This is a genomic window from Xanthobacter cornucopiae, assembly GCF_043195065.2.
Lineage (GTDB): Bacteria > Pseudomonadota > Alphaproteobacteria > Rhizobiales > Xanthobacteraceae > Xanthobacter.
On sequence record NZ_CM195531.1, the window covers coordinates 4389173 to 4614003 of the forward strand.

203 protein-coding genes, 2 tRNA genes and 7 pseudogenes (2 of these 212 running past the window's edge) are annotated in these 224831 nt (G+C 69.1%); 103 read left to right on the forward strand and 109 right to left on the reverse strand.

From position 1 onward, the window contains the following. Positions 1–6671, reverse strand: the 5' portion of a protein-coding gene (locus tag V5F53_RS19285; protein WP_393997520.1) for a hypothetical protein. It extends 4018 nt beyond the left edge of the window; the window shows 6671 of its 10689 coding nt (coding positions 1–6671); its start codon is at positions 6669–6671; its stop codon lies beyond the left edge, outside the window. Between the two features lie 476 nt (positions 6672–7147). Here V5F53_RS19285 and V5F53_RS19290 point away from each other — a divergent pair, with 476 nt between their 5' ends. From V5F53_RS19290 to V5F53_RS19300, 3 genes are read left to right on the forward strand one after another with little or no spacing between them, the layout of a single operon-like run. Then, on the forward strand, positions 7148–8530 hold the full coding sequence (locus tag V5F53_RS19290; protein ID WP_393997519.1) for a CHASE2 domain-containing protein: 1383 nt from the start codon (positions 7148–7150) through the stop codon (positions 8528–8530). Then, positions 8527–9432: a hypothetical protein gene (locus tag V5F53_RS19295; protein ID WP_393997518.1), complete on the forward strand. Its 906-nt coding sequence runs from the start codon at positions 8527–8529 to the stop codon at positions 9430–9432. The genes V5F53_RS19290 and V5F53_RS19295 overlap by 4 nt, the downstream gene beginning before the upstream one ends. Beyond that, entirely contained in the window at positions 9429–11576 is a 2148-nt protein-coding gene (locus V5F53_RS19300) for a caspase family protein (RefSeq protein WP_393997517.1), read from the forward strand. The genes V5F53_RS19295 and V5F53_RS19300 overlap by 4 nt, the downstream gene beginning before the upstream one ends. A gap of 58 nt (positions 11577–11634) precedes the next feature. Here V5F53_RS19300 and V5F53_RS19305 read toward each other — a convergent pair whose 3' ends face one another. The 5 genes from V5F53_RS19305 to V5F53_RS19325 form a co-directional block, all read right to left on the reverse strand. Continuing rightward, on the reverse strand, positions 11635–12894 hold the full coding sequence (locus tag V5F53_RS19305; protein ID WP_393997516.1) for a serine protease: 1260 nt from the start codon (positions 12892–12894) through the stop codon (positions 11635–11637). A gap of 223 nt (positions 12895–13117) precedes the next feature. After that, positions 13118–15523: a hypothetical protein gene (locus tag V5F53_RS19310; RefSeq protein ID WP_393997515.1), complete on the reverse strand. Its 2406-nt coding sequence runs from the start codon at positions 15521–15523 to the stop codon at positions 13118–13120. Next, entirely contained in the window at positions 15520–17238 is a 1719-nt protein-coding gene (locus tag V5F53_RS19315; RefSeq protein ID WP_393997514.1) for a CHAT domain-containing protein, read from the reverse strand. Before V5F53_RS19315 ends, V5F53_RS19310 begins: the two co-directional genes overlap by 4 nt. Next, on the reverse strand, positions 17238–19574 hold the full coding sequence (locus V5F53_RS19320; protein WP_393997513.1) for a caspase family protein: 2337 nt from the start codon (positions 19572–19574) through the stop codon (positions 17238–17240). The genes V5F53_RS19315 and V5F53_RS19320 overlap by 1 nt, the downstream gene beginning before the upstream one ends. A gap of 118 nt (positions 19575–19692) precedes the next feature. Beyond that, complete coding sequence (locus V5F53_RS19325; RefSeq protein ID WP_393997512.1) at positions 19693–20244, reverse strand: hypothetical protein; 552 nt, start codon at positions 20242–20244, stop codon at positions 19693–19695. 71 nt (positions 20245–20315) lie between these two features. Here V5F53_RS19325 and V5F53_RS19330 point away from each other — a divergent pair, with 71 nt between their 5' ends. The 3 genes from V5F53_RS19330 to V5F53_RS19340 are packed head-to-tail and all read left to right on the forward strand — an operon-like array spanning position 20316 to position 22932. Next, positions 20316–21335: a DUF2157 domain-containing protein gene (locus V5F53_RS19330; RefSeq protein WP_393997511.1), complete on the forward strand. Its 1020-nt coding sequence runs from the start codon at positions 20316–20318 to the stop codon at positions 21333–21335. Further along, positions 21335–22447 (forward strand): DUF4401 domain-containing protein, encoded by a 1113-nt coding sequence (locus V5F53_RS19335; RefSeq protein WP_393997510.1) that lies wholly within the window; start codon positions 21335–21337, stop codon positions 22445–22447. The genes V5F53_RS19330 and V5F53_RS19335 overlap by 1 nt, the downstream gene beginning before the upstream one ends. Continuing rightward, a complete protein-coding gene (locus V5F53_RS19340) occupies positions 22444–22932 on the forward strand; it encodes a GDYXXLXY domain-containing protein (RefSeq protein WP_393997509.1) in 489 nt (162 codons plus the stop codon). The genes V5F53_RS19335 and V5F53_RS19340 overlap by 4 nt, the downstream gene beginning before the upstream one ends. Before the next feature lie 24 nt (positions 22933–22956). On the opposite strand, the gene V5F53_RS19345 is transcribed toward V5F53_RS19340, so the two are convergent. From V5F53_RS19345 to V5F53_RS19360, 4 genes and pseudogenes are all read right to left on the reverse strand, one after another. Next, on the reverse strand, positions 22957–23487 hold the full coding sequence (locus V5F53_RS19345) for a hypothetical protein (protein ID WP_393997508.1): 531 nt from the start codon (positions 23485–23487) through the stop codon (positions 22957–22959). Positions 23488–23517: 30 nt separating this feature from the next. Next, positions 23518–24321, reverse strand: a complete 804-nt coding sequence (locus V5F53_RS19350; RefSeq protein ID WP_393997507.1) for a hypothetical protein — start codon at positions 24319–24321, stop codon at positions 23518–23520. A gap of 184 nt (positions 24322–24505) precedes the next feature. Then, on the reverse strand, positions 24506–24661 hold the full coding sequence (locus V5F53_RS19355) for a hypothetical protein (protein WP_393997506.1): 156 nt from the start codon (positions 24659–24661) through the stop codon (positions 24506–24508). Positions 24662–24838: 177 nt separating this feature from the next. After that, positions 24839–25079 (reverse strand): annotated as a pseudogene (locus tag V5F53_RS19360) (IS481 family transposase); the annotation flags it as partial. 479 nt (positions 25080–25558) lie between these two features. Here V5F53_RS19360 and V5F53_RS19365 point away from each other — a divergent pair. Further along, on the forward strand, positions 25559–25921 hold the full coding sequence (locus V5F53_RS19365; RefSeq protein WP_393997505.1) for a hypothetical protein: 363 nt from the start codon (positions 25559–25561) through the stop codon (positions 25919–25921). Positions 25922–26059: 138 nt separating this feature from the next. Continuing rightward, positions 26060–27093: pseudogene (locus V5F53_RS19370) on the forward strand (IS481 family transposase). Positions 27094–27126: 33 nt separating this feature from the next. Here V5F53_RS19370 and V5F53_RS19375 read toward each other — a convergent pair. Then, positions 27127–28500: a flavin monoamine oxidase family protein gene (locus tag V5F53_RS19375; protein WP_393997504.1), complete on the reverse strand. Its 1374-nt coding sequence runs from the start codon at positions 28498–28500 to the stop codon at positions 27127–27129. Between the two features lie 250 nt (positions 28501–28750). After that, positions 28751–29677 (reverse strand): farnesyl diphosphate synthase, encoded by a 927-nt coding sequence (locus tag V5F53_RS19380; RefSeq protein ID WP_393997503.1) that lies wholly within the window; start codon positions 29675–29677, stop codon positions 28751–28753. Between the two features lie 202 nt (positions 29678–29879). Between V5F53_RS19380 and V5F53_RS19385 the strand changes: the two genes are divergently transcribed. From V5F53_RS19385 to V5F53_RS19395, 3 genes are all read left to right on the forward strand, one after another. Then, the gene (locus V5F53_RS19385) at positions 29880–30551 is read left to right on the forward strand and encodes a biosynthetic peptidoglycan transglycosylase (protein ID WP_393997502.1); all 672 of its coding nucleotides are present in this window, start codon (positions 29880–29882) and stop codon (positions 30549–30551) included. A gap of 136 nt (positions 30552–30687) precedes the next feature. After that, positions 30688–31293: a septation protein A gene (locus V5F53_RS19390; RefSeq protein WP_393997501.1), complete on the forward strand. Its 606-nt coding sequence runs from the start codon at positions 30688–30690 to the stop codon at positions 31291–31293. 68 nt (positions 31294–31361) lie between these two features. Further along, complete coding sequence (locus tag V5F53_RS19395) at positions 31362–31808, forward strand: RrF2 family transcriptional regulator (protein WP_393997500.1); 447 nt, start codon at positions 31362–31364, stop codon at positions 31806–31808. A 42-nt stretch (positions 31809–31850) separates the two neighbouring features. Here the strand turns inward: V5F53_RS19395 and V5F53_RS19400 are convergent, their stop codons facing one another. The 3 genes from V5F53_RS19400 to V5F53_RS19410 are packed head-to-tail and all read right to left on the reverse strand — an operon-like array spanning position 31851 to position 36862. Continuing rightward, positions 31851–33041 (reverse strand): ABC transporter permease, encoded by a 1191-nt coding sequence (locus tag V5F53_RS19400; RefSeq protein ID WP_393997499.1) that lies wholly within the window; start codon positions 33039–33041, stop codon positions 31851–31853. Between the two features lies 1 nt (position 33042). Beyond that, positions 33043–35808, reverse strand: a complete 2766-nt coding sequence (rbbA, locus tag V5F53_RS19405; RefSeq protein WP_393997498.1) for a ribosome-associated ATPase/putative transporter RbbA — start codon at positions 35806–35808, stop codon at positions 33043–33045. Positions 35809–35839: 31 nt separating this feature from the next. Further along, complete coding sequence (locus tag V5F53_RS19410; RefSeq protein WP_393997497.1) at positions 35840–36862, reverse strand: HlyD family secretion protein; 1023 nt, start codon at positions 36860–36862, stop codon at positions 35840–35842. Positions 36863–37400: 538 nt separating this feature from the next. Here V5F53_RS19410 and V5F53_RS19415 point away from each other — a divergent pair. From V5F53_RS19415 to V5F53_RS19430, 4 genes are all read left to right on the forward strand, one after another. Further along, the gene (locus V5F53_RS19415; RefSeq protein ID WP_393997496.1) at positions 37401–37670 is read left to right on the forward strand and encodes a hypothetical protein; all 270 of its coding nucleotides are present in this window, start codon (positions 37401–37403) and stop codon (positions 37668–37670) included. 303 nt (positions 37671–37973) lie between these two features. After that, positions 37974–38063, forward strand: a tRNA-Ser gene (locus tag V5F53_RS19420). 631 nt (positions 38064–38694) lie between these two features. Further along, on the forward strand, positions 38695–38904 hold the full coding sequence (locus V5F53_RS19425; protein WP_393997495.1) for a hypothetical protein: 210 nt from the start codon (positions 38695–38697) through the stop codon (positions 38902–38904). Positions 38905–39696: 792 nt separating this feature from the next. Next, entirely contained in the window at positions 39697–40191 is a 495-nt protein-coding gene (locus tag V5F53_RS19430) for a zinc ribbon domain-containing protein (protein WP_393997494.1), read from the forward strand. 331 nt (positions 40192–40522) lie between these two features. Here V5F53_RS19430 and V5F53_RS19435 read toward each other — a convergent pair whose 3' ends face one another. The 3 genes from V5F53_RS19435 to V5F53_RS19445 all read right to left on the reverse strand — a co-directional run bounded on the left by V5F53_RS19435 (position 40523) and on the right by V5F53_RS19445 (position 43798). Further along, positions 40523–41071 (reverse strand): hypothetical protein, encoded by a 549-nt coding sequence (locus V5F53_RS19435; protein ID WP_393997493.1) that lies wholly within the window; start codon positions 41069–41071, stop codon positions 40523–40525. 327 nt (positions 41072–41398) lie between these two features. After that, complete coding sequence (locus tag V5F53_RS19440) at positions 41399–42898, reverse strand: YfjI family protein (RefSeq protein WP_393997492.1); 1500 nt, start codon at positions 42896–42898, stop codon at positions 41399–41401. Positions 42899–43084: 186 nt separating this feature from the next. After that, complete coding sequence (locus V5F53_RS19445; RefSeq protein WP_393997491.1) at positions 43085–43798, reverse strand: sulfite oxidase-like oxidoreductase; 714 nt, start codon at positions 43796–43798, stop codon at positions 43085–43087. A gap of 217 nt (positions 43799–44015) precedes the next feature. On the opposite strand from V5F53_RS19445, the gene murB reads away from it, so the two are divergent. Next, entirely contained in the window at positions 44016–44990 is a 975-nt protein-coding gene (gene murB / locus V5F53_RS19450) for a UDP-N-acetylmuramate dehydrogenase (protein ID WP_393997490.1), read from the forward strand. Positions 44991–45083: 93 nt separating this feature from the next. On the opposite strand, the gene V5F53_RS19455 is transcribed toward murB, so the two are convergent. Continuing rightward, complete coding sequence (locus tag V5F53_RS19455; RefSeq protein ID WP_393997489.1) at positions 45084–46151, reverse strand: methyl-accepting chemotaxis protein; 1068 nt, start codon at positions 46149–46151, stop codon at positions 45084–45086. A gap of 439 nt (positions 46152–46590) precedes the next feature. Between V5F53_RS19455 and V5F53_RS19460 the strand changes: the two genes are divergently transcribed. The 5 genes from V5F53_RS19460 (at position 46591) to lpxC (ending at position 52960) form a co-directional block, all read left to right on the forward strand. Beyond that, positions 46591–47511, forward strand: a complete 921-nt coding sequence (locus tag V5F53_RS19460; RefSeq protein ID WP_393997488.1) for a D-alanine--D-alanine ligase — start codon at positions 46591–46593, stop codon at positions 47509–47511. 35 nt (positions 47512–47546) lie between these two features. Next, the gene (locus tag V5F53_RS19465; protein ID WP_509212637.1) at positions 47547–48452 is read left to right on the forward strand and encodes a cell division protein FtsQ/DivIB; all 906 of its coding nucleotides are present in this window, start codon (positions 47547–47549) and stop codon (positions 48450–48452) included. Beyond that, on the forward strand, positions 48449–49774 hold the full coding sequence (ftsA, locus tag V5F53_RS19470; protein WP_393997486.1) for a cell division protein FtsA: 1326 nt from the start codon (positions 48449–48451) through the stop codon (positions 49772–49774). The genes V5F53_RS19465 and ftsA overlap by 4 nt, the downstream gene beginning before the upstream one ends. A gap of 88 nt (positions 49775–49862) precedes the next feature. Continuing rightward, positions 49863–51611, forward strand: coding sequence for a cell division protein FtsZ (gene ftsZ / locus V5F53_RS19475; protein WP_393997485.1), 1749 nt, complete (start codon positions 49863–49865; stop codon positions 51609–51611). Between the two features lie 416 nt (positions 51612–52027). Beyond that, complete coding sequence (gene lpxC, locus V5F53_RS19480) at positions 52028–52960, forward strand: UDP-3-O-acyl-N-acetylglucosamine deacetylase (RefSeq protein WP_393997484.1); 933 nt, start codon at positions 52028–52030, stop codon at positions 52958–52960. 229 nt (positions 52961–53189) lie between these two features. On the opposite strand, the gene V5F53_RS19485 is transcribed toward lpxC, so the two are convergent. Further along, positions 53190–54143 (reverse strand): 2-hydroxyacid dehydrogenase, encoded by a 954-nt coding sequence (locus V5F53_RS19485; RefSeq protein ID WP_393997483.1) that lies wholly within the window; start codon positions 54141–54143, stop codon positions 53190–53192. A 194-nt stretch (positions 54144–54337) separates the two neighbouring features. Here V5F53_RS19485 and V5F53_RS19490 point away from each other — a divergent pair, with 194 nt between their 5' ends. Then, on the forward strand, positions 54338–54832 hold the full coding sequence (locus tag V5F53_RS19490; RefSeq protein WP_393997482.1) for a hypothetical protein: 495 nt from the start codon (positions 54338–54340) through the stop codon (positions 54830–54832). A 437-nt stretch (positions 54833–55269) separates the two neighbouring features. On the opposite strand, the gene grxD is transcribed toward V5F53_RS19490, so the two are convergent. Then, the gene (gene grxD, locus V5F53_RS19495) at positions 55270–55602 is read right to left on the reverse strand and encodes a Grx4 family monothiol glutaredoxin (protein ID WP_393997481.1); all 333 of its coding nucleotides are present in this window, start codon (positions 55600–55602) and stop codon (positions 55270–55272) included. Between the two features lie 74 nt (positions 55603–55676). Then, complete coding sequence (locus V5F53_RS19500) at positions 55677–55910, reverse strand: BolA family protein (RefSeq protein WP_393997480.1); 234 nt, start codon at positions 55908–55910, stop codon at positions 55677–55679. A 299-nt stretch (positions 55911–56209) separates the two neighbouring features. On the opposite strand from V5F53_RS19500, the gene V5F53_RS19505 reads away from it, so the two are divergent. The 3 genes from V5F53_RS19505 to V5F53_RS19515 all read left to right on the forward strand — a co-directional run bounded on the left by V5F53_RS19505 (position 56210) and on the right by V5F53_RS19515 (position 58444). Then, positions 56210–57073 (forward strand): xanthine dehydrogenase, encoded by an 864-nt coding sequence (locus tag V5F53_RS19505; RefSeq protein WP_393997479.1) that lies wholly within the window; start codon positions 56210–56212, stop codon positions 57071–57073. 148 nt (positions 57074–57221) lie between these two features. Beyond that, positions 57222–57701 carry a hypothetical protein gene (locus V5F53_RS19510; protein WP_393997478.1) on the forward strand — a complete coding sequence of 160 codons (480 nt, stop codon included), beginning with the start codon at positions 57222–57224 and terminating at the stop codon, positions 57699–57701. Positions 57702–58042: 341 nt separating this feature from the next. Then, a complete protein-coding gene (locus V5F53_RS19515) occupies positions 58043–58444 on the forward strand; it encodes a DUF59 domain-containing protein (RefSeq protein WP_393997477.1) in 402 nt (133 codons plus the stop codon). Between the two features lie 53 nt (positions 58445–58497). Here V5F53_RS19515 and V5F53_RS19520 read toward each other — a convergent pair whose 3' ends face one another. The 3 genes from V5F53_RS19520 to V5F53_RS19530 form a co-directional block, all read right to left on the reverse strand. After that, positions 58498–58728, reverse strand: coding sequence for a Rieske 2Fe-2S domain-containing protein (locus V5F53_RS19520; protein WP_509212641.1), 231 nt, complete (start codon positions 58726–58728; stop codon positions 58498–58500). Positions 58729–58898: 170 nt separating this feature from the next. Next, positions 58899–59189 (reverse strand): aldehyde dehydrogenase, encoded by a 291-nt coding sequence (locus V5F53_RS19525; RefSeq protein WP_393997476.1) that lies wholly within the window; start codon positions 59187–59189, stop codon positions 58899–58901. A 28-nt stretch (positions 59190–59217) separates the two neighbouring features. Then, positions 59218–59868, reverse strand: coding sequence for a glutathione S-transferase family protein (locus tag V5F53_RS19530; protein WP_393997542.1), 651 nt, complete (start codon positions 59866–59868; stop codon positions 59218–59220). A gap of 256 nt (positions 59869–60124) precedes the next feature. On the opposite strand from V5F53_RS19530, the gene V5F53_RS19535 reads away from it, so the two are divergent. From V5F53_RS19535 to V5F53_RS19550, 4 genes are all read left to right on the forward strand, one after another. Further along, positions 60125–60574, forward strand: a complete 450-nt coding sequence (locus V5F53_RS19535) for a Rieske (2Fe-2S) protein (protein ID WP_393997475.1) — start codon at positions 60125–60127, stop codon at positions 60572–60574. A 61-nt stretch (positions 60575–60635) separates the two neighbouring features. Beyond that, positions 60636–60980, forward strand: a complete 345-nt coding sequence (locus V5F53_RS19540; protein WP_393997474.1) for a DUF6156 family protein — start codon at positions 60636–60638, stop codon at positions 60978–60980. A 38-nt stretch (positions 60981–61018) separates the two neighbouring features. Further along, on the forward strand, positions 61019–61186 hold the full coding sequence (locus V5F53_RS19545; protein ID WP_393997473.1) for a hypothetical protein: 168 nt from the start codon (positions 61019–61021) through the stop codon (positions 61184–61186). A gap of 91 nt (positions 61187–61277) precedes the next feature. Next, on the forward strand, positions 61278–61712 hold the full coding sequence (locus V5F53_RS19550; RefSeq protein ID WP_393997472.1) for a group II truncated hemoglobin: 435 nt from the start codon (positions 61278–61280) through the stop codon (positions 61710–61712). 223 nt (positions 61713–61935) lie between these two features. Here V5F53_RS19550 and V5F53_RS19555 read toward each other — a convergent pair whose 3' ends face one another. After that, positions 61936–62175, reverse strand: coding sequence for a hypothetical protein (locus V5F53_RS19555; protein WP_393997471.1), 240 nt, complete (start codon positions 62173–62175; stop codon positions 61936–61938). Positions 62176–62481: 306 nt separating this feature from the next. Continuing rightward, positions 62482–62727, reverse strand: a complete 246-nt coding sequence (locus V5F53_RS19560) for a hypothetical protein (protein ID WP_393997470.1) — start codon at positions 62725–62727, stop codon at positions 62482–62484. 162 nt (positions 62728–62889) lie between these two features. Between V5F53_RS19560 and V5F53_RS19565 the strand changes: the two genes are divergently transcribed. Beyond that, a complete protein-coding gene (locus V5F53_RS19565; protein WP_393997469.1) occupies positions 62890–63432 on the forward strand; it encodes a hypothetical protein in 543 nt (180 codons plus the stop codon). A gap of 68 nt (positions 63433–63500) precedes the next feature. Here the strand turns inward: V5F53_RS19565 and V5F53_RS19570 are convergent, their stop codons facing one another. From V5F53_RS19570 to V5F53_RS19665, 20 genes are all read right to left on the reverse strand, one after another. Continuing rightward, entirely contained in the window at positions 63501–63824 is a 324-nt protein-coding gene (locus tag V5F53_RS19570) for a hypothetical protein (protein ID WP_393997468.1), read from the reverse strand. Between the two features lie 188 nt (positions 63825–64012). Then, positions 64013–64774 (reverse strand): dienelactone hydrolase family protein, encoded by a 762-nt coding sequence (locus tag V5F53_RS19575; protein WP_393997467.1) that lies wholly within the window; start codon positions 64772–64774, stop codon positions 64013–64015. A gap of 217 nt (positions 64775–64991) precedes the next feature. Further along, positions 64992–65747: a 4Fe4S-binding leucine-rich repeat protein gene (locus V5F53_RS19580; protein WP_393997466.1), complete on the reverse strand. Its 756-nt coding sequence runs from the start codon at positions 65745–65747 to the stop codon at positions 64992–64994. A 256-nt stretch (positions 65748–66003) separates the two neighbouring features. Then, the gene (locus V5F53_RS19585; RefSeq protein ID WP_393997465.1) at positions 66004–66228 is read right to left on the reverse strand and encodes a hypothetical protein; all 225 of its coding nucleotides are present in this window, start codon (positions 66226–66228) and stop codon (positions 66004–66006) included. 609 nt (positions 66229–66837) lie between these two features. After that, the gene (locus tag V5F53_RS19590) at positions 66838–67155 is read right to left on the reverse strand and encodes a ferredoxin (protein ID WP_393997464.1); all 318 of its coding nucleotides are present in this window, start codon (positions 67153–67155) and stop codon (positions 66838–66840) included. A gap of 50 nt (positions 67156–67205) precedes the next feature. Beyond that, a complete protein-coding gene (locus V5F53_RS19595) occupies positions 67206–68408 on the reverse strand; it encodes a DegT/DnrJ/EryC1/StrS family aminotransferase (protein WP_393997463.1) in 1203 nt (400 codons plus the stop codon). After that, positions 68408–68674 (reverse strand): DUF6129 family protein, encoded by a 267-nt coding sequence (locus V5F53_RS19600; protein WP_393997462.1) that lies wholly within the window; start codon positions 68672–68674, stop codon positions 68408–68410. Before V5F53_RS19600 ends, V5F53_RS19595 begins: the two co-directional genes overlap by 1 nt. A gap of 56 nt (positions 68675–68730) precedes the next feature. Beyond that, positions 68731–69060, reverse strand: coding sequence for a DUF3024 domain-containing protein (locus V5F53_RS19605; RefSeq protein ID WP_393997461.1), 330 nt, complete (start codon positions 69058–69060; stop codon positions 68731–68733). Positions 69061–69091: 31 nt separating this feature from the next. Further along, positions 69092–69331 carry a nitrogen fixation protein NifZ gene (locus V5F53_RS19610; RefSeq protein WP_393997541.1) on the reverse strand — a complete coding sequence of 80 codons (240 nt, stop codon included), beginning with the start codon at positions 69329–69331 and terminating at the stop codon, positions 69092–69094. Continuing rightward, positions 69331–69648: a nitrogen fixation protein NifZ gene (locus V5F53_RS19615; protein WP_393997460.1), complete on the reverse strand. Its 318-nt coding sequence runs from the start codon at positions 69646–69648 to the stop codon at positions 69331–69333. Before V5F53_RS19615 ends, V5F53_RS19610 begins: the two co-directional genes overlap by 1 nt. Continuing rightward, positions 69645–70418, reverse strand: a complete 774-nt coding sequence (locus tag V5F53_RS19620) for a 4Fe4S-binding leucine-rich repeat protein (protein ID WP_393997459.1) — start codon at positions 70416–70418, stop codon at positions 69645–69647. The genes V5F53_RS19615 and V5F53_RS19620 overlap by 4 nt, the downstream gene beginning before the upstream one ends. Beyond that, positions 70411–70962, reverse strand: coding sequence for a hypothetical protein (locus V5F53_RS19625; protein WP_393997458.1), 552 nt, complete (start codon positions 70960–70962; stop codon positions 70411–70413). Before V5F53_RS19625 ends, V5F53_RS19620 begins: the two co-directional genes overlap by 8 nt. A 37-nt stretch (positions 70963–70999) precedes the next feature. Next, positions 71000–71317, reverse strand: coding sequence for a HesB/IscA family protein (locus V5F53_RS19630; protein ID WP_393997457.1), 318 nt, complete (start codon positions 71315–71317; stop codon positions 71000–71002). Between the two features lie 10 nt (positions 71318–71327). Further along, positions 71328–71552 (reverse strand): 4Fe-4S binding protein, encoded by a 225-nt coding sequence (locus tag V5F53_RS19635; RefSeq protein WP_393997456.1) that lies wholly within the window; start codon positions 71550–71552, stop codon positions 71328–71330. Positions 71553–71657: 105 nt separating this feature from the next. After that, positions 71658–73217 carry a nitrogenase cofactor biosynthesis protein NifB gene (gene nifB / locus V5F53_RS19640; protein WP_393997455.1) on the reverse strand — a complete coding sequence of 520 codons (1560 nt, stop codon included), beginning with the start codon at positions 73215–73217 and terminating at the stop codon, positions 71658–71660. A gap of 342 nt (positions 73218–73559) precedes the next feature. Continuing rightward, positions 73560–74435 carry an SIR2 family NAD-dependent protein deacylase gene (locus tag V5F53_RS19645; RefSeq protein WP_393997454.1) on the reverse strand — a complete coding sequence of 292 codons (876 nt, stop codon included), beginning with the start codon at positions 74433–74435 and terminating at the stop codon, positions 73560–73562. Positions 74436–74440: 5 nt separating this feature from the next. Beyond that, positions 74441–74656, reverse strand: a complete 216-nt coding sequence (gene nifT / locus V5F53_RS19650) for a putative nitrogen fixation protein NifT (protein ID WP_393997453.1) — start codon at positions 74654–74656, stop codon at positions 74441–74443. 121 nt (positions 74657–74777) lie between these two features. Then, on the reverse strand, positions 74778–75971 hold the full coding sequence (nifS, locus tag V5F53_RS19655) for a cysteine desulfurase NifS (protein WP_393997452.1): 1194 nt from the start codon (positions 75969–75971) through the stop codon (positions 74778–74780). A 118-nt stretch (positions 75972–76089) separates the two neighbouring features. Beyond that, positions 76090–76419, reverse strand: coding sequence for a NifU family protein (locus tag V5F53_RS19660; protein ID WP_393997451.1), 330 nt, complete (start codon positions 76417–76419; stop codon positions 76090–76092). Positions 76420–76523: 104 nt separating this feature from the next. Continuing rightward, on the reverse strand, positions 76524–76844 hold the full coding sequence (locus tag V5F53_RS19665; RefSeq protein ID WP_393997450.1) for an iron-sulfur cluster assembly accessory protein: 321 nt from the start codon (positions 76842–76844) through the stop codon (positions 76524–76526). Between the two features lie 51 nt (positions 76845–76895). Here V5F53_RS19665 and V5F53_RS19670 point away from each other — a divergent pair, with 51 nt between their 5' ends. Further along, positions 76896–77258 (forward strand): hypothetical protein, encoded by a 363-nt coding sequence (locus tag V5F53_RS19670; RefSeq protein ID WP_393997449.1) that lies wholly within the window; start codon positions 76896–76898, stop codon positions 77256–77258. Position 77259: 1 nt separating this feature from the next. After that, complete coding sequence (locus V5F53_RS19675) at positions 77260–77847, forward strand: hypothetical protein (RefSeq protein WP_393997448.1); 588 nt, start codon at positions 77260–77262, stop codon at positions 77845–77847. Between the two features lie 133 nt (positions 77848–77980). On the opposite strand, the gene V5F53_RS19680 is transcribed toward V5F53_RS19675, so the two are convergent. Beyond that, positions 77981–78445, reverse strand: a complete 465-nt coding sequence (locus tag V5F53_RS19680; RefSeq protein ID WP_393997447.1) for a Rieske (2Fe-2S) protein — start codon at positions 78443–78445, stop codon at positions 77981–77983. Between the two features lie 49 nt (positions 78446–78494). Further along, positions 78495–80105, reverse strand: coding sequence for a flavin monoamine oxidase family protein (locus V5F53_RS19685; RefSeq protein ID WP_393997446.1), 1611 nt, complete (start codon positions 80103–80105; stop codon positions 78495–78497). A 386-nt stretch (positions 80106–80491) separates the two neighbouring features. Between V5F53_RS19685 and V5F53_RS19690 the strand changes: the two genes are divergently transcribed. The 4 genes from V5F53_RS19690 to V5F53_RS19705 all read left to right on the forward strand — a co-directional run bounded on the left by V5F53_RS19690 (position 80492) and on the right by V5F53_RS19705 (position 82560). After that, positions 80492–80953, forward strand: a complete 462-nt coding sequence (locus tag V5F53_RS19690; RefSeq protein ID WP_393997445.1) for a hypothetical protein — start codon at positions 80492–80494, stop codon at positions 80951–80953. Positions 80954–81061: 108 nt separating this feature from the next. Further along, positions 81062–81916, forward strand: a complete 855-nt coding sequence (locus V5F53_RS19695) for a sulfurtransferase (RefSeq protein WP_393997444.1) — start codon at positions 81062–81064, stop codon at positions 81914–81916. A 57-nt stretch (positions 81917–81973) separates the two neighbouring features. Further along, entirely contained in the window at positions 81974–82237 is a 264-nt protein-coding gene (locus V5F53_RS19700; RefSeq protein WP_393997443.1) for a hypothetical protein, read from the forward strand. Between the two features lie 5 nt (positions 82238–82242). Further along, the gene (locus V5F53_RS19705) at positions 82243–82560 is read left to right on the forward strand and encodes a hypothetical protein (protein WP_393997442.1); all 318 of its coding nucleotides are present in this window, start codon (positions 82243–82245) and stop codon (positions 82558–82560) included. An 828-nt stretch (positions 82561–83388) separates the two neighbouring features. Here the strand turns inward: V5F53_RS19705 and V5F53_RS19710 are convergent. The 5 genes from V5F53_RS19710 to nifH form a co-directional block, all read right to left on the reverse strand. Next, on the reverse strand, positions 83389–83688 hold the full coding sequence (locus V5F53_RS19710) for a ferredoxin family protein (RefSeq protein ID WP_393997441.1): 300 nt from the start codon (positions 83686–83688) through the stop codon (positions 83389–83391). Between the two features lie 71 nt (positions 83689–83759). After that, positions 83760–85067, reverse strand: coding sequence for an FAD-dependent oxidoreductase (locus V5F53_RS19715; protein ID WP_393997440.1), 1308 nt, complete (start codon positions 85065–85067; stop codon positions 83760–83762). 10 nt (positions 85068–85077) lie between these two features. Next, positions 85078–86187: an electron transfer flavoprotein subunit alpha/FixB family protein gene (locus V5F53_RS19720; protein WP_393997439.1), complete on the reverse strand. Its 1110-nt coding sequence runs from the start codon at positions 86185–86187 to the stop codon at positions 85078–85080. Between the two features lie 40 nt (positions 86188–86227). Then, complete coding sequence (locus V5F53_RS19725) at positions 86228–87076, reverse strand: electron transfer flavoprotein subunit beta/FixA family protein (RefSeq protein ID WP_393997438.1); 849 nt, start codon at positions 87074–87076, stop codon at positions 86228–86230. Positions 87077–87709: 633 nt separating this feature from the next. Next, positions 87710–88588 (reverse strand): nitrogenase iron protein, encoded by an 879-nt coding sequence (gene nifH, locus V5F53_RS19730; RefSeq protein WP_393997437.1) that lies wholly within the window; start codon positions 88586–88588, stop codon positions 87710–87712. Positions 88589–89036: 448 nt separating this feature from the next. Here nifH and V5F53_RS19735 point away from each other — a divergent pair, with 448 nt between their 5' ends. The 5 genes from V5F53_RS19735 (at position 89037) to modD (ending at position 93617) form a co-directional block, all read left to right on the forward strand. After that, positions 89037–89471, forward strand: a complete 435-nt coding sequence (locus V5F53_RS19735) for a response regulator (RefSeq protein ID WP_393997436.1) — start codon at positions 89037–89039, stop codon at positions 89469–89471. A 113-nt stretch (positions 89472–89584) separates the two neighbouring features. Beyond that, a complete protein-coding gene (locus tag V5F53_RS19740; protein ID WP_393997435.1) occupies positions 89585–90022 on the forward strand; it encodes an ArsC/Spx/MgsR family protein in 438 nt (145 codons plus the stop codon). Further along, a complete protein-coding gene (locus V5F53_RS19745; RefSeq protein ID WP_393997434.1) occupies positions 90019–91662 on the forward strand; it encodes a SagB/ThcOx family dehydrogenase in 1644 nt (547 codons plus the stop codon). Before V5F53_RS19740 ends, V5F53_RS19745 begins: the two co-directional genes overlap by 4 nt. 10 nt (positions 91663–91672) lie before the next feature. After that, positions 91673–92479 (forward strand): ankyrin repeat domain-containing protein, encoded by an 807-nt coding sequence (locus tag V5F53_RS19750; RefSeq protein ID WP_393997433.1) that lies wholly within the window; start codon positions 91673–91675, stop codon positions 92477–92479. A gap of 295 nt (positions 92480–92774) precedes the next feature. Next, positions 92775–93617, forward strand: coding sequence for a ModD protein (modD, locus tag V5F53_RS19755; RefSeq protein ID WP_393997540.1), 843 nt, complete (start codon positions 92775–92777; stop codon positions 93615–93617). A gap of 487 nt (positions 93618–94104) precedes the next feature. Here modD and V5F53_RS19760 read toward each other — a convergent pair whose 3' ends face one another. Then, entirely contained in the window at positions 94105–94968 is an 864-nt protein-coding gene (locus V5F53_RS19760) for a calcium-binding protein (protein WP_393997432.1), read from the reverse strand. Between the two features lie 398 nt (positions 94969–95366). Between V5F53_RS19760 and V5F53_RS19765 the strand changes: the two genes are divergently transcribed. The 12 genes from V5F53_RS19765 (at position 95367) to lpdA (ending at position 109568) form a co-directional block, all read left to right on the forward strand. Further along, positions 95367–95669, forward strand: coding sequence for a HesB/IscA family protein (locus V5F53_RS19765; protein WP_393997431.1), 303 nt, complete (start codon positions 95367–95369; stop codon positions 95667–95669). 114 nt (positions 95670–95783) lie between these two features. Further along, positions 95784–97031, forward strand: coding sequence for a homocitrate synthase (nifV, locus tag V5F53_RS19770; RefSeq protein WP_393997430.1), 1248 nt, complete (start codon positions 95784–95786; stop codon positions 97029–97031). A 2-nt stretch (positions 97032–97033) separates the two neighbouring features. Next, the gene (cysE, locus tag V5F53_RS19775; RefSeq protein WP_393997429.1) at positions 97034–97819 is read left to right on the forward strand and encodes a serine O-acetyltransferase; all 786 of its coding nucleotides are present in this window, start codon (positions 97034–97036) and stop codon (positions 97817–97819) included. Between the two features lie 175 nt (positions 97820–97994). Then, complete coding sequence (gene nifW, locus V5F53_RS19780) at positions 97995–98336, forward strand: nitrogenase stabilizing/protective protein NifW (RefSeq protein WP_393997428.1); 342 nt, start codon at positions 97995–97997, stop codon at positions 98334–98336. A gap of 647 nt (positions 98337–98983) precedes the next feature. Continuing rightward, a complete protein-coding gene (gene mdh / locus V5F53_RS19785) occupies positions 98984–99949 on the forward strand; it encodes a malate dehydrogenase (RefSeq protein ID WP_393997427.1) in 966 nt (321 codons plus the stop codon). Between the two features lie 268 nt (positions 99950–100217). Beyond that, positions 100218–101420 carry an ADP-forming succinate--CoA ligase subunit beta gene (gene sucC, locus V5F53_RS19790; protein ID WP_393997426.1) on the forward strand — a complete coding sequence of 401 codons (1203 nt, stop codon included), beginning with the start codon at positions 100218–100220 and terminating at the stop codon, positions 101418–101420. Next, positions 101420–102304, forward strand: coding sequence for a succinate--CoA ligase subunit alpha (gene sucD / locus V5F53_RS19795; protein WP_393997425.1), 885 nt, complete (start codon positions 101420–101422; stop codon positions 102302–102304). The genes sucC and sucD overlap by 1 nt, the downstream gene beginning before the upstream one ends. A 482-nt stretch (positions 102305–102786) precedes the next feature. Then, positions 102787–105741: a 2-oxoglutarate dehydrogenase E1 component gene (locus V5F53_RS19800; RefSeq protein WP_393997424.1), complete on the forward strand. Its 2955-nt coding sequence runs from the start codon at positions 102787–102789 to the stop codon at positions 105739–105741. A 9-nt stretch (positions 105742–105750) separates the two neighbouring features. After that, positions 105751–106155, forward strand: a complete 405-nt coding sequence (locus tag V5F53_RS19805; RefSeq protein WP_393997423.1) for a YciI family protein — start codon at positions 105751–105753, stop codon at positions 106153–106155. 27 nt (positions 106156–106182) lie between these two features. Then, on the forward strand, positions 106183–107394 hold the full coding sequence (gene odhB / locus V5F53_RS19810) for a 2-oxoglutarate dehydrogenase complex dihydrolipoyllysine-residue succinyltransferase (RefSeq protein ID WP_393997422.1): 1212 nt from the start codon (positions 106183–106185) through the stop codon (positions 107392–107394). Between the two features lie 74 nt (positions 107395–107468). Beyond that, on the forward strand, positions 107469–108122 hold the full coding sequence (locus V5F53_RS19815; protein ID WP_393997421.1) for a LysE family translocator: 654 nt from the start codon (positions 107469–107471) through the stop codon (positions 108120–108122). 42 nt (positions 108123–108164) lie between these two features. Then, on the forward strand, positions 108165–109568 hold the full coding sequence (gene lpdA, locus V5F53_RS19820; RefSeq protein ID WP_393997420.1) for a dihydrolipoyl dehydrogenase: 1404 nt from the start codon (positions 108165–108167) through the stop codon (positions 109566–109568). Between the two features lie 446 nt (positions 109569–110014). Here lpdA and V5F53_RS19825 read toward each other — a convergent pair whose 3' ends face one another. Beyond that, positions 110015–110419, reverse strand: a complete 405-nt coding sequence (locus V5F53_RS19825) for a VOC family protein (protein ID WP_393997419.1) — start codon at positions 110417–110419, stop codon at positions 110015–110017. Positions 110420–110613: 194 nt separating this feature from the next. Further along, positions 110614–111591, reverse strand: a complete 978-nt coding sequence (locus V5F53_RS19830; RefSeq protein ID WP_393997418.1) for a tyrosine recombinase XerC — start codon at positions 111589–111591, stop codon at positions 110614–110616. A 322-nt stretch (positions 111592–111913) separates the two neighbouring features. Here V5F53_RS19830 and V5F53_RS19835 point away from each other — a divergent pair, with 322 nt between their 5' ends. From V5F53_RS19835 to V5F53_RS19900, 14 genes are all read left to right on the forward strand, one after another. Further along, positions 111914–112396, forward strand: a complete 483-nt coding sequence (locus V5F53_RS19835) for a hypothetical protein (protein ID WP_393997417.1) — start codon at positions 111914–111916, stop codon at positions 112394–112396. Between the two features lie 225 nt (positions 112397–112621). Continuing rightward, positions 112622–113386 carry a queuosine precursor transporter gene (locus tag V5F53_RS19840; RefSeq protein ID WP_393997416.1) on the forward strand — a complete coding sequence of 255 codons (765 nt, stop codon included), beginning with the start codon at positions 112622–112624 and terminating at the stop codon, positions 113384–113386. A gap of 270 nt (positions 113387–113656) precedes the next feature. Then, entirely contained in the window at positions 113657–115222 is a 1566-nt protein-coding gene (gene murJ / locus V5F53_RS19845; RefSeq protein WP_393997415.1) for a murein biosynthesis integral membrane protein MurJ, read from the forward strand. 281 nt (positions 115223–115503) lie between these two features. Then, positions 115504–116541, forward strand: coding sequence for a tryptophan--tRNA ligase (gene trpS / locus V5F53_RS19850; protein ID WP_393997414.1), 1038 nt, complete (start codon positions 115504–115506; stop codon positions 116539–116541). A gap of 473 nt (positions 116542–117014) precedes the next feature. Beyond that, entirely contained in the window at positions 117015–118637 is a 1623-nt protein-coding gene (gene ccoN / locus V5F53_RS19855) for a cytochrome-c oxidase, cbb3-type subunit I (RefSeq protein ID WP_393997413.1), read from the forward strand. 13 nt (positions 118638–118650) lie between these two features. Continuing rightward, on the forward strand, positions 118651–119397 hold the full coding sequence (ccoO, locus tag V5F53_RS19860) for a cytochrome-c oxidase, cbb3-type subunit II (protein WP_393997412.1): 747 nt from the start codon (positions 118651–118653) through the stop codon (positions 119395–119397). Between the two features lie 3 nt (positions 119398–119400). After that, positions 119401–119562, forward strand: coding sequence for a cbb3-type cytochrome c oxidase subunit 3 (locus V5F53_RS19865; RefSeq protein ID WP_393997411.1), 162 nt, complete (start codon positions 119401–119403; stop codon positions 119560–119562). A gap of 4 nt (positions 119563–119566) precedes the next feature. Beyond that, a complete protein-coding gene (gene ccoP / locus V5F53_RS19870) occupies positions 119567–120451 on the forward strand; it encodes a cytochrome-c oxidase, cbb3-type subunit III (protein WP_393997410.1) in 885 nt (294 codons plus the stop codon). Between the two features lie 558 nt (positions 120452–121009). Continuing rightward, complete coding sequence (ccoG, locus tag V5F53_RS19875; protein WP_393997409.1) at positions 121010–122488, forward strand: cytochrome c oxidase accessory protein CcoG; 1479 nt, start codon at positions 121010–121012, stop codon at positions 122486–122488. Positions 122489–122540: 52 nt separating this feature from the next. Then, positions 122541–123047 carry a FixH family protein gene (locus tag V5F53_RS19880; RefSeq protein WP_393997408.1) on the forward strand — a complete coding sequence of 169 codons (507 nt, stop codon included), beginning with the start codon at positions 122541–122543 and terminating at the stop codon, positions 123045–123047. Positions 123048–123367: 320 nt separating this feature from the next. Beyond that, entirely contained in the window at positions 123368–125575 is a 2208-nt protein-coding gene (locus V5F53_RS19885; protein WP_393997407.1) for a heavy metal translocating P-type ATPase, read from the forward strand. Continuing rightward, entirely contained in the window at positions 125572–125721 is a 150-nt protein-coding gene (ccoS, locus tag V5F53_RS19890) for a cbb3-type cytochrome oxidase assembly protein CcoS (RefSeq protein WP_393997406.1), read from the forward strand. The genes V5F53_RS19885 and ccoS overlap by 4 nt, the downstream gene beginning before the upstream one ends. Beyond that, positions 125718–126857 (forward strand): hypothetical protein, encoded by a 1140-nt coding sequence (locus V5F53_RS19895; protein ID WP_393997405.1) that lies wholly within the window; start codon positions 125718–125720, stop codon positions 126855–126857. Before ccoS ends, V5F53_RS19895 begins: the two co-directional genes overlap by 4 nt. 107 nt (positions 126858–126964) lie before the next feature. After that, complete coding sequence (locus V5F53_RS19900; RefSeq protein ID WP_393997404.1) at positions 126965–127720, forward strand: SDR family oxidoreductase; 756 nt, start codon at positions 126965–126967, stop codon at positions 127718–127720. Between the two features lie 261 nt (positions 127721–127981). Here V5F53_RS19900 and V5F53_RS19905 read toward each other — a convergent pair whose 3' ends face one another. Both V5F53_RS19905 and apaG read right to left on the reverse strand, forming a co-directional pair. Further along, positions 127982–129478 carry a TrkH family potassium uptake protein gene (locus V5F53_RS19905; RefSeq protein WP_393997403.1) on the reverse strand — a complete coding sequence of 499 codons (1497 nt, stop codon included), beginning with the start codon at positions 129476–129478 and terminating at the stop codon, positions 127982–127984. Positions 129479–129521: 43 nt separating this feature from the next. Continuing rightward, a complete protein-coding gene (apaG, locus tag V5F53_RS19910; protein ID WP_393997402.1) occupies positions 129522–129914 on the reverse strand; it encodes a Co2+/Mg2+ efflux facilitator ApaG/CorD in 393 nt (130 codons plus the stop codon). A 203-nt stretch (positions 129915–130117) separates the two neighbouring features. Between apaG and V5F53_RS19915 the strand changes: the two genes are divergently transcribed. Next, positions 130118–131227, forward strand: coding sequence for a patatin-like phospholipase family protein (locus V5F53_RS19915; protein ID WP_393997401.1), 1110 nt, complete (start codon positions 130118–130120; stop codon positions 131225–131227). Positions 131228–131569: 342 nt separating this feature from the next. On the opposite strand, the gene V5F53_RS19920 is transcribed toward V5F53_RS19915, so the two are convergent. Next, the gene (locus V5F53_RS19920) at positions 131570–132382 is read right to left on the reverse strand and encodes an N-formylglutamate amidohydrolase (protein ID WP_509212660.1); all 813 of its coding nucleotides are present in this window, start codon (positions 132380–132382) and stop codon (positions 131570–131572) included. Between the two features lie 114 nt (positions 132383–132496). Here V5F53_RS19920 and V5F53_RS19925 point away from each other — a divergent pair, with 114 nt between their 5' ends. Continuing rightward, complete coding sequence (locus tag V5F53_RS19925; protein ID WP_393997399.1) at positions 132497–133303, forward strand: transglutaminase-like domain-containing protein; 807 nt, start codon at positions 132497–132499, stop codon at positions 133301–133303. 21 nt (positions 133304–133324) lie between these two features. Here V5F53_RS19925 and V5F53_RS19930 read toward each other — a convergent pair whose 3' ends face one another. Continuing rightward, entirely contained in the window at positions 133325–133831 is a 507-nt protein-coding gene (locus V5F53_RS19930) for an aromatic-ring-hydroxylating dioxygenase subunit beta (protein ID WP_393997398.1), read from the reverse strand. A gap of 3 nt (positions 133832–133834) precedes the next feature. Further along, positions 133835–135088: an SRPBCC family protein gene (locus V5F53_RS19935; protein ID WP_393997397.1), complete on the reverse strand. Its 1254-nt coding sequence runs from the start codon at positions 135086–135088 to the stop codon at positions 133835–133837. A 1085-nt stretch (positions 135089–136173) separates the two neighbouring features. Between V5F53_RS19935 and V5F53_RS19940 the strand changes: the two genes are divergently transcribed. Continuing rightward, positions 136174–136248, forward strand: a tRNA-Gly gene (locus V5F53_RS19940). Positions 136249–136792: 544 nt separating this feature from the next. Beyond that, positions 136793–138877 (forward strand): annotated as a pseudogene (locus V5F53_RS19945) (ParB/RepB/Spo0J family partition protein). A 91-nt stretch (positions 138878–138968) separates the two neighbouring features. Here the strand turns inward: V5F53_RS19945 and V5F53_RS19950 are convergent. From V5F53_RS19950 to V5F53_RS19960, 3 genes are all read right to left on the reverse strand, one after another. Continuing rightward, a protein-coding gene (locus V5F53_RS19950; RefSeq protein ID WP_393997396.1) for an IS3 family transposase occupies positions 138969–140158 on the reverse strand; the annotation gives its coding sequence in 2 pieces (ribosomal slippage) (positions 138969–139897 and positions 139897–140158; 1191 coding nt in all). Between the two features lie 208 nt (positions 140159–140366). Continuing rightward, complete coding sequence (locus V5F53_RS19955; protein ID WP_393997395.1) at positions 140367–141194, reverse strand: transporter; 828 nt, start codon at positions 141192–141194, stop codon at positions 140367–140369. A gap of 231 nt (positions 141195–141425) precedes the next feature. Next, complete coding sequence (locus V5F53_RS19960) at positions 141426–143147, reverse strand: sigma 54-interacting transcriptional regulator (protein ID WP_393997394.1); 1722 nt, start codon at positions 143145–143147, stop codon at positions 141426–141428. Between the two features lie 560 nt (positions 143148–143707). On the opposite strand from V5F53_RS19960, the gene V5F53_RS19965 reads away from it, so the two are divergent. Continuing rightward, positions 143708–144607: a LysR family transcriptional regulator gene (locus V5F53_RS19965; RefSeq protein WP_393997393.1), complete on the forward strand. Its 900-nt coding sequence runs from the start codon at positions 143708–143710 to the stop codon at positions 144605–144607. A gap of 51 nt (positions 144608–144658) precedes the next feature. Here V5F53_RS19965 and V5F53_RS19970 read toward each other — a convergent pair whose 3' ends face one another. The 16 genes from V5F53_RS19970 to V5F53_RS20045 all read right to left on the reverse strand — a co-directional run bounded on the left by V5F53_RS19970 (position 144659) and on the right by V5F53_RS20045 (position 157470). Further along, positions 144659–144979, reverse strand: coding sequence for a 2Fe-2S iron-sulfur cluster-binding protein (locus tag V5F53_RS19970; protein WP_393997392.1), 321 nt, complete (start codon positions 144977–144979; stop codon positions 144659–144661). Next, entirely contained in the window at positions 144976–145485 is a 510-nt protein-coding gene (locus V5F53_RS19975) for a tautomerase family protein (protein WP_393997391.1), read from the reverse strand. Before V5F53_RS19975 ends, V5F53_RS19970 begins: the two co-directional genes overlap by 4 nt. A 110-nt stretch (positions 145486–145595) precedes the next feature. Then, on the reverse strand, positions 145596–146363 hold the full coding sequence (locus V5F53_RS19980) for an SDR family oxidoreductase (RefSeq protein ID WP_393997390.1): 768 nt from the start codon (positions 146361–146363) through the stop codon (positions 145596–145598). Positions 146364–146428: 65 nt separating this feature from the next. Continuing rightward, positions 146429–147487 (reverse strand): 4-hydroxy-2-oxovalerate aldolase, encoded by a 1059-nt coding sequence (gene dmpG / locus V5F53_RS19985; protein ID WP_393997389.1) that lies wholly within the window; start codon positions 147485–147487, stop codon positions 146429–146431. Then, a complete protein-coding gene (locus V5F53_RS19990; protein ID WP_393997388.1) occupies positions 147487–148401 on the reverse strand; it encodes an acetaldehyde dehydrogenase (acetylating) in 915 nt (304 codons plus the stop codon). Before V5F53_RS19990 ends, dmpG begins: the two co-directional genes overlap by 1 nt. Beyond that, a complete protein-coding gene (locus V5F53_RS19995; protein ID WP_393997387.1) occupies positions 148398–148625 on the reverse strand; it encodes a 2-hydroxymuconate tautomerase family protein in 228 nt (75 codons plus the stop codon). Before V5F53_RS19995 ends, V5F53_RS19990 begins: the two co-directional genes overlap by 4 nt. 40 nt (positions 148626–148665) lie before the next feature. Next, entirely contained in the window at positions 148666–149469 is an 804-nt protein-coding gene (dmpH, locus tag V5F53_RS20000) for a 2-oxo-3-hexenedioate decarboxylase (RefSeq protein WP_393997386.1), read from the reverse strand. After that, positions 149466–150263, reverse strand: a complete 798-nt coding sequence (dmpE, locus tag V5F53_RS20005) for a 2-oxopent-4-enoate hydratase (protein WP_393997385.1) — start codon at positions 150261–150263, stop codon at positions 149466–149468. Before dmpE ends, dmpH begins: the two co-directional genes overlap by 4 nt. 7 nt (positions 150264–150270) lie before the next feature. After that, complete coding sequence (locus tag V5F53_RS20010) at positions 150271–151782, reverse strand: 2-hydroxymuconic semialdehyde dehydrogenase (RefSeq protein ID WP_393997384.1); 1512 nt, start codon at positions 151780–151782, stop codon at positions 150271–150273. A gap of 148 nt (positions 151783–151930) precedes the next feature. Next, on the reverse strand, positions 151931–152992 hold the full coding sequence (locus tag V5F53_RS20015; RefSeq protein ID WP_393997383.1) for an NADH:ubiquinone reductase (Na(+)-transporting) subunit F: 1062 nt from the start codon (positions 152990–152992) through the stop codon (positions 151931–151933). 9 nt (positions 152993–153001) lie between these two features. Next, on the reverse strand, positions 153002–153355 hold the full coding sequence (locus tag V5F53_RS20020; protein ID WP_393997382.1) for a phenol hydroxylase subunit P4: 354 nt from the start codon (positions 153353–153355) through the stop codon (positions 153002–153004). 10 nt (positions 153356–153365) lie between these two features. Continuing rightward, positions 153366–154886 (reverse strand): YHS domain-containing protein, encoded by a 1521-nt coding sequence (locus tag V5F53_RS20025; protein WP_393997381.1) that lies wholly within the window; start codon positions 154884–154886, stop codon positions 153366–153368. A 32-nt stretch (positions 154887–154918) separates the two neighbouring features. Next, the gene (locus V5F53_RS20030; protein WP_393997380.1) at positions 154919–155188 is read right to left on the reverse strand and encodes an MmoB/DmpM family protein; all 270 of its coding nucleotides are present in this window, start codon (positions 155186–155188) and stop codon (positions 154919–154921) included. 11 nt (positions 155189–155199) lie between these two features. Next, the gene (locus tag V5F53_RS20035) at positions 155200–156192 is read right to left on the reverse strand and encodes a ferritin family protein (RefSeq protein ID WP_393997379.1); all 993 of its coding nucleotides are present in this window, start codon (positions 156190–156192) and stop codon (positions 155200–155202) included. A gap of 48 nt (positions 156193–156240) precedes the next feature. Further along, a complete protein-coding gene (locus V5F53_RS20040; RefSeq protein WP_393997378.1) occupies positions 156241–156522 on the reverse strand; it encodes a phenol hydroxylase subunit in 282 nt (93 codons plus the stop codon). Between the two features lie 12 nt (positions 156523–156534). Next, a complete protein-coding gene (locus V5F53_RS20045; RefSeq protein WP_445329446.1) occupies positions 156535–157470 on the reverse strand; it encodes a catechol 2,3-dioxygenase in 936 nt (311 codons plus the stop codon). Positions 157471–157476: 6 nt separating this feature from the next. On the opposite strand from V5F53_RS20045, the gene V5F53_RS20050 reads away from it, so the two are divergent. After that, a complete protein-coding gene (locus V5F53_RS20050) occupies positions 157477–157770 on the forward strand; it encodes a hypothetical protein (protein WP_393997377.1) in 294 nt (97 codons plus the stop codon). Positions 157771–158063: 293 nt separating this feature from the next. On the opposite strand, the gene V5F53_RS20055 is transcribed toward V5F53_RS20050, so the two are convergent. From V5F53_RS20055 to V5F53_RS20065, 3 genes are all read right to left on the reverse strand, one after another. Beyond that, on the reverse strand, positions 158064–158306 hold the full coding sequence (locus V5F53_RS20055; RefSeq protein ID WP_393997376.1) for a helix-turn-helix domain-containing protein: 243 nt from the start codon (positions 158304–158306) through the stop codon (positions 158064–158066). 128 nt (positions 158307–158434) lie between these two features. Further along, complete coding sequence (locus tag V5F53_RS20060) at positions 158435–159034, reverse strand: tyrosine-type recombinase/integrase (RefSeq protein WP_393997375.1); 600 nt, start codon at positions 159032–159034, stop codon at positions 158435–158437. Positions 159035–159066: 32 nt separating this feature from the next. Continuing rightward, complete coding sequence (locus V5F53_RS20065) at positions 159067–159627, reverse strand: Arm DNA-binding domain-containing protein (protein WP_393997374.1); 561 nt, start codon at positions 159625–159627, stop codon at positions 159067–159069. A gap of 793 nt (positions 159628–160420) precedes the next feature. Between V5F53_RS20065 and V5F53_RS20070 the strand changes: the two are divergent. The 3 pseudogenes from V5F53_RS20070 to V5F53_RS20080 all read left to right on the forward strand — a co-directional run bounded on the left by V5F53_RS20070 (position 160421) and on the right by V5F53_RS20080 (position 163117). Beyond that, a pseudogene (locus V5F53_RS20070) lies at positions 160421–161450 on the forward strand (IS481 family transposase). 69 nt (positions 161451–161519) lie between these two features. Next, positions 161520–162277 (forward strand): annotated as a pseudogene (locus V5F53_RS20075) (IS5 family transposase). Between the two features lie 82 nt (positions 162278–162359). Next, positions 162360–163117, forward strand: a pseudogene (locus V5F53_RS20080) (IS5 family transposase). A 75-nt stretch (positions 163118–163192) separates the two neighbouring features. On the opposite strand, the gene V5F53_RS20085 reads toward V5F53_RS20080, so the two are convergent. Beyond that, positions 163193–164755 (reverse strand): helicase HerA domain-containing protein, encoded by a 1563-nt coding sequence (locus V5F53_RS20085; RefSeq protein WP_393995426.1) that lies wholly within the window; start codon positions 164753–164755, stop codon positions 163193–163195. 330 nt (positions 164756–165085) lie between these two features. On the opposite strand from V5F53_RS20085, the gene V5F53_RS20090 reads away from it, so the two are divergent. After that, positions 165086–165685, forward strand: coding sequence for a MarR family winged helix-turn-helix transcriptional regulator (locus V5F53_RS20090; protein WP_393995427.1), 600 nt, complete (start codon positions 165086–165088; stop codon positions 165683–165685). A 19-nt stretch (positions 165686–165704) separates the two neighbouring features. Here V5F53_RS20090 and V5F53_RS20095 read toward each other — a convergent pair whose 3' ends face one another. Beyond that, complete coding sequence (locus V5F53_RS20095) at positions 165705–167327, reverse strand: gamma-glutamyltransferase family protein (protein WP_393995428.1); 1623 nt, start codon at positions 167325–167327, stop codon at positions 165705–165707. Between the two features lie 122 nt (positions 167328–167449). Then, positions 167450–168148, reverse strand: a complete 699-nt coding sequence (locus tag V5F53_RS20100; protein WP_393995429.1) for a TetR/AcrR family transcriptional regulator — start codon at positions 168146–168148, stop codon at positions 167450–167452. Positions 168149–168280: 132 nt separating this feature from the next. On the opposite strand from V5F53_RS20100, the gene V5F53_RS20105 reads away from it, so the two are divergent. Beyond that, a complete protein-coding gene (locus V5F53_RS20105; RefSeq protein WP_393995430.1) occupies positions 168281–169510 on the forward strand; it encodes an amidase in 1230 nt (409 codons plus the stop codon). Between the two features lie 76 nt (positions 169511–169586). Here the strand turns inward: V5F53_RS20105 and V5F53_RS20110 are convergent, their stop codons facing one another. Beyond that, positions 169587–170147, reverse strand: a complete 561-nt coding sequence (locus tag V5F53_RS20110) for a glutathione peroxidase (protein ID WP_393995431.1) — start codon at positions 170145–170147, stop codon at positions 169587–169589. A gap of 261 nt (positions 170148–170408) precedes the next feature. After that, a complete protein-coding gene (locus V5F53_RS20115; RefSeq protein WP_393995432.1) occupies positions 170409–172442 on the reverse strand; it encodes a sigma-54-dependent Fis family transcriptional regulator in 2034 nt (677 codons plus the stop codon). A 452-nt stretch (positions 172443–172894) separates the two neighbouring features. Between V5F53_RS20115 and V5F53_RS20120 the strand changes: the two genes are divergently transcribed. From V5F53_RS20120 to V5F53_RS20130, 3 genes are all read left to right on the forward strand, one after another. Further along, positions 172895–175048: a hydantoinase/oxoprolinase family protein gene (locus V5F53_RS20120; protein WP_393995433.1), complete on the forward strand. Its 2154-nt coding sequence runs from the start codon at positions 172895–172897 to the stop codon at positions 175046–175048. A gap of 86 nt (positions 175049–175134) precedes the next feature. Further along, on the forward strand, positions 175135–177465 hold the full coding sequence (locus tag V5F53_RS20125) for a hydantoinase B/oxoprolinase family protein (RefSeq protein WP_393995434.1): 2331 nt from the start codon (positions 175135–175137) through the stop codon (positions 177463–177465). A 98-nt stretch (positions 177466–177563) separates the two neighbouring features. Further along, positions 177564–178070: an acetone carboxylase subunit gamma gene (locus V5F53_RS20130; RefSeq protein ID WP_393995435.1), complete on the forward strand. Its 507-nt coding sequence runs from the start codon at positions 177564–177566 to the stop codon at positions 178068–178070. Positions 178071–178106: 36 nt separating this feature from the next. Here the strand turns inward: V5F53_RS20130 and V5F53_RS20135 are convergent, their stop codons facing one another. Then, positions 178107–179111, reverse strand: a complete 1005-nt coding sequence (locus V5F53_RS20135; RefSeq protein WP_393995436.1) for an Lnb N-terminal periplasmic domain-containing protein — start codon at positions 179109–179111, stop codon at positions 178107–178109. Between the two features lie 209 nt (positions 179112–179320). On the opposite strand from V5F53_RS20135, the gene V5F53_RS20140 reads away from it, so the two are divergent. Further along, positions 179321–180418: a 3-hydroxyacyl-CoA dehydrogenase NAD-binding domain-containing protein gene (locus V5F53_RS20140; protein ID WP_393995437.1), complete on the forward strand. Its 1098-nt coding sequence runs from the start codon at positions 179321–179323 to the stop codon at positions 180416–180418. A gap of 358 nt (positions 180419–180776) precedes the next feature. Here the strand turns inward: V5F53_RS20140 and modC are convergent, their stop codons facing one another. Genes modC through modA form a run of 3 tightly spaced genes read right to left on the reverse strand, consistent with a single transcriptional unit; the run spans position 180777 to position 183348 of the window. Further along, entirely contained in the window at positions 180777–181832 is a 1056-nt protein-coding gene (gene modC, locus V5F53_RS20145) for a molybdenum ABC transporter ATP-binding protein (protein WP_393995438.1), read from the reverse strand. Beyond that, entirely contained in the window at positions 181829–182512 is a 684-nt protein-coding gene (modB, locus tag V5F53_RS20150) for a molybdate ABC transporter permease subunit (RefSeq protein ID WP_393995439.1), read from the reverse strand. Before modB ends, modC begins: the two co-directional genes overlap by 4 nt. Before the next feature lie 35 nt (positions 182513–182547). Next, positions 182548–183348, reverse strand: coding sequence for a molybdate ABC transporter substrate-binding protein (gene modA / locus V5F53_RS20155; RefSeq protein WP_393995440.1), 801 nt, complete (start codon positions 183346–183348; stop codon positions 182548–182550). A gap of 457 nt (positions 183349–183805) precedes the next feature. Between modA and V5F53_RS20160 the strand changes: the two genes are divergently transcribed. After that, the gene (locus V5F53_RS20160) at positions 183806–184501 is read left to right on the forward strand and encodes an adenosylcobinamide amidohydrolase (RefSeq protein WP_393995441.1); all 696 of its coding nucleotides are present in this window, start codon (positions 183806–183808) and stop codon (positions 184499–184501) included. A gap of 69 nt (positions 184502–184570) precedes the next feature. On the opposite strand, the gene V5F53_RS20165 is transcribed toward V5F53_RS20160, so the two are convergent. Continuing rightward, positions 184571–185260: a fumarylacetoacetate hydrolase family protein gene (locus tag V5F53_RS20165; RefSeq protein ID WP_393995442.1), complete on the reverse strand. Its 690-nt coding sequence runs from the start codon at positions 185258–185260 to the stop codon at positions 184571–184573. A gap of 223 nt (positions 185261–185483) precedes the next feature. Between V5F53_RS20165 and V5F53_RS20170 the strand changes: the two are divergent. Beyond that, positions 185484–186287, forward strand: a pseudogene (locus V5F53_RS20170) (LLM class flavin-dependent oxidoreductase); the annotation flags it as partial. A 235-nt stretch (positions 186288–186522) separates the two neighbouring features. On the opposite strand, the gene msrA reads toward V5F53_RS20170, so the two are convergent. Both msrA and V5F53_RS20180 read right to left on the reverse strand, forming a co-directional pair. After that, entirely contained in the window at positions 186523–187179 is a 657-nt protein-coding gene (gene msrA / locus V5F53_RS20175; RefSeq protein ID WP_393995443.1) for a peptide-methionine (S)-S-oxide reductase MsrA, read from the reverse strand. 134 nt (positions 187180–187313) lie between these two features. Then, the gene (locus tag V5F53_RS20180) at positions 187314–187613 is read right to left on the reverse strand and encodes a hypothetical protein (protein WP_393995444.1); all 300 of its coding nucleotides are present in this window, start codon (positions 187611–187613) and stop codon (positions 187314–187316) included. 204 nt (positions 187614–187817) lie between these two features. Here V5F53_RS20180 and V5F53_RS20185 point away from each other — a divergent pair, with 204 nt between their 5' ends. The 4 genes from V5F53_RS20185 (at position 187818) to V5F53_RS20200 (ending at position 191156) form a co-directional block, all read left to right on the forward strand. Continuing rightward, the gene (locus tag V5F53_RS20185) at positions 187818–188327 is read left to right on the forward strand and encodes a GNAT family N-acetyltransferase (RefSeq protein ID WP_393995445.1); all 510 of its coding nucleotides are present in this window, start codon (positions 187818–187820) and stop codon (positions 188325–188327) included. 50 nt (positions 188328–188377) lie between these two features. Continuing rightward, positions 188378–188908 (forward strand): inorganic diphosphatase, encoded by a 531-nt coding sequence (gene ppa, locus V5F53_RS20190; RefSeq protein ID WP_393995446.1) that lies wholly within the window; start codon positions 188378–188380, stop codon positions 188906–188908. 430 nt (positions 188909–189338) lie between these two features. Continuing rightward, positions 189339–190142 (forward strand): SDR family NAD(P)-dependent oxidoreductase, encoded by an 804-nt coding sequence (locus tag V5F53_RS20195; RefSeq protein ID WP_393995447.1) that lies wholly within the window; start codon positions 189339–189341, stop codon positions 190140–190142. Positions 190143–190568: 426 nt separating this feature from the next. Further along, positions 190569–191156, forward strand: coding sequence for a MarR family winged helix-turn-helix transcriptional regulator (locus tag V5F53_RS20200; protein ID WP_393995448.1), 588 nt, complete (start codon positions 190569–190571; stop codon positions 191154–191156). 46 nt (positions 191157–191202) lie between these two features. Here the strand turns inward: V5F53_RS20200 and fae are convergent, their stop codons facing one another. Together fae and V5F53_RS20210 are read right to left on the reverse strand one after the other, a co-directional pair. Then, entirely contained in the window at positions 191203–191712 is a 510-nt protein-coding gene (gene fae / locus V5F53_RS20205) for a formaldehyde-activating enzyme (RefSeq protein WP_393995449.1), read from the reverse strand. Positions 191713–191882: 170 nt separating this feature from the next. Next, positions 191883–193142, reverse strand: coding sequence for a glycoside hydrolase family 2 TIM barrel-domain containing protein (locus V5F53_RS20210; protein ID WP_393995450.1), 1260 nt, complete (start codon positions 193140–193142; stop codon positions 191883–191885). A 233-nt stretch (positions 193143–193375) separates the two neighbouring features. Here V5F53_RS20210 and V5F53_RS20215 point away from each other — a divergent pair, with 233 nt between their 5' ends. The 4 genes from V5F53_RS20215 (at position 193376) to V5F53_RS20230 (ending at position 197306) form a co-directional block, all read left to right on the forward strand. Next, a complete protein-coding gene (locus V5F53_RS20215; RefSeq protein ID WP_393995451.1) occupies positions 193376–194299 on the forward strand; it encodes a metallophosphoesterase family protein in 924 nt (307 codons plus the stop codon). A gap of 151 nt (positions 194300–194450) precedes the next feature. After that, on the forward strand, positions 194451–195008 hold the full coding sequence (locus tag V5F53_RS20220) for a Spy/CpxP family protein refolding chaperone (protein WP_393995452.1): 558 nt from the start codon (positions 194451–194453) through the stop codon (positions 195006–195008). Positions 195009–195391: 383 nt separating this feature from the next. Further along, a complete protein-coding gene (locus V5F53_RS20225) occupies positions 195392–196639 on the forward strand; it encodes an MFS transporter (protein WP_393995453.1) in 1248 nt (415 codons plus the stop codon). A gap of 196 nt (positions 196640–196835) precedes the next feature. Continuing rightward, the gene (locus V5F53_RS20230) at positions 196836–197306 is read left to right on the forward strand and encodes a hypothetical protein (protein WP_393995454.1); all 471 of its coding nucleotides are present in this window, start codon (positions 196836–196838) and stop codon (positions 197304–197306) included. Between the two features lie 455 nt (positions 197307–197761). Here the strand turns inward: V5F53_RS20230 and V5F53_RS20235 are convergent, their stop codons facing one another. The 3 genes from V5F53_RS20235 to V5F53_RS20245 all read right to left on the reverse strand — a co-directional run bounded on the left by V5F53_RS20235 (position 197762) and on the right by V5F53_RS20245 (position 203532). Further along, complete coding sequence (locus V5F53_RS20235) at positions 197762–198688, reverse strand: LysR family transcriptional regulator (RefSeq protein WP_393995455.1); 927 nt, start codon at positions 198686–198688, stop codon at positions 197762–197764. An 85-nt stretch (positions 198689–198773) separates the two neighbouring features. After that, complete coding sequence (locus V5F53_RS20240; protein ID WP_393995456.1) at positions 198774–201500, reverse strand: DUF2339 domain-containing protein; 2727 nt, start codon at positions 201498–201500, stop codon at positions 198774–198776. A gap of 361 nt (positions 201501–201861) precedes the next feature. Next, on the reverse strand, positions 201862–203532 hold the full coding sequence (locus V5F53_RS20245; RefSeq protein WP_393995930.1) for a tetratricopeptide repeat protein: 1671 nt from the start codon (positions 203530–203532) through the stop codon (positions 201862–201864). A gap of 266 nt (positions 203533–203798) precedes the next feature. Here V5F53_RS20245 and V5F53_RS20250 point away from each other — a divergent pair, with 266 nt between their 5' ends. Beyond that, positions 203799–204668, forward strand: coding sequence for a 4-(cytidine 5'-diphospho)-2-C-methyl-D-erythritol kinase (locus V5F53_RS20250; RefSeq protein ID WP_393995457.1), 870 nt, complete (start codon positions 203799–203801; stop codon positions 204666–204668). A gap of 102 nt (positions 204669–204770) precedes the next feature. Then, positions 204771–205094 carry a YnfA family protein gene (locus V5F53_RS20255; RefSeq protein WP_393995458.1) on the forward strand — a complete coding sequence of 108 codons (324 nt, stop codon included), beginning with the start codon at positions 204771–204773 and terminating at the stop codon, positions 205092–205094. A gap of 31 nt (positions 205095–205125) precedes the next feature. On the opposite strand, the gene V5F53_RS20260 is transcribed toward V5F53_RS20255, so the two are convergent. Next, positions 205126–206133: a polyprenyl synthetase family protein gene (locus V5F53_RS20260; RefSeq protein ID WP_393995459.1), complete on the reverse strand. Its 1008-nt coding sequence runs from the start codon at positions 206131–206133 to the stop codon at positions 205126–205128. Between the two features lie 181 nt (positions 206134–206314). Between V5F53_RS20260 and V5F53_RS20265 the strand changes: the two genes are divergently transcribed. The 5 genes from V5F53_RS20265 to V5F53_RS20285 all read left to right on the forward strand — a co-directional run bounded on the left by V5F53_RS20265 (position 206315) and on the right by V5F53_RS20285 (position 211374). Next, entirely contained in the window at positions 206315–206542 is a 228-nt protein-coding gene (locus V5F53_RS20265; RefSeq protein WP_393995460.1) for a putative signal transducing protein, read from the forward strand. Between the two features lie 13 nt (positions 206543–206555). Continuing rightward, positions 206556–207320: a tRNA1(Val) (adenine(37)-N6)-methyltransferase gene (locus V5F53_RS20270; protein ID WP_393995461.1), complete on the forward strand. Its 765-nt coding sequence runs from the start codon at positions 206556–206558 to the stop codon at positions 207318–207320. 96 nt (positions 207321–207416) lie between these two features. Beyond that, positions 207417–208286 (forward strand): S49 family peptidase, encoded by an 870-nt coding sequence (locus V5F53_RS20275; protein ID WP_393995462.1) that lies wholly within the window; start codon positions 207417–207419, stop codon positions 208284–208286. A gap of 81 nt (positions 208287–208367) precedes the next feature. Next, the gene (locus V5F53_RS20280; protein ID WP_393995463.1) at positions 208368–210035 is read left to right on the forward strand and encodes an NAD+ synthase; all 1668 of its coding nucleotides are present in this window, start codon (positions 208368–208370) and stop codon (positions 210033–210035) included. A gap of 478 nt (positions 210036–210513) precedes the next feature. Then, complete coding sequence (locus V5F53_RS20285; protein WP_393995464.1) at positions 210514–211374, forward strand: MBL fold metallo-hydrolase; 861 nt, start codon at positions 210514–210516, stop codon at positions 211372–211374. Between the two features lie 462 nt (positions 211375–211836). On the opposite strand, the gene V5F53_RS20290 is transcribed toward V5F53_RS20285, so the two are convergent. Next, positions 211837–212112 (reverse strand): YARHG domain-containing protein, encoded by a 276-nt coding sequence (locus tag V5F53_RS20290; RefSeq protein ID WP_393995465.1) that lies wholly within the window; start codon positions 212110–212112, stop codon positions 211837–211839. A gap of 192 nt (positions 212113–212304) precedes the next feature. Between V5F53_RS20290 and hyi the strand changes: the two genes are divergently transcribed. The 3 genes from hyi to V5F53_RS20305 all read left to right on the forward strand — a co-directional run bounded on the left by hyi (position 212305) and on the right by V5F53_RS20305 (position 215505). Then, the gene (gene hyi / locus V5F53_RS20295) at positions 212305–213084 is read left to right on the forward strand and encodes a hydroxypyruvate isomerase (protein ID WP_393995466.1); all 780 of its coding nucleotides are present in this window, start codon (positions 212305–212307) and stop codon (positions 213082–213084) included. 169 nt (positions 213085–213253) lie between these two features. Next, positions 213254–214768: a pyruvate kinase gene (gene pyk / locus V5F53_RS20300; protein WP_393995467.1), complete on the forward strand. Its 1515-nt coding sequence runs from the start codon at positions 213254–213256 to the stop codon at positions 214766–214768. Between the two features lie 260 nt (positions 214769–215028). Further along, complete coding sequence (locus tag V5F53_RS20305) at positions 215029–215505, forward strand: CYTH domain-containing protein (RefSeq protein ID WP_393995468.1); 477 nt, start codon at positions 215029–215031, stop codon at positions 215503–215505. A gap of 4 nt (positions 215506–215509) precedes the next feature. On the opposite strand, the gene V5F53_RS20310 is transcribed toward V5F53_RS20305, so the two are convergent. Continuing rightward, entirely contained in the window at positions 215510–216409 is a 900-nt protein-coding gene (locus V5F53_RS20310) for a uracil-DNA glycosylase (protein ID WP_393995469.1), read from the reverse strand. A 258-nt stretch (positions 216410–216667) separates the two neighbouring features. Here V5F53_RS20310 and V5F53_RS20315 point away from each other — a divergent pair, with 258 nt between their 5' ends. Further along, positions 216668–218341, forward strand: a complete 1674-nt coding sequence (locus V5F53_RS20315) for an electron transfer flavoprotein-ubiquinone oxidoreductase (RefSeq protein ID WP_393995470.1) — start codon at positions 216668–216670, stop codon at positions 218339–218341. A 159-nt stretch (positions 218342–218500) separates the two neighbouring features. Here V5F53_RS20315 and V5F53_RS20320 read toward each other — a convergent pair whose 3' ends face one another. The 5 genes from V5F53_RS20320 to V5F53_RS20340 all read right to left on the reverse strand — a co-directional run. After that, positions 218501–219352, reverse strand: coding sequence for an FkbM family methyltransferase (locus V5F53_RS20320; RefSeq protein ID WP_393995471.1), 852 nt, complete (start codon positions 219350–219352; stop codon positions 218501–218503). After that, positions 219325–220713 carry an O-antigen ligase family protein gene (locus tag V5F53_RS20325; protein ID WP_393995472.1) on the reverse strand — a complete coding sequence of 463 codons (1389 nt, stop codon included), beginning with the start codon at positions 220711–220713 and terminating at the stop codon, positions 219325–219327. Before V5F53_RS20325 ends, V5F53_RS20320 begins: the two co-directional genes overlap by 28 nt. Continuing rightward, complete coding sequence (locus V5F53_RS20330; RefSeq protein WP_393995473.1) at positions 220710–221519, reverse strand: WecB/TagA/CpsF family glycosyltransferase; 810 nt, start codon at positions 221517–221519, stop codon at positions 220710–220712. The genes V5F53_RS20325 and V5F53_RS20330 overlap by 4 nt, the downstream gene beginning before the upstream one ends. Before the next feature lie 108 nt (positions 221520–221627). Then, positions 221628–222461, reverse strand: coding sequence for a polysaccharide biosynthesis/export family protein (locus V5F53_RS20335; RefSeq protein ID WP_393995474.1), 834 nt, complete (start codon positions 222459–222461; stop codon positions 221628–221630). A 370-nt stretch (positions 222462–222831) separates the two neighbouring features. Then, on the reverse strand, positions 222832–224831 hold the 3' portion of the coding sequence (locus tag V5F53_RS20340) for an exopolysaccharide transport family protein (RefSeq protein WP_393995475.1). The gene runs 118 nt beyond the window's last position; only the last 2000 of its 2118 coding nucleotides appear in the window; its start codon lies beyond the right edge, outside the window; it ends in the stop codon at positions 222832–222834.

The window sequence follows — 224831 nt, forward strand, 5'->3', positions numbered from 1 at the left end:
GAGGTCGAAATGCTGAAGGCGGTGCCGGACGGGTCGTCCTGGCCGCCGTTGCGAAGGGTGGCCGCTTGTCCCGCGCCGCCGTTGCCGCCGGAACCGCCGAGGCCGACCGTGAGGCTCACGCCGTTGCCGCCCTTGCCGTCGGCCTTTCCGGTGCCTGCGCCGCCCGCGCCGCCGCCGCCGCCGATGGATTGCACCAGCACGCCGTCGGCCAGGTCGCCGAGGGTGACGATGCGGGCGTCGCTGGTCGATGCCAGGGTGGCCGTGGCGCTGCCGCCGTTGCTGCCGGCCCCGGCGGCCCCGCCGGCTGCGCCGCCCAGGGTGAAGTGGGCGGTGGCGGCATTGTCGGCGCTGCCGGCCGCGCCGCCGCCGCCACCAATGGATTGCACCAGGATGGCGGTGGCGCCATGGCCGCTGGTGAAGACGCTGCCGCTGGTGGTGGCGCTGGCCGCGCCGCCCGCATTGCCGCTGCCGCCGGCTCCCGACAGGGTCAGGGTGACGCCTGCCGTTCCGCCCTTGGCGGTGCCGCCGGAGGTGCCGGACTTGCCGCCGCCGCCGCCGATGGACTGCGCCAGGATGCCGTAGCTGAAGGCGCCGAGGGTGAGAATGTCGGCGGAGGTGCTGACCTGGGCGATCTGGCCGATGTTGCCGCTGCCGCCGGCGCCGCCGATGCTGGCGGAGACGTTGGCCTGTGCCTTGGTGCCGTCCGCCGCCGCATGGGTGGCGAGCGCGAGGCCGCCGCCGCCGCCGATGGACTGGGCGACGATGCCGGAGGCGTGGTCGCCTCCGGTGACGATGCTGCCGCCGGTCCAGGTGACATAGGCGTTGCCACCGCTGCCGCCGCTGCCGCCCGCGCCGCCCACCGCCGCCGACAGGCTGGCGGTGCTGGATTTGCCCTTGGTGGCGCTGCTGGAGGTGGCCGCTGCCCCCTTGCCGCCGCCGCCGCCGATGGACTGGGCCACCACGCCGTTGGCGCCGACACCCAGGGTGGTGACAGCCACGCCCTGGGTGTTGCCGGCGCCGTTGAGGATCTTCACCGTTTCGCCATTGCCGGCGGAGCCGCCGCCGCCGCCCACCGCTACGTCGAGGCTGGCGCTGCTGCCTCCGGCGCCGTCGGCCTTGCCGGTGCCCGCGCCGCCGTTGCCGCCGCCGCCGCCGATGGACTGCGCCAGGATGCCGTCGGCCGCGTGGCCGGTGGTGACGAGGGTGCCGAGCGTGGCATTCTCGAAGCTGACCGTGACGGCGCCGCCGTTGCCGCCGCCCCCGCCGGTGCCGCCGATGGCGGCGCCCACCGCGAACTTGCCGGTCGCCGCATTGGTGGCGCTGCCGGCATTGCCGCCGCCGCCGCCGATGGACTGGGCCAGCACGCCGTCGCCGTTCTGGCCCTGGGTGCGGATGTCGCCGGTGCTGGTGACGGCCACCGTGCCGCCATTGGCGCCCTGGCCGCCCTGCCCGGCGAGGGAGAAGCTGACGCTCGCGGTCTTGGCGGAGGTCGCCGCCGCCGAGGCCCCGACCGAGCCGCCGCCGCCGCCCACCGACTGGGCGAAGATGGCGTTGGCATGGTCGCCGGTGACGATGATGTCGCCGGTGTTCTTCACCGTGACGCTGCCGCCATAGGCCCCGGCGCCGCCGGCGCCGCCCAGGCTGGCGCCGATGGAATAGCTGCCGGTGGAGCCCTTGGAGGTGGACGAGCCGCCCTTGCCGCCGCCGCCGCCGACCGATTGGGCGACGATGCCGTTGGCGCTCGCGCCGGATGTGGAGAGGGTGGCCGCGTTGGTGACGAGGACGGTTCCGCCGTTGGAGCCGGTGCCGCCGGCCCCGCCGAGGGTCAGCGTCGCCGAGACCGACTGGCTACCGGAGGCATGGCCATCGGCGCCGGCCGAGCCGCCCACGCCGCCGCCGCCGCCGATGGACTGGGCGAGGATGGCGTCGGAGAGCTCTCCGGCGGTCACGATCTTGCCGCTGGCGGACACTGACACATAGCCGCCGGAATAGCCGTTGCCACCGCTGCCCGACAGCGACGCGCCGAGCGCGATCTTCGAGGTTGCGGCGGCATTGGTGTTGCCGGCGATGCCGCCGCCGCCGCCCACCGACTGGGCCAGGATGGCGATGGAATCGGTGCCCCGGGTCTCGATGATGCCGTCGGAGGTGACCGCGACCTCGCCGCCGGTGCCCCCATTGCCGCCCTTGGCGCCGAGTGTGAAGCTCAAGCTCGCCGAGCCGCCGCTGGCCGACCCGGCGGCCGCGCCGGCCTTGCCGCCGCCGCCGCCGATGGACTGGGCGACGATGGCGGAGGCGTGGTCGCCCTCGGTGAGGATCTGCACCGTCTTGCTGGGATCGGCCGACACCGAGTTGACGGAAACGGTTCCGCCATTTCCGCCCTTGCCGCCGGCGCCGCCGAGGTCCGCCGTCAGGGTGAAGGAGGTCGACGAGCCGTCCGTGGCCTTGGGCAGATTGCTCTTGGTCTGGGTCTTGCCGGAGGCCGAGCCGCCGACGCCGCCGCCACCGCCCACCGACTGGGCCAGGATGGCATCGGCATCGCTGCCGGCGGTGACGATGGTGCCGGAATTGGTGAGCGTGACCGAGCCACCGGCGCCGCCGCCGCCGCCGGTGCCGCCCAGGGTGGCGCCAACATCGATCGACCCGCCGGCCGCATTGGCGACGCCGCCGCCCGCGGTGCCGCCACCGCCGCCCACCGACTGGGCGAGGATGCCGCGCGCGCTGGCGCCCTTGGTGGCGATGGTGCCGGAATTGGTCACCGTGACGCCGTAGCCGTTGCCGGCGCCGCCACCGCTGCCACCGCCGCCGAGGGACAGGGTGATGGAGGTTTTCCCGGATAGGGAGACCGCGTTGGACGAGGTGGTCCCGACCCCGCCATTGCCACCGCCGCCGCCGATGGCCTGGGCGATGATGGCGTCGGCGAAGTCGCCGCTGGTGGTCACGCCGCCGGAATTCTCAACGTTGACCGTTCCGGAATTCGCGCCCGACCCGCCGGTTCCGCCGAGGGCGACCGACACGCTGAGCGCCACGCCACTGGAGACGCTGACGCCGAGCGCGGTGGCGTCGCCGCCGGTGCCGCCGCCGCCGCCGATGGACTGCGCCAGGATGCCGGTCGCGCCATTGCCCGAGGTGCTGGTGGTGCCGGTGTTGTAGGCGTTGACGGCGCCGGCGCTGTTGCCGCTGCCGCCGGTACCGCCAAGTGCGGCCGACACCGAGGCCGACCCGTCGATGCCGGCCGACAGGCTCTTGGCCGCCGACGAGCCGCCATTGCCGCCGCCGCCGCCGATGGATTGCACCACCATGCCCATGGAATCGTCGCCGGTGGTGACGATGACCCCCGAATTGGTGCCGGTGGCGGCGTAGCCCTTGCCGCCGCCGCTGCCGTTGCCGCCGAGCGAGACCGCGGCACTGAAGTACACACCCGCGTTCTGCGCCAGGCCGGAGCCGCCGGAGCCGCCGCCGCCGCCAACCGACTGGGCGAGGATGGCCGAGGCCCGGTCGCCGCTGGTCTTCACGCCGGCGGCGTTGACCACCACCACGTTGCCGGCGTTGCCGCCCGACCCGCCGGTGCCGCCGATGGCGAGCGAGACCCCCTCGACGCTGTCGGCGACCGCGTTGCCGCCCGCGCCGCCGCCGCCGCCGATGGACTGGGCGAGGATCGCGGTGGCATTGTCGCCGCTGGTCGAAACGGTGAGGGTGGAGGCGCTGGCCCCGGAATTGCTCAGGTAGACATATCCGCCGGCGCCGCCCGCGCCGCCGCCGCCGCCGATGGCCGCGGCCACACCGACGCCGATGCTCATGGTGCCGCCGCCCCGGCCGCCGCCGCCGCCCACCGACTGGGCGACGATGCCGAGCGCGTTGGCGCCGCTGGTGGAGACCAGGGCGCTGTTGTAGAGCTTGGTGGTGCCGCCGGTGCCGCCGGAGGCGCCCTGGCCGCCCAGCGAGGCGATGCCGCCGGCGCCGCCGCCATTGCCGCCGCCGCCGCCGATGGACTGGGCGAGAATGCCGTCCGAGAATGCGCCGCTGGTGGTGATGGTGCCGGAATTCCTGGCGAGCGCCTCGGCGCCGGTTCCGGTTCCGGAGTTGCTGGCGGATCCGCCGACCGCGACGCCGCCACTTCCCAGAACGAGGCTGCCGCCGCCGCCGCCGATGGATTGCACCAGCAGGCCGTGGGAATAATTGCCGGAGGTGGTGACGGTGCCGGTGTTGACGCCGGTGGCGCTGCCGGCCGAGCCGCTGATGGCGCCGTTGCCGCCCATGGCCGTCACCACGCCGTTCGCCGACCCACCGTTGCCGCCGCCGCCGGCCACCGACTGCACCACGATGCCGACCGAGCCGCTGCCCGTGGTGCTCACGACGCCCGCGGAGTTCAAGGTGACATAGCCGGAGGTCCCGCCGGCCCCCGCGGAGCCCCCGGAGCTGACGATGAAGCCGCCGACGCTGGCGCCGTTGGCGCCGGTGCCGCCGAGGCTCTGCGCGACGATGCCGCTGGAGGCGTAGCCGGAGGTGGAAACCCGCGCGCCGCTGGCGATCGAAACCGTGACGGCAGTGCCGGCGGCGGCGCTGCCGCCGGTGCCGCCATTGCCGCCGCTCTCATTCACCGAATCGTCGGCCGGGGCGCCGTTGCCGCCGGCGCCGCCGTTCGCGGCGACCAGGATGCCGGCCGCCGAATCCCCCGTGGTGCTGATCCTTGCGCCGCCCTGGACCGAGAGGGTGGCGCTGCCGCCGGTGCCGCCGGTGCCGCCGTCGCCGCCTTGCGCCGACGCGGTCGACCGCGCGCTGCCCCCCGTGCCGCCGGCACCGCCATTGGCGGCGATGGAAATGCCCGCCGCATTGGCGGCAGTGGTGGCGATGACGGTGTCCTGCTGGATGGTGACGGCGACGGTGCCGCCATTGCCGCCATTGCCGCCGTTGCCGCCCCAGCCGTCGCTCAGGCCGCCGTAGCCAAAGCCGCCGATGGCGCCCGCGCCGCCATTGGCCTTGATGACCACCCCGGGGCCGGAGGCCTGGATGGTTCCGGAGGCGACCAGGGTGACGTTCCCGGCGTTGCCGCCATTGCCGCCGGCATAGCCGGTGGCGTTGACGGCGGTGGAATCGCCCTCGCCGCCGGCCCCGCCGGCCCCGCCGAACGATCCGGCATAGACGCCGGTGCCGGCGGTGTTGTTGACGGTCACGCTGGTCAGCGTGACATTGACCGTTCCGCCCAGGCCGCCCGCCCCGCCCGCGGCGCCATGGGCCGCGCCTGCCACGGCATGTCCCTCGCCGCCGACGCCGCCGGCCCCGCCGGTCGAGGTGAAGCTGAGCGCCGTGCCGCTGCCGCCGCTGATGGTGGAGTTGGACAGGGTGCCGTACGCGCCGGCGCCGTTGCCGCCGTTGCCGCCCGTGCCGCCATGGCCGATGGTGGTCAGGCTGAGGGAGCTGTTGCCCGCGCCTCCGGCCCCGCCGACGGAGGCCACGGCCACGCCGCCGGAGGTTCCGCTGACAGTCGAGGACGACAAGGTCACGCTGGCGTTGCCGCCGTTGCCGCCCTTGCCGCCATCGCCGCCATAGGCCTGCGCGAAGTCACTTTCGGCACTGCCGCCGCCGCCGCCCAGGCCGCCCTGGGAGGTGATGGTGATGGCCGTGCCGGCGCTGGCGGATACGGTGCTGCCGGAGACGACCACCTTGCTGTAGGAGGCTTGTCCGCCCTGTCCGCCCTGTCCGCCGTCGGGGTTGCTGGTGGCGCTGTAGGCATAGGCGCCGGCCGCGCCGTTGCCGCCGGCCGCCGACGCCGTGATGCCCGAGGTGACGCCGCTCACCGTCGAGCCGCTGATGGTGGCGCTGATGCTGCCGGAGTCGCCGCCGCTCCCGCCGCCCCCGCCCGATGAGCTGGCGGAGGTGGTGGTGCCGTATGATCCCAAGCCGCCTTGCCCGCCCTGGGATTGCAGCAGGATGCCGGCGTCGGTGCCTGCGGTCACCGTGGCGTTGGTCGATGTGAAGGTGACCTGGCCGCTCGCGCCGCCGGTGCCACCGCTGCCGCCGCTGGCCGTGTCGGTCTTGGATGAGGCCCAGCCGCCATTTCCGCCGGTGGCGCCGATGCTGGAGATGACGATGCCGGCGCCCGAGGAGACGAGGGTCGAGGCGCTGAGGGTGGTGGCGACGGCTCCCCCGGTGCCGCCGGTGCCGCCGGTGCCGCCGGTGCCGGAGCCGTCGTCGCTGTGGCCGTAGCCGCCATACCCGGCATTGCCGCCGAGGGATGAGACGGTGATCGCGGTCTGGGTGAGGCCGGACGCGACAAGGCCGCTGACACCGAGCGTCAGCGCGCCGCCGTTTCCGCCGGTCCCCCCGTTTCCGCCTCCGCCCGGATTGGCGTCGAAGCCGCCGGTGGTCGAGCCGTAGCCGCCGTTTCCGCCGACGCCGCCGGTGCTCGTTATGACGGCGACATAGGTGCTGGAGGAGCCGCCGGTAATGGCGATGGAGGACGCGCCGAGGCTCTGGCCCGCGCCGCCGGTGCCGCCTTGCGCGGCATCGATGTCATAGTTCTCGGACCCGCCGTTGCCACCGGGCGCGCCGACGACCGAGCTGGAATAGGGTGGCGAAACTACAGTCTGCGCCGCCGCCGGCGTCGTGGCCGCGGCGCCCGCGAGCAGCGCGATGCCGCACAGGGAGGTGGTGAGGGCGGTCGAAAGCAGCATCCGCGTGGTGGACGCTCCATACACGCCGCCTGCCCTGGCGCGCTTCGCGCGCCCAGCCTGGACCCCGATCCCATGCATCCGTCGCCCCCCAGCTCCGCTCAAGGCGCATATTACACAGCCGCATGCCCGATGAAATCGGGAAGTCACCCGCGACGCAAAGCTTTCCGCTACCTCACTTTCCGATGGGTCATGCTGCGCCGCCTGCGGCCAACCCGGCGGAGGGGCGCGGCAAGGTTCGTCCGGAGCGGGCGGATCGCCGCCCGCAGGGTGTTTCCGCGCCGCCCCGGGTGGTCGTCCCGCGGGAGCGTCCCCGGTTCCCGCCCCGGCTCCGCCCGCTGCCGGACGGGCCGCCGGCCCCCGCTGGCACCCGCCGCCGGACGGGCCTCTTCCCAAACCCACGTCCCATCTGTATTCGGTGATTTCACAGCTTGTTAGCCGGATGCGCCCCGGCATTCCCGCGGAAGGTCGGTCCGGTCGTGAAAAGCCCGCCCCGGTGGATCGGCCGGCTTGCCAAGCCGGTGCTCATGGCCTGCGTCATCGGTGCCTTCTCGGCGTTCGGCCTTGCCGACCGGATCGCCGGCTTCAGCGCCAATCTCGGCGAGAAGGATCGGATGGTGCGGTGGTCGGCGGTTCTGTCCGGCGCGACGCGCGATGCCATTCCGGTGACGCTGATCGACATCGACCCGCTTACCATGGCCGCGCTCGGCCATCCCCAGACGACCCCTCGGGAACTGCTGGCAGGCCTTCTCTCCCTCGCCGCCGCCAAGCAGGCGCGCGGCATCTTCCTCGACATGGATACCTCCCGGCCCGGATCACCCGCCGGAGACGGGGCGCTGGCCGGGTTTCTCGCCAGTTATCCGCCGGATGCGCCGCCGCTCGCTCTCGCCCGCCGCCTTGGGGCGCTCGATCCCGCCGGCAACGGCGCCGATGCCCTTGCGGAGCAGCCTTCGTTTCTCGACGCGGCGGTGCGCGACAAGCCGAATGTGATCTGGGCTGCGAGCGTGAGCCGCATCGACGAGGACCGGGTGGTGCGGCGCTGGCAGCTGAGCCACACCGCGTGCGCGCCCGCCCCGGCCCGGACCTTGCCGTCGCCCCAGTTGTTCGCGGCCGCTGTCGCGGGTGTGCCGCCGCGGCCGCTTGCCGATGTCCAGGCCTTCGCGGACAGCCGGACGCAAGCGGTGTGCGCGCCCGGCGCGGGAAGGGCCACGCCGCCGGATTGGCCCGCCAATCCGGACCCGCATGCCGCGATCGCCTTCCTGATTCCCGATGGCCCGGATCTCGCCGCTCCGCACTTCATCACCCGCGATGGTCGGCGCATGCCGTTGTTCCGCCGGGTGTCGGCGCGGGCGCTGATGACGGCGTCCGGCGCCGTGGCGGCGCCCCGGGCGGTGGCGGACGACCTGTTGCGCGGCCGCTTCGTCATCATCGGCGCCAGCCATGCCGAGAGCATGGACGGGCACCTGACGCCCATCGGCTTTCTGCCGGGCGCGCTCATCGTCGCCAATGCGGTGGCGACGGCGCCGGCGGTGCTCTCCGGCCGGCCCGTCGGCCCGCTGGGCACGACCCTGGTGGCGCTGGCCCTGTTCGGGGTGCTGGTGGCGATCACCGCGCGGCTGCGCCCGCTGGCGGCGGGTGTCGCCGTCGCCCTCGCCGTGCTGGCCGCGCTGATGGGGCTCGGCCGCATCTTCGCTCCCTCCACCGCCAGCGACATGGTGCTGGCGGCGTTCGGCATGGTCGCCTTCCTCTCCACCGTGGAGGGTCTCCAGGCCATCGGCAAGGACTGGCGCGTGCGTGGCTGGCGCGCGCTGCTGAAGCCAGGGAAGCCGCCGGCCGCGCCCCCGACGGAGACTTCGCCGTGACGCCTGCTGCCCCGCTCCGCGCCGGATTGCGCCCCGCCTGGCTGGCCCTGTTCCTTCTTGTGGCCGGGAGCCCGGCGGCGATGGCGCGCGATGCCGACACGCGGACCCCCGCGGGCTACATCATCGGCATGGAGCTGCCGGCGGCCGATCCCGAGGCGGCGGCCCATGTGCTGCGCGAGGGGCAGGAGATCCCGGTTCAGATCGGCGGCGCCCTGTTCGACGGCGACCAGGTGGTGGTGGGCGAGGCCGGCGCGGTGGTGACCATCGAGACGGTGAACGATCGCCAGCTGCGGGTCGATGCCGCGCGCTCCCCGCATCCCGTCGTCGGCGCGCTGCCGTCCGGGGGGCGCTTCAGCGCCCTCGCCGCCATGATCGGCGAACTGTTCGAGAGCCGGCCGGCGGCGCGCACGGTTAACCTGATTGGCCGCGGCGATGAAGCCCTGCGGCTGAAAATGGGTCGCGGCGTGCCGCAGCGCGTGGTGCCGGGAACCCGCCTGTGGCTGGGCTGGCAGGGGGGCGTCGCGCCCTTCACCGTCGAGGTCCGCGCCCCCGGCGCGGGGGGCGCCGTGCTCTCCGCCACGCCCGCGGCCGGGCGCTCCGCCGCCCCGACCCTGCCGCCGGCGGCCTCGGGCCGGCTGGTGCTGGCGGTGCGTGACGGCGAGGGCGAGGAGGCGCTGGTGGACCTTCTGGCGGATGCCGCCGCGCCGCCCGTTCCCGCCTGGGTCACGGAGGGCGCCCCCACGCCCGCCTTCGGGCAGGTGGCGGGCGCGCTCTGGCTGCTTGATCAGACGCCGGCGGAATGGGACCTCCAGGCGGCCGCTCTGGCCGCCGAAGCGGGGCGTTACGGCGCCGCCGAGGAACTGCTCCGGCGCCTTGCCGACGGCCGGAAGCCGGGGCGATGAGGGGGCCGCGCCGGGCCGCGCTGGCGCTGTTCGTCGCCCTCGGCTGCGGCGGCGGGGCCGAGGGCGCCGTGGCGAAGACCCTGGCCTTGCTGGTGGGCGTCTCCGGCTATCCGGAGCTGCCGGCCGACAAGCAACTGAAGGCTCCCGCCAACGATGTGCGCCGCATGCGGCTCGCGCTTCAGGCGCGGGGCGTCGCGCCGGGGGACATGGAGGTGCTGGCCGACGGTGTCGAAGGCACCGCCGGTTCCCCCACCCGTGCGGCGATCCTGGCCGGACTGGAGCGCCTGGCCGCGGCCGCGCGGAAGGGCGACCTCGTCGTCTTCTACGCCTCCGGCCACGGCACCCGCCAGCCGTCGCGTACGACCCTGAAGGCGGACGGTCTCGACCAGGTGTTCCTGCCCCGCGACGCGGCGCCGCCGAAGCCGGGGGGCGCCCGCCCCCGGTTCGAGAACACCATCGACGGGCCGGATTTCGGCGCCCGTCTCGATGCCATCCGCAGCCGTGGCGCGGATGTCTGGTTCATCCTGGACAGTTGCTTCTCCGGCTCCGCCGCGCGCGCCGTGGGCGACGGCGTCCACGACAAGAAGATCACGCTGGAGGACATCGGCCTGTCCATCTCCAGTGCCATGGCGCCGGAGAAAGCGACGGTGCTGGCCGACCAGGCGCCGGCGCTGCCGCCGGGCGCGGGGCGGCTCACCGCCTTCTACGCCTCCCAGCCCAACGAGACGGCGCGGGAGGTGGCGTTGCCGCCCGGCGCGCCGCCGGACAGGAGGGTCTGGGGCTCCATCTTCACATCGGCCCTCGCCGACGTGCTGCAGCGCGCCCCGGCGCTGAGTTATCGCCAGCTCATGGTGGAGACCGGGCGCCAGCTGCGGGCCGATGCCGCCTTCCAGGCGCGCCAGACGCCGAGCTTCGAGGGCGACGGCATGGACGGCCCGGTGCCCGGAGGCGACACCGCGACCGCGCTTGCCGGCGCCGCGTGGCGGGTTGGCGCCGGCATCCTCCACGCCGGGCAGATCGAGGGCGTGGAGGCCGGAGCCGTGGTCGCACTGTACGACAGCGCGGCGCAGCCCGCCGACAAGCCCTCGGGCCATGCCGTGGTCGAGGAGGTGGAGGCGACCCGCGCCCGGCTGGCGGCGCTCAAGCCGGGCTGTCGGCAGGCCAGCGCCCGCTGCCCCACGGTGCCGGGCGCGGCGGCGCTGGCGACGGCCGCCTATGCCCGTCTGGCGCGGCCGGCGCCGCAGGCCGCCTTCACCGTCTCGCGCCCGCGCCCATGGCCCGGCTCTGGCGCGCCCGACGCGGCGCAGGAGGCCCGGTTGCGGCAGGTTTTCGAGGCGGCGCTCGCCGGGCCGCTGAAGGAGGGCGCGCGGCTGGACGACGCGGCCCCCGCGGTGGTGGCGTGGATGACCGCGGACGGCCTGCGCTTCATGCCCGACGGACTCGATCCGCTTGCCGTGGAGGCAGGCCCGCACGCGGCCATCCCGCACGGCGCGGACGCCGATGCCGCCGCCACGGTGATCGCCCGCGCGGTGCTGCGCGCGCGCCAGGTGTCGCGGCTGCAGGCGCTGGCCGCCACCGGCGCGGGCCGGGACCTCGACGTGACGATGGAGGCCCGGCGCTTTGCTCGCGATCCGGAGACGGGGCACTGCGCATTCAAGGGCAGCGCGACGGCGATGCCGGAGGATGGGCACGTGGCCGTCTGCGACAAGGTGCGGGTCGCGGTGGAGAACCGCAGCCCCCGGCCGGTTCTGGCCGCCGTCTTCTTCCTCGACGATGCCTGGAACCTGCTGGCGCGCCGGCCCTCCTGCCCGGTGGGCCTCACCGTCTCGGACCGGCTGGAGCCGGGCCGGCGGCTGGTGTTCGAGGTGCCCTACCACCCGCGCGCCATCGTGCCGGGGCGCGCGCCGAGCACCACCAACGGGGTGTTCGTGGTCGGGGTGCCCTTCATCGAGGGGGAGACCGACCTTCCCGCGCTCTGCGCCCTCGCAGGCTTCAACGATACCGCCGGGCTGGCGGCGCGCGGCGAGGAGGAGGGCGGGCTCGACGCGCTCCTCGACGGCGCGACGCGCGGCGGGCGGCTGCCGCTGGAAGCCGCCAGCCTGTCGTTCCTGTTCTGGCCGGTCAGCCAGCCGGTGAAGCCGTAGCGGGGCGCCCCATGCCGCGCCCGGGTGCGCCCGTGTCGTCCGCCCGCATCGGGTCCGCTCAGGGACGGCCCTGAGGCTTGGCCGCCGCCGGGGCCGGCGCGGCGGGAGGCTGGGCGATGGTCTTGCGGATCCAGTCGATATAGAGGGCCAGGCGGGTGTAGACGCCCGGAAACTCGGCGTGGCCGCAGCCGATGCCGAAGCTGACGATGCCCACCTGCACGAACGGGCCATCACCCTTGCGGCTGAGGATCGGGCCGCCGGAATCACCCTGGCAGGTGTCCACCCCATCCACCGCCGCGCCGGCGCAGAACATCTGCGGTGTCACCACGCCGCCGATCTGCGGAAGCTGCTGCTCCAGCGTCTTGCGCGCCACCGGGGTGAGATTGAACACGTAGCTCAGATCCTCCAGCGCCCGGCGGGCGTCGGGCGAGCCGACCAGGGCGGAGGTGAGGACGCGGTTGCACTGGGCGCGGTCCACGGCGGTCAGCCGGGTTTCCATGAGATCCGGCGAGGGGCTCCCGCCCTCGGCGGTGGTGCCCCAGCCGATGATGCGCAGCTCGGCCTGCTCCGGCAGGTCCGACGCCTCGGATTCCCGCGTGACCACCGTCACCTGGTCCACCTTCACGCCGCTCCTGGGCGCGCGCTCCAGCTCCACCAGGGCGATGTCGTTGACGTTCGTACCGGTCACGTAGCGAGGGTGCGCGATGATGCGCTTGATGGGGATCCAGTCACGGGCGCCGTCGTCGGCCAGAAGGCTGGTGTTGCCCACGTGGACCAGCAGGTTCTTGGTGCTGCGCAGCCCCTCCACCTTGCCGCCCGCGCCCTCCACGAAGCAATGGGCGGCGGAGAGGACCCAGCGCGAGGTCAGCACGGTGCCCCCGCACACCGGAGCAAGGCCCGTGACCTTGCCATTGGTGGTGGTGACCCGGATGATCCCGGCCTGGAACGGGTAGGTGCCCGGGGCCACCTGCGTGCCGCCGACGATCTTCTCGTGGGTGCCGCCTTTCAGCAGCCCGCCGGTCTTCGCGGCGATGCCGGCCGCGGTGTAGGGCAGCGCGCGCGGGTCGCCGCCCGGGCGGGGCTTGCGGTCCGCCGCCAGCTCCGCCGGGCCGACATCGTCCGATGCCGGCAGCGTGGCCGGGCGCGGTCCGGCATCGCCGGGGGACTGCTGGAGGCGCAGGCCGTCACCGGGCGCGAATGCCGGAACCGGGCGCTCCTGCGCCAGCGCGGCCGTGGGCCCAGCCGCGAGGCACGCGGCGAGCGCGAGGAGCCGGAGGCCTCCCCTGGAGGCATGGGGGCGAGACGGCGGGAGCATCATGGGAGCCACTCCGTAGAAAGGGAGATGAAGGCGTAAAGAGCCGGCCCCGGCATCGGGCGGCGCGGGGGAAGCGGACCGGGGGCGATGATCGCGGATGGCCGGCGCGGCCATCCGCTCTCGCGCGATCGGCCGGCCCGTTCCTCGCGAGCACGGCCGGACGCTGGCGAGGCCATGCCATGGTGTCCTGCCGCGGTGTCGTGCCGTGGTGTCCTGCCGCGCGCGCTCATGGCGCCGCCGCCGCGCGGCTGGCCAGCCAGTCGGCGCCCACCAGCGCTTCCAGCAGCTTGCGGTCCTCGCGCGCGGCCTCGGTGTCGCTGGCGGCCGGCCGGGGCGCGCTGAGGGCATCGCGGGCCGCCGATCGCGCCTTTTCGCCGTCGCCCAGGCCGGAGTACGCAAAGGCCTGCGCGCGCAGGATGCGCCGCGCAAGGTCCCGATCCGCCTTTACCCGCAGGCGGGCGCGTTCCAGCAGGGTCGAGAGGGTGCGCACAGTGTTGCCGTCCGGCGCGTAATAGGCCTCCAGATTGGCCAGCCCCAGCCGGTCGGCGATCGCCTTGCTCTCGCCGTCCAGCACCGGATTGCTGCGCGCGAGCACATGGGTGTCGTAGACGGCGCGGGCATCCTCCATGCGGCCGAGGGCGGCATAGAGGCCGGCGAGGTCGCGGGCCGGCGCGACGATCATCCAGCTGTCGCCCTTGCCCGCGGCCGCGAGGCGCGCGATGGCGCCCTCGCCGAGGCGTACCGCCAGATCCGCGTTCCCGTCGTCGAAGGCGATGAAGGCGCGTTTCAGATCGAGCCGGACCTCGGCGGAGAGGCCAATGTCGCCTCCGGTCTCGCGCAGCCTCTGCGCCTCGGCGACCAGCGCGCGGACGAGGCCGGCGTCGGTCTGGTCCAGGGCCATGTCCAGCAGCAGCTCCACGCGCCGGGTTTCCTCGCCGGGCTGGACAGCCACGATCTCATAGGCCTCCCGCGTGAGCCGCGCCGAAAGCGCCGGGTTCGTGGGCGCGACGATGCTCGCGCGCGCGGACAGCAGGTTCACCAGCGCATCGGTCCGCCCCTGCGGCGCGGCGCGGATCTCGCGGATCGCCTCTTCCGCCAGCGCATCGGCGCGGGCGCTGTCGCCCCACCACACCTCCACGGCATTGACCCAGGCGCCGCGCGCCGCATCGTGCCGCGGGTCGCTCGCGGGCAGGCGGCGCGCCAGCCGGCCCATGAATTCCAGCGCGGCGGGATAGCTCGGGAAGACATAGTCCTCCACCCCGGCATATGCGACGGCGGTGAGGCGCTCGACGGTGTCGAACGTGGCAAGGTCGATGGCCGCGATCTGGCGTTCCACTTCCGCCCATTGGGCGGCGGCGCGGCGCGGCAGATCGCTCCCCGCGGCGATGCGCGCGCTCTCGATCCGCAGCAGCGCGGCGGCGAGGTGTCGCTGCAGCACCTGCGGGTCGGTGGCCGACAGCGACGGGCCCGTCTCGCCGAGGCCCGCCAGCAGCACCTTGCGCTGAAGCGCCATCATGCGTCGCCCCAGTTCCGGCGCGCCGGCGCGGACGGCCCGCCGGGCGATGTGGCCGCATGTCTGCGCCAGCTCCGGGTCGTGGTGTCCGAGGTCGATGGCGGCGCGGGCGGCGCGGGCGCCGACCAGCGCGGCGGACGTCACCTCGCCGATGGAGGCGAGATAGTTGGCGATCAGCTCGGCGCTGGCGCGCAGCTGCGGATCTGCGGCGTCCCGATGCAGCAGGCGCACCACCAGCAGGTCGCGGGCCGCATCGTAGCGATCGGCCCGCAGCGCCGCGCGGGCGACATCGCTGACGAGGCGGGCGAGGATCGCGTCCGCCAGGACGTCGTCGCCGCGCGCGAGGGCGAGATCGGCGCTCCTGCGGCACACGGCCATCTGCGCCGCCTCCAGCCCGGCATGTCCCACGCAGTCTTCCGGCCGCGCCAGCGGCAGGGCGCTCCGCGCCGCCGCGTTCCGCGCGGCGGTGCCGGCGAGGAGGTCGAGCTTCCGCACGTCGTCCGCGTCGATGCGCCCGCCCTGCGCCAGCGCTTCGGCCCGGCGCAGGAACAGGAGGGCGAGTTCGGGCCGTCCGTCGCCCAGCAGGCGCTGGCCCATGAGCGCGGCGGCCTTCGCCTCCAGGTCCTCCATGCCGGCGGAGGGCGGGCCGGCGTGGCGCGACCCCCGGGCCGCCGCCAGCACCTGGGCCAGCACCTGGGCCAGCGCGTAGATCTGGCCGTCGCGCCGGTCGTGGCGGCGTTGGGCCTCCGCCAGGGAGAATTCGGCGAGCACCGTATCGGGGGCGTCCAGAGGCGCGACCAGATAGCTCAGGATCGCCGAATGAGCATTGCCTTCGACCTCGGCGGCGGGATCATTCACCTCGTGGCCGGCATATCCGATCAGGTCGTAGAGCCGGATCAACAGGTCCGCGCGGCCTTCATCCTCCAGCGGGCCGCGCAGGGTCTCCAGCAGCGCCCGGGCCGCGTCGGGCTGGCCTGTGTCCAGCAGCCGGTAGGCGGTGTTCAGTCGCTCAACGAGCTCCGGCGCCGGGGACTGCGCCGCGCCGGCCCGAGCCGTGGCGGGGAGGGCGAGAAGGAGGCCGGCGACCATCGCCGGGGCGAGGCGGAGGAGGGTCCTCACCGGCCTTCCCCCACCATGACGAAGGGCGCCCAGATCGCCGGATGCGCCAGCGTCGGGTCGGTGGCGTCGGCGATCAATGCGAGGGTGGCGCGGCGGAACGCCTCCGCCTTGGCGAGCCCGGGCTCGTCCCGAATGGCGGCGAGGGTGGCGGTGGTCAGCCGCGCCGCGGCGTCGTCCCGTACCGGCCAATGGGACACCAGCAGCGTGCGCGCGCCGGCATAGAAGAAGGCCCGCGCCAGGCCCGAGAGGCCGTCCGCGCCCGGGGTGCCGTCGCCGCCGGCGGTGTTGCAGGCGGACAGGATCACCCAATCGGCCGCGAGCTTGAGCCGCGCGGCTTCCGAGGCGGTCAGAAGGCCGTCGTCCGCGCCGTCCGCCGCCGGTGGCGTGAAGACCAGCGCCGGCTCCGACAGGCCCGGGATGTCCCCGGCGAGGAGGCCATGGGTGGCGAAGGCCAGCACCCGATAGCGGGACAGGTCCGCCGTCATCACCGCGGTCTTGGTGGCCGCGGCTCCCACCTGCACCGCGTCGGCCGGGGCGCCCAGCGCCGCGGCCAGACGGCGCAGCTCGCCCTCGGTCTGCGGCAGCGGCGCCAGGCCGCGCACGGTTTCCAGATCGATCCGCCCGCCGCGCAGCAGGGCGCCCGCCACATCCGGCGCGGCCGAGGCGAGCTGCGCCGCCGGATGGCGCCCGCCCAGCAGCGGGGCACCGTATCCCCGGAACGGCAGCGGCGCCGGGGCGCCGGGGGCGGCGCGCAGCGCCCTGAGCCCCGACACGGACGGCAGGGTGACGAGGCCCTGCCGCCGGATCAGCCACGCCGTCTCCCGCAGGGCGCCGGCGTCGCTATCCTCGCCCGGCGGCGGCGCGGTCACCAGCAAGGCGAACGGGAGCGCGTCGAAGGGCCGGTCGGCGACGATGAAGATACGCTCGCGCGGCGCCAGCAGGCGGTCGAGCGGGGCGAGGATCTGGCGGAACAGATCATGGGCGCTCGCCCGGCTGAAGCCCGCCGGCCTGCTGGCGGCGATGTTCTCGCCGGCCACGTCGGTGTCGCCGAAATCGCGCAGGGCGGAGCGGGTGACGGCGACGGCGGCGGGGTCCAGGCCGGCGCGCAGCGCCTTCACCCGCGCCATCAGCGCCTCGCGCGGCAGCGGCACGCGGTGCCAGTCTGCCGCGTCCCGGGTCACCGCCCACACGAAGGTGTCGCGGGTGCCGACGAACACCAGGACCAGCGCTTCGTCCGCCCCGAGCAGGCCTTGGGTCGTGGCGATGGAGACCGGCTGCGGCTGGGAGAGTTCGGCATAGGCGGGAAAACGCGCGGCGATGTCGCGGTCGCTGTCGGCGATGCGCGCCTGAAGCGCGTGCGCCTCGGCGCGGCGCGCCTCCACGTCGGTGTCGGCCCCGGCGCCGCTTCCCGCCAGGCTGAGCGCCTTGACCAGCGCCCGGTCCGCGTTTTTCCAGGCCGCGACAAGGTCCTGTCGCTGGCGCACCAGCCGGGCGAGTTCGTCGGAGCCGGCCGAAAAGCGCACCCCGAGTTGCGCAAGGGCCATGCTGGCGGAGGTGAGCATCGCCGTCTGCGCCGCCTGGAAGGCCTCATCGCGCAGGTGCGTCGGCCCGGGCAATGGCGGCGCCGGCTGCGCACCGGCGGGGGGGACGAGGCCGAGCGCGCAGGCCCCCAGGAGGCAGGCACCCAGGAGGGTGAGCCGGAACAGGAGGCGCATCAGCGGCTCGCCTCCGGCGGCAGCAGGTCGAGGCTGAACTGGCGCGCCACGATCGAGCCCGCCGCTCCGTCCTCCCCCTCGAACGGATTGGCGGCGCGCAGCCCCGGCGCGACCAGCGCGGCGCGGCTCAGCAGATGGAGGAAGGGCCGCTGGCCGCTGTCGCGCAGGGCGCCGGCCGCAGCGGCGGCCACGTCGCGCTGGACCAGGTGGCACAGCGACGGCGGGATGCCGCCGGTGCGCGGCAGGGCGAAGACGAGGATGCGATGCAGGCCGGTCTGCGAGGGGCCGTCCTTGCCCCATGTCCGCAGCGTCGTGCGCAGCACCAGGGGGCCGGAAGCGCGGGCCGGCAGGGTGGCGATGCAGCCGTTCTGGCGCCAAGCGCGCACCGGCACGTCGATGCCCCCCAGGGGATCGAGGAGGAAGATGCCGAGGTCGATGTCGCGCTCCGAGCGGTTGGCGATGGTGAGGCGCGCCGTGTCGCAATGGGCAAGCGGCGCCGCTACTCCGCTGTCGACCGGCGCGGGGGCGGCCGGGCGCGCGGCGGGGGCGCAGTCGCGCCGAGGGTCGGCAAGCCGGTCGGGATCGGTCTCGCGGATGAGATCGAGGCTGATCTCGACCTCGCCCGAGGCCGCGCCCATGCCCTGGTCGATGACGCTGGCGAGGCGCACCAGATTGGCGGCGCGGGCGAATGCGGCCAGCGCCTGCCGCAGACGGTCCGGCTCGCCATCCGCGGGGAGGGAGGCGCTGCGGCCATAAGCGCGCGGGTCCCGGACGAGGCGCCCGCCGTCCGGCACCAGCCAGAGCCGCCCGTCGCCCAGATGCAGGGTGAGGTCCGCGGGCTGGCCGGGCGCCACCAGCTCCACGCCGAGCGCGGGCGCGCCCGCCGCCGGCTCCAGGGCCTGGGCGACGGCCTGGGCGACGGCCTGGGCGACGGCCTGGGCCGCCTCGGGCGGCGCCACATTGGCCACCCGGAAACGGAAGGCGACGCCGGGGTGTTCCACCTGCGCCCACAATGTTTCCTGCCCGGTGGCGCGGCCGGGCGGCAGGTCGGACGACAGGTCGGCGAGCGGCACCCGGCTTTCGCCGGCACCGGTCCCGGACACGCGGGTCCTGCCAAGCGGTCGCGCGTCCGCCAGCGGGCCATCGAACACCGCGATCTCGGCGCCGTCATCGAATCCCTGGAGCGCGCCGGCCTCGATCACCAGCTCCGCGCCCTCGCGGCGCGTGGCGAAGCGTGGCGGACCGGCCGGAGCGGAGCCGGGCAGGCGGCGGTCCAGGTCGCCCTCGAACACCGGGAGCGGGGCATGGGCGAGCTGCGCCGCCGCCGCCATGTCGAGGGAGATCAGGCGGGCGAGGTCGCGGAAGGTGGCCGCCCGTCCGCTCTCCAGGGCGCGCAGCAGGTGCCAGCTGAAGACACCGAAGGTGGCCTGCCCCGCGCCGTCCGCGCCGGGCTTCTCGATCAGGCCGGCAGCCGGGGCCGGGTAGGCGCGCTCGATGGCCGGGGTCCAGGAATCCACGGCGAAGAAGGCCACCAGCGCTCCGGTCTCCTCCCTCGCCTGCGCGTCCGCCTCCCGTCGCGCGCCGCCGCGCATCGGGGCCCGGGTGGGTGGGCGCGGCGACGGACCGGCCACGCCGGTTCCAGCCGGCGGCACGCCCAGCACGCCGGCATCGACGCCGCGCGCCGCGTCCGCCGCGCGCGTGACGGTACCGGCGTGACAGGCATCGACCACGACGAACACGGTGGCGCCCGTCGCCCGGATGCGGTCGAGGGCCGCCCCCAGCTCGTTGTCGACGATGGCGTTGCGGATGGTGCGGGCGGCCGGGTCATAGCGGCCGGCATCCTTCGGCAGCAGCACCTGATCGCGTCCGCCGGCCTCCGGCAGGGCCGTCTCGACAGGGGCGGCCTCCGGCTGGGTGGTGCCGTGGCCGGAGAAGTGAAACACCACCATGTCGCCGGGGCCCGCCCGGTCGGCGAGGCGGGCCAGTTCTTCCACGATGGCGGCGCGGGTCGGCGCGGCGCGCGGGCGGGGCACGTCCGCCGCCTGGGGGAGTCCTTCGGCCAGCACGGCGATGTCGTCCGCCTCGAAGCCGTGCCGGGACAGGTGGCGCCACAGCTGGATCACATCGTTGCGCGGCCCGGAGAGGGGGCGGATCGTCGGCTCGTCGTAATCGGCGACGCCGACCAGCAGGGCCAGATTGCGCGCCGCCGCCATCTGCGGAAGGAGCAGCCCCAGCGCCAGCACGAGACAGGCCAGCCCGCCGCCCGCGCACCGTCGCGCCGGCGGATGCGGCCTCTCCTGCCCGCGCAGGGCGCAATGAGCCCGACGCGGTCTCAACAGGCGCCTCGACGATGTCTCCGCCACCCCCCCATGGCCCGGTGGGCCTCCCTGATTGCCGCGACTATAGGCTGTCGAAGGACGGCCCGAAAGTGGCGCCGGCCTGCACCCTGGCGGGTCAGTCGCGGCAGGCGGCGAGCTTCCACAGGCCATCGGGCGGCACGAAGCGCCGCCCGTCGCGCTTCCACGCCCAGAACGCCTTTGACAGGCCGGGCAATTGCACCAGCGGCGGCGCCTTGGGGGGCGGCTCGCCCCGTGGGTCCATCCGCTTCAGGTCGTCGCCAAAATAATAGAGCAGCGACGCGGGCGCCGTGCTCGCGTCGAGCCGCTTTCCTGTTTCCCTCGCCTTGCCTTTGCCCTTGTCCTTGCCGCCCGGCGGCAGCAGCATGAAGACGTGGGTGGCGCTGAAGCCGGGCGGTTCGGCGATGCCGAATTCGGCGGCGAGGCCCTGGCGGTTTTCGGCGAGGCGCAGCACCCAGGGCCGGTCGGCGGAGGGATCGGGCCTGAGGGGATGGGTGATTTCCCACGCATTGCTGACGCCTTCCGGTGCGCTCCAGTCGTCGTCGGCGTCGAGCGGGGTATAGACAGCTTTGTCGAGCGCGCAGTCGAGCGCGGCCGCGGGGAGCGTGGCGACGAGCGTGAGGACGGCGGCGCAGGCGGCTCGGATCATGTCTCGACCTCGTTCACGTCATGCGCGAGGATAGGCGAGCGCGCGGGGACGGCAGGGCGAGACAAATACGGATGAGCGGCGACGTCATCAAGGATGTGGAGGCGCTGGCGGCGATCCGGGTGGATCGCCAGACCGTGGACCGGCTGGCCGCGCGCGGAGTGATCGGCGCCGCGGCGCGCGATGCCGCGCTCGCCATGATCGAGCCGCCGCGGCGATGGGGGCTTTGGGCCGGGCGCCTGCTCGGCACGGCGGGTGTCGCGCTCGTGCTCTCCGGCATCATCTATTTCTTCGCCTTCAACTGGACCCGCATCCCGCCCTTCACCCGGCTTGGCATCGTCGCCGCGATGATCGCCGCCGCGTGCCTCACGGTGGTCGTCACCGGCTTCGGGCGGCGCGTCTCGGAGATGGCCGCCGCCGCGGCGGTCACCCTCGTGGGTGTGTTCCTGGCCGTGATGGGCCAGATCTACCAGACCGGCGCCGATGCCTGGACGCTGTTCGCGGCCTGGGCCGGGCTCACCCTCGCCTGGGCTCTGCTGGCGGCATCCGCCGCCACCTGGACGGTGTGGATCGCCGTCGCCGCGCTCGCCCTTGTCACGGGGTGGGACCAGACCCAGCCGGCGGACGCCGCCTTCCACGCCGGGCGCAATCTCAGCCTGATGGTCCTGTTCGGTGGTGCGCTGCTCGGCCGCGAGGTGCTGGCCGCGCGCGGCGCTGTCTGGCCGGCGGCGCGCTGGACACGGTTCGTTCTCGGCCTCCCGCTGCTGGCGGCGATGGTGCAGCTGGCCATCATCCTGCTGGAGGCCTTCGGTGGCTTCGGCCCCGCCGAGTGGGCGGCGGCTGCCCTCATTTTCCTTGGCCTCGCGGCGATGGGGGTGGTGTACCGGCGCCTCGTCCCTGATCTCGCCATGCTGGCGGCGGTGGCGCTCGCCGTTTGCGTCATCGCTGATTTCGCCCTGTTCCGGTTGCTGGCCGCCGGCGGCAGGCGGGCCGACATCGGCACCTATTTCCTCATGGGCGTCGCCACGCTCGTTCTGTTCGCGGCCGCCGTCGCATGGCTGCGGGCCGCGTCGCGACGATTGGAGGCGCTGTGATGGCACGCCCGTCCGTCGATGCGGCAACCCTCATCGCCGCCTGGACCGCCTCCGGCGCGCTGCCCCCCGAGGCGGAGGGCGCGGTGGTCGCGGCGATCCGCGCCACCGCCGCCGAAGAGCGTCCGCCGCTGCATCTGAAGATCCTGGCTGGCGTCGGCACCTTTCTGGCCACCGCCTTCTTCCTCGCTTTCCTCCTGGTCGCGCAGCTGATCGCGTTCGACAGCGGCGGCGGCCTGCTCTCCTGGGGTCTTGCTTTCATCGCCGCCGGCATCGCGCTGTCCCTCGCTCTGCCGCGTGCCCCGGCAGGCATGGGCCGCGACGCGCTCGCGCAGACCGCCTTCACCGCCTTGGCGCTGGGCAAGGTGATGAGTGTCATCGGCATCCTCCTCCTCGTCGGCGACGACACGCCATGGGTGCCCACCGCCGCCATCCTCTCCGTCACGGTCATCACCTATCCGGTGTCCGCCACCTCGCTGGATCGGGTGCTCTCGCCCTACGCGGCCGGCGTGGCGGCGGTGGTGGAGATCCTCTCGCGGCAGGGCTCCGGCGCCGATCCCAGCCTGGCCATTGCCGTCCTGTTCACCCTGGCGGCGGCGATCGCAGGAGCGCTGCTTCTCTCCCACCGGGTGCCGCTGGCGCTTCGGCCCATCGGCATCGCGGCCCTTGCTCTCATGGGCACCCTCGTGTGCCTCCTCGCCGCCGGCCAGGATGCCGGGGCGTGGGCGAATGGGCGGCCGCTGGACCCGCGCCCCATCGAGGCGGTGCTCACCCTCGCCCTCATGGGGGTGATCGGCTGGGCGGCGGGCGGGCGCGCCCGGCTGGTGCGTCCGCCGCTCATCGCGGCGATGGGCGGGGCGATCATCCTGGGTCTGGCAGGCGCGCCGGGCATCAGCTTCGCGCTGCTCGTGCTGGTGCTCGGCCATGCGCTGCATGACGTGCCGCTGCGGGTGGCCGGCAGTCTGGCCCTGCCGGTGTTCCTGGTGCTCTGGTATTACGGGCGCGACATGACCTTCCTTGAGAAGTCCGTCACCTTGGTGGGAACCGGGCTGCTGCTGCTGGCGGGCCAGGCGATCCTCGTCCGCGCCGGCTGGGACCGGGAGGAGGCGCCGTGAAGCCCGGCATCCGGCGCGCGCTGTTTCTCGCGGCGGGTCTTGCCGTTCTGGCCGCGCTGGGCTGGAGCGTGCGCGATCTGGAAGTCCTTCGCGCCTCCGGCGAGGTGGTTCTCCTGGAGCTTGCACCGGCCGATCCGCGCTCGCTGATGCAGGGCGATTACATGCGCCTGGCCTATGCGCTGGAGCGCCAGGCCATCAGCCTCGATGCTCCGGCCGGAACCATCATCCTCGCCCTCGACGCGCGCCGCGTCGGCAGCTTCCGGCGCACGGGGGGCCACGGCGCGCCCGGCCCCGGCGAAGTGGCCTTCCAGGTGGAGCGCGCGGCGGATGGCGTGGCGATCGAGCCGCGCTCCTTTTTGTTCCAGGAGGGGCACGCCGACCTCTATGCGCGGGCCCGCTATGGCATCTTCCGGGTCGACCGGAACGGGCGCCACCTGCTCGTCGGCCTCGCCGATGCCGACGCGCGGACGATCGAGCCGCGCTGACGCCGGCCGCGCAGCCCCGCCGGCCTATTCCCCTTTTCCGGCCGAACCGCGGATGCCCAGTCTCCACACTGTCCAGGCGATGCCGGCGGCCACCGCCAGGCCCGCCGCGCCGAGCAGCCAGCGGGGTGCATCGAGCCAGGGCCGCAGCACGCCGCCGCGCTCCGCCGCCACCACGATGGCCGTCGCCAAGAGATAGACGATGGCGGCAGTCCACGTCTTCGCCCGCCCGGCCGCGTCCGGTTCGTCGTGCGGGTCGAGGTAGCGCGGCGCCACGACGCCGAGATAGACCACCTGCTGGATCGCTCCGAGCACGAACAGGACGGCGGCCACGTCCAGCAGCAGGACCAGGGCCAGCCCGCCGGTTCCGATCAGCACCGAGCCAGCGGCGAGCCAGGTTTCGCGGGCCCGTTCCGCGGGATGGGGCGCGGTGCCCATGATGGCGGCATAGGTCGCGTCCGCCATTGCCGAGGCGGCCAGCGAACGCACCACCACGACGCCGCTCAGCACATAGAACAGGCCGAGGAGGCGCAGGGCGGTTTCAACAACGATGGGCACGTGGGCCACCTTTCAAGCGAGCCGAACCGATTACAGCAGGGCGGACGAGACGGCGGAAACCAGCCAGCGGCCTTCCGGCGTGCGCCGGAAGCACAGGCCCCAGGCGGCGGGATCGCGCACATCCGTTTCCCGTACGGCGCCGACACGGCCGGACGGCAGGCGGACGCCCCGCCACCCCTCCGGCAGGTCGTCCATCTCGCCCTGAAGGTAGATCAGGCCCGGCTTCAGGGTGCCGATCACCGGCGCGGCCGGGGCCGCCGAGGCATGGACCGGGGCGGCGGCCGGCGCATGAAGTCCGCGCGAGCCGTCATCGATCCGCGCGCCGGCCGCAGCCTCCCAGCGCAGGCCCCGGTAGGTGCAGATGGCCCCTTTCAACAGCGGGTCCCGGCCCCATTCGGGATGCGCGCTCGCCGCCGCGAGGGTCTCGAACGCCTGCGCAGCCGCCCGCGTCACCGGCATGGGCGTGCCGGCCGACGGCACGTCGCCCTCCAGGACGGCGCCGCCGATCGCCTCCAGCGCGGTGTCCGCGTCAGGCCACGGGCCTTTCGTCTCCAGGTCGCGGCGCGCTGCTGGCGTGAGGCCGGACGTGACCACGGATATCCGGTCGGCGATCAGGGCGAACACCGCCTGGGCGTCCCGCGCGCTGGCTGCCGCGTGCAGCTGCCGCACCGTGGCGATGAGGTCCGGCGGCGGGGCCACCGGCGCGCCCACCTCCGCCGTAACCGGCCGATAGGCCCGCGCGCCCGCGCCGACGGCGCCGACAAGGCCGCCGGCCAAGCCGGTGCAGACGGCGGCGAGGCCGAGGAGGAGCGGAGGGATCGGGACGCGGGGCATGGGCTGGAGCTCGGGCGGGCGGAAGGACGAACATGGCCTTGATCGCCATGCCCAAGGAAAGGTGGTGTCGTCAAGTTGGCCAACGCCAGGCCGTGCCTCAAGGGCCTCGCGATTGGCGTGCGCCGTCTGTCCGTGGATGGCCGGGGGCGATGCGATCCCTTCCGCGAGGTTCGGGACAGATTGATCAGAGCCAGAAGGCGACGGCGGCTGGGCTGCAGATGGCCGAGAAGAGGGGGCGAGCGCATCGGTCGCAGCGGGTGCCGATGGGGCGCCAATCTTTCAGCTTGGCGAACAGGTTCTCGATCTCGTGGCGCTGGCGGTAGAGAGAGGGCCTTGTCATGGGCACTGGGCGGCTTGTGGCTGCGCGACGAGGGAAGGCCAGTCCATGGCCCAACTGAGTGAGGCAGGGGAGCGGACTGGCTTCGTCCCCGCTCAATCCTCGCGGGAGGATTCCCAATCTTCGGTCAGGCGATCAACCGGTGTGAAGTCGGTGTATGGACAGAGCCGGTCTCGGAAGTCTCAAGCGGCCTGGTCTTTTGTGATTCACCTTCGGCAGGGGCGAGATGCCATGACGCCGCAGGCACCGATGCAGTGACGAGCGCGTCAGGCGCGGGATAATGTCCTTCAGGGCAGGACACATCGTCCGGCGGCCGGTGGGCCTCGACCCTGCGGGCGACGATCGCAGCCTTTTCGAGCGCGGACAGCACGGAGCCTTGCCGCTCCTCGGGGCCCATCGGCATGCTTGGGGCATGTTTCCAGAACCATGAAAACGCGAATGTCCTCCGGCGGGCCCTGCCTCGTGCGGATGAGTGTGCTGGCCAGAAGGTCTTCGCAGCCATGCTCCTTGAGGGCAACCGTGACAGCTGCGTCGTGGTCGGGCTGTCCGGTGGCGAGGCGCGAGCGTCCCTTGTCGGTCAAGGCCCTGTCAGCGCCGCACTTGTCGTCCGGGCAAAGATCACGAGCAGTCGGCCCGCCACGCTCCAGGCGCTCCCCCATCTGCGAGACCGAGCTTAAAGTGCAGTCCTGCTCGACGAACAGAAACTGGCCGCGTGACTCAAACCAAAATGCCTCCGGGAAACACGGGGCGGTTCAGTTGCGAGCCTGCTCCATTTCGTTAATGTGAGGTCTATGGTCGAGGCGGGAAAGCGCGGCTTGGTCTATGGCCGGCGTCTATGGCCGGCCACACACAAGTAGTTTATGCAACGGTAAATCATACTCCGGATGTTGAGAGCTGCCAATGGTTGTCGTTTCGGACAAGATCCTCAGGGTCATCGCCCCATTCGGAAAGCCTGCGACCACCGCTGAGCTCTCCAAGCTGTCGCTCCAGGAGCAGGCTCTGGAGAGAAAAATCCGTGAAATGAAAGCCTCCTCCCGCCCGGGCGAGGCAAGCTTTGAGCCGGAGATACAAAAGCTCAAAGATGCTCTTAGAGCAGTTCAGAAGAAAATCGAACCACTTAAGGATCAGCTTGAGGAGTTGAAAGCGCAGGAGGACACGGAAGCCGAGGCGCGGGCCGCCGCGCGAGAGACCGCCTTGCGCAAGGGGGAAAATCCCTACACTCAACTCTTGAAGATTGATCTAACGTCCATCGGCAAGAAATAGGGTCTCAAGGTTCTCCACGGCGTGGGGCCGGGAATTCCATCCCTACGGATCCGGCCTCGTTCTTGCCGACCCCCGCTCTACGTGTTTGATCCCAGGTTTTGCTGGTGCAGTCTTTTTGCAGGACAGGAAGGATGCGCTCTGGGCCAGGTTCTGCACGGGTGCGCCACGACGACAGAGGCGGTCCGTCGAGCGATACAAGAGAGTCAAGAGCGCCTGAGGGCGCTGGCGAAGCGCTACGGGATCAACCCGAAAACCGTCGCCAAATGGAAGAAGCGGACGTCCTGTGCGGACCTGCCAATCGGACCGAATACCATCGGCCCCGGTCTTCGACCGGTGCCAAGTGGGTCCGCTCACGCGCCGCGCGGGCTTGACCAAAGGCGCCGAGGTCGAGCGTTCTGGCACCGGAGGAAGAGGCGATCATCGTCGCCTTCCGCCGGCATACGTTGCTGCCGCTTGACGACTGCCTTTACGCCTTGCAGGCCACGATCCCTCATTTGACGCGATCGTCCCTGCACCGCTGCCTGCACCGCCACGGCATCTCAAGATTGCCGCAAGTCGAGGGCGAAACACCGGCAAAAAAGAAGTTCAAATCCTATCCCATCGGCTTCTTCCACATCGACATTGCCGAAGTGCAGACGGCCGAAGGCAAACTCTATCTCCATGTGGCCATCGACCGGACAGCGAAACTCGTCTTCGTCCAGCTGGCCGACAAAGCCAACACGGCGACGGCACGGGCGTTTCTTGACGCCCTGGTCGCGACTGTTCCCTACAGGATCGAGAGTGTTCTGACCGACACCGGCATCCAGTTCGCGGACCTGCCCAAGACCCGTACCGGCCCGACGGCCATGTGGCGAGGTCATCCGTTCGATCGCGCCTGTCAGGCCCATGGCATCGAGCATCGGCTCACCAAGGTGAAGCACCCCTGGACCAATGGACAGGTGGAACGCATGAACCGCACCATCAAGGAGGCCACGGTCAAGCGCTTCCACTATGACGAGCACCAGCAACTGGAAACCCATCTCCAAGGCTTTGTGGCGGCCTACAATTTCGCCCGACGCCTCAAGACCCTCCGGGGCCTCACCCCCTACGAATTCATCTGCAAATCCTGGACAAACGAGCCCGAACGATTCACCCTCAATCCACTCCAGCAAATGCCGGGACTAAATACCTAGCGCCCCCAACCGATCGCCGCCCGGGTGGCGGGCTCACCCCTGCTTGGCCCCGTTCATCAGGGCGACGACCTGCGCCGCCGCCCGCTCGCCCGACTGCCACGCCCCGCTGACCGTGCCCCACAGGCTCTCGTGGGCGTGTTCGCCGGCAAACACCAGGCGTCCCGCCACCACCTCCAGGAACGCCCGGCGCAGCGCCCCGGCGCCGGGCGTGGCGCAGGACATGGAGCCAAGGGCGAACGGCGCCTTGCCCCACTGGGTGTGATGCACGCGGCCGATGCGCCGGGCGGCGTCGGCACCGAACTCGCGGGTGATGGCCTCCACCAGCACCGCGCGCACCGCCGCCGGCTGCGCCTCCTCCAGGTCCTCGGCGAACTGGCCGCCCACCTCCAGGCTGAACAGCGAGGTGCCGGCGAGGCGCGCCTGGAGCGCGTAGCCGTGCCCGCCCTCGGTGCGGAAATGGATGATTTCCCCCGGTCCGAGCGCCCCCGGCGCGCCCGGCCACTCGAAGGCGATGTGGTCATAGGTGCCGAGGGTGATCCGCTCCACCGCCGCGCGGGCTCGCGCCGGCAGCAGCGCAATCCGCAGCTTGCCGGCGGCGATGACGCTCGGCGGCACCGCCACGATGACGTAGCGCGCCGTCAGGTTGCCGCGGCCGGTGGACACCACCACGCGCCGCCCCCCAAGCTCGATGCTGCGCGCGGCCGTGTCGAGCTGCACCGCGAGCGGCGCCGCGAGGCTCGCGACCAGCGCCCCGAGCCCCTGGCGGCAAATCTCGTCCACACCCCGATCCTCGGCATGGGCGACATCCACGGTGGACACCTGCGCCAGATCCTTGGCGCGCAGAAAGGGGCCGGCCACGAACTGGGCCGAGGCCGACCACGCGCCAAGATCCGGCACCACCCGGGCCGCCGGCAGGTCGCGCCCGGCGTCGCCGGCGGCGACGATGGCCCGCTCGGCCCGGCGCACGGCACCGACGAAATCCTCATAGTCCGGGTCCGACGCTTCCTTGCCGCCGAGGTAGAGCCGCCCCGCCTCCGGCGCGCGGGCGATGTCGAACCCGGCCGCCCGGCCGAGCCCCGGAAGCGCAGTGGCGCCGGGAAAGTGCAGGCGATTGGCCCCCATGTCGAAGGCCACGCCGAACACCGCAGTGTCGGTATAGGTGCGCCCGCCCACCCGCTGGGCGGCCTCGATGAGGGCATAGCCGATGCCCGCCTCGGCCAGCTTGCGCGCGGCGGCAATACCCGCCGCCCCGGCGCCGATGACGATGACATCCGGCTGGCTCACCTGCCCCAAGGCGCCATAGGGCACGCCGGCCACGGCCAGCGCCGCGCCCGCCTTCAACAGGCGGCGGCGATCGAGCGGGCGCGCCAGGGCGCGGGCAAGCGGATCTGGGGGCAGCTTGGACACGGCGGCACGCTAGCACGCCATCCGCCCCCAGGCGAGAGGCGCCGGCGGCCCGCCCGGTCCACCGCCCACCGCCCCCTGAGTGGCGCCCGAGGGCGCGGAGAGGACAACCGGGAACCACGAGCCAAGGGACGCGCCCCCATTTTATCCCATCGGTCCCGGTCTTCGGCCGCTGCCAAATGGGTTCGCTCAAGCCCCGCGCGGGCTTGGCCAAAGGCCCAGGCGGCAAGCTCGCGGGCCTTTGGCCTTACGTTCAGGCCTTGCGCTCGGCGACGAAGCGGGCGGCCTCCGCCAGGATGGTGCCGCGCGCGCCGAACGGCGCCAGCGCCGCCTGGGCCTCCGCCACCAGCCGCGCCAGCTCCTCCCGGGCCGCAGGCAGGCCAAGGGACGACACCAGCGTGCCCTTGCCGGCCGCCTGGTCCTTGCCCACCTTCTTGCCTACCGCGTCGGCATCGCCCTCCACGTCGAGAATGTCGTCGGCGATCTGGAACGCCGCGCCCAGCGCCCGGCCATAGGCGGCGAGGGCCGCCGCCGCCTCAGGCCCGGCGCCGCCGAGGACGCCCCCCGCTTCCACGGCCACCGCCAGCAGCGCGCCGGTCTTCATCGCCTGGAGCCGGCGGATGTCCGCGACGCCGAGCGCCAGCGGGCGGCCGCCGTCGAAGCGCCCCTCGGCGGCAAGGTCCAGCATCTGCCCGCCCACCATGCCGCCGAGCCCGGCCCCGCGCGCGAGGCGCCGCACCAGTTCCACACGCACCCGCGCGTCGGGATGGGCGTCTTCGCCGGCCAGCAGGTCGAAGGCGAGGGTGAGCAGGCCGTCGCCGGCCAGGATCGCGCTCGCCTCGTCGAACGCCTTGTGCACGGTGGGCCGGCCGCGCCGCAGGTCGTCGTCGTCCATGGCCGGCAGGTCGTCATGGATCAGGGAATAGCAGTGCACGCATTCCACTGCCGCCGCCACGGTAACGGCTTCCGCCACGGCGCGCCCGAACAGGGCGGCCCCCTCGATCACCAGGAACGGGCGCAGCCGCTTGCCGCCGCCGAGAGCGCCGTGGCGCATGGCGGCCAATAGCCGCGGCGGACGCGCTCCTTCCCCCGGCGCCGGGGTGTCGGCGAGGGCTTCGGCGAGACGCGCCTCGGTCGCGGCGGCGGCGGCATCGAGGCGGAGGACGAGCGATGGGGTCACGGGAGGCCTTCGGACAGGACGGGAGCGGCCGGAGGGAGCCGGAACGGAACCCCGCACCCGCCTCCCCCGTTGACGTGCCGACCCGGGTGCCTCAACCAGGGAGCAAGGTCAAGCGGCCGCTCGGATCGCTCCGGCCACTCCCATGCGCCGCCGCGCCCGAGGCCGGCCGGACCGGCGCCGGACTCACGACGCAGGGCCCTCGATGATTCGCTTCCTGTCGCAAGTGGCGGTGGCGCTCCTCGCCATCCCCGTCACCCTGTCGGTGCTGTACAACTTCAGCAATCCGGCCTCCACGCTCATGCTCCACCGGCTGGCCACCGGGCAGAGGGTGGAGCGCGTATGGACGCCTTTGTCGGAGGTGTCGCCGGCCCTGGTGCGCACCGTGGTCGCCTCCGAGGATGCCCGCTTCTGCACCCACAACGGCATCGACATCACCGAGATGCGCAACGTGGTGGAGAAGGCGGACGACCTGGAAGACCTCCGCGGCACCTCCACCATCACCATGCAGGTGGTGAAGAACCTGTTCCTGTGGCAGCGGCCGGAAATTCCCCGCAAGGTGCTGGAAGTTCCGCTCGCCCTGTGGCTGGACCTGGTGATGAGCAAGCAGCGCATCCTGGAAATCTATCTGAACATCGCCGAATGGGGCCCAAACGGCACCTTCGGCGTCGGCGCCGCCGCCCGCGACCAATTCGGGCTGGCGCCGTCCCGGCTCAACGCCGACCAGGCGGCCCGGCTCGCGGTGATGCTGCCCAATCCCGCGCGCCGCAGCGCCGGCGCGCCCAGCCCGGGCATGTCCCGCCTCGCCGACCGGCTTCAGGCTCGGGTGCCGCGCGAGCCACCGGACATGGTGGCCTGCGTGCGCCTCCACGGCTAGGCGCGGCCCCGGGCACCGGCCGGCCGGAGCGCCCCCGCAGCGGCGGCCTCGATTCACGCGAAAGCGGCCCGGCGGCGCGGGTGAGCTTGATTGTGCCTCGTTTTGACGCCACATGGGCGCAAGGAGACCCCGCCCCATGTCCGACGCCCCCCTCGCGCAGACGCCCCGCCCCCCCCTCAGCCCGATCCTGAAGATCGGCCTGGAGGTCGGCCCGCTGGTGCTGTTCTTCGCCGCCAATGCCTATGGCGGCATCTATGTGGCGACCGGCGCGTTCATGGTGGCGACGCTGGTGGCGCTGGCGCTGATGTGGGTGCTCGCGCGGCGCATCGCCGTGATGCCGCTGGTGTCGGCGCTGGTGGTGGTGGTGTTCGGCACCCTGACCTTGTGGCTGCAGGACGAGCATTTCATCAAGCTCAAGCCCACCCTGGTGAATGCCGCCTTCGGCGTGCTGCTGCTCGGCGGCCTGGCCATCAAGAAGCCGCTGCTGCCCTATGTGTTCGACGGCATGGTCAAGCTGACGGACGCCGGTTGGCGGACGCTCACCATCCGCTGGGGCGTCTTCTTCCTGGTGATGGCGGTGGTGAACGAAGCGGTCTGGCGCCTGTTTTCCACCGACACCTGGGTGGCGTTCAAGACATTCGGCTACCTCCCCCTGACCTTTGCCTTCGCCATGGCCCAGGCCCCGCTCATGGCCCGGTACGAATTGAAGGACGACGCGGAGGATCTCCCGCGACAGAATTGAGCGCGCGCCCCGCCAACGCGGTTGACGGCGGCGCCCGAGATCCGCATAAGCCGTTCAGAGGACGTGGAATGCTGACGAAAAAAGGCAAATACGGACTGAAGGCGGCCGTTCACCTGGCGCGCCTGCCGGTGGGCTCGTCCACCCAGGTGGCCGACATCGCCGAGGCCAACAACATCCCGAAGAAATTCCTGGATGTGATCCTGGGCGAGCTGCGCAATGCCGGCTTCCTGGCCAGCAAGAAGGGCAAGCTCGGCGGCTACCGTCTCGCCAAGGCGGCGGAGGACATCGTCGTCGGCGACATGATCCGCGCCCTCGACGGGCCGCTGGCGCCGTTCGCCTGCGCCAGCCGCAACGCCTACGAGCCGTGCGAGGACTGCGACGTCAGCACCTGCGAGGTGCGCCTGCTGATGGTGCGGGTGCGCGATGCCATCGGCACCGTGCTCGATGCCACCACACTCGCCCAGATGCGCGACCTGTCCCAGGAAGCCCTCGGCTCCTTCGTGGACTATATCTGACCGACGCGATCAGACGCGCGCACCCGCCCGGCGGGCGCGCGTCTATTGCTGCGCGGCCAGGAAGGTCCTGAAGCGCGCCAGCGCCACCGCGAAGAACAGCATGCCGATGGCGAAGGTCGCCAGGAACCGCGGCCACACCGTCTCCAGGCCCGCGCCGCGATAGAGGATGGCCTGGGCGAAGGCGACGAACTGGGTGGAAGGCGAGGCCTGCATGGCGGTCTGCAGCCATTGCGGCATGCTTTCCAGCGGCGTGAAACCGCCCGACAGCATGTTCATGGGCAGAACGATGAGGAAGAACAAAAGCCCGAACTGCGGCATGGAGCCGGACAGGGTGCCGAGGAAGATGCCCAGCGCCGCCGTGAAGAAGAGATAGAGCGCCGCGCCCGCCAGGAACAGCGGCACCGAGCCGGCGATCTGCATGCCCATCACCCCCTGCAGCACCACCACGATGCTGAAGAAGGCCCCGACCAGGATCACCGCGCCATTCGCCAGGATCTTGGCCAGCATGATCTCCGACGGCCGCAGCGGCAGCACCAGCAGATGCTCCAGCGTACCGTGCTCACGCTCGCGGATCAGCGCCGCTCCCGCCAGCAGCACCGACAGCATGGTGATGTTGGTGATGAGGCCCATGGTGCCGGTGAACCAAGAGGATTCGAGCCCCTGGTTGAAGGCGACGCGGATCTTCAGCTCCGCCGGCGATGACGTGTCCCGGCCGGTGCGGGACACGAAGCGGTTCACCTCCTGCTGGAAGATGCCGGCCATGTCGGTGGCGCCGAGGCCCGCCTGCATCAGGGCGGTGGCGTCGATGAGCAGTTGCACCGTCGGCGCCCGCCCCGCCAGCACGTCGGACTGGAAATTGGGCGGCACATTCAGCACGAACGTGTAGCGGGCGGCATCCATGCCGGCGTCCGCCTCCCGCGGTTCCAGGGCCACCGGGGCCTGGAACCGCGGCGGCAGCAGGGCGTCGAGGATGGCGTGGGACAGGGCCGAATTATCCTCGTCGATGACGCCGACGGTGGCCCGGTTGAGATCGTGCTTCATGCCATTGGCCTGGATGTAGATGGCGGCCGTGAATGCATAGAGCACCAGCACCAGCAACGCCCGGTCCCGCCAGAGGCTGATCAGCTCCTTCACCAGGAGATGCCGGATATTGCTCGCCCGCGCCGCGAGCCCGGCGGCGGGGCCCCGGCGCGGGCGAGGGACGACGGGTGTGTCGGGACCGGGCTGCGCCATATCAGGCCTCCTGCTTGCGCAGGATCAGATGGGCGATGAGCAGCAGCGCCGGCCAGAAGGCCGCGGTGCTGAGGATGAACGGCAGCAGCTCCATGAAGCCGAGCCCCTTGGTGAAGGCGCCGACGCTGACGCGCATGAAATAGGTGGTGGGAAAGAAGGTGCCCACCACCCAGGCCGCCCCTTCCAGCGACGCCACCGGCTGCAGCAGCCCGGAAAACTGGGTCGCCGGCATCATGGTGCCGATGGCGGTGCCGAACAGCGCCGCCACCTGGGTATTGGTCAAGGTGGAGGAAACCAGCCCCACCGCGGTGGTGGCGAGCACATACACCACTGCCCCCAGCATGAGCCCCAGGAACGAGCCCTTCAGCGGCACCCCGAACAGGAACAGGGCCAGCCCCACCATGACGAAGAAATTGAACACCGCCACCACCACGTACGGCGCCTGCTTGCCCAGCAGGAATTCCAGCTTGGTGACCGGCGTCACATAGAGATTGGTGATGGAGCCCAGCTCCTTCTCGGTCACCACGCCCAAAGCGGTGAGAATGGCGGGGATGAAGATGAGCATCAGCGCGATCACCGCCGGCACCATGGCCTCGACGCTACGGAACGACTGGTTGTAGCGGTAACGCATCTCCAGGCTGGCGGGCGCCGCCAGCGTTCCCCCCGCCGCCTCGGCCATCTGCTGCAGGAACAGGGTGTGCACCTGCTGCACATAGCCCTGGATGGTCTCGGCCCGGAACGGCATGGCGCCGTCGATGGTCACCAGAACCTCGGTGGGCCGGCCGGCGCGCAAATCGGCGGCAAAGCGCGGCGGCAGCTCGATGGCGAAGGCGATGGCGTTGGCCTTCAGCCGCCGGTCGAGGTCGGCCGGATCGGCCAGCGGCGCCTCGGCCACGAAATAGGTGGAGTGGGCGAAGCCGTCGATATAGGCGCGGCTCTCGGCGGTCTGGTCGCGGTCGAGCACGGCGAAGCGCAGCTTGTCCACGTCGAGGGTGATGCCGTAGCCGAAGATGACCATGAGCAGCGCGGTGCCGAGCAGCGCGAAGGCGAGCCGCACCGGGTCGCGCCGCAGCTCCAGCCCTTCGCGCCATGCATAGGCGCCGAGCCGCGACCAGGAGAAGGCCGCCGGCCGGCCCGCCGCCGGCGCGGGCGGCGGCAGGCGGGCATCGGTCCGCGCCTCCCGCCCGCCCATCTCCATGTAGGCGATGAAGGCCTCCTCCAGGGAGGCCGCCTTCTGCGCCGCCTTCAGCTCGTCCGGGGCGCCGGTGGCGATGACGCGGCCCGCATGCATGAAGGAGATGCGGTCACACCGTTCCGCCTCCCCCATGAAGTGGGTGGACACGAAGATGGTCACCCCCTCGGCACGGGACAGGCGCTGGAGATGGTCCCAGAAGCCGTCGCGGGCCACCGGGTCCACGCCGGAGGTGGGCTCGTCCAGGATCAGAATTTCCGGCTCGTGCAGGATGGCCACCGCCAGCGACAGCCGCTGGCGCACGCCCAGCGGCAGGCTGTCGGACAAGGTATCGAGATGGTCCGCCAGGTCGAAATCGGCGGTGACCTGGGCGATGCGCCCCGCCCCCGCCGTCCCCGCAAGATCGAACAGGCGGGCGTGCAGCTCCAGATTCTGCCGCACCGTCAGCTCGCCATAGAGCGAAAACGCCTGCGACATGTAGCCAACCCGCCGCCGCGCCTCGATGTCGGTGGGGTCCACCGGCGCGCCGAACAGCAGCGCCTCGCCCTCGCTGGCCGGCAGCAGGCCGGTGAGCATCTTCATGGTGGTGGACTTGCCGCAGCCGTTGGAGCCGAGGAAACCGAAGATCTCGCCCCGGCGGATCTTGAAGCTCACATGGTCCACCGCCACGAAATCCCCGAACCGGCGGGTGAGCCCGCGCGACTCGATGGCGACCGGCGCATCCGCCGGGATCGGCGCCGCCGTGCCCGCCCCGGCGCCATCGCCGCGCCGGCCCTCCGGCAGCAGCGAGATGAAGGCCCGCTCCAGATTGGGCTGGCCGGTCGTCTCCAGCAGCGCGGCGGGGCTGTCGTCGGCCAGAATGCGGCCGTCGTCCACCATCACCACCCGCCCGAAGCGGGCGGCTTCCTCCATGTCGGAGGTGGCCACCAGCAGGGTGAGGCGGGGCCGGTCGGCGCGGATGGTTTCCACGAAATCCCAGAACTGCCGGCGCGACAGCGGATCGACGCCGGTGGTGGGCTCGTCCAGCACCAGCAGGTCGGGATCGTGCACCAGCGCGCAGCACAGGCCCAGCTTCTGTTTCATGCCCCCGGAGAGCTTGCGCATGAGGCGGCCGGAAAACGGCGCAAGGCCGGTGGCCGCCAGCAGCGGCGCCACCCGCGCGCCATTGGCATCGGCACTCTCGCCGAACAGGCGGGCGAAGAAGGCGATGTTCTCCGCCACCGTGAGATTGGGATAAAGATTGCGCCCCAACCCCTGGGGCATGAAGGCGATGCGCGGCTGGACCTGATCGCGCGACCGGCGCAGGGCCAGGTCTGCCCCCAGCACCTCCACCCGGCCCTCCTGAATGCGCTTGGCGCCGGTGATGAGGCCGAGCAGCGTGGACTTGCCCACCCCGTCCGGTCCCACCAGCGCCACCGACGCCCCTTCGGCGATCTTAAGGTCGATGCCGTCCACCGCCAGGGTCTCGCCGTAACGATGATGGATGCCGGCAAGGCGCACCGCCGCCGCCCCGGCGCCCGCCCGGCCGTCGGCGGCCGGCTGGGCGGCAGCTGGGGCGGCCTGAGCCGCGCTCACGCGCCGCTCCCCAGGCACTGGCGCCACCGGATCACCTCGCAGCTCCCGGCGCCGCCGCACCGCCGGCAGCCTCGCGCACCAGATCGGACTCGAGCCAGACCGGCCATGGGGCCTTGGGGTCGAGGCGCACATAGCCGACCCCGGTGACGCCGGTCTTGGCCTGCGCGATGTACTTTTCCACCAGCGCCTGGGGAATGCGGAGCTTCACGCGGAACATCATGCGGTCGCGCTCGTTCTGGGTCTCCACCTGCTTCGGGGTGAACTGCGCCCGCGCCGACACGAACGACACGTTGGCCGGCACCGCCCGGTCGGGCAGCGGCTCCAGCAGCAGCCGCGCCTCGGCGCCCAGGGCGAGGCGCCCGGCATCGGCGGCGGGCAGGAAGACCGTCATGTACACATTGGACAGATCGAGCAGGGTGAGAACCTTGCCGCCGGCCGCCAGCACTTCGCCGGGCTCGGCGAGCCGATACAGCACGCGCCCGGCCTTGGGTGCCAGCAGCGTTCCGTCCGCGACCAGCCGGGTCAGGCGCTCCACCTCCGCCTCGGCGGCGCGGATGGCCGATTCGCTGGCGGCAAGGCTGCTCTCCGCCGCCGCCAGGGCGGCCTGCGCGGTCAGCTTGGTGGTTCGGTATTGATCCACCTTCTGCTCGGTGGCGAAGCCCTTTTCCACCAGCGTGGTCTGGCGATCCAGCTCCTTGACGGCGAGATCGAGTTCGCCCTTGCGCTGCTCCACCACATGAGTGGCCTGATCGCGCGACTTGATGGCCTGCATCTCCTGGGCCTCAGCGGTGCGCAGCGAGGCGCGGGTCTCATCCACGTCCATGTGCGCCACCACCTGGCCCTGGGTGACGAAATCGCCCTCCTCCACCAGCACGTCCACCAGCCGGCCCGCGGCCTTGGTGGCGACATCCACCTCGGTGGCCTCGATCCGCCCGTTGCCGGAGGCGAACCCCGGAGGCAGGGCGCGCGCCCGCGCGGCAAGGTAATAGGCGCCGAGCCCCCCGACCGCGACCAGGGCGAGAAGCAGGACAGCGACCGTCAGGGTTCGCTTCATGGACGACAAGCCTCCAGATGGGCTGTGCCAGCATGGCATCCCGGCTGTGCCGACACGTCTCCGGCGCCACGTGGGACGGGCTCCCCTTCTTCCCATATTTGCCCGGGGTGCCGCAATGCGGCACGACCAGCCTTGCCCACCGGCAGCCACGCACCACCGGCGGACGCGCCATGGCCGGCGCACGAGACCGCCGCCGCCGCGTCCGCCCCCCTGTCTGTTGGATCTGTGAGAGAGTGATGGAGGGGAAGGGAGCCCGTCCCCCCGGGGGGTGCAGCCCGTGCGGGAGCAAGGGTCCCTTCCGTTGTCGCTGAACCCTGAACAGTTGCTTGGGACTGCGATCCCGCACGACATGGGCCGGAGCCATCACCACGCCACAGCCCGTCGTCGGCTGCGATCTGTCGCGCCGTCCGCGACCTCTGCGCCCTGCCGTCCGGCCGGACCCAGAGAATCCCCAATACGTCCGATGCCATCGCCGCCTGGGCCGCCGCGATCGAGGCGGATGCCCTCGTCGTGTTCGAGGCCACCAGCGGCTGCGACGGTGAGCTCATCGCCGCCCTCGCCGAACGCGGCCAGCCCTTCTGCCGCGTCAATCCCCGCCAGGCCCGCGAGTTCGCCCGGGCCACCGGCCCTCGCCAAGACCGACCGGCTCGATGCCCGCGCGCTCGCCCAGATGGGCCGCACCCTCAGCCTGCCGGTCACCGTCCCCGTCAGCGCCGCCCGCTACGACAAGACCGCCGACAGCTACCTCGGCTTCGGCCTCATCGCCGCCGTCCGTCTATGGATGCGCGAATTCGTCAACAGGACCTAAAGACCATCCTCATCGCCGTCGCACGCCAACTCCTGGTCATCCTCAACGCCATGATCCGAAAAGCAGAACCCATCGCGATCCCTCGAACAACACTGTTGCCCCGAGGCCGGAGCGGCATGATCGGCCCCGCTGGTCCCGACGCCCCCACCAGCCAGACACACGCTCCGGCACCCGGAGCGGCAGCGCCGGACACGAGACGGAGAAAGCTCGTGGACGGGCGCACGAAGACGCTTGAACGGCACGCTGCGGTCCGCTAGAAGCGCCCGATCCACTCATAGTGCCCTGCAACGGGCACACCTCTGCGGAGAGGTGGCAGAGTGGTCGAATGCACCGCACTCGAAATGCGGCATGGGCGCAAGTCCATCGGGGGTTCGAATCCCTCCCTCTCCGCCAGCCGCTTCACTTAATGTATTGATTTTCAATCAGAAAATCGCGCTCCGTTATCGGTCATCCCCCAGGATATCCCCCAATGCCGTGAAGAAGGCCCCGGCATCAGTCGGAACAATTTGGGCCCTCGATAGGGTGAGAATCAGTCCGGTAGCTCAGGGCTGTGCGGAGCAAGGTCGTTCACCCGCCGATCCCGAAGCTCAGACGCGCCCTTCATGGGGCAACCGTCCGGCATCAGGTGAATAGCGTGGGGCGCGCATTGCCGGTACCGCCGCGTCAATCGCCCTGACAGCCAATGGTGGGGACACCGAGCCGCATCGCTGTTCGTGACCTGAGACAGCAAGGCCGCGTCTGACTGGTGGCTCTTGTCGGTTCCGACACGCACATGCACCCTTCGGTATGGCGTCGGCTCACACGATTGCATCTGCCTCGCAAAAATGTCGTCGCAGTCCAATTCCCGACATGTGGCAAGGCTTGGCAGGAAGGTCAAAATATCGCCTGAGGGACAATAGACGGCCTGACGGCGTTTCCATTTTGAGTGTCGCTACGATCGCCCCACGCCACACTGACCACGGAAACACTCCACTCCCGATTGAGCTTGAGCTATGTTGCGTGCCTCGACCTATGGGGGGGAATCATGGCTGACACACCAGTTGTTCATATCGGAGAGAACTCACCCAAACAGGTGGCCTTTAAACTGCTTGGGTTGGTTGCCCAACTCGATGGGAAGAAGATCATCGGCGTGCACGGCGCTGGGGAGCCGCCGACGCGCGAATGGCTTCTCGACACCTATGCCGAGTGCATCGAAGCCGTTCGCGGACACCGTAGCGTCAAGAAAAAAACGTGAGGTAGATGGCGGCGCGCGCGACGACCTCTTCGGGCGTGCCGCCCGTCTCTGCCGCGAGCGTCAGGCGGGCGAGCTTTAGTTCATCATGGGTCACGTTCGTTCTCCTCTGCATGATGGCCTGGGCCTTTCGCCTATGCCATTGCTGGTGATACCGTCCCCGTTCAACCTGTGGGGGATCAAATGCGGGTATGTTTCACGGCCACCCTGTTAGGTATTTTCATCAGTTGTATTTCGTCTGCGCTTACCCGCGCGCAGGCCACCTTCCCGGACGGCGACCCTATGGCGAAATGCAAAGGGGCCGATCTGAGTGATCCCACAGACGCGGTATGCGGCCGGAAAGAGGCTAGCATTAGCAACAGAGTTGCATATGAATACATAGCTAAAATGGATAAGAAATCCAGATTTGATGCGGAACTATACTATTTTATGAAAAACGTACAATGCTCTGCTAGGGCCATATGGAACGATTATGGCGGGAACTCTGGTTCAAGTAAGGCGTTTTTTGATATTTCACAAAATCAGTGTTCAACGGAATTTCTTCGATACGTCAGATTGTGCACATTTAATAATGTTGGCTACACGGAAACAAACGTCGATAAACACGAAAAAGAATTTCAAATTTGTTATGATGCCAGCCTTCAAGCATCATGGGAAACATCAACAGGTCGGGTCTCTATGTTGCGTGACCCAAATGATTTTCGGCCATGGTACCTTAACTTGATGCGTGGCGCCGGACGCCCACGCGACTGATCCGCGTAGTATCAACCACTCAACAATTAGCCCCTGATAGCCATGGCCCTCCGCAAATGCCGCGAATGCGGCAACGATGTCAGCACCAGCGCGAAGACATGCCCGAAGTGCGGGGTCTCTGACCCGGCCAAGTCACGCGCCTCGCTGACCATCATGAAGATCATGCCCTTCGTGATCGCCGCAGCCATCGTCTATGGGCTCCGGCAATCCCGCGACGACACCGCAGCCCCGCCTCCAGTGACCCAGGAAGCTCCCAAGCAGGAGTTGGACCTGACAAAGCCGCTGTTCACAGCCCAATATGCAGCACTGTGCCCCAAGGCGCTGCTGACTACCGTATATCCCGACAAGATCATGGGCATTTTCACATCGATCTTCACCCGAGAGGCGAAGCTGAAGGAATACGGGTGCATCGAGGACTTGCCCGGAAAGCAAGTCTATGTCCACGACACGTTCGCCCACTATCTCATCGTGGACTATTGCAAGCCGGACGCTTGCTCGCCGCGCTTCTTTACCATGAAGGCGCACCTGACGAATTGAGGTTTCGCCTCACCCCACATTCGCCCCCGTCGTCACAACGCCCGTCTCCAGGTTGCTCGGCGCGCTCGTGGCCGGCACCGGCTGCTTCGTCCCGCCATTGGTCGTTCCTGAATTCCAGGTTGGATCGCCCTGGCGGGGGGCCGAAAGGTTCGCACCAAGTACGCACCCCCAACGCGCGGAAGCAGGGTGCGAACTCGAAGCTCCAATACGATCCCCACGTTGGGCGGTTGAGGCTTTGAAAACGTCCGCCCCATTGACCTGGAAAGGCCCCCTCGCGCTCAGGCCCCCCACCACTGCCTCGCATAACGGCCTCCTGAAATTCAGCGGCGAATCAAAGCCCGGCCCGCAATCGGCCACGCCTTTTCTTCATTCGGTAGTGAACTGATTGCAGCGCCATGCCCAGTGTGCGGGCCATCTCCGGCGCGCGGGCTCCCGCATCCATCATGTCGCAAAAAAGGGCTTCGCCTGCGGGTGTCAGCTTCCGGCCTTTGCCAGTGCCCACGAATAAGGTGAGGGACGCCGCGCGGGCCTGCCAATCCACCGGCGGCACCACCGCATCGGCTGCCAGAGGCTGAGGCAAGGTCCCCCAATGGGCATGGCCGCCATTCGCTGCCAGATGCCGCACGGCCTCATCGCCAGATGTCTGCGCCTTCAGGACGGGAGAAACCGGAGTTTTCCGGAGCACCTGCGCTTCGACCGCCGCGATGCGGGCGCTCATCGCGGCCATTTCATCTCGCCATGTGGCCCCCGGCTCATCATCGGCAAGGAAGGCTTGCAATTTCGCCGTGAAGGACGGATCGGCCCGCATTAGCGCGGCGGCTTTCAGCAGCACCGGGCGGCTATCTGTCGGCACGCGGGCATTGGCCTGCATCAACTTCATTGCGCGACCTCCGGCTATCGTTTGCTATCACGCGTGATCCGTTCCGCTTCCCAGCACCGCGCGTGCAGGGTGCGCCCGCCTGCATCACGTACACACACACGCCAGTCGGTGGCGCCGCACACAGCGCAAGTCGCGGGATGGGTCGGCAGCCCCAAGCCCCGCGCAAGGTGGATCACCACCGCCCCGGTGGGCGTGTTTGCGGCTGGTTGCGACCCCGATTCTCGCGATTTCTGCGATTCCAGGGGGGCTGGCGGGGCGACAATCGCAGGAATCGCGGAAATCGCGGGGGCTTCATCCCTGAGAATGTCCGCAAGCGCGGCCTGCGCATCAAACAACATGGGGTGCCCTCACAACCCGATAGGCTTCCTTTCGCGCGGTGCCCCGAACAACCGTGCCCGCCTCCAACGGCACCAGCCATCCCGCTTTCACCAATGCAGCTAAGGGCATGTTCAGCCTTGCCCGCTCCCGCAAAGCGTTCGGCCCCTTGTTCAGAATTTCGGTCGGAGTGACATCGTCATGGGGCCAGCTCTCGCGCAGCCAAGCCAAAAGCCGCTCACCTCTTGCCGTTTCCTCCGACACAGCACCGATTTCCGCCAGTCGGCTGGCTTCCTCCAAATAGAATTGGGCGAGCGTCACACCCTGGGCCATCGTCTCGGCCGAAACCTCCCGCGCGTTCAAATCCGCCCACAAGGTCAGCACTCCGGCAATCCGGGCGGCCTGTTCGGCTGATTTCGACGCATACGAGCGCACGTGCTCCAATGCCCTGCCGCCTTGTTGGGCTTTCTCGGCCACCTCGTAAAAGCGCCAAAGCAATTCCTTCGCACCCTTCGACAAAGCGAGTCGCGCGGGAGCGAGCTCGTGCGGGTTCTCACCGGTGGGCAGCGGGGTTTGCAGAATCGTGCGAAGATGATCGGTGAACGCGGAAAGGGCTCCTTCACTCGAAGGCATGTGCCCGCGTCGCAGCCGCGTGCCAATGGCGGACGGCGGCTCGGTGACCAGGAACCGCGCGAGGAAGCCTTGCCCGCTCGCCTGCGGGTCAGCCATCAGTGGGCGGGCGACAATGGGCTGGGCCATGAGATGGCTGGCCAGCCGGCGCCCGCGCAGGGTCGCAACGCCATCTCCGGCGCGGGTCCGGTTGATCGAGGCACCATCCCAGAGCTTGGACAGCCCCGCCATCGTCTTTAGACGGTTGTCGGCATTCATGGCGTGCCCACCGGTGAAGCCCCCGCCCTCATCGTTGAACAGGCCAAGCGAGGGCCGCCCGGCCTGAAACAGCTTGATTGTGCCTTCAAAGGTCGGTTCTTGAATGATCACCGTAGGCAGAACCGGCGCGGTGGGCTCCGGCCCCATGGCGTGCAGATCGGCTTCCGCCACCTTCGCCCGACCCATGTCCTTGCCGGCAATGTCGACCATCAGCCGTTTGCGCCTGGCCTCCCACACCTCCTTTGCCGTGAGCCATTCGGCATAGGCGGGCCCGTAAGCCCTTTCGAGGTCGCGCTCGTACTCATGTGCTCCGCGCATCAAGAGGCGATCGCAGGTTGATTTGCGTTCGCCGCTTTCGGCAATGGTCAGGCAAAACAGCGAACAGGGCGCATCGCCGCCCAGCGTCTCGACATCCGCAAAGCCCTGCACGGCCAGACTCGCCACCGCCAAGGCCGATTGCGCTGCGATGGCAATGGGTGCCTGCGACATGTCATGGGCAGCAACGGCGGCCTCTTGCAGGGGGCCAAGCGCCTCGGTGGGATAGGGCGCGCCAGCAGGAATGTCCCGCACCAGCGGCTGCGGCCCTTCCGCCTGGAAGGGGATCGGCACAGGCGCACTCAACATGCCTTGCCTCCCCGTTTCGTGGCAGCCAGAATCAGAACATCGTTCCAGTCCCGGCCTTCTGGTGCCGGAAGCAGCTCAGGGATGGACCCTCGCTTTATGCGGCCTATTTGCCTGGGACCACGGCTCCCCCGCCTACGCGGGGATGGACCCCCGACCGGGGACTATGACCCGGCCCGGGCTAGGTGTTTAGTCCTCGGCGTAGCGTTCCTCGGCCCAGGGGTCGCCGCGCATGTGGTAGCCGCGCCGCTCCCAGAAGCCGGCCTTGTCGGCGGTGAGCAGCTCGATCTTGCGCAGCCATTTGGCGCTCTTCCAGAAATAAAGGTGCGGCACCACCAGGCGCGCCGGCCCGCCATGGTCGCGGGTCAGCGGCCGCCCCTCCCAGGAATGGGCGACGAGGGCCTCGGCATCGGCGAAATCCTCCAGCAGCAGGTTGGTGGTGTAGCCGTCGTGGCTGCGCAGCATCACCGCGCGGGCGTCGGGCGTGGGGCGCACGAGGTCGAGCAGGGCGCGGGTGGCGACGCCGTCCCAGGCATTGTCGTAGCGCGACCATGTGGTGACGCAATGGATGTCGCTGACGCGGCGGGTCTGCGGCAGCGCCGCGAAGGCGCTCCAGTCCCAGGACACCGGGTTCTCCACCGCTCCGGTGACGTCCAGCCGGAAGGCGGATCGCGGAACCTCGGGCTGCTCGCCGAGATCAAGCACCGGCCAGTCGCGCACCAGATGCTGGCCCGGGGGCAGACGGTCATGGTCGGTCCGGACCGGGCGGCCGGTGAGGAAGCGCCGTTCCTCGGCCCAGCGGGTTTTGGTGGCGGTCAGCTTGCTGGCGGCGGGGCCGGTTGCCGGCGGGAGGGGGCTTTCGCCAGCGGCGCGGCCGGGTTGGTCTACGGGAGGTTCGCTCATCGGGGCAGGTCCGGGGCGGGAGGGGCTCTCATCATGCCACGGCGCGGGCGCCGCCTCACCCCGTCAGCGATCACGTGCGAGCGAGGTCCGCTCGGCCCGCAGGGCCGTCCATGCGGGGCGGCGGGCCGCTGTCGCTTGCCCTCGACCGTCCGGTGTGGGACAGGCAGGCCAGATCCGGCCTGCCGGCCGGAACGCCCCTTCGACCCGGACAAGTGTTATGAGCGTGGCGGACTCCCAGCCCCATCCCCAACCGCCGCCCGAGGCGCCGGCCCCCTCGGTGGATCTTGTCGCCGGCCTGCGCGCCCGCCTGCCGGGCCTGCGTGGCCGGCTGGAGGCCAACGCGCCGCTGGCCGAGCTGACCTGGTTCCGCGTCGGCGGTCCGGCCGAGGCGCTGTTCCTGCCCGCCGATGCGGACGACCTCGCCGCGATGCTGGCGGCCACGCCGGCGGAGGTGCCCGTGACCGTCATCGGCCTTGGTTCCAACCTGATCGTGCGCGATGGCGGCGTGCCGGGGCTGGTGGTCCGCCTGGGCCGGGGCTTCACCGAAATCGTGGTGGAGGGGGAGTGCATCGCCGCCGGCGCCGGCGTGCCGGACGTGAAGGTGGCGCGCGCCGCCGCCGAGGCGGGGCTTGAGGGCTTCGCCTTCCTGCGCGGTGTGCCGGGCGCCATCGGCGGCGCCCTGCGCATGAATGCGGGCGCCTATGGCGGCGAGGTCAAGGACGTGCTCGTGTCCGCGGAGGCGGTGACCCGCGCCGGCGCGAGGGTGACGCTCTCCGCCGCCGACATGGGCTTCACCTATCGCCACTGCGCGGCGCCGCGCGACCTGGTCTTCACCCGGGCGCTGTTCCAGGGGCGGCCCGGGGACCGGGCCGAGATCGCCGCGCAGATGGCGCGGATCACCGAAAGCCGCGAGGCGAGCCAGCCCATCAAGAGCCGCACCGGCGGGTCCACCTTCAAGAACCCGCCCGGTGCCAGCGCCTGGCGGCTGGTGGACGCGGCCGGCTGCCGGGGCCTCACCCTTGGGCGGGCCCAGGTGTCGGAGCTGCACACCAACTTCCTGGTCAACCTGGGCGGGGCCACCGCCGCCGAGATCGAGGCGCTGGGGGAAGAGGTGCGTCGGCGGGTGCGGGAGCATTCGGGCGTGGAGCTCGAATGGGAGATCAAGCGGATCGGCATCCCGGGCGCGTCCTGAGGCGCCACCGGTGGCGGGCGTCACCCCGCCCCGGGGAGGGGGCCCGGCGCACGGCACCCCCGCCCCGGGCGGCGCCCCGGGCGCCCGGCGTGCTCAGCGCGCCACCTGCAACGTCAACTGCCCGCTCAGGGCCGCCGGGCGGCCCTGGACGATGACGCCATACCAGCCGAGCCCGCGATAGGTTTCGTAGCCCGGCGTCAGGGCGAAGGCCACCATGGCGCCCTGCGGGTCGATGTAGTGGCCGCTGTCGCCATGCGCCTTCAAGGGAAACACTTCGGAGAGAAGGCCCTTGTTGTCGGAGGCGGCGATGACCCGGTGCCGGGAATCCAGCAGCAGGCAACGGGTGCGGGCCTGCTCGTCGGCGCTGCGCCGTCCGCCGTTGACCACCGCGGCGGCCTGGGGCCGCCAGTCGAAGAAGATGCCCAGGGCGCCCAGCGGCCGGCCCCCGGCCTCGCCGCCGGCCCGCACCGCGGTGGCGTAGATGGCCGCCTGGGCGCGGTCGAGCGCCGGCACGGTCTGCACGTCGCCCACGGTGAAGTCGTCGCCGCTGCGGGTCGCCATGGCGGCGCGAAACCACTCGGTCTGCGAGACATCGGTTCCGACGACGGAGCGGTATTGCGATGGCCGGCCATTGGCCACCACCCGCCCGTTGGCATCGACGATCCACAGGTCGAGATAGACCGTGTAGCTCTGCAGGATCACCCCCAGCCGGTCGCTGGCGTGGCGGGCGGTGTCCGGGCCGGGCGCTTCCAGGCAGTCCACCACGGCCGAGTCGGTGGCCCACCAGCGCACGTCGCAGGAGCGCTCGTAAAGGTTGCGGTCGATGATCTCGATCATGTTCAGCGCCTGATCGGCCAGACGCTGCCCCCGGACCTGCTCGGCCATGCGGCGTCCGATGTCGGTGAGCTCGACGATGGAGCGGGCGAGATCGGAGGAGAGGGCGCCGGAGATGTCCTGGATCCGCTTCGAGACCGCCTTGACCTCGTTGGCGACCACGGAAAAGCCGAGGCCGGCATCGCCCGCGCGGGCCGCCTCGATCAGGGCGTTGAGCGCGAGGATCTGGGTTTCGCGCGTGACGCCGTTTATTTGAGCGATCTTCTGATCGGCAATGGCGCCGATATGTTCCGACAGCATCACAATCCGTTCCGGTTCAGCGGTCATGTGACTACCTCCTGATGGATGCTACCGGAATACCCCGCAAGATGCGTGCCAAGTATGCAGCGGGACCGGCGGCAGGCTTTCGCCTAAGGACGAATCGCTTTCCGCCTCGTCTTCGCGACAATGGCGGGCGGTGAGTCGCGGCCGCCCCGGCGGCAGCAAGTCCTTGGGATTCAAAGGGGCCGCGGCGGGCCCTCTCCCGGCGGCGGGGCGCCGGCGTGGCCGCCTGTGGCGGTGTTGCGGGCGCCGGGTGTCCCCGGCCCGGCCGTTGCCGGCGACGGCCCGCGTCGCGGGCATGTGCCGAAAGAATCAGCACCGTCTTTAGCGAATTGCACACTGGCGCCGGTTTTCACTGCGGGCGTCGCGCATGCGCGCTGGCAAACCGCTTTTTCCGATGCGCTCCGCGGCCTCAGGCGCGGGGTTTCAGGAGCAATGGGCAATCATGGCGAAACATGTGGCGGTGCTGATGGGCGGATGGTCGTCCGAGCGGGAAGTCTCGCTGAACTCCGGTGCCGCCTGCGCCGCGGCGCTGGAGGGAGCGGGCTATCGCGTGACCCGGGTGGACGTGGGGCGTGACGTGGGCGAGGTGCTGGCGCGCCTGAAGCCCGATGCGGCGCTGAACGTGCTGCACGGCCATCCCGGCGAGGACGGCACCATCCAGGGGGTGCTGGAGATCCTGCGCATTCCCTATTCGCACTCCGGGGTGCTCGCCTCGGCCCTGGCCATGGACAAGGCCCAGGCGCGCATCACGCTGGCGGCGGCCGGCGTGCCGGTGGCGACGGGGCGGGTGGTGAGCCGGGCGGAAGCCGCGCGCGGCCATGTGCTGGAGCCCCCCTATGTGCTGAAGCCGGTGGCCGAGGGCTCCAGCGTCGGCGTGTTCATCGTGCGCGAGGGCCAGGCCCATCCGCCCCAGGAACTGCACCGGGACGACTGGTCGTTCGGTGAAATCCTGTTGGCGGAGGCGTTTATTCCGGGCCTGGAACTGACCTGCGGGGTGATGGGCGACACCGCCCTCGGGGTCATCGAAATCGAGGCCACGCAACCTTTTTACGACTATGAAAGCAAGTATGCACCGGGTGGCTCGCGGCACATTCTTCCGGCTCGCATTTTACCTGAAGTTTACGAGCAGGTGCGGATGTTAAGCCTAACGGCGCACCGAGCTCTCGGCTGCCGGGGGGTGTCTCGCGCGGACTTCCGATACGACGCGTCCAGGGGGGGGACCTCCGGTCTCGTCTGCCTGGAGGTCAATACCCAGCCCGGCATGACCGCGACCTCGCTGGTGCCCGACATGGCAGCCCACGCGGGCATCTCATTCGGCGAGCTTGTGACATGGATGGTGGAGGACGCGTCCCTGGATCGGTAAGGGCGGTGAGGCCCGAGGGGCCGCAGGCCGCGCCCGTGCCGCCCGGCCGCCATAAGCGCCTGCCGCTGGAGCCGCGGCCGGCCAGCCGCATGGCGCTGCTGCTGCGCCGCTTCCGGGTGCGGCTGGCGGGGTCGCGGCTCGGCCGGCGCGGCGCCAGCCTGCTGACGGTGGCGGTGATCGGCGGCTTTTCCGCCTACGGCATCGTCCTCGGCGGCCATGTGCAGGAGGCGCGGGAGGTGGGCATGGACCTGGCCGACGCCGCCGCCAACGTGGCCGGCTTCAAGATCCGCGAGGTCAATCTTTCCGGGCACAACCATGTGACGCCGCAGGAGATCCTCCAGGCGGCGGGGATCAAGGGCTCGACCTCCATCCTGTTCGTCAACGCCGACGACATGCGCGAGAAGCTGGAGGCGCTGCCCTGGATCCAGGCGGCGAGCGTGCGCAAGCAGTTTCCCGACCGCATCGACATCTCGGTGACCGAGCGCGAGGCGTTCTCGCTCTGGCAGATCAACGGCGAGATCAAGGTGATCGCCCGCGACGGCACCCCCATCGCCCCCTATTCGGACGACCCGCGCTATGTGGACCTGCCGATCGTGGTCGGCGAGGGCGCCAACAAGCGGGTCGGCGAGATCGTGGATGCCCTCGCCCGCCTGCCGAGCCTGAAGGACCAGGTGCGCGCCGCCATCCTGGTGGCCGAGCGGCGCTGGACCCTGAAGACCCGCAACGGCATCGACGTCCGCCTGCCGGAGGTGGGCATGGACGGCGCCTTGATGCAGCTCGTGGCCCTGGACCGGGACAAGAAGCTGCTCACCCGTGACATCACCATCGTCGACCTGCGCCTGCCCGATCGGGTGGCGGTGCGCCTGTCGGATGCCGCCGCCGCCGCCCGCGAGGAGACGCTGAAGGCGAAGGCCAAGGCCAAGAAGGGAGGCCCCGCATGAGGTCCCGGCTCGCCCAGGGGTTCGCGCCCAAGATGCGCCCGCTGCCCGCGAAGAAGAGCGGTATCGTCGGTGTGCTCGACATCGGCACCAGCAAGGTGGTGTGCGCCATTGCCAAGCTGAAGCCCCGTGGCGCCTCCGACGTGCTGCGCCGGCGGACCCATTCCATCGACGTGCTCGGCATCGGCCACACCCGCGCCTATGGCATCAAGGGCGGCGCGGTGGTGGACATGGCGAAGGCCGAGCTTGCCATTCGCCAGGCGGTGGACATGGCCGAGCGCGCCTCCGGCGTGCAGATCGCCTCGGTGGTGGTGGGGGTGTCGGGCGGCCGGCTCGCCTCCCAACACTATGAGGCGGCGGTGCGCCTCACCGCCCCGTCGGTGGAGGAGTTCGACATCCGCCGCGTGCTGGAGGCCGCCTCCACCTATGCGGTGGGCGACGGCCGCGCCGTCATGCATGCGCTGCCGGTGGGCTATTCCCTGGACGGGCGCTCGGGCATCGGCGAGCCGTGCGGCATGCTGGGCCAGGAGCTCGGCGCCGACATGCATGTCATCACCGCCGACCTGACCGCCCTCAAGAACTTGGTGCTGTGCGTGGAGCGCTGCCACCTCTCCATCGAGGCGATGGTGGCGGCGCCCTATGCGGCGGCGCTGTCCTCGCTCACCGACGACGAGATGGAGCTGGGCGTCACCCTCATCGACATGGGGGCGGGCACCACCACCTTCGCCATCGTCGACGGCGGGCACTGCGTCTATGTGGACGGGGTGGCCCTGGGCGGCCACCACATCACCAACGATGTCGCCCGCGGCCTGCCGGCCCGGCTGGCCGATGCCGAGCGCATGAAGGCGCTGCATGGGGCGGTGGTGGCGGTGTCGTCCGACGAGCACGACATGCTCACCGTGCCGCCCTTGTCCGGCGACCAGCGCGATCAGCCGCAGATGGTGCCCAAGTCCCGTCTGGTCACCATCGTGCGTCCTCGGGCAGAAGAGATCGTGGAGCTGATTCGCGATCGGCTGAAGTCCTCGGGGCATGCCGGGGACGCGGGCCGGCGCATCGTGCTCACCGGCGGCGCCGCCCAATTGCAGGGGCTGGCGGACCTGGTGGCGCGGGTCATAGGTCCCCAGGTGCGCATCGGCCGGCCGTTAGGAGTTTCGCGCCTGCCGGAGGCGGCGCGCGGCGCTGCGTTCGCGGTCACCGCGGGCCTGCTGGTGTACCCGCAAGCCGCTGGCCTTGAACACTTTGAGCCCCGCCGCCGGCAGGCGGCAGGGGCCGAGCCACAGGGATATTTCGGCCGCGTCGGACGCTGGCTGAAGGACAGCTTTTAGACATGGTTAACCAAATCGGCAGTAACACAGTGGTCGACGGATTCTTCGAGAGGCGGACTGAGCCGAGCGGGTTCGACGGAGCGAAAACATGACGATCAACCTTCAGATGCCCGACATTCGTGAGCTCCGTCCCCGGATCACGGTGTTCGGTGTGGGCGGCGCGGGTGGCAACGCCGTCAACAACATGATTGCCTCGGGCCTCAACGGGGTCGAGTTCGTGGTCGCCAACACCGACGCCCAGGCCCTGGCGCTGACCAAGGCCGAGCGCGTGGTGCAGATGGGCGTTGCGGTGACCGAGGGCCTGGGCGCCGGCTCCCAGCCGGAGGTGGGCCGCGCCGCCGCCGAGGAAGTCATCGACGAGATCCGCGATCACCTGTCCGGCTCGCACATGGTGTTCATCACCGCCGGCATGGGTGGCGGCACCGGCACCGGCGCCGCCTCCGTGGTGGCCCGCGCCGCCCGCGAGCTCGGCATCCTCACCGTGGGCGTGGTGACCAAGCCGTTCCACTTCGAGGGCCTGCGCCGCATGCGCGTGGCCGAGCACGGCATCACCGAGCTGCAGAAAAGCGTCGACACCCTCATCGTCATCCCGAACCAGAACCTGTTCCGGGTGGCCAACGAGAAGACCACCTTCGCCGACGCGTTCGCGATGGCCGACCAGGTGCTGTATTCGGGCGTCGCCTGCATCACCGACCTGATGGTGAAGGAAGGCCTCATCAACCTCGACTTCGCCGACGTGCGCGCCGTGATGCGCGACATGGGCAAGGCCATGATGGGCACCGGCGAGGCCTCCGGTGAGAAGCGCGCGTTGCAGGCCGCCGAGGCCGCCATCGCCAACCCGCTGCTCGACGAGACCTCCATGCAGGGGGCCCGCGGCCTGCTGATCTCGATCACCGGTGGCAAGGACATGACCTTGTTCGAGGTGGACGAGGCGGCGACCCGCATCCGCGAGGAAGTGGACCCCGACGCCAACATCATCCTCGGCGCCACTTTCGACGAGATGCTGGATGGCATCATCCGCGTGTCCGTGGTGGCCACCGGCATCGACCCGGCCTCTATTCCCGACCAGATCCAGCCGCCGGCCGACCTCCAGGGCCGCAAGATGTCCAACGCCGGCCGCGTGGCGGTGGAAGCTGCCCGCGACGCGCAGATCCGCTCGGCGGTCGCCTCCATCTCTGCCGAGGACCTGATCGGCCTCGAGGATTTCGCCACCAGCGCCGGCATCGGCCAGCACGCCGCGGCGCCGCTGCACGAGCAGGCGGTGGCCATCGACGAGGTGACCATCCGCGCCAGCCAGCCCAAGCCGTCCTTCTTCTCCGAGCCGGAGCCGGCCCCCGCCCCGGCGCCGATGCCGGAGGAGGACGAGTTCGCTCCCTATATCCCGCCGCAGAGCCAGCGCCCGCGCGGCCCGCGCATGCCGCGGGTGGACGAGCTGCCGCTGCCGGCCCAGAACCAGATCCGCGCCCAGCGCGGCGAGCCGCCGGTGGAGCAGGCCCAGCCCGACAAGAAGCGCATGACCCTGCTGCAGCGCCTCGCTCATGTGGGACGCCGCGAGGAGGTCGAGCCTGAGCCCGCGCCGCGCCGCGACCAGCCGAGCATGCGCGCCCCCGAGCGCCGCCCGCAGGACCCGCGCTACGCCGATCAGCGCTACCAGGAGCAGCGTCCGCAGGACCAGCGCCCGGTGGTGGGCGGCTATCCCGGCGAGGCGGTGTCCGAGTTCGCCAAGCGGCCGCAGACCCGCCCGGTGATGGAGGTTCCCTCCCGTCCCGCGCCGCAGCGCGGCGAGGAGGATGACCACCTGGACATTCCCGCCTTCCTCCGGCGCCAGGCCAACTGAGGCTGTCGGCCGGCGCCCCGCGCCGGCCTTCGCCCCGCTTCGGGGCGGTCCAGCCGCCAGATCCAAGAGCACCCCCGGCGCCGGCCCAACGCCGGGGCCGGGGGCGCGAGTCGGCGGCGCGGCCTTCTTCCAGAATGTAACAATCGCCGTGGAGCCGACCCGAGTGGCCGGCTTCAAGCTTTTGTTAAATATGAATGATTCCAGTTTTTCGGTTGGTAACAGGCGGTAAGCAAGCGTGATTTGGCGCAGCGCGGCGAGCGGACTAGGGTGCCCCCAATCCTGATCGGCCCACACGTTGCGCGTTCATCATTTCTTGTGACCGCGGCGGCGAAAGTGGGAAGGCATGGTGGAGCTTTAGGGGAGAGCGTTGGGCCATTTCATGGCCCGTGCGCCCCGAGCATGGGACGACACCGATTATGCAGACCACTCTGGCTCGCGAGATTGCCCTCAAGGGAGTCGGCGTTCACGCTGGCGTCGAGGCGACCCTCACCCTGAAGCCGGCGGCTGCGAATACCGGAATCGTCTTCGTTCGTTCCTTTGCCGACAGCGCCCCGCGCAAGGCCACCGTGTCCAGTAAGTCGGTGCAGGCCACCGACCTCGCCACCGTGCTCGGCGACCGTTCCGGCGCCCTGGTGTCCACGGTGGAGCACCTGCTTGCCACCTTCAACGGCCTCGGCATCGACAATGCCGTGGTGGAGATCGACGGCCCCGAGGTTCCGATCCTCGATGGCAGCGCGGTGGAATTCGTGGCGGCCATCGACGCCGCCGGCGTCGCCACCCTGCGCGGACGCCGGAAGTATCTCAAGGTGCTGAAGCCGGTGCGTGTGGAGAACGGCGCCGCCTTCGGCGAGCTCCTGCCTTACGACGCCGGCTTCCGCCTCGAAGTTGAAATCGACTTCTCCCATGACAGCATCGGCCGCCAGCGCTTCGCCGCCACCCTGTCGCCCGGCGTGTTCCGCCGCGAGCTGGCGCGGGCCCGCACCTTCGGCTTCCTGAAGGATGTGGAGCGCCTGCGCGCCGCCGGCTATGCCCGGGGGGCCGCCCTCGACAACACCGTGTGCCTGGACGAGGCGGGCGTCATCAATCCCGATGGCCTGCGTTTCGCCGATGAGTTCGTGCGCCACAAGGCCCTGGATGCGGTGGGCGACCTGGCCCTCGCCGGCCTGCCGCTGCTGGCCCGCTACCGTTCGTTCCGCGGCGGCCACAAGCTGAACTTCCAGATGGTGAACGCGCTGCTGGCCGATCGCTCGGCCTATGCGGTGGTGGAGGAGGCCCGTCCGGTGCGCGAGAGCGTCGGCGCGGAGATCGCCGCGGCCACCCCGGTTCCGGTGTTCGCGCCGGATCGGTGATCCGGCAGACAGGCGGCATCGGCCTGTCGCGTGTGAGCCTGGGTCTCGCGTGACGTCACGCAGGTGCGCGCTGAGGAGGCTGGCGTCCTGGCCGGTACGAAGGGAGGCAGGGTTCCGCCTTTCCTTCCGCTGAGCGGTCCATTCCCTTTCCCTTTGCAAGAAAAACCGGCCCGGCGGTTGCGCCGCGCCGGTTTTTTGTGTGCCCGGCATTTTGCCTGCCGATGCGCGGTCAGTAGCCGATGGCGCGGTCCACCAGGTTCAAGAGGGGCTGGCCCGCGCGGTGGCGGCGAATGCCGTCGATGACGGTGGGCGCTGCCGTGTCGGGGTAGGTGGGCGCCGAGACGTGGGGCGTCACGACGATGCGCGGGTGCGACCAGAACGGGTGCTCCGGCGGCAGCGGTTCCACCTGGAAGACGTCGAGGGTGGCGCCGGCGATCTGCCCGCTGTCCAGCGCCGCCAGCAGGTCGGCGTCCACCAGATGGCCGCCGCGCCCCACATTGATGAGATGGCTGCCGTGGGGCATGCGGGCGAAGGTTTCCGCATTGAGGATGCCACGGCTGTCGGGGGTCAGCGGCAGCAGGCACACCAGGATCTCGCAGCCGGAAAGGAAGGCGGAGAGCCCGTCCGCGCCGTGGAAGGTGGCGATGCCGGGCAGGTCGTGGGGGGAGCGGGCCCAGCCGCGCACCGGGAAGCCGATCCGCGCCAGGATTTCCGCGCAATGGCGGCCGAGTTGGCCGAGGCCCATGACGCCGACGGTGCGACGGCGCGCCAGCGGCACCTCAAGGTCGCGCCACTCCCGGCGGGCTTGCTGGGCCGCGTAGGCTGGCATGGCCCGATGGTAGTGGAGGGCCTGCATGAGGACGAACTCGCCCATTCCCTCCTTGAGGCCGGGATCGACCATGCGCACCAGCGGCAGGTGGGCCGGCATCACGTCGGCCCCGAGGATGCGATCGACGCCGGCGCCGAGGGAGAACACCGCCTGAAGGTTGGGCAAGCCGGCGAGCACCCCCGGCGGCACCTTCCAGACGAAGGCATAGGTGATGTCGGCGGGGTCGCCGATGTCCGGCCAGACCCGGATCTCCAGCTCCGGCATCTCGCGGGCGAACACGGTGAGCCAGGGCGCGGGTGGAATGTCGAGGCAGGCCCACAGCAGGACAGGCGGGCGGAGGGAGGGGGAGGTCATGGGATGATCCGGGCGGATGCGACAAGGGGTGTCCCGCTATAGCCGCTTTTCGCTCCCGTCGCGGCGAAAGCCGTCACCGGCAGCGGTGGCCGGGCCTGCGACCAGACGCACCCAACGGCCGCGTTGCAATCGGGCGAGCGGCGTGTCAGAGCTGTGCCGAAATGGCCGTCAGGCTTCCATGTGCAGGATTCATCATGAAAAAAGCGCCTCTGTACGCCCTTGTCGCCGCGCTGGCGATCTGTGCCATGCCCCGCGCGGGTCTCGCCGCCGCTCCGGCGTTTGAATGCGCGTGGCTGCCGGCGGGGCAAGCGCCATCCGCCGAGGTCGCGGCGCTGCTGGCGGGCGGGGATCCGCTGGACAATCCGTCGGTCCTGAACGCGGCGGTGGACAAGCTGCGCGCCAGCGGCCTGCGCCCGGCGCTCATCATCGACGGCCTCGTGAGCGCGTATTGCCCCACCGTGGCGGCCAACGGCTCGCTGAGCGACGCGCAGAAGACGGTCCGCATGCAGGCCTTCGCCGCGCGCACCGTGCGGCTGGTCTATGCCCTGGAATCGGTCGATTCCATCATCCTCGACGTGCCGCTGCCCCCGTCGGTGGTGGACGCGGTGAGCGCCAAGGCCCGCGCCGCCAATGTGACGCAGCAGGATTGGCTGGCGGGCGTCGTCACCACCGCCGCTGGCGCCAAGTAAGACCAGAGTGGCCTGTGAGTTTGACTCACGGGCCACGGTCGCGCCCGCGCGGCGTCTTTAAGCGAACCTGTTCGGCGGCCCCCGCGCGCAGTTCGGGACCGCGGCCATGAGGCTCCCCGCCCGGGCGCCTGGGTGATGCCTGCCGCACATCGCTGGGGTCTCCGCCGTCCCGGTGCACAGGAGATGGCAGGGGATGCATCACGCGCGATCGCGGGTCGGCGGCAGCTTCCCGGCCGTGATGACGCTTGCCCCGGTGCTTTGCCCCGGTGTGATGACTCGGGCGAGGCGGGCGGGGTTGACGTCCATGTGGCCCGGGCTCGGGCACCGTGTGGCGGCGACGGGTCGCCGCCGGGGGGCCTGTCGGGCGCGCGCATCGCGGTCTATCCCGACATCCACCCCCGCACCGTTTCGGCGCGGAGGTGGTATGGTGTGGCCACTCAGGAGGCCGGGGCGAGGATGCCCTTTTCGGTCAGCAGGGTGGTCAGCTCGCCGGTCTGGAACATCTCGCGGACGATGTCGCAGCCGCCCACGAACTCGCCCTTGATGTAGAGCTGGGGAATGGTCGGCCAGTTGGAGAAGGACTTGATGCCTTCGCGGATGAAGGGGTCCTGCAGCACGTCGACGGCGCTATAGGGCACGCCCACCTGGGACAGCACCTGCACCACGGCCCCGGAGAAGCCGCACTGCGGCGCCTGCGGCACCCCCTTCATGAAAAGAACAACGTCGTTGCCGTCGATGATGTCCTTGATGCGCTCAGCGGTCGAAGCCATGGGCATGATCCTGAAAGTGAGAAAGAAAAAGGCGGGGAAGGGATGAGCCGCGCCCCCGGCGGGGCGCGGGCGGGCTATTTGGGAACGATGGTCTCGAGGGCGAGGGCATGCAGGGCGCCGCCCATCTGTCCCTGGAGCGCGGCATAGACCATCTGGTGCTGCTGCACGCGGCTCTTGCCCTTGAAGGCCTCGGAGGTGACCCGGGCGGCGTAGTGGTCGCCATCGCCGGCGAGGTCGACGATCACCACGTGGGCGTCCGGAAGGGCGGTTTTCACGAGCCGTTCGATTTCGGCTCCGTCCATGGCCATGGTCTGTGCTCCTCTTTGGTGCGTTCCCCATGCAAAGTCGGCACCACGCGGGGCGGGCGCGCCTGACCCGCGGCGGAACAAGGTGCCGGCCCCCGCTTCGCCCGGACGGCACCGGCTTGGCGGATTCCCGCCGGCTTCGACCTGTCGGCTTTGCGACAGCGTGGGGTCACTGTCGGCGCGCCGGGGGTGCCCCGCCTGATGGGGTGCGGCTTGGCCGAAAAGCCGGAATGCGGCGCGTGCGCCGAAATCGGCCTGGGTCTTGCTTTCCACGGCCCAGCCTCCGTGACAAGAGACGGATCATGAGCGAAACACGACATGAGGACCGCCGCCGGCCCCCGGCTTTCGCGGCGATCCTTGGGACCAATGAGATCGCGTCGGCGGTGGCGGTGCACCTGCACCGCTCCGGCTATGGCGTGGTTTTGTCTCATGACCCGGCGCTGCCGGTCATTCGGCGCAAGATGGCGTTCCACGACGCCTTGTTCGAGGATCGGGTGGAAGTGGACGGGGTGGTCGCCGCCCGCGTCGACGCCTCCATGGAGATCCGGGTCGGTCTTGCCCGCCGCGACGCGGTGATGGTCACCAACCTCGGTCTTCTCGACCTCATCGTCATCGGCGCCATCGACCTTCTGGTGGATGCGCGCATGAACAAATACCAGGTCACGCCGGATCTGCGGCGGCTCGCGGCGCTCACCATCGGCCTCGGGCCGGGCTTCAGCGGCGGCGCCAATTGCGACGTCGCCATCGAGACGCGGCCCGGCAAGGAAGGCCAGATCATCCAGAGCGGCCCCACCGACGCGCCGGACGGCATTGCCCGTCCTCTGGGCAACAGCCGCTCGGAGCGCTTTGTCCATTCGCAGGAGCCTGGCCGTTGGCACACCGCCATCGAGATCGGCACCCGGGTGTACAAGGATTTCCTGATCGGCCATCTCGGCGGCGAGCCGGTGCGGGCGCCCTTCGACGGCGTGGTGCGCGGCGTGGTGCGCGACGGCACCGAGGTGCCGTCCGGCGTGAAGCTGCTGGAAATCGACCCGCGCGGTCGCCATGCCAATTGGACCGGGCTGGACGCCCGGGCCCTCATCATCGCCCAGGCGGTCACCCAGGCGCTGTCCTTCCGCACGGCCAAGCCGACGGCGAAAGGCGTTTCGCTCCCGATCCTGAAGTAATACCAAAGGCCCATGAGCTTGACTCATGGACCTTTGGTCAAGCCCGCGCGGCGCGTGAGCGGACCCACTCGGCACCGGTCGAAGACCGGGGCCGATGGTATGAGGCCCCTGTTCCGGTGTCCGTCGGTCGCACACGAGGCCGCCGTTCATGATTGAATTGTTTCCGAACACGGATGTCATCAATTTCGGTGACCTGCCGCCCGGCATCAACGCCCTGCTCCAGCAGGGCGTCATCGCCTATCGGCGCGATCGCGCCCAGGCCGACCAGCTGTTTCGCCAGGCCCTGGCGGCGGCGCCGCACGAGCTGCCCACCTATTTCTGCCTCTATAAGATTCATACCTACCAGGGGCACCTGGACGAGGCCCAGCGCGCCGCCGAGGGCGGGCTGCGGGAGGCGTGCATTCAGGCCGGCTGGGATGCGGACTGGCGCCGATGGGCGCCGGAAGATCCGCTGCCGGAGGGGGCCGGCCGGTTCGCCCTCTATACCCTGAAGGCTCTCGCCTTCATCAATCTGCGCCAGAACCAGCCGGAGGCGGCGGCCGAAAAGCTGGCCGCGCTGAAGGTGCTCGATCCCGCCGGCGCGGTCGGATGGCCGGTGGTGGCGGCCCTGGCCGACGGGCTGGCCTGATCTCCGTCGCGTGGCATCGCCTTTGCACAGCGCATGGAGAGAGGCGCCGCGAGGCGCCGGGATGGTGAAAAGCCGTAATTCCCGCGCGGAAGTGTACCGCGCCCGCGGCATTTCGAGGTGGAACGCACACGACAGGCAGAAGGATCGGGTGTCCGGGCCGCGGGCCGCGCGAGGGGTCGCGGGACGGCGGGAGGCGCCGCGGAGCGAAGGTCGCGCGGTGCCACCGAAGGGAAGGGCGGTAAGATGCGGCGGGGTCCCTGTCGCATGGCCGCGCGAATGCCTACATCAGCGGGACTGGATGCAGGTCCGTGACTGGATTGGTTGCTGGAGGCGACTGTCAGATGACGGAGAACATTGATTACGGTTTCGACTCTCCGGCCGCGCCCACGCTCTATGTGGACGGCGAGGTGACGTCCTACGAGGATTTCGCGCCGAAGGATGCGACGCTGCTGGAGGCGGTCGTTTCCGCCCTGCGCACGGTCAACGACCCGGAAATTCCGGTGAACATCTATGACCTTGGCCTCGTCTATCGCATCGACCTGAAGCCCGAGGGCCTGGTGGAGATCGACATGACCCTGACCGCGCCGGGCTGTCCGGTGGCCGGCACCATGATGGGCTGGGTCCAGGAGGCGGTGAGCGCGGTGGCGGGGATCGCCGAGGTGAAGATGAGCCTTGTGTTCGATCCGCCATGGGACAAGTCGCGCATGTCGGAAGAGGTACAATTGGAACTGGGCCTGCTCTGAGCCCATCGGCGGTGCCGTCCACGGTGGCGGGGCGGCCCCGGCGGGCGCTCCGGTCAGTCCCGGTCCGGGTGCCGCCGGTGCGGGACGACCCCGTCCGTCCTGACGAAGATGGTGTCGCCCCTCGCCTCGACCGGGTAGCTCGCCAGGGCGCATGGGCGCCCCCGGATGCAGAGGCCGCTGGCGGCGTCGAACATCCATTCATGGGCACGGCAGGTCAGCACGCGCCCGTCGAAATCAGCATCCGTCAGCAAGGCTCCGGTGTGGGGGCAAGTGCCCGGCAGCACGCGCCCGGCGGCGCCCTGCGGCCAGACCGCCAGCAGCGGGATGTCGCCGACGCGCGCAGAGCAGCAGGGCGCCTTCCCTCAGGGCCGACCGGTCACACAGCTTCATGAACATGGACGGGGACGGGCGCGTGTGGGACCCGACGCGTCGGCTTTGCGCCGTCGCGTCGGGTTCATGCCGAAAAGCGCGCACCGAAGGTGGCCTGCTTCTCGGCGGTGTCGAGCCCGGCGGCGAGCGGCCAGCCCTGTTCCTTGAAGAACGCCCTCACCGCCCGCGTCACCTCCTGTCCATGGACATACCAGCGCTCCACGCCATCCGGGGAGAGCAGGGCCGGGCCATCGGCGCGGTGCACCGCGCCGTTCTGCAGCCAGAGCCGGGTGTCGGTGTAGAGGAACAGGCCCGCTTTGCGGGACAGGTCGTCCCGGTTGGCCTCGTCCACCACCATCGTCAGGGTCTGTGTCATCGCTTTCTCCGGGCCTGGGGCGGGTGGATCAGTTGAGCACGCGGGCGGCGGCGCCGAGGGTGGCGGTGTTGTAGCCTTCCTCGCGCAGGACCTGCTGCACCGCGCGGCGTTCCAGCATGCGCCGGTAATGGGCGGCGACATTGGAGGGCAGGGGGACGTGGGTCTTGTCGGCCCAGAACTCCACGTAGAACAGGAACGGGTCGGCTGCCGAGAAGGCGCCGGCCACATAGTCGCGACCCGCCAGGAGTGCGTCGAGGATGGCGAAGCCCTGGGTGACGATGTCGCGTCCCAGGGCCTTCATCTTGTCCTGGTCGGTGGCGGTGCCGGCGAAGCTCGGGGTGGCGAAGATGCGCGCGAAGCCCTGGCCGTGCACGGTGTTCACCACATAGGCCATGGCTTCCAGGGCGCGGGTCTCGGCTTCCAGCTCGGTGGGCCAGAGGCCGGCGCGCGGGTGGCTCTTGCCCAGCCAGAAGCCGATGGCGACCATCTCGGTGAGCACGCTGCCGTCCCGCCGCACCAGGGCCGGAATAGTGGATTTGGGATTGATCGCCACATAGTCGGGCTTGAAATGGTCGCCGGCCGGCAGGTTGAGGACGTGGGCCTCGAATACCTCCTCCAACTCCTCGAGCAGGATGTGGATCGCCGTCGAGCACGATCCGGGGGTCATGTAGAATTTCATGTTCGCCATGGCGGGGGCCTGGTCCTTCTGTCGGGCGCGGCGCGCGCGGGGCCCCGGCGCGCGGGCGGGGCCGGTGTCCGGGCGGGGCGGCACGGTTCATGCAAATATCGGGTCAATTCGGAGTTTCCACAGCTTGCCGGGACGAGAAGCCGACACGGCTGTGCCATTCGCGACAGAGGAGCTGGTCGCAGCCGCCGGGCGGCGGGCGCGGGCCTTCATCTGCCGCTCGGATAAGAAGAACAGCAGGACGGGCACCATGTCGGCTGATGACATCGAGGTTTATGCCATCTGCGAGATCGAGGACATCGATCCGGGCGAGGCGAAGGCCTTCAACCTGTCGCGTGTCGGCGACGATGGCGAGGCGCGGCCGTTCCGCATCCTGGTGGTGCGCACCGGTGCCGCCGAGGTCGTGGGCTATGTGAACGCCTGCCCCCACCAGGGAACCTGGCTCAACATCGGCGGCGGCGAGTTCTTCAACAAGGATGGCACCCAGCTGCGCTGCGGCCGGCATGGGGCGCTGTTCGACATCGAAAGCGGCGCCTGCACGGAGGGCCCGTGCAAGGACAAGAGCCTGGAGCCCATCGCCCTGGTGGTGGTGGGCGACGACGTCTGCCTGTGCGGGGTTGCCCTGGTGGAGGAGGACGAGCGCCCCTTTCCCTATGACGAGCTCGACGACACCATGGAAATCATGATCTCGCCGGATTGAAGAGACGCGCGGCGCGAGGGGTGCGCGCGTTTCAGGCCTTCAACTGATGAAGCAGGTTTTCATGACTGCATTGGATGCCACGGCGCCGCAAGCGCCAGAGGACGGGGCCGGCGGCGCGCCCACCTGCCGTTTTTTCACCACCTATACCGGCGTGAAGGTGCCCTTCAAGCTGGTTGAAGCCATTCCGGAAGCCCAGCTGTCTCACCGCAATACTTTTATTCGCGCTTATTTCGACGCGGCCGGCGTGCTGAAGGGCTTCGACAAGATGGTCTACGGCGAGGTGGAACTCGCGCATCGCTACGATTACCACGACAATGGCCGCCTGAGCCGGGCCGAGATCACCATGGACGAGGAAACGGTGATCCTGGGGTTCGACGAAACCGGCGCGCCGCTGGCGGGCGGATAGGACAGGCCCGGGGGCGGGCATCGTACAGGGAGAAGGCCATGACGGTTGCGCAGCTCATGGAGGCCCTGGCCCGCATGCCGGGCGAGGCGGTGGTGCTCATGGAGGCGGATGGCGGCCTGTCTTTGGTCAGCGCTCTCGATTTCGTGGATGCCCAGGGGCCCGGCGCGCCGGCCGAGGTGATCCTGCTGCCGAGTATGGAGGAGTAGGCGGCGCGATCCCGCTCTTGCGTGGCGTGTGCCCAGGTGGTTTTCGTCAGGTGCGCCGAGGGGTGTCCCGGCGGTCAGGTCGAGGAAAGTCATGTCCGACGTCGTCGAGACCAAGTCCATGTATGAGCGCCTTGGCGGCGCGGTCGCCATCGACCGGCTGGTGGAGGCCTTCTACGCCCGCATGGATCGCCTGCCGGAAGCGCAGGGAATCCGCGTGATGCACGCCGAGGACCTCGGCGCCACCAAGGCGGTGCTGAAGCGCTATCTCAGCGAATGGACGGGAGGGCCGAAGCTCTACTCGCCGGAGAAGGGGCATCCGCGCCTGCGCCAACGCCACATGGGCTTCGCCATCGGCAATGCGGAGCGGGATTCCTGGCTGCTCTGCATGCGCGGCGCGCTGGATGAAACCGTGGCGGATGCGGTGGCGCGCGATGAAGTCTACGCGGCGATGGCCAAGCTCGCCGACTGGATGCGCAACACCGCCGGCAATCCCCATGACACGGTGGGGCACGCCGCCCGGCCGTGAGGGAGAGGCGCGGCCCCGGCGGGGCGGCGTCGGCGGACGCCCGTCAGCCGGCGGGCGCCGGCACGCGCTGGAGCGCCGGGCTGGAGCGCGAGGTGGCGCGCGAGGTGGCGCTTGGCTGATCCGCGTGGCGCGGCACCCACGGGGCGGGGCTCCGTGCCTGGGGCCGGGCCCTGGCTTTTGCGCCGGCCGTCCGGCTGGCCGTCGGCCCCACGGAGGCGGAACCCTACAGGGGGGTGCCGAAGAAATCCTCGTCATCGCCACCCCAGGCCTTGTGCAGGGCGAAGGCCTCCTGCCACTGCTCCAGCTCGGCATCCGATGCGGCGCGATGGGTGATCTTGCCTTCCGGCTTCTGCGCCAGCAGGTAGGCCCGTCCGTTCTTGATGAACCGGTTCAGGGCCTTCAGGTCGTTGGGCCGCACGACGCAGCGCGGGGCCTCGTCGATGAGAATGGTTGTCGGCAGCATCGATCACCTTTCGGCTTGAGGGCGGCGCGGCGGTGGCCCGGCCCCGCCGCGGGGTGCGCCGGCCGGGGCCCGTGCCGATCGCCGGGAATACCTTTGGCACCAGGCCTTGCCTTCATGCGGGAGCGACTCGGGCGGGCTGCTCCCATTCCTTAATACCATCGGCCCCGGTCTTCGACCGGTGCCGAGTGGGTCCGCCCCAGCGCCGCGCGGGCTGGACCAAAGGCCCACGAGCCAAGCTCACGGGCCTTTGGAATAGGGTCGCGCTGTGCCGTCACGCGGACCGGAAGGCGCTGGGGCGGACGATGCTCAAAAGCCGTCGGCCTTCTTGCCCCAGGGGTGGGCGCCGGGCACCAGGCTGGCGCGGATGCCGGCCTTCTCCACATCGCCAAGGGTCCTGTAGAAGGTGGCTTCGTGGACGAGCGCGCCGCTCTTGGTGCTGATGGCCACATAGCGGGCGACCGTGTCGGCTTCGCACAGATAGCCGCCGCCGGGGTCGAGCGTGCTGCGCACATTGCCGTCCCAATCCACAAAGAAGCCCTCGGGGTTAGACATGCACCTTCTCCAGTGAGACGCCCGCGAGGGCGGGCGAGGCATTGAAGCTGGGAGCAAGGTTCTTGCCAACTTCCGGCCGATCTCGGGCTTGCGAGATGTGTTCGGAATCGGTGTTGAAGTTTCAGGCTCATCTTTGGTTTTGATGCATATCAAAATTGAAACTTGAAGTTTTTTTCTCAGAAAGATAGATTTACATCATTCATTATCTATCTATTGGAGTGCGTGATGGCTGAATTGACTCAGCGGATGGCGTCGCTCGCCGATGTGCAGGGCATTTGGGGATTGTTGCGCCAGGTTTCCGCGGACGTGCCCTTCAAGGCGGATAGCGAGGAAGAGCAGGAAAGCGTCCTGTCGGAGCTCGTGGCCTGCTGCACGTCGGGTCTGTCGCCCATCCTGGTCGATAATGAGCGCGGCATCGTGGGGGCGCTGCTGGCGCGGCGCGACGATTTTGAATGGGGCCTGCGCAACAGGACGGCGATTCATGTGGCCTATGCGGCCGTGGCGCGGAGCCATCGTGATGGCGGGCTTCTTGGCATCCTGCTGGACCTGGTGCAGGGCCAGAAGGTTTGCGTGCTGGCCAGCGTGAAGAGCGGCGAACGGCAGGGCTTGGCCGAGGCGCTCGGACGGCAGGGCTTCATCTGCGAGGCGCGGGCCGAAAGCGGCTGGGGCGCCCTGTATCAATGGACGCCGCCGGTGGCGCAGTAGGCGCCGGGGCGCTTCTCGCCAGCGGGCTTCCCGCCCGCGCCGGCACGGACCAGCCGGGAGGGTCTGGCCTAAGGGGTGTCCTCGTCCGCGCCCGAGAAGCTCAGGTGCGCGGCCTCGATGAGGGCTACCGCCTCGCGCAGGCGCTGGTATTCTGCTGCGTCCACTGTCACGGTCTCGCCGCTGGAGGTTTGGCCGGGGGTGGGGCGGCTCGCCAGCGCCGCCTCGAACAGGGCCTTTTCCAGTTGGAAGATCCGTTCGCTGGCGCGCTCCAGATAGGGCAGGGGGTTGGCCTTCAGGTTGGCCTCATGCAGCGCATCCAGGCTCAGAAGCTGGCGAAACCGGCGGGTGGTGCGACGCTTGTCGGCGCCGAAATCGTGCGTGATCACGCTCATGTCTGGCCTCGCTGAAGCGCGTCGGAAAGGCGCGCGGCGCCGCGCGGGAACAGGTTCGCGACAATGCGGCGCAAAACCGGACAGGTTCATGTCGCGCTCGCAACAAGGTAAAAAGCGGTCGCGGGGAAATCAAGCCGGCGAGAGGGGACCGGTGGGGTTGCGGCCGGCCCGGGAGCCGGCCGCGGGGATCAGGCCTCGGGCGGGCCGAGGTCGTCGTCCGCCTTCTTCTTGCCCTTGCGCTCGGTCTTGGCCTGGGCGTAGGCGCCGGCGTTCTTCATCTGCACCGGGCCCTGGCCAACCACGAACTGGGAGATCCAGAACAGGGTCCGGTCCTGGGCCAGCCGGGCCGAGGCGGGGTCATAGGCGGCGGCCGCAGCGAGGGAGAAGCCGTGGGCCGCGCCGGGATAGAGGTAGGCCGACACATCCGGGCGCGCGGCTCGGAATTGGAGCACCTCTTCGGCGGAAACCTGCGGATCGTTCTCCGCGAAGTGGAGCAGGGTTGGCACCCGCCGCTTCTCGCGGGCACCGTCGAGCAGGCCATCGACGCAATAGCCGATGACGCAGGCCAGCCCGCGCACGTAATTGGCGCTGTGGTAGGCGAGGTAGCCGCCCCAGGAGTGGCCGACGATGGCCACCTTGCCCACGTCCTTGACCGCGTCCACGGCGGCCTGGATGGCGGCGAGGGACCATTGCGTGCCCACCTGCGCGGCCAGCGAGCGGCCCTCCTGCTCCGCCGCCGGCGGCAGCTCGATGTTGGCCTTGACCTTGTCGAACAGGGCCGGGGCGATGGCCACGTATCCCGCCGCCGCGAAGCCGTCGGCAAGTCCACGGACCGTGTCGTCCACGCCGAAAACATCCTGAACCACGACCACCGCGCCTTTGGGCGGGCCCTCGGGGTCGGCCCGGTAGGCGGAGAAGGTCTGTGCGTCTCCGGTCGTCAGCTCGATCATGGCATCCTCGTCTTTCGAGCGGCTTCTAGGAAGGGGGCAGGTCCGCTCGTTCTGCCAGTCACTACGGCTCGGACGATGCAGAGAGAATGCCAGAAAAGAAAAAGGAGCGCCGTGTGGGCGCTCCTCAGGGATAAATTTGAGATCAGGCTCTAACTTTGGAGTCTCGTCGCCATCGAATTCCTGGATATGACCGGACGAAGGCAGCTTTTTAATTGGCCTATGCGCGCTTCAGTCGGCTCATGGCCAGTTCGGCGATTTCGGGAACCGGGTCGTTGGCCAGAACTTCAAGGTCGGAGCCCGCCGCCCGTTCCGCAACGGCGAAGCGCACGCGCATGTCCGGGTCCTCGCGCAGCAGGGTCAGGCGGGCCAGCGGCAGGCGCTCGGCGACGATCACCCGCACCAGCGGATCGGCGTCGCCGGCCATGCGCACCAAGGCCGCGGGGTCGAGGCGCCGGGCCACCGCGCGCCGCACCTCGCTTTCGGGGTCGCGCATGCTGTAGACCAGGGCATCGGGAGGCGCGCGCCGGGCGGCGACCACGCGCACGCGGTAATCCTCGTCCGCCAGCAAGGTGACCAGCGCGCTGCCCTCGAGACGATTGGCCACCGCGATGCGCACGCCCGGGTCCGGGTCGCTGCGCAGGGCGCTGACGCGGGGGAGCGGCAGCCGGCTGGCCACCATGGCGCGGACGTCGGGCTCGGGATCGGCCATCAGCGATGGCAGCACGAAGACGCTGGCATGCTTGGCGGCCAGCACGCGCACTTCGAAATAGGGATGGCTCAGATAGCGCGCCGCCAGTTCGGCATTGCGGCGAAAGAAGTTGTCGATGCGCCTGTAGCGGCGGTCCGCCACGCACACGGCACCCAGGTCGCACCGGCCTTCGGCGTGAATGTCCTCATGCGGGCAGTCCTGGCAACGCAGGGGGCGCCCCTGCCAGTCCAGGGCCTCAGGCTGCAGTTCGCTGCTGGCGACCATTGGAAACCTCCTGCACCCACGCGGAGGGCCGCGATCCTGCGCGCTCACCCGCGCTGATCATCCTCCAGAATTCGAGGCTAACCGCGGTTCGAGGTGAAATCCAGTGTTGCCGGCTCAGCTTCAGTCGCGAATGCGTGACCGCGCGGGCCGGGGGTGGGGGCTGCGGCTGCGCATCGGGAAGGACGATGCGCAGCCGTGCCTACGTAATTGCCCGTATTGCCCCGGTGGGGGGGCACCGTTATGAACAAAGAAGCAATTACGCGGCCTTCGAGTCGAATGGGGCCTTGAATTCCGCGAGTTGGGTGGCGTCGAGGCGGAACACGCCACGGCCGCCCGCGAGGGCTTGGTAGACGTTGGCAGCGTTGTCGGCGAGGTGGTTGAACCATGCCTGGGGCGTCAGGGCCGTCGGGCGCTGGCTGATTTCCACGACGGTGCCGTCGGGAGAAAAGCGAGCGTGGATGATGATCTTCTGGTCGTCCATGTGTCGTCTCCGTGGTGCTGCGACAGTGTAGGCTTTGGTGCAGATTTCCCGTCGAGGGAGCTTTTGTCCGGAGTCTGCGGAAGCTATGTCGGCTTTCGGCGAGGTTCCGATGTTTCGCCGGGCTCTGCTGCGGGCGCGGTGAAACGCGTGATCGTGCGCAACGATCCCACAGGCGCGCGAGGCCGAATGTCGTCCGGGCATCCGGCGCTCGGTGCGCCTGTCGTCAATCTTCCAAACTCGGGAGCCGTGTGCCTCGGGCCGAAAGGGCCCAAGAACTCTGCCCTCGGCGTCGGAAGCGCTGCCCACCAGCCCCGCGTGAGGCCAGTGGGCAGCTCCCATACAATTAATCAAAGCAAATCATGGACCAATGACGCCCGGTTGCCCGGACGGTTCCAGCCTGGCACCCGACGATGACGGGGGCGGAAAACGCACTCGCGCCGTGTGGGGCTGAAGGGCGCTCCGGTCGCGAGGTCACGTCCGAAGCGCCGTCAATCGCGCTTTCAAATAACCGACGCGGGGAAAAAGGGCCGCATCGTGGTGGCAATGGGTTGCCGCTGGCCGGCTGACGTTGCCCCGCGGGGCGCCGCCAGCCGGCGGGAGGCCGTGCCGTCAGAGGCCGGCGTAATCGAAGCCCAGCAGCTCCACGGTGACGTTCTCGGTGCCGAGCACGGTGATCAGGGCGGCGAGGCGCGACTTGGAGCCGACGCCGACGATGGCGTCCAGCTTCTCGTTTTCCTCGCGCGAGGTCTTGGACAGGCCCTTGCGGCCTTCCAGAACGAACACGTGGGAATAGCTGCCGTCCTTGTCCTCCTTCTGCCGGTCGAGCAGGCGGGGCTCGACGGCGGTGAGCACCTCGAACAGGTTCGCGCCTTCGGCGGCTTCAACCGTCTTGTCGATCGGCAGAACCTTAATGGCTACGCTGGACATCAAAAGCTCCTGTCATTTCCGGATTTTGTTGGGCTGCGTGTTGTTGGTGCCTAGTAGATGGCGGAGCCCGCCCCTACGTTGATCGAGGCATCCTTCATCGTTGCAACGATGAACTCGATTTCTTCCTCGCTCAGATGGGTGTGGAACGGCAGCGCGATGGCGCGGTCGGCCACTTTTTCCGTCACGAGATAGTCGCCGCGGCGATAGCCGAGGTCGAAATAATGGCGCTGCAGGTGCAGGGGATTGGCATAAGCCGCCGACTCCACCTTCTCCACCTTCAGGTCGTCGACGATGGCGTCGCGGCTCGACTTGGAGAAGCGGGTGCCGAGATGCACCACGTAGAGGAACCAATGCACCTCGGTGACATCGGGACCGATGAACGGGTCCTTGATGCCCTCGAACGACTGCACGTACTTGTAATAGAGGTGCTGCACGTAGCGGCGGCGCTCCAGGATCTCCTCCAGCCGGTTGAGCTGGGCGAGGCCGAGGGCGGCGGTCAGCTCGCTCATGGGCGCCTGGTAGGGCGCGGTCATGCTCACCACCACCGACGAGCGCTCGTCGAGCCGGTGTGAGCGATAGCGGCGCAGCGCCACGACGACATCCACGTCGTCGGTCACCACCATGCCGCCTTCGCCGCAGGTGAGGGGCGCGGGCTGGGAGAAATCGAACACCGCGGTGTCGCCGAAGGTGCCCACCAGGGCCTCCTTGTAGCGCGAGCCGATGGCCTCGGTGGAATCCTCAATGAGAATGAGATGATGCGCCTTCGCCAGGGCCCGCAGGGCATCCCAGGCGGCGGGATGGCCATTGGTGTTGGCGGCGACGATCGCCTTGGTCTTGTCGGTGATGCGCGGCGCGACCTTGTCTGGCAGGATGGTGCCGGCCCAATAGTCGATGTCCGCAAACACCGGCCGCGCCCCGGCGAGGCTGATGGCGTGGGCGGTCTCGCGGAACGAATAGGGGGAGGTGATGACCTCGTCTCCCGGCCCGATGCCGTAGGCGTGCAGGGTGAGCAGCAGGCCCATGGTGCCGCTCGGCATCGCCACCGCATATTTGCGCCCGACATAGGCGGCGAAGGCGGTCTCGAAGGCTTCCACCGTGGGGCCGGCGGACAGGCGGGGCGCCTGCAGGGCGGCGCCAACCGCCTCCAGCTCGGCCACGGTGATGTCCGGGTCCGAGAGGGGGATGAAGGTGGCCTCGGCGGCGTCGCCGTCGGTGTCGTCCGTCAGGTCTGCGACAAGATCGTCGTCGATCATCACACATCGCTCCGCTTGGCGAGGACGATACCGGTGGCGCGGGCCAGATCGGTGGTGAGCTGCACGCAGTGATCGGCGGTATCCAGCAGGTGGATGTCATAGGCCGCGACGGTGCGGAACGGCGGCTCCGTGACGTCGGATGCGTCGCATTTGGTCCAGGACAGCTGCGGGAAGCGCTGACGCAGCACCGCGAAGGCAGGCGTGGCGAGGTCTTCGGTCGCCAGCACCTTTTCGATTTCCGACAAGTCGGTGTCGCTCACTGCCATGTCCGCTTTACTCCGCTTTGGCGGCGCCGGGCCGCCGGGTGGCAGGGGCGCGAGCCTCACTGCCAGAACTTGCGCTCACTGTCGGTGTTCAGACAGTCCAGAAGCTCCACCAGCCGCGGATGCGTGCTGTCGAACTCCCAGTCCTTCGTCTTGTGGTTCTTGCGAAAAAGATGCCAAGTGCCGGCGTCGGCGTCGTGTCGCAACAGGGCGATGTCGACCACGCCGCCTTCGGGATCGACGTTGCGCGAACAGCAGGCGCTTTCGATGCGATAGCCGTCGGGGGCGCTCAGCACCCGGGGTTCCACATAGCGATAGCGCTTGCGGTTCTTGAGCGACCGCTCGATCCGCCTGCGATCGAAATCGTTGGGATGAGCGGCCTGCCCCATGGGATGCCTCCCTTCGCCCGGCGCCGGAGGCTCAGACCGGCTCGATCTCTTCCTCCAGGCAGCCGATCACCAGCCGCTCGTTGAACTCCACCAGATAGATGGGCGTGTTCGACTCGGTGTGGGTGCCGACCTGGACGATCTCGCCCACGGTGCCGAGGCCCACCAGCAGGGCTTCTTCCGGCGCATCCGGGTAGGAGCCGTCGTTGTGCAGCTCGGTGAGGGTCTTCACCTTCATGCCCCACTCATACTTGGGGAGGCGCGGATCGAACATCATACGCTGGGTACTCCAGGCAGGGGAATGTCATCTTCGTCCCGCGGCTTGGCGGGCTCGAGTTCCTTGCGCTTCATGCCGACGCGGTTGCCGCTTTCGGTGAATTCAACGCCGTATATGTAGAATTGCTGGAGAAACGTGCCAATGGAGACGACGTAGCCGATCTCGCCCTTCTTGGCGAGGATTTCGCCGATTTCCTTGCCGGCATAGGTGCCATCGTTGCGGATGACACGCTTCGCCTTCACCTTCTCTCCGAAGGAGAAGTAGGGAGGCTCGGAAATCTCCACAACGTCGCTGTCGCGAACAATATTGCTCATCGCGGCATCTCCTTCAAAAGCTGCTTCCCTCCGCCGGCACGGCCGCGGGCGACCTCTCGAACGAAATCATCGGCGTCATCCATCAGCGGGCCGAGTTGCTCCACGCCGATGCGGTTGGCCACCTCGTGGCGCACACGCCAGTCGGAATCGCCGATGAGGCCGGCCAGCAGGTCTGGCGGCAGGCGCTGCGCCACCTCCAGCCGCACGGTGGCCACCGGATCGTTCATCATGGCGGGCAGCCATTCCGGCGGCAGGCGCTGGGCCACCACCTTGCGCACCTGCTCCTCGCCGTCGGTGATGAGGCGCGACAGCAGCGGCGGCGCCACCCGCCGCGCCACCACCAGGCGGACATAGTAGTCGGGATCGCCCAGCATGGGGATCAGCTCGGCATCGTCGAGCAGCGACACCATGCGAATGCGCACCTCGCGATGGGGATCGGTGCGCAGGCGCAGGATGTGGCGCTTGGGCAGCCGGCGGGCGGCATTCCAGCGCACGGTCTCTTCCGGATCGTCCAGCAGCGGCGGCAGCACGAACACGTCGGCATGCTTGGCGGCGATGGCGCGAACCTCGAAATGGGCGTGGCGGACATAGCCGTTGGCGAGATCGGGATTCCAGTTGAAGAAGCGGTCGATGCGCCGCGCATAGCGGTCGTTGACGCAGGCATGCTTCAGGCGGCACTTGCCGCTCGCCAGCATGGCCTCGTGGGCGCAGCTCGCGCAGTCGATGTCGTCACCGCGCCAGTCCTTGGCCTCGTCGATGTCGTCAGTCATCGTCCTGCTCCGCTCGGGCGGCTTCCGCCCGTTCCAACACGTCGATCAACAGCCGCGCCCCGACCTTGTCGCTGGGGTCGAGCTCCAGGAGCTTGAGCGCCGCGGCGCGGCCTTCCTCAAGCTCGCCCAGGCGCATGTTGAGGTAGGCGTAGCCCTTCAGCGTGAACATGAAGAAGCGGGGCATCAGCCGGTCGTAGCGGGAGAATTCCGCGTCGCCGGGCTGCACGTCGCGCCAATCGGCCGGCAGGTTGGTCTCGCGCTGCGCCTTCGCCAGGCATTGGCGGGCGATGTCGAGGCACTCCCTGAGCCGGCCCTTGTAGAAATAGAAGCGATAAAGCCCGATCAGCACCGCCGCATGGCCGGGCGCCAGAGCCTGGGCGGCACGCAGATGGCGTTCGGCAACGTCCGACTGCTGATAGGACAGGCCCGCTTCCCACAGCAGGCGCTCGGCCTCGGGCGGCAGGCCGCCGCCCATGACCGCGCTGGCCAGCAGGGCCTCGGGGGTGAGGGCGTCCGGATCGTCGTCCAATGCGGCCGCCTTCATGCCCGTTCCCCGCGTTCCCGTCCGTTCGCCCGCGCGCTCAATGCGCGTGTGACGAACAGGTGCCGGTGGCCTTGGGGTCGTGGAACACCAGGCCGGTCTTGGCGGCAGTGTCGGTGAAGTCCACCGTCACGCCGTCCAGCAGCAGGCGGCTTTCCGCCGGCAGGAAGAACTTGAGACCCTCGCGCTCCACCACGGCGTCGCCGGGGGTGGGCTCGGCCAGCACCGAGATGTCGGCATTGAGGCCCGAGCAGCCGCCGGGCGAGACCGCCAGGCGAAAGCCGGCGCCCGGCCCGCCATCGGAGAGCAGCATCAGGCGAATGAACTTCTTGGCGGCCGGAGTCAGGGAGAAATTCATCGGTGCGATCCTAGGCGGGCGGCTGGTAGCGGGGATAGGAGGTGTCGATGATGCAGGTGTCGTCCACCGGGCACACCGCCGCGCACTGCGGGGCGTCGAAGTGGCCGAGGCATTCGGTGCACTTCTTGGGGTCGATCACGAACGTGCCGTTCTTTTCATAAATGGCGACGTTGGGGCATTCCGGCTCGCAGGCCGAACAACTGGTGCATTGGGAGGCGACGATCTTCAGCGCCATGGCTGTGTCCTTCCTGGCTTTGCGCTGTGTGCGAGGCCGGGGCGTTTCGCCCCGGCCGGGGGTGTGCGCCGATCGCGCGGGTGCCGAAGCCCCCGCGCGCCCGCCTCACGCCGCGCTGATGAGGGCGCCCTGGCGGATCTCGGCGTCGCCGCGGCGCACGTGCTCGATCTCGCCGCTCTTCACCTTGGCCAGGTAGTCCTTGAACCAGGTGATGGCCGACTTCTCGATGAACTCATGGGCAAACTGGTCCACCGGCTCGATGCCCGCCTTGATGAGGTCGGCCTTCGGGCAGCCGCCGATCTTAGCCACGAACACCGCATGGCAGTCGTTGATGGCGCGGATGATGGTTTCCAGGCTGTCCTCTTCGCCGTAGCCGCCCTGGCAGTAGAGGTCCACGCGGCGATGGCCGACGAACTTGGCCCCGGCGGTGGAGAGCTCCCACACCTGGAATTCCTTGGCGTGGCCGAAGTGCTCGTTGACGAGACCCGAGCCCTTGGTGGCGACCGCCACCAGCAGCTTGATGTCGCTCTGTTCGCCGGCGAGGGAGGCAAGCTCCTCCTGCTTGGCGGCCACCTTGGCGACGCGCTCTTCCTCCACCAGCGCCTGGTAGGCCTGGCGGCTCTCGAGGTCGTAATTGACCTCCATGGCCATGATCTTGTCGGTGGTGAACTCGGCCGAGCGGTCCTCGCCCAGCAGGCCCACGGCGTCGGCGCGGCACTGGCGGCAATGCCGCATCATGTTCATCTCGCCTTCGCAGCTGTCCTGCAGCGCCTTCAGCTCCTGGGCGGTCGGGCCGCGCTGGCCGTTGAGGCCGAACACGGTGCCATGCTCGGGCGAGGAGATGAGCGGCATGATGTTGTGCAGGAAGGCGCCGCGAGACTTCACCGCGCGGTTCACTTCAACCAGATGGTTGTCGTTGATGCCGGGGATCATCACTGAGTTGATCTTGCACAGGATGCCGCGCTCGGTGAGCATCTCCAGGCCCTGGAGCTGGCGATCGGTGAGGATCTTGGCCGCCTCGTAGCCGGTGTAGCGCTTGTGCTTCCAGAACACCCACGGATAGATCTTCGCGCCGACTTCCGGGTCCACCATGTTGATGGTGATGGTCACGTGGTCGACGTTGAAGTTGGCGATGGTCTCCACGTGGTCGGGCAGGGTCAGGCCGTTGGTGGAGAGGCAGAGCTTGATGTCGGGCGCGGTCTTGGAGATCAGCTCGAAGGTCTTGAAGGTCTTTTCCGGGTTGGCGAGCGGGTCGCCGGGGCCGGCGATGCCGAGCACGGTCATCTGCGGAATGGTGGAGGCCACCGCCAGCACCTTCTTGGCGGCCTGCTCGGGCGTCAGCTTCTCGGACACCACGCCGGGACGGCTCTCGTTGGCGCAGTCATACTTGCGATTGCAGTAGTTGCACTGGATATTGCACGCCGGGGCGACGGCGACATGCATGCGGGCGTAGTGGTGGTGGGCCTCTTCGGAATAGCAGGGGTGGTTCTTCACCTTCTCCCAGATTTCCGTGGGCAGGTCGCCCTGGCCGGCGGACGAGCCGCAGCTCGCCTTTCCGGAGCCCCCGGAAGTGCCGCAACCCTGGTGCTCGGCTTTCGCCTGCATGACTTCCGCGAGCTTGTCGGAAATGCCGACGGCGTCCCCGTGCTGTGTCGTCGCGTCCATGGTTCTGCTCCTTGCTCTCAGCAGGATCCCAAAAACTAATCCTGGGCCTTCTGGAGCAACTGGCGTGCCAGCTTGAGCAGTGACGATTTTATTAGAAATATCCGAAGCTTATCGGACTGTGTCGCTGTCGCGTTCCAAACATGTGGAGGCGATGCGCGTGTCATGTTGGAAAAGTTACATGGGTGTCGGCTACAAGCCGCGGCCATGCCACCACGCCATCTAGCGTCTGTCGAGGCCTGTGGCTATTGCGGAAGAATACGGAGGCCGCGCTGCCGCGCCGGGCGGAATCAAAAAACCGGGGCCCGCCGCGTGGACGGGCCCCGGTTTTCGAGGGTGGATCGCTCAGGCCTTGGCGTGCGCGGTGATGATTTCGATCGCGCGCGGCAGGGGAATGGCGATGGGGGTAATGGCGTGATCGAGCAGGAACTTGAGCTCGTTCTTCGTCAGCTGCTCGGGATTGACCAGCGCGAGGTGCGGTGTCCGCGAGCGTTTGGTGATCTGCCGCGCGTAGTTGCGCAGCATCTGGTCGTGGAAGCGACAGCCCAGGAACAGGAACGCCCGTTCGGTGCGGCGGTGCTTGATGATGTCCGGGATCGGCGTCTGGATGTCGATCTCGGTCAGAACCTCCACATAATCCGCGTCGGAGATGAGGTAGTTCTTGGCCGGCGCCACGCAGCCGTGGGGTGTGTAGAGGATGGTGGTCCAGGTTTCCGCAACGTCGCGGCGGGCTTCCGCACCGGCGGCGTCATAGAAGCGGTACCAGCGGTCCTCGCCAATGCCGGCGCGGCTGATGCCCTGCACCTCGCCCCAGTCGGAGCGCCCGGCGAGGGCGCTGCGCATGGTCCCGTCGTACCAGGTATCGACGATGACCGGCACCGGCAGCGACGCCAGCAGGCGATGCAGGGCGGTGGGCTCAATCTTCGGCGTGAACGCCTGCGTCATCAGGGCGACCACGGCGCCCCGCAGCTTCGTGCCCTCCACGTGCTGCGCGGCGGACCAGGGATTGCCCTTGGCCCGCTTGGGCAGCGCCACCTTGGTGGCGAAGTAGGCGGCGAGCGCCTCCGGGGTCATGGGAACGTCGGGGTTCACGCCCTCGCTGACGGCGGGGCCGAGGAACGGGATGATGTTGCCCGAAGGCAGCTCGCGCGCCACGTCCGCGAGGACCGCTTCCGCGTCGGCGAGCTTGAGGACATCCCCGAGGGGGAGCGGCAGGTTCATGGCTTTTACTCGTCTTCGCCGCGTTTGCGCGCGTTCACGGTGATGGGCAGCTTGGTTTCGGGGGGCATTTCCGGCAGGTCCAGGACCCAGCCGTTGGCGACCTTGATCCAGCCACCCCACAGGGTTTCGTGCTCGCTCTCCACGATCGGCTCCTCGAGGTCCTTCTTCGGGACATAGATCGACAGACCCATTTCCGGGGAACGGCGAAGCATAATTTTCATACGGTGGGCTCCTGGATCGAGTTCAACTCGCCGCTGCGACCATGGGCGGGGACGAAGGTCGGCCCGCCGGTCATTCGGAACGCGCGCGTCGCCTCGCGGGCGGCGCGGCGAAGGGGGCGGCTCAAGGGTGGGACGCGGCGGACGCGTCCGGCCGGTTCTTCCAGGCCGGCGACATGTCCCTGAGCCGGGTGACGATGTCGGGCAGCACCTCCAGCACGCGATCGACGTCGGCCGCGCTGTTTTCGCGCGAGAGCGAGAATCGGATGGCGCCGTGGAGCGCGGTGGGCGGCAGGTCCATGGCCCGCAGCACGTGCGACGGCTCGGTGGAGCCGGAGGTGCAGGCCGAGCCGGTGGAGGTGGCGACCCCGGCGCGGTTCAGGTGCAGCAGCACGGCTTCGCCGTCGAGATATTCAAACGCGATGTTGGCGGTGTTGGGCAGACGATTGTCGCCGTCGCCATTGCGCAGGGTATGGGGGACCTGCTGCAGCACGCCTTGCTCCAGGCGGTCGCGCAGCGACTTCACCCGGGTGCCCTCGTCCTCCAGGTGCTGCAGCGCCAGGCTGGCGGCGGCGCCGAGGCCGATGATGCCCGGCACGTTCTCGGTGCCGCCGCGCCGTCCCCGCTCCTGGTGGCCGCCGCGGATCAGCGGCTTGAACTTCACACCCTTGCGCACATAGAGCGCGCCGATGCCCTTGGGCCCGTGCAGCTTGTGGCCGGAGAGCGACAGCATGTCGATCTCGGTGGCCTTGATGTCCATGGGCACCTTGCCCACCGCCTGCACCGCGTCGGTGTGGAACAGCGCCCCGGCGGCGTGGGCGAGCTTGGCCAGATCGTTCACCGGAAACAGGGTTCCGGTTTCGTTGTTGGCCCACATCACCGAGGCGAGGGCGGTGCGCGGACCGAGGGCGGCGGCATAGGCGTCGAGGTCGAGCCGCCCCTGGCGGTCCACGCCGATCAGGTGGACCTTGATGCCACGGGTTTTTTCCAGGTGCGCGACCAGCGCCAGAATGGCCGGGTGCTCCACCTTGGTGGTGACGATCTCGTCACGCCCCTCCTGGCTTTCCAGGGCCGACAGGATGGCGGCATTGTCGGATTCCGTGCCGCCGGAGGTGAAGATGATCTCGTGGTCGTGGGCGGTGCCCAGCAGCGCCTGGAGCTGTTTACGCGCGCCCTTCAGCGCCTCGCCCACCTTTTCGCCGAACGCATGGGTGGAGGAGGCGTTGCCGAAATGCTCCGAGAAGAAGGGAAGCATGGCGCTCACCACCGCCGGGTCGGTCCGGGTCGTCGCATTGTTGTCGAGATAGACGGGCGACACGGCAAATCCCCCTGTGTTCCGGTTGGTGGTGTGGCAGCGGGCGGCGCGGCGCGTTCAGCGCCGGCGCCTTCGACCCCCGTCTCCTGCCCGCAGACCGAGGCCCCGGAGGGGCCGGCCCTCAGACGGATTTGGCCTTCAGGCTGATGAGCGGCTTGTTGAGGCTGCCGGCCACCGGGATGAGGCGCACCAGCTCGCCCAGGCGCTCGACGATCTTGGTCTGGATGCCCTCGATGGTCTCGCTCGCCAGCTTGCAGAACACGCAGGCGCCGGTCATCTTCACCATGATCTTGTTGCCGTCGATCTCGACCAGCTCGCAGTCGCCGCCGTCACGCTTCAGGTTCGGGCGCACTTCCTCGATCACCGCGCGAATGATGGCCTCGCGTTCCGCCTGCCGGCCGGATGCGGGCTTGCGCTCCTCGCTCTTGAGCTCCTCGGTCTCCGCCAACATCGCACTGTCCTTTCGCTGAGGGGTTCGGGTCGTTCAGGCTCTGGTGGACCATCCGGAACGCCCGGATGGCGAACCCGGCGGGCGCCGGGCCGGATGCTTCGGGCTCAGCCGAAGGACTTGCCGCAGGAGCAGCTGGAGGTCGCGTTGGGGTTCTCGAAGGTGAAGCCGGAGCCTTCGATGGCGACCACGAAGTCGATGGTGGTGCCGGACAGCAGGTCGTGGCTGTTCATGTCCACGAACACCTTCACGCCCTCGCGCTCGATCACCGTGTCGTCGGGCTCGCCGTCATTGACGAGGCCCATCATGTACTTGTATCCGGCGCAACCACCGGCCTCGACCATGATGCGCAGGCCACCCATGGGCTCCGGCGCGCTGCCGATGGCCTCGCGGACGGCATTCAAGGCGCTGTCGGTCAAATTGATCATCGCTCGACCTTCGGTGCTAGGTATGCGTTGCGTAACGACCAAGCAAGCGATGTGCCACTCGTCAAAGAACTGATTTATATCAATTTTTTCGGGATCAGCTGTTGTCTTTCCGACGCTTGTCCGGTTTCGGACAGCTTGCGCCGCTGGCGGCCGGGTGCGGCGGTGGGCGCGTTGTCGCATCCGCCAGCGGCGGTGTGGGGGTCGGGAAAAACCTTCTTCGCCAGCAGGTTGGCGAAGGCCGCCGGGCGCGGGCCGGAGCCGTGGGCGGCGGCGGCGGCGGTATTCGCGGGCTTTCTCCTTTGCGACATTCGGCTTCGGCAAAGCCCTTGCATGACGACCGCGCTTGCGCCCGCGCAGGCCGTGCGCCGCCGCCATGTGCCAAGAAGCGTCGTGCGTGACCACTCGGAGACCTGACATGACCGCGATCGACGATACCCCTCTGGGCCGGCTGGACAAGGAAGGCCGGCTGCTGAACGCCGTGCTGAAGCAGCAGACGAAGCCGGGCCGGTTCGGCTTCCGTGGGGACATCGCCTTGAAGTTCCAGGTTCAGTACGCGGACGAGAAGCGGCCGCCGGAATACACCATGGAGCAGGTGCTGACCTTCGCCGAGGAGGGCAAGCCGACCATTCCCGTGCTCGCCGGCTATCTGCAGAACTTCGCCTTCCTGAAGGATGTGGCCGATGTCCTGGGCGACGCGCTGAGCCCCGACGGCAAGTACATCCTGTTCGCCAACAACATCGATCTCCTGAAGAAGTATCGTGTCAGCTACGGTGACAAGCTGTTCTATGTCCTGCCGTGCGACGAATCCACGGTGTGGAAGGAGATGACCGATCTCCTCAGCATCGACAAGAACGACATCAAGAAGCTCGACACCGCCGGAAAGACCGACGTGGTGCTCGATGCCGCCGCGGCCTGGCACGAGGATTTCGAGCCGATCACCTATGAGCAGGGCCTGGCGGTGATGGAGCCGGTGAAGAACCGGAACGCGAACCGGCCGGTCTGAGGCGGCGGGTCGTCGCCTGCGGCGCGGATCGCGGGGATGCGCCCATTCCCGCTCCCTGCCGCGAACATTGCGCGGGCAAACCTCGATCCGGATGGGCGTGGCCCCTCCGGATCGAGGGTTTTTCAAGCGTCGGTCAAACGCCGCCGCCTTCGTCCGAGCAGGAGGTGATCTCCTCCTCGTCGTCGTCCACATCCTCGGCCAGCGGAATTCCGACCACGCAGATGTCGTTGTCGAGAACCACCAGCGGCACCGGGGTGAGGCCCTCGCCCTTGCAGGGGCCGTCCAGGCAGGCGCCGGTGCCGATCTCGAAGATGGCGCCGTGCTTGCCGCACATCAGCCGGATGCCGTTGGGGTCCATGAACTGGTGGCGCTCCCAGTCCAGATTGACCTTGTCATGGGGGCAGAGGTTCTCATAGCCGAACACCTGCTTGCCCCAGCGGACGACGACGATGTTGAACGGCTGCTCCTGTCCGTTCTCGTCCACCCGCACCAGCTGGAACCCGCGCGCGCGCTGGCTCGGGATGTCGCTCATGCTGCAGATGGCGTAGGCGACGGGGGCTTCGCCGGTGGCTTCTTCCTGTGCGACTTCGGTTTCCATTGCGTCCTCGTTCACGGCTCCAGTCTGGTCCTGCGGCGCGGCGGGTGGCTCAGGTCGCCATTTCCGGTCGCGCCGCCTGTTCCGCCCTGGCCAGCAGGCGGCGGTTGGCGGCGAGGGAGAAATCACGCCAGGCGGCTGCGATATCCCTCAAGATCGTCTGCACGTAGTCCTTCGACAAGTGGTGTTCGTCCGGGAAGTTGGACAGGGCGCAGGAGGTGCGGTTGAAGGCCACCACGTCGTCGAGAAGGGTCTGGATGAAGTCCCGGAACGGCTGCTGCACCTCCGGCATCAGCGCCGAGCGGCCTTTTTCCACCGGCACGTCGCGCATGTCGAAGGGCAGGGTGTCCAGCATGTCGAGGGCGCGGTCGTAGATGTCCTCGGCGGCGCCGAGGATGGCGCGCTGCGCCAGCTGGTCGCGCTCCTGGCTGGCCAGCGCCCGGTTGAGGCGGCGGCGATAGGCATCGAAGGCGGCGTCGCCCTGGCCGGCGACCCAGGCGGAAAAGCGGGCCAGGCTGACGGCGTTGACGGAGGCGCCGACCGTGGGCAGGCCATGATCGTCCGCCTCGGCGGCGCGCAGGCGGGCCAGGGCGCGGTCGATGCGCCGGGCGGCCTCCAGGGCGCCTTCCAGATAGCCGGCGCCCTGGGTGGCGGTCTCCGACCCGCCGAGGTGCAGCCGGCCGTCCCACAGGCCGCGCCGCAGCAGTGGGTTGGAGAAGGCCACATGCTCGCCGGCGGGCTCGGCCTTGTCGCGGGCGCTGCAGGTGAAGGGCTCGGCCGCCCAGTCCTGCAGGTGCAGTTCGCCGTCGCCATCGAGCGCCGAGCCGAAGATCTGCACCATCTGGCTCTTCAGCAGCATGGGCAGGCCGACGGCGAAGGTCTGCCGCAGGTCCGGCGGGAACGCCAGGAAGCCGCCGAGGGCGGCCTTGCCGCCGGTGGCGTCGCAGGCGTCGAAGATCTCTCCGAGCACGGCCTGTTCATGGGTGGCGAAGGCGTTGCCGGACTGGCCGGCCTCGCGCCAGTGCGGCCGGCTGTAGGCGATCATGGCCTTGGCCTGGGCCGCCATCCAGGTGGGCGCCGCGCCCATGGCGTCGCGGGTGGCGGCGTCGAGCGCGGGGGTGAAGCGCACGGTTTCCGCCACCAGCCGCGGCGGCAGGGCGATCACCACATGCCGGGCCGCGACCTCCACCAGTGTGTCGCCGGCACGCAGGGTGAGGGTGACGTGGTCGCCGGCGTCGGTGACGGCGAGCAGGGTGTGGCCAAGGTGGATGGCCTCCTCCGGCAGGCCGTGGGCGAGGGTGGTGACCAGCCGGGTGAGGCCGCCCGACACCCGCCGGGCGCCGCCGTGGACGCCGGGCGTGGCGACCGGCTTGGCCGCCTTGTCGGCCTCGTTCAGGTGCAGCACCACGCCGTCGTCATGCTGCGGAAAGCTGGCCAGCCCGAGCTCCGAGAGGAAGGCGGTGACGAGGGGCTGGGTGTCGGGCCAGAACCAGGTGGGGCCGAGATCCAGGGCTTCGCCGGTGGTGGCCGACACGGCGGTGAGGATGCGCCCGCCAAGGCGGGGGCGCGCCTCGTAGAGGGCAAAGTCACGGTCTTGCCGATTGAGGTGCCGGGCCAGGGCAAGGCCGCAAAGTCCGCCGCCGATGATCGCTGTGTCGAGCATGGACTGTCCTTCGCATGACGTGCGTGTCTGGAACCCTTGCAAGATTCGCGCTCATCCGTGGCGGCGCCCGCGCGCGGGGCCGGGGGTGGCGCCTGCAAAGCCTTGCCCTGACACGATCCCCGGGCGCCGGAGCGGGGCGCCCGGGGATGGCGCGCCGGTGGGGAGGGAGACAAGCGGACACGGTCAACGTCGTATTCTTACGGAGTGCGGCGGCTTCCCGACATGGCCGCCCGGGCGCTTGATCGTCCGCGTCTATCAGAAGACCCCGCGCGAGACGCCGCAAGTCGTGCCACCGCAAGCCTCCATCGCTCCGCGTCATCCGGTCTGGTCCCGTTGGCACGAATTTTGATGAGGGTGACACGAACCGTTTGGCTTTGGAGAGCAAGATGTACGTCGCGTCTGAATTCGCCCAGCTGTCCCTGGACGAGATCAAGGAGCAGCTGGCGGGGGCCACCCTCACCGTTTACTCGGTGGCGCGCCCGGCGTCCGCGGACCAGAAGGTGGACCGCAGCGGTAAGCTCGCCACCTTCACCTTCGCCACCCCCGCCTTCAATACGCCCTCCGAGGACGGCGCCGAGGTTCCGAACTTCGTCGCCAATCCGGTGCCGGGCCATGACGGCGGCATCCCGGGTTTCGCCCGCGCCACCAAGGCCGACGGCACGGTGGTGGCCGACTTTTCCGCCGGCCCCGGCGCCCGCGAGATCAAGTTCGCCGAGGTTGCGATCACCGCCAACGCGCCGGTGAAGGTGGTGACCTTCACGTTCATCGCCGAGGGCGGCTGGCCGGAGCGCATCGACTATTACGACAGCCACCCGCGTCCCGGCTACGAGCTGCCGAAGGTGCGCTGAGCGCAAGGCCGCGCCGCTCCCCATGGGGGCGGCGCGCGCAACCGCAGTCGTGACATCCGGCGTTCGCGTGACGCGACGTCGGTCCGCCGAGAAGGAGCTCGTGATCTCATGACCGCCACACTTCCCGGGGCCCTGGTCAGCAGCGAATGGCTGACCGAGCATCTTTCGGACCCGGACCTCAAGATTCTCGACTGCACCTGGCACCACGAGAGCACCAATCTCGATGGGCGCACCCAGTATCGCGGGCGCCACCTGCCGGGCTCGGTCCATTTCGACATCGACCATGTCGCCGACAAATCGTCAGGCCTGCCCCATATGCTGCCCTCGGCGGCGGATTTCGCCAAGAAAGTGGGGCTGCTCGGCATCGGCGACGGCGATACGGTGGTGGTCTACGACCGCAATTGCGGCGGTTCCGCCGCCGCGCGGGTGTGGTGGATGTTCCGCGCCTTCGGCTACGAGAAGGTGGCCGTGCTCGACGGCGGCTATGGCAAGTGGACGGCGGAGAAGCGCGCGACCGAGATGTCGCCGGTGCGCCCGGAGGCGCGGACCTTCACCGCGACCCTGGTTCCCGAGCTGGTGCGCGGCCTGGCGCAGATGCGCGCCAACCTGGCGACGAACGCCGAGCAGGTGGTGGACGCGCGCGGCCCCGCCAAGTTCGACGGCAGCCAGGACGACGTGTTCCCGGTCAAGAAGCGCGGTCATATTCCGAACGCGGTGAACCTGCCCTGGGGCGATCTCATCGTGCCGGAGAGCGGGGCCATGGTGCCGCCGGAGGCCCTCGCGGCGCGGTTCGCGGCGGCGGGGATCGATCTTGGCAAGCCGGTGGTGCTCACCTGCGCCTCGGGCACGGTGTCGTGCGTGCTGGCGCTGGCGCTCTTCCAGATCGGCCATCGGACGGCGGCGGTCTACGACGGGTCTTGGGCCGAATGGGGCCTCGCCGAGGATACGCCGGCGGCCGCCTGAGGCCATCGGTGCGCATAAGCGATCCAAGAGCCAGCACGAGCAAGCCAGGAGCGCCACATGAGCGGTGACCAGGATGCAGCCCTGATGTCGGTCTGCGACGGCGACGACTATGCCCTTCAGTCCGGCGCGGGCGGGGCATCCTACGTGCTTCGCTTCAAGGCCGAGCAGATGACGGCCCATCTGGAAGGCGACGACGCGGAACGCTTTCGGTCGGATTTCGATGCCGTGAAGGCGCAATATCCAGAGTGGACCTGTGACCAGCTGCTGGCGCAGCTTTGGGACCAGGGGGGCTATAGCTGGCTGGCCATTCAAGACGGGTGATCACCATGACGACGACTTTGATCAAGACCACGGCGGATGGACGTAAGCTGGAGGTGGTGGGTCTCGCCATCATGCTGGACGGAAAGCTGGAGGCGTTCGACCTCATGGAGGTGAAGCTTCACCCCAATCGCCGCAAGATCTGGGAGGTGTCGCCGGAGGCCACGCATATGGCCGGCCGGGTGACGCTGACCCAGGAGGAAGCGGACCGGGTGACCGAAGCCTTCAAGGGCGCGGAAGCCGAGATCCTGGCCAGTCCGGCGGCGATCAACGAGCGTTTCCGCATCGCCATGATGTGGCGCGCGCGGTCCGAAGGCATCGAATGAAGGCGCCGCCCCGGGGCGGCGGCCGGCGGTTTCAAGGCGATGGGGATGTGATGGCCGATGGCCCGTCGCATCCCCTTTTGCATTCGGGCCTCATCCCATCGGCCCCGGCCTTCGACCGGTGCCAAGTGGGTCCGGTCAAGCGCTGCGCGGGCTTGACCAAAGGCCCAAAAGGCCCATGAGTCAAACTCAAGGAGCTTTGGCATCTTGTCTGCCTGAAGCTTCGCGGCGGGAGAATGCGGGAAGGCGCGCCATTGCGTCCGGGCGCGGCGGTGCCGGGCGTGCGGAGCATCTTCAGCCATCCGCTGAGAGACGCCGCGTCACATCTGGCGAATGGCCCCGCGGTTCCCTCGGCGCAGGGATGTCACGGACGCGCCGCGGGCGGCGCCTCGGCCCGGGGGTCATTCCGGCGGCCCGGGTTAGCCCCGGTTGCGGCCCGCCGCCAGACCGCACGGGGGAAGGGCGGGGCCAAGCCGGCTCCGATGCGCGTCATGCTTCCAGGCGCGGCATCGGCAAGGTGACGACCGGCGCCGCGTGGCCGGGTTGCATGGAGCCTCCTCCCCGATTGCCGGCCTGCAGTAGCGGGGGCCAGCAGCCCAGGGGCGGAGACAGGTTGGGCGCCAGGCGCCGCCAGGAAAATCAGCCGCACGGCACATGGCGCCGTGCGGCTGAGACAGGTCAACAACGTCGTTTCGGCAATTCAGACGATCCGTCCTCGGCTTAAGACTGAAATCCGGCGTCTCACCTCGATTGGCGGATCGGGAAATTCTCGTCCGGCCTTCCTTGGCCTTCACGTGATCTGTGTTCGACCTCCGGGGCCCGGCGGGGCGCTCAGCCGAACTTGAACAGGACGCCGTAGCCGCCGCGCGGATAGTTCCACTCGATGTCGCCGGAGGGTTCGCCGATGATGCGGCAGGTGCCGCACTCGACGCAGCCGTCGGCGGTGATTTCCACCTGGCCCTTGTCGTTGAGCTCGTAGCAGCGGGCCGGGCAGGCGGTCAAAAGCGCCTTCAGGGCCGGTGTCGGCTCGCTATGGGCGCGCACCTTGATGTGGGCGCGGCCGGCGTCCACCAGGTAACGGTTCTGGAACAGTTTGTCCTCGACGCGGACCGCGGATTCCGTGCTTGCCATGTCCATCTCCCTTGGTTGTCCGCGCCGGTTCTCTCCTCCCGACGCGGACGGGTGTACCGATCAGCCCAGATTCAACGCCACGCCCGGGCGAGCTTGAAGGCGTCGCCGAACAGGCCCGCCCACGACCGCGCCGAGGTGAACGACTTCATGGTGAGCTTCTGCTTCTCCTTCTTCGGCGTGCCATCGACGCGCACGAAGTTCGCCATCGCCTTGTTGACGAGCTGCGGATAGGTGAGGAAGAAGTTCTGCGACTGGACGTGCAGCAGCTGCGGCATGTCCTTATACTTCTTGAGGTCCTTGATGACGAACGTATCCTCAAGCATCTTCTTGTACAGCGCAAGGTTCGCCGACGTCATGGGGTCCTTGCGGGACTTGACCTGGAAGATGGCCTCCGCCGCGATGCGCCCGGAGGTCATGGCGAGGTTGGAGCCCTCGCGATGGATGGCGTTGTTGAGCTGGGCGGCGTCGCCCACCACCACCCAGCCGTCGCCGAACAGCTGCGGGATCGCTTTGTAGCCGCCTTCGGGAATGAGATGGGCGGCGTATTCCTTCACCTCGGAACCCTCGATCAGGGGCGCCACGGAAGGATGCTTCTTGAACTTCTCCAGCAGGGTGTAGGGGGATTCCCCGCCCTTCTCGAAGTCGGACACCAGGCAGCCGATGCCGAGCGAGATGCACTCGCGGTTGGTGTAGATGAAGCCCATGCCGGTCATCCCCTTGGAGATGGTGCCGGCGGCCTCGATCACCGCGCCCTCGTCGCCCTTCAGGTTGAAGCGCTCCTCGATCACTTCCTGCGGCAGGAAGTGCATTTCCTTCACCGCCAGCGCCACCTCGGTGGGCTTGGGAATCTTGCGCAGGCCGGCGCGGGTGCCGAGCAGGCCGGAGACGCCCTCCGCCAGCACCACCACGTCGGCATGGATCTGGCCGCCGCCGCGATCGGTCTTGACGCCGATCACCTTGCCATAGGCATCCTGCACCAGCTCGGTGACGGTGGTCTCGCACACCACCAGGGCCCCGGCCTCGCGCACCTTGGAGGAGAACCACTTGTCGAACTGGGCGCGAATGATGGTGTAGCGGTTCGGCTTCTCTTCGTTGAAGTCTTCCGAACGATAGTGCAGCCCCACATGGGAGGTGTCGCCCATCATCCAGAACCGCTGCTCGATGAGGTGGCGCTCAAGCGGCGCGTCCTCGCGGAAGTCCGGGATGATCTTCTCAAGCATCTCGGCGTACAGGATGGCGCCCTGCACGTTCTTGGAGCCCGAATACTCGCCGCGCTCCAGTTGCAGCACCTTCAGGCCGCGCTTGGCAAGCGTATAGGCGGCGGCGTTGCCGGCCATGCCGGCGCCAACCACGATCGCGTCGAATTTTTCGTCGATCATTGGAGTATCCTCAGCTGGCCAGCTTGTCGCGGGAATGGGCGGACAAGCGCTTGCGGAACGCTTCGGTGAGCGCCGGCAGGAACCGGATGGCGTCGGTGACGATGCCCACATGCGCGAAGTCGAAGATGGGGGCGTTCTTGTCGGTGTTGATGGCGACGATCAGGTCAGCGCCCTCGACGCCGACGCGATGCTGGATGGCGCCGGAGATGCCGGCGGCGATGTAGAGCCGCGGCCGGATGGTCTTGCCGGTCTGGCCGATCTGCCGGTCGGAGGTGACCCAGCCCTTCTGCACCAGGGGGCGCGAGCAGCCGTATTCGGCGCCGATGGCCTGGGCCAGCTGGCGCACCAGCTGGAAGTTCTCCGGCGAGCCGAGGCCGAGGCCGCCCGCCACTACCACGTCCGCATAGGCGAGGTTGGACTTGTTGGATTCGCGGTCCGGGATGAAGTTCAGCACCTTGGTGACGATGTCGCTCTCGACCACGCCGAGCGGGTGCTCGATCACCTTGCCGATGGGCTTCTCGACCCGCTCCGGCATGGGCATCACGCGCGGGCGCACGGTGGCCATCTGCGGGCGGAAGTTGAGGGTGTAGATGGTGCACAGGAGCGAGCCGCCGAAGGTCGGGCGGGTCGCCGCCAGCGAGCCGTCGGCGTCCACGTCGAGCTCGGTGGAGTCGGCGGTGAGGCCGGTCAGAAGGGTCGTGGCGACGGCGCCGGCGAGGTCGCGGCCGAGGGTGGTGGCGCCCAGCAGCAGGATTTCCGGCTTGTAGGTGTTGACCAGGGTGGTCATCGCCGCCGTGTAGGCTTCGTTGCGATAGTCGGTGAGGACCGGGTCGGCCACCACATAGGCGAGGTCGGCGCCGTAGCAGAAGGATTCGGCGACCGCGTTGCGGACCGTCTCGCCCTCGGGGCCGAGCACCACGGCGGCGAGCTCCACCCCGAGCTTGTCGGCGAGCACGCGCCCGGCGCCCATCAGCTCCCAGGAGACGGGATGGACCTGGCCGCGTTCCTGCTCCACGAACACCCAGACGTGCTTGTACGCCTTGAAGTGCTCCGGCAGCTCCTTCTTGGTGGATGCGCGTCCGCCGGCGGCGGGAGCGGGGGTCTTTTTCGGCTCACTCATGGGTGTTGCTTTCTTTGATGCCTCGTGTGGTCCGGAGACCTCAGAACCCGCGCGCGAGCGCGGTGAGATCGGCTTCGATGTTGGGCTGGCGGGTGAAGATCTCGTCGATCAGCGCCTCGGAGAGGGAGCCGCCCTCGGGAATCTCGATGATCTTGGCCTTCTCGGCGCGCGGGCTGGGCGCGAACACGCGCTTCACGATGGTGGGCGAGCCCTTGAGGCCGCACTTGGAGAGATCCTCCACGCCGGCTTCCTTGGCGTTCCACTTGATGATCTGGGAACGGGCGCCGCGCAGGGCGTCGGCCATGGTGCCGCGACGGATCTCGTTGGTGCCTTCCAGCATGGCGACGAGGCACGGCAGCTGGCTCTTCAGCACCTGGGTGCCGCCTTCGGCGCGGCGCTCGATGGTCACGCTGCGCTCGGCGGCATCATACTCGGTGACCTTGGCGGCATAGGTGACCTGCATCAGGCCGAGGCGCTTGGCGATGCCGGGGCCGACCTGGGCGGTGTCGCCGTCGATGGTCTGCTTGCCGGTGAAGACCAGGTCCGGCGCGCCCCAGGTGTCGCTGATCTTCTTGATGGCGGTGGCCAGGGCGAACGACGTGGCCAGCGTGTCGGAGCCGGCGAAGAAGCGGTCGGTGAGGAGCACCGCGCGGTCGGCGCCGAAGGTGAGGGCCTTGCGCAGGCTGTCCTCAGCCGAGGGGGGGCCCATGGTGAGCACGGTCACTTCGCCGCCGAACTTGTCGCGCAGGCGCATGGCCTCCTCGAGGGCGAACAGATCATACGGGTTGATGATAGTCGGCACGCCCTGCCGCATGATCGTGTTCGTGACGGGGTGGACACGGATCTGCGCCGAGTCCGGGACTTGTTTGATGCAGACGACGATGTGCATGAGTTTGCTCCGAGCCCTTCACCTTGCACCGTGGCTCCGGACATTGACTAGCAAGCAGCGTACCAACACCGCCCGGGCTCGAATTCTGGAAATAAAACAATGAGCTGATAGGCATCTTCGAAGGCGCGCCCATTCGCGGCCACGCGCAGCGCACCGCTGCATGTCGGGAACGCGACAGGTTCGCAGGTGCCCTGTCGGACGGTTCGCGGCGGTGACGAGGAGGGCTGGCCTTGGTCCGACCGTGCCCGGTAGATGAGGGCCACGGGGCGGAGCGTCGGTCCGGCCAGAGGCGCCATGCGGGCTTCAGCATGGCTGGCCAAAGAATTCGGGGCGGCGATGCCGGCCGGGAAGCTGTATGTGTGAAGGATTTCTGACACGTCCGCAGAACCATCCCGGACCTGGTTCGATCAGGTTGGAGGAGGAGGCGGATCAGCTTCGCTAAAAAGTGTCCCCCGCCGTGCGGCGGGGGACCAGCGAAGAATGGGGGGTGTCACGAAAAGTCGAAACAAATGCAGATAAACTTAAGAATGCTCCGGCCGCCTGAAAAGGTGAGCTGTGAAAAAGCCTTGGCCGGTGGAAACAGGGCCCCTGGCGAAGGTTTCAAGGCCTCCGCCTGGGGTTTTTCTATCCGCCTCAGGCGGTGAGCTCGGCGGCGGTCTTGCCGACCTGGCTCTCGTCGACGGCCTTCATGATGCCATGCTCCATGAGCAGGTCTTCGAGCTCGTCCATGGTGATCGGGGTCGGGATGATGCCGTTGCCGGCATTGGCGTGCACCTTGGTCGCCAGGTTCCGGTAGTGCTGGGCCTGGGCGCTGTCGGGCGCATACTCGATCACGGTCATGCGGCGCAGCTCGGCGTGCTGCACGATGTTGTCGCGCGGCACGAAGTAGATCAGCTGGGTGCCGAGCTTCTTGGCCAGGCTCTCCGCCAGCTCCAGCTCCTTGTCGGTCTGGCGCTCGTTGCACACCAGGCCGCCCAGGCGCACGCCGCCGGAGTTCGCATACTTCAGGATGCCCTTGGAGATGTTGTTGCCGGCGTACATGGCCATCATCTCGCCGGACATGACGATGTAGATTTCCTGCGCCTTGTTCTCGCGGATGGGCATGGCGAAGCCGCCGCACACCACGTCGCCGAGCACGTCGTAGGACACGTAATCGATGCCCTCGTAGGCGCCGTTCTCCTCAAGGAAGTTGATGGAGGTGATCACGCCGCGGCCGGCGCAGCCCACGCCCGGCTCCGGACCACCGGACTCCACGCAGCGGATGTCGCGGAAGCCGACCTTCATCACGTCCTCGAGCTCGAGGTCTTCCACCGAGCCGGCGTTGGCGGCCAGCGACAGGATGGTGTCCTGGGCCTTGGCATGCAGGATCAGGCGGGTCGAGTCGGCCTTGGGGTCGCAGCCCACGATGAGGATCTTCTGGCCCATCTCCGCCAGGGCGGCCAGGGTGTTCTGGGAGGTGGTCGACTTGCCGATACCACCCTTGCCGTAAAACGCGATCTGTCGCAGCGACATCTTGCTCTCCTTCGAACCTATTTTTCAGAAGACCAGCGCGCGCGTGGCGCGAGGCCGTTTCTCTCGTCATCCAGAATTTCGTCGGAAACGCCCCGCGGGTTACGGGAAGGAGCGCATCGCTGGCATCTTGGCCTAGGCGTGCACTCAGCCCTCACTCGCCGTTGCGCCATGGGAGGAGCAACCAGCGTGCCAACTGCGCAGAGGGGCGGAAAAGCCTTGATTTATATCAAATCAGCCCCGCAAGGCCTGATGCCGCAACGCTGTGTCGAACCCGACAGCGACACGCGACGCTGTCGCAATCGAAACAACGTGGGGTCATGGGTGGCGCGGACGGGCGGCAGGTCTTTCGCCGTGGTCAGGCGGAATGAAAATTGCTTGAGGGGAATCGCAGCTCCGCCCAGGCGGCGGGGCCCGGCGCGGCGTCTTAAGGATTTGAGCGAGGAGCGACATGCAGATCGGCGTTGAAACTTCCAAGGCGGTCGACCAGCGGCGCGTCTTCGTCGTGGACGAGGACGAGATCACCCGTGCGGCGCTGCAGTTCATGCTGCACGACGAGATCGAGACCCATGAGCTGGCGACGCCCGAGGAAGCCTATGAGAAGGGCACCGGCTGGCTGATGCCGCATGTGGTGCTGCTCGGGGTGTCCTACCTGAAGAGCCGGGGCAACGACATTATCGCCGAGATGAAGGGCAAGTTCCCCAACGTGCGCATCCTCATCGTCTGCGACAAGGCGGACGAGGCGGTGGCGGTGGGCGGCATGAAGGCCGGCGCCGCCGGTGCCGTGGTGAAGCCGCTGACCCTGGAAGGCGTGCGCAAGAAGGTGGATACAGTGCTCGGCCGGGGCGGCGCGGCGCCGCTGGTCCAGCTCTCGATCCTGAAGTGAGGCGCGGTCCGCGACCGGGCGCGGTCGCGGACGTTCGGCAACTGGATGTCCTGGAGCGAGTGACGCCGGCTGGCGCGCGAACAATGCTCCGGGCCGAGGAACAGGGGTCAAGGGTGGCGAGCGTCGTCTTTTACGAAAAGCCCGGCTGCGGCACCAATGCGCGGCAGAAGCTGATGCTGGCCAAGGCCGGGCACGAGCTGGAGGTGCGCAGCCTGCTGGCGGAGCCGTGGACGGTGGAGCGGCTGCGGTCGTTCTTCGGCGCCACGCCGGTGGCGAGCTGGTTCAACCCGGCGGCGCCGGCGGTGAAGGCGGGGGCGGTCGATCCGGCGGCGATGGCGCCGGAAGTGGCGCTGGCGCTGATGGTGGAACAGCCGATCCTGATCCGCCGCCCGCTGGTGGAGGTGGAGGGCGCGCGCTGCGCCGGCTTCGACCGCGAGCCGGTGCTGTCGCTGCTGGGCGAGGGCGTGGTGCCGCCGGAGGGCTGCTCCCGGCCGGCTGGCGGGCCGTCCTGCCCGGAACCGGCCGCCGCCACGCCGGCGGCGCAGTCGTGAACGTCGCGGCGGCCCCGGCCGCGACCCCGGTGGAAGCGGCCATCGCCTACCACGACCGCACCAAGCACAGCCTGAAGGGCTATGCCGCCGGTCCCGAGACCCTGGACTGGGACGCGCAGCCCGATCCATTTCGGGTGTTCGCCGGCACCGCGCGCACGCCGCTGCCGCTGCTCGCCGATCAGGTGGAGACGCGCTTCGGCGACCTGCACATGCCGCGGCTCGATCCGCCGGCGCCGCTGACGCTGGCCGCGGTGGCGACGCTGCTGGAGCTGTCCGTGGGCCTGACCGCCTGGAAGGAGTTCGGCCCCGACCGGTGGGCGGTGCGCGCCAACCCGTCCAGCGGCAACCTGCATCCCACCGAGACTTATGTCCTCGCCCACAATGTGCCGGCGCTGGCGAGCGGCCTGCATCATTATGTGAGCCGCGACCATGTGCTGGAACTGCGCTGCGCCGGCGCCGAGCCGGAGCGCCCCGCCGCGGGGCGGCTGTGGATCGGCCTGTCGTCCATCCAGTGGCGGGAGGCGTGGAAGTATGGCGAGCGGGCGTTCCGTTATTGCCAGCTGGATGTCGGCCACGCGCTCGGTGCCTTTCGCTACGCCGCGGCGGCGCTGGGCTGGCGGGCGCGGCTGGTGGACGGCCTCGACAGCGCCGCCCTGGCCTCGCTCCTGGGGCTTGACCGGGGGCAGGATTTCACCGGTGCGGAGCGCGAGGAACCGGAGGTTCTGATCGCCATCGACGTCGATCCGGAAGCGCCGGCATCGGCGCTGGATGGCGCGGTGCCGGCGCTGGACGCGGCCGGCTGGACCGGTGTCGCGAACCTGCTGGACCGTCACCCCATGTATCGCTGGCCGGTGATCGACGAGGTGGCCCGGGCCACCCGCTTCACCCCGCGGGCGGGCGCCGGGACCGGCGCGCCGGCCCCCTCCGGTCCGGCCCCGTCCTATCCGGCCCGGGTGGGAACGGCGACGGCGCGGGCGGCGGATGTGATCCTCGGCCGGCGCAGCGCCCAGCGGTTCGACGCCAAGTATCACATGCCGCGCGACACCTTCTGGTCCCTGCTCGACGCGCTGCTGCCCCGCCGGGCGGTGCCGTTCGACCTGTGGACGCTGGCGCCGTCGCTGCATCCGGTCCTGTTCGTGCACAAGGTGGAGGGCGTGGAGAGCGGCCTTTATGCCTTGCCGCGCCAGCCGGAGGCCGGGGAGCGTTTGCGCGCGGCGCTGCGCGACGACTTCGAATGGGTGACGCCCGACGGCTGCCCGGCGCATCTGCCGTTGCGCCGGCTGGCCCGCACCGACAGCCGCGGCATCGCCCGCACGCTCAGCTGTCACCAGGCCATCGCCGGCGACAGCTGCTTCGCGCTCGGCCTGCTGGCCACCTTCGAGGCGGCGCTGGCCGAGGGGGCGTGGCGCTACCGCCAGCTGTTCTGGGAAGCCGGGCTGATCGGCCAGGCGCTGTACCTGGAGGCGGAGGCGGCCGGGCTGCGCGGCACCGGCATCGGCTGCTATTTCGACGATGACTTTCATCGCCTGCTCGGTCTGGATGGCCGGGACTTCCAGTCCATGTATCATTTCACCGTGGGGCGCCCGATGACGGACGCCCGCATCGTCTCGTCCCCGGCCTATCCGGGCAGAAAGGCTTGAGGAGCCACGCATGGCCGAGCGTACCCCCTTCCGCTGCATCGGTGTCCAGGAAGCGGACGTGATCTTGAAGGATGCCCGCACCGTGACCCTGGATGTGCGGGATGCCGGTGCCTACGGCGTCTCCCACATGGAGGGCGCGCGCAATGTCACCTTCTCGGGCCTGGGCGAACTGATCGTGCGGACCCCGAAGACCGCGCCGCTGCTGATCTACTGCTACCACGGCCATGCCAGCCGCGAGTTCGCGCAGACCCTGTCCGACTTCGGCTTCAAGGAGGTGTACAGCCTCGATGGCGGCTATGAGGCGTGGCAGAGCTGGGAGCGGGCGAACCTGCCCGCCTCGACCCCCGAGCTGACCCTGGCCGGCTGGCTCACCGGCCTCGGCTTTCCCGCCGATGGCGTCAATGCCACGGTGGAGAATGGCATGACGCCGCTGATGAAGGCGGCGCGCGAGGGGCTCGGCGGCATTATCGCGCAGCTCATCGCCCACGGCGCGGCGCTCGACACCCGCAATGCCGACGGCAATACGGCGCTGTGGCTGGCCTGCGTGGGCAACCATCTCGACGTCATCTCCACCCTGGTGGCCGCCGGCATCACCATCGACAACCGCAACGACAACGGCGCCACCGCGCTGATGTATGCCTCCTCTGCCGGGAAGGCCGACGTGGTGGCCCGGCTGCTCGACCTGGGTGCCGATCCGCTGCCCTCGACCCTCGACGGCTTCTCCGCCCTCGATCTGGCCGCCACCCGCGATTGCCTGGTGCTGCTGATGAAGGCCACCAAGGCGGCCAAGGCCGCGCAGGCGGTCGCTCCGCTCTGACCCGGGCAGAGGCCGGGGCGCAGCAGCCGCGTGCCCGGCCTATGGTGTCGCCACGGGCCGCTGCGCGTGGGCCGAGGATCGGCGCCGATGCCGGCGCGGGGCCCGGGGATCGTGTCCAGGCCGGGTGTTCGATCCATTGGGGGGAGCCGGAGCCCGCGGGGGCCGTACGGGCGTTCACTCGGCGCGCTCGCTCGGCGCGTTCACTCGGCAAACTGCTGGGGCGCCGGTGGCTGCCCGGGCCCGGTGAGCCGTGCCCATCTTCTCGGCCATCTGCGTGGCCATCTTCCGGGAGCCGATGATGATGAAGTGGTGGACCGAGGCCATGCTCGATGCGCTGCTGGGGGAGGACGCGCCTTATGGCGATCTCACCACGCAGGCCATCGGCATCGCCGGTGACGGGGCGCGGCTGAGCATGTCCATGCGCGGCGCGGCCACCGTGTGCGGTATCGAGGTGGCGGAGGCGCTGTTCCGCAAGGTGGGGGTGGAGGCCGAGCGGCTGGTGTCCTCCGGCGCCCGGGTGCCGGCGGGCGGCGCCATCCTCTCCGCCCAGGGGGACGCGGGCGGGGTGTTCACGGCCTGGAAGGTGGCGCAGACCCTGGTCGAGTATCTCTCCGGCATCGCCACGCTGACGGCGGATCTGGTGGCGGCGGCGCGGGCGGTCTCTCCCGACGTGGCGGTGGTGACCACGCGCAAGACCCTGCCCGGCGCCAAGGCGCAGATGATCGCCGCCATTCGCGCCGGCGGCGCCTTTCCGCACCGGCTCGGCTTGTCGGAAACCCTGCTGGTCTTTCCCGAGCATCGTGAGTTTCTCGACGACGCGGTGGCCCGCATCGCCGCGCTGCGGCGGGCGAGCCCCGAAAAGAAAGTGGTGGTGGAGGTGAAGACCCTCGACGAGGCCCTCGCCCTGCTGCCGGCGGCACCCGATGTGTTCCAGTGCGAGAAGATGACGCCGGAGGGCATCGGTGCCGTGGTGGCCGCGCTCGCCGCGGCCGGCTCGCCGGCGCTGGTGGCGGCGGCCGGCGGCGTCAACCTGCAGAACGCGGCGGCCTATGCCGCGGCCGGCGCGCATATCCTGGTGACGTCGGCGCCCTATTGGGCGAAGCCGGCGGACGTGAAGGTGGTCATCGCGCCGCTCTGATGTCCGCGCCGGCGGCGGCATCCCGCCGGGCGCGATGCTGGTGGCCCGCGCGTGCCCCGGCCAGGGGTGCGCGGGCATCGGTCTTCATCCGGCCGCTGCACCGGGGGACTGGCGGGCGGACCGCATCGCCGGCGCCGTCGTACCGGCAGCTCTGGTGAAGGTCGCCGTCGCCGGCGGCCGCGCTTGCCCCGGCAGGCCTCCTCCCCCTCTCCCTGAGGCGCCCGCCGCATGCACAGCCGGGGGCCGCCGGCGTCGATCCGCACGCGCCTCGATGCCACGACGGCCCGGCTGTAAGGGGACAGATGGTTTGCTCCAAGTGTCCGACCACGACCATTGATTTAAATGACGTTTTCCGCCCGTTCCGGACAGATGGTTTAAACCACGCACTCGAAACGCGCTGGGAGCCGCGCCTTCAAGTGGGGGGCTAAACACCACAACCCCAGCCCCAACCCATCAGCCGGGGCTCTTCCTCGCGTCGGATCGTGTCCTACAGGATGATGCTGCCCGCATCGAGCTTGGACAGCCCATCGAGCTTGATGGTGAGGTCAGCCACCCTGTCGCCATCGGTGTCGCCCAGCAGCAGGCCGTTCTTGAAGCGAAGCTCACCGGCTGTGCCCGAGAAGGCCGACGCGCCGATGAACACGAAAGCATCATCGGATGCGCTTCCGGCATTGGCATCGACAGCGGACAGGTCGATGGTGTCGCCCTGCCGCACCGAGAAGCCGGAGATGGTGTCGTAAGCCCCGCGCCTGGACTCGCTCACGTCCTCATAGACAAACGTGTCGGCACCGGAGCCGCCCGCCAGGGCATCACGCCCCAGCCCGCCGATCAAGCGGTCGTTTCCGGACCCGCCGATAAGGACATCATTACCCTTCTCGCCTCCCAAGGTATCGTTTCCCGCGCCTCCGGCGAGCGTGTCGTTCCCAAGTCTGCCCACCAGAAGATCGTCCCCACCTCCGCCAATGATCGTGTCATTTCCTCCAAAGCCATTCAGCCAGTCCTTGCCATCGCCACCCGTCAGGACATTGTCCAGCTTATTTCCACCGCCGACAAACCCATCTCCACCAATGTATTTTAGGTTCTCAACATCCTCAGGGAGAGAATAAAATCTCATATCAGTCTGAACTGTGTCCACACCGCCGCCGTGATACTCTATAATGCCAGGGACGCTATCCGAGCCTGAGTAACTTATGATGTAGGTATCATTTCCTGCGTGTCCGATCAGGACATTCTGGTAATCAGAAAAAGCAGAGCCCTTCAGAACATCGTCGCCGGCAGTGCCATCCCGCCTGACGGTGAAAAAGTCATCGAGCATCTCAAACGCCTGCGCCCTCGACACGTAATAAGCCATTTCGCCTCTCCCTGAACATCGGTGCGGAACCTATCGCCCAGGTTGCATGCAATCAAGGCCTGGGATCAAACAGCCAAATCCGGCGAAGTCCGGCATTATCCGGTTTCGTGAGGTTCCGTGAGGATTGGCTAAATCCCGGTTCAAACCTTCTGTCTCGCGGGGCCAAACCACCTGTCTTCCAAAACCGGCGCATCCTGTCGCGAACCCGCCGAAGATGTTCCGGGGGTGGGGAGCTGTCACCTTTGCGACACGCGGGAATATCGCTTTTCCTTTGAAGATACAGGTGGATATGAAGTTGGTCCGCGGCTTGCTTGGAGGAGCGGGACAGATCGGTGGCCGCTCCGGTGGCCTCCATCTCAACGGCGGCGCCCCTGGCGCGCAAGCAGGCGGATCGGGTCATGATCTCTCTCACGAGCAGCGCGGTGGAGGCGGTGAAGGCGGCCCTGTCGCAGGCTGTCCGCGCCGCTGACGGGCTGCGGCTGGTGGCGGGCGAGGGCGCGCGCGACACGCTGCGGGTGATGATGCACCTCGATGTCGCCCGCGCCGACGACGTGGTGATCGAGCAGGGCGGGCTGAAGCTGTTCCTGGATGACCGCTCGCAACGGTTCGCCGACGGCCTGCGCATTGATTTCGTGACCTCCCGTGCCGGCAGCGGCTTCGTGATCGAAGCCGACCTGCCGCATCGCGGCCTCCTCGGGTGAGGCCCGCCATGCCGGTGCCCGGCCACACGCGTTTCCGTTTGACGTTGTTCGTACCAACGCACCCTTGCCGGTGCTTTTCAACGCCACTCGCCTGGTAGATTGGAAGGGACCCCCATGCTCGCGAAGTCACCCTCGGCGGTTTCCGGACGATCGGGGCGCGCTGCCCCGGACGGGGCGGGGGCGGCCGCGCGCGCCAAGCCCGCGCGCACCGTCTTCCTCAATGACACCACCCTGCGCGACGGGGAGCAGGCGCCGGGCGTCGCCTTCTCGCGCCGGGAGAAGATCGAGATCGCCGAGGCGCTGGCGGCCGCCGGCGTGCCGGAGATCGAGGCCGGCACGCCCGCCATGGGCGACGAGGAAATCGAGACCCTGCGTTCCATCGCGTCCCTGAAGCTGCCCATGCGGGTGGTGGCGTGGTGCCGCATGGGCGAGCAGGACCTGTTCGCGGCGGTGGCGGCGGGCGTGACCGCGGTCAACCTGTCCATTCCGGTGTCGGACCGGCAGCTTCAAGGCAAGCTCGGCCGTGATCGGGAATGGGCGCTGGGCGCCTTGCGCCATGTGGTGGGCCTTGCCCGCAAGATCGGCTTCACGGTGGCGGTGGGCTGCGAGGATGCCTCGCGGGCCGATCCCGATTTCCTGTGCCAGGTGGCCGAGGCGGCGCGGGATGTTGGCGCGTTCCGACTGCGTCTCGCGGACACGCTGGGCGTGCTCGATCCCTTCTCCACTTATGCGCTGGTGCGCCGGGTGGCCAATGCCACCGATCTGGAGATCGAGTTTCATGCCCATGACGACCTCGGTCTTGCCACCGCCAACACGCTGGCGGCGGTGACCGGCGGCGCGCGGCATGTGTCGGTGACGGTCACGGGCCTTGGCGAGCGCGCCGGCAATGCGGCGCTGGAGGAGGTGGCGATCGCCCTGCGGCAGACCGCGCGGGCGGAGACCGGCATCGACCCGCGGGCGCTGCGGCCGCTGGCACAGCGGGTGATGGACGCGGCGGGCCGGCCCATGCCGCGCACCAAGGCCATCGTCGGCGACGATGTGTTCACCCACGAATCCGGCATCCATGTCTCCGGGCTGCTGAAGGACCGCGCCACCTACGAGGCCCTCAACCCGGACCTGCTGGGTCGGCGTCACATCCTGGTGCTGGGCAAGCATTCGGGCCTGGCGGCGGTGACCCATGCGCTGTCGGAGCAGGGGCTGAACGCGGACGAGGCGCGCGGGCGCACCATTCTGGACCGGGTGCGCGAGTATGCCACCCGCACCAAGCAGAACGTGTCCGCGGAGGTGTTGCGGCGGTTCTACGAGGAAAGCTTCACCGACGAGGCGCTGCGCCGTCGCCATGTGGCCGTGATGGGAGCCTGACCATGATCATGGGACGCCCGAAGGCAACGCCCACCGACGTGCCCCCGGCTGCGGCGGCCGAGTCCGCCGCGCCGCACCGCTCGGTGTGGCAGTTCATCCGCGAGGACATCAATTGCGTCAAGTCGCGTGATCCGGCGGCCCGCAACACGTTCGAGATCATCCTGACCTATCCCGGCGTGCACGCGGTGATCTGGCATCGCCTGGCCAGCCGGCTGTGGCGCCGGGGCGTGAAGTTTCCGGCCCGCTTCCTGTCCTGGCTCGGCCGCTTCCTCACCAACGTGGACATTCATCCGGGCGCCACCATCGGTCGTCGCTTCTTCATCGATCACGGCGCCGGCGTGGTGATCGGGGAGACCGCGGAGGTGGGCGACGATGTCACCCTTTATCACGGTGTCACCCTGGGCGGCACCTCCTGGACCGCGGGCAAGCGCCATCCCACCCTGCGCGATGGCGTGCTGGTGGGGGCGGGCGCCAAGATCCTCGGCCCCATCACCGTGGGCGCGGGCTGCCGCATCGGCGCCAATTCGGTGCTGATCGAGGATGTGCCGCCGGGCATGACGGTGGTGGGCATTCCCGGGCGCGTGGTGAAGCCCATGGCGGACCGGCGCCGGCTGGGCGACGGGCGCATCGACCTTGAGCACCACCTGATGCCGGATCCGGTGGGCGAGGCCATCGTGTCGCTGCTTGACCGCATCGAGTTCCTCGAGGCGCGGCTGTCGCATCTGCAGGGGGAGTTGCATCGCTCTCGCCCGGCGGGCGGCAGCGCCACCGCCGACGAGGCGGCGTGAGCGGATCGCCCGCCGGCGGGAACGGCGGCGGGCAGGGTGAAAGATCGTGTTTTCCGTCCCGCGGCGACGGGGCGGCCAGGAGTGCGGCGATCCGGCGGACAGGGGGCTGCATTCCGCCCAAGCGCGGGGACGGGCTTGGGTTCCCCCGGAAGGGGCAATGAGAATGGAGGTTGGCATGACGGTTCTCGATACGCTGAAGTCGCTGTCCAGCGCCGAAGAGTTCTTCACCACCCTCAAGGTGGACTATCAGCCGGAGGTGCTGCAGGTGCTGCGCCTGCATATCCTGCGGCGGATGGGACAATACCTTGTTTCCGCTGACTTCGAGGGCAAGAGCGACGAGGAAGTCTTCGCTGCCGCCCAATCCATGCTGGCGCAGGCCTATGAGGATTTCATCAAGTCCAACCCGATGGCGGAACGGGTGTTCAAGGTGCTCAAGGAGCACGATCCCAATCGGCCGGCGACCCCCGGCCCCAAGCCCGCGTTCGTGCCTCTGACCACGCTGACCACCGGCAGCTAGGACGAGGCCGACGCTTTCGTCGCGCCGCAGACGCGCCGCGACCGGTTGCCCTCTCTCCGCAGGCGTGGGTGTTTGACCCGGTATTGCGAGAGTTCCCTTATTTTTCCATGTGCTGATTGCTCAGCGCAGGCGGGGGGAGGGTAACGTTTCCCAGAGGCCGGGCCTGCCCATCGCGTGGCGTGCCCGGCCTTTGCATGTTCCGCCCGGCCGGGTGGGACGGGTGGGACGGTGGCGCGGCGGGGCGAGTCGTGAAGGCGCGGGCCGCCGTCGGGTGGATTGGAGCCTGACGGCGTCGGGGGCGCTGACCGATGGGGCCACGGCGTCGCCGGATGCACTGGCGGGACAGGCGGGTGCCTGTCCGCGGGAATGGCCGTCGGGCGGGCGCGGATTGGCTTTCTCCTCCCCTCCCGGTCCGGGCTTTCCCGGCGCGGGGCGGGGAAGCGGGGCCAGGGGTGCCGCCGGCTCCGGGGCGGCGGGGGAGGGGCGCGTGGCCCCGGCGGGATGCTGCGGCGCACAAGAAGCGGTCAATCGGCGTCGTCTCCCACTATTTGTGCAAGGCCGGCGGCTTGAACGCCTTGGCAGATGGGAGTAGCAAGGCGCCGCTCGGCTCCTGCTCGATACGACAGGCTCATTTCCGGGGAACAGGCATGGCCCGCAACAAGATTGCCCTTATCGGGGCCGGCCAGATCGGCGGAACCCTCGCCCTTCTGGCCGGGCTGAAGGATTTGGGCGACGTGGTCCTGTTCGACCTGGTGGAGGGCGTGCCCCAGGGCAAGGCCCTGGATCTGGCCGAGCTGGCGCCGGTGGCCGGCTTCGACGCCAGCTTCGCCGGCACCAACACCTATGACGCCATTGCCGGCGCCGACGTGGTGATCGTCACCGCCGGCGTGCCGCGCAAGCCGGGCATGAGCCGCGACGACCTGCTGGCCATCAACCTCAAGGCGATGGAGCAGGTGGGGGCTGGTATACGTAAGTACGCGCCGGAAGCCTTTGTCATCTGCATCACCAACCCGCTCGACGCGATGGTGTGGGCGCTGCAGCGCACCAGCGGCCTGCCGCCGGCCAAGGTGGTGGGCATGGCGGGCGTGCTGGACGCCGCCCGTTTTCGATACTTCCTGGCCGATGAATTTGGTGTGTCGGTGGAGGATGTCACCGCCTTCGTGCTTGGCGGCCACGGCGACACGATGGTGCCTCTGGTGCGCTATTCCACGGTGGGCGGCATACCGGTGCCGGACCTCATCCGCATGGGCTGGACCAGCGAGGCGCGGGTCGCCGCCATGGTGGAGCGCACCCGCAACGGCGGTGCGGAGATCGTCAACCTGCTGAAGACCGGCTCGGCGTTCTACGCGCCGGCGGCCGCCGCCATCGCCATGGCGGAGAGCTATCTCAAGGACAAGCGCCGGCTTCTGCCGGCGGCGGCGCGCCTCAACGGCGAATACGGATTGAAGGATATCTACGTGGGCGTGCCGGTGGTCATCGGCGCGCGGGGGGTGGAGCGCATCGTCGAGGTCGAGCTCGACCACGCGGAGCGCGCCATGTTCGAAAAATCGGTCGCCTCGGTCGAAGGACTGGTGGAGGCCTGTCTGAAGATCGCACCCGATCTCGGGAAGTGATCTCGGTCAACGGCGGTGCTCCCTCGGGTGCGCCGCCATCGTGCCGGCGGTCAAGCCGGCGAGGTGAAGGAGACGAATGTTCCCCTCCTCGGGGCGCGGCGCGCCGCTTCGGCCATAAGGTCGGGACGTCGGGTCGGGCTCCAGCAGCGCGATGGACGGCGGTGCAATGGAGGCGGTCCGCGCACGTTCCAGCCACGGGTTCGGCTGCGGACGGCCAGGGTCGGTTCAGGGGGGTAGGGGCACTTCGCAACCCTCAGGGGACGAAGAGATGAATATTCACGAGTACCAAGCCAAGGCGCTCCTGAAGACGTTCGGTGCGCCGGTCTCGCGCGGCGTGCCCGTGCTCAAGGTGGAAGACGCCGAGGCGGCAGCCAAGGAACTCGGCGGTCCGCTCTGGGTCGTGAAGTCCCAGATCCACGCCGGCGGGCGCGGCAAGGGCAAGTTCAAGGAAGAGGCCGCCGGCGAGAAGGGCGGCGTGCGCCTCGCCAAGTCCATCGACGAGGTGAAGCTGTTCGTCGAGCAGATGCTCGGCAACACCCTCGTCACCGTCCAGACCGGCCCGGTCGGCAAGCAGGTGAACCGCCTGTATCTGGAAGATGGCTCGGACATCGAGAAGGAATTCTACATTTCCTTGCTGGTGGACCGCGAGACCTCCCGCGTCGCTTTCGTGGTGTCCACGGAAGGCGGCATGGACATCGAGGAAGTGGCCCATTCCACCCCCGAGAAGATCGTCACCTTCTCGGTGGACCCGGTGACCGGCGTGCAGGGCTTCCACGGCCGCAAGGTGGCCGACGCGCTCGGCCTGAGCGGCGACCTCGCCAAGCAGGCGGGCAAGCTGGTGGCGGTGCTCTACAAGGCCTTCACCGAAACCGACATGGCCATGCTCGAGATCAACCCGCTGATCGTCACCAAGGACGCCCAGCTGCGCGTGCTCGACGCCAAGGTGACCTTCGATTCCAACGCCCTCTACCGTCACCCCGAGCTCGCCGAGCTGCGCGACCTGACGGAAGAGGACGAGAAGGAGATCGAAGCCTCCAAGTACGACCTCGCCTATATCGCTCTCGACGGCACCATCGGCTGCATGGTGAACGGCGCGGGCCTCGCCATGGCCACCCTCGACATCATCCAGCTCTATGGCGAAAGCCCGGCCAACTTCCTCGACGTGGGCGGCGGCGCCAATGAAGAGAAGGTGACGGCGGCGTTCAAGATCATCACCGCGGACCCGAACGTGAAGGGCATCCTGGTGAACATCTTCGGCGGCATCATGCAGTGCGACGTGATCGCGCGCGGCGTGCTGGCGGCGGTGAAGGCGGTGGGCCTCCAGGTGCCGCTGGTGGTGCGCCTGGAAGGCACCAATGTTGAAGAAGGCAAGAAGATCATCCGCGAGAGCGGCCTGAACGTGATCCCCGCCGATGACCTGGACGACGCCGCGCAGAAGATCGTGGCGGCTGTGAAGAAGGATGCCGCGTGATGTCCGTGCTGATCGACGCCAACACCAAGGTCATCACCCAGGGCTTCACCGGCAAGAACGGCACGTTCCACGCCCAGCAGGCCATCGCCTACGGCACCAAGATGGTCGGCGGCACCTCGCCGGGCAAGGGCGGCTCCACCCACCTCGGCCTGCCGGTGTTCGACACCGTGATCGAGGCCAAGGAGAAGACCGGGGCCGACGCCTCGGTGATCTACGTGCCGCCGCCCGGCGCGGCGGACGCCATCCTGGAAGCCATCGACGCCGAGATCCCGCTCATCGTCTGCATCACCGAGGGCATCCCGGTGCTGGACATGGTGCGGGTGAAGCGGGCGCTTTCCGGTTCCAAGTCGCGCCTCATCGGCCCCAACTGCCCCGGCATCGTCACCGCCGGCCAGTCGAAGATCGGCATCATGCCGGCCAACATCTTCAAGGTGGGCTCGGTGGGCGTGGTCTCGCGCTCCGGCACGCTGACCTATGAAGCGGTGTTCCAGACCACCCAGGAAGGCCTCGGCCAGACCTCGGCGGTGGGCATCGGCGGCGACCCGGTGAAGGGCACCGAGTTCATCGACGTGCTGGAGCTGTTCCTGGCCGACCCCAACACCACGTCGATCATCATGATCGGCGAGATCGGCGGCTCGGCCGAGGAGGACGCCGCCCAGTTCATCGCCGACGAGGCGAAGAAGGGCCGCAAGAAGCCGATGGTGGGCTTCATCGCTGGCCGCACGGCGCCTCCCGGCCGCCGCATGGGTCATGCCGGCGCCATCATCTCCGGCGGCAAGGGCGGGGCCGAGGACAAGATCGCGGCGATGGAAGCGGCCGGCATCAAGGTGTCGCCCTCTCCGGCCCGCCTCGGCAAGACCCTGGTGGAAGTGCTGAAGGGCTGAGGCCCGGCGTCCCTTGCAGGGGGGCGCGATCTTCCCGGGCGCGGCTTCGGCGGCGCCCGGGTCCGGCAGCTCCGGTGGCGGCAGCCCCGCCACCGGGCGGCGCGAGCGGTTTCGCGGCAGGTTTGTGCCCGGGTGGGTAGCCCCGGGTGGCCCGGGCCGGCTGGCGCGCCAATGAGGAAGACGGGGAGGGGGAAACGTTGGCTCTGAATTTCGCCGTGTTTTCCGGCGAGGGGCGGGGCGGCAAAGTGCGGTCACGCGGATGACGCGCGTCAGGTCGACTTTTGTCGTGGGCCTGGCGGGACTATGTAGAGCGGATGAGCACCCCTGGCCGTGGCTGCCACGAGCCGGGCAGGGGGTGGAAAAGGCGCGCCGGCCTCGGCCGGAGCGTCGTGTTTGTGGCAGATTTTTCGGTTTCGGGCTTGGTTTTCTGTGCGGAACGCGCACAAGGAGGGCGAGGCCCGAGGCTATCCGGGAAGACACCCATGTCGCGCGCGGAACAGAACGATATTTTGCTGAATACCTCCTTCCTCTATGGCGCCAATGCCGCCTGGATCGAGGATCTCTACGCCCGCTACGAGAAGGACCCGAGCTCGGTGGATGCCGAGTGGCAGAGCTTCTTCGGCGCGCTGAAGGATGATCCCACCCAGGTGATCGAGAATGCCCGCGGCGCCTCCTGGAAGCGGCCCAACTGGCCGGTGCACGCCAATGGCGAGCTGGTCTCGGCCATGGACGGCCAGTGGATCGAGGTGGAGAAGCACGTCGCCGACAAGGTGAAGGCCAAGGCGCAGAAGGTCGGCGTGGAGCTGTCGGCCCAGGACGTGCAGCAGGCCACCCGCGATTCCGTCAAGGCGCTGATGATGATCCGCGCCTATCGCATGCGCGGCCACCTGCATGCCAACCTGGATCCGCTGGGCCTGACCCCGCCGCGCGAGGCGCCGGAGCTGGACCCGGTGTCCTACGGCTTCTTCGAGGCCGACCTCGACCGCAAGATCTTCATCGACCACGTGCTGGGCCTTGAGTTCGCCACGGTGCGCGAGATGGTCGCCATCCTGCGCCGGACCTACTGCTCGGACGTGGGCGTGGAATTCATGCACATCTCCTCGCCGGAGGAGAAGGCCTGGATCCAGGAGCGCATCGAGGGGCCGGACAAGGAGGTGACCTTCACCCGCGAGGGCAAGCGCGCCATCCTCAACAAGCTGGTGGAGGCCGAGGGCTTCGAGAAGTTCCTTGACGTCAAGTACACCGGCACCAAGCGCTTCGGCCTGGATGGCGGCGAGAGCCTGATCCCGGCGCTGGAGCAGATCATCAAGCGCGGCGGCAATCTCGGCCTCAAGGAGATCGTGTTCGGCATGGCCCATCGCGGCCGCCTGAACGTGCTGACCCAGGTGATGGGCAAGCCGCACCGGGCCCTGTTCCACGAGTTCAAGGGCGGCTCCTGGGCGCCCGATGACGTGGAGGGCTCGGGCGACGTGAAGTACCATCTCGGCGCCTCGTCCGACCGCGAGTTCGACAACAACAAGGTCCACCTGTCGCTGACCGCCAACCCGTCGCACCTGGAGATCGTCGATCCGGTGGTGCTCGGCAAGGCGCGCGCCAAGCAGGACCAGTGGGGCGACACCGAGCGGGTGAAGGTGCTGCCGCTCATCCTGCACGGCGACGCCGCGTTCGCCGGCCAGGGCGTGGTGGCCGAATGCCTCGGCCTGTCGGGCCTGAAGGGCCACCGCACCGGCGGCTCGCTGCACTTCATCATCAACAACCAGATCGGCTTCACCACCAATCCGCGCTATTCGCGCTCCTCGCCCTATCCGTCCGACGTGGCGAAGATGATCGAGGCGCCGATCCTGCACTGCAACGGCGACGATCCGGAAGCGGTGGTGTTCTGTGCCAAGGTGGCCATCGAGTTCCGCCAGCGCTTCCACAAGCCGGTGGTCATCGACATGTTCTGCTACCGCCGCTTCGGCCACAACGAGGGCGACGAGCCGTCGTTCACCCAGCCGAAGATGTACAAGGTGATCCGTCAGCACCCGAGCGTGCTGGAGCTGTACGGCAAGAAGCTGGAAGCCGAGGGCGTGGTCACCGCCGGCGAGCTCGACACCATGCGCGGCGCCTGGCGCGACCGCCTGGAGGCCGAGTACGAGGCCGGCCAGGCCTACAAGCCCAACAAGGCGGACTGGCTGGACGGCCGCTGGGCCGGCTTCAAGGCCGCCCAGGAAAGCGACGATCCGCGCCGCGGCAACACCGGCGTGCCGGTGGACACGCTGAAGAGCATCGGCGCGAAGATCACCACCGTGCCGGAGGGCTTCAAGGTCCACCGCACCATTCAGCGCTTCCTCGACAACCGTCGCAAGGCGATCGAGGAGGGGGCCGGCATCGATTGGGCGACCGGCGAGGCGCTGGCCTTCTCCAGCCTGCTGCTGGAAGGCCATCCGGTGCGCCTGTCCGGCCAGGACGTGGAGCGCGGCACCTTCTCCCAGCGCCATTCGGTGCTGCTCGACCAGGAGACCGAGGCGCGCTACAAGCCCTTCAACCACCTCTCCGACACCCAGGCCAAGTACGAGGTCATCAACTCGATGCTCTCGGAAGAGGCGGTGCTGGGCTTCGAATATGGCTACACCCTTTCCGAGCCCAACACGCTGGTGCTGTGGGAGGCGCAGTTCGGCGACTTCGCCAACGGCGCCCAGGTGGTGTTCGACCAGTTCATTTCCTCGGGCGAGCGCAAGTGGCTGCGCATGAGCGGCCTGGTGTGCCTGCTGCCGCACGGCTATGAGGGCCAGGGTCCGGAGCATTCCTCCGCCCGCCTGGAGCGCTACCTCCAGCTGTGCGCCGAGGACAACATGCAGGTGGCGAACGTCACCACCCCGGCCAACTACTTCCACATCCTGCGCCGGCAGCTGAACCGCGAGTTCCGCAAGCCGCTCATCCTGATGACGCCGAAATCCCTGCTGCGTCACAAGAAGGCGGTGTCGCGCCTCGACGATCTGGTGGCCGGGACCTCGTTCCACCGGGTGCTGTGGGACGATGGCCAGACGCATCCGGATGTCGCCGGCGTCACCCTGGTGCCGGACGAGAAGATCCGCCGTGTCGTGCTGTCCACCGGCAAGGTCTATTACGACCTGCTGGAGGAGCGCGAGAAGCGGGGCGTGAACGACGTCTACCTCCTGCGCGTGGAGCAGCTCTATCCGTTCCCGCTGAAGACGCTGGTTCAGGAGCTGTCCCGCTTCAAGAACGCCGAAGTGGTGTGGTGCCAGGAAGAGCCGAAGAACCAGGGGTCCTGGTTCTTCGTCCAGCCCTACCTGGAATGGGTGCTGGAGCAGGCGGGCGGGGCGGCCAAGCGGCCGCGTTACGCCGGTCGCCCGGCCTCGGCGGCCACCGCCACCGGCCTCATGTCCAAGCACCTGGCGCAGCTCAAGGCTTTCCTCGAAGAAGCCCTGGGCTGAGGGCGGGCCGTGCCGCACTTCCTTCTGCGCCTGACCCCGCCGCGCCCGTCGTTCCCCAGCGATGCGCGCGAGGCGGAACTGGATGCCATGGTCGCCCACGGCGCCTTCTGGCAGGGCGAGGCCGATGCCGGCCGCGCCCTCGCCGTGGGGCCGGTGGCCGATCCGGCCGGCATCTGGGGGCTGGCGCTGGTGGAGGTCGCGGACGAGGCCGCAGCGGAGGCGCTGGCCGCGGCCGATCCGGTCATCACCGCGAACCTGGGCTTCACCTATGGGGTGATGCCGCTGCTGTCGCTGATTACCCGCCGTGTCGAGGGCACGGCGGACGACACCCCCATCCTGCGTCGGGCCGACGGCCCGGCGGATGATTCACACATCCCGTGCCGGGCCGAGCGCCCGGCGCCTGCCGACATTTGAGGGAGGCCCCGGACAGGGGCGAGAACAATGGCGACCGAGATCCGCGTACCCACACTGGGCGAGTCCGTGACGGAAGCGACCATCGGCAAGTGGTTCAAGAAGCCCGGCGAGGCCGTCAAGGCGGACGAGCCCATCGTGGAGCTGGAGACCGACAAGGTCACCGTCGAGGTGCCGGCCCCGGCCGCCGGCGTGCTCGCCGAGATCGTCGCCAAGGACGGTGACACCGTCGGCGTCGGCGCGCTGCTCGGCTCCATCACCGAAGGCGCCGGTGCCGCCGTCGCGGCGCCCGCCGCCGCTCCGGCGCCGGCTCCCGCGCCCGCTCCCGTGGCCGCCGCTGCGCCGGTGGCCGCCGCCGCCAACGGCCCGGCCGTCGCCCGCATCGCCGCCGAGACCGGCGTGAACCCGGCCGCCGTTCCCGGCACCGGCAAGGACGGACGCGTGACCAAGGGCGACATCCTGGCGGCCGTGGCCTCCGGCGTGCCGTCGGTGGCCGCTGCAGCGCCCGCCGCTCCGCGCGCCCCGTCCGCGCCGGTGGACGCCGCCCGCGAGGAGCGGGTGAAGATGACCAAGCTGCGGCAGACCATCGCCCGCCGCCTGAAGGACGCGCAGAACACCGCCGCCATGCTCACCACGTTCAACGACGTGGACATGAGCGCGGTGATGGGCCTGCGCGCCCAGTTCAAGGACGCCTTCGAGAAGAAGCACGGCACCAAGCTCGGCTTCATGGGCTTCTTCACCAAGGCGGTGATCGCCGCCCTGAAGGACCTGCCGGCGGTGAACGCCGAGATCGACGGCACCGACATCGTCTACAAGAACTACTACAACATCGGCATCGCGGTGGGCACCGAGAAGGGGCTCGTGGTGCCGGTGGTGCGCGACGCCGATCAGCTCTCGGTGGCGGACATCGAGAAGCAGATCGCCGGCTATGGCCGCAAGGCGCGTGACGGCAAGCTCGGCATCGAGGACATGCAGGGCGGCACCTTCACCATCACCAACGGCGGCATCTACGGCTCGCTGATGTCCACCCCGATCCTCAATGCGCCGCAGTCGGGCATCCTCGGCATGCACCGCATCGAGGAGCGTCCGATCGTGGTGAAGGGCCAGATCGTGGTGCGTCCGATGATGTATCTGGCGCTCTCCTACGACCACCGGATCGTCGACGGCCGCGAGGCCGTGACGTTCCTGGTGCGCGTCAAGGAGACCCTGGAGGACCCGGCGCGGCTCGTGCTGGATCTGTGATGCAGGCGGGCTGAGCGATCCCGGGTCGTCCGTCGCGGCGACCCGGAGGCTCGCGCTGGCGGGGAGGTCCTTTGATGGCGAGCCACCTGACCGAGTATCTGACCCTGATGGCGGTGTTCGCGCTTGCGGCCGTCGCGCCGGGGCCGGATTTCGCCGTGGTGGCGCGCCAGAGCGTGGTGTTCGGCCGGCGGTCCGGCATCTTCGCCAGCCTCGGCATCGGCGCAGCACTGCTGGTCCATGCCGGCTACACATTGGCAGGGCTGGGCCTGCTGGTGGCGCACTCGCTTCCCGCGTTCACCCTGCTCAAGTGGGCGGGGTGCGCCTATCTCGTATATGTCGGGCTGCGGACCTGGTCGGCGCCCGCTCCGCTTTCCGCCGCCCCGGAGGCAGGCGACCGGGGGAGCGGCCGGTCGCCGATCTCCGATGGCCGCAGCTTCGCCCTCGGCTTTCTCACCAATGCCTTGAACCCCAAGGCAGTGCTGTTCTTCCTGTCCCTGTTCGGAACGGTGGTGAGCGCCGCTACGCCACTGGCGCTCCAGGGGCTCTATGCGTTGTCCATGGCCGTGTTCCTCGCCTGCTGGTTCACGGTCGTCGCCTGCGCCTTCACCGGACGGGCCGTGCGTGACGGCCTCGCCCGCCTTGGCCGCTGGTTCAACCGGATCACCGGCGCACTTCTCATCGGCCTCGGCATCCGGATCGCCTTTCAAAGGGCCGTGGCGGCGCCCTGAGGCGGGCGCAGGCGCGACGGCCCCCATCTTGAGGGAATACCCATGTCCTACGATCTCATCATCATCGGCACCGGCCCCGGCGGCTATGTGGCGGCCATTCGCGCTGCCCAGCTCGGCCTCAAGGTGGCCGTGGCGGAGAAGCGCGGCACTCATGGCGGCACCTGCCTGAATGTGGGCTGCATCCCGTCCAAGGCCCTGCTCTACGCCTCCGAGCTGTTCGAGGAAGCCGGCCACAAGTTCGCCGACATGGGCATCGGCGTGTCGGCGCCGCAGCTCGACCTGCCCACCATGCTCGGCTTCAAGGACAAGGGCGTGGACGGCAATGTGAAGGGCGTCGAGTTCCTGCTGAAGAAGAACAAGGTGGACGTCTACATGGGCGCCGCCAAGATCCTGGCCCCGGGCAAGGTGGAGGTGACCCTCAACGCCGACGGCAAGGTGGAGACGCTGGAGACCCGGAACATCCTGATCGCCACCGGCTCGGACGTGGCGCCGCTGCCCGGCGTCGCCATCGACGAAAGCCGCATCGTGTCGTCCACCGGCGCGCTGGCGCTCCCCAAGGTGCCCGGCAAGCTGGTGGTGGTTGGCGCCGGCGTCATCGGCCTGGAACTGGGCTCGGTGTGGCGCCGCCTCGGTGCCCAGGTGACGGTGGTGGAGTTCCTCGACCGCATCCTGCCCGGCATGGACAGCGAAGTGGCGCGTTCGTTCCAGCGCATCCTGGAGAAGCAGGGCTTTGCGTTCAAGCTCGGCACCAAGGTGACAGGCGTGGATTCCTCGGGCGAGACCCTGAAGGTTTCCGTTGAGCCCGCCGCCGGCGGCGCGGCCGAGGTGCTGGAGGCGGACGTGGTGCTGGTGGCCATCGGCCGCATTCCCTACACCGCCGGCCTGGGCCTGGAGGAGGTGGGTGTCGCCAAGGACCCGAAGGGTCGCGTGGTGACGGACGCCCATTACGCCACTTCGGTGCCCGGCATCTACGCCATCGGTGACGTGATCGCCGGCCCCATGCTCGCCCACAAGGCCGAGGACGAGGGCGTGGCCGTGGCCGAGATCCTCGCTGGCAAGGCGGGCCATGTGAATTACGACGTGATCCCCGGCGTGGTCTACACGTTCCCGGAAGTCGCCTCGGTGGGCAAGACCGAGGACGAACTGAAGGCGGCTGGCATTGCCTACAAGGTGGGCAAGTTCCCCTTCACGGCCAATGGCCGCACCAAGGTGAACAACACCACCGACGGCTTCGTGAAGATCCTCGCCGACGCGGTGACCGACCGGGTTCTGGGCGCCCACATCATCGGCCCGGAAGCGGGCGAGATGATCCACGAGGCCGCGGTGCTGATGGAGTTCGCCGGTTCGTCGGAGGATCTGGCCCGCACCTGCCACGCCCATCCCACCCGCTCCGAGGCGGTGAAGGAAGCCGCGTTGGCGGTGGAGAAGCGCGCCATCCACATGTGAGGCCCGAAGGCCCGTGCGCTCGACTCACGGGCCTTTGCTCAAGGCGTGCGCCTGCTTGTGTGTGACCCCGCTTTCGGGTGAATCCAGGCGGCGCCGGTCGAGAATCGCAGTCGAAGGGGTGGTCCGCGCACGCCGCGGGGCGCGCCTCCCAGGCGCCGGTTCCGCCACCGCCAGGGCACACGGCCGCCGGACCCTGGCCGGCATCGCCGGGAGAGATGCGAAAAGCCGGCCGGAGGATTTCCGGCCGGCTTTTTCTTTGCCCCGGGCCGGCGCGGCGACGCTGCGGCCACGCGCAAAAAAAGGCCCCTCGGGACGGATGTCCGGAGGGGCTTGGAGGAGGTCAGTTGGTCTATCGGCAGGGCCGATCGATGGCTGCAAGGTGATCTGCTTCGGCTAACAAATGGTTGCCGCCCTGTCACCGCACGTGGGCGTGATCGCAGGTCCGGTCACGATGTGGAATAGGTCACGGCCTCGATGCGCCAGCCGTCAGGGTCCTTGATGAAGCCGGCGTAATAGGTCTCTCCATATTGCGGGCGGGGACCCGGGGCGCCGTTGTCGGTGCCGCCGTTGGCGAGGCCGGCGGCGTGGAAGGCGTGCACCGCCGCCCGGTCGGGGGCGGTGAAGCACAGGTGGAAGCCGGGCGGGCACGCGATGGGACCGGGGCGCAGCTCCACCCAGAACGGAGCGGACCCGGGCGGGCTGTCCGGTGCCGGCAGGGTTCCGGCGGGGCCCCAGCAGGCCGAGATGCCGCCGTCGTCGGAATAGTCCGCCACCTTCACCAGCCCCAGAGGCGCCAGCACGGCGTCATAGAAGGCGATGGCGCGCTTCATGTCGGTGGTGCCCAGGGACATGTGCTCGATGACGGGCGCACGGGCGTCATGAAAGACCTCGCTCCGGCCGGCGCCGGGACTGCCGCGGCGCCATTATATCATTCTCTTTTCAATACGTTAGATCTTCCTTTAAGGAAAATTTGAGCGATCTGCCCCGCTGGTTGGCGGAACTCCTGGGCAGCTCCGGCGCATCGGCGTCGCGCCGGGCGGTGGGGTCAGGCGCGTGGATGGGCGGCGCGGTAGGCCGCCATGAGGGCGCTGGCGTCCACCTCCGTATAGATCTGCGTGGTGGAGAGGGACGCGTGGCCCAGCAGTTCCTGGATCGCCCGCAGGTCGCCGCCGCGCGACAGCAGGTGGGTGGCGAAGGAGTGGCGCAGGGCGTGGGGGGTGGCGCTGTCGGGCAGGCCGAGCGCGCCGCGCATGCGCTCGACGGCGAGCTGGACCACGCGGGGCGACAGCGGGCCGCCCCTGGTGCCGCGAAACAGCAGGCGGTCCGGCGCCAGCACGTGGGGGCACAGGCTCTTGTATTCGGCTATGGCGGCCGCCACCGGGGCGATGAGGGGCACCATGCGGGTCTTGCTGCCCTTGCCGGTCACGGTGATCTGGTCGGTGCCGGCCGTGACCATGCCGGCGGTGAGGCCGAGCGCCTCGGAAATGCGCAGGCCGGCGCCGTAGAGCAGGGCGATGACGGCGGCGTCGCGGGCCAGGATCCAGGGCTCGCGGGTGTCGCCGGCGCGGGTGGCGGGATCGGCCAGCGCCCGGGCGGCGTCCACGGACACCGGCTTGGGCAGGCTTTTCGGCACCTTGGGCGCGCGCACCGCCGTGAGCGCGCCGACTTTGCCCTGGCCCTCGCGCTCCAGGTGGCGGGCGAAGGAGCGGGCGGCGGCCAGCAGCCGCACCAGGGTGCGCGGTGCCACGCCATCGGCGCGCCGCGCCGCCAGCACCGCGCGCACGTCGGCGGGCTTGAGCGCGGCGAGGGCGGGCAGGGCGGGCTGCTCGCCCAGGTGCTCGGTCAAGGTGCGCAGCACCAGAGCGAGGTCGCGGGCGTAGGCCTCCAAGGTCTTCTGCGACAGCCGGCGCTCATGGGCGAGGCGGGCAAGCCAGGCATCGGCGGCCGCCGCCACGTCCGGTGCCGCCACCGACATCAGGCCATGGGCGGCGCGCGCGGCGCGGTCTCGGTCGGTCATGGCCATGGCGGTTCTCCTGGAAACTCCCGCGCGCATGGCGGCGGGCGCAAGGGGCACGATGCGCCGGGGAATGTTGCCATTTCGCTCATGTCGCCGCCGGCGCGGCAATAGCGGCGCCGGTTCTGGCGACCAGACACGGCCCGGCCGGCACCGGCATGGAGCGGGGCGGCCTTGAACTTGCTTGCTCCGGCACGGCGCCGTGCCGCCCCCGGTCGCGTCGCGGAAGCGCCTGGCCGGGGCAGGGAAGGTCGCCAAGCGGACGCCCCGGTGTCGGCTTTCGCCCCCCGGCCCGTCCCGCCGCGCCGGCGTCGTTTGCGAGAGTGTCGTCATGGCCGTCGATTTCAGCCGTCCCCTGCAGACGTGGCTCCCCACCGCCACCTATCCGGGCTTTCGCTTCGGCCTGCCGGATATGGTGCTGGGCCAGCTGCCGGAGCCGGTCTCGATCGCGGTGGGACGCGCCTACAAGGGCTGGATCATCGAGACCGAAGCGGAACGGGGGGCGCTGGAGGCGGCGTTGAGCCGCCCGATTCCCCAGCCGGAGCCGGGCCGGCTCCATTTCAAGTCCGGACCCGATGCCGCCTGCGCGGCGCCGTCCCAGGGGCCGCCCTTCGTCGCGCTCTACGTTCCGCCGCGCGGCGGCTGGCCGTTCCTGGTGCTTTCCGCCTGGCCGCCGGACCCCGAGCGGCGCATCCGCATCCAGCGCGACCGCTATGTCTGGGAGGCCTTCGCTCAGGAGGGGGATGCGCGGGCGGAGCTTGAACGCCTCGCGGCTGCGCTGCCCCTGGCCCCGGTATTCATCCAGGCCGGCTGATACCAAAGGCCCATGAGTTTGACGCATGGGCCTTTGGTGAAGCCTGCGCGGCACTTGAGCGAAACCCACTTGGCACGGTCGAAGACCGGGGCCGATGGTCTGAGGCCGGCGCCGGGGCCCGAGGCCTTCGGGACGCCGGATCGTGCCCGCCCTCGGGCGGCCAATTGTCCGCGCGGGGAGTGGGCATGGGCTTTGCTTTTCGATGCCGATATCGGAACGGGCGCCATGATCCAGCATCTCGAGGGGCTTTCGCCGCCGGAACCGGCCGGCGTCCGCGCCGTGGCGGCGAGCGCCCTCCAGGGGCGGCGGCTGCGTCATTACGATGTCTGCATGGCGGCCTTCGCCGTCATCCTCGTCTGCTCCAATCTCATTGGCGCGTCCAAGGTGGCGGTACTGGACCTGCCGGTGGTCGGCGCGGTCACCTTTGGCGCCGGCATCCTGTTCTTCCCGCTGTCCTACGTGCTCGGCGACGTGCTGACGGAGGTCTATGGTTATGCCCGGGCGCGGCGGGTGGTGTGGGTCGGCTTCCTGGCGGCGGTGTTCGCCGGCGCCATGGCCGCCTTCGTCGTCGCCGTGCCGCCGGCGCCGGGCTGGGGCGGGCAGGAGGCGTTGGCGGCCGTGCTCGGCCAGGTGCCGCGCATCTTCGCCGCCTCGGTCCTCGCCTTCTGGGCCGGCGAGTTCGCCAATGCCTTCGTCATGGCCCGCATGAAGGTGTGGACCGGGGGGCGGCACCTGTGGACCCGCACCATCGGTTCGACGGTGGTGGGGCAGGGGGTGGACAGCGTCATTTTCTATCCCTTCGCCTTTCTCGGGGTCTGGGACGGGCATCTGGTGGTCACCGTCATGCTCACCAACTACCTGGTGAAGGTGGCGTGGGAGGCGCTGCTGACCCCGGTCACCTACCAGATCGTCGGCTTCATGAAGGCGAGCGAGGGGCTCGACGTGTACGACATCGACACCGACTTCACGCCGTTCCGCACCGGCGTGTGAGAGAGGCGGTGCGGACCATCGGCGGGCGCGGGCTCCTGCGGGACATGCCAGGAGCCGGCGGGAGCCCGCGCCGGCGCGAGGCCGGGCACCCGGTCAAGTCCGTCTCAGGCCCGGTCTGTCTCTGGCCAAGGTTCTCTACCGACGCAGTCTTCCACCGACGAAGTCCTCCAGCGGCCGGGTGCCGCGAGAGGCCGGCGGATCCGCCCGTCCGCTCCGCACCGGTGCGGAAGGCCCCTCGACAGGGCCGGACGGCGGGGGCATAGGCAGGCCATGTCTTCCCCCGCGCGGACGCTCGCCGCACGCACCTCCGTCGTTTCGGCCGCGACCCTCGCCTCGCGGGTGCTCGGCTTCGTGCGCGACGCCGCCACCGCCGCCATTCTCGGCGTCGGTCCGGTGGCGGACGCGCTCACCGCCGCGCTGTCGCTGCCGCTGCTGGCGCGGCGGCTGCTGGCCGAAGGCGCCTTCAACCTGGCCTTCATCCCCGCCCTGGCGCGGGTGGAAGCATCCGGCCCCCGCGCCGCGCGGGCGCTGGCGCTGGCCACCCTGCTGCTGCTCGGCGGCGTGCTGCTGGCGCTGGCGCTGGCGGCGGCGGTCGCCATGCCGCACCTCATCCGTGTGCTGGCGCCGGGCTTCGTGCCCGATGGCGATCGGTCGGCCACCGCGATCCTGTGCGGACGGGTGGCGGTGCTCTATCTGCCGCTGGCGGGGCTGGCCGCGGTCTACGGCGGCGTCGCCAATGCTTCCCATCGGGTGCTGCTGGCGGCGCTGGCGCCGCTCGCGGCCAATCTCACGGTGCTGGCGGTGCTGGCCGTGCTGCTGGTGAAGGACCTGATGGCCAGCGACCTCGCGGCGCTGGCCATCGCCGGGGCGACCGTCGTCGCCGGTCTCAGCCAGTGGGGGCTGATGATGGTGGCGGCACGCGGCTGCCCGGCCGCGCCGCGCCTGCGCGCCGCGCTCCGGCTCGGGCCGCTGCCGTGGCGGGCCGCGCGGGAGGTGCTGCGGGCGGCCTCGCCGGCGCTCCTGTTCGCCGGCCTCAGCCAGTTCCGGCTCATCATCGCCGCAGCCTGCGCCTCCGGCTCGGACGGGGCGGTCGCCGCCCTCAATTATGCCCAGCGCCTGATGGACCTGCCCCTGGGGCTGGTGGGCGCCAGCGCCGGGGCGGTGCTGGTGCCGCTGCTGGCGCGCCATGCGACAGCTTCCGTGGAGACCGGCGTCCGGCGAGGGGCGGAGGCTGCGACCAACGCCGTGCTCACGGCGCTCGCCTTCGCCTTGCCGGCGGCGGTGGGGTTGGCGGTGCTGGCGCACCCCATCGTCGTGGTGCTGTTCCAGCGCGGGGCCTTCGATGCCCAGGATTCCGAATTGACCGCGACGCTGCTGGTGGTGTTGGCGCTGGCGCTGCCGGCGCAGGGGCTGGAGCGCATCCTGTCGGCCACGGCGGCGGCCGCTGGCCTGGTGCGCGGCGCCGAGCGCATCGCCCTCGGCTCCCTGGCGCTGTGCCTTGCGGTCTCGGTCCTGGGCGCGGCGCTGGCGGGGCCGGTGGGCGCGGCGGCGGGCGTGGCGGTGTCGGCATTCGCCGCGCTGGCGGTGTTCGCGGGACTGCTGGCGCGGGCCGGCGCGCTGGCCGTGGACCGGCGGGCGGTGCTGGCGGCCCTGGGGCTGCTGGTGGCGGCGCTGGCGATGGGCGGGGCGGTGGCGCTGGCGGCTGCCGCCTGGCCCGGGGCCGGTGGAATGGGCGCGGCGGCGGCGCGGCTGGCCGCCCTGATCGCCCTTGGGGCGTTGGTCTACGGCGGCTGCGGGCTGGTGCTGAAACACCTGATCGCTGCCGCCGCCCGCTGAGGCCGCCCTCCGCGCCGCGCACTTGCATCGGCGGGGCGGGGGTGGCATGACGCCCGAGGTTCCGCATGAGGGCCGTCGTGGGAGTTCCCACGCCGGGCGGGTTGGGTTTGCGTCCGGTTCGGCCGGCCATGCCTGCCGTGCCGGCGCCCATCGGGTCGATGCTGGGCTTTCCGGCCGTGGCATCGGCGGGCATCGGCGCGGCCTCATGCGGCAACGGGGCGGTTTTCCGTCTTCTGATCGCAAGGATTTACAGGGCGCGCGGCGCCCTTCAGGAGGTCGCCATGGCGGCGGTCGCGGAACGCGTGTTTTCCGGAGTGCAGCCCACCGGCAATCTGCATCTCGGCAATTATCTCGGCGCCATCAAGCGCTTCGTGGAGCTGCAGAAAAGCCACGAGTGCATCTATTGCGTGGTGGACCTCCACGCCATCACCGTGTGGCAGGAGCCCGACGAGCTGAGGCGGCACATCCGCGAGGTGACGGCCGCCTTCATCGCCTGTGGCATCGACCCCAAGGCGCATGTGGTGTTCAACCAGAGCCAGGTGTCCGGCCATGCCGAACTGGCCTGGATCTTCAATTGCGTCGCCCGCATGGGCTGGCTGAACCGCATGACGCAGTTCAAGGAGAAGGCGGGCAAGGACCGCGAGAACGTCTCGCTGGGCCTGTTCGCCTATCCCACCCTGATGGCCGCCGACATCCTGCTCTACCGCGCCACTCACGTGCCGGTGGGCGAGGACCAGAAGCAGCATCTGGAGCTGACCCGCGACATCGCCCAGAAGTTCAACACCGATTTCGCCCCCTCCATCGCCGCCAACGGCCATGGCGAGGGTTATTTCCCGATGACCGAGCCGCTCATCGCCGGTCCGGCCACGCGCGTGATGAGCCTGCGCGACGGCTCGAAGAAGATGTCCAAGTCGGACCCCTCCGACTTCTCCCGCATCAATCTTACCGACGATGCCGACGCCATCGCCGGCAAGGTGCGCAAGGCCAAGACCGATCCCGAGCCGCTGCCCTCCGAGGAAGAGGGGCTGAAGGGCCGGCCCGAGGCGGAGAATCTGGTGGGCATCTATGCCGCGCTCTCGGACACCGGCAAGGCGCAGGTGCTGGCCGATTTCGGCGGCGGTCAGTTCTCCGCTTTCAAGGCGGCGCTGGTGGACCTGGCGGTGGCCAAGCTCGGCCCCATCGGCGCCGAGATGCAGCGGCTGATGGGCGATGTGACGGCCATCGACGCCATCCTGGCCGATGGCGCCGAGCGCGCGCGGGTGATCGCCGACCAGACCATCCGCGACGTCAAGGACATCGTCGGCATGGTTCGTGCGTAGCCGGCGCGGGCGGGTGCTGTGCGCCGGCCCGCGCGGTCCTGTCGCGCCCCTCGGGGTGCGGCGGATGGTCTGAGGCGCCCCGCCCTGCATGGGTTTCGGTGTTCGCAGCCATCTCTTTGACCTTACATGGTTTTCCCGGCGCACCCCGGTGCGCGGGGGGTGGCGCGGCGGCGGCGTCCGGTGCGTCGCACGGCGGGGAAAAGGCCGCGCGTGATGGGGCAAAATGACGGAACCGCGCGGTAACGCGGGGTCAAGTGCGGCAAAAGTGGGGGGAAACCGGCCAATCTGGCGCGACCCGCCGCCGCAGTGCGCACGCGTCACGCGACATCACGCACCTTTGACCTGTATCAAGGAGAAAATGGGCCTCCCGCGCATGGTGCGCTCGAGGCTCCGTGGGTGCAGTGTCACGCCTCGGTGCAAGGGGTTCTGCAATGTCGACAATTCAAGATCCAATCCCGGCCCCGGCGAAGTCCATGCGGTTTGGGGAGGCCGCGCTGCTGGTGGTCTTCGCTGCTCTGGCCTTCCTCTCCATCATCGTGGCCGCGAAGGCGCATACCGCGGCCTATGCGTTCCACGCCTACCTGTTCGCGGCGGGCTCGATCGCGGCGGTGTTCGCCCTCGGCAACCGCTACATGGACCGCCCGGCCGGCGCGGTGCCGCAGCTCATCGACGGCAAGCCCAACTACAATTTCGGCGTGGTGAAGTTCGCCACCGTCGCCGCTGTGGTGTGGGGCATCGCCGGCTTCCTCGCCGGTGACCTGGCGGCTTTCCAGCTCGCCTTCCCGGCGCTGAATTTCGACCTGTCGTGGCTGTCGTTCGGCCGGCTGCGGCCGCTGCACACCTCGGCGGTGATCTTCGCCTTCGGCGGCAACGTGCTCATCGGTACCTCGTTCTACGTGGTGCAGCGCACGTCCCACGCCCGCCTGGCGGGTGATCTGGCGCCCTGGTTCGTGGTGCTCGGCTATAACTTCTTCATCGTCATCGCCGGCACGGGCTATCTGCTCGGCATCACCCAGGGCAAGGAATACGCCGAGCCCGAGTGGTATTCCGACCTGTGGCTGACCATCGTGTGGGTCACCTACCTGCTGGTGTTCGTCGCCACCATCTGGAAGCGCCGCGAGCCCCACATCTATGTGGCGAACTGGTTCTACCTTGCCTTCATCATCACCATCGCGGTGCTGCACCTGGGCAACAACCTCACCATCCCGGTGTCGATCTTCTCGCCGAAGTCCTACATCGTGTGGTCGGGCGTCCAGGATGCCATGTTCCAATGGTGGTATGGCCACAATGCGGTGGGCTTCTTCCTGACCGCCGGCTTTTTGGCCATCATGTATTATTTCATCCCCAAGCGGGCGGAGCGGCCGGTCTATTCGTACCGTCTGTCCATCGTCCACTTCTGGGCGCTGATCTTCATCTACATCTGGGCCGGCCCGCACCATCTGCACTACACCGCGCTGCCGGACTGGGCGCAGACCTTGGGCATGACCTTCTCGATCATCCTGTGGATGCCGTCCTGGGGTGGCATGATCAACGGCCTCATGACGCTCTCGGGCGCCTGGGACAAGCTGCGCACGGACCCCGTCATCCGCATGATGGTGGTGTCGGTGGCCTTCTACGGCATGTCGACCTTCGAGGGCCCGATGATGTCGGTGAAGGCGGTGAACTCGCTCAGCCACTATACCGAATGGACCGTCGGCCACGTGCACTCCGGCGCGCTGGGCTGGGTGGCCTACATTTCCTTCGGCGCCATCTACTGCCTGGTTCCCTGGCTGTGGAACAAGCGCGAGATGTATTCCGTGAAGGCCATCAACTGGCACTTCTGGATCTCCACGCTCGGCATCGTGCTCTACATCTCCTCCATGTGGGTGGCGGGCATCACGCAGGGCCTCATGTGGCGTGCCTACACCAGCCTCGGCTTCCTTGAGTACTCCTTCATCGAGTCGGTGGAGGCCATCCATCCGCTCTACGTGATCCGCGCCCTTGGCGGCCTGCTGTTTGTGATCGGCGGCCTCATCATGGCGTGGAACGTGTGGAAGACCATCACCATGCCGCAGGCGGCCGCCGAGCAGAAGCTCGCGCTCGCCCCCGCGGAATGAGGGAGAACGACCCATGGCGTCGCAAGGCACGTCCATCTGGGCCAAGCACCAGATCTTCGAGAAGCACACCTACTGGCTGATGCTGGGGATCCTCATCGTGATCTCCCTTGGCGGTCTGGTGGAGATCGCCCCGCTCTTCTACCTGAAGAGCACCATCGAGACGGTGCAGGGCATGCGGCCCTACACCCCCCTCGAGCTGGCCGGGCGCAACATCTACATCCGCGAGGGCTGCTACAACTGCCACTCGCAGATGATCCGCCCCCTGCGCGACGAGGTGGAGCGCTACGGCCACTATTCGCTGGCGGCCGAGAGCATGTACGACCACCCCTTCCAGTGGGGCTCCAAGCGCACCGGGCCTGACCTGGCGCGCGTCGGCGGCAAGTATTCGGACGTGTGGCACCAGGACCACCTGAACAACCCGCGCTCGGTGGTTCCCGCGTCCATCATGCCGTCCTATCCGTGGCTGGCGAAGACCAAGCTCGACGCCAAGTACATCGCCGACGACATGAAGGTGCTGGCCATCGAGGGCGTGCCCTACAGCGCCGACATGATCGCCCACGCCCAGGCGGACCTGACGACCCAGGGCACCACCGACGCCGACGCCGATGGCCTGCAGAAGCGCTATCCCAAGGCGCAGGTGCGTGATTTCGACGGCAACCCCGGCGAGCTCACCGAGGCGGACGCGCTCATCGCCTACCTGCAGATGCTCGGCACGCTGGTGGACTTCAAGCTCTATGACAATAAGGCGAACGTGAGGTGAGCCATGTCAGAGACCTACCATTGGTTGGCGGGCATCGCCCAGACCTGGGGCCTAGTGTTGTTCGTCTTCGCATTCCTTCTGGTGGTTGCCTACGCCTTCTGGCCGGGCAAGAAGCGGAAGAAGGAAATCGAGGACGCGGCCAACATTCCGCTCAAAGAGGATTGATCCCGTGAGCACGAATCCGAATGTACATCATGGCCGGCTCGACACGGTCACCGGCGTCACCACCACCGGGCACGAGTGGGACGGCATCGAGGAGCTGAACAACCCGCTGCCGCGCTGGTGGCTGTGGGTGTGGTACGCCTGCATTGTCTGGGCGATCGGCTACTGGATCATGTTCCCGGCATGGCCGCTGATCTCCGGCGCTACGCCCGGCCTGTCCGGCTGGCACTCGCGCACGGCGATCAACGTTCAGCTTGAGGATCTGCGGGCGCTGCGCGCCGAGAGCACCGCCAAGCTGGCCAATGCCTCGCTGCAGCAGATCGAGGACACCCCGGCGCTGCTTACCCTCGCCCGCGCCCAGGGCCGCGTCGCTTTCGCCGACAATTGCGCGCCCTGCCATGGACAGGGCGGCGGTGGCGCCGTCGGCTTCCCGAACCTGAACGACGATGACTGGCTTTGGGGCGGCAGCCTCGACCAGATCTACCAGACCATCAGCTACGGCATCCGCTCGGGTGACGAGCAGGCCCGCACCGGCAGCATGCCGGCGTTCGGCCGCGACGGCATCCTGACCAAGCCGGAGATTTCGGCGGTGGCGGGCTATGTCCGCACGCTGTCGGGCCTGGAGAAGCCTGGCGCGACCACCGAGAAGGGCAAGGAGGTCTTCCTGGCCAATTGCGCCGCCTGCCACGGCGACGATGGCAAGGGCAATCAGGAACTGGGCGCGCCCAACCTGACCGACAACATCTGGCTCTATGGCTCCGACAAGGCCACCATCGAGTATGCTGTGGCCAACGGACGCGGCAATGTGATGCCGGCTTGGCATACGCGCCTCGACCCGACCACCATCAAGGTGCTCACGGTGTACGTGCACTCCCTCGGCGGCGGTCGCTGAGCGCCGGAGAACTGGAGTGGAGAAATGAGAAGCCCCGCCGTCTGGCGGGGCTTTTCGCCGTTCGGGCCGTGCCCGGCGTACCGGCCGAGGTGACGCAGGCCGCCCGTAGCCGCTTGCGTCACCAGCACCTCGGCGCGCCCGTTCATGCGCGCACGCGGGGCCTGAACAGGCGCCGTCGGATCGGCGGGCGCACGGGGTGAAGGGCGGGCCTCGCATGGGCGAAGGCGCGGTCGGGCGAGGTTCCGGCGGCCGTGGAGGAACGCCTTGCGGGTTGAAGATGCCGGCGGGGCGCGACCTCCCACGGGGACTGAAGGCGGCCACACCGGCATTTCGCCGCGCGGCGAAATGCCGGTGTGGCCTTTCGACCACCTGACATCATTCTACATTCTAGAGCATGAATATTGGAACGCCCCCAAGCACGCAGCGCGCCGCGGGGGCGGTCAACACCCCCGGCTGGCGCTCTCGGCGCGGAAAACGGGGGGCCTTACCGGTGGGGGCCACCATCCGCCTCGCCTCGGGTCGCTCGCGCCCCGGGGGCCAACTCTCGGCGATCCATTCATGACTGCCCTATCGACGAAGCCTGAAGCCAACCCCCCACCGTCCGCGCCCACGCCGAACGTGGTCGGACCCGACGACGATATTCCGCTCTATGAGAGCCGCCGCAAGATCTTTCCGCAATCGGTGCATGGCCGCTACCGGACCATCAAGTGGGCGGTGCTCATCGTCTCGCTGGGCATCTATTATTTCCTGCCGTTCCTGCGCTGGGACCGTGGCCCCGATGCGCCGGGACAGGCGGTGCTGCTCGACCTGCCGGCGCGGCGCTTCTACTTCTTCTTCATCGAGATCTGGCCGCAGGAGTTCTATTATGTCGCGGGACTTCTGATCCTCGCGGCACTGGTGCTGTTCCTGATGAACGCGGTGGCCGGCCGCGTGTGGTGCGGCTACATGTGCCCGCAGACGGTGTGGACCGACCTGTTCATGGCGGTCGAGCGGCTGGTGGAAGGCGATCGCCGCGAGCGCATCCGCCTGGAGGCCGCGCCGTGGACCCTGGACAAGGTGGTGCGTCGCACGCTGAAGCACTCGATCTGGCTCTTGATCGCCTGGTGGACCGGCGGCGCCTGGGTTCTCTACTTCGCCGACGCGCCGACGCTGGTGAAGGAACTGGTGACCTTCCAGGCGCCGGCGGTGGCCTATTTCTCCATCGCCGTGCTCACCTTCACCACCTACACCCTGGCCGGGCACATGCGTGAGCAGGTGTGCACCTACATGTGTCCCTGGCCGCGCATCCAGGCGGCGCTGACCGACGAATATGCCCTCAACGTCACCTATTGCTATGATCGCGGCGAGCCGCGCGCCTCGGTGAAGAAGGCGGCGGCGGCGCGGGCGTCGGGCCAGCCGGCGGGTGACTGCATCGATTGCGGCCAGTGCGTCGCGGTCTGTCCCACCGGCGTGGACATCCGCAAGGGGTCGCAGCTGGACTGCATCCAGTGCGGCCTGTGCATCGACGCCTGCAACACGGTGATGAAGAAGGTCGGTCGTCCCGGCGAGCTCATCACCTATGAGAGCGAGGCCAACCTTTCGGCCCGGCTGGCGGGCAAGCCGTTCGTGCAGCGCATCGTCCGTCCCCGGACCGTGCTCTACGCGGGGCTGATCGCTCTGGCCTGCGGGCTCATGCTGACAACCCTTATCAACCGCTCCACGGAGGGGCTGTCGGCGCTGCATGACCGCAATCCGGTCTTCGTCACGCTTTCGGACGGCTCGGTGCGCAATGCCTATACCCTGCGGCTCACCAACAAGGGCTTGCAGGAGCGCACCTTCGCCCTGTCCATGAGCGGCGTGCCCGGGGCGCGGCTGGACGTGGTGGGCGACGCCGCCGGCAAGCTCACCATCGGCCCGGACCAGACCCGCGAGCTGCGCGTGCTGGTGACCACCCGCGAGAAGCTGCCCGCCTCCGCCTCACTTCCGCTCACTTTCCAGATTCGGGATGTGGCGACGGGTCAGTCGGCTTCGGTCACCGATCACTTCATCGGTCCCTGAGTCAGGATCGCGGCGGTCGCCCAGGCGGCCGCCGGCGCAGGGGAGGGGACGCATGGCGTCTGTGGACAGGGGCAAGGGCCGCCCGCGCGAGTTGACCGGTGGCATGGTGCTGATGGTTATCCTCGCCTTCTTCGGCCTGGTGGTCGCGGTGAACGTCACCATGGCGCGTTTCGCCGTCTCCACCTTCGCCGGGCTGGAGACGGAGAGTTCGTACAAGGCGGGCCTCGCCTTCACCAAGGAAACCAATGCCGCCGAGGCGCAGAACGAGCGGCGGTGGTCGGTGGACGTGGATCTCAAGCCGCTCGGCGGCACCGCGCGCGGCATCCAGCTGCGGGTGGTGGATGCCGACGGCAAGCCCTTGTCGGGCCTGGTGGCCGATGGGCGCTTCGCCCATCCCACCGATGCCCGGCGCGACGTGGTCCTGGATCTGGAACCCCTTGGCGAGGGCCGCTATCGCGCCACCGCGGACGCCGGTGCCGGCCAATGGGATCTGGTGATTGATTTCACGCAAGGCGGTGAACGCCTGTTCCGGTCCAAGAATCGGGTGCAGCTTCCGTAAGCCGCATCCTCGCGCGCAACCTGCCGTGTGCGGGGAAACGGGTGTGGCGACGAGACTGCGAGGCGGCGGGCCCTCCGGGCGCCGCGCCTCACCCTGGAGTACGATGGCGCCAGCCGGTTTGTCGCGCCGGCCGGTCCGTCGTACTCACTTCTGTTTGAAGCCGGTCCGGTGCGTCGCACGGTCGGCTTGCCGCGGCACCGGCGAGATGCCATGCCGTTCGCTGGCGCGCAGGTTCATCGCGGGTGTGTTTGCGCCGGCGCAGCCCGCGGCGACCGGGCGGGCCGCGGGCTTCGGGTCGCAAGCAGGTGCCGGGACAGGTCATGACTGAGGCAGCCGACTATTCCATCTTCGTGGCCAAGGGTGACGACGGCGTCTCGCAGATGAGCCTCGCCATCGACGGCATCGATTGCGCCGCCTGCATTCCCGACATCGAGAACGGGGTGAAGGCGCTGCCCGGCGTGGTGCGGGCCCGGCTCAATTATTCCACCCACCGGCTCACCGTCGCCTGGAGCGCGGAGGCCTCGGCGGCTGACGTGGTGGGCAGGCTGGAACAGCTCGGCTACCGCGCCCACCCCTTCGCCGGCCGGGTGGAGGAGGAGGAAGCGCGCCGCGCGCAATGGCTGCTGCGCTGTCTCGGTGTGGCCGGGTTCGCGATGATGAACATCATCCTGCTGTCCATCTCGGTGTGGTCGGGCAGCGTCAGCGACATCACCCCGGAAACCCGTGACTTCTTCCACTGGATCTCGGCCCTCATCGCCCTGCCGGCCGCCGCCTACGCCGGCCAGCCGTTCTTTCAGAGCGCGTTCCGGGCAATCCGTTCCGGCAAGCTCAACATGGATGTGCCGATCACCATCGGCGTGTCGCTGGCGCTCGGGGTCAGCGTGCTCGAGACCGCCATGGGCCGGCCCCACGCCTATTTCGACAGCGCCATCATGCTGCTGTTCTTCCTGCTGGCTGGCCGCTACCTGGACCATGAGGCGCGCCGCCGCACCCGCGCCGTCGCCGGCAACGTGGCGGCGCTGCGCGGGGAGATGGCGCACCGGCTGGATGGCGCCGGCACGCCGGTGCTGGTGCCGGTGCAGGCGCTGAAGCCCGGCGACGTGATCCTGGTGGCGCCGGGCGAGCGGGTGGGCGCGGACGGCATCGTCGCCGCCGGTCGCTCCAGTGTCGACGAAAGCCTGGTGACCGGCGAAACCCTGCCGCGATCCCTCTCCGAAGGCGTGCTCGTCTATGCCGGCAGCCTCAATGGCGATGGCGCGCTGCATGTGACGGTGACCGCCGGCGGCCAGAACACGCTGGTGGACGACGTGCAGCGCCTGCTGGACGGCGCGCTGGCGGCGCGCGGGGCCTATGTGCGGCTCGCCGACCGGGTGGCGCGGCTCTACGCCCCGGTGGTGCATCTCACCGCCCTGGCGTCGCTGGTGGGCTGGCTGGCGGCTGGCGCGGACCTGCATTTCGCGGTGATGATCGCCGTGGCGGTGCTCATCATCACCTGTCCGTGCGCTTTGGCGCTGGCGGTGCCGGCGGTGCAGGTGACCGCCACCGGCCGGCTGTTCCGGGCCGGCCTGCTCATCAATGCCGGCGACATGCTGGAGCGTCTCGCCACGGTGGACACGGTGGTGTTCGACAAGACCGGCACCCTCACCCTGCCGGAGCCGCAGTTGCGGTTGCCGGAGGGGGCCGACCCGGCCTTGGTCGGCCTCGCCGGCCGGCTCGCTTTGTCGAGCCGCCACCCGCTGGCGCGCGCGGTGGCCGCCAGGGCCGATGGCGGGGCTCTCGCCGGCGTCACCGAGGTGCCGGGGCAGGGGGTCAGCGGCGTGGTGGACGGGGTGGAGGCGCGGCTGGGCAGCCTTGCCTTCTGCGCCGCGGCGGCGCCGGGGGGCCTGCCGCCGGACGTCTCGCTGATCGCCTTCCGCCATGGCCCGCGCGTGCTGGTGATCGGCGTGCAGCAGGCGCTGCGGCCGGACGCCGTGGAGGTGGTGGCGGCGCTGCGGGCGAAGGGCCTCGACGTGCGCATCCTCTCGGGCGACCGGGCCGACGCGGTGGCGCCTGTGGCCGCCGCCCTCGGCATCACCGAAGCGGCGGCCGCCCTGAAGCCAGCCGACAAGATCGCCGCCCTGGATGCGCTCAAGGCGGCCGGCCATCGGGTGCTGATGGTGGGAGACGGGCTGAACGATGCTCCGGCGCTGGCTGCCGCCACCGTCTCGCTTTCCCCCGCCACCGGCGCGGCGGTGACCCAGGCCAACGCCGACGCGGTGTTCCTTGGCCGCCGGCTGGCGCCGGTGCTGGCAACGGTGGAGGGCGCCCGCACGGCGGCCCGGCTGATGCGCCAGAACCTCGGCATCGCCGTGCTCTACAATGTCATCGCGGTGCCGCTGGCCATCGCCGGCATCGTGACGCCGCTGATCGCGGCCTTGGCCATGTCCGGGTCCTCCATCATCGTCACCGTCAACGCCTTGCGCGCGGCCCGGCCGGGGCGCAAGGATGAGGTCGCCGACGCCACGCAACTCAAGGAGGCCGTCGCATGAACGTCCTCATCTATCTGATCCCGATCGCCCTGCTGCTGGGACTGACCGGCCTCGTCGCCTTCCTGTGGAGCCTGAAGAGCGGCCAATACGAGGATCTGGACGGCGCGGCGGTGCGCATTCTCAATGATGACGACGTGAAGAGATGAGATCGCAAGCGCAAGTCACCGAGCCGCGGGCCGGCATGCTGGTCTGCGTGTGCGACCCGCAGTTCGATCCGCCGGCCAACGACAACGGGCCCAAGGCGATCCCGACCCTTGGCCTCGCCCTGGGATTTGCCTTCGCGGTGCTGGCGCAGACGGTGGCTTCCGCTGCCCTGCCGCTGGCCGGCGCCATGCTGGCGCCGGCGGGCCAGGGCGGCGACTGGCCGCACGCCACCTGGCCGTTCGCCGCCATGCTGCTGGGCGCGGCGCTGGCGTCGTTTCCCGCCTCGTTCCTGCGGGATGCGTTCGGCCGGCGCACCGGCTTCGCGCTCGGCGCCTCGCTGGGCATCGCCGGCGGGGCGCTGCTGGCGGCGGCGCTGCTGCGGCAGCAGTTCGCCTGGGCGTGCCTGGGGGCGCTGTGGCTCGGCATGGCGCAGGGCTTTTCCTTCTTCTATCGCCATGAGGCCGCCGCCGCCAGCGGCCGGCCCACCGCGGCCACCGCTGGCGTGCTGGCGGGCGGCGTGCTGGCGGCGCTGGCGGGGCCGACCCTGGCCGGCTTCGCCGAGAGCCTCGCCGCGCCGTTCTTCCTGGTCGGCGCCGCCGGCCTTGCCGCGCTTGCCCACGCCTTGTCGCTCGGCGTGGCGGTGACGCTGGCGCCTGATCCGCCGCCGGTGTTCCGGCCGAAGGCGCTGGCGCCGCTGCAGGTTATCGTCGGCCCGACCCTGCTCGGCGGCCTCGCGTGGTTCGGCATGAGCCTCATCATGTCGGGCGCGCCGCTGGCGCTGGTGGGCTGCGGCATCGGCGAGGCGGCGGTGTTCGGTTTCATCGCCCTGCATGTGGCGGCCATGTATGCGCCGGCTGTGCCGCTGGCGCTGCTGGGCGACCGGGTTCCACCGCTGGTCCTGGCGCTGGTTGGCCTCGCCCTGGTGGCGGCGGCGCTGCCGTTGCAACTGATGGGTTCGGCGCAGGCCATCACCGTGGCCCTGGTGGCGGTAGGCGCCGGCTGGGCGGTGGCGACGGTGGGGTGCACCGGCTGGCTCTATCGCGGTGGCCGGCCGAGCCGCCTTGCCCTGGCGCTGCATGACGGCGCGCTGTTCTCGTGCGCCATTCTCGGCGCGGTGGCGGGCGGCTTCGTGTTCTGAGCGCGCCACCCTGGACCGGGTCGGGGCAGTGCCGGATGACGGCCGGCCGGCGCGCGTGTAGGACGGGGGCTGCCCGCGACGGCGGGCCACATGCGGCGGAGGCTCCCGTGACCCATCCCTTTTCCCTGGCCGGCTCGACCGCGCTTGTCACCGGCTCGGCGGCGGGGCTCGGCTTCGAGATCGCCGCCGCCCTGGCGCGGGCCGGTGCCCATGTGCTGGTGAACGGGCGGAATGCGGAGCGGCTGGCCCACGCCGTGACCGCCATCATTCGTGCGGGCGGTCACGCCGAACCGCTGGTGCTCGACGTGTTCGACGAGGCGGCGGTGACGACCGCCATCGCCGGCCTGGGGCCGGTGCACATCCTGGTCAACAATGCCGGCGCCCGCGACCGGCGCGGCTTCCTGGAGATGACGCAGGCGGAGTTCCGCAGCCTGCTGGAGCTCGATCTGCTGGCGCCCGCCCACATCACGCGGGAGGTGGCGAAGGGCATGGTGGCGCGCGGCGGCGGGGGGCGCATCATCAACATCGCCTCCATCGCCGGGCCGCTGGCGCGGGCGGGGGATACGGCCTATGCCACGGCGAAGGGCGGCCTTGCGGCCCTGACACGGGCGCTGGCGGCCGATCTCGGGAGCCACGGCATCACCGTGAACGCCATCGCGCCGGGTTATTTTCTCACCGCCCCCAATGCCGATCTCGCCCGCGATCAGGCGGTGGGCGAGTGGCTGGCGCGGCGCACCGCCCTCGGCCGCTGGGGCCGCCCGGAGGAGGTGGCCGGGGCGGCGGTGTTCCTGGCCTCGCCGGCGGCCTCCTATGTTACCGGCCACATGCTGGCGGTGGACGGGGGCTATCTCGCCCATTTCTGAGGTCAAGGCGCGCGACCGGACCGCAATGCCGCGATGAGGTGGCGGACGGACGCGGCTCCCTGCGTCCGGTCCTCACAGGCGCTTCCTTGGGGGCGCTTTTGGGGGGCGTTTCCTTGGAGACGCCCGAAGCCTGAGCCTCGTCAGGTCAGTCTGTGCCGATCAGGCCTGCGCCCGACCACGTCCGCGCAGGACCACGTCCGCTCGTCTGGGCGCGCGTTCGGTGTCGGGCGGAAAGCGGGCCGTGACCCGGGCGGAACCGGCTCAGCGCACCCAGAAGCGCGGCAGGAACAGCACCAAAGCGGTGACGATCTCCAGCCGGCCCAGCATCATGGTGAAGGTGAGCACCCAGACCGCGCTGTCCGGCAGGCTGGCATAATTGGTGGAGGGGCCGACCACTGGTCCCAGGCCCGGGCCGACGTTCGCGAGGCAGGCGATGGCGGCGGAGAAGGCGGTGGTGAGATCGAGCCCGATGAGGTTCAGGAGGATCCCCACCACCAGGAAGGTGAACAGGTAGAGGAAGACGAAGTTGAGCACGGAGGCCACGACGTCGTCGCTCACCGGCGCGCCGCCGTAGCGCAGCGGAAACACGCCGTGGCGAAAGGCGATGCGCTTGAAGTGCTGGCGGATGGCCTTGGCGGTGATGGCGATGCGCATGGCCTTGATGCCGCCCGCGGTGGAGCCGGTGCAGCCGCCGAGGAACATCAGCACGAAGAAGATGGCGTTGGAGAGCGCCCCCCAGTGGGTATAGTCCACCGCCATGAAGCCGGTGGAGGAAATGAGGGAGGCCACCGTGAACAGGGCGCCGCGGAAGGCGGTCTCGCCGGCGGCGATGCCCTGGAAGGTCTGCTGCAGGAACGACGCGGCGGTGAACAGCGCCACGATGACGAAGAACACCCGCACCTCGGAATTGGTGAACAGGCGCCGCACGTCGCCGCCGAGTGCCCGCACATAGAGCGGGAAGGGCAGCGAGGCCATCAGCATGAACACGATGGCGACATAGTCCACCACCGGATTCTTGAACACCATCATCGAGTAGTCGGAATTGGCGAAGCCCCCGCTCGACAGGGTGGACATGGCCAGGGTGATGGAATCGAACACGGAGAGGCCGGCGGCCCGGTAGCATACGGCGCAGATGGCGGTCAGCAGCACGTAGGCGGCGATGAGGCCCTTGGCGATGGCCTCCGCCCGCGGCAGGAATTTTTCCGATTTGTCCGAAGATTCGGTGCGGAACAACTGCATGCCGCCGATGGAGAGCACCGGCAGCACGGCGATGGCGATGGCGATGATGCCGATGCCGCCGAACCAGTGCATCAGCGCCCGCCACAGCAGGATGCCCGGCGGCTGCGAATCGAGCCCGGACATGATGCTGGCACCGGTGGTGGTCAGCCCGCTCATGGCCTCGAACATGGCCTTGGTGAAGGAGAGCTGGGCGGCGCCCCACATCAGGGGCAGGGCGGCGAACACCGTGAGCACCACCCAGACGCTGGTGGTGAGCAGGAACGCCTGGCGCAGGTCGAGCTTCTGCGCGCCGCCGGCGCGGCCGGAGGTCCACAGCAGCACGCCGACGAAGATGGTGATGGCCGAGGCGCCGACGAAGGCGCTCTGGTCCTTGGCGCCGGCGGCGAAGTCCACCGCCGCCGGCAGCAGCATGCTGGCGCCCAGGATGGCGAGCAGGATGCCGAGGGTCGCCGCCACCGGGCGCAGGTTGAGGACGGAGAGGGCCTGGGCCTCCACCGTGGGAATACGCGCCGCGTGCATGTGGCCCCGCCTCTGCCCGTGCTGGTGTCCGGCCCCGTGGTCTTCAGTTCAGGACGCGCCGCGCGTCGGGCACGTCGAGGGAGAAGGCCGGAACCTCGATGGTGAACTTCTCGCCGCTCTCGGTCTGCATGTCGTAGCTGCCGCGCATGATGCCGGTGGCGGAATTGAGCGGAACCCCGCTGGTATATTCGAAGCGTCCGCCCGGAGGCAGCACCGGCTCCTCGCCCACCACGCCGGCGCCGTGGACTTCCTCCACATGGCCGTTGGCGTCGGTGATGATCCAGTGGCGCCCCTTCAGCTGCACGGTCTGCGCACCGAGATTGGCGACCTCGATGGTGTAGGCCCAGAAATAACGGCCGTGTTCCGGCTCGGACCGCTCGGCCACGTAGCGCGGTGTCGCGGTGACCTGGATCTGCCGTGTAATGGCGCGGTACATGACCCGCTTCGCTCCCCTCAAGGCGAGGGACGGGCCCCCGCGGCCAAAAATGAAATCGCGATCATTCTCGCGAGCATAAGAACCGGTCCAGCATATCGCGCGCCGTTGCCGTGTGCACCCCTCTCTTTGCGGGCGGACGACCGGCGCCGGCCCGCTCTGGTCCCCGATCTTGAGTTGGCTTATACCTCCAGTCGGCCAGTGCGTTGGCCGGCGGCCCGGAACCGGGCGAGCGAGGGGCAAGGATGATGCCGGGGCGCCGTGATCTGCTTGCTGGCGGTGCCGCCTTGCTTCTGGCGAACACGCTTCTGGCGAATACGTCCGCCAATGGTCAGGATGCTCCGGGCACGCCGGCCGAGGCCGGACCGTCCTGGGATGATGGTCTCGCCCACCCCATTCCCTATCAGCCGCGCCTGGGCGTGGGAAAGCAGCGGGGGCTGGTCGTCGGCGGCGGTGGCGCCTACCTCGCCGCGTGGATGGTCGGCTATTTTCACGGCCTGAAGCAGAATGGGGTGGATCTGGCGGACGCGGACATCGCGGTTGGCACATCCGCCGGCTCGGTGGTGGGCGCCACGCTGCTCGGCGGGCATCTGTGGCGCCTGTCGGCGGAGCTGGACATCCTGGGCAGCTTTCCCAAGCTGTTCTCGGCGCTCATCCCGACCATGGCGCCGAACGCCAGCCAGCTTCGCGCGCGGTCCGTGGCCAATACGGCCGCCGATGCCGATCCGGCAACCATCCAGCGGATCGGCCGGGCGGCGATGGCCGCGCGCAATCCGGCGGGGTCCGACCAGTACCGGACCACCGTGGAGCGCCTGATCGGCGAGGACAGGTGGCCCTCGCCCAGGCTGCATACGACAGCGGTGGACTGCTATACGGGGCAGCGGCTCGTGGTTTCCGGCGACGCCGGCATCCCCATCAACGCCGCCTGCGCCGCGAGTTCGTCATTGCCGGGCGCGATGGGACCGACATGGTTGAAGGACCGCCTGTGCATGGACGGCGGCATGTGCCAGACCAGCACCCACGCCGATGTGGTGGCGGGGGTCGACCGGGCGCTGGTGATCTCGCTGTCCGATGGCGGCCCCGAGGCCGTGAAGGTGGGGCTGCGCACCTCCGGGATGCCGAACACGCTTCAGGATGAAATCAAGAGCCTCGAACGCCAGGGCACGAAGACGATGCTGAAGGTGGTCGGCCTGCTGCCCGGGGTCAGCGTCGTGGACAGCATCATGGATCCCAAATGGATCGAGCCCTGCCTGAAGAACGGCCACGCGCGGGCGCAGGCCGACGCCGCGCAGATGCGCGCCTTCTGGGGCGGGTGATCGGGCAGGCGAAGGGCAAGCCCCGCCCCGGCGCGGGCGGGGCCACCGAAGGATGGACGCGGGCGAGGAGCCGGCGTCGGGACTGGGCCGGGGGGATGTTCCGGTGCGCTGGCCTGTCCGGATCGGCATCAGTGGCCGGGGGTGTCGTTTCCACGCGGGAACTTCGGCAACGGCCGGCGGACTTGGTTCCTCCGGGATTGGTTCCTCCGGGATTGGTTCCTCCGGGATTGGTTCCTCCGGATTTGGTTCAGCATGGGCGGATCGAGGCCCGCATGGCGCCTGAGCGGAAGCATCCGATGCCGCTTCGAACATGATGCCGCTCGCCCCTGGGGACCGGTGGCCTTATCGGAAGGTGGCCTGGTCCAGGCAGGCGGCGAGGGCGGCGGGCAGCATGCCGGCGATCCGCGCGCCCCATGCTTCCTGCTCCTCCGGCCGGGCGATCAGGTCCTGGCGGATCTCCAGGCCGACGTGAAGCAGGCCACGCTGCTCCCCGTGCACGGGGAGGGTGTAGTCGGTTTCCAGGCTTACGGCATAGGGCTCGTTGTCGCCGACGCACAGGCCGCGGTCGCGCCGCAGCTCGGCCAGCAGCGCCCCGGCGAGGCGGGTGTCGTGATGGGACAGGATGCCCACCTGCCAGGGCCGGGCCTGGCCGAGATAGACGGGCGTGAAGCTGTGCATGGCGATCAGCACCGCCGGCCGCCGCGCTTGCGCCCGCCGGTCTAGCTCGGCTGCGATTCGTGCGTGATAGGGCTCGAAGACCTCCCGTTCGCGGGCGACACGGGCGGTGTCGGGCAGGTCCCGGTTGCCGGGGATGGGGGTGGCCTCGCTGGCCTCGGGAATGGAGGCGGCGGTTCGCGTCGGTCGATTGCAGTCGATGATGAGGCGTGAATAATTTTGCTGTATTGATACAGCGTCGAGTCGCTCCGCCAAGCTTCGGCACACGCCGGAGATGCCGATGTCCCAGGCGATATGGCGGGTTTGATCTGCCTCGGAGATGCCGAGGCGGCCCAGGGCGCGCGGAAAGGCGTTGCCGGCGTGATCCGCGACGAGGACAAAGGCAGAGCATCCGTCCGGATTGACCACGGACACCGGCGGAGCTTCGTCGTCTGCCAGAAGAGCCAGCCGCTCCGACTGCCGGTTCAAGAGTCGATCCAAATCAAGTCCTCACCAAACGCGGTCGCCGCCAGTGACGCGAGCCGATTTCGCACTACAGTGAGACATAGCAGACATTCGCGCGTTCTGCTCGCGCACTCCCCCAAGAGGCTCTCCATGAAAATTCGCGCGGGCTACGAGATTTCCCATCACTGTCCCCAGCCGACACCGATGATTCTCACGCTTAGCGTGCATCCCTCGCGCATAACCGATCTGGTGAGCGTGGATCGGGTGCTGTTCACCCCTGAGATTCCGGCGAACACCTATCACGACAGCTTTGGAAATTTTTGCCACGTCATCACCGCCCCGGCCGGCCCGCTCACGCTGCATGCCGATTTCGTGATCCAGGACAACGGGCTGCCGGACGAGATCGCCCCCGGGGCCGCCCAGCACGCGTTGGCGGACCTGCCGGTGGAGACCCTCATGTTCCTGCTGGGCAGCCGCTATTGCGAGACCGACCGCCTCAGCGCCATCGCCTGGTCGCTGTTCGGCCATGTGCCCAAGGGCTGGCCGCTGGTGCAGGCCATCTGCGATTTCGTCCATGGCCACATCGCCTTCAACTATGCCCATGCGAGCCCGCTGAAGACCGCTTTCGACGCCTACACCCAGAAGCGCGGCGTGTGCCGGGATTACGCCCATCTGGCCATCGCCCTGTGCCGCTGCATGAACATTCCGGCGCGCTACTGCACGGGTTATCTCGGCGACATCGGCGTTCCGGCCGATCCCGCGCCGATGGATTTCAGCGCCTGGTTCGAGGTGTTCCTGGGGCAGCGCTGGTACACTTTCGATGCCCGGCACAACACGCCGCGCATCGGCCGCATCCTGATGGCGCGGGGGCGCGATGCCACCGACGTGGCCATCGTCACCTCGTTCGGGCCGTCGACGCTCACCCACTTCAAGGTGGTCACCGACGAGGTGTCGTGAGTCCGCCGCGCGGACCGGCTTTCACAGCGGCAGCACCAGCAGGATGTCGATGCGCCGGGAATCGATCAGCACCAGGCGCTCGGCGAACAGGAGCCGTCCCTCGCGGGCGACGACACGGTCGAAATAGCGGCCGGTGGCGAACAGGTCGGCGCGGCCGTCCTGCATGGTGCGCACCACCTGGAAATTGCTGCGGGCCCGCCAGCCCTCGGCGGTCGCCTGCAACACCGCCGGTCCCAGCAGGTGGTTGTAGACGTGTGGCTCGTAGATATTGGCCTCGCGCAGGGCGGCGACGCGGTCGCGCAGCATGGCACGGCTGTTGTCGGTGATGATGCCGATGGGCAGGCCGGCGGCGTGGCTCTCGCGCGTCGCCAGGTGGTAGCGCCCGTCCTCGGTGAAGAAGTCGGGCCAGCGCTCCACCTCGCCGTCGTCGATGGCATGGGCATAGGAGGCGAGGAAGTCGCCGATGCGCGCGCGCGTGGCGGCATCGATGCCGATGCCGTCGCTCTCGGTGCCGTGAATCTGGGTCATGACCTAAAATTCCATGATGGCGCGATAGCCCTGCCAGAAGCCGCGCACGGCGGTTTCGGTGGCGCGGCCGCTGGGGGAGGGCGCCACCTCGGTGCCGCCCATCTCGATGAAGGCGGCGGCGTCGGCATCGGCGCCGCGGGTGCCGCGCTGGACGAATTCGTTGATGCAGCCGTCCTCCAGCGACACCAGCCCGGCGGCCCCGGTCAGGTTGCTCTGGGTGACGCGGATGCGGGTCTGTTCCTCGGTGTCGGTGTCGGCGCCGAGATAGAACCAGAACAGCTCCGTGGTATCGACCCCGCGCGGCACGAAGAAGCGCACCGCCAGGGAGTTCAGCGTGTACTGGATGGCGAGGGTGGGGAACACGGTCTGGATGGAGTGGGTGATGCCGTCGTCGAACTCGTGCCAGAAGCGGGTGAGGTCGGGGGCTTCCAGCGCCGAATCGTAGCGCGCCGCGTGCACGTTCTCCGCCCGGTATTCGGCCGCCTCGCGCAGCCGGTCGCGCATGGAATAGGAAATGGCGTGCCAGCCGCTGTCGGACAGCAGGATGCCGCCGTCCATGTCGAGCCGGTTCACCTTCATGGCCGTGTAGAAGGTGTGCAGCAGCGTGGCATGATAGGAATCACGCACGTTCTCCGCATACTGCTTCCAGTTGTTGCGGATGATCTGGCTGTGGGTGCCGAGCAGGCGCAGGCCCCGGCCGAAGTTGCGGCGCAGGAAGTTGGCCATGGTCGGGCCGAGATAGTCTTCGAGCGGTTCTATTTCCCGTGAGAAGGTGGCGAACACCAGCCCGCAGAACACCTCGACCCGCAGCTTCCGAAGGCCGTGGCCTTCCGGGCTGAAGTCCGCCGGCATGCCGCCTTGCCCGCGCAGACCGTTGCGGAAGGCCACCCCCTTCAGCGCGCCGTCGAGGCCGAAGGTCCACGCGTGGTAGACGCAGGTGAGGTTCGGCTGGTTGTCCCGCTCCTTCAGGCAGACCAGGGCGCCCTTGTGCGCGCAGCGGTTGACCAGGGCGTGGACCGTTCCGGCGGCATCGCGGGTGACGATCACCGGGGTCTCGCCGACCCAGCTGGTGCGGATGTCGCCAGGCTTGGCCACCTCCAGCTCCAGGCAGAGGAAGTTCCAGGTCCGGCCACGGAAGATGCGCTCCTGCTCGCGCTCGTAGATCGCCGGGTCATGGGTCACGCGGTACGGCGCGCGGCGTGGTCCGTCGGTGGGCCAGGTGAACGGCGGCGGCGCGAACTCGTTGACGGCGGACATCTGCGCTCTCCAGTGTCGAATTGGGTCAGAGGGGGCGCGGCGACGGGCCGGGCCTCCGGATGCCGCCCTTGCGGAGGGGGAGATCAGGCTCCCGCGGGGCCCGCCTCGTCCGGGCCTTCAGGCGGCGCCGCGTTCCGGCTTCAACGGGGCGCCGTCGTACGGAAAGGCGAACCCGTCCGCGGCGGGGCAAGAGGCGGGAGGCAAGAGGCAGGAAGCGGGAGGCAAGAGGCGGGAGGGGCGGGCCGGAGGGTCGGGCGGGCGCTTGGGGCGGGCGATCATGGAGGAGGCGGATGCATTGTGGGAAACTGATTTTATATATTTTATATAAATTATAGAATCAACGGTGAATGTTGGGGCTGGCGCCCGGCCCGGATGAGGGCCGGGCGGTGTCGCGCGGGCGCGCCACCGGCCAGGCCGTCGGCGGGGCCTCTTGGTTTCCAGGTCCCGGTGTCGCGCGCTCCAGCGCCCGCGCGGGGATCACCCTTCGCCGGTCGTCGCTTCCAGGCGGGTTGGCCGCGCCGGCTGATATCCTGCCCGCCCGCTGGCGACGTCAGCGGATTATGCCCATGCGTCCGGCCGTCTTCGAGCGCTGGCCGCTCCCGCGCGCTTGCCGGTGCGCAGCGCGGACGGGATGCCGATCCGCGCCTCCGGATTCTTCTGTTGGAGCCCGCTTCAGGCGTGCCACGGCGGGAGCAAACAACGGGGCCATTTCGGCCAAATGCTATCGGGCAAGAGCCTTCTGGCCATGCCTGCGCCGCAGCCGGATGTGCTGAGCAAGGGGGCGGGCGATCTTCGCCGTGACAACCGCGCTGTCGACGTCCGGTGCCTGTCGGGTGATGATCGACCTGGGGCAAGCCCGGTCGCGCCACATCCGCCTCTCCATAGGCGATGGGAAACACCGGCGTTTCAGCCTCCGGCGCTGAAGCCGGAAGAACGGGGCCCCGGCAGCGGCTTCGTTTCCATTCAGCTGTGGACAAAGCCGGGCCGGCAGGATGAATGTGGACCTGGAGCCGCTTGCATTCTTCTGCGGCTGCTGGCATATGAACGCACCGCCGGCGACGGAATGACCTCGCGGCGAGATGGATGCGGGTGTAGCTCAGGGGTAGAGCACAACCTTGCCAAGGTTGGGGTCGAGGGTTCGAATCCCTTCGCCCGCTCCAGTTTCGCTCAATAAAATCAGGCACTTAGCAGACGCCCCCTGGGGCGTTTTCTGCTTCCATTCGCCTCGCGCCGGAAGGCTGGAAGCACAATGGAAGCATTTGGGGGGGAAATCGCAGGGCAGCCGAGCGTAGGATGCCCCGTTCCTGCTTCCATAGTCGCGCCTCGCAAACGACCGCCCCCTTCGCCGTTGAGACCCTCACCAGACAGAGCGGGAAGCGAGGCCTATCGAATGCCGACAGACATGGCCGTTCCACCGCCACCCCTCTGAATCAGCCCGACAGGACACCTCGACTGGCGAAACAGGGGAGAGATGGTCTTGCCCCTCTCTCCCCCGCGACCGCTGCCTGCGCGAGGGCGAGGCCGCCCGCTCGCAAGGCGGCCCATGGCCGTCACCTTTCCAACCGATCCGATCCGCCACGCTCGCTGCGCAGCCCAGCCCCGCTCGCCAGCAGCCGCCCCCCTCTCTCTGCCGCGCGCTCACGCGCCTCCGGGAGGCATGTCGGGGGACATGCCTCCGGCATTGACGAGAAAAGGATCGGACCAATGGCGAGGATATCAAAGACGGCGAAGGCCGTGACCGTCGAGGCGGCGGATCGGGGAGACGTTGCCGGCGAAGTCGCTGGCATGGAGATAGCGGCGGTTACCGGAAGCGGCGCCGAAATCTTCGTTCCGCTCGACCGGCTCAAGAAGTCGCCCCGGAATGCGCGAAAGACCCCGCACAGCGCGGCCGACATCGAGGCCTGCGCAGCCAGCATCGCGGCCAAGGGCATCCTGCAAAACCTCGTGGTTGAGCCCGAGCTTGACTCGAATGGAGCGACGACGGAGTTCTATTTCGTCACCATCAGCGAAGGCCGCAGGCTGGCGCAGCTTCTGCGCGTGAAGCGGAAGGAGATCAGGAAGACCGAGCCGGTCCGCTGCGTCATCGATACGGCGAACGATCCGTTCGAGATCAGCCTCGACGAGAACGTCACCCGTGCGGCCATGCACCCTGCCGACCAGCTCGAGGCGTTCCGCGAGCTTGCGGAACATCGCGGATGGGGCGCGGAGGAGATCGCCGCCCGCTTCGGCGTCAGCGCGCAGGTGCGGCAGCGCCTGCGCCTCGGTGCTGTCAGTCCCAGGCTGATGCAGGTCTATCGTGACGGCGACCTGACCCTCGACCAGTTGATGGCCTTCGCGATCACGGAGGATCATGCATGGCAGGAACAGGTCCATAAGGGCCTCGGTTACAACCGCGAGCCGTGGATCATCCGCCGCGAGCTGACCCGGACACACGTTCAGGCGAACGACCGCAAGGCGATCTTCGTCGGCCCGGATGCCTAGGCGGAAGCCGGTGGCGTCATCATCCGCGACCTGTTCACCGAGGATCGCGGCGGCTTCTTCGAAGATGCCGCCTTGCTGGACCGGCTGGTCGTGGAGAAGCTGGAGCGGATCGCCGCCGAGGTTCAGCAGGCGGAAGGCTGGAAGTGGGCTTCGGTCCATATGGACTATCCCTATGGCAACGGCCTGCGCCGCATCTATCACCGGCGGGTGGAGCTTTCCGAGGACGACGAAGCCGCCTATGCCGCGTTGCAGGAGGAATATGATCGCCTGTCGTCGGAGCATGAAGGCACCGAGGACCTTCCTCCGGATGTAGATGAGCGCTTCGGGGAGCTTGAAGCCGAGATCGAACGCATTGATGCCCGTCGCCATGCCTACGATCCCGACGACATCGCGCGCGGCGGCGTCTTCGTGGTGCTGCCGCATGACGGAACGGCGCGCATCGCGCGCGGCTTCATCCGCCCTGAAGACGAGAAGCCCGAGGAAACCGGGAAGGCTCTTCGCGTCAACGGCGATGGCGAAATCATCGAGGACAGTGAGCACGACGAGGACGGCAACCATGTTTCCGTGCTCGACCTTGAGGACGTAGAGGAAGACGGCAAATCGTTATCCGACCTTCTCTTGCGCGACCTGACTGCCCATCGGACGCTCGGCCTTCGCCTTGCCCTAGGCGAGCAACCGGAAGTCGCCCTGATCGCCGTGACCCACACGCTCACCGCACAGACCTTCTATCGTGGTGCGGACACCTGCTGCCTCGAAATCCGCTCGACCTCCGCGCATCTTGGCGGACACGCGGACGGCATCGAGGATACGGCGGCGGGCAAGGTGCTGGCGGATCGCCATGCCGGATGGGCGGCGGACCTGCCACGCGACGTGGCCCATCTGTGGGGCTTCATCGCCGCGCTGGACCGGGCGAGCGTCATGGCGCTGTTCGCGCATTGCGCTTCGCTTACCGTCAATGCCGTGACGCAGCCATGGGAGCGCAAGCCCCACGCCCATGAGACGGCGGACAGGCTGGCGATGGCGCTCGCCCTCGACATGTCGGCGCATTGGACGCCGACCGTGCGGACCTATCTCGGCCGCGTGACCAAAGCGCATATCCTCGCCGCCGTGCGCGAAGCCGTCAACGACGAGGCGGCGGATCGGATCGGCGGGATGAAAAAGCAGCCGATGGCGGAAGCCGCCGAACAGCTTCTGGCCGCAACCGGATGGCTCCCGCCGCTCATGCGGACGCCGGAGCCGCCTCCCGCCATGGCCGAGGCCACGGAGCAAGCGGAGGATCGCGAAGCCTGCCACGAAGCTGCCGAATAGCAGAACCAGAGGAAATCCGGTGGTGTCTCAGTTTGAAATTAGGCCCGATTGACCGGGGTGTCGCCATCGCACCTGACGTTGCCCCGAAGTTTTATCCAGCGGTGCGTTTGTTCTGACGGTTGGATTTGGCCTTGTCGGCCGGGTGAGCGACGGGATCTGTCGCGGAGCTTTTGGCCTGGCGCAGCGGCAGATCCCGTCGCGGATGGAAGGTGGCGGCGAAGGCGGAGGGGGTCTGCCAGCCGAGGGCGGAGTGCGGGCGTGATCCATTGTCGTCGAACCGCCACCTGCCCAGGCTTGCTCGGGCCTGGCCGAGCGCCGAGAACAGCGTCTCGTGGAGAAGCTCGTCCCGCAGGCGGCCGTTGAAGCTCTCGATGAAGGCGTTCTGCATGGGCTTGCCCGGCGCGATGTAATGCCACTCGACCTGTGCCGCGACCGCCCAGGCGAGGATGGCATTGGATGTGAACGCGCTCCCGTTGTCGCTGACGATCATCTTCGGCCGGCCGCGCTCGGCCACGAGGCGGTCCAACTCCCAGGCCACCCGCACGCCGGACAGCGATGTGTCCGCCAGCAGGGTGAGGCATTCCCGGGTGCAGTCGTTGACGACGGTGAGGATACGGAAGCGTCGGCCATCGGTGAACTGGTCCGACACGAAGTCGAGCGACCGGCGCGCGTTCGGCCGCATCGGGATCGTCATGGGGGCCCGCGTCCCGATGGCCCGCTTGTGGCCACCACGGCGCCGGACCTTGCGCCGCTCCTCGCGATAGAGCCGGAACAGGCGCTTGTGGTTGACCGTGAACCCCTCCCGCTTGAGCCGCACGTGCAGGCGCCGATAGCCGAAGCGCCGCCGCTCATGGGCGATGGCCTTCATGCGCTCACGCAGGGCGCCGTCATCGCCCCGCTTTGCCTGGTATCTCATGGTCATGCGGCAGAAGCCGGTGGCTTTACACGCCCGCCGTTCATTCATCCCGTGATGCTCCACGAGATGGGCGACAGCTCTGCGCGCGGCAGCGGGCGTCACCCCTTCTTTCCCAGCAGATCCTTCAGCGCGACATGATCCAGCATGGCATCGGCGAGCATGCGCTTCAGCTTGGCGTTCTCGTCCTCCAGCGCCCGCAGCCGCTTGGCCTCCGACACCTCCATGCCGCCGAAGCGGCTCTTCCACTTATAGATGCTGGCATCGCTGACCCCGTGCTTGCGGCACAGATCGCAGACAGGCCCTCCGGCCTCGTGCTCCTTCAGGATCGAAATGATCTGCTCTTCCATGAACCGGCTGCGCTTCATGTCCTGGTCCTCGCAATGGGCCAGAACAAACTTCAAACTCCATTAGCTAGCAGGGGCAACGTCATCTCGCCAGCCGGCAGGTTGTAAAACGCGAATGGTGATCGGCATCAGAATGCGTCGGCGATTGGATTGGAGCGGCCGATCATTTCATATTACTAACTTTTACAAAAAATTAAAAAATAATTAATTAGCAATGATATAAGTACATCTATTTCAGAACTATATTACCAGAAAGGTCCGGACTCCACAGTGGTATTGTAATATTCGTCCACACTCTTGTATCGTAACCACCGTAGTTATCCTCGTAGATATCTGTTGTCATCTTCAATTGAACATTGACGATGCCGAAATCATAACCGATGAGGCCACCCGCTGCGAACTGGCTCTGCTTCGCATAGCCAAAATAGGGCGAGTTGAGGTCGGTCGATCCGAAAGCTACAGCTCCGATCTCGAACTTCCCGAATTTTTTCGTGGCCGTGAGATCCACGTTGAACCAGGACGGCGCGCCGTCCGTCCCATCCTTGCCGGTGCCGAAAATGAAGGTGGAGCTCAAATTCCACCCGTCCTTCAGATAGCTGAGGGCGGCCACACCCTGGAAAGCCGCCCAATCATGGCCCACGTCGGACTCGATCGGCAGGTAGACACCGGCCTGGAAGCCGCCGAAGAAGCCGCCGCCGAGGTCCCACTTCAATTGCGCATCGAGAAACGGATTGGCGAAGCCGGAGAATTGGGGGCCGCCGTGAACGTTGATGTCCACATAGGGCATCACCGTATCGAGCAGGAGCCGGCCGCCGGCGATCGTCCACGGAGTGGACCAGATGAGCCATGCGGGCACCACGGCGGTCACATCCTGACGCGGATCAGAATCCCGCGAGCCATAGGTAGGAATGGTGATGCTGTACACGCCCTCGGGCAGGGGGGCACCCAGGGGAATACCCGTCGAGATGCCGGGCATCAGTTCAGAGCCCGCATACACCGTCGTGGCCGGAGCACCGAGCGCGAGCGTCGCCATGATTGCTGTCGTGATCGTCTTCATCGTCTCCCCCCATGCGCGGCCCCAAGCCGGCGGGCCGGACTTGTCGCCGGCTCCGCGCATCGACATCCGCGCTTTCGGAGGAAGCTAGAAAATGGTAGCTATGCCGTCTAATACTTGATGCTATGCTTCTTCATACCTGTCCGGGTATGAAGATTTAGCGCTTTGAGCCGCAGCTCCACTCCCGCTCGCGGGGCGCGCGGAACACCAGCGGGGCACTCGGAGTCATCCCGCTCAGCGATGCTCCTGAACGGCACCGAGTGGTCCCTCGCGGTCGGCGTGCATCGTCATTTCCGCGTTCTGCTTCAGGCGATAGGCCAGCTGGCGCCGGGTGATGCCGAGGAGGTTCGCGGCATGGGTCAGGTTGCCGCTGGAGCGTCGGACCGCCAGTTCGAGCAGGCGCTGCTCGTGGAGATGCAGGTCGAAACCCTCGCCGAGTAGCGTGTCGCAGAGACGCTCGCGCGTGGCATCCTCCATGTTGCCGAGCCCGCCGCGCCGGTCGATCACCGCACCGGGCGAGAATGCCGGTGTCCCTCGAGCGAACAGATGCTCGATCTCGATCTGCCCGCCGGCCGGTGCCAGCAGGATGCCGCGTTCCACCAGATTCTGGAGCTCGCGCACATTGCCGGGCCAGTCATAGGCCACCAGCGCCTGCATGGCGCGGTCGCTCACGCCCCGCAACTGCTTATGATAGCCCGGCGCGATCTTTTCGATAAGGGCGGCGACCAGCAGGGGAATGTCGGACTTGCGCTCGCGCAGGGGCGGGATGATGACGGGGTAGGTCGCCAGCCGGTAATAGAGGTCGGCGCGGAAGCGCCCCTCCTCGATGGCACGGTGCAGATCTACGTTGGTGGCGGCCACCACGCGCACGTCCACCTTGCGCGTTTCGCTGCCGCCCAGCCGCTCCACCTCGCCGGTCTGCAGCACGCGCAGCAGCTTCACCTGGGCAGAGAGCGACAGGTCGCCCACCTCGTCGAGGAACAAGGTGCCCCCGTCGGCCCGCTCGAAGCGGCCCGGCCGCGACTGTTGCGCTCCGGTGTAGGCGCCCTTCTGCACCCCGAACAGTTCCGATTCGATCAGCTCGTTCGGCAGCGCTGCGCAGTTGACGGCGATGAACGGCTTCTGCGCACGGTTGCTGTTCTCGTGGAGCCAGTGGGCGAACACCTCCTTGCCGGCGCCGGTCTCGCCCAGGAGCAGCACGCTGATGGGGCTGTTGGCCGCCTTGCTCAGCAGATCGAAGGCGGCGCGGAAGCCCGGCGAATTGCCCACCAGCTTGCCGCGGCCGCATTGCTCGTTGAGACGCCCGCGCAGCTGGGCAAGCTCCTCTTCCATCTCCTTGAGCTGCCCCTCCACATTGTCCGGGCGGAAATAGTCGAGGTAGCCGTCGTCGCCCCACGCTTCCGCCGGCTTGCCGACGATGACGCATTTGTCGTCGCCCCGGCAGACGCAGCTGACCTCGCGAAAGACGATGAGCCGCTTGAAGAACTGGGTCGTGTATCCCGAGGCGTAGCCGACCACGCTCCAGCACGCCGGCTCCTCACCCTTGCCGAAGAACTGGGTGTGGGATTCCGCCTCCCACGAACTCTCCAGCTCCACTTCGCCGTCGAAGCTGCCGGTGTCCCAGTCGATATCGGCGCGGGTAATCTTCGCCTTCACCACACCTTCCACTGCATGCAGCTCGGGGCCGATGCGGAAGACTTCGTAAGGGGTGCCGGCGCCGGTGAGTTTGCGGGCGAGGTCGGCGTCCTGCCGTCCGGCTGCGAAGCCCATGCGCAGCAGCAGGCCCTGCGCACGGCGCGCGCCGAGGGTGTCGAACAACTCGCGCCGGAGCGCGCCGAACGCCTTCGTATGCAGCAGCAGCATCCGGCTTTCGTCTAGCCAGATGTGCGCACGGTCCAGATCGAACCTCAGCCGCGAGCGCAGGTCGAACTGCTCGATCAGCTTGCTCCTTGTCATCCCGCTCCCTCCTCCCGGTTCGGAGCATCCCGGCGGGTGTATTCCCGCTTCTGGCCCGTCCGGTTCTCGTTGTCCGCTTCTGGGCCACCACCGGACCCCGATCGGTATGTCCTGACCTCCTCGTGCGTCGCATGCCGGGCGGTGGCGCAGTTTCATGTGCGCTGCGCAGCAAGACCGTTCCGCCGCGGCGGGGCCGTGGCGCCGCACCACGGGGCTGCCTTCCTCAAGGCTCTTGTAGCACATGCTGCCGCCACCAACGGCGTTGCGCGTCGCGGAGGCGCCACCGCCGGACCTGCGATGAGGGGACTGCGGCCGCCCGAAGCTCCCGCCATTGCGACGACTTCCCCGTCCGCTCGACGCGCACCATCGATATGACACCTGCCGAGCGGGTGGCGCCGCGTCCGGGTAGCGGCGGAAACCACGATCACGCCGGCTGGCGGGTCCACGTCGAGATCGAGGGGAACGGTATCGGGGGCGAACATGTACATCCAATATCATTGATGCCCCGCAGCGATACCCATAAGGTATCACCTCCCGGTCTAGCAGGCAGCCTTTCGACCATGGATCTGCGCCATCTTCGTTATTTCATCGCGGTCGCCGAAGAGAAAAACATCGGTCGGGCGGCGGTGCGGATGCACATCTCGCAGCCCCCGCTCACCCGCCAGATCCAGCAGTTGGAAGCCGAGCTTGGCGTCACCCTCTTCATCCGCACGCCGCGGGGGATGGAACTAACGGAGGCCGGCGAACTCTTCCTCGAGGAAGCCCGGAACATCCGTTCGGTGGTCGAACAGGCCACCGAACGAACCCAGCGGGCTGGGCAGGGCCGGTTCGGGCGGCTCGACGTCGCCATCTTTGGCTCGGCGATCCTCGACATCATCCCCAAGCTCCTGCTCGCCTACAAGAACGCCTTCCCCGACGTGAAGGTCGTGCTGCATACCATGAACAAGGGGGAGCAGATCGAGGCCCTGCGGCAGCGGCGAATCAATGTGGGATTCAACCGCATCCTGACGCCGACACCGGACATCACCGCCGAGATCGTCACCACCGAAGCCCTGCTGCTGGCGGTCCATGCCGCCCATCCTCTAGCGGCCCACGAGGTCGTGCCGTTCGACCTGCTGGCCGACTACCCGCTGGTGCTGTTTCCCACCGGCGTGCGCCCGAGTTTCGTCGACACGGTCATGGGGCTGTGCCACGGTGCGGGCTTCGTGCCAGAGGTGTCCCAGGAAGTTGGGGACGCGGTGACCGGGGTCGCCCTCGTGGCCAGCGGGTTCGGCGTCTGTCTCGTCCCGGAATCAGCTACGGTGCTGGCCTTTCCGGAGGTGGTCTACCGTCCCCTCGGTGGCTTGCCTGCCCACGCTAGGGTGGACCTGAGCTGCATCTACCGCTCCGACGATCAGTCCCCCATCCTGGCCGCCTTCCTGGAGCAGATGCGGCAGTTCAGTGCACTGCTCCACCGATGAGTCCACGGCACCGCGGGAAAGGACCAGGCGAAACCGGGGCGCTGAACCAAATCAGTCCGGCGGCGTCCTGGGCCGGCAGGCCGCCTTCTTCAATCCTCCGACCACCTTGAGCGTGAGCCGGCTTTCCGGGCGGATGCGGCAGGCGAGGGCAGTGCCAGCTTTCAGTTCCTCCTCGGACACATGTTGCCGGCTCATGGCGCCGGCCTGGCATCGGCCGTCCACGACAGCGACCTTGCACACGCCGCAGCCGCCGCCCCGGCAGCCCAGGGGAATGCCCCTGCGGCCCAGCCGGGCCATGCCGGCAAGGACCGACTCGGTCTCGTCGCAAAGGTAGGATTCGCCGGTATCGGCGATCAGTATTTCATGCTTCACGCGGCGTTTCCTCCGTTTTGCCTGTGGCACGAGGGGCAAGGGCCGGCCCGCCCCGCACAGCCGTGCCCGGCCTGTTGTTGGGCCAGTTGTTGGGCATGGGCGGCGCGCGCCGCCACCTCGTCTGCCCGTACCGCGCGCGCGGGCACGCCGCCGATGGCCCAGTCATCGGGCGACAGCTCGAGGCAGCGCCCCCGCACCAGGTCGCGGCGCACGCCCAGGACGTCCACGAGAAGGTCGGTAAATCCCGCCAGCAGACGGTCGCGCTGCTCGGGTGGCCGGCCTTCGAGAACCAAGAATTCGAAGTACGGCGCGGACGCGGCGCCGCGACTTGCGGGAATGCCGGCGATCACGCATCGGCGCGGGGCATATGAAGAGATGAAGGCGCGGACCCGCTCCATGGGCGCGCTCAGGATGTTGGCGTAGAGCTGCGACGCACGCACCAGCAGAAGCTCGTCCTGCTCCGCCGAGCTTTCGCCCTCGACCAGATGAAAGGTGACGATCGGCATGGCGTTTCTTCCGTTGGTTGCGGCCCCGGATCTGGCGCCCGGGTGCCGGCGGTCGGTGACGACCGAGATAGGGTTCGATCCGCCCGCGTCTCGCGCGGATCGGCGGGGCGTTACGGCAGGCCGCGCCGGCGCCCGGCATCGAGCATCAGGGTCGAGCCGGTCATGGCATCGGCTTCCGGCGCGAGCAGCAGCGTGACCGCCCAGGCCACCTGCTCCGGGGTGGTGAAGGCGCCGATGGAGGATTCTGCCTTCATCTCGGCGAGCACCGCTTCGGTGGACACGGACCGTAGAGCCGCCCGGTCCGCCGCCACCCGCCGCAGGCGCTCGGTGTCGGCCGGCCCAGGCGCGATGAGATGGGCGGTCACGCCGCGCGGGCCGTAGGCGAGGCTCAGCTGCCGCATCACATTGGCGAGCGCCGCGTTCGCGACGCCGGCGGCGGCCGCATAAGCTGAGGGCTCGAAGCCGTAATGGCCGCCGATGGCCACCAGCCGCGCCCCCGGCGTCAGCCGGGCGTCCACCGCGCGGACCACTCGCAGCAGGCCGCCCACCTTGATGTTCACTGCCTCCGCCATGGCCGAGGGAGGCGCCGCGAGAATGCCGCCGGCCACCATCAGCCCCGGCCCGTGCACCACCATCCGCACCGGCCCCGGCAGCACCGCCGCGATGGCGTCGATGGCCGTGTCGGAGGAGATGTCCGCCGGGCACGGCAAGAGGCCGGGGCAGGTGGCTGTGATGGCGTTCAGCGCGCCGGTGTTCCGCCCCACCGCGACGATTCCCAGCCCGGCAGTCCTGAGGCGCGAGACGATGGCGGTACCGAAGGCGCCGGTGGCGCCCACCACCACCGCGACCTCGCCGACGGGTTCAGAGCCGCTGCTCATTCCGGATCCTGTGTCTCGAAGCATGACGAGCGCGGAGCTGGCCGTGGCCCGCCCCCGCGGTGTTCTCAGGCGGCCACGTCCTTCAGCAAGCCGCGCTCCTTGGCCATGGTCATGGCCGTGTCCTCGATCATGTCTTCCTGGCCACCGATCATCTTCTTACGGCCGAGTTCCACCAGGATGTCGCGCGCCGGCACGCCGAAGCGCGCGCCGGCCTTCCTGGCGTGCAGCAGGAAGGTGGAATAGACGCCTGCATAGCCCAGGGTCAGCGCCTCGCGGTCCACCCGCACCATGTGGTCCATCATCGGCACGATGACCTCCTCGGCCATGTCCATGAGCTTGAACAGATCGACGCCGGTTTCGATGCCCATGCGCGCGCACACCGCCGCGAACACTTCCAGCGGGGTGTTGCCGGCCCCCGCGCCGAGGCCCGCCACCGAGCCGTCGATGCGGCTGGCGCCCTCCTCGATGGCGGCGATGGAATTGGCGATGCCCATGCCGAGATTGTGGTGGCCGTGAAAGCCGATCTCGGTCTCGGGCCTCAGAATGTCGCGCAGGGCGCGGATGCGGGCGCGCACGTCGTCGGGCAGCATGTAGCCAGCGGAATCGGTCACATAGACCGTCTGCGCACCATAGGATTCCATGAGTCGGCCTTGCTCGGCGATGCCGGCGGCATCGTTGAGATGGGCCATCATCAGGAAGCCAGTGGTGTCCATGCCGAGCTTGCGGGCGAAGGCGATATGCTGGGGCGCGGTGTCTGCCTCGGTGCAGTGGGTGGCCACATGTACGCTGCGGGCACCGGCCTCATACGCCTCCTCAAGCTCGCGCATGGTGCCGAGGCCGGGGATGAGGAGCACCGACACCTTGGCATTCTTCATCTGCGGCGCCACCGCCGAGATGTAGGCGGCGTTGCTGGCCATAGCGAAGCCGTGCTGTAGGGAGTTGCCGCCGAGGCCGGCGCCGTGGGTCACCTGCAGATAGGGAACGCCGGCATCGTCGAGGGCGGTGGCGACCTTCACCATCTGATCGACGCTGATCTGCTCGCGCTTGGCGTGCATGCCGTCGCGCAGGCACATGTCGTGCAGGACGATCTTGCGGCCCTTCAGGCTGGAAGAAGATGTGGTCATCACGCGGCCTCCACGGCAGTGAGCTGGATTCGACCGGAGAGGATCTCTTCGGCAAACATTTCGGCGGTGCGGGTGCCGGCAGCGGTCATGATGTCGAGATTTCCGGCGTATTTCGGCAGGTAGTCGCCGAGGCCCGCCACCTCCATGAAGACCGACACCTTGTTGCCGTCGTAGATCGGCCCGTTCACGAGGCGATAGCCGGGCACATATTTCTGCACCTCGCCGATCATCTTGAGGATCGAGGCGGTGATCTTCTCCTCGTCCGGAGTTTCAGCCGTGAGACAATAGATGGTGTTGCGCATGATCATCGGCGGCTCGGCCGGGTTGATGATGGCGAGCGCCTTGCCTTTCTTCGCCCCGCCCACTTTCTCGATGGCGCTGGAGGTGGTGTAGGTGAACTCGTCCAGATTGGCCCGCGTGCCCGGCCCCACCGATTTCGAGGCGAGGCTCGCCACGATCTCCGCATAGTCCACGCCCTGCACGCTCGACACCGCGGCAACGATGGGAATGGTGGCCTGACCGGCGCAGGAGATCATGTTGACGTTCATCTCCACCTTGTCGGCGTGCTGGCGCAGGTTCACCGGCGGCACGCACAAGGGGCCGATGGCGGCCGGGGTGAGATCGATCATGATCACGCCCAGCGCATTGAGCTTGCGGCTGTTCTCCGCGTGCACATAGGCGCTGGTGGCGTCGAAGGCGATCTGGATGCCGTCCGTCTTCACATGGGGCAGCAGGCCGTCCACGCCTTCGGCGGTGGTCTTCAGGCCCATGTCGCGGGCGCGGGCGAGGCCATCAGAATGGGGGTCGATGCCCACCATCCAGACCGGCTCCAGCACCGGGCTGCGCTGGATCTTATAGATGAGATCGGTGCCGATGTTGCCGGACCCGATGAGGGCGCATTTGATCTTGTTCATGGGTTCTGTTCCTCCAGGCTGGCGGAGCGCTGCCCATTGACGCGCTGCGCCTGGGTGAGGCCGGCGACGAAGAAGCCGTCCTTGCCGTGCTCGGTGATGAGGATGCGCACCGTCTCCGGGCTGCAACCGAGGCTTTCGACCACGGCCTGGGTTACGGCGGCGGCGACGCGGCGTTTCTGTTCGCTGGTACGCCCTTCCAGCAGGTGCATTTCGATGATGGGCATCAGACTGGTTCCGGGTTGAACACTGAGAAATTCCCGCGCGTCACGCGACGAAGCGGACCGACACGCTGCCGAGGTCCTGGAAGCGGGCGCTCATGTGGTCGCCCGGCTTCACGGGTATGGCTTCGGTGATGCCGCCGCTCATGACGAAGCTGCCGGCCGGCAGGATCTCGCCCAGCTCGGCGAGGATGTTCACCAGCATGGCGATGGCCTCGGCGGGATGGCCGAGCACGGCGGCGGATGCGCCCATGGCGACCATCTCGCCGTTCTTCTCCAGCACCACGCCCAGGGTCCGAAGGTCCACCTCGTCGGGATAGCGTGCGCGCCCGCCGCCGACGAAGCGCGCCGAGGAGCTGTTGTCAGCGATCACGCTCGGCAAGTCGAACTTGAAGCCGTAAAAGCGCGAGTCGATGATTTCGAGCGCGGGCAGCACGTAATGGGTGGCATCAAGCACGTCTTGAGCGGTGCACCCCGGCCCCTTCAGCTCCGCTTTCATCACGAATGCGACCTCGCACTCCACCCGGGGGTGGACCAAATCAGCGGTGGAGATGGCCGAATTCTCCGGCCGGGCCATGCGATCGGTGAGAAAGCCTACGGATGGCACATTCACGCCCATCTGCACCATCTTGGCCCTGGAGGTGAGGCCCGCCTTCCAGCCCACCAGCCGGTGGCCCTGGGCCAGATGGCGCCGCCGCAGCTCTCCCTGTACCGCGTAGCCATCGGCGATGGTCATCTGCGGATATTCATCGGTGAGCTTGGGGATGCCATGGGCGCGCGCCTGTGCGCCCTCCACGCGTTCGGTGAGGCGCACGATGTCCTCCCGCGACAAGGTGATGTTCGCGCTCATGCCGCCGCCTTTCCCGAAAACCGCACCCGGCAGCTGCCGAGGCCGCCCACGGTGCACACCAGCTCATCGCCGTCCGCCACCGGCACCAAAGCCGATTGCGAGCCGGACAGGATCACTTCCCCAGCCTTGAAGGGAATGCCGAGATCCCCCAGCGTGTTGGCGAGCCAGGCCACCGCATTGGCCGGTGAGCCCTGCACCGCCGCACCGACCCCGGTGGAGAACAGTTCGCCGTTCTTCTCCAGCACCATGCCCGCCAGGGTGATATCGAGCCGGCGGGGGTCCCCCTTGGTGGTTCCGAGCACGAAAACGCCGCAGGAGGCGTTGTCCGCAACCGTGTCCTGGATCTTGATGGTCCAGTCGGTGATGCGGGAGTCCACGATCTCGAAGCAGGGCAGCACGTAATCGGTGGCGCGGATGACATCCATGGCCGTCACGCCCGGCCCCTTCAGGTCGTCCTTCAGAACGAAGGCGAGTTCCGCCTCGGCCTTCGGCTGGATGAGGGCGCCAAGGTCGACGGTGGCGCCGTCCGCATGCACCATGGCCGAGGTGAGCATGCCGAAATCCGGCTGGTAGACGCCGAGAAAATCCTGAACCGGCTTGCTGGTGGCACCGATCTTCTTGCCGACGATGGTCTCGCCGGCTTCGAGCCGCCGCGCTACGAACCGCTCCTGGATGCGGTAGGCATCGGCGATGGTGATGTCCGGGTTGCGGCGAAGGAGCGGCGCCACCGGGCGGCGGGTGAGAAACGCGTCGTAGAGTTCGTCGCCGTGGACGATGATCTGGTCGTCGTTCATGCCGGCCTCACAGCTTCACGCAGATGTTGCGCAGCTCGGTGTAGAATTCGAGCGAGTGCACACCGCCCTCGCGGCCGATGCCGGACTGCTTGGCGCCCCCGAAGGCGGTGCGCAGATCGCGCAGGAACCAGCTGTTCACCCAGGCGATGCCCACATCGATGCGCGCAGCTACGCGATGAGCACGCGCGAGATTGGTGGTCCAGATGGTGGTGGACAGGCCGTATTCGGTGGCGTTGGCGAACGCGATCACCTCCGCCTCGTCGTCGAACGGGCGGATGTGGCAGCACGGGCCGAAGATCTCCTCGCGCACCACCGACGCGGTTTCGGGCAGGCCGGTCCAGATGGTGGGCTGAACCCAGGCACCTTCGGCGAGGTCCTCCGGCATGACTGGCACGCCGCCGCCGGTGACGACGGTGGCGCCTTCGTCCACCGCCTTCTTGTAGCAGGAGAGGACCTTCTGGCGGTGCTCGTGACTGATGAGCGGCCCGTAATCGGCCGAGGGATCGTCGGGGCGGCCGAACGTCACCGCTTCGGCCTTCTCTTTCAGGGCGGAGACGAAGCGCTCGAAGATGGGCCGCTCCACATAGACCCGCTCGGTGCCGAGGCAGACCTGGCCGGAGTTGAGGAAGGCCGAGCGGAAGATGCCGTCCACTGCCGCGTCGAAATCGCAGTCGGCAAACACAAGGCCGGCATTCTTGCCGCCGAGTTCGAAGGACACGTCGCGCATGCCCTCGGAGGCCGCCTTCATGATGGCGGCTCCAGTGCGGGTCTCGCCGGTGAAGGTGATGGCATCGACGCCGGGATGCTGCGTGAGGAACTCGCCCGCCGAATTGGGGCCGAAGCCATGCACCACATTGTAGACGCCCTTCGGCACGCCCACCATATTCATCACCTCGCCCAGCAAAGTCGCGGTGTTGGGGGTCTCCTCGGAGGGCTTCACCACCACCGTGTTGCCGCAGGCGAGCGCGGGACCCACCTTCCATGTCATGAGCAGGAACGGCGCGTTCCACGGACAGACCACGCCGATAACGCCCTTGGGTACGCGGATGGCGTAGTTAAGCGCGCCGCGTCCGTCCGGGGTCGCCATCTGGAACGCTTCAGTGGGCACGTTCTTGATGATGTCGGCGAAAACCTTGAAGTTGGCGGCGCCGCGCGGAATGAACGCGTGAGTCATCACATGGCGCGGTTGGCCGGTATCGGCCATCTCCGCGGCCACGAAATCGTCGAAGCGACGGGTGATCTCATCGGCGACGCCATGCAGGAGATCCACCCGCTGGTCGGTGGTCAGTCGGCCCCATTCTCCGTTCAGTGCCGCGCGCGCCGCGCCCACTGCGGCATCCACCTCGGCATGGCCGGCCTCGGCAATGGAGGCGATCACGCGGCCATCGACAGGGGAGCGCTTCTCGAAACGCTTCCCGCCGGCGGATGGAACGAAGACACCGGCGATGAAATTCTCGATCTGCCGCCGTTCCACTTCATGCGACGGATCATATGCGCGGCTGATGCTGGTTTGCGCCATGGCTCGGTGGACCCTTATTCTTCGTAGAGCGGAATTTCTTCGCCCAATATCAAGGTAAAAGCGGCTGGATATATTGTCCAATATCATCTGGTCGTCAGCGCGATAGCTTTGAGGTATGGCTCGGGGATCTTGCCCACGCCGGCTCCCCTCAGATCGCCTTGAACAGGGGGCTTCTCACCTGCTGGGCATCCGCCGCCGAGATGAATTTCTCGGTGTAGATGTCCCGTTCGAACAGACGGCCCTGCATCAAGGTGGTGATCGCGGCGTCGATCATGGGCGGAGGTCCGCACAGATAGGCCTTGTGGCCCCTGAAGTCGTTGCCGAAATGGGCCTTCGCCGCCTCGTGCACGAAGCCCCGGACACCGCGCCAGTCGGACCCGGGCGGCTCGTGGGAGAGCACCGGCACGTAGGTGAAGTTGAGGTGCTTTTGCGCCAGCTCCAGGAACTCCATGTGATAATACAGTTCTTCCCGCGTGCGCTGACCGTAGATCAGCGTGATCGGCTTGTCGAAATCGTCCGAAAGCAGGTCAAGGATCATGGAGCGGGGGCTGGACAGGCCGGAGCCGCCGGCCATGAGGATCACCGGTACGTCCGCTGATTTCTTCACGAAAAAGCGGCCGTAGGGGCCGGTGATCCGCACACGTTCACCTTCCCGCATCGTCTCATGCACATAAGTGGTGCCGCGCCCACCGGGCACGATGCGGATGTTGAATTCGATTTCGCGCGGATCAGATGGCGCGCTTGCCACCGAGAAGGCCCGCGCGCCGATTCCGTCCGGCAGCTCCAGGGTGACGTATTGGCCGGCCTGGAAGTCCATGCCGTCGGGATCGTCGAGCGTGACCCACACCCCCTTGATGGTGGGAGTGAGCCTTTCGATCCGCGTCACGGTGCCGGCAAAATCCCGCACGGGCAGGTTCCGCGCGTCCGGGTCTTCTTCGATCTCGGCCTCGATCACGATGTCGCTTTCGGCCCGGGCGCAGCAGGCAAGACACAGGCCCTCCTCGCGCTCGAAATCCATGAGGGCGAAGCTCGATGCCTCGCCGTGGTCTACCTGCCCGTCCGCCACCTTGAGCTTGCAGGTGGCGCACAGCCCGTGGCAGCAGGCATGGGGCAGGTAGATGCCAGCCCGCAGCGCCGCATCAAGGATGGTCTGGCCGTCCTCGATGGCGATGGTCTGGCCGATGGGCTCGATGGTGAGGTCATAGCTCATGGCGGCCCCCTATGCGGCCATCATGGAATTCAGCCCCGGCGTGCGGAAACGCAGCAGCGCCTTGTGGCCGATGCCGTTCTCGGCCAGGGTCCGGTCGAAGTCCGGCACCCAGGGGGCGTTGGCCTTCAGCCACTCCGCCTTGCTCCAGTCGATGGCGCCGGCGTCGGGATCAGGCGCGAGCAGCGCGGAAAGCGGCCCTGCCACCAGTTCACGGAACGCTGTTTCCGGCGGCACGCAGATGAGGAACGGCGCGGCGAACAGCAGATGCTGGTCCCAGCTCACATAGACGAGCTGGCGGCCGCCGAAATTGGCGACAAGATCGCGCGGCACGCCCACATAGTTTTTCGTGGATCGGATGGTCATGGCCGTCTCCTCACGCGTTGGAGGTGGCGAGGCCCCGCCACGCTTCGAAATTCCGTCGATCCTGCGAGACGGAATAATCGCCGTTGTCGGCGCCGTCCTTCAGGCCCACCCAGTCCATCCAGGCGCCGAGGTCGCCCTTGATGGGGGCCTGGAACAGTTGCGGCATGGGCAGCCAAGCCTGGACGTATTTGTCCGGCTCGTTGGCGAAGATCTCCTGGCAGCCGTCGGAGCAGAAATGATAGGTCTCGCCTTTGTAGACGGTCTCCCGGTGGCACAGGGTGGTGGGATCGTCCGGCTCGGTGAAGACGCACGGGAGCTGGCAGCACTGGCAGAGCTTGGCCAGGCCGTAGTTCTTGAAGGGCGTGCCGGCGGCAGCCAGTGTCTTGATGTGAGTCCAGCGCGGCAGGTAGTATTTCTCGAATGTGGTCGGGTATTTTGCCTTAAGCCAAGTCATGTCGTCGTCGGACGGAATCCAGCTGTGGAAGGCGGTGCCGAAGCTCCACTGGTAGAGGCCCAGCATGAACTGGTGGGACATGTGGTCGATAGCCTTCTCGGCATCGTCCCAATGCTTCGGCGGGCGGATGCCGTAGCGCGACAGGTCCCGGAACAGGGCGTTGCCGTTCTCGACTCCATAGATCTGCCATGCCTCGCGCCAGGACATCACGCGCTTGGGCAGCATGTAGTCCATCATGGTCGAGACGAGGCCGAGCACCCGGAACCCGCGCCAGAACCATTTGTCGATCCAGCCCTGGACGATGGGCAGGTTGTCTGGGTCCTGCTCCAGCATGAACTTGATGCATTCGAGGCCGAGCGTCATGTGCCGCGCCTCGTCCGACTGGGCGGAGAAGCCGAAGGTCACGGTCGCCATGTCGCCGTTGTAAGCGGCCCCCGACATGAACGGCACGAACAACAGGTTGGTCAGCACGTATTCGAATGAAAAACCGATGGCGATCATGAATTCGAACGGCCCGGCGGCCATGGCATCGTCGAAGAATGAGCGCGCCACCGAGGTGTACCAGATGCGGTCGCGGGCGTCCGCGAAGGCGTGGAAGCCATTGTAGTATTTGTTGTAGTTGGACAGGGCGTGGATCTGCGTCTGCGCGTGGCGCAGCTCGTCGATGGCCTGCATCTGGCAGGCGACCTGGGTGCCGACACCGGGAAATTCACGGCCGACCCGGGCAAACCCCTTGTGGGCTGCGTATTCACCGGGGCTGATGGCCTGTAGGAAGATCTTAAGCGCGGAAAGATACCGCCCGTCGGTGATGTTCAGGTGACCGTTGTTCTGCGCGTGCGCATCGACGATCGCATAGAACTTGCGCTCCTTCTCTGCCTGGTACTTCCAGTAGGCGTCCATGGTCAGACGGAAGGGGTCTTCCCATTTGTCCCAGTCATGGATCTTGATGCCTTCATAGGTGGCATAAGGAAAGATCTCGTTCTTGCCGTGATAGCTCGGCTCCCAGCCCAGATCGCGGGTCAGAAGCCGGTATTTTTCCTTCAGACCGATCTTCTTCTTTTCGACCTTGATATCCATGCCCGTCTCCTCTCCGATTTTGTGGTTTCGACTCAGCGCTGCCATGTCAGGGTCAGGCTGTCGTCGTCCTCGCTCACGTTGCCGGCGAGGGTGATCAGGTTGATGTGCAGTTCCTGGAGGTCGAAGGCGCGGCCGATCTTGTCCTCGATCGTCCCCTTGCGGATCACCAGGCGATCCGGCGCGTCGATCTTCACCATGGCCGGCTGGCGGTTGACGACCGCCAGCGGATTGTCGTCGGCAATGGCCTCGATGATGGGACGCGTGTCTTCGTTCGCCTGCAAGGCGATGAATACGGTGGACATGGTGATCTCCCTCAGATCATGACGCCGGACTTTTCGAGCCGCGCGCGAAGCGCGGCCACCTCATCGGCTATCGCCGCGTCGGCGCCTTGCCCGAGCGCGAGTTCCGCCACCGGCAGCAGCGCCGCCGCCGCCCGTGCGCTCCAACTCCGGCTCCAGTCCTGAAGAACTGTGCGGTTATGCCCGGATTCGGCGGCGGCGATCTTCATCACCGAGTCCACCCATTTGCGGGTCTCGTCGAACCAGGCAGTCATGAACTGGGTCAGCAGCGCCACCGCCGCGCCGCCACGGGCGGAGAGGTCGTCGTCGACGATGCGGGCGTAGACGAGGGGATAGAGCAGGCCGTCGAGGGCCACGTTCTGCGCCACGAACAGCTCGAACGGGTCGCGCACCACCAGGGTGTCTTCCACGTAGCGCCGCAGCGGTTGCCAGGCGGGAGCCGTCAGCCACGCGGCCTTGGCCGCCTCCAAGGCCTGAACATCCCCCAGCAGCAGGCCAAGCCGCGACAGATACTGGGCGATGCCGAGGTTATCCATGGCGTGATACATGCACGGCTGGGTGAAGGTGACGCCGTAGCCATAGCCGCAGACGAGCGTGTTGTTCTGGTTGGCACCCCACGCCGCGTGGCGCAGCGGCACCAGCAGATTGAGGGCGACCCGACGGACGTCCTCGGGCAGCATGTCCCCGAGGCCGCGGGATTCCACGAAGGTGAAGTTGGCGTCCGCCGTGTCCTGCTGACGGGCGCGGGCGACGGTGTAAGTGCTGTAATAGAATTGGCGCGGATCTTTAAGAGCATACCAGTCGTCCATGACGATGCGGGTGATGCTTGTGTCGTAAAGCTCCTGGTTCGGATCCCAGGTGGGCTTGTAGTGCAGGTGCTCTGCGGCCTGGATGTCGTAGCTGCCTTCCTGGTAGCGCGAGGCGGGTTTGTCGCCGAAACGGCGTGCCAGATGGTCGAAGGTGTTGCGCAGCGGCTGGATGGCGACCGTGCGAAGGTCGATCTGCATGAATTGCCTCCTGGGGGCGCTCCGCGCGGGACGGGGCACCGGTTCGGCTTATTTGAAACGGGTGCCAGTGGCGTCGACGAGGCGCCATGCCCAGTCGTCGGGCGTCTCGGGCTGTGACGCCGGGAGGGGAAAATTCTCCACCCGGTTGGCGGCGCAGAACTCAGCGAATGCTGCGCGGTCGAGGATCATTTCGAGAACCAGGTCCGGCTCTCCGATGGCGAAGTCGAATTCGACGAAGCCACCGGCTCGCTCACGGGTGACGCGGACGAAGCGTCGTTTCGTGTCGAGTTGTGCCGGCTCCATCTCCTGGGGAGAATCGGCGGCGGTCATGTCCGTCAGCTCTCAGGTCACCACCGTCAGGAAGCTCTCGTGCAGCTTGCCCTGCGGGAAATCGAGCCCGTGCGGAAAGCCGTCGAAGGTCCAGGTGATGGTGCGGCTGTCGGGATAAGGCTCATAGCCGCCGGCGAAGGTCTCGAAGCGATTGCCGGACGGATCCCACGCATAGATGGTCTCGCCGCGGGTCACGCCGTGTCGGGTGGGACCGATGTCGATGGGCACCTTGTTCATGCCCATGATGTCGCCGGCGCGCAGCACCCGTTCCCACGTGGGCATGCGGAACGACAGGTGATGCAGCTTGCCGGGCTCGGGATATTCCACGAAAGCGATGTCGTGGGTCTTGTGCGAGCAGGAGAGGAACAGGCCGATCTCAGGCTCCCCCGCCTCGGCGGGACCGAGGATGCGCTCCACCAGGTGGAAGCCCAGCACGTCCACGAACAGCTTCTTGTTGGCGGTCACGTTGGGCCCGTAGAGCAGGCAATGATCGAGGCGCGTGGGGGCCATGCCCCGGTCCGCGTCGGGCGCCCACGGCGGCGGGTTCACATTGGGAAGGCCGTTGCCCACCTGGGCCTTCTGCGCATAGATCTCGAACAGATGCCCGGTGGGCAAGCGGAAGCGCACGCGCTCGCCGGTCTCCAGCAGTTCCCCTGCCGGCAGGCGTTCGGTCTCGAGCCCGAAGGCGCGCACGTCGCGTTCGAGCTGATCGAGGGTTGCTTCATTGAGGACCTTGAATCCGACGAAGTCGATGCCGGCATGGTCCGCTTCGCGCAGGATTAGGCTGTTGTGGTCGTGCTCGTCCCAGCATTTGAAATAAACCCGTCCCTCGGCATCTCTTCCGGTCTCCACGAGGCCCATCACGTCGCGATAAAATCGCGCCGCTTCGTCAATGTTCAGCACACGCAACTGGGCGTGGCCCGGACGCAGCACTCCTGTCATAGCCATGTCGTCATGTCCTCCCTGTACAATAAAATTCTTGGCGCCATGCAGGGGGGCCGAACAAAGACCCCCTGCCGATTGGCGATTGATCAAGATTTCTATGGCAAGAGAGATGCCAACCCCGGGAAATGGTGGCTGGCGCTGGATTTAGCCAAGGCTATCAACTTTCGAAGCGCTGTCGCCCATGACCGATTCGTGCATCCAACTCATTTCGGTGCCAAAACCGTAAAGCTGCATGGCAATATATGCACTGCAGCGGGCGACGCCCACCTCGTTTTCGAAGCCGCCTCGGCAGGCAAAATGTAAGCAGTTCTGCTTCGGTTCGGCAAAAATGCAGCTTTACGTTGTATGTCGATCAGGAAATCGAATATACGATTGAGCCGTAGGCATGCTGTGCATGGTCGCTTGCAACGCGAGCGGGCAATACGCAGGTCGTCACAGTGACTATGCCTGAATTGGCAAGTCACGGCGGCGGTGCCGATGAGCGGCGGGCACTTGCGCTTTGCGCGGGCACGTTAGGCGATCGCGCGCAGGCCCTTCGCCCTCACGAGATTGAGCAGCTTGAGCGACGACCCGTTCGGGCGCTTCTCGCCGCGCTCCTATTTGCTAACGGCATCCTTCCGGACATTCAGGTACTGCGCAAAGACGGACTGGGAGACCTGCTCGCGCTCGCGCAGCGCCCGGATTTCTTCGGGTGTCAGGGGCTCGACCGGGATAAGGCAAAGGGCATCGAAGTCGCGCATGGTCGCCTTGTCCACGAGCCCAGCCGTGTCGAGGCCGGCTGCGGTCTTATGGACCGACGCCAGGATGCCGCTCTCAGCCATTTTCTTTGTCGCCGCCATCGCTCTTTACCTTGGTCACCTCGCCCGCGGCCTGGGCCGCCTCGAGTTGCTCCTCCGAAAACCCGGGAAGCACATCCGCCAACCGCTTCAGCGCGTTGGCCGATAGAGCCTGCTTCCCCTCCACTGTGTCACGATTCTGCCTGCGGCGCCCCCTGATCCGCTTCCCGAACTTCCTGCAACTGGCGCGCCCCACGCCGAGGAGGACGCGCAGCCATCGCCTTGCCGTCGAGGATGCCAGTCATCTCGTCCGCGACGCGGTCTGCCGAGAGCCGCAGCGCCTCGTCGATGTGGATGTAGCGCTGCGTCACGCCGCGCGCCGCGTGGCCGAGCAGCGCCGCGATCGTCAGCTCGGAAAAGCCGAGGTCGCCGGCGACGCTGGCGAAGGTATGGCGCAGCGTATGCGGGGTGACGGCCTCCAGCCGGGCCAGCGCGCACACGCGGTCGAGCACGCGCACGACACCGACGAAATGCCCTTCACCCCAGTCGGCCGGGAAGAAGAAGCGCGATCCGGTCTGCGGCTGCGCCAGCAGCAGGTCCACGGCGGCACGACCGATCACCCGCGTCTGCGCGCCGCTCTTCGTGTCGGGAAAGCGGATCGAGCCCTCCTCGTCATTGAGCCAGGCGCGCTCCAGGGCGAGCCCCTCCATGCGGCGCAGGCCCGTCATCAGGAAGAAGCGGATCGCCGCGAGACCGGTCGGGTGCTCCCCATCCTGCTTCGCGGTCCGCATCGCCGTGCCGAGCTTCTCGATCTCGGCACGGCTCAGCAGGTGGTCGCGCCGCCACGGCTGCCGACGCGCGCCTTCGAGGTCTTGCAGGTCGCGATATCGGCCTGAGCGCCCTCGATATCGCCGAGCTTGAGGGAGCTGACGGCGTGCTTGCCGAGCAGAGGCTTGATGTGCGCCTCGATGCGGCTGCGGTCCATGGCCAGGGTCGATGCCGTGATCGGTCGCCGGCGCCGGCCGAGGATGCGCCCGGCCTCCGCCTCGGCCAGGTACCAGTCGCACAGCGCCGCGACGCTGATCGCGTTGGGATCCGCCGGAGACACCGCAGCCGGATCGGTCCCTTTCGCGACAGCGCTCAGGATGTCCCGGGCGGCCGCCCGGGCCTGCTCCGCGGTCATGACACCGTAGCGGCCGATCACGGTCCGGCGGTGGCGCCCTTCCGCGGTCCGGTACTGCACGATGAGGCTCTTGAGGCCAGCCGGACTGACCCGGACACCGAAGCCCCGCAGCTCGCCATCCCAGAGGAAGTTCTCGGAAACCTTGACTCCAACCTTCGAAGGTTTCAGAGCGTCGACCGTGCGCTTGCTGACCTTTTCCATGCGAGTCCAATGCCTTGATGGATATTTGCTTCCATTTCCATCATCGTTAGGTCGCAGGGAAGCAAAATGGAAGCACTTGAGCTCGCTTCACAGCGCAGATGCAGCGAGCCGTGCGCATGCATTAAGTAATTAATACATTGATAAATATCAGTATATCTAATAGCAGCGCACGTCAGAGAAGAGTGTCGCAGGTCTCTCGGGCACCCTGCCAAGGTTGGGGTCGAGGGTTCGAATCCCTTCGCCCGCTCCAGTTTCGCGAGTTATGACAAGAGCGAGTCGGTCTGCCATCGAGCTGGGTGCGCCTTGCGTTCCTCGGTTGGGTCGGGTGGCTGTCGCTGGTTTGTTCGGTGCGGTGGGCTTGACGGAAGCGGGCGACCTTGCTTGATCCGCCGACCGTACGGCGTATATGCCGCACCGTCGTCGACATGTGCGAGGGTCCTGCGACGGAACGGATATCATCAAGTTCAGCTCCGGCATCGTCCGCCTCGGGAATGCCTCCGGCGCGTGCATCCATATTCCAAACCCCATCGGGAAGGCCTGTCGCGCGGGTGATGGGACGCCATTCGCGCGCACAGGTATGTCGGGCGTAGGATCGGCCCGCTGTTTCGTCGACGATGAGGGGCCGATGCGCTGCCTGACCAGGATGCGGGTCAGCAGGTCCATCACAAGAGGGCATAGGCCCAGGTCATGTGAGACGTCGGGAGCAGTTTTCGTCGTGATTCTGGTGACCACGCAGGTGTTTGATCGCGGGCTTTGATGGTGCAGTCTTTTCGCAGGACTGGAAGGATGCGCTATGGGCCAGGTTCTGCAAGAATGCGCCACGACGACAGAGGCGGTCCGGCGAGCGATACAGCATAGTCAAGAGAGCCTGAGAGCTCTGGCCAAGCGCTATGGGATCAACCCGAAAACAGTCGCAAAATGGAAGAAGCGGACCTCGGTCGCCAACCTGCCAAGCGGACCTAATACCATCGCCCCGGTCTTCGACCGGTGCCAAGTGGGTCCGTTCACGCGCCGCGCGGGCTTGACCAAAGGCGCCGAGGTCCAGCGTTCTGGCACCGGAGGAAGAGGCGATCATCGTCGCCTTCCGCAGGCATACCCTGTTGCCGCTCGACGACGGCCTCTATGCCCTTCAGGCGACGATCCCCCACCTGACCCGCTCGTCGCTTCACCGTTGCCTTCAGCGCCACGGCATCTCCCGCCTGCCCGATGTCGAAGGCGACAAGCCGGCGAAAAAGACGTTCAAGGCCTACCCGATCGGCTTCTTCCACATCGACATCGCCGAGGTGCAGACGGCGGAAGGTCAATTGCATCTGTATGTCGGCATCGACCGCATGACGTTCGCCATTGCCCAACTGGTCGACAAGGCCATCCCGGCAACGGCACGCGCTTTCCTTGATGCGCTGGTGGCCGTCATTCCTTACAGGATCGAGAGGGTTCTGACCGACACCGGCATCCAGTTCGCCGACCTGCCGAAGAACCGTTCCGGTCCGACCGCCATGTGGCGCGGACATCCCTTTGATCGCGCCTGCCAGGCCCACGGGATCGAACACCGGCTGACGAAGCCCAGGCATCCCTGGACCAACGGGCAGGTCGAGCTTCTGTCCCGCACGATCAAGGAGGCGACCGTCAAACGCGTCCACTATGCCGACCACGACCAGCTTCGAGCCCACCTCGAAAGCTTCGTCGCCGCCTACAACTTTGCCCGTCGTCTCAAGACCCTGAAAGGCCTCACGCCCTACGAATTCATCTGCAAACGATGGACCCCAGAGCCAGAACGATTCACGCTCAACCCCATCCACCAAATGCCGGGACTAAACACCTAGGGCGTGGCCCCATAAATTTGCGCGTCTGAGCGTATCGTGATTCAAGCTCCCGAACTGGGAGCCTGACAGATGCGCCGCCACGAGCTGACCGACGAGGAATGGGCGATCATCTCGCCGCTGCTGCCGAACAAGGTGCGCGGCGTGGCGCGGGTGGATGACCGCCGAGTGATCAACGGCATCCTCTGGCGCTTTCGGACCGGTGCGCCGTGGCGGGATGTGCCGGAGCGCTATGGACCACGTACAACCCTCTACAACCGTTTCGTGCGCTGGCGGGCCGCGGGGGTCTGGGACAAGTTGCTGGAAGCGGTCTCGGCCGCCTATGACGGGGACATCGTCATGATCGACAGCTCCTGCGTTCGCGTTCACCAGCACGGCGCCGCGATCAAAAAGGGGGCGATGACGATCGTTGCATGGGACGCTCCCGGGGTGGACTGACTACGAAAATCCACGCCTTGGTCGATGCGGAGGGCCGTCCGATTCACCTCCTGCTCACCGCAGGGCAGGCCGGCGACGCACCGGCGGGGCGCGAACTCCTGGCCCGGCTCGCACCCGGCGGCATCCTCCTCGCCGACAAGGCCTATGACACGGACGCCATCCGCACTGAAGCGGCGGAACGCGGCGCCTTTGCCAATGTGCCGCCACGTGTCATCCGAAAGCGAACCTTCGCCTTCAGCCCTTGGCTCTACCGCCAGAGAAACCAAATCGAGCGCTTCTTCAACCGCATCAAGCAGATGCGCGGCCTCGCCACGCGCTACGATCGCCGTCCGGACAACTTCCTCGCGGCCCTCAAGCTCGCTGCCGTCCGAATCTGGATCAATGCGTTATGAGTCCGCTGCCTAGGGCGTGGCCCCATAAATTTGCGCGTCTGAGCGTATCGTGATTCAAGCTCCCGAACTGGGAGCCTGACAGATGCGCCGCCACGAGCTGACCGACGAGGAATGGGCGATCATCTCGCCGCTGCTGCCGAACAATGTGCGCGGCGTGGCGCGGGTGGATGACCGCCGAGTGATCAACGGCATCCTCTGGCGCTTTCGGACCGGTGCGCCGTGGCGGGATGTGCCGGAGCGCTATGGACCACGTACAACCCTCTACAACCGTTTCGTGCGCTGGCGGGCCGCGGGGGTCTGGGACAAGTTGCTGGAAGCGGTCTCGGCCGCCTATGACGGGGACATCGTCATGATCGACAGCTCCTGCGTTCGCGTTCACCAGCACGGCGCCGCGATCAAAAAGGGGGCGATGACGATCGTTGCATGGGACGCTCCCGGGGTGGACTGACTACGAAAATCCACGCCTTGGTCGATGCGGAGGGCCGTCCGATTCACCTCCTGCTCACCGCAGGGCAGGCCGGCGACGCACCGGCGGGGCGCGAACTCCTGGCCCGGCTCGCACCCGGCGGCATCCTCCTCGCCGACAAGGCCTATGACACGGACGCCATCCGCACTGAAGCGGCGGAACGCGGCGCCTTTGCCAATGTGCCGCCACGTGTCATCCGAAAGCGAACCTTCGCCTTCAGCCCTTGGCTCTACCGCCAGAGAAACCAAATCGAGCGCTTCTTCAACCGCATCAAGCAGATGCGCGGCCTCGCCACGCGCTACGATCGCCGTCCGGACAACTTCCTCGCGGCCCTCAAGCTCGCTGCCGTCCGAATCTGGATCAATGCGTTATGAGTCCGCTGCCTAGGGCGTCGACGGGTTTGGGCGGCGGCCTCGGCCGTGTCCGGAGGAGAACGGGGCGGTGGCCGCTCAGCCGGCGACGGTGGGCTCGGGCTCCGCGACCGGGGCGGCGGCGTTGGGGTCGCCCGGCTCGGTTTCCCAGGCCAGGCCCGGGATGGCGACGATGCGCCGGCCCTTGCCGTCCAGCCGGCAGACGATCACCTGCCGCTCCTCCATGTAGGCCAGCAGGCGCCGTGCCCGGCCGGGCGAGCGGCTGCCATAGGCGCGGGCCACCTCGGCGTCGGAGGGGCAGGGGCGGTGGTCGAAGGCGGCGCGGGCCAGGGAGAGGAACACGCCCTGCATGTCCTCGGGCAGCGCGCTGGCCATGGTGAGCACTTCGGCCCAGGGCGAATCCTCGGTTTCCGCCTCGGCGATGTCGATGCCGGCATGGGCCACCGCCAGCCGGCGCCGGAACGCCGAGAGGCTGAGCGTGTCGCCCCCCACCCGGCGGATGCGGCAGCGCACCAGGAAATCCTGGTAGAGCACGGCGATGGTGCGGAAGCCGGCATCGCTGTCGGCCAGGATTTCCCGCAGGGCGGCGTCGATGGCGGCCTGCCGCTGCTCGGGCGAGAGGCTGGGCACGGGCGCGGCCGGCGCCGGAACATGGCCCGGCGGCTCGGCGATGGTGGGCAGCGCCGGCGGCACGGTGCGGGCGAGCTGGGCCAGAACGTCGGCGGTGGGCGCAACCACGGGTGCCCGGCGCGGCACCACCAGACGGGTTTCCTCGGCGCCGGGGGTGAAGATCAGGTCGTGGGCGTCCGCGGCGGCGGCGGGCTCGGGCAGCGGCAGCAGCTTGGGGCTGGTGGAGCGCGCCTGCGTTTCCACCGCGCCGATGCGCACCGGCAGCGGGCGGCGCGACAGGGCCGGCCCGAGGGCGACGAAATTGCCGCTCTCAAGGTCGCGGAACATTTCCGCCTGGCGCCGGTCCATGCCGAGCAGGTCGGCGGCGCGGGCCATGTCGATGTCGAGGAAGGTGCGGCCCATGAGGAAGTTGGAGGCTTCCGCTGCCACGTTCTTGGCGAGCTTGGCCAGGCGCTGGGTGGCGATGACGCCGGCCAGACCGCGCTTGCGGCCGCGGCACATGAGGTTGGTCATGGCGCCCAGCGACACCTTACGCGCCTCGTCGGAGACCTCGCCGGCAGCCATGGGGGCGAACAGCTGTGCTTCGTCCACCACCACCAGAACCGGATACCAGACGTCGCGATCGGCATCGAACAGGCCGCCGAGGAAGGCGGCGGCGGCGCGCATCTGCTGCTCGGCGTCGAGCCCCTCCAGATTGAGCACCACCGACACCCGGTGCTGGCGCACCCGGGCGGCGATGCGCTGCAGGTCCGCCTCGCCGCGCTGGGCGTCCACCACCACATGGCCGAAACGCTCCGCCAGGGTGACGAAATCACCCTCCGGATCGATCACCGCCTGTTGCACCCACGGCGCGCTCTGCTCCAGCAGGCGGCGCAGCAGGTGGGACTTACCGGAGCCGGAATTGCCTTGCACCAGCAGGCGGGTGGCCAGCAATTCCTCGAGGTCCAGCACGGCTGTGCCTCCGCCGGAGCGGGTGCCGAGGTCGATGGATACCTTGGCCGGCGCCGTCATTGCCGCGCCAGCCGGGTCGTGAAGGGGCAGAACATCATGGCGGGACTCATATCGATTCGGGTCCACGGTTCAACCACGCAGCGCAATGCCTATTTTGATACCGTTTCCGAAGCGCCCCCGCCGTGTGGTGCGCGGGTTTAAAACCTGTGATTGCCTGCGCGCGGGCGGGGCTGTCCCCGCCTCCCGGTCGCGCGGTCACGACGATGACGGGCGGGGACCGGCCGGGCGCCCGGCGCCGGACTTTGCCGGACCTTTTCCCGCATAAAGCGATATAAGCGCCGCCGGGAGCGCCCCGTGGCCGATGCGGCGCGGCGGCCGGGAGCGAATGACATGGCACAGTCCAGAAAGGCGAAGGGGCGCGCCGGGGCCTCGCAGGACCCGCCCGCGCCGAGCGCGCCCACCCACGTCGCGTCGGCCGACATCGCGCCGGTCGAGGCTGCCTCCGTTGAGGCTGCGTCCGTCCAGGCGCCGCCCGAGCCGGTGTGGCCCCTGTTCGAGCGGCCGGGCTTTCTCGCCCGGCGGGTGCACCAGATCCACGTGAGCCTGTTCGCCGAGCTGTGCGCGCCGTTTGGCGTGACGCCGGTGCAATATTCCCTGCTGTCGGCGCTGGCCGACCGCGAGGCGGCGGACCAGACCACCTTGTCGCGCCTCGTCGCCCTGGATCGCACCACCACCACCGGGGCGTTGAAGCGCCTGGAGGCGCGGGGGCTGGTGCGGCGCGGCACCTCGCCCACCGACCGCCGCTCGCAGAGCTGCTCCCTCACCGATGCCGGCCGCGCCATGCTGGCCGACATGGAGGCGGGCGCGCGCCAGGCCCATGCCGCCACCGTGGCGATGCTGAGCGCGCAGGAGCGCGCGCAGCTCATCGCCGCCATGAAGAAGATCGTCGCCGCCTACGCCGCCCGCCAGTCCAGCTTCGACCTCGCCTGAGGCCGCCGGTGGCCGGGCTTCAGAACGCCACCGCCTGGCCGTCGCGGCGGGGGTCGCTTGCCGCCACGTAGCCCTCCTGCGCCGGATCGCCCATGCGCCAGATGAACTGGCCGGCGCCGAAATCGTGATAGGGGTTGGCTTCCACGCGCAGCCGGTGGCCGCGCGCGGCAAGGCCGGCCCGGGTGGCCTCCGGCATGCTCGCCTCGATGTCCAGCTCGAGCCCGGCGTTGAAGCGCCAGCGCGGTGCGTCGCAGGCGGCCTGCGGGTGTTGGCCGAAGTCCAGCATGCGGGCCAGGGTCTGCACATGGCCCTGGGGCTGCATGTTGGCGCCCATCACGCCGAAGCTCATCACCGGCGCGCCGTCCTTGGTGAGAAAGCCGGGAATGATGGTGTGGAAGGGGCGCTTGCCCGGCGCCACGGCATTGGGGCTGGCCGGGTCGAGCACGAAGCCATGGCCCCGGTTCTGCAGCGACAGGCCCCATTCCGGCAGCACCACGCCCGATCCGAACCCGTTGAAATTGCTTTGGATGAAACTGACCATCAGGCCGGAGGCATCGGCCGTGGTGAGATAGATGGTGCCACCCTGCACCGGGTTTCCCGGGGCGAAGGGCTGGGCGCGGGCGGGGTCGATCAGGCCGGCGCGGCGCCTGAGATAGGCGGGGTCGAGCAGGGCTTCGGGGCTGGCGCGCATGTGCGCGGGGTCGGCGACATGGTGATACACGTCGGCGAAGGCGAGCTTGATGGCCTCGATCATCAGGTGGTGGGCCTCCGGCCCGTCCGGGTCGAGGGCGGCCAGCTCGAAGTGGGAGAGCATGCCGAGCGCCATCAGCGCGGCGATGCCCTGGCCGTTGGGCGGGATCTCGTGCAGGGTGTGGCCGCGATAGGGCTGGGCCAGCGGCGTCACCCATTCCGGCGCGTAGGCCGCCATGTCGGCGGCGGTGAGGGCGGCCCCGGCGGCGGCGGCCTGGCGCGCCACCGCCGCGGCGATCTCCCCGCGATAGAAGGCCTCGCCCCGGGTGGCGCCGATGGCGGCGAGCGCACGGGCGGCGCCGGGCATCTGGAACCGTTCGCCGGGGCGCGGCGCCCGGCCCCTCGGCAGGAAGGTTTCGGCAAAACCGGGCTGGCGGGTCAGCTCGGGCAGGGCGGCGGCCATCTCCCATTTGGCGGCATCCACCAGGGGCACCAGATAGCCCCGTTGGGCAATCTCCATGGCCGGCTGCAACAGGTCGGCGAACGGCAGGCGGCCGAACCGCTCCGAGAGCGCCACCCAGCCGCCCACGGCGCCGGGCACGGTCACCGCGTCCCAGCCGCGCTGGGGCGGGCGCTTGGCGTCGCCGCCGGCGCGGGCCCGGAAATAGTCGAGGCTCCATCCGGCCGGCGCCCGGCCGGAGGCGTTGAGGCCATGCAGCCGGCTGCCGTCCCACAGGATGCAGAAGGCGTCGGAGCCCAGGCCGTTGTTGCACGGCTCCAGCACCGTCATGGCGGCGGCGCAGGCCACGGCGGCGTCCACCGCATTGCCCCCGGCCCACAGCATCCTGAGGCCGGCCTGAGCGGCGAGCGGGTGGGAGGTGGACACCACATTGTTGCCGAACACCGGCAGGCGGCGGGAGGCATAGCCGGCGGTCCAGTCGAAGTGCGTCATGGCGGCTCCAGCGGGCGGATTGAAGGACGAAGGACGTTGAGGGGGCGCCCTCCCGTCCCGTGATCGTCCGCGGCGAGGCCGGGGGGCGCGCCTTGTCGCGGCGGTTCAGGGGCGCGTGCCGGTCAGGGGTCGGCCGCTGCGGCCTGCGGGTGCGGCCGGCGGGGGCGTGGCGCGGTGAGATAGCCCAGCACCACGTCCACCACGTCGGCGCGGCGGCGGGCGAGCCAGCCAGGATCGGCGAGGTCGAAGCCCAGCAAGGCGGAGAGGGTGTCGCGCTGCGCCACATGGGTGATGGCGAGCGACAGGATGGTGATGTAGAGGTCGGCCGCCGCCGGGCGGATGCTGAAGGCGCCGGCCGCCACGCCGCGGGTTACCAGGTCGTCGATGGCCGCCAGCAGCGGCAGCGCCGTTTCGCGCAGGCGCGGCACCTGCCGGGCGAAGGTGGCGCCGGCCATGTTCTCGTTGCGGATGATGGCGACGAAGTCCGGCGTGTCGCGCAGGTAATCGAAGGTGAATTCCACCAGGCGGCGAACCCCCTCCAGCGGCGGCAGCGCCGCCAGATCCAGGCCCCGCTCCAGGGTGCGCAGATGGGCGTAGGTGGCCTCCAGCACGGCGCGATAAAGGCCCTCCTTGTCGCCGAAATAGCGATAGATCATCTGCACGTTGGTGGCCGCCGCGGCGGCGATGCGCTCCACCCGTGCCCCGGCGAGGCCGTCCCGCGCGAAGGCCGCGCCGGCCGCCGCCAGGATGCGGGCACGGGTCGCCGCCGCGTCGCGCTTGCGCACCGGCGGGGGGGGTGCGTCGGGGGAGGTGGTCGGCACGGGTGCTCTCCGGCCCCGGCCGGGCGCCGGGGCTCTCGACATATATGCAAAAATTTACTTACATGTCACCCGGGGTCGGCGCGCCGCGTCGCCGATGGCCCGTCCCCTCCGTTCTCGCCTCAGGTGGTCGCCATGTCCGGTGCCGTACGTTCCGCCCGCGCGTCCCTCGATTCTGCCGCGTCGGCCGACCTCGCCGGCGCCTTCGTCCCCGGCCCGCGCGCGGTGGTGAAGGGGGCCGGCGAGGGGCCACTCGCGGGGCTCACCTTCGCGGTCAAGGATGTGCTGGACGTGGCCGGGGTCGTCACCGGCAACGGCCATCCCGCCTGGGCCCGCACCCACGCCCCGGCGCTCGCCCATGCGGCGGCGGTGGCGCGCGCCCTCGGCGCCGGTGCCGACCTGGTGGGCAAGACCATTTCGGACGAGCTCGCCTATTCGCTCACCGGCGAGAACGTCCATTACGGCACCCCCCTCAACAGCGCCGCGCCGGAGCGGGTGCCGGGCGGCTCCTCCAGCGGCTCGGCGGCGGCGGTGGCGGCCGGGCTGGTGGATTTCGCCCTGGGCTCCGATTGCGGCGGCTCGGTGCGGGTGCCGGCGAGCTATTGCGGCCTTCTCGGCCTGCGGCCCACCCATGGCGCGGTGCCGGCGGATGGCCTTGCGCCATTCGCGCCCAGCTTCGACTGCGTCGGCTGGTTCGCCCGCGACCCGGCGGTGTTCGCCGCCGTGGCGCGGGTGCTGCTGGCGGACAGCGGGCCGGTGGTGCCGCCGCGCCGGCTGCTGATCGCCACCGATGCGTTCGCCCTGCTGGCGGACGACGTGCGCGCCGCGCTGGCGCCGGCGGTCGCCCGCGTGGAGGCACGGGTCGGTCCGGCCGAACCGGTGGTGCTGGCACAGGACGGGCTGGCGGCCTGGTCGGCGGCGTTCCGGGTGCTGCAGGCGGCGGAGATCTGGCGCAGCGTCGGCGCCTGGGTCGAGGCGGAGCGGCCGGTCTTCGGCCCCGGCGTGCGCGATCGGTTCGCGGCGGCGGCGGAGCTCGATCCGGCGGCGGTGGAGGCGGCGCGCCCGGTGCGCCAGGCGGTGCGGGAGCGCACCGCGGCGTTGTTGCCGCCGGGCACCGTGCTGCTGCTGCCGTCCACGCCGCGCATCGCCCCGCTCCGGGGCGGGGGGACGGCCGACACCGAGGTGACCTATCGCCACCTCGCCATGAACCTGTTGTGCGCCGCCGGGCTCGCCGGCCTGCCGCAGGCATCGCTGCCGCTGGCGCAGGTGGATGGCGCGCCCATCGGCCTGTCGCTGCTGGGACGGCGGGGCGCCGACCTGGAGTTGGTGACCCTGGCGGCGGACCTCTGCGCCGGCCCGGCCTGAGGCCGGCACGCGGTTCGCGCGGGCCCCGGGGCCAGCCGGCGCGGCGCCCCGAAAGCCCGGGGGCGCCGCGCTGGTTTCAGCTTGCCAGCGCCGTGTCGAGCGCCGCCGTCAGGCGCGGATCGTCCGGCGTCACGTCGGGCGAGAAGCGGGCGATGACGTGGCCGGCGCGGTCCAGAACGAACTTCTCGAAGTTCCACAGCACGTCGCTGTCGTCTGCCTGGGTTCGGCCGTACTTGGCGAGCCGCTCGCGCATGGCGGCGGTGCCTTCCGCCAGCGGCCTGGCGGCGACGAGGGCGTCATAGAGCGGATGGCGGGTGGCGCCGAGCACCGAGATCTTCTCGAACAGCGGGAAGCTGACGCCGTAAGTGGTGCTGCAGAAGGCGGAGATTTCCGCTTCCGTGCCCGGCTCCTGGGCGCCGAAATCGTTGGCGGGAAAGCCGAGGATTTCCAGCCCGTCGTCCTTGCGCGCCTCGTAGAGCGCCTGGAGCGCGGCATATTGCGGGGTCAGGCCGCACTTGGAGGCGACATTCACCACCAGCAGCGCCTTGCCATGAAAATCGCCGAGGGTGGCCGGCGTGCCATCGATGCGCTTCAGGGGGATGTCGGCGAGGGCGGGGGCGGTCTGGGGCTGCGGCATGGGAAGATCTCGATCCGGTTTCGGGGCGCAGGCAGCTTATACCATCGGCCCCGGTCTTCGACCGGTGCCAAGGGGTCAGCTCAGGTGGGTCCGCTCAAGCGCCGCGCGGGCTTGAGCAAAGGCCCATGAGTCACGCTCATGGGCCTTTGGTATTAGAGCATTTCCGGGCGGCGTGGGCGGGGGCCGCCGGGGAAAACCTCCGCCGGGCGGGCAGGCCGTTCGCCGTGGGGCAGGTCGGCGCCGTGGGACAGGTCGGCGCCGTCAGGGCCGGCGGGGCTCGCGCTCCCAGGCGGCGAGGCGCAGGTAGAGGGTGGAGCGGGCGATGCGGAGGGTCTTGGCCGCCTTGGAGAGATTGCCGCCGGCAGCCTCCACCGCCGCGAGGATGGCCGAGCGCTCCAGCGACTTGAGGTCGGTCGCCTCATCCGCCGGGGGGCCAGCGGCCACGGCGGCGGCGCGCACCTCGGCGGCCACCGCCGCGCCGCGCACCTCGGCGGGCAGGTCGTCCGCGTCGATGGGCCGGGCGGGATCGGTCATGGCCACCAGCATGTCGGCCACGTTGCGCAGCTCGCGCACATTGCCCGGCCAGGAATGGGCGCGCAGCGCGGCTAGGGCGGCGGCGGTGAAGCGCGGCGCCGGGCGGTCCGCGGCGGCGGCGGCGCGGCGGGCGTGGTGGTCGAGCAGCAGCAACACGTCGTCGCCCCGCTCCCGCAGCGGCGGAATGGCGAGGCGCAGGGCGGCGATGCGGTAGTAGAGATCGCGCCGGAAGCGCCCGGCAGCCACCTCCGCCGACAGGTCGCGATTGGTCATGGAGACCAGCCGCAGGCTCACCCGGCGCCCGGTGTGGCCACCGACGCGATAGACGATGCCATCCTCCAGCACCCGCAGCAGGTAGGACTGCAGCTCCAGCGGCATCTCGCCCATCTCGTCGAGGCAGAGCAGGCCGCCGTCCGCCGCTTCCACCTTGCCCGGCCGCCCGCCGGCGTCGGCGCCGGTGAAGGCGCCTTTTTCGTAGCCGAACAGCTCGCTGGCGATGAGATCGCGCGGCAGCCCGCCGCAGTTCACCGGCACGAACGGGCCGGCCGGCGCGCGGGCGCCATGGATGGCGCGGGCGAACACCTCCTTGCCCACCCCGGTCTCGCCTTCCAGCAGCACCGGCATGCCGCTGTCCGCCATGCGTCGCGCCGTCTCCCGCGCCGCGACCAGGGCCGGGCTCTCGCCGATGATGTCCTCAAAGCCGGCGTGGGGCGGGGCCGGCGCGGGGCGAGGCGCGTCCCGGACGCCGGCGCGCGAGCGGCGCGGGGCGTGCAGCACCACCACGCCGCCGATCTCCTCCCCGTCGGCGCGCACGATTTCCAGGCTGGCGCCGGGCAGCAGCTCGCCCACGCGGCGGGCCCAGTCGGCCGGCGCGCTCTCGCGCACCGGCACCAGGCGGTCGCCGATCAGCGCCGCATCGTTGCGGCGCGCCAGCTCCTTCAGGGCGAGGTCGGTGGAGAAGATGAGCGCCCCGGCGCGGCTGAAGGCGATGATTTCCTCGCTGAGCCATAGCGACCGCTTGTTGAGGAAATGACGCAGCACCAGGTCGTGCTCGCGGGCGATGCGCCGGCTGAGCACCGCCTCGATCTGGTGGGCGAGGGCCACCGCATGGGCCAGGTTCTGCGGGTTGAAGGTGTCGGTGGAACCGGAGATGTCCACCGCGCCCAGCACCGTGTGTTCCGTGGGGTGGCGCACCGGGGCGGCGGCGCAAGTCCAGCGCTGCACGGCGGCGCAGAAATGCTCGTCGGCGTGGATCTGCACCGGACGGCCGGCGGCGAGGGCGGTGCCGATGGCATTGGTGCCGATCTCCGCCTCCCGCCACACGCCGCCGCGCTGCAGCCTCACCTCGTGGCCGGTGTCCACGGCGCGCAGATCGCCCTCGGTCTCCAATATGGTGCCGGCGGGGTCGGCCAGCACCAGCATGGAATGCGCATCGGCGAGCAGGGCCCGCGCCTCCTCCATGGCCGGGCGGGCGGCGTGGACCAGGCGCAGGTTCTGCTGGCGACGGCGATGCAGCTCGGCCTCGCTCACCACCGGCGCCCCGGCGCACGAGGCGGCGATGGCGTGGGCGCGCGAGCGCTGCCAGGAGGCGATGACCGCCGGTCGCACCGCCGGCGATGTGGTGCCCTCCTGATGGAAGGCTTCCCAGGCCCGCCGGATGTCGCAGGGGTGCCCCGCGCCGCCCGCCCGGGCGGCCCCACTCGCCCCCCTGCCGCCGCTCGTCGCCGTTTCGCCTGTCGCCGCCGTGTTGCTGAATGTCACCGGCATTGCCCTCCCGGCCGGCGGCGCGGCTGTCCCGAGGCGCGTCGCCCTGTGGCCGTTGGCCATCTGCGCGCGGTGGCGCCCCGCGGATGTCGATCCCGAAGGCCGTCACCGTCCGCCGGATGGCGGTTTCTTCCCCATGCGCCAATTCTGCGCGCCGCAAGATGAACGTCCGCGGCGCCGATCGACTTTGGTCGAACCATAGGCGCATCGCGGATGTGAATTCAAGTCCAGTGAAAGGCGTTTGCCAGTTGTTCCTGTCCGATGCGCGGTGTTCGGACGGCAGGTGTCCGAGGTTCGGACACTGTTGAAAGGGTAAGCGTGCTGACGTTCTCGCTCAAGTCCTTGAAAAGCGGCGTTGTGATTATTCGCGGCAGGGCTGGCACGGCTTTCGCGACCCTCCTGCGATGAGCCGGCCCCGACGAGGCTGGCCTTAAAGGGAGGATCGACCCGTGAACGTTCCGATCGGAAACCTGCGCAACGTCCAGGTGCTCGGCATCGATGCCGGCGGCACCATGACGGACACTTTCTTCGTGGATTCGAGCGGCGATTTCGTCGTCGGCAAGGCCCAGTCCACGCCGCAGAACGAGGCGCTCGGCCTCATCGCCTCCTCCGAGGACGGCCTCGCCAACTGGGGCATGTCGCTGCACGACGCCCTGGCCCAGCTCCAGACCGGCGTCTATTCCGGCACCGCCATGCTCAACCGCGTGGTGCAGCGCAAGGGGCTGAAATGCGGCCTCATCGTCAATCGCGGCATGGAGGATTTCCACCGCATGGGGCGGGCGGTGCAAAGCCATCTCGGCTATGCTTATGAGGACCGCATCCACCTCAACACCCACCGCTACGACCCCCCATTGGTGCCCCGCCAGCTCACCCGCGGCGTGGTCGAGCGCACCGACATGATGGGTACCCAGGTGATCCCGCTGCGCGAGGACAGCGCCCGCACGGCCGCCCGCGAGCTGATCGCCTCGGATGTGGAAGGCATCGTCATCTCGCTGCTGCATTCCTACAAGAACCCGGTCAACGAGCGCCGCGTCCGCGACATCGTGCTGGAGGAGGTGGAGAGGAGCGGCAAGAAGATCCCGGTGTTCGCCTCCGCCGATTATTATCCGGTGCGCAAGGAGACCCACCGCACCAACACCACCATTCTCGAAGGCTACGCCGCCGAGCCCTCGCGGCAGACGCTTTCCAAGATCTCCAATGCCTTCAAGGAGCGCGGCACGCGGTTCGACTTCCGGGTGATGGCGACCCATGGCGGCACCATCTCCTGGAAGGCCAAGGAACTGGCGCGCACCATCGTGTCCGGCCCCATCGGCGGGGTGATCGGCGCCAAGTATCTGGGCGAGGTGCTGGGCTACAGGAACATCGCCTGTTCCGACATTGGCGGCACCTCGTTCGACGTCGCCCTCATCACCCAGGGCGAGATGACCATCAAGAACGACCCGGACATGGCGCGGCTGGTGCTGTCGCTGCCGCTGGTGGCCATGGATTCGGTGGGGGCGGGGGCCGGCTCCTTCATCCGCCTCGATCCCTATACCCGCGCCATCAAGCTCGGCCCGGACAGCGCCGGCTACCGGGTGGGCGTGTGCTGGAAGGAAAGCGGCATCGAGACTGTCACCGTCTCCGACTGCCACATGGTGCTGGGCTATCTCAACCCCGACAACTTCCTGGGCGGCGCGGTGAAGCTCGACCGCCAGCGTTCCGTGGACGCCATCAAGGTGCAGATCGCCGACAAGCTCGGCCTGTCGGTGGAGGACGCCGCCGCCGGCGTCATCGAGCTGCTCGACAGCGACCTGCGCGACTACCTGCGCTCCATGATCTCCGGCAAGGGATACTCGCCGCAGAGCTTCGTGTGCTTCTCCTATGGCGGCGCCGGGCCGGTCCATACCTATGGTTACACCGAGGGCCTCGGCTTCGAGGACGTGATCGTGCCGGCCTGGGCCGCGGGCTTTTCCGCCTTCGGCTGCGCGGCGGCGGACTTCGAGTATCGCTACGACAAGTCGCTCGACATCAACATGCCCCCGGACGCCCCCGAGGCCGACAAGGTGAAGGCCGCCCAGACCCTGCAGGCGGCGTGGGAGGAACTGACCCGCAACGTGCTGGAGGAGTTCAAGCTGAACGGCTACGCGGCCGATCAGGTGAGGCTCCAGCCCGGCTACCGCATGCAGTATCGCGGCCAGCTCAACGATCTGGAGATCGAGAGCCCGCTTCCCGAGGCCCATTCGGCCGCCGACTGGGACGTGCTCACCGACGCCTTCAACGCCACCTACGGCCGTGTCTATGCCGCGTCCGCCCGCTCGCCGGAGCTCGGCTATTCGGTCACCGGCGCCATCATGCGCGGCACGGTGCCGATCCCCAAGCCGAAGATTCCGAAGGAGCCGGAAGAAGGCGAGACCCCGCCGGAGAGCGCCAAGACCGGCACCCGCAAGTTCTATCGCAAGAAGAAGTGGGTGGATGCGCAGCTCTACAAGATGGAGGCGCTGCGCCCCGGCAACCGGGTGATGGGCCCCGCCATCATCGAGTCCGACGCCACCACCTTCGTGGTGCCCGACGGCTTCGAGACCTGGCTCGACGGCCATCGCCTGTTCCACCTGCGCGAAGTGTGAGGGCGCGGCGGGCCGCGGCCGGCCCCGTCCGGCTGTGGCCCGCGCAGAAGACCCATTCGAGGCAACGAACCCGAGGACACTCAACCATGAACGTCAATGTGAACCAGAGCACCCTCGCCGGTGCGGCCCGTGGCATCGTGCGGGGCGGCGAGACGCTGAAAGAGCATCGCGACCGCCTGATGGCCGCCACTAAGGCCACCCGCCACTATGCCGGCCTCACCCGCCTGGAACTGCGCGAGGCCGAGCCCATCCTCTACAACAAGCTGTTCTCGCGCCTGCGCGCCGGCGTCGTCGATGCCCGCGAAACGGCCAAGAAGATCGCCGCCTCGCCCATTGTCGAGCAGGAGGGCGAGCTGTGCTTCACCCTGTACAATGCGGCGGGCGACAGCATCCTCACCTCCACCGGCATCATCATCCATGTGGGAACCATGGGTGCGGCGATCAAATACATGATCGAGAACAATTGGGAGGCGAACCCCGGCGTCAATGACAAGGACATTTTCTGTAACAACGATGCCCTCATCGGCAATGTCCACCCCTGCGACATCCACACCATCGTGCCCATCTTCTGGGAGGGCGAACTGATCGGCTGGGTGGGGGGCGTGACCCACGTGATCGACACCGGCTCGGTGGGGCCGGGCTCCATGTCCACGGGGCAGGTGCAGCGCTTCGGCGACGGCTATTCCATCACCTGCCGCAAGATCGGCGCCAACGACATCCTGTTCCGCGACTGGCTGCATGAGAGCCAGCGCATGGTGCGCACCACCCGCTACTGGATGCTGGACGAGCGCACCCGCATCGCCGGCTGCCACATGATCCGGAAATTGGTGGAGGAGGTGATCTCCGAGGAAGGCATCGAGGCCTATTGGAAGTTCGCCTACGAGGCGGTGGAGCACGGCCGCCTGGGCCTGCAGGCCCGCATCAAGGCCATGACCATCCCCGGCACCTATCGCCAGGTGGGCTTCGTGGACGTGCCCTATGCCCATGACGACGTGCGCGTGCCGTCGGACTTCGCCAAGCTCGACACCATCATGCACGCCCCCTGCGAGATGACCATCCGCGAGGACGGCACCTGGCGGCTCGATTTCGAGGGCGCCAGCCGCTGGGGCTGGCACACCTACAATGCCCACCAGGTGAGCTTCACCTCGGGCATCTGGGTGATGATGACGCAGACCCTCATCCCCTCCGAGATGATCAACGACGGCGCCGCCTACGGCACCGAGTTCCGCCTGCCCAAGGGCACCTGGATGAACCCGGACGACCGCCGCGTCGCCTTCTCCTATTCGTGGCACTTCCTGGTGTCGGCCTGGACGGCGCTGTGGCGCGGCCTGTCGCGCTCCTATTTCGGCCGCGGCTACCTGGAGGAGGTGAACGCCGGCAACGCCAACACCTCCAACTGGCTGCAGGGCGGCGGCTTCAACCAGTATGACGAGATCCACGCCGTGAACTCGTTCGAGTGCGCCGCCAACGGCACCGGGGCGACCGCGGTGCAGGACGGCCTCTCCCACGCCGCCGCCATCTGGAATCCGGAAGGCGACATGGGCGACATGGAGATCTGGGAACTGGCCGAGCCGCTCATCTATCTCGGCCGGCAGATCAAGGCCTCCTCCGGCGGCTCCGGAAAGTATCGCGGCGGCTGCGGCTTCGAGAGCCTGCGCATGGTCTGGAACGCCAAGGACTGGACCATGTTCTTCATGGGCAACGGCCACATCTCCTCCGACTGGGGGTTGATGGGCGGCTATCCGGCGGCCTCCGGCTATCGCTTCGCCGCCCACAAGACCGACCTGAAGGAGCTGATCGCCTCCGGCGCCGAGATTCCGCTCGGCGGCGACACCGACCCGGAAAACCCCACCTGGGACGCCATGCTGCCGAAGGCGCGGATCAAGCGCGACAAGCAGGCCATCACCACCGAGGAGATGTTCGCCGACTACGATCTGTACCTCAACTCCATGCGCGGCGGCCCCGGCTTCGGCGACCCGCTGGACCGCGAGCCCGGCAAGGTGGCGGAGGATCTCAACGGCGGCTACATCCTGGAGCGCTTCGCCGGCGAGGTCTACGGCGTGGTGGTGAAGGCGGGCGCCGACGGCCTGTTCGGGGTGGACCTGCCGGCCACCGAGGCGGCGCGGGCGCAGATGCGGCGGGACCGCATCGCCAAGTCGGTGCCCACCGCCGAATGGCTGAAGGGCGAGCGCGAGAAGATCCTCGCCAAGGACGCGGCCACCCAGGTGCGGCAGATGTTCGCCGCCTCCTTCAAGCTGGGGCCGAAGTTCGAGCAGCAGTTCCGCGACTTCTGGAACCTGCCCGAGACCTGGGTCCTCACCGAGGAGGAGATCGGCATTCCCACCTACGGCTCCACTTATTCCATGGACCTTTCCGAGTTGCCGGACGTGCGGACGGTGCAACTCGTGGAGGAGTGAGCCTCCACCGGGCGGCGGCCCGTTCCCCGCCGCCGCCCGTCTTTTTTGGCGGTCCAGACCGGTTTGAACACACCCAGACTCATCGGAGGAGCACCCAAATGGCCTACACCCGCGCCAAGATCGAAGACCTCGTGGAAGGCACGATCGATCCCGATACCCTGCACCAGATGCTGTCCACGCCGAAGGACCCCGAGCGGTTCGAGACCTATGTGGAGATCCTGCAGGAGCGTGTTCCGTGGGATGACAAGATCATCCTGCCGCTCGGCCCCAAGCTCTACATCGTGCAGCAGAAGGTGTCGAAGCGCTGGACGGTGCGCTGCGAATGCGGCCACGATTTCTGCGGCTGGCGCGACAACTGGAAGCTCCATGCCCGCATCCATGTGCGGGACACCCCGGCGAAAATGGAGGAGATCTATCCGCGCCTGATGGCCCCCACGCCCTCCTGGCAGGTGATCCGCGAGTATTTCTGCGAGGACTGCGGCACCCTGCACGACGTGGAGGCGCCGACCCCCTGGTATCCGGTCATCCGTGACTTCGAGCCGGACATCGATGCCTTTTACGCGCGCTGGCTGGGCCTGCCGGTGCCGGAGCGGGCCGAGGGCTGATGCGCGCGCCGGCGGCGGACCATCCGTCGCCGGCGCCTACCGGGCGCGCGCCCACGGGCGGCTTCCCGGTGCCACGGCGGCGTCGGATTCCACCTCGGCCAGGGGCTTTTCGGTGTCGATGAGGCCATGGGCGTAGAGATAGGCGGGCAGATGGCCCGACGCCAGGATGCGCCAGTCGAACGGCATGCTTGGTGCCACCAGCCGCGCCAGATGAAACAGCACCGTGGTGCAGTTGGTGGTGAGGGTCTGGTAGAATTCGGGCTGCTCCGCCAGGGCATTGCCCTTGCCGGCGAAGGTCAGGAACGCGGCGCGCATCTGCGCCCCGGTGAGCTTCAGGGGATAGCGAGCGACATGCTCGCCGCGCACGTCGGTGCGCAGGCGGATGATATCGTCGGGCGTGGCGGCGATCAGCACCAGCTCGAACTGCTTGAAGAAGCCGCCGATCTCCGAGAAGGTCTCGCCCGCCTGCCGGCGGATCTCGGCCGAGAACACCACATATTGCCCATCGGAAAAGCCGAAGCCCACCAGGGTGTGGGCGATGGCGGGGCTGGCCCAGACCGAGGAATAGACATCGACCCGCTCGAGGGCGTCGAGGTCGAAGGCGCGGGTGTCCCAGCGCGGGGTGAAGTCGGTCGGCGTGCGCCATTCGAAATCGCGGACATGGTGCAGGGTCACGCGCGAGCCGGAGATGTCGGCGGTGACGCCGTGGGCCACATCCGGCGCCCAGTCGCGCGTGTTTGATGGCGCTATGGCGCTCCACCACAGGCCGACCCCGACGACGGCGATGGCGAGCGCGGCCATGGCACGGGCCGGCCGGCGCGGCGTGGCCACCATGAGGCCGAGGGTGGCGAAGCCGGCCAGGGTCATCAGCGGCACCCGCCATGGCGCGTCGGCCTGGTACCAAAGCGCGGTCACGGTCCAGGCGCCGAAGGCGAGGGCGGCCAGGATGATGGCGATCCGTGCCGCCAGCCGTGCGGCGCGCCCGCGGTGGCGGGGCCGCGCCGGCGCCGCGCGTGGGGCTCCGGGGTCTGTTTGATCCATGTCGGTGCGTCCGTCCGCCTCCGCTGCTGCCGGACCGTTGCCGATGCGCCAGCCTTGCCTTCGGCCCCTCCTAGCAGAGGCGCGGGGCGAAATCTGCGCCGCGCGGGGCCGGCCCCGCGCCATCGACGGCCGCGCCGAGGTGGCGTAGACCCGGCGCGCGGCGGCGCGCGGTCCGCGCCGCCGGTTCATTCGGGTGAAGGAGTTTCGCCATGTCCCACGCCGCGCCGCAAGCCGCGTCCAGCCCTCATGCCCCCGTCCGCCGCGTCGCCGTCGTCGGTGCCGGCACCATTGGCGCAAGCTGGGCCGCCCATTTCCTGGCGCACGGGCTCGACGTGGTGGTGAGCGACCCCGCGCCCGGCGCGGCCGAGCACACCCAACACCTGATCGATGGCGCCTGGCCGGTGCTGCAGGCGCTCGGCACCGCGCAGGGCGATCCCAGGGGCTGGCGGTTCGAGCCGGACCCGGTGAAGGCGGTGGCGGGCGTCGACTTCGTGCAGGAGAACGCGCCCGAGCGCTACGAGGTCAAGCGCAAGCTGTTGCCGCTCATCGATGCCGTGTTGCCGCCGGAGGTGGTGATCGCCTCGTCGTCGTCGGGGCTGCTGGTCACGCGCTTCTCCGAGGGCTGCCGCTTTCCGGAGCGCTGCGTCATCGGCCATCCGTTCAACCCGCCCCACCTCATTCCGCTGGTGGAGGTGGTGGGCGGCAAGCACGCCAGCCGCGCCGCCATCGACCGCGCCATGGCCTTCTATGCCGCCATCGGCAAGCGCCCCATCGAGATCAAGAAGGAAGTGACAGGCCATGTCGCCAACCGCCTGCAGGCGGCGTTGTGGCGCGAGGCCATCTATCTGGTGCAGGAGGGCGTTGCCTCGGTGGCCGATATCGACGCCGCGGTGAGCGAGGGGCCGGGCCTGCGCTGGGCGCTCATGGGGCCGCACATGACCTTCAACCTGGGCGGCGGCCAGGGCGGGCTCGCCCATTTCATGGCGCATCTGCTGCCGGCGGTGGAGACCTGGTGGGCGGACCTGGGCACCCCGGTGATGACGCCGGAGCTGCAGCGCACGCTGGTGGAGGGCGTGAAGGCCGAAGCCGACGGTCGCACCATGACCGAGCTGGCCCATTGGCGCGACCAGTTGCTGACGCAGATCATCACCCTGCGCGCGGCCACCGCCGCGGATGCCGAGCGCGCGGCGGCCGATGCCCGCCTGGAGGAGGCGCTTGAGGAAACCTTCCCCGGCAGCGACCCGGTTTCGGTGACGCGCCAGCCGCCGGAGGCCGACATCGAGGGCGATCCGTCCGCCGAGCGCTGAACGGCGCGGCCCTCGCGCGGGTGGACGAAAGACGCCCCGGCCCGATGCCGCGTAACGGGCCGGGGCGCTGTGCGCCGTTCTGCTCCGGGCAGACTGCGGGATGCTTCCATGCGGTGACAGGCGAGGCGCCTCTTGGGCGGGTGCTCTCCCCGGGCGGGTGCTCCCAGCGCGGCTGCTCACCGGGCAGGCGCTGCCGGTTTCCGGTCGCCATGGGCCGGGGGAGGAAGCCGGGGCCCTGGGCCTGGGGGCTTATGTGGGGGCGCGCAAGTCCCTCCAGGCGGGCGGGCCGGCCTGGAGGGAGACGCTCTTGCGGGGCGGCGGACCGGGCCGCCCGCTGGCGCGGGGCCGGTGGCCGGCCTCAAAGCACCTGCACGCCGATGGACTTGAACAGGGCCAGGACCGGCTTTCGCGGCGCGATCTCCAGCTCCTGCCGGGAGTCCGGGGTGAGTTGCGACAGGAACAGCACATCGCCCACCGCCACCTCGACCAGGGCCATGGTCTTGTCCTCGGTCTCGCGCACGTTGCGCACGGTGCCGGAGATGATGTTGTTGGTGCTGATGCGGCTGGGGGGCTCCAGCGCCAGCGCCACCTCGTTGGCGGGAATGCGCACCCTGAGCCGGGAGCCCGGGGGCCGGTCGAGGATGGGCACCAGGATCTTCACGCCGCTGGCGTCGAGCTGGGTGAGCCAGCGCGCCTGATCGTGCCGCTCCACCGTGGCGGACAGAACCGCGCCGGCGTTGGAGCCGGTGGCGAATGGCAGGTCGGCGCGCGCCAGCACCTCGCCCACCGGACCCGCCGCCTCCACGTGGCCCTTGGACATGAGCACCAGCGTGTCGGCCAGGCGCGCCACCTCCTCGATGGAGTGGGTGACGATCATGATGGGGATGTTCATCTCGTCGTGCAGGCGGGCCAGGAACGGCATGATCTCCTGCTTGCGCGAGGCGTCCAGCGCCGCCATGGGCTCGTCCATCAGCAACAGCCGCGGCTGGCTGAGCAGGGCGCGGCCGATGGCGACGCGCTGGCGCTCGCCGCCGGAGAGGCGGCCCGGGCGCCGGTCCAGCAGGTGGCCGATGCCGAGCAGTTCCACCGCCTCGTCGAACTTCACCGGCCCCGGCGGGGCGCGGCGCATGCCGTAGCGCAGGTTGGCCACCACCGACATGTGCGGGAACAGCCGCCCGTCCTGGAACACCACGCCGATGCGCCGGTCGGCGGGGGCCTTGTCGGAGAGCACGTCGCCATCGAGGTCGATGTGGACCTCATCGGCCTTGAGCAGGCCGGAGACCGCTGACATGACCGTGGTCTTGCCGCACCCCGAGGGGCCGAACAGCGCCACCACCCCTGGCGTGGGCGCGCTGAAGGCGACATCCAGGGAGAAGTTCGGGAAGGCGTGCTTGAGCGTGACGTCGAGACTCATGGGCGCAACCGCTTTCCGACCCATTCGCCGAGCAGCAGGCCAGCCACCGCCAGCACCACAGAGACGAGGGAGAGGCGCGCCGCCGCTTCCTCGCCGCCCGGGGTCTGGAGGGCGGTGAAGATGGCGAGCGGCAGGGTCTGGGTCTGGCCGGGGACATTGGAGGCGAAGGTGATGACCGCGCCGAACTCGCCGAGGCTCGCCGCATAGGCGGTGATGGCGCCCGACACCACGCCCGGTGCCATCAGCGGCAGCGTGACGCTGAAGAAGCGGTCGACGGACTTGGCGCCGAGGGTGCTGGCGGCGTCCTCCAGGCCCCGGTCCACGGAATCCAGCGACAGGCGGATGGCCCGCACCATGAGCGGAAAGCTCATGACGGCGCAGGCGAGCGCCGCACCGTTGGCGGTGAACACCAGGCGGATGCCGAACCAGGAGTGGAGGAACTGGCCGACCGGGCCGCGGATGCCGAAGATCACCAGCAGCATCCAGCCCACCACCACCGGCGGCAGCACCAGCGGCAGGTGGACGAAAATATTGAGGGCGGTCCGGCCGGGCATGCCGGGCCACCTCAGGATCAGCGATACCAGGATCGCGATGGGAAGGCCCATGGCGACCGCTTGCGCGGCCACCACGAGGCTCAGGCGAACCGCCTGCCATTCTTCAGCGCTGAGGCCGAGGTCCATGGGATGTCTTCACCGACGGTCTGGTGCGGGTATCGTCAGTGAATCGAGAAGCCGAGCTTCTTGTAGACGGCCATGGCTTCCGGCCCCACCAGGAAGGCGAGCACGGCGCGGGCGTCGGGGCTGTCCTGGGCGGTGACGATGACGAACGGATAGGTCACCGGCTCGTGCGAGCTTTCCGGGAAGGTGCCCACCACCTTGACCCGGGTGGAAACGGCGGCGTCGGTGCCATAGACGATGCCCAGCGGGGCTTCGCCGCGTTCCACCAGCAGCATGGCGGCCCGCACGCTGTCGGCGCGGGCGAGGCGGGGGCCGATGGCGTCCCACTGGCCCAGCCAGGTCAGGGCCTGCTCGGCATAGCGGCCGACCGGAACGTGCGCCGGGTCGCCGGTGGCGAGGCGGCCGTTGGCGCCCAGCAGGGCGAGGATGTCGGTGGTCTTGGTGATCTCCACCTTAACGGCGCTGTCGCGGGGCGCGATCAGCACCAGGTCGTTGCCGAGCGGCGACACCCGCGAGGCCTTCACCAGCAGGCCGCGCTCGATGCCCCAGTCGGCCCAGCGCTCGTCGGCGGAGACGAACACGCTGGCGGTGGCGCCCTGCTCGATCTGCCGGATGAGGGTGGAGGAGGCGGCGAAATTGAATTGCAGCGGCGCGTTGCCCTTGGCCACCCACAGCTCGTTCACCTGGCGCAGCGCGTCCGACATGGAGGCAGCGGCGAACACGGTCTGGGTGGAGGTGACGGGCGCCGCGGCGGCGGGCTGCGCGGTCTGGGCGGTGGCGACGGTGGGCAGCGAAAGGGCAAGAAATACGAGGGCCGTGGAGAGAAGGCGGAGGACCATGAGGAATGTCCAAACTATATTCAGAAGGATATAGCTTAGGCGACGCGGTAGGGTGTTGCCAACCACATTTCAGGCGCACTCCGGTGAAATGCGACCATCGTCGCAGGCCGTCCGCCGCTTTGGAACGGGCTGGAGCGGCCCCCGACCCCTTCCTCTGGCGTCCCCTTTGGCCGGCCCTTCGGCAGCGCATGCGGGCGTCGGCTGTGGGCCGCGACGCCGGGGCGGTGGACGCGCCTTGCGGCGGCGTGTCAGTCTTGCTCGGCAGCTTGGCCAGGTGCCGACCCCGGCGCCGCTGGCGGCCGCATTCGCAAAAGTCTGTTGTTGTTCCAATAGGTTGTCCTGCCGTGATGCCTGCTTGCCTGCCTCGCTTCTCCCGTTCCCCCTGCCGCCGTGCGAGCGGGGGCTGGCCGTGGGCCGGCGCCGCACGGCCTGGGCGCCGGCCTGCGAGTGCCGGTCGATGACGGGGGGAGCGGGGGACGGCCTGTTTCGGGTCGAGGCGGCGCGGCCGCTGCTGGTGGCCCGTTTCGCGGCGCCCCAGCGCATGGTGTCGTGGTCCATCAACCGTCCGGGTTTCGTCACCGGCCGCGAGGTGGCCTGGCTGGAGGTGCGCAACCGCGACCTGACGCCGGACCTCGATGTGCTGGCCTGGTTCCGGGCGCGCCTGGAGGCCGCTGGCCTTGGCGCCGCGGTGGGGCTGATGACCTCGCGCAACGTGGACCATCACCACCTGGCGTGGCGTGGGGTGGAGGGGGTGGCCGCCGCCTGCCTCGTCACCCTTGGCCTCAACAATGGCGAGCGGGTGGGCGCGCGCTTCTCGCCGGCGGCGGCCGCGCACCTTGCCGGCACGGTGAACATCCTGGCCGCGGTGAGCGTTCCCCTGACCGAGGCGGCGCTTCTGGAGGCCTCCTCCGTGGTGGTGCAGGCCCGCACCCGGGCCATTCTGGAAGCGGACTTCCGCCGTGAGGGCTTGCCCGAGCCGGTCTCGGGAACCGGCACCGACTGCGTGGTCATGAGCGCCCCGGCGGCCGGCCCGGCGCAGCCCTATGCCGGCCTGCACACGGCGGTGGGGGAGGCGGTGGGGGCCGCCGCTTTGGCGGCGACCCGCGCGGCGGTGGCGGTGTGGCTGGCCGACCCGGCCCGCCTCGTCACGTAAGGCCATCGGTCCCTGGCCGGAGGCGCGTGGGGTTTCCCGCGATGGGCGGTCGCCCTGGCGCCGCGCCCGTCAGGCGAAGCGGATGTCGAGGGTGCCGACGCCCTCCACCGCCCCTTCCAGCCGGTCGCCGCGGGCGATGTGCCCCACCCCGGCCGGGGTGCCGGTGAAGATCAGGTCGCCGGGGGCGAGGCGGAACAGGGTGGACAGGGTGGCGATGATTTCCGGCACCTTCCAGATCATCTGGTTCAGGTCGCCCTGCTGCTTCAGCGCGCCGTTCACGGTGAGCGAGATGCGCCCCGCCGCCGGGTGGCCGATGCGGCTCGCGGGCACCAGGGCCGAGCAGGGCGCGCCGTCCTCGAACGCCTTGGCCGGCTCCCACGAGCGGCCCATCTTCTTCAATTCGGCCTGCAGGTCGCGGCGGGTGAGGTCGAGGCCCACCGCATAGCCGTAGACGTGGTCGAGCGCGGTGCTGGCGGGAATGTCGGTGCCGCCGGACTTGAGCGCCACCACCAGCTCGATCTCATGGTGCAGGTCGTTGGTGCCCTTGGGGTACGACGCCGTGGCGCCGGACGGCACCAGGGTGTCGGCGTTCTTCTGGAAGAAGAAGGGCGGCTCCTTGTTGGGGTCGTGCCCCATCTCGATGGCGTGGTCCGCATAATTGCGCCCGACGCAATAGATGCGGTGCACCGGGAACAGGGCGGTCTCGCCCGCCACCGCAAGGGTGGGAATGGAGGGCGGGGAAATCACGTATTCGGCCATCGCGCGGGCTCCGGGCTGGGGGCTGCCTCTGCTTAGGAGCTTCCGCGCCACGAGGAAAGGCACCGCGCCGCGCGTTCCGGCGGATTTCGCGCGCCATGACACACGCAGACAGGATGGTTATAGTCTAATACATATAACGAGTGGGCGTTGTGCCCGATGGATGTCGTCGGGGCGGCGGGTGGCCGCGCCGGCGCCGCGCCGGTTTTTTGCCTTGGAGATTGCCATGCAGTTCGGCCTTTTCTGCACCTATGAGACGCAGCGCCAGGATTATGTGTCCGCCTATGCCGAACAGACCGAGCTGGTGACCCTGGCGGAGGACCTGGGCTTCGAGGAAGCGTGGGTCGCGGAGCATCACTTCAATCCCGGCGCGGCCAGCCCGTCGTGCCTGGCGCTGCTGGCCTACCTGGCCGGGCGCACGCGGCGCATCCGGCTCGGCTCGGCGGCGGTGCTGCTGCCGTTCCGCGATCCCATCACGGTGGCGGAGGATGTGGCGAGCGTGGATATCCTCTCCGGTGGCCGCTTCAACCTCGCCGTCGCCAAGGGCGGGCCGTTCCCGGTGCAGAACAAGCATTTCCATGCCGACAAGGACACGTCCCGCGCCAAGACGCTGGAAGCGCTGACGGTCATCGAGAAACTGCTCTACGAGCCGGTGGTGACGTTCAAGGGCGAGTTCTTCGATCTCGACGGGGTCGAGCTGGTGCCCAAGCCGGTGCAGGCCCCCATTCCCACCTTCCTCGCCACCGCGACGGAAGACGCCCTGAGGCTGGCGGCGGCGTGCGGCCACGGGGTGATGGCGGCGCCGCCGTTTCCCCTCGACGCGGCGCGCCGCAGCCTCGACATTTATGGCGCGGCGGCGCCCGGGGCCGACCCCCGCTTCACGCTGATCCGCTTCTTCCATGTGGCCGACACCCGCGCGGCGGCGGAGCAGGAGGCGCGGGAGTTCCTGCGTCCGTTCGTGGAGCGGATGCAGGGCATGACCCAGCAGGCCCAGCCGGAATGGACGCCCTGGTTCACCCTCGACCGCATGGTGGCCGATTCCCTGGTGGGCACGGTGGATGATGTGATCGCCAAGCTCGGTGCCATCGCCGCCGCGCTGTCGCCGCGCGCGGTGCTGCTGAAGCCCCTGAGCCCGGCTCTCGCCAAGCGGCGGGCCGACATCGCGCTGTTTGCTTCCGCCATCCGCCCGCACTGGCGCGCCGCCGCCGGAGGACGCGGGACGGGCGGCTCGAATCGGGCCCAGCCGTGGACCGTGCCCGGGGCGGTCAGCGGGCGGCGACCCCGGTGCCCACAGGGCAGGCGACGCCGGTGCCACCGAGCCCGCAATAGCCGGCGGGATTCTTCGCCAGATATTGCTGGTGATAGCCTTCGGCGAAATAGAACGGGCCGAGCGGCGCGATCTCGGTGGTGATGGGGCCGAAGCCGCGCTCCCGCAGGGGGCGGCCATAAGCCGCCGCCATGGCGTCGGCCGCCGCCTTCTGGCTGTCCGAGGTCACATAGATGCCGGAGCGGTACTGGGTACCGATGTCATTGCCCTGGCGCATGCCCTGGGTGGGATCGTGGGCCTCGAAGAACACCTTCAGCAGGTCCTCGTAGCTCACGCGGGCGGGATCGAACACCACCAGCACCGCCTCGGTGTGGCCGGTGCGGCCGGAACAGACCTCCTCATAGGTGGGATTGGGCGTGAGGCCGGCCACGTAGCCCACCGCCGTCACCCACACTCCGGGCTGCTGCCAGAACTTGCGTTCCGCCCCCCAGAAGCAGCCGAGGGCGAAGACGGCGGTCTGGAAGCCCTCGGGATAGGGCGCGGCGAGCGGGTGCCCGCTGACGAAGTGGGTCTCGGCGGTGGCGATGGCCTCGCGGCGGCCGGGCAGGGCCTCGGCGGCGGTGGGCAGGGCGAGCGGCTTCCTGGAGAAGAACATGGCGGGGCTCCCGTGCGCGAGGGGCAGGCCGGGGGTGCCGGCGCCGCCCTGGCGCGTCGTCGCTGTGTCGCCCCCATATGGGGTGCCGCCGCCGCGAGCGGGAGGGGCGGCACCGGGGCGCGCGCCCTCGGGAATCAGCCGACCTGGAAGCGGGAGCGCTCGCGGGTCCGGCCCAGCCCCAGCAGGGCGAGGCCGGCCAGCACCAGGAGCACGGAGGCCGGCAGCGACAGCAGCGGCATCAGGCTCGGCCAGATCTGGGGGGCCGCGGCCTCCGCCCGTTCCAGGTTCTGCGGCGCCAGGGCGAGCCAGGCCTCGCCGACCGTGATGAACACCAGCCGCGAGGCCGCGATGGACCGGGTGCCATCGACGATGAGGGCGACGAAGCCGCCGGCCACCAGCCAGAAGCCGATGAAACGAAAAAAGAATCGGATCATGCGCACAATGGCCGCCACACCTGCGGGAGGATGACGCGGCAAGCCCGACGCCCGCCGGACCCCCGGAGGGCCCGGCGGCACCCCGATGCTAGCCCCACCGGGCCGGCGCGAAAAGGGCACCGAGCCTGTCATCTGAAAATGACGTGACCGGCAATGGGCCGCAAGCCCCTTGAAGGACGCGGCGCGGTTTGCTTCCATTCACCCATGAGCACGCTCGAGATCGAAATCCGCAGAGCGAAGCCCGCCGATGCCCTGGCGATCTCGGCGGTTCACGACGCTTCCTGGCGCGCCGCCTATCGCGGCCTCATTCCCGGCCTGGAGCTGGAGCGGATGGTGGAGCGGCGCGGCCCGCGCTGGTGGGACGCCGCCATCCGACGGGGCAGCCGCCTGCACGTCCTGAAGGTGGGCGAGGAACTGGCCGGCTATGTGAATTACGGCGGCAATCGCGCCAAGGCGCTGCCCTATGGCGGGGAGATCTACGAGATCTACCTGCACCCCCAGTTCCAGGGGTTGGGCTTCGGCCACCGTCTGTTCGCGGCGGCCCGCAGCGATCTGGCGCTGGCGCGCCTGGGCGGGCTGGTGGTGTGGGCGCTGGCGGAGAATGAAGGGGCGGTGGGCTTCTACACCGCCTTGGGGGGGCAACCGGTCGCATCGTCCAGCGAGCGGTTCGGCACGAAAACGCTGGACAAGATCGCCTTCGCTTGGCAGCGGTAGCGCCCGCGCGGGCTCACCCTGCGCGATCCGTAGCTGGAAGCGAGACTGACATGCGCATCGAAGCCATCCCAATTGGCAAGAAGGCCCCGGAGGAAGTCAACGTCATCATCGAAGTCGCGATCGGCGGCGAGCCGATCAAGTACGAGATGGACAAGGAATCCGGCGCCCTGTTCGTGGACCGCTTCCTTTATACCTCCATGCGCTATCCGGGGAATTACGGCTTTATTCCCCACACCCTTTCCGGTGACGGTGATCCGGCCGACGTTCTCGTCTGCAACACCCGCGCCCTGGTCCCGGGCTCGGTCATCGCCGTGCGTCCGGTGGGCGTGCTGGTGATGGAGGATGAAGGCGGCCAGGACGAGAAGATCGTCGCGGTGCCGGTCTCCAAGCTCACCAAGCGCTATGAGAACGTGCACGAATACACCGACCTGCCGGAGATCCTGCTCAAGCAGATCGAGCACTTCTTCGAGCACTACAAGGACCTTGAGCCCAACAAGTGGGTGAAGGTGATCCGCTGGGCCGGCAAGGACGAGGCCCAGAAGCTGATCTCCGAGGCCATCGAGCGCGCCAAGGCCAAGTGAGGCCAGATGGCCAAGTGAGGCCAGATCGCCAAGTGAGGCCAGATGAGGCTGAGCGGGCCCAGGTGAGGTGAGGCCAAGGCCTGGTGAGGCCAAGGCCAGTTGATCCCGGCGCGGGGCCGGGCGACCCTTTGGGTCGGGTGGCCTCGACGCTGGATCGGCCGCGCCGCGTCCAGTGGCGTGGAGCCGGATTCGCGCGCGCAGTGGCGCGATCGTGCCGTCCCGAGGCCGGACGGGCCGGGGCGTTGTCGCTGGCCCGGTGTGAGCGGGGCGGCTTGGCGGATATCGCCCCGGGCGCGGCGGGTCCGCAAGGGCCGTGCTCCGGCGGACGGCCGCACGCGCGGGTGACGGCCGCTCGGCCGCGCCGGGCCGGATATTGACAGAGCCACCGAACCAACCCATCCGGCTGTCCGACAAAAGTCGGAGATTCTGCATGTCCGAGGTGGAAAAAGGTCCTGCGCGCAATGGGCGCGCCGCGCCCCTGGTGGTTGTGACGGGCGGCGCCAGCGGTATCGGCGCGGCCTGCGCGCGACGGTTCGCGCATGAGGGGTATCGCGTCGCGGTCCTGGACCGGGCGCTGGACCGGGCCGAGGTGGTCGCGGGGGAGGTGGGCGGCCGCGCGTTCGCCGCCGACGTGGGCGATGCCGCCGGTCTTGAGGCCTGCGCCGCCGCCATCGAGGCGGACTATGGCCCGGTGGAGGTGCTGGTGAACAGCGCCGGTGTGCTCCAGCCGCCGGAACGCCCGCACGATCTCGGCCTGGCCAAATGGGACGAAGTGATCCGCATCGACCAGCGCGGCACCTATGTGGCGGCGCTCGCCTTCGCGCGGGCCATGCTGGCGCGGCGGCGGGGCGCCATCGTCAACATCGCCTCCATCACCGGCCTGCGGTCGGTGCCATTGCACGCCTATGGGCCGGCGAAGGCGGCGGTGATCGCCATGACCGAGGATCTCGCGGCGGAATGGGGCCCGGCCGGCGTGCGGGTGAACGCGGTGTCGCCGGGCTACACCCTGACGCCGGCGCTGCGGGAGGCCATCGCCCGTGGTGAGCGGGATGTCTCCATGCTGGCGGGCAATGCGGCACTGCAACGGCTGGTGGAGCCCGACGAGGTGGCACGGGCGGTGGTCTTCCTGGCGGGGGAAGGGGCCTCCGGCATCACCGGGGTCAACCTGCCGGTGGATTGCGGCTGGCTGGTCGCAACCTCCTGGAGCACCTATGGCGGGCTGCGCCTGCCGTGAGGCCGGAGGTGGCGGCACGACAGCGCCGCATGCAGATCTGCCGCTCTGGAAACGCATTGAAAGTTCAATGGCGGCTACCTGGGATTCAATGCTATACACGCAAATAGATGGTATGATTTAGCTATTTAGAAAAGCCAATATAAAATCTAATGAGGGGACCGGACACGCGCCACGCCCATCGGGGGTGCGTGCCGGTTCCCAACCGTCGCGGCCTGATGCCGCCACGGTTGGGCGTGGCCCATCGGGTGCGGGGCGGCGGAGCTGGGTCTGCGTGCCGCAGCGGGCCGCGCAAGCTCCAGCTCGTTTTCGTCTCGCAGATCCGGATGCAGGCCGCGTTACACTTTCGCTGGATTTGCTCTAACGCAAGGATCCCGGGCCGCACCGCGTCGCGGCGGCGGGCGTGGGTCTGGGGGGAGTGCCCGAACCATGTCGCAGAAGCCCGCCAAGGGCCGCAAGGCCCTGCCGCTCACGGTCTCGCGCCCGGCCCTCCTGGTGGACGGCTCGGACGTCGTCTTTCGTGACCTGCTGCATGACATGCTGGCATTCGCCGCGGTGATCGAGGAGGTGCGGGACCGGCTTGGCGGGCTCATCGGCCTGTCGGGTACCCAGTACACCATCCTGACGTCCATCGCCCGTCTGAGTGCGCGGGTTCCCAACCTCGGCGTGAACCAGCTGGCGGAGCACCTGCACCTGTCCGGCGCCTTCATCACGCTGGAGGTCAACAAGCTGGTGACGGCGGGCCTGGTGATCAAGGCGGTCAATCCGGAGGATCGCCGCCGGGTGGTGCTGACGGTGACGCCGGAGGCCGAGCGCCGCCTCACCGAGCTGGCGCGGGTCCAGGTTCCGGCCAACGATTCCCTGTTCGAGCCGTTGTCCGCTCAGGAGTTCAAGGCGCTGCGGAGCGTCATCGCCAAGCTCGCCGGCCCCGGCGACCGGGCGGTGCGGCTCATCACCTATCTTGCCCCCACCGGCCAGCTCGACGAGGTCCCGCGCGACGTGCGCGCGCCGGTGTGAGGCGGCGGATGCGCCGGCCACGGCGCGGCATCAGGGGCCGGGTGGGTCAGCGGGCGGCAAGCGGGTGCTGGGCGCCGCGCGCGCGGGCCAGCGCCTCTTCCGGACGCGGCGTGCCGGTGACGGCGCGGCGGATGGCCTCCCGCGTGGCCTCGTAATTGAAGCTCTGGATCTTGGCGTCGTCATCGGCATCCCAATGGATGAACACGCCGACGCAGATGAAGATGTCGTCCGCCTCCTCCAGGGGAATGATGCCCTCGGCGACGCTGTCGGTGACCGCCTTGGCCACGGCGTGCTGGGCCGGGCCGAACATCTGCACCGCCTGCCGGGCGTCCTTGATGGTCACCTTGTTGAACAGCACGGTGCTGGGCTTGGCCATCAGGTTCGGCTCCACCACCGCGAGCAGGGTGGTGAAGCCATCCTTGTTGTTGGTGAGGGCATTTACGAAGGCGTATTCGGCGGATGAGCCGCGCGGGCCCATGATGAGGTCGATGTGAGCCACCTCGTTGCCGTCGCCCACCAGGGCCTCGCCCACCAGCAGCCGGTCGATCTTCGCCATGAACAGTCTCCGCCAACGCCACGGGGAGGACGGGCGTCGCTCCGCACTGCCTCCGCGATTCCCATATGCCTGCAGTTCGCACAGGTTCGCGCCGATCTCAATAAGCCATTGATAGAGCGTAGTTTAAGCGCTCGATCTCAAGACCGCATCGGGTGCCGCGCGCGGCCTCGCTAGCGGACCGCGATCGGCAGGTTGCCGGTGGCGGCGGCGCCCCGGCCGTCGCGCACGGTGACGAACACGCGGTAGGTGCCCGGCGGCAGCGGGCCGATCCGCACCGCGTTCACCGACGGCTCGTGCACCGCCTCGGGAAAGCTCTGGGGCACCGGCTCGGCATCGCCGCCGATGCTGGGCGCCGTGGTCTCGGCCATCACCTGCCACTCCACCTTCAGGGGGTCGCCGTCCGGGTCGGTGGCGGCCACCCGCAGCACGGTGCTGCCGTTGCGGGGGAGCACCGCCGGCCCGTCCAGGCGCAGGGAGAGGATGCGGGGGGCGTGGTTGTCGCCGCCGGGCGGGGTGCCGTCCCACTGGTCGGCCATCACCTCCACGGTCTCGGTCCATTCGCCGGTGGGCAGCAGCAAAGAGTACCAGGTGGGGGTCACTTCCTGCTTCTGGCCCCACAGGAAGACGATGGTGCCGATGCCGGCATGGTTGGCGCTGGTCAGGTAGCGCCGCATCTGGTCGGCCTTGGCCGAGGAGGTGGGCTCGAAGCGGGCGCCCCACGGCGTCTTGGGCGCCTCCCAATGGCCGAGCGCGCCCATCTCGGTCAGCACCACCGGGCCGCTCCAGCCCTGCGCCCGGGCCCGGGCCACGGAGGTGAGCAGGCCGTCGCCATAGCCGTTGACGCCGAGCACGTCGATGGACGGGGCCTGCGCCTTCAACTGCCTGGCCTTGTCGGTGCCCACCTCGGCCACCACCGCCAGGGTGGGGTGGCTGGGGTCCAGGGTCTTCACCAGCCGGGCGGCCTCCTCGATGGCCGGCCAGACCACCGCCTGGGCCTCGGCGGGCGGCAATTCCACCTCCACCTCGTTGCCGATGCCCCACATCAGCAGGGCCGGATGGTTGCGGTAGCGTTCCACCATGTGGCGCAGGGTTTCCAGCTGCGCCTCCACCGCCGCGCGATTGCGATAGTCGAAGCCGACGCGGGGGTGGCCCATCCAGAAGCCGACGATCACCTTCAGCCCGGCCCGCTGGGCGGCGTCGAGAATTTCGCCCGGCTCCTGGCCGTAGGTGCGCACCACGTTGGCGCCGATGGCCTTCAGCTCGGCGAGGCGGGTTTCGCCGCTGGCGCCGTTGGGCACGAACGGGCGGCCGTCCAGCAGGATCTCGCTGCCGCGCACGGAGACCTGAGAGGCCTTTGCCCGCGCGGTCCATGCGGCGGGCCCGGCGATGGTGACGACAAGGCTGAGGGCGAGAGAACCGAAGGCACGCACGAAGGACCGCTCCTGAGCCGGCGCCCCGGCGGGGGGCGCGAACGCATACCGCAGCTCATTGCGGCGCACCAGAAATCTTGCCTGCGTGCGGCGCCGACATCAATGGGGCGCGCCGGGTCCGTCCCGCGCCGCATTTTCTTCGCGCGCGCCGGCATTTCTGGCCCCGGCCGGTATCCACGTCGCCGGAAAATGCTCTAAAGGAGGGGCCGCGCCACCGAGGCCCCGCCGCCGTCATGTTCGTGCTCGCCCATCTTTCCGATCCGCACCTTGGCCCCATTCCCGAGGCCCGTCTGTCCGAGCTTCTCGGCAAGCGCTTCTTCGGCATGATGAACTGGATCGGCGCGCGCCGGCGCAATTTCGGCGCCTCCACCCTGGGGCCGCTGGTGGACGACCTGCAGGCGCAGGCGCCGGATCACATCTGCGTCACCGGCGATCTCGTCAACGTGAGCCTGCCGGCGGAGTTCGACACCGGCGCCACCTTCCTGTCCGCCCTCGGCGCGGCGGACAGGGTGAGCGTGGTGCCGGGGAACCACGACGCCTATGTGCGCTCCGCCATGCATTATCACCTGGAGCATTGGGCGCCGTTCCTCTCGGGCGACGATACCCATCCCCACACGCCGGTGGACGTGGACGCCTTTCCCTATGTGCGCCGGCGCGGGCCGGTGGCGCTGGTGGGGGTGTCCACGGCGGTGCCGACGGCGGTGTTCCTGGCCAGCGGCGAGGCGGGCAGGGGCCAGCTCGCCCGGCTGCGGGCGCTGCTGTCGCGGCTGAAGGCCGAAGGGCTGTTCCGGGTGGTGATGATCCACCATCCGCCGGTGGGCACGCGGCCGTTCCATCGCGATCTCAAGGACGCCGCAGCGGTGCGGGCGGTGCTGGCGGAGGCGGGTGCCGAGCTGGTGCTGCATGGCCACGATCATCGCCAGTCCCTCGGCGCGGTGGCGGTCGGGGATGGCGGGTCGATTCCGGTGGTGGGCGTGCCCTCGGCCTCGGCCGGGCCAGACGACGAGCGTGGGGCCGGTGCCTATGCGCTCTATCGCATCTCCGGCGGGCCCGGCGCATGGCGCTGCGAGATGGAGCGGCGCGGGTATGCACCCACCCAGGCGACAGTCGGGACGCGTGAAACGCAAGTTCTCTGGCCGCGTGCCGCGGTGTCATGAAGCTGTGGCGAAAACAAGATCTTCCGCGCGGACGTGAGTCGAATGTACTTCCTGCGCGTAGCACATTGGACGAATGGATAATTACCGAAGTTTAAGTTGAGCTGGAGCGCGTCGAGGGCCATGCTGCGGCCATCCTTTAAGGAGGATGTCCATGAAGAAAGCCGTTATCGCCGCCGCCACCGCCGCGCTCATCGCCGGTTCGGCCATCGCCCATGCCGCCGGTCCCGCCGATGTCGCCGCCCCTTCGGGCGCGCAGACGGCGGCGCCGCAGGCGGCTGCCCCGTCCGCGACGCCCCAGGGCGGCCCACAGAAGGATGCGGCTCAGCTCGACACCCGGATCGCCGCCCTCAAGGATGGGCTGAAGCTGACGCCGGACCAGGAGAAGCTGTGGCCGGCGTTTGAAACCGCCCTGCGGGGCGTGGTGCAGGAGCGCACGACCCGCGTCGCCGATCGCCGTGCCGAGCGTCAGGCCGCCCAGCCGGGCGAGCGCCGCGAGCGTCCGGACCCGGTGACGCGCATGCGCGCCGCCGCCGATCGCCTGACCGCCAACGCCGGAGAGCTGCGCACCCTGGCCGATGCGCTCGATCCGCTCTACAAGAGCTTCGACGCGGCCCAGAAGAAGCGTTTCGAGGAGAGCGTGCGCAAGGATCTGGGCAGCTTCTTCGGCATGTCCCATCCGCCGCGTGGCGACCGTCCACGCCGCGGCTGAGTGATCCGCACCGCAGCGGACCCCCTTCGCGCGCGCCGCGGGCCAGGGGGCACGCCCGGCCTGCGCCGGGGCGGTGCGGGAGCGTTGGGCTGGAGGCGAACCGGCTCTGCGCCGATGCGCGGCCGGGTCGCCGGAAGGCTGCCGGGTGGCGGAAGGCTGCCGGGTGGCGCCTGGGGTTGACGTTCCAGGCCGCCGCTTTCGGGCGGCTTCCGGTTTCCGCACGGCCGCCCGGACATGTCGGGGCAGGCGGGCGGCGGAGGCGCGATCCATGAACACCTCTCATGGATCGCTTTTCCATTATTGATTTTTCACAGCGACGACTTGGGCATTAACATGGCCGGGAAGCGCCGTCCGCCGTTCGGGCGCGCACAGAGAGTTCGGTCATGTCTGCCTCTTCCGCCTCCACGCCCCCGGCTCCGGGGCGTCACCTGCCGGCGCTGCTCATCATCGCCGCCGGCTGTTTCATCGCCATGATCACCTTCGGGCCGCGCTCGGTGTTCGGCCTGTTCCTCGTGCCCATGTCACGGGATTTTGGCTGGGGCCGCGACGTGTTCGGCCTCGCGGTGGCCATTCAGAACCTGTTGTGGGGGCTGGGCTCGCCGTTCGCGGGCGCCATCGCCGACCGGTTCGGCACGGTACGGGTGCTGTGCGCCGGGGCGCTGGTCTATGGTCTCGGCCTGGTGCTGATGGCCTATTCGGGAACTCCGGCGGGGCTGCAGCTCACGGCCGGCGTGCTGGTGGGCTTCGGCCTGTCGGCGGCGTCGTTCAACCTGGTGCTGGCGGCGTTCGGCAAGCTGCTGCCGGATCGTTTGAAGTCCCTGGGCTTCGGCGCCGCCACCGCCGCCGGCTCGTTCGGCCAGTTCCTGTTCCCGCCGCTCACCACCGGCCTCATCGAGGCGGTGGGCTGGCAGGAGACCCTCATCATCTTCGGCGCTTCGCTGCTGCTGGTGATGCCGTTCTCGCTGGCGCTCGCCACCCGCGGTGCGGTGCGGTCCGCCGGCACGGCCGCCGCGCCCCAGCAAAGCGTCGCCGCGGCGCTGTCGGAGGCCTTCCGCCACCCGAGCTACGTGCTGCTGGTGCTGGGCTTCTTCACCTGCGGCTTCCAGCTTGCGTTCGTCACCGTGCACATGCCCGCCTTCCTGGTGGACCGGGGCATGGACCTGAAGGTGGGGGCGGTGACCCTGGCGCTGATCGGCCTGTTCAACATGGTCGGCTCCATCGGCGCCGGCTACCTCACCAACCGGATGTCGCGCAAGTGGCTGCTGGCGTGGATCTATGCCGGTCGCGGCGTGGCCATCGCCGCCTTCGTGCTGATGCCGGTGTCGCCCTGGAGCTGCTACCTGTTCGGCGCCGCCATGGGGCTGCTGTGGCTGTCCACCGTGCCGCCCACCTCCAGCCTGGTGATGCTCATGTTCGGCACCCGCTACATGGCCATGCTGTACGGCTTCGCGTTCTTCTCCCATCAGGTGGGCGGCTTCCTCGGCGTCTATCTCGGCGGCCAGCTTTATGTGACGCTCGGCTCCTACGATGTGGTGTGGTGGCTCTCGGTGGCGCTGTCCTTCGCCTCCGCCGCCATCAACCTGCCCATCCGCGAGGAGGCGGTGCGGCGGCCGCTGGCGGCGCAGGCGTGAGTCAGCAGGTGTGAACCAAAGGTGAATCGGGCGTGAACAGAGGGTTAACAGCGGCGCGTCCCGGCGGGCACAGTGGTGAGAAAAAGGGCGCTCCCACGGCGTTTTCCGGGCTTGCCACGGGGCCGGACCCTTGACAGGCCCGGTCCCTGTCTGCGCAACCTGAGGGCTGAAAACAGAGGCACTTCGCGAACCAGCCATGCGCAGCATTCTTTTCGCGGCCGTCGGCTTCGCCACCATCGTGACGGGGCCGGCGATGACGACCGCAGCCCGTGCGGAGGAACAGCTCAGCGCCGAGCAGGCGCGGTCCTTCGTGGTCGGGCGCGAATTTTCCTTCTCCTGCTTCGAGGGCTCCAAGGGCTCCGGCCGGGTGTATCCCGATGGCTCGGTGGTGGGCATCATCACCCTGCGGGAGGCGCCGGCGCGGTTCGTGCGGCTGCCGGCCAACACCCTGCGGGTGCGGGCCGACGCGGTATGCGGCTATGTGAAGGGCATGTCCTTCGAGCCGTGCTTCGACGTGGTGAAGACCGGTCCCGCCAGCTTCCGGGGCACCCTTGCCGGGGTACAGACCATGTGGTGCGACTTCCAACGGGTCGGCAAGGATCGTCCCCAGGTGGCGTCCCGCCGCAGCCGCGCCCGCACGGCCGCGCAGGAAGCCTCCGCCGAATAGGCCGCGACCGGGCCCCGTCGTCCGGGCATCCAAGCGGTGTTCGCCAGTGTCATGCTCACCAGTGCGACGCGCACCAGCGGGGTCGCTGCGCAAGCAGGGCTCGCGGCTGCGGACGCCGCGCGGCGGGCTTCCACGCTCCTGCGGTCGTGCCTCCACCCCTGCGGACTTTCCTACCGTTCCTGTACCGCCTGGCCCGAGCGAGGTTCGGCGTTTCCACCCGCCCGGCGCGTGGTGGGCGGGTGGATCAGGCGGACATGCTGAAGGGGCGCAACTGACCGGGCGCGTGGCGGCTGGGGTTATGGCGATGGCCCGGGCCGGGTGGCGGATCGCTTCTCCCTGTTGGTGTGGCAGGGTGAGGCCGCCGTGGCGGGAATGACCGCACCGGCCTCGTCTGGCTCCCGGCGCGCGCACCCGTGCGTCGCCCGCGCCGTGGCGCGGGGGCGCCGCTGCCGTGGCTAGGGGCGCGTGGCGTCTGCCATCGGCGCGCCGGCTTCGTCCTCGCCCTCAATGCGGGATTTCAGGCGGTGCAGTTCGCGCCCCACGTGGTCCATGAACACGCGCACCCGCGCCGTGCTCTTGATGTCGGGATGGGTCACCAGCCACAGGCCGGAGGCCATCTCCGGCTCCGGGCCCATCTGTCGCTCAAGGCCAGGGGTGAGGGCGCCGATGAAGCAGGGCAGGACGGTGAGGCCGATGCCCGCCGCCGCCGCCTCGGCCAGGCCGAGCACGGAATTCACCCGGTACACCACCCGCTCGTCGCCGACCCGTTCGCGCAGCCATTTGGCCGGCTTGATATTGCCGAGGGCGTCGGAAAAGCCGATCCAGTCGTGCCGGCGCAGCCCGCCGGGCTCAAGGCGTCCGCCGGGAATCAGGTCGGGCCGGGCGTAGACGCCCCAGGCGATGCTGGCGATGCGGCGGCCCACCAAAGCGTCGCCCGGCCGGTCGCTGGCGCGGATGGCGACGTCGGCGTCGCGCTTGGACAGGCTGAGCGAGCTGTTGGTCACCACCACGTCCAGCCGGATTTCCGGGAAGGCGAGGCGGAAGCTGGCGAACACCGGCGTCAGCATGTGGACGAGCACGGAATCGTTGGTGGTCACCCGCAATTCGCCGGACGGGCGCAGGTCCTGGCCGGTGATGCGGCGCTCCACCGCCGCCACTTCCTCGCCCATGCGCTCGGCCAGATGCACCATCTCCTCGCCCATGGGCGTGGGCACGTAGCCGGTGCGGGCGCGATCGAACAGCCGTGTGCCGAGCTGGGCCTCCAGCGCGCCGAGGCGGCGGAAGATGGTGGAATGGTTCACCGCCAGCCGGTCCGCCGCGCCGGCCAGGGAGCCGGTCTCGGCGATGGCCCGCACCAGACGGAAGTCGTCCCAGGGGATCATGCGGGGGCACCTCCGCGCGCCGGAGGGCGGGGCGCCGGGTTATGGGGCAGGCGCGGCGGTGAGGGGCGCGGTCGGCGGCTGGCGCTCATGGTGCAGCCTTGCGGGCGAGCAGGCGCTGGTAGAGCCAGCCCATGGCCACCAGGACCAGGCCGAGGCCGATGAACGACACCGCGCGCAGCACCCCTTCCAAGTCCGCCATGTCGGAGATGAACACCTTGAGCACGGTGGCGCTCATGACCGCCGCCGAGGCCTGCCGCAGGCGGCGCGAGCCACGCCATAGGCCGAGCCCCAGCAGCACCATGCCGAAGGCGAGCCAAGTGGCTGAATACGCGTACCATTCCGCAGCGCTGATGGCATCGGGGTCCAGCACCGGCCCCTGGAACAGGCGACTCACCTGGAAGGTCGCATAGGCCAGGGCCAGCACCACCGCCAGGGCGGAAGCCGCGAGGCGCGACCGGTGCCGTTCCGGCGGCAGGCCGGCGGCATAGGCCAGGGCCAGCGCCGCCGGCAGCGCGTAGGCTGCCAGGAGATCGTTGAAGATCGGCCCGCCGACACTCTGTCCCGTCACGAAGGGGTTGTCGCCGGTCAGCGCCGCCAGCGCGCACAGGGCGGTCAGCGCCGCCACCAGATCGGCAAACAGCCGGTAGAAGGCGCGGCCGGTGACGGCGGCGAGGCGGCCGAGGCCGACCGCATAGGCGCCGTACACCGATGCCAGCAGCCCGGTCTCGAACAGGCGCGTGCCGGTGGCGAACACATCCCCGCCATGGGCCAGATGACGCACCTCCAGGGCCGCCAGCAGCACGGCGAACACCAGGGCGAGGCTTTCCAGCACGCGGCGGCTCCAGTCGTCGCTGGCACCGGCGAGCAGCCGGGCTGCCGCCGCGAACGCCAGGGCCGGCACGCCATAGCCCCACAGCAGCCAGTTGAAGACTGGCGTGGCGCCGAGATCGGCGCCGGCGATGGTGGGGTCCCAGCCCACCCGCGCCAGCACCACCAGCCCCAGCCCGGCGGCGAGCTGGCGCAGGCCGGGCAAGGGCCGCCGCGTGGACACCCAGGCGACGCCGAGGGCCGCCAGCGCCAGGCCCACCGTCAGCCAGCCCTTGTCCAGGCCGAAGGTGAGGGCGAGCGCCAGGGCGACCACGCCGCCGGTGGCGAAGACGGCTGCGGCGGGCGGCTGCCGCAGGCGGGTGAGCCATTCCGCCGCCAGCGTGAACAGGGCGGCCACGGCCAGCGCCAGGGCGGCGAACGGCAGGCTGCGGTCCAGCTCGGTCAGGCGACCATAGGCGGCGGCCAGCAGCAGCAACGGCCCGAGGGTGCCCGACGCGGCCCAGCCGAGGGCCTGCAATTCCCCCCGGGCGCGCCGGGCGCCGGCGATGCCCAGGCCGGCGAGCAGCAGCCCCATGCCAAAGCCATAGGCGGCGAAATGACCGATAGAGAGGTGCGCCGGCTCCGGCGCGATGCCAGCCATGGGACCGGCGGGGGCGAGGGTGCTGCCGGAGCCCGGCGCGAACACCCAGGCGGCGAGCAGGATGGGCGCCGCCAGCGCCACCGCCACGGCGGCGAGGATCGCCGCCTCCGCCCGCCAGGCGAGGGCCAGGGCCAGCCCGGCGCCGAGCACGAACACCCCGAGCGGCGCCGCCGCCACGCTCCCGGCGGCGGCTGCCATGGTAGCCAGCGCCACCGCCAGCCCGGCGCCGAGGCTGGCGACGGGGTCGGGTCGGGTGCCGGCGGTGGGGCCGAGCAGATGGCCCGGCGTCAGCAGCGCGGCGGTGAGGACGAGCAGCGCCAGCGCCAGCGCGCCGGTGGCGGGCACGGCCTGCGGAATGTCGAACAGCAGCAGGACCAGGCCCCAGGCCGCCATGCCGCTGATCGCCAGCACCGCGAGCCAGCGCCATAGCCGGATGCGCGCCACCACCAGCGCCGCCGCGCCGGCCATGATGACCAGCAGCGCCACGCCCCATGCATTGGGGGCGTCAGAACTGACCAGCAGTGGCGTCACCGCCGCGCCGGCGAAGCCCAGGGCGGCCAGCGCCGGCCCATGCAGCAGGGCTGCCAGCACCGTGGCGAGGGCGGTCAGCCCCAGCAGGGCGAAGGCGAGGGCGGGTGACAGCAGGTGGTACAGTTCATAGGCGGCATAGAGGCTGCCGAAGGCGGTCATGGTGCCGACCCCGGTGAGCAGCGCCGGCACCTGAGCCGAGGGCAGGCCGGCGAAGCCCTGGCGCCGGTCGAGCCGCCGCAGCGCCTCGCCCGCGCCGAGCAACGCCAGCGCCAGCAGCAGGCCGAGGCCGATGCGTCCCGCCGGGCCGACCAGATTCTGCTCCACCGCGAACCGCACCAGGAAAATACCGCCGAGGGCGAGCGCGAGCCCGCCCACCCAGACCGCCCACCGGGCCCCGATCTTCTCCTCCAGCCCGCTGAAGTTCTGGCGGAGGCGACCGAGAGGCCAGCGCGGCGCCGCAGGCGCCCGCGCCCCTTGCGCGAGATCGGGCTCCGGCCCGGGCGTCTCTTGCGCAGGGTTCGGCGCGGCCGGTGACGGCAGCTTCTGGGAAAGGCCCGGCGCCATTGGCGTCGAGACCGCGTCTGGATTCGGGTTTTCAAGGGTCCGCGCGGCCGGCGCCGGCGCGTGCACCACAGTGGTGGCCAAGCGCGCCTCGGCCGTGGCAGGGGCGTTGGCGATGCGGGCCTCGAGGTCGGCGACGCGAGCTTCCAGCAGCCGCAGGCGGCCGCGCTGCTTGAGGGAGAGGACAAGGCCGGCCACGGCGATGACCGGAAAGGCCAGTACGACAATCACCAGCCAGGCGAGTTCATCCATGCCGTTTCATCCTCGCCGGGCCTCCGCCGGAGGGCGGCCCCCGGGGCCATCGTCACCGGGGCGATCGTCACCAGAGTGTCGGGGCAACCTATCGCGGCCTCGGCCGTGAGGCCAGGACACCCCGGGCACGGCCCCGGCGCCGGGCCGCGGGGGATGGCGGCGTCCGTCCCGGTGCCGGTGATGGCGCAACCCTGGGCACGGCGCTATGGCCTGGAGCGCGGGGCCTCGGCGCAGGGGGATAGTTGCGTCGGCACCGCGCGCGATGCCGATCCCGGCGGGTCCGTGGAACACAGGCGCGGGTCCAGTCCGCTGCCCGATCACCGAGGCCGCCGCCGCCCGCGCGGGCGGCGGCGAGCGGGCGTCAGCCGCCCTTCTCATCCTCGGCCTTGCGCACCGGGGCGGGCTGCTCGGCGGCATCCAGCCCCTTGTCGATCTTCCGGGTGATCTTGGCCAGGTCGTCGGGCTCGGGCTTCAGGTCGCGGGCGTGGGCCCATTGGAAGCCGGCTTCCAGGCGGCGGCCCACCTTCCAGTAGGCATCGCCCAGGTGGTCGTTCAGAACCGGATCCTGGGGCATCAGCTCCACCGCCCGCTCCAGCTCGTTCACCGCATCCTCATAGCGGCCGAGGCGGTAATAGGCCCAGCCCAGGCTGTCGATGATGGCGCCGTCGTCCGGGCGCAGGGACGCGGCCTTGCGGATCATGTCCAGGCCCTCGTCCAGGTTGATGCCCTGGTCCACCCACGAGTAGCCGAGATAATTGAGCACCTGAGGCTGGTCGGGATTGAGCGCCAGCGCCTTCTTGAGGTCGGCCTCGGCGGCCGGCCAGTTCTTGGAGCGCTCGTTGCAGATGCCGCGGAAATAGAACAGCGCCCAATTGCCTTTGCCCGGCACGGCGATCTGGTCGATGGCCTTGCCGTAGGTGGTGGCGCATTCGGCGAACATCTTGCGCGACTGCTGGATGCGGCCCAGCGCGACGATGGCCTCCAGATCCTTCGGGTTGGCGGCGATCAAATCCTCCAGGTGCTTGCGGGCCTCCTGGGGCTTGTCGATGGAGTCGAGGTTGATGGCGAGCTGGACTTCCGCGTTGCGCCGCAGCGGCGAGCCGGCCGGCACTTTCTCATAGACGGTGATGGCCTTGAGCGGCTGCTTCAACTGCTCGTACAGGTCGGCCAGGGTGAGGCTGGCGAAGGGGTGGTCCGGGTCGAGCCAGTTGGCGAGCTGGAGATAGACCAGGGCGAGATCCTCGCCGCCCTGCCGGCCCAGGGTGGAGCCGAGGCCGTAGAGCACCTCGGCGGCGCCCTCCTGGGCGGTGGACACCAGCGGCGGCAGGGTCTTGCCGGCCTTCAGTTCCTTCACCTCGGCGGCCACCACCGGATGGTTCGGCATCGCCTTCTCGAATTCGGCGAAGGCGGCCAGGGCCGCGTCGGTGCTCTCGTTGCGCGAGGCCCAGCGGGCATAGGCGTCGATGGTGCGCAGCGAGCCGGGATCGAGCTTCACCGCTTCGGCGAGGCGCTTGCCCGCTTCCTTCTTGTTGCCGGAGGCGTCGAGGATGAGGCCGGAATGGAGCGCCTTCAGCGGCGCGTACCAGTCCGGGCCCTGCAGGCGGTCGATCAGTTCCACCGCGCCCTTGGTGTTGCCGGAGCCATAGAAGGTCCAGGCGGCGAGCAGGGTGGCGGTGAGGTCGCCGATGGGGCCGCGCACCGACAGCGACAGGTTGGTGCGGGCGGTCTGGTACTGGCTCTTCTTGATGGCCTTGGCGGCGAGGGCGAGGCGGGCGATGCGGTGGGTGCGGTCCACCTTCACCAGCCGGTCGGCCAGCTTCATGGCCTCGTCCATCTGGCCATCCACCAGGGTGGCGAAGAAGGTGCGCTCGACCACTTCCTCGTTGCGGGAATCGAGCCGCAGCAGGTTGCGCAGGTAGGTCACGGCGGCGTCGCTGTCGCGTTCGGAGCTGGCGAAGCGGGCGGCGAGGTAACTGCCGGAAACGGTGGGGTCCACGTCCGTGGGCGCCTCCGCGCGGGCCGCGACGGGCATGGCAAGGTGCAGCGCCGCGGCAAGCCCGGCAGCCAGGGCCACGGAAGAGGAGGAGCGGGAAATCTTCACCGAGCGAGAATCCTGAAGAGCCTGTGCGGCCGTTGCAACGCGCCATGGAACCGCAGCGAGATGGCGGGAGGATGGCCGCTTTCCCGGCGCGCCGCAAGTTTGCGCGCCTCACGCCATGTTGATCGGGGGCGGGATCGCCGGGGGCGGGGGCTCCGGACCTTGCGGGAGGTTTTGCGGCGCGGCATAAGCCTTCGGTCATGGAACCGCTCGTCGCCAAGGCTCCGGCCAAGATCAACCTGACCTTGAGGGTCACCGGCCGCCGCGCCGACGGATACCACGATCTGGTGAGCCTGGTGGCGTTCGCCGGGGCCGGCGACCTTGTGTCCCTGGCGCCCGATGCGCCGCTGGCGCTGGCGGTGGCCGGGCCGACCGCGGCCGACGCCGGTCCCGATGCCGACAATCTGGTGCTGAAGGCCGCCGCGGGCTTTGCCCGCGAGGTGGCGGGGGCGCGGCTCGGCGCCTTTCGGCTGGTGAAGCGCCTGCCGGTGGCGGCGGGGCTGGGCGGGGGCTCGTCGGATGCCGCCGCCGCGATCCGCCTGCTCGCCCGCCTCAACGGCGTCGCCGCCGCCGACCCCCGGCTGCTGGCGGTGGCGCGCGCCACCGGGGCGGACGTGCCGGTGTGCCTCGATCCGCGGGCGCGGATCATGCGCGGCGTGGGCGACGTGCTGTCGGCCCCGCTGGCCCTGCCGCGCCTGCCGGCGGTGCTGGTGAACTGCCGTGTGGGCGTGCCCACCGTCGATGTGTTCCGCACCCTCGGCCTGCGCGCCGGGGAGGCCCTGCCGGGGCCGGATCATCCCCTTTCCCTGCCGGAGGCGGCGGCGGCGCTGCGGGTGGTGCTCGCGGGCCTGCCCAACGACCTGGAGCCGCCGGCCCGGGCGCTGGCGCCGCGCATCCAGGAGGTGATGGATCTTCTGGCCGAGGCGCCGGAGGCGCTGCTGGTGCGCATGTCCGGCTCGGGCGCCACCGTGTTCGCGCTGACCGAGTCCTGCCACGCGGCGGCGGCGCTGGCGCGGCGGGTGGCGGGTGCGCATCCGTCGTGGTGGGTGCGGCCGACAGTCCTGCGCTGAGGCGCGACGGCGCGATGGCGTCTTGAGAAACGGGGGCGCGATGCTTGGATCGCGCGCCGGCCCTGGGACGGGTGGACCAGGGCGGTTCGATCGGGGGATGGGATGACGCTGCCGGCCTTTCTGTTCGCCGCCCTCGGGGAGATCGCCGGCTGCTTCGCCGTCTGGCATGTGGTGCGGCTCGGCGGCTCGCCGTGGTGGCTGGCGCCGGGCATGGTCAGCCTGGCCGCCTTCGCCTATGCCCTCACCTTCGTGGAGGCGGAAGCCGCCGGGCGCGCCTTCGCGGCCTATGGCGGCATCTATATCCTGTCGTCGCTGGTGTGGATGTGGGCGGTGGAGGGGGTGCGGCCGGACCGCTGGGACGCCGCCGGCGCGGCCTTGTGCCTCGCCGGCGCGGCGGTGATCGTGTTCGGTCCGCGCGGCGCCTGAGCGGGCGGCACCCGCGCGGGTGCGGGGATGGTCAGTGGGCGCGCGACAGGCAGAAGTCCACCGCCTGCGCCAGCGCCGCCTTGGCCGGGCTGGCCGGGAACAGGGCCAGGGCGTCCTTGGCGATGGCGCCATAGTGACGGGCCCGCTCCACGGTGTCGGCGATGGCGCGGTGCCGCGTCAGCAGGCCGATGGCGAACCTGAGGTCGGCGTCGCTGCCCTCGCCCCGCTCCAGGCATTTCTGCCAGAAGGCGCGCTCGCTCTCGTCGCCCCGGCGGAAGGCGAGCAGCACCGGCAGGGTGATCTTGCCTTCGCGGAAGTCGTCGCCCACGTTCTTGCCCAGCTTCTGCTGGTTGCCGCCATAGTCCAGGGCGTCGTCCACCAGCTGGAAGGCGATGCCCAGGTTCATGCCGTAGGACCGGCAGGCGGCCTGCTCGGCCTTGGGCCGCTGGCCCAGCACCGCGCCCACCTCGCAGGCGGCGGCGAACAGCTCGGCGGTCTTGCCGCGGATCACCGCCAGGTAGTCGTCTTCCGAGGTCTGGGTGTTCTTGGCCGCGGCGAGCTGCATCACCTCGCCCTCGGCGATGACGCTGGCGGCGTTGGACAGGATGTCGAGGCAGGTGAGCGAGCCCACCTCCACCATCATCTTGAAGGCGCGGCCCAGCAGGAAGTCGCCCACCAGGACGCTGGCCTCGTTGCCCCACAGCTTGCGCGCGGCGAGCTTGCCCCGGCGCATGTCGCTCTCGTCCACCACGTCGTCGTGGAGCAGGGTGGCGGTGTGCATGAACTCCACCGAGGCGGCGAGCTTGATGTGCCCGTCGCCCTGGTAGCCGCTCAGCGCCGCGCAGGCGAGCGTCAGCATCGGCCGCAGCCGCTTGCCGCCGGAGGAGATGAGATGGTTCGCCACCTCGGGGATCATCGCCACGTCGGAGCCGGTCCGGGCCAGGATGGCGGCGTTGACGCGCTCCATGTCGGCCTTCACCAGGCGCAGCAGCGCCTCCAGGGACGGCTCGTTGGGCTCGAACGGAAGGACGACGGCCAAGAAAAGCTCCCGCTTGTCATTCTTTCGGGCGCACCATAGGGATGCCCACCGGCCCGGCGCAAGGGGGGTTGACGCGGGGCGGGCGCGGTTCGGGGTGGCGGAACTGTCCGGTGACCGGCCGGGCGGCGCCAGGATCTGGCCACGCGCCCCCCGCGCCGGGGGCGCCAGGAGGGGCGGGAGCATGCAGGAGCTGGCGCGAACCAATGATTTGGTGCTGCTCGGCGCCATCACCGCTTTGCTCGATGCGGCCGAGGTCGGCCATTTGGTCGCGGATGCGCACATCAGCGCCCTCGAGGGGTCCATCGGCATCCTGCCGCGCCGGCTGCTGGTGGTGGACGAGGACGCCGCGCGGGCGCGCCGCCTGCTGGTCGAGGCCGGCTTCGCGGCGGCGCTGCGGGACCAGCCCTGAGCCGCGCGCCCCCATGACCGCTCCCGGCGAGATTGCTTCCTTCACCCGCGATGCCCTGCTCGGCGGGCGCATCACCCTGCGCCAGCCCGCGCGCGGCCACCGGGTGGGGCACGACGCGGTGCTGCTGGCGGCGCTGGCGCCGGTGGGCGCCAGGACCATGGTGGACCTGGGTGCCGGGGTCGGCGGCGCCGGCCTCGCCTTCCTGGCGCGGGCGCCCGGCGCGTCGGGCACGCTGGTGGAGATCGACCCGGCGACCGCCGCCCTGGCGCGAGAGAATGTGGCCGACAACGCGCTGGCCGCGCGCTGTCGCGTGGTGGTTGGCGACGTGCTCGCCCTCGCCCGTCCCTCCGGTCCGCCCGAGGTGGCGGCGGAAGCGGCCGACGTCGTGCTCATGAATCCGCCGTTCAACGCCAGTGCCGCGCACCAGACCTCGCCCCACGGCGGCCGGGCGCGGGCGCACATGGCTTCGGGGGACCTGCTGGAGGCGTGGGTGACGGCGGCGCTGCGCTGCCTGCGGCCGGCGGGCGTGCTGTGCCTGATCCATCGGCCGGAGGCGGTGGCGGCGGTGCTGGCGGCGCTCCAGGGGCGGTTCGGCGCCGCCGAGCTGCTGCCGGTGCATCCGCGCGCGGAGGCGCCGGCGGTGCGCCTGCTGGTCCGGGCGGTGAAGGGGCGGCGCACCGCGCCGCGCATCCTGCCCGGCCTCGTGCTGGCGGACGGCCAGGGCCGTCCCACCGCCGCCGCCGAGGCGGTGCTGAGGGAGGCCGGGGCGCTGGGGTAGCGCGGCCTCGCCGTTCCACTCCGCGCGCCGCATCTGGCGGTCCGGCTGGCGCCGCCCCGCCTTGAGCCTGTCGCCCGCCGGGCCTACATCTGAAGCATGGCTGATCCTCTCTCCTTTCTTCCGCGCCGTCTGCGCGCCCTTCTCCCCAAAGGCTGGCGCGGCGATGCCGTGGTGGTGCCGGTGGTGCGGCTGTCGGGCGCCATCGGCATGAGCGCGCCGTTCTCACCCTCCCTCACCCTCGCCGGCTGCGCCAAGACCCTGGAAAAGGCGTTTACGGTGAAAGAGGCGCCGGCGGTGGCGCTGCTCATCAATTCGCCCGGCGGCTCGCCGGTGCAGTCGCACTTGATCTTCAAGCGCATCCGGGCGCTGGCGCAGGAGAACGACAAGCACGTCTTCGCTTTCGTGGAGGACGTGGCGGCGTCCGGCGGCTACATGATCGCCTGCGCCGCCGACGAGATCTTCGCCGATCCGTGCTCGGTGGTGGGCTCCATCGGCGTGGTGAGCGCCGGCTTCGGCTTCGACAAGGCCATCGCCCGCTTCGGCATCGAGCGGCGCGTCTATACCGCCGGCGAGCGCAAGGTCACGCTGGACCCGTTCCAGCCCGAGCGGCCGGAGGAGGTGGAGCGCCTCGACGTGCTGCTGAAGGAACTGCACGTGGTGTTCGCCGACTTGGTGCGCGCCCGGCGCGGCGGCGCGCTGGCGGTGGATGACGCCACCTTGTTCTCCGGCGAGTTCTGGCTCGCCACCCAGGCGCTGGGCCACGGCCTGCTGGACGGTCTCGGCGATGTGCGCTCGACCCTGCGCGCCCGCTATGGCGACACGGTGGAGACGCCGCTGATCCAGGGGCCGTCTTCCTTCTTCCGCCGCCGGCCGGGCGGGTTCGCCGGGGGCGTGGCGCACGCCGCCGCCGCCGGTGCCGTCGCCGCCGCCGAGGAGCGTGCCCTGTGGGCCCGCTATGGCCTGTGATCCGACGCCTTCCCCTTCGCCGCCCGCCTGTCCGCCGGCCGTTCCGGCCGGGTGGGCCAGCCCCATGAGCGCAGCCGCACGATGACAACGCCCGCCAACACCCTCTTCATCGCCGTCGCCCAGCTGAACCCCATCGTGGGCGACGTGCCCGGAAACCTGGAGCTGGCGCGGCGCACCCGCGACGCCGCCCGGCTGTCGGGCGCCGACCTCGTGGTGTTCTCCGAACTGTTCATCGCCGGCTATCCGCCGGAAGACCTGGTGCTGAAGCCGGCCTTCCAGGCCGCCTGCCGCGCCGCCGTCGAGCAATTGGCGGCGGAAAGCGTGGAGGGGCCGGCGCTGCTCATCGGCGCGCCCTGGGTGGAGGGCGGCAGGCTCTATAATTCCGTGCTGCTGCTGGAGAATGGCGCCATCGCCGCGGTGCGCCACAAGGTGGACCTACCCAATTACGGCGTGTTCGACGAAAAGCGCGTGTTCGCTCCCGGCCCCATGCCGGGGCCCATTCCCTTCAGGGGGGTGCGGCTCGGGGTGCCGGTGTGCGAGGACATGTGGGGGCCGGACGTGGTGGAGTGCCTGGTGGAGACCGGGGCCGAGATCCTGGTGGTGCCCAATGGCTCGCCCTATCGCAGCTCGGTCTATGAGGAGCGCGAGAACGTGGCGGTGGCGCGGGTGGTGGAAAGCCGCCTGCCACTGCTCTACGTCAACCAGGTGGGCGGCCAGGACGAGCTGGTGTTCGACGGCGCTTCCTTCATCCTCAACGCCGACCGCTTTCTGGCCCTGCAGTTCCCGAGCTTCGAGGAGCGGGTGCGGGTGACCCGCTGGGAGCGGCGCGCGGCGGGCTGGGCCTGTGTCGAAGGCGGCATCGTCGATCGCACCGAGGGGGAGGCGGCCGATTATGCGGCCTGCGTGCTCGGCCTCAAGGACTATGTGAACAAGAACCGCTTTCCCGGCGTGGTTCTGGGCTTGTCCGGCGGCATCGACAGCGCCCTGTGCGCGGCGATGGCGGTGGATGCCCTGGGGCCGGAGCGGGTGCATTGCATCATGTTGCCCTATCGCTACACCTCTGACGACAGCCTGGCCGATGCTGCCGCCGTGGCCGAGGCCCTGGGCGTGCGCTATGACATCGTGTCCATCGCCCCGGCGGTGGAGGGGCTCGAGGCGGCGCTGGCGCCGCTGTTCGCCGGCCGGGACCGCGACGTGACGGAAGAAAATCTGCAGTCGCGCGCGCGCGGCACGCTGCTCATGTCGGTGTCGAACAAGTTCGGCGGCATGGTGGTGACCACCGGCAACAAGTCGGAGATGTCCACCGGCTACGCCACGCTTTACGGCGACATGAACGGCGGCTTCAACCCCATCAAGGACCTCTACAAGACCGAGGTGTTCCGCCTCTCGCGCCTGCGCAACCGCTGGAAGCCGGCGGGGGCGCTGGGGCCGGACGGCATCGTCATCCCCGACCGGCTCATCGACAAGCCGCCCACCGCCGAGCTGCGCGAGAACCAGAAGGACGAGGATTCGCTGCCGCCCTACGCCACCCTGGACGCCATCCTGTTCCGCCTGGTGGAGCTGGAAGAGCCGGTGGCGCGGGTGATCGCCGACGGCTTCGACCCGGCAGTGGTGAAGCGGGTGGAGCGGCTCTTGACCATCGCCGAATACAAGCGCCGCCAGGCGGCGCCGGGGGTGAAGGTGACGCCGCGCAATTTCGGCCGCGACCGGCGCTATCCCATCACCAACCGCTTCCGCGACGAAGGCTGAGGGCGGCCAAGGCTGAGGGCGGCCAAGGCTGAGGGCGGCCAAGGCTGAGGGGGGCCAAGGCTGAGGGCGGCCCGAGGCCTGAAAAACATCAGCCTGACGACCCGCGGGGGAAAGGTCGTCAGGCTGAACGCGATCCGGGAGGTCCACTCGTCTCGCGCGCTCCCTTCATCCCATGACCCCGGGGCACCCTCATCCCCCAAATGATGGATGCGGGCGCCCCCCACGGCCGGAATCGGCCCGAATTCCGCAGCGCCTTCATTGCCTTGACACGCTCCGGTGGAGGATTCCCGGAAATTCGGTTGTATTGTCTCGGTGTTTATACTCTCAAAAGTTGCGTCAGGCGCCCGCAGTGGCGGAGACTGGCGCCGTCTGGGTGATTCAAGGGCGGGCGCGGTTGCTCTAAGCTGGCCCCGGGGCGGGTCCGGCGCCTGGATCTTCCGGCCGCGCTGGTCCATCCGCCCCGGATGGAGGAACGGCGATGCGTCCGCAGGTCAAGGGATTCTTCGAGCCGGTCACCGGCACCATCAGCTATGTGGTGAAGGACCCCGCCTCCCCCGCCGTCGCCCTCATCGACAGCGTGCTCGACCTCGACTACGCCGCCGGGCGCATCTCCACCGCCTCCGCCGACCGGCTCGTCGCCCATGTGCGCGCCGAAGGGCTGACAGTGGAGTGGATTCTGGAAACCCACGTCCACGCCGACCACCTTTCGGCCGCGCCCTATCTCCAGCGCGAACTGGGCGGGCGGATCGGCATCGGCGACAGGATCACCCTGGTGCAGGAGACATTCGGCGCCATCTTCGACGAGGGGCCGGAATTTCGTCGCGACGGCAGCGCCTTCGACCACCTGTTCGCCGATGGCGAACGGTTCGCCATCGGCACGCTGGAGGCGCGGGCCCTGGCCACGCCCGGTCATACCCCCGCCTGCGTGACCTATGCGGTCGGTGACGCCGCCTTCGTGGGCGACACCCTGTTCATGCCCGACGGCGGCACCGCGCGGGCGGATTTCCCCGGCGGCGACGCCCGCGCGCTCTACCGTTCCATCCGTCGCATCCTCGACCTGCCGGTGGAGACCCGGCTGTTCATGTGCCACGACTACCCGCCGGACGGTCGCGCCGTGCGGTTCGAGACCACGGTGGCGGAGGAGCGGGCGGGCAACATCCATGTGCATGATGGGGTGGGGGAGGACGCGTTCGTGGCGCTGCGCACCGCCCGCGACGCCACCCTCGCGGCCCCGCGCCTCATCATCCCCGCGCTCCAGGTGAACATGAAGGCGGGTCGCCTGCCGGAACCGGATGCCCACGGCCGGCGGGTGTTGAAGGTGCCGCTCGATACGCTGTGAGCCGGTTGGCGCCTCCCAGGCGGCGGAGGCTTGCGCCCCGGGGCGCGGGCGCCATGGTGCGCAGCGGCCCCTTGGTGGCCCCTTGGCCGCCCCTTGGCCGCCCACCCTTGCGGCCCGCTTGGCCGCGATGCGGGGCGCCAGGGCGCCGCCGAAAGCGGCGATGCCGAGGCGACCAGGATGACCGCCGCCGGGGCTGGGGAACTCACCCGAAGGACACCACCTCCAGCCGGTCGATGCCGCCCGTCCATGCCGCCCGTCCATGTCGCCCTGCTGTGCGCCAGCCGCCGCTGGTTGCGCTTCTCTTCACCCTGGCCGCTGAGGGCGATGAACCCCGGAACGAACGGCGTCCTGGCCAGCCGCATGGGCCTGGACCGCCCGTCCAGGGCGACACCACACCCCAGGACGGCCGGCGATGGCGTCACGCCGGCACCGGGAACGCCCTCGGGCGGCATGGCGCCGGCCTCAGTTGCAGCCCTTGCGGGCTTCCCAATAGCGCACCTGATCCACATAGCGCTGTTGCTCGGCGGTCAGCTTGCCGAAGGGCGGATAGCAGCGGGCGCCGAAGGTGGCGATGGCGTCCGCCGTCTTGAAGCAATGGCCCTGTTCCGCATAGACCGCGTTGCGCTGGTACCACAGCGCGCGGCACGACAACTCGCCCAGTTCCTGGGCCGTTGCAGGCGTGGCCGCAAGCAGGGCGGCGATCGCTGCCGCCAGCGCCACCGGGGCGGATGCCGCCACGGAGCCGGCCCGGCCAGCCCTCATGGCGGGCGAAGGCCCGCGCGCTGCCGCAAAACGCACCCTCATCGCCGTTTCCTCCGCGTCGCCCGCCGGCCCCGCCGCCGGGGCCGGGCCTTGCCCATTGACCCGTTTCCCCAACGCACAGTAGCGAACACCCGCCCCGCCCGGAAGAGGCGCCAAGGAGGCCCGAGAATGCCGAAGTTCGATGCCAACCTGAGCCTGTTGTGGACTGAGGTGGAGTTTCCCGATCGCTTCGCCCGTGCCCGGGCGGCCGGCTTCCACGCGGTCGAATACCAGCTGCCCTATGCCTACGAGAAAGAGCGGCTGGCCGATCTGCTGGCCGCGCATGACCTGACGCTGGTGATGCACAACCTGCCGGCTGGCGACTGGGCGGCGGGCGAGCGCGGCATCGCCTGCCTGCCCGGCCGCGAGGGCGAGTTTCAGGACGGGGTGGGCCTTGCCCTCGACTATGCGGCGGCCCAGGGCGCGCGCAGGCTCAATTGTTTGGCCGGCGTGCTGCCAGCCGGGGTGGATGCCGAGAAGGCGCGGGCCACGTTGGTGGAGAACCTGAGGTTCGCCGCCGCCGCCCTGAAGGCGGCGGGCCTCGAGCTGCTGGTGGAGCCGCTCAACACCCGCGACACGCCGGGCTTCATCCTCAACCGCTCGCGCCAGACCCTGGAGCTGCTGGACGCGGTCGGCGCCGACAACGCGTTCCTGCAATATGACGTCTATCACATGCAGCTGATGGAAGGGGACCTGACCGCGACCCTCACCCGCGACCTTGCCCGCATCGGCCACATCCAGATCGCCGACGCACCGGCGCGCGGCGAGCCGGGCAGTGGTGAAATCCATTTTCCGTTTCTGTTCGAGGCCCTCGACACGGCCGGCTACGCGGGCTGGATCGGCGCCGAATACCGGCCGCGCGCCGGCACCGAGGCGGGCTTGGGCTGGTTCGCGCCGTATCGGGGGTGATCGGCGTCCGGCCGGGGCCGGGTTCGCGGGGTGGCGGCGGGAAGCGGCAGCGGTGCTGCCGCTTATGCGACTTTATGCGGAGACGCGGCTGTCGCATGATGCCGCTAAGCGAGTGTTTGCCGCGCGCCAAATCCCGAGGGCTCAACCCCGGACCGGAGGAACCCCTGCCATGCCTCACAAGCGCCATCTCACCAAGCGCGACCGCGCCACCAAGATCGTGGCCACCGTCGGCCCTGCATCCAATTCGGAGGCGCGGCTGGAGGCGCTGTTCCGCGCCGGGGTGGATGTGTTCCGGCTCAATTTCAGCCATGGCACTCAGGCCGACCACGGGGTGGTGCTGGAGCGCATCCGCCGCCTGGAGAAGGCGGTGGGCCGCCCCATCGGCGTCATCGCCGACGTGCAGGGGCCGAAGCTGCGCATCGGCCGCTTCAAGGAGGGGGCCATCGCCATCGCCCCCGGCGACATCCTGCATTTCGATGCCGACACCGACCGGCTCGGCGAGGGCCGGCGCGTGCCCATTCCCCATCCCGACATCCTGGAGGCGCTGCCGGTGGGCGCGACCGTGCTGTGCGACGACGGCAAGGTGCGGCTGAAGGTGGTGGAGAAGGGGCCCGGCTACCTGGAGGCCAAGGTGGTGGCGGGCACCCGCCTGTCCAACACCAAGGGCTTCAATATTCCCGACGTGGTGCTGCCGCTGTCGCCGCTGACGCCCAAGGACCGCCTGGACCTGGAGTTCGCCTGCGCCGCCGGGGTCGAATGGATTGCCCTGTCATTCGTGCAGAAGCCCGAGGACATCCACGAGGCGCGCGGCCTCATCCAGGGCCGCGCGGCGGTGATGCTGAAGATCGAGAAGCCCTCGGCGGTGACGCACCTGACCGAGCTGGTGGAATTGTCCGATGCCATCATGGTGGCGCGCGGCGATCTGGGCGTTGAGATTTCGCTGGCCGAGGTGCCGGCCCTGCAGCGGCGGATGATCGCCGAGGCGCGCAAGTTCGGCCGCCCGGTCATCGTCGCCACCCAGATGCTGGAATCCATGATCCAGGCGCCGGTGCCGACCCGCGCCGAGGTCTCCGACGTGGCCACCGCCGTCTATGAGGGTACCGACGCGGTGATGCTGTCGGCCGAGACCGCCGCCGGCCAGTATCCGGTGGAGGCGGTGGAGGTGATGGATGAGGTGATCCGACACGTGGAACGCGATCCCGGATACCGGAAGGTGCTGGGCGCTTCCGAGGCCGACTGGGGCCACACCATCGGCGACGCGGTCATCAAGGCCAGCTACCAGGCGGCGGTGGCGGTGGATGCGGCGGCGCTGGTGGCCTTCACCATGTCCGGCACCACCGGCCTGCGCGCGGCGCGGGAGCGGCCCGAGATTCCGATCCTCGGCCTCACCCCGGAGATCGGCACGGCGCGACGCCTGGCCCTCTCCTACGGCGTGCACGCGGTGCAGATGAAGGACGACATCCACTCGTTCGGCGACATGGTGGACACGGCGGTGCGCACCACCGTCCAGCACGGGCTGGGCGCGGCCGGCGACCGGCTCGCGATCTGCGCGGGCGTGCCGTTCGCCCAGCCGGGTACCACCAACATCATGCGCATCACCATCATCGGCGCGGATTCTCCGCCCTCCCGCTACGATGTGGATGTCGCCGCGACGCGCGCCGGACCGCGCAAGGTGCGGGCGTGATAGCTCGCCGGGAATATCAGGCAACCCCTGCGCGATGCGCGCAGGGGTTGCTCATTTCTCTGCGAGGGAAAAGTATTTAACCGATGAGGCCCGTGCATGCGTGGCACCCAGGTAATGCATATCCAGCCAACTATCGGAATGTCTTCAGGGAAGTGTGTCATCGGTGCAACCGTTCCGAGTCTACGACCCGTCGGTGACTGGACGCGGCGCCCATTTTGCGCCCATGATGTGGTGTATATCCACCCACGTGCTGCATCATCATGGCTATCGAAGTCGAGCGAAAGTTCCTGGTCGTCTCGGAGGCTTGGCGGCAGGGCGCGGAAGCCTGCGCCATACGCCAGGGCTACCTGTCCTTCGGTGAAGACAGCACGGTGCGCATCCGGGTGGCCGGCGCGCGGGCCTTCATCACCGTCAAGGGGCGGACCGAGGGCATCTCCCGCGACGAGTACGAATATCCGATCCCGCTGCGCGACGCCGAGGCGATGCTGGCTGATCTCTGCGCCCGCCCACTGATCGAAAAGACCCGCTACGCCCTGACCTATGCCGGCAAGCTGTGGACGGTGGACGTGTTCGGCGCCGACAATGCCGGCCTCGTGGTGGCCGAGGTGGAACTGACCCATCCCGAGGAGAAAGTGGCGCTGCCGCCGTGGGTGGGCGCGGAGGTCACCCACGATCCGCGCTACCGCAACTCGTCCCTGGTCCAGGCGCCGCTCGGCTTCGCCGGCTGCGAGGTGTGACGGCTCAGCTGCGTCCCGTCGGGGTGCCGGCGAGCATGGCCTCGATGGCGAGCAGGTCGCGCCAGGCCAGGCGCTTGCCGATGGGCGTGCGCAGCAGGTAGGCGGGATGGAAGGTGGCCATGGCGCGGATGCGGCGCGTGCCGGTGTCATAGTCGAGGACGCGGCCGCGCAGCTTGGTGATGCCCTCGGTGCTGGCGAGCAGCGCCTGGGCCGACTGGCCGCCGAGGCACACCAGCAGGTCGGGGTCGGCCAGTTCGATCTGGCGGGTGATGAAGGGCAGGCAGATGGCCGTTTCCTGTGGCGTCGGCGTGCGGTTGCCCGGCGGGCGCCAGGGGATGATGTTGGCGATGTAGACGCTCGACCGGTCGAGGCCAATGGCGCCCAGCATCAGGTCGAGCAGGCGCCCTGCGCGCCCCACGAAGGGCAATCCCTGCTGGTCCTCGTCGCGGCCGGGCGCCTCCCCCACGAACATCACGCGCGCCCGGGGGTTGCCGTCGGCGAACACCAGCCGGCTCGCGGTGCGCTTCAGGGCGCAGCCGTCGAAGGCGTCCAGCAGGGCGCGCAGCTCCTCCAGGCTGGAGGCGCCGCGCGCCGCTTCGCGGGCGGCCATCGCCGCCGCATCGGGCGCGTGGGGGGCGATGGCCGGGGCGTGGGGCGGTGGGGGCTGGGGCGCGCGCCGGGCCGCGGGCGCGGCGCCGCGCGGATCTCCGGTTGCCTGCGGCGCCTCCTCGCGCGGCAGGCCCGGCGGAGCGTCGGCCGCGTCGCGGCGCGGCGCGCGCGCCTTCAGCTCGGCGGCGCTCTCGGCGAAGCGGTCGACCGGCTCGTCGCCCAGCGCCACGTCCACGCCCGCCTCCAGGTGGAAGGTGACGAGGTCGGACCAGTCGAGTGGCGGATGATCGGTCATGAATGTCCGGGTCGGAAGGCAGGGCGGGAAGCAGCGCGGCCGATGGCGCGCCGCTTCCGCATTCTGCAGTGCGAACCTATGGCATGGTCAAGGCCGGCGGTGAAGCAGTGCATTGCGGTATGTGCCTCCACGGACATGGGGACAACCGCCAGATCGGTCAAGTCGTCGCACCTTCGGTCCATCTCGCGAATTGTCAGGACGGCCTAACCGTGGAAGAACTCCAACGAAAGCACGATGACGTAAGCGGGAGCTTAGGGGATGAGCGCGGCGGAACTGCCTGAACGCGAAGGCATGGATTATGACGTGGTGGTGGTGGGCGCCGGTCCCGCCGGTCTTGCCACGGCCATCCGCTTGAAGCAGCAGGCGGCCGAGCGCGGCGCCGAGATTTCCGTGGTGGTGGTGGAGAAGGGCTCCGAGGTGGGCGCCCACATCCTGTCCGGTGCCGTCGTTGACCCCAGCGGCCTCGACGCGCTGCTGCCGGGCTGGCGCGAGGAGGAGGACACCCCCCTCGTCACCCAGGTGAACGATGATCATTTCTACCTGCTCGGCCCGGCCGGCGGCGTGAAGCTGCCCAATTTCGCCATGCCGCCGCTGATGAACAACCACGGCAATTTCATCGGCTCGCTGGGCAATGTCTCGCGCTACCTCGCCCGCAAGGCGGAAGAGCTGGCGGTGGAGATCTATCCTGGCTTCGCCGCCAACGAAGTGCTTTATGACGAGAACGGTGCTGTGCGCGGTGTCGCCACCGGCGACATGGGCATCGCCAAGGACGGCGAGCCCAAGGGCGAGTTCACCCGCGGCATGGAGCTGCGCGGCCGCTACACCGTGTTCGCGGAAGGCGCGCGCGGCCAGCTCACCAAGCAGCTCATCGCCCGCTACGACCTGGGTGCCGGCCGCGAGCCGCAGAAGTTCGGCATCGGCCTCAAGGAGCTGTGGAAGGTCAAGCCGGAGAAGCACAAGCCCGGCCTGGTGCAGCATGCGTTCGGCTGGCCGCTCGATTCCAAGACCGGCGGCGGCGCCTTCCTCTACCACATGGAGGACGAGCAGGTGATGGTGGGCTTCGTGGTCCACCTGAATTACCAGAACCCGTGGCTGTCGCCGTTCGACGAGTTCCAGCGCTTCAAGACCCATCCCCTGTTCCGCGACACGTTCGAGGGCGCCAAGCGCATCTCCTACGGCGCCCGCGCCATCACCGAGGGCGGCTTCCAGAGCGTGCCCAGGCTCAGCTTCCCCGGCGGCGTGCTGGTGGGCTGCGCCGCGGGCTTCGTGAACGTGCCGCGCATCAAGGGCAGCCACAATGCGGTGCTGTCGGGCATCCTGGCCGCCGATCACCTGGCGGAGGCGCTGCTGGCCGGGCGTGGCCACGACGAGCTCGCCAGCTACGAGGCGGCCTGGCGCGGCTCGGCGGTGGGCGAGGACCTGAAGAAGGTCCGCAACGTGAAGCCGCTGTGGTCCAAGCTCGGCACCTATGTGGGCATTCCCCTCGGCGCGCTGGACATGTGGACCAACACCTTCGGCTTCTCGCTGTTCGGCACGCTGAAGCACGGCAAGGCCGATTACGCCACCCTGAAGCCGGCGGCACAGTGCAAGAAGATCGCCTATCCCAAGCCCGACGGCGTGCTCACCTTCGACAAGCTGTCGTCGGTGTTCATTTCCAATACCAATCATGAGGAGGACCAGCCGGTCCATCTCAAGGTGAAGGACCTCGCCCTGCAGGCATCGTCGGAACTGGCCGTGTTCGGCGGCCCCTCCAACCGCTACTGCCCGGCCGGCGTGTATGAATGGGTGGAGGAGGGCGGCGCCGCGCCGCGCTTCCAGATCAACGCGCAGAACTGCGTCCACTGCAAGACCTGCGACATCAAGGACCCGAACCAGAACATCACCTGGACCGCCCCGGAGGGCGGCGGCGGGCCGAACTATCCGAACATGTGAGCGCGCCGCGCCCGGGTGGGCGCGGACATGCGGCGCCGGCGAGGCCCGTGGGCCCCGCTTGTCGGCCCGCCCGGCGCGCGGCGCCCATGGGCTCTCGTTCAAAGAAAAAGCCGGCGCGCATTTGCGCGCCGGCTTTTTTGCCGGAGACCGTTCGTCCGGTCAGGCCGCAGTGGCGCGGCCCTGCGGATGACGGGCGATGATGTTGCAGAACTCGGTCGGGCGCACGCTCAGCGGGGTCAGGGTTCCGTCCCACTGCAGGCGGAAGAAGCTGTAGCCGAGGCCGGCCAGCGTGTTCCATGGCGCCGCCGGGTCGCCGCCGCTGGACAGCAGGGCCGGGCAGTTCATCTCGAAGATGATGTCGGGGCGATAGGCGGCGATGGTGCCGAGGCCGCCCGCCAGCACCCGCTGCTCGGCGCCCTCCACGTCGATCTTGATGCTGTCCACCCGCGGCAGGCCGAGATCGGCCACCAATTGGTCGAGGGTGGTGATCTCCACTTCCTCGGCCTCGGTGGCGGCGCCGTCATTGACCAGGGAGAAGGCCTGCGGGTCGTCGCCCACCGGATTGTGGAACAGGGCGGCCTTGCCGGCCACGTCGGCGAGCCCCTTGCGCACCAGGGTCACGTTCTTGAAGCCGTTGAGGGCGACGTTCTCCACCAGCAGGTCGCCGGCGTCCTTGCCCGGCTCCACGGCCACGATGCGGCCGGCCCGCGGCGCCATCTTCAGGGTGAACAGGCCGATGTTGGCGCCCACGTCCACGAACACGTCGCCCTTGGCGACGAACTTGTCGAGATACTTCAGCTCCGGCTCCACCTGGTCGCGCAGCAGGTAGGCCGAAACGGTGGTGTAGCGCAGGTCCGCCGGCACCTGCATGCGGGAGCCGGGCACCAGCTGGAATTCCGGCTTGCGGCCGAGCTTGACCAGGGTGGCAAGGCTGGCGATGCGTCCGAGCACCGTGAGGGGTGCTTCCTTGAACGCGGGTTCGTTCAGAAGCTTCTTGATCCGCTTGAGCATCCTGGCCTCTGCGTTCGTGTCCGGCTGAAAAATCGCGTTCGGGTAGCCATTCCGGCTGGGATCGCCTGGGGCGGCCGGTCCTGCGTCGAGGAAAGATAGATGGCGAGCGCCAGGGCGACACCGAGTTCGCCCGGAAGGAAGACAAGGGAATAAACTGATGATGTCAATATGAGGTACAGCACGTAATCCGACAGCGCCAGCACGAACGGATCGCGGGTGGCCATGCCGCGCCGGGCGGTGACCACATAGGCCCACACATGCACCGCCAGGATCAGCACCGCGCCGATCAGCCCGTATTCGAACACCACGCCGACCCAGCCCAGGTCGGCGATGAAGAACTGGTCGTAGCCGAAGATGTCAGCCAGGGTGATGGAGCCGAAGCGGGTGGTGGCGCCCACCCCGAAGGTCCAGCGCAGGGTGTTGTCGCCCAGGTATTCGAAGGCGATGGCGAATGAGTTTTGCCGCACCGACAGCGATCCGCCCAGGCTTTCCTCCACGTTCCAGCCCGCGCCGCCGAACAGGCCGAGCTTGGCCCCCACCAGCGCCAGCATCGGCACCATCAAGGCCAGGCCCACGCCGATGGCGAGCCGGCGCGTCCGCCCGGTCATCGACATCACCATGCCATAGGCCGTGACCAGAACCGCCGCCGCGATCGCGGTGCGCTGCTTGTAGGTGAGGACCTGGATGGCAAGGCAGGTGGGGATCAGCAGCAGGCGGATCACCCGCCCGTTTATGATGAAGCTGCGCCCGAGGTAGAAAATGAGGATCATGCCGAAGAACATGGACATGTAGACGCGCCGCCCGCGGTCCACGTCATATTGCAGCAGCTTGCCGTCCTCGGGATTGGTCACGTACCAGGAGGCGGGCGCCAGGGTGTAGATCACCACCAGCAGCACGAAGGTGGTGACGCCATAGCCGATGCACACCCCGCGCACCCGCTCCGGCGGCAGCGCCAGGAGCGACAGCAGCGCCGACAGCGCCAGGTAATAGGTGAACGGCCACGCCTTGACGGTGGTGGCGAGGGCATCGAACAGCCCGTTGCCGAGCTGGATGATGGAGACCAGCGGCGTGAAGCCCAGCAGGTAGGCCAAAAGCAGCAGGAACAGGTTCCGCCCCGGCAGCCGCATCCGGATGGCGGCATAGAGCGTGAGCGGAAACATCAGGAACGGCCACGCCTTGGAGAGAAAATAGGGGGGCGGCAGCTCGTTGAGATAGTGGAACACCTGCGCGAAGAACGGCAGGACGAACACCAGCGCCAGGGTCGCCATCTTGGAGACGCCGGAGCCGCCGCGCGCGCGCGCGCGCTGCCGCCGCAGGGGCATCACCACCTGGCGCGGGCGCGGCGGGGCGGCGAGGCTCATGAAGCGCTTCCGCCGGACTTCGCCATGCCATAGGCGGCCGGGTCAAGGCGCGCCTTGGCCACGGTGAGGAAGATGGGAAGCGAATCCACGAACACCCGCTTCACCTGGATCTTGGGGTCCTGGATCAGCCGGTGCAGCCACTCCACCCCGAGCCGGCGATAGGCCAGCGGCGCGCGTGTGGACAGGCCGGTGAGGAAGTTCAGTGAATTGCCCACGCACAGGCCGGTGCCCACCGCCGCGCCGCGCTGGAACACCAGGCGCGTGACATATTCCGAGCGCGGCGAGCCGGTGACGAAGAACACGTAGCGGGCCGGATGGTCCAGCACGAAGCGCACGCAGCGCTCGACTTCCTCGGGCTTGGAGATGAAGCCCATGGGCGGCACGTGCATGGCCACGTTGGCGAGGCGGTAGCGCGCCTTCAGGCGCTCCAGCATCTCGTCCGAGCCGCCGATGATGGTGATGGCGTCGTCGGGCTGGATGTGATGCTCGAACAGGGCGGTGGTGATGTCGGACCCGGGCGCGCGGGGAATGTCGAGGCCGAACAGCTGCCGCGCCAGCGCCCGGGGCACCGCCCCGTCCATGGTGTGCAGCCAGGCGTTCTCATAGATCTCGATGAAGAGCGGGTCCTTCAGCTCGTTGAGCCGGGTGAGGTTGGAGGCGTTGGGCGTCACCACATAAGCGAACGGAGCGTCCGGCGCGCGGGCGGCGATCAGCGCGGCGGCCCCCTCCGCGTCCAGGCAGGCGAACGGCACGTTGAGAAAGGTGACGGTCTTCACTTCCGGCGGCAGGGCGACTGTTTGCGGCATGACGGCGTCCCGTTCCCTGGTTCCCGAGCCTCGTGCCGCGCGCGGCCCTGCGGCCGCGCCACGGCGGTGAAGGCGACCGGCGTGGCGGTCCGCCGGCGCCCGCCCGGATCACGGCACGACGGAGGTCGTGCTGCCGGTCTGGGTGTAGCTGCCGATGGTATAGCTGAACTGGCGCTGGAACGGCACCACGCGGTTGATGAACTGGTCGATCCAGAGATTGACCTCGGCAATGGAGCTGCGCGGCACGAAGATGATGTCCCCGGTCATCAGCGGCACGTCGCCATCGGAGAAGCCGGTCTCGATCATCTCGCGCACATCGATGAGGCGGAGCATCGGCTCGTTGTTGGGGCCGCGGCGGATGAGGGCCACCTGGCCGGTGCGGGCATTCTCGGAGAAGCCGCCGGCCATCAGGATGCCTTGCAGCACGCTGGTGCCCACGTTCTCAAGCTTGAACACGCCGGGCTGCTGCACCATGCCGCCGATGTAGATCTTGGGCGAGGCCGCGGTGTCGAGGGCCACCACCACCTTCTGGTCCACCAGCTCTTTCGCGGAGGCGCGGCGCACCGAGCTCTCGATCCCCGCCAGGGTGGAGCCTTCCACCTTGATCTGGCCGATGGCGCGCGGGGCGATGGTGCCGTCGGGGCTGACGGTCAATTCCTCGTCCATGTCGCGGGTGATGAAATACTTGATCTTCAGCCGATCCCCCGGCCCCACCCGATAGCTGGGCAGATCGTTGTTCCAGGGGCGGAAGCGATCGACGTTGACCTCGGTGAAGCGCAGCTCGTGGCCGGTGGTGAAGGGCGGCGTGCCGGTGTTCTGCGACGTGGCGATCGCCGCGCAGCCGCTCAGGGCGAGGCCGCTCGCGGCCAGGGCCAGAGCGATCCGCAGCGCCGACAGCGGCAGGGGGGACGCCTCGCGCGCCATATGGCGAGCGGATGCCATCCAACCGCACCGGGGCAAGACCATCGACGACTCCCAGGATGACACGTTCGGATCCGTTGACCTTTGCCACCCACCCGGCCGCGCCGCGCGAGGCGGCGCCGAACCAAAAAGCGAGCGCAACCCTAACTCTTGGTTAACCGACGCTAAAGCCGTGTGGTTAACAAAGTCCTTAAACAGAGGGTGCGACGCAAGATACGCCCGGTTTTCGACGGTATCGGGGGATTTCGAGCCCTCCCTTGGGCGGATGCACGTCTCCTCGGTCGTGTCGCCAGGATGATTCTCGCCGGCCCGAACCGCCGCGGGCGGGCAAACGAAAACGGGCGGCCGAGGCCGCCCGTGCTGGGAAGGATGCGAAGGCGAGGTCGCCGGATCAGGCGCGGCGGTAGAGCCAGTTGGGCAGGTAGTAGCGCCGGCCGAAGAAGATCAGGCCGAGGAGGGTGCCGCCCGCTTCCGCCACCGTGTCGCGCAGATGGATGGCGGCCGGCTTGCGGGTGATCTCGGCGTGGACCGACAGGATGTTGCCGTCCACCAGCTGGGTCAGGCGCTGGGTCACCAGCGAGGAGCCCTGCAGGCTGGAGCAGATGATGATGCAGTCGAAGGCGACCTTCAGGTCCTTGAGCATCTCCTGGCCTTCCACCACCGGCAGGCGCACGCTGAGCAGGGGCGAGGTCTCCACCTCGGCCGCCGACCACAGCAGCGGCACCGGCGTGGTGGTCACCGCGAGGCCGCCGATCACCTCCACATGGCCGGTGTGCAGCGGGTAGGGGGTGAAGGAGCACAGGTCCACCAGCAGGGTGCGCATGCGGCGCTGGGTGGCCAGCTCCTCGGCGAGCCGGCGACAGAACCAGGGCAGGGTGTCGTCGCGCTCGGGCGACAGGAAGTGGATCGCCCGCAGCGGCGTCTCGTCGATGGTGGTATCCAGCAGCAGGGTGGCGCAGCTGCCGATGGCCTGGTCCACGAACGGGCCGGGCCGATGCTCGGCGCCCTCGTCGAAGGTGGCGAGGTTGGGCAGGTCCAGCAGCCGCTCCGGCTCGCTGGGCATGATGAAGGTGGTGCGCAGGACCGAGGCGATGGCGCCGGCGGCGGCGCCGAACAGGATGCCGCCGAACAGGCCGCCGAACAGCATGGGCAGCACCAGCGACCGCTTGGTCACCGAGGCGCCGGCCTCCTGCACCAGCCGCACGTTGGACTGGCGGGTGCGGGCGGCGGTCTCCTCGATATTGGCGGCCACCGCGCGCCGCAGATACTCGCGGTAGCCCTCGCTCAGGGTCTCGCGCTGGCGGGTGAGCTCGATGAGCCGGGTTTCGGCGCTGCGCAGGGTGTCGATGCGCTGCTGGGCGGCGATGCGCTGCTGCTCCAGCTCGTCCCGCTGGCGGCCGAGGGAATCCTTCTCCACCTTGAGGTTCAGGATCAGGTTGTCCACATAATTGATGGACGGGTTTCGGGAGGCGCGGTCGGTGTAATAGGGATTCTTGCCGCGCTCGGCGATGCGCTTGCGGACGGTGTCGATTTTCTGCTGCACCTGCTTCATCAGCACGCTGCCCGGCGCGTACTGGGCGGCGATGCGGTCACGTTCCAGCAGCAGCTGGGTGAGCAGGTTGGTGCTGTCGTCGCCGGACAGGGCGTCGGTCTTCTCCGAAAAGTCGAACACCGAATCCGGCAGCGCCTTGCGCTGCGCCTCCGCCTCCAGCAGCTGGGCGGTGAGGGTGGCCTCGCGCTCGTCCACCTGGCGGATGCGCTGGACCACGTTGTCCATCTGGTTGGAGGCCAGCACCGCGTCCTGGTTGAAGTCGATGACGCCCACCTTGGCCTTGAGCGCCTCGATCTCGCTGTCGGTGGTGGTCAGGTCGCGCTTGAAGCGGTCAACCTCCAGCTGCAGGATCTTCGCGGTGGGGTTCTCGAACACCTTCCGGCGGCTGGCGAGATAGTTCTGGACCAGGGTGTCGGCGGTCTCGATGGCGATCTCGCGGTCCGGATTGGTGAACTGGACCTCGACGATGTTGGAGCCCGAGACCACGTTGGCGCGCAGGTTGCGGCGGAAGCGCTCGATGGCGCGGTCCATTTCGTCCCGCTCGGAATCGAACATGCGGGTGATCGGGCTCAGCGCGCCTTGCGGAAACAGCCGGTCGAGGCCGATCTGCTCGATGGTGGTGCGGATGACTTCCGCGCTCTCGAGGATCTGCACCTCCGATTCCACCTGCTTCAGGCCTTCCACCGAAAGCACGGCGGGACCGCTGTCGGTGACGTTGGCGGAGGTGGAGACCTCGCGGTTCACGATCACCAGCAGCAGGCTGGAGGCGGTGTATTCGGTCTTGGCCAGGGCGGCCGCCACCAGGCCGATGACCAGCGGCACCAGCGCCGCGAGCACCA

Bases quoted from the DNA above. Each gene is read 5' to 3' on its own strand.
- V5F53_RS19300 (WP_393997517.1), top strand. From the start codon at position 9,429: ATGAGGGGGCCGCGCCGGGCCGCGCTGGCGCTGTTCGTCGCCCTCGGC.
- V5F53_RS19305 (WP_393997516.1), bottom strand. From the start codon at position 12,894: ATGATGCTCCCGCCGTCTCGCCCCCATGCCTCCAGGGGAGGCCTCCGG.
- V5F53_RS19315 (WP_393997514.1), bottom strand. From the start codon at position 17,238: ATGCGCCTCCTGTTCCGGCTCACCCTCCTGGGTGCCTGCCTCCTGGGG.
- V5F53_RS19325 (WP_393997512.1), bottom strand. From the start codon at position 20,244: ATGATCCGAGCCGCCTGCGCCGCCGTCCTCACGCTCGTCGCCACGCTC.
- V5F53_RS19330 (WP_393997511.1), top strand. From the start codon at position 20,316: ATGAGCGGCGACGTCATCAAGGATGTGGAGGCGCTGGCGGCGATCCGG.
- V5F53_RS19335 (WP_393997510.1), top strand. From the start codon at position 21,335: ATGGCACGCCCGTCCGTCGATGCGGCAACCCTCATCGCCGCCTGGACC.
- V5F53_RS19350 (WP_393997507.1), bottom strand. From the start codon at position 24,321: ATGCCCCGCGTCCCGATCCCTCCGCTCCTCCTCGGCCTCGCCGCCGTC.
- V5F53_RS19355 (WP_393997506.1), bottom strand. From the start codon at position 24,661: ATGACAAGGCCCTCTCTCTACCGCCAGCGCCACGAGATCGAGAACCTG.
- V5F53_RS19365 (WP_393997505.1), top strand. From the start codon at position 25,559: ATGGTTGTCGTTTCGGACAAGATCCTCAGGGTCATCGCCCCATTCGGA.
- V5F53_RS19385 (WP_393997502.1), top strand. From the start codon at position 29,880: ATGATTCGCTTCCTGTCGCAAGTGGCGGTGGCGCTCCTCGCCATCCCC.
- V5F53_RS19390 (WP_393997501.1), top strand. From the start codon at position 30,688: ATGTCCGACGCCCCCCTCGCGCAGACGCCCCGCCCCCCCCTCAGCCCG.
- V5F53_RS19395 (WP_393997500.1), top strand. From the start codon at position 31,362: ATGCTGACGAAAAAAGGCAAATACGGACTGAAGGCGGCCGTTCACCTG.
- V5F53_RS19400 (WP_393997499.1), bottom strand. From the start codon at position 33,041: ATGGCGCAGCCCGGTCCCGACACACCCGTCGTCCCTCGCCCGCGCCGG.
- V5F53_RS19410 (WP_393997497.1), bottom strand. From the start codon at position 36,862: ATGAAGCGAACCCTGACGGTCGCTGTCCTGCTTCTCGCCCTGGTCGCG.
- V5F53_RS19425 (WP_393997495.1), top strand. From the start codon at position 38,695: ATGGCTGACACACCAGTTGTTCATATCGGAGAGAACTCACCCAAACAG.
- V5F53_RS19430 (WP_393997494.1), top strand. From the start codon at position 39,697: ATGGCCCTCCGCAAATGCCGCGAATGCGGCAACGATGTCAGCACCAGC.
- V5F53_RS19435 (WP_393997493.1), bottom strand. From the start codon at position 41,071: ATGAAGTTGATGCAGGCCAATGCCCGCGTGCCGACAGATAGCCGCCCG.
- V5F53_RS19440 (WP_393997492.1), bottom strand. From the start codon at position 42,898: ATGTTGAGTGCGCCTGTGCCGATCCCCTTCCAGGCGGAAGGGCCGCAG.
- V5F53_RS19445 (WP_393997491.1), bottom strand. From the start codon at position 43,798: ATGAGCGAACCTCCCGTAGACCAACCCGGCCGCGCCGCTGGCGAAAGC.
- murB (WP_393997490.1), top strand. From the start codon at position 44,016: ATGAGCGTGGCGGACTCCCAGCCCCATCCCCAACCGCCGCCCGAGGCG.
- V5F53_RS19455 (WP_393997489.1), bottom strand. From the start codon at position 46,151: ATGACCGCTGAACCGGAACGGATTGTGATGCTGTCGGAACATATCGGC.
- V5F53_RS19460 (WP_393997488.1), top strand. From the start codon at position 46,591: ATGGCGAAACATGTGGCGGTGCTGATGGGCGGATGGTCGTCCGAGCGG.
- ftsA (WP_393997486.1), top strand. From the start codon at position 48,449: ATGAGGTCCCGGCTCGCCCAGGGGTTCGCGCCCAAGATGCGCCCGCTG.
- ftsZ (WP_393997485.1), top strand. From the start codon at position 49,863: ATGACGATCAACCTTCAGATGCCCGACATTCGTGAGCTCCGTCCCCGG.
- lpxC (WP_393997484.1), top strand. From the start codon at position 52,028: ATGCAGACCACTCTGGCTCGCGAGATTGCCCTCAAGGGAGTCGGCGTT.
- V5F53_RS19485 (WP_393997483.1), bottom strand. From the start codon at position 54,143: ATGACCTCCCCCTCCCTCCGCCCGCCTGTCCTGCTGTGGGCCTGCCTC.
- V5F53_RS19490 (WP_393997482.1), top strand. From the start codon at position 54,338: ATGAAAAAAGCGCCTCTGTACGCCCTTGTCGCCGCGCTGGCGATCTGT.
- grxD (WP_393997481.1), bottom strand. From the start codon at position 55,602: ATGGCTTCGACCGCTGAGCGCATCAAGGACATCATCGACGGCAACGAC.
- V5F53_RS19500 (WP_393997480.1), bottom strand. From the start codon at position 55,910: ATGGCCATGGACGGAGCCGAAATCGAACGGCTCGTGAAAACCGCCCTT.
- V5F53_RS19505 (WP_393997479.1), top strand. From the start codon at position 56,210: ATGAGCGAAACACGACATGAGGACCGCCGCCGGCCCCCGGCTTTCGCG.
- V5F53_RS19510 (WP_393997478.1), top strand. From the start codon at position 57,222: ATGATTGAATTGTTTCCGAACACGGATGTCATCAATTTCGGTGACCTG.
- V5F53_RS19515 (WP_393997477.1), top strand. From the start codon at position 58,043: ATGACGGAGAACATTGATTACGGTTTCGACTCTCCGGCCGCGCCCACG.
- V5F53_RS19525 (WP_393997476.1), bottom strand. From the start codon at position 59,189: ATGACACAGACCCTGACGATGGTGGTGGACGAGGCCAACCGGGACGAC.
- V5F53_RS19530 (WP_393997542.1), bottom strand. From the start codon at position 59,868: ATGAAATTCTACATGACCCCCGGATCGTGCTCGACGGCGATCCACATC.
- V5F53_RS19535 (WP_393997475.1), top strand. From the start codon at position 60,125: ATGTCGGCTGATGACATCGAGGTTTATGCCATCTGCGAGATCGAGGAC.
- V5F53_RS19540 (WP_393997474.1), top strand. From the start codon at position 60,636: ATGACTGCATTGGATGCCACGGCGCCGCAAGCGCCAGAGGACGGGGCC.
- V5F53_RS19545 (WP_393997473.1), top strand. From the start codon at position 61,019: ATGACGGTTGCGCAGCTCATGGAGGCCCTGGCCCGCATGCCGGGCGAG.
- V5F53_RS19550 (WP_393997472.1), top strand. From the start codon at position 61,278: ATGTCCGACGTCGTCGAGACCAAGTCCATGTATGAGCGCCTTGGCGGC.
- V5F53_RS19555 (WP_393997471.1), bottom strand. From the start codon at position 62,175: ATGCTGCCGACAACCATTCTCATCGACGAGGCCCCGCGCTGCGTCGTG.
- V5F53_RS19560 (WP_393997470.1), bottom strand. From the start codon at position 62,727: ATGTCTAACCCCGAGGGCTTCTTTGTGGATTGGGACGGCAATGTGCGC.
- V5F53_RS19570 (WP_393997468.1), bottom strand. From the start codon at position 63,824: ATGAGCGTGATCACGCACGATTTCGGCGCCGACAAGCGTCGCACCACC.
- V5F53_RS19575 (WP_393997467.1), bottom strand. From the start codon at position 64,774: ATGATCGAGCTGACGACCGGAGACGCACAGACCTTCTCCGCCTACCGG.
- V5F53_RS19580 (WP_393997466.1), bottom strand. From the start codon at position 65,747: ATGGTCGCCAGCAGCGAACTGCAGCCTGAGGCCCTGGACTGGCAGGGG.
- V5F53_RS19585 (WP_393997465.1), bottom strand. From the start codon at position 66,228: ATGGACGACCAGAAGATCATCATCCACGCTCGCTTTTCTCCCGACGGC.
- V5F53_RS19590 (WP_393997464.1), bottom strand. From the start codon at position 67,155: ATGTCCAGCGTAGCCATTAAGGTTCTGCCGATCGACAAGACGGTTGAA.
- V5F53_RS19595 (WP_393997463.1), bottom strand. From the start codon at position 68,408: ATGATCGACGACGATCTTGTCGCAGACCTGACGGACGACACCGACGGC.
- V5F53_RS19600 (WP_393997462.1), bottom strand. From the start codon at position 68,674: ATGGCAGTGAGCGACACCGACTTGTCGGAAATCGAAAAGGTGCTGGCG.
- V5F53_RS19605 (WP_393997461.1), bottom strand. From the start codon at position 69,060: ATGGGGCAGGCCGCTCATCCCAACGATTTCGATCGCAGGCGGATCGAG.
- V5F53_RS19610 (WP_393997541.1), bottom strand. From the start codon at position 69,331: ATGTTCGATCCGCGCCTCCCCAAGTATGAGTGGGGCATGAAGGTGAAG.
- V5F53_RS19615 (WP_393997460.1), bottom strand. From the start codon at position 69,648: ATGAGCAATATTGTTCGCGACAGCGACGTTGTGGAGATTTCCGAGCCT.
- V5F53_RS19620 (WP_393997459.1), bottom strand. From the start codon at position 70,418: ATGACTGACGACATCGACGAGGCCAAGGACTGGCGCGGTGACGACATC.
- V5F53_RS19625 (WP_393997458.1), bottom strand. From the start codon at position 70,962: ATGAAGGCGGCCGCATTGGACGACGATCCGGACGCCCTCACCCCCGAG.
- V5F53_RS19630 (WP_393997457.1), bottom strand. From the start codon at position 71,317: ATGAATTTCTCCCTGACTCCGGCCGCCAAGAAGTTCATTCGCCTGATG.
- V5F53_RS19635 (WP_393997456.1), bottom strand. From the start codon at position 71,552: ATGGCGCTGAAGATCGTCGCCTCCCAATGCACCAGTTGTTCGGCCTGC.
- nifB (WP_393997455.1), bottom strand. From the start codon at position 73,217: ATGGACGCGACGACACAGCACGGGGACGCCGTCGGCATTTCCGACAAG.
- V5F53_RS19645 (WP_393997454.1), bottom strand. From the start codon at position 74,435: ATGAACCTGCCGCTCCCCCTCGGGGATGTCCTCAAGCTCGCCGACGCG.
- nifT (WP_393997453.1), bottom strand. From the start codon at position 74,656: ATGAAAATTATGCTTCGCCGTTCCCCGGAAATGGGTCTGTCGATCTAT.
- V5F53_RS19660 (WP_393997451.1), bottom strand. From the start codon at position 76,419: ATGTTGGCGGAGACCGAGGAGCTCAAGAGCGAGGAGCGCAAGCCCGCA.
- V5F53_RS19665 (WP_393997450.1), bottom strand. From the start codon at position 76,844: ATGATCAATTTGACCGACAGCGCCTTGAATGCCGTCCGCGAGGCCATC.
- V5F53_RS19675 (WP_393997448.1), top strand. From the start codon at position 77,260: ATGACCGCGATCGACGATACCCCTCTGGGCCGGCTGGACAAGGAAGGC.
- V5F53_RS19680 (WP_393997447.1), bottom strand. From the start codon at position 78,445: ATGGAAACCGAAGTCGCACAGGAAGAAGCCACCGGCGAAGCCCCCGTC.
- V5F53_RS19685 (WP_393997446.1), bottom strand. From the start codon at position 80,105: ATGCTCGACACAGCGATCATCGGCGGCGGACTTTGCGGCCTTGCCCTG.
- V5F53_RS19690 (WP_393997445.1), top strand. From the start codon at position 80,492: ATGTACGTCGCGTCTGAATTCGCCCAGCTGTCCCTGGACGAGATCAAG.
- V5F53_RS19695 (WP_393997444.1), top strand. From the start codon at position 81,062: ATGACCGCCACACTTCCCGGGGCCCTGGTCAGCAGCGAATGGCTGACC.
- V5F53_RS19700 (WP_393997443.1), top strand. From the start codon at position 81,974: ATGAGCGGTGACCAGGATGCAGCCCTGATGTCGGTCTGCGACGGCGAC.
- V5F53_RS19705 (WP_393997442.1), top strand. From the start codon at position 82,243: ATGACGACGACTTTGATCAAGACCACGGCGGATGGACGTAAGCTGGAG.
- V5F53_RS19710 (WP_393997441.1), bottom strand. From the start codon at position 83,688: ATGGCAAGCACGGAATCCGCGGTCCGCGTCGAGGACAAACTGTTCCAG.
- V5F53_RS19715 (WP_393997440.1), bottom strand. From the start codon at position 85,067: ATGATCGACGAAAAATTCGACGCGATCGTGGTTGGCGCCGGCATGGCC.
- V5F53_RS19720 (WP_393997439.1), bottom strand. From the start codon at position 86,187: ATGAGTGAGCCGAAAAAGACCCCCGCTCCCGCCGCCGGCGGACGCGCA.
- V5F53_RS19725 (WP_393997438.1), bottom strand. From the start codon at position 87,076: ATGCACATCGTCGTCTGCATCAAACAAGTCCCGGACTCGGCGCAGATC.
- nifH (WP_393997437.1), bottom strand. From the start codon at position 88,588: ATGTCGCTGCGACAGATCGCGTTTTACGGCAAGGGTGGTATCGGCAAG.
- V5F53_RS19735 (WP_393997436.1), top strand. From the start codon at position 89,037: ATGCAGATCGGCGTTGAAACTTCCAAGGCGGTCGACCAGCGGCGCGTC.
- V5F53_RS19750 (WP_393997433.1), top strand. From the start codon at position 91,673: ATGGCCGAGCGTACCCCCTTCCGCTGCATCGGTGTCCAGGAAGCGGAC.
- modD (WP_393997540.1), top strand. From the start codon at position 92,775: ATGATGATGAAGTGGTGGACCGAGGCCATGCTCGATGCGCTGCTGGGG.
- V5F53_RS19760 (WP_393997432.1), bottom strand. From the start codon at position 94,968: ATGGCTTATTACGTGTCGAGGGCGCAGGCGTTTGAGATGCTCGATGAC.
- V5F53_RS19765 (WP_393997431.1), top strand. From the start codon at position 95,367: ATGATCTCTCTCACGAGCAGCGCGGTGGAGGCGGTGAAGGCGGCCCTG.
- nifV (WP_393997430.1), top strand. From the start codon at position 95,784: ATGCTCGCGAAGTCACCCTCGGCGGTTTCCGGACGATCGGGGCGCGCT.
- cysE (WP_393997429.1), top strand. From the start codon at position 97,034: ATGATCATGGGACGCCCGAAGGCAACGCCCACCGACGTGCCCCCGGCT.
- nifW (WP_393997428.1), top strand. From the start codon at position 97,995: ATGACGGTTCTCGATACGCTGAAGTCGCTGTCCAGCGCCGAAGAGTTC.
- mdh (WP_393997427.1), top strand. From the start codon at position 98,984: ATGGCCCGCAACAAGATTGCCCTTATCGGGGCCGGCCAGATCGGCGGA.
- sucC (WP_393997426.1), top strand. From the start codon at position 100,218: ATGAATATTCACGAGTACCAAGCCAAGGCGCTCCTGAAGACGTTCGGT.
- sucD (WP_393997425.1), top strand. From the start codon at position 101,420: ATGTCCGTGCTGATCGACGCCAACACCAAGGTCATCACCCAGGGCTTC.
- V5F53_RS19800 (WP_393997424.1), top strand. From the start codon at position 102,787: ATGTCGCGCGCGGAACAGAACGATATTTTGCTGAATACCTCCTTCCTC.
- odhB (WP_393997422.1), top strand. From the start codon at position 106,183: ATGGCGACCGAGATCCGCGTACCCACACTGGGCGAGTCCGTGACGGAA.
- V5F53_RS19815 (WP_393997421.1), top strand. From the start codon at position 107,469: ATGGCGAGCCACCTGACCGAGTATCTGACCCTGATGGCGGTGTTCGCG.
- lpdA (WP_393997420.1), top strand. From the start codon at position 108,165: ATGTCCTACGATCTCATCATCATCGGCACCGGCCCCGGCGGCTATGTG.
- V5F53_RS19825 (WP_393997419.1), bottom strand. From the start codon at position 110,419: ATGTCCCTGGGCACCACCGACATGAAGCGCGCCATCGCCTTCTATGAC.
- V5F53_RS19830 (WP_393997418.1), bottom strand. From the start codon at position 111,591: ATGGCCATGACCGACCGAGACCGCGCCGCGCGCGCCGCCCATGGCCTG.
- V5F53_RS19835 (WP_393997417.1), top strand. From the start codon at position 111,914: ATGGCCGTCGATTTCAGCCGTCCCCTGCAGACGTGGCTCCCCACCGCC.
- V5F53_RS19840 (WP_393997416.1), top strand. From the start codon at position 112,622: ATGATCCAGCATCTCGAGGGGCTTTCGCCGCCGGAACCGGCCGGCGTC.
- murJ (WP_393997415.1), top strand. From the start codon at position 113,657: ATGTCTTCCCCCGCGCGGACGCTCGCCGCACGCACCTCCGTCGTTTCG.
- trpS (WP_393997414.1), top strand. From the start codon at position 115,504: ATGGCGGCGGTCGCGGAACGCGTGTTTTCCGGAGTGCAGCCCACCGGC.
- ccoN (WP_393997413.1), top strand. From the start codon at position 117,015: ATGCGGTTTGGGGAGGCCGCGCTGCTGGTGGTCTTCGCTGCTCTGGCC.
- ccoO (WP_393997412.1), top strand. From the start codon at position 118,651: ATGGCGTCGCAAGGCACGTCCATCTGGGCCAAGCACCAGATCTTCGAG.
- V5F53_RS19865 (WP_393997411.1), top strand. From the start codon at position 119,401: ATGTCAGAGACCTACCATTGGTTGGCGGGCATCGCCCAGACCTGGGGC.
- ccoG (WP_393997409.1), top strand. From the start codon at position 121,010: ATGACTGCCCTATCGACGAAGCCTGAAGCCAACCCCCCACCGTCCGCG.
- V5F53_RS19880 (WP_393997408.1), top strand. From the start codon at position 122,541: ATGGCGTCTGTGGACAGGGGCAAGGGCCGCCCGCGCGAGTTGACCGGT.
- V5F53_RS19885 (WP_393997407.1), top strand. From the start codon at position 123,368: ATGACTGAGGCAGCCGACTATTCCATCTTCGTGGCCAAGGGTGACGAC.
- ccoS (WP_393997406.1), top strand. From the start codon at position 125,572: ATGAACGTCCTCATCTATCTGATCCCGATCGCCCTGCTGCTGGGACTG.
- V5F53_RS19895 (WP_393997405.1), top strand. From the start codon at position 125,718: ATGAGATCGCAAGCGCAAGTCACCGAGCCGCGGGCCGGCATGCTGGTC.
- V5F53_RS19905 (WP_393997403.1), bottom strand. From the start codon at position 129,478: ATGCACGCGGCGCGTATTCCCACGGTGGAGGCCCAGGCCCTCTCCGTC.
- apaG (WP_393997402.1), bottom strand. From the start codon at position 129,914: ATGTACCGCGCCATTACACGGCAGATCCAGGTCACCGCGACACCGCGC.
- V5F53_RS19925 (WP_393997399.1), top strand. From the start codon at position 132,497: ATGAAAATTCGCGCGGGCTACGAGATTTCCCATCACTGTCCCCAGCCG.
- V5F53_RS19930 (WP_393997398.1), bottom strand. From the start codon at position 133,831: ATGACCCAGATTCACGGCACCGAGAGCGACGGCATCGGCATCGATGCC.
- V5F53_RS19935 (WP_393997397.1), bottom strand. From the start codon at position 135,088: ATGTCCGCCGTCAACGAGTTCGCGCCGCCGCCGTTCACCTGGCCCACC.
- V5F53_RS19955 (WP_393997395.1), bottom strand. From the start codon at position 141,194: ATGAAGACGATCACGACAGCAATCATGGCGACGCTCGCGCTCGGTGCT.
- V5F53_RS19960 (WP_393997394.1), bottom strand. From the start codon at position 143,147: ATGACAAGGAGCAAGCTGATCGAGCAGTTCGACCTGCGCTCGCGGCTG.
- V5F53_RS19965 (WP_393997393.1), top strand. From the start codon at position 143,708: ATGGATCTGCGCCATCTTCGTTATTTCATCGCGGTCGCCGAAGAGAAA.
- V5F53_RS19975 (WP_393997391.1), bottom strand. From the start codon at position 145,485: ATGCCGATCGTCACCTTTCATCTGGTCGAGGGCGAAAGCTCGGCGGAG.
- V5F53_RS19980 (WP_393997390.1), bottom strand. From the start codon at position 146,363: ATGAGCAGCGGCTCTGAACCCGTCGGCGAGGTCGCGGTGGTGGTGGGC.
- dmpG (WP_393997389.1), bottom strand. From the start codon at position 147,487: ATGACCACATCTTCTTCCAGCCTGAAGGGCCGCAAGATCGTCCTGCAC.
- V5F53_RS19990 (WP_393997388.1), bottom strand. From the start codon at position 148,401: ATGAACAAGATCAAATGCGCCCTCATCGGGTCCGGCAACATCGGCACC.
- V5F53_RS19995 (WP_393997387.1), bottom strand. From the start codon at position 148,625: ATGCCCATCATCGAAATGCACCTGCTGGAAGGGCGTACCAGCGAACAG.
- dmpH (WP_393997386.1), bottom strand. From the start codon at position 149,469: ATGAGCGCGAACATCACCTTGTCGCGGGAGGACATCGTGCGCCTCACC.
- dmpE (WP_393997385.1), bottom strand. From the start codon at position 150,263: ATGAACGACGACCAGATCATCGTCCACGGCGACGAACTCTACGACGCG.
- V5F53_RS20010 (WP_393997384.1), bottom strand. From the start codon at position 151,782: ATGGCGCAAACCAGCATCAGCCGCGCATATGATCCGTCGCATGAAGTG.
- V5F53_RS20015 (WP_393997383.1), bottom strand. From the start codon at position 152,992: ATGAGCTATGACCTCACCATCGAGCCCATCGGCCAGACCATCGCCATC.
- V5F53_RS20020 (WP_393997382.1), bottom strand. From the start codon at position 153,355: ATGACCATCCGATCCACGAAAAACTATGTGGGCGTGCCGCGCGATCTT.
- V5F53_RS20025 (WP_393997381.1), bottom strand. From the start codon at position 154,886: ATGGATATCAAGGTCGAAAAGAAGAAGATCGGTCTGAAGGAAAAATAC.
- V5F53_RS20030 (WP_393997380.1), bottom strand. From the start codon at position 155,188: ATGTCCACCGTATTCATCGCCTTGCAGGCGAACGAAGACACGCGTCCC.
- V5F53_RS20035 (WP_393997379.1), bottom strand. From the start codon at position 156,192: ATGCAGATCGACCTTCGCACGGTCGCCATCCAGCCGCTGCGCAACACC.
- V5F53_RS20040 (WP_393997378.1), bottom strand. From the start codon at position 156,522: ATGACCGCCGCCGATTCTCCCCAGGAGATGGAGCCGGCACAACTCGAC.
- V5F53_RS20045 (WP_445329446.1), bottom strand. From the start codon at position 157,470: ATGGCTATGACAGGAGTGCTGCGTCCGGGCCACGCCCAGTTGCGTGTG.
- V5F53_RS20050 (WP_393997377.1), top strand. From the start codon at position 157,477: ATGTCCTCCCTGTACAATAAAATTCTTGGCGCCATGCAGGGGGGCCGA.
- V5F53_RS20055 (WP_393997376.1), bottom strand. From the start codon at position 158,306: ATGGCGGCGACAAAGAAAATGGCTGAGAGCGGCATCCTGGCGTCGGTC.
- V5F53_RS20060 (WP_393997375.1), bottom strand. From the start codon at position 159,034: ATGCGGACCGCGAAGCAGGATGGGGAGCACCCGACCGGTCTCGCGGCG.
- V5F53_RS20065 (WP_393997374.1), bottom strand. From the start codon at position 159,627: ATGGAAAAGGTCAGCAAGCGCACGGTCGACGCTCTGAAACCTTCGAAG.
- V5F53_RS20085 (WP_393995426.1), bottom strand. From the start codon at position 164,755: ATGACGGCGCCGGCCAAGGTATCCATCGACCTCGGCACCCGCTCCGGC.
- V5F53_RS20090 (WP_393995427.1), top strand. From the start codon at position 165,086: ATGGCACAGTCCAGAAAGGCGAAGGGGCGCGCCGGGGCCTCGCAGGAC.
- V5F53_RS20095 (WP_393995428.1), bottom strand. From the start codon at position 167,327: ATGACGCACTTCGACTGGACCGCCGGCTATGCCTCCCGCCGCCTGCCG.
- V5F53_RS20105 (WP_393995430.1), top strand. From the start codon at position 168,281: ATGTCCGGTGCCGTACGTTCCGCCCGCGCGTCCCTCGATTCTGCCGCG.
- V5F53_RS20110 (WP_393995431.1), bottom strand. From the start codon at position 170,147: ATGCCGCAGCCCCAGACCGCCCCCGCCCTCGCCGACATCCCCCTGAAG.
- V5F53_RS20125 (WP_393995434.1), top strand. From the start codon at position 175,135: ATGAACGTCAATGTGAACCAGAGCACCCTCGCCGGTGCGGCCCGTGGC.
- V5F53_RS20130 (WP_393995435.1), top strand. From the start codon at position 177,564: ATGGCCTACACCCGCGCCAAGATCGAAGACCTCGTGGAAGGCACGATC.
- V5F53_RS20135 (WP_393995436.1), bottom strand. From the start codon at position 179,111: ATGGATCAAACAGACCCCGGAGCCCCACGCGCGGCGCCGGCGCGGCCC.
- V5F53_RS20140 (WP_393995437.1), top strand. From the start codon at position 179,321: ATGTCCCACGCCGCGCCGCAAGCCGCGTCCAGCCCTCATGCCCCCGTC.
- modC (WP_393995438.1), bottom strand. From the start codon at position 181,832: ATGAGTCTCGACGTCACGCTCAAGCACGCCTTCCCGAACTTCTCCCTG.
- modB (WP_393995439.1), bottom strand. From the start codon at position 182,512: ATGGACCTCGGCCTCAGCGCTGAAGAATGGCAGGCGGTTCGCCTGAGC.
- modA (WP_393995440.1), bottom strand. From the start codon at position 183,348: ATGGTCCTCCGCCTTCTCTCCACGGCCCTCGTATTTCTTGCCCTTTCG.
- V5F53_RS20160 (WP_393995441.1), top strand. From the start codon at position 183,806: ATGACGGGGGGAGCGGGGGACGGCCTGTTTCGGGTCGAGGCGGCGCGG.
- V5F53_RS20165 (WP_393995442.1), bottom strand. From the start codon at position 185,260: ATGGCCGAATACGTGATTTCCCCGCCCTCCATTCCCACCCTTGCGGTG.
- msrA (WP_393995443.1), bottom strand. From the start codon at position 187,179: ATGTTCTTCTCCAGGAAGCCGCTCGCCCTGCCCACCGCCGCCGAGGCC.
- V5F53_RS20180 (WP_393995444.1), bottom strand. From the start codon at position 187,613: ATGATCCGATTCTTTTTTCGTTTCATCGGCTTCTGGCTGGTGGCCGGC.
- V5F53_RS20185 (WP_393995445.1), top strand. From the start codon at position 187,818: ATGAGCACGCTCGAGATCGAAATCCGCAGAGCGAAGCCCGCCGATGCC.
- ppa (WP_393995446.1), top strand. From the start codon at position 188,378: ATGCGCATCGAAGCCATCCCAATTGGCAAGAAGGCCCCGGAGGAAGTC.
- V5F53_RS20195 (WP_393995447.1), top strand. From the start codon at position 189,339: ATGTCCGAGGTGGAAAAAGGTCCTGCGCGCAATGGGCGCGCCGCGCCC.
- V5F53_RS20200 (WP_393995448.1), top strand. From the start codon at position 190,569: ATGTCGCAGAAGCCCGCCAAGGGCCGCAAGGCCCTGCCGCTCACGGTC.
- fae (WP_393995449.1), bottom strand. From the start codon at position 191,712: ATGGCGAAGATCGACCGGCTGCTGGTGGGCGAGGCCCTGGTGGGCGAC.
- V5F53_RS20215 (WP_393995451.1), top strand. From the start codon at position 193,376: ATGTTCGTGCTCGCCCATCTTTCCGATCCGCACCTTGGCCCCATTCCC.
- V5F53_RS20220 (WP_393995452.1), top strand. From the start codon at position 194,451: ATGAAGAAAGCCGTTATCGCCGCCGCCACCGCCGCGCTCATCGCCGGT.
- V5F53_RS20225 (WP_393995453.1), top strand. From the start codon at position 195,392: ATGTCTGCCTCTTCCGCCTCCACGCCCCCGGCTCCGGGGCGTCACCTG.
- V5F53_RS20230 (WP_393995454.1), top strand. From the start codon at position 196,836: ATGCGCAGCATTCTTTTCGCGGCCGTCGGCTTCGCCACCATCGTGACG.
- V5F53_RS20235 (WP_393995455.1), bottom strand. From the start codon at position 198,688: ATGATCCCCTGGGACGACTTCCGTCTGGTGCGGGCCATCGCCGAGACC.
- V5F53_RS20240 (WP_393995456.1), bottom strand. From the start codon at position 201,500: ATGGATGAACTCGCCTGGCTGGTGATTGTCGTACTGGCCTTTCCGGTC.
- V5F53_RS20245 (WP_393995930.1), bottom strand. From the start codon at position 203,532: ATGCCCGTCGCGGCCCGCGCGGAGGCGCCCACGGACGTGGACCCCACC.
- V5F53_RS20250 (WP_393995457.1), top strand. From the start codon at position 203,799: ATGGAACCGCTCGTCGCCAAGGCTCCGGCCAAGATCAACCTGACCTTG.
- V5F53_RS20255 (WP_393995458.1), top strand. From the start codon at position 204,771: ATGACGCTGCCGGCCTTTCTGTTCGCCGCCCTCGGGGAGATCGCCGGC.
- V5F53_RS20265 (WP_393995460.1), top strand. From the start codon at position 206,315: ATGCAGGAGCTGGCGCGAACCAATGATTTGGTGCTGCTCGGCGCCATC.
- V5F53_RS20270 (WP_393995461.1), top strand. From the start codon at position 206,556: ATGACCGCTCCCGGCGAGATTGCTTCCTTCACCCGCGATGCCCTGCTC.
- V5F53_RS20275 (WP_393995462.1), top strand. From the start codon at position 207,417: ATGGCTGATCCTCTCTCCTTTCTTCCGCGCCGTCTGCGCGCCCTTCTC.
- V5F53_RS20280 (WP_393995463.1), top strand. From the start codon at position 208,368: ATGACAACGCCCGCCAACACCCTCTTCATCGCCGTCGCCCAGCTGAAC.
- V5F53_RS20285 (WP_393995464.1), top strand. From the start codon at position 210,514: ATGCGTCCGCAGGTCAAGGGATTCTTCGAGCCGGTCACCGGCACCATC.
- hyi (WP_393995466.1), top strand. From the start codon at position 212,305: ATGCCGAAGTTCGATGCCAACCTGAGCCTGTTGTGGACTGAGGTGGAG.
- pyk (WP_393995467.1), top strand. From the start codon at position 213,254: ATGCCTCACAAGCGCCATCTCACCAAGCGCGACCGCGCCACCAAGATC.
- V5F53_RS20305 (WP_393995468.1), top strand. From the start codon at position 215,029: ATGGCTATCGAAGTCGAGCGAAAGTTCCTGGTCGTCTCGGAGGCTTGG.
- V5F53_RS20310 (WP_393995469.1), bottom strand. From the start codon at position 216,409: ATGACCGATCATCCGCCACTCGACTGGTCCGACCTCGTCACCTTCCAC.
- V5F53_RS20315 (WP_393995470.1), top strand. From the start codon at position 216,668: ATGAGCGCGGCGGAACTGCCTGAACGCGAAGGCATGGATTATGACGTG.
- V5F53_RS20320 (WP_393995471.1), bottom strand. From the start codon at position 219,352: ATGCTCAAGCGGATCAAGAAGCTTCTGAACGAACCCGCGTTCAAGGAA.
- V5F53_RS20325 (WP_393995472.1), bottom strand. From the start codon at position 220,713: ATGAGCCTCGCCGCCCCGCCGCGCCCGCGCCAGGTGGTGATGCCCCTG.
- V5F53_RS20330 (WP_393995473.1), bottom strand. From the start codon at position 221,519: ATGCCGCAAACAGTCGCCCTGCCGCCGGAAGTGAAGACCGTCACCTTT.
- V5F53_RS20335 (WP_393995474.1), bottom strand. From the start codon at position 222,461: ATGGCATCCGCTCGCCATATGGCGCGCGAGGCGTCCCCCCTGCCGCTG.